Genomic DNA, 224814 nt, shown 5'->3' with positions numbered 1-224814 from the left:
ATGTTGCCGTCGGTTCGGTGGTTACTGCGTTGCTGTTCACCATCGGCAAGTCGCTGATCGGCTGGTATATCGGCACCAGCGCGATAGCGACTTCCTACGGAGCGGCAGGCGCGCTTATGGTGGTGCTGCTTTGGGTCTACTATTCAGCGCAGATATTCCTCTTCGGTGCAGAAATTACGCGCGCTTACTCGGTCAGGCGCGGAAGCCGGCCAGACCTTGCGCCGGTAGTGGCGTTGAGCGGCGACAAGATAGACACGCCGCGCCGGCCTGAGGTGCATGACGGCGAGATCGCCGCATGGATTGTGGTAAGCAGCCTGATCACCGCGCTGCTCTCGCATTTGTCGCGGCGAAAGCAGGATTGACGCCGCGCGGGGGCACCGTTGGCATGGAAAGCCGCACCATCCGTGATGCGATCGCGTGCGTCGATGCTGATCAGGCGGGCGGAACGGAACGATCCGGCTGACGTTTGTGCCAAGGATCGGCGCGACAGGAGGACTGCATGGCGGCCCCACGAGCAGTTTGGAAAGGGTTTCTGAAAGTCGGGTCCGTGTCGTGCGGAGTGAAGCTTGTGGGTGCAACCAGCGAGGCATCGAAAATCCACTTCAAGATTTTGAATCGGAAAGATGGATTACCCGTCAAGGCTGCCTATGTTGACGAAGAGACGGGCGATGTCGTCGTTAGCGAAAACCAAGTCAAAGGCTACGAGGCAGACGCGGGCGATTTCATCAAGGTCGAACCGGACGAGATCAAAAAGCTAAAGATGACGTCTGAGCACACGCTTGAGGTCGACGAGTTTGTCGCCATCAAGGATATCGATACGCGCTACCTGGAAAAGCCTTATTACCTGATCCCTGCCGACGGTGCTTCCACCGAGGCCTTCTCCGTGCTGCGCGAAGCGATGGCCAAGAAGGGCGTGGCGGCGCGGTCCTGCGTGGTGCTGTACCAACGCGGGCGCGAAGTCGTGATACAGCCATATGGCAAGGGAATGCTGCTTACCGAGTTGCGGACCCATGACGAGATGATCTCGGAAGAGACCGTATTCAAAGACCTGGAAAGCCATGAATATGACCAGGAACTGCTCGAAATCGCAGGCCTGCTGATCGACAAAAAAGTGACCAAGTTTGATCCGTCGAAATTTGAAGACACCTACGAGGATGCGCTCATCGCGTTGATCGACGCAAAACGCAAGGGCAAGCAGCCGCCCAAACCGGTGCCCCCGCCCAAGGAGAACGTTATCGATCTGGCGTCGGTTCTCCGCAAGAGTCTCGCCAAGGAGGGGATCAAGGACCGCCCCAAAGCCAAAGCCGGACGCAAATCGGCATAGTCGCGGATCTGGCTGTCTGCTTTCTTCGAATTATGACCGAAAACGATCCTGTGCCGGGATCAGAAAAGATCGATTGGTCGCTCGGGCTCGGGGCTTCCGCCCGAGTCATTCGCGCGGTGCAGGGGCGCCTCGCCTTTAACCCCAAGATGCACGTCCCATCGACTGCGAAAAGGCGGGCTTTGCAGACAGGCGGTGACGGCTGCCGCCCCTTCAGTCAATAATGTGCTTCTTTTCACATGGAGATACTCACCGAAAGATACATTGATCAAATCATATTGTTCGATTTTGGGGTCGAAAGGGGAATCGCCAACATATGCACGTCGCAATAAGGAGAATTGGACGAGATGCAATTCATTGGGATAAATTGCACATAACGCAATGACTCGATGAATTGTAGGTTGAGCGGGCAACAAAGGCATTGCGAACATCTGTCGTCTTGTCTGTGATTTAACCATAGCTGGTACACGAAAAGGCAATTGGTGATCGTCGGGCCGGGCTAGCGCTATTCCTCCGCGGTTTGGAGATGGTGCGTCCGCTCCCGAATGTGCCCAGCGTCGCGATACAAGCAGCGTGAGTTGGATGTCCAAGAGAGGGCTTGCAGTGCACCAACGTGCATATCTCGACGAGTGTTGGTGTTGCCGGAACCGTGGTCGACCAGGCAGGGAGAACTCAGATGTACACTCATATCCTCGTGAGCACGGATGGCTCCGACGTCGCCAGGAAGGGCGTTGAGCAGGGGATAGCCCTGGCGAAAGCCTTGGCTGCCAAGGCGACAGTTGTCACGGTCACGGAGCCAATGCTGATTGACTATGGAACCGGATTTACCTCCGGGTCTATTCCTTCGCAGGAGGAGGTTGATAGTTTTGAGGCCGCGAGCAAGGAATTCGCAGGGCAAGTCCTCGATCAAGTCAGGGAGGCAGCCGACCGGATGGGGGTTTCCGCAGAATTTCTACATGTCCCGGATACCTACCCGGCCAAGGCGATTATCGACACCGCCAAGTCACGAGGCTGCGACCTGATTGTGATGGCTTCCCATGGCCGTCGTGGCATCAGAAAGCTTTTGCTGGGAAGCCAGACGTCGGAGGTTCTCGCGGATGGAAGTGTGCCTGTATTGGTCGTGCGGTAGCCAAACGAAACCGGAGAAGCGCCGGCTTCCTTTGCGCTCAACCTTCCGGAGAGACGGTGTCCTGTGACGAGGATGTCTCCACGCGTCGGCCTCGGCATTTAGAGGTGCCGCGCAATGGCATTCATGATTGCCGCAGGCTAGACAACGATAACGCGCGCGCCGTTGCGCACCGTTCCGAAGAGTTCAAAAATATGCTCGTTCAACATCCTGATGCAGCCGGATGATGCAGCTTTTCCAATGGTCCACGGCTCATTGGTCCCATGAATGCGATACAGCGTGTCCTGGCCATTGCGATACAGATACAGCGCCCGGGCGCCGAGAGGATTGTTTGGGCCTCCCGGAACGCGCTGCGGCAAGCTCGGATTACGGCGTCGCATGTTGGCGGTGGGGGTCCAGGTCGGCCATTGGGCTCTTCGTTCAACGATGGCCTCTCCACCCCATCGCTGTCCATCCCGACCGACAGCGATGCCGAAGCGGATCGCCCTGCCTGCGTCTTCGACATAGTACAGGAAGCGCTCCTGCTTGTTGATTAGGATTGTTCCGGCGGTTTCCCTACCCAAGTAAGGCACTGTTTGCCGACGGAATTGCTGGGGGATGCGCGTCTTGTCTACGAGAGGGATGTCAAAAGGCTTATCTGGAATTCTCCCGATATACCAACTCTTTTGGGAAGCTTCCGCATGCCCGGACAGCGCCAGAAATGATATTCCCCCAACGATCACGGATCGTCTGCTCAAAGAATTCACCAAATGAACCTCCGAAATTTAATGACTTCTTGGCTGGCATTTTATGAGCTTCGATGAGCCTGCGCTATCGGGACAAACATTTCTGACATCGGCCTCTCCGCTGAGGGTGCAATCTCTTATGTCATACGAGCGCCTCGTCAGACTGCGTGGTGTTCGCGGCGGGCAGTTCGAACCGGCGTCCAATCTCCAGCTTCGCCAAGGAATGGGTTCACTCTTGTCTTCGACAAGATTACCTCAGCCGAAGACTCCAATCACGTAGTCGAAAGCTGATGGCTGAGAAGGCAATTGTTGGCCAGGAGGCTGTTCAGAGAAGGTTTGCCGTTGTTCGACCGCTCCGCCAACGGAGGGTGCTTGAGGCCCAGCCAGCCCGCCTCCCGCGCCTCTTTGGGCGAGATTCCGAACTCGCGCCTGAATGTCCGGCTATATGTCGAGGGATCCATGAAGCCCCACTCCTCCGCAATGCTCGAAATCGGGCGTCCATCCGCGATGTTTCCGAGCGCGTCCCTCGTTTTCAGCAGCCGCTGTCGCCGGATATAGTGCGAGATTCCTCCGGCTGGTTCGAAAATCCGATAAAGTCGAGAGCGTGAAATGCCGAGGTCTTGCGAGAGCTTTCCCGGTGTCAGATTCCGGTCGGCCAGATTGGCTATTATGATCTTGTTCGCGCGGGCCATGATGACCGCGTCGATCGGCTCCTGTGCTTCGAAAAAGTGATCCCGGGACGGGGAAATGCACGCGGCAAGCAGGCTGGTGGTCGCCGATGCGACATACGGGACGTCGCTTTCCGTGCGATGGGGGAAGGAATGATAGAGCAGCAGAACATAGTCGGCGACGAATGCGGCCATCTCGGGCCGGATATCGAGCGTGAAGGGTTGCGAGAAGGCGAAATCCCGCGGAAGGAATAGCGCAAGGACACCGTCATCCTCACCCTGGTCTTCATGGGGTGCACCCAGGCATTGCCAGCGCAGCTGTCCCATTCTTGGCGTGCCGCCGCCCGCGGGGATTGTCTGGGGCACCGAAAGAGCCCAGTGGTCGAACACCGGATTCTTTCTGCTGCGCCACCGCCGACGGTACCCCATCCCGGGGTATTCGATGAAAGCCAGCACGAGGCTCTCCAACCGCCACGCCCGCTCGCGCGCAGAGAACGAGCCGAACTCGTCTCGCAGCAATTCGACGTCGGCTATATTTGAGTGCCAACTCCGGAAAAGGTCGAATTGCTCGGGCGGTGGCGCCTGCGAGGTATCAACGTCTACGACGCATCTTAGAGGTTCTGGGGTCCCGATCGTTTCGCTTTCGCTGACAATTGATGGCTTGTCTTGCATTGAGGCAAACTCATTGCTTGAAAGAGGGTGACGGCAACCCCATGGAATTCTCGATCAAGAGACCAGACGTATCGGGCTCATCCCCGGCGGATGTAGCCGCGGCGAGATCGAGGTTATGGGACTTGAAATCCTGACACCCGCACCTGCTTGGGTGGTATAGAACCAGTCGACAAGAACATCTCGCCCAGCCAGCAGAATCGATGATGTGCGGATGTCGGCAGCGTGTATGGCAACTGCTCCAGCGATCGGCTCGCCAAGAGTATCGCTTCGTACTGTTACCTCCATCACAAGCTCCTATCGAGCTAGCAGATCAACAATGAACGATGTGCTTTTCGCAAGGAGACGGTCCTGACAATTAAAAATCCAGAGTGGAGTTATCGAAAATCGTGATGCTAATGACGAGGACACGGCCGAGCTTAAACGGTCATCGATTTTTGAAAAATATGCGAGGAATCCATAATATGGGTTTGACGTATATTTCTTGTAGCTTGTGGGATGATCTCCAGGCGCCCCGACCTCTGCCAGGAATCCGTCACTGTCTTGAAGAAAGGGACAATCCCAATGAATTGTTGATCAGAAGGTTGCTCAGGATGCCAGCATCCGCGAGGGGCTCATCCACAGTCAGCCAGGTCGAATGCTTGACGCCCTGCCACCCGAGTTCGCGCGCTTCCCTTGGAGAGATGCCGAACTCTGTTTTGAACATCCGGCTGTAGGTAGACGGATCTTGGAAGCCCCATACTTCGGCAATGCTGGAGATCGTTCGCCTGTCCGAACTGTCCGCTAGAGCGTCGCGCGTTTTCAGCAGCCGCTTGCGCCGCACATAGTTGGACACACCGCCCACCGGCTCGAAAATCCGGTAGAGACGGGAGCGTGAGACACCGACCGCACGGCAGAGTTTGTTGGGCGTCAAGTCGGGATCGCTCAACCTCTCTGCGATACGCTTGGCAATCCGAGCGGCAGACACCGCGTTCACAGGCCCTTGCGCCTCTGCCAGATGATCTTTTGTCGGCATAAGAGCAGCCGCGGAAATGTTGGCAGTCGCGGTGACGATATGAGGCAGATCCGCTTCTCTCAAATGAGGAAGTGAGCGGTGCAGCAGAACGGCGTAGTGCGCAAGAAAATCCAGTGCCTCGTCGCTGACTTCGATTTTCGATGATCTGGTTGCCGGCCATGTGCGGGGCAGAAACAGTGTGATGAACAGATCATCGTTGCTCACTCCAACATCGGGCAAGGCCAGACACCTCATGCGGGGCCGACGAGATATCATCTCGCCGGCAGCAGACTGCGAGAACGGCACGGACAGCATCCAGTGATCCAACAGGGACCGTCTGCGATGTTCCCATTGTATCTCGTAGCCGGAGCCTGGGATTTCGATGGAACTCAACGCCAGATCGCCCAACTGCCATACCTGATGACGAGCCGGGAACACGGCGTGCTCGGCCCGAAGAAGCTGTATTTCGGCAACCCCGGCAAACCATGATCGATAGAAATCAAACTGTTCGGCTGGGGGTGCCGACAAGCTATTTACGTCGATGGCGCATCTTAGAGGCTCATCCGCAAAAGGGTCGGTGGGAATGCCGGCAGCGGTTACTCTCGCGTCCATAACAAACTCCTGTCGTACATGAGACGCCGAAGTATAGGCAGCTCAAGAGGTCGGCAGGCCGTTTCCCGCAAGGAAACCGACAATAAAACACACCCTCAACCTGCCGCCGCGGATGAGATTGATTTTGAGGCAATCTTAAGCCGGAGATGCTCCCCTAGAGTGGGCTAGGAATCCCAAACGTAGACAATGCGTTTATTTCTCGTGGAAGCTGGGACAGCGTTTTCGCATCGTATTTACCCTTGCGACTATGGCCATTCTCATCGGCGCCGAGCGCGCCATGTGGAGTGACCTTGCGTTTCTCTTGCTTGCGACCAACCGGTCGGAAGGTTTGTTGCGGCCCCACTGAGGTCGCGCCATCAGAATCTCCTGACGGCCAACCAATTTCTATCCACTTTCCGACGGAGTGCCCGAAAGCTCTCGGATTGGGGTGGTTCAGCAGGCAACTAGGCCGAATGCGGGCTGCACATAGCTGTGATGAGGCCCTACGCGTAGGTGTGTGGTTGGCTTTAGGATTCGCCGACCGCGGGGGATCCGGCATTTCTGCCGACTGCCTCCGTCCACAGGAGCCGACGGCTTCATCGTCTTCCATCCTGATCAAAATGCCTGGGGCACCGCGTTAACCAGCCTCGGATCGGCAGGTTTGAGCATCCCATCAGTCTGGTGCTGCGTGTCTCCAGAAGCGCCGACGCGCCTCACTGGGGGAGCATCCGAAGATTGACGTATAGGCTCCAGCGAAACGGCCCAGGTGCCAGAAACCAAAGCTCATGGCGATGTCGGTGATCGAGAGGCGATCGCCCTGCGTCAGGATAAGGCCGTGCGCGGCCCGAAGCCGCCGCTCCCGCTCGTAAGCTCGAGGGCTGACTCCCAGACGTTCCTGAAAGGCGCGCTCCAACATTCGCTCGCCAATGCCCAGTACCTCGCAGACTGCACTGACGGAAACAGGGCTATGAGGCCTTGCCTCCAGAATGGCCAGGGTGGCATCAACGATATCGCGCCGATCGCTGGAGCCGAGGGCGCGGGGGGATGGTTGCTCCGTGAGGGAAAGCACCCGCGCGAGCGCGGCGCCCGCTTCGCTCGCCGCAACGGCCAGGCCGGCACTTAGGTCATAGCCACGCTGTGCTGCAGCTTCCGCGAACCCGACGGTTCGCAGCAGCCTCTGCTGAAGCTCCAGCTCGGCTCCTGCCGTGAGGCGTTGCTCATGTATCCCTGGCATCAGCGCGGTCCTCTGGCCCAGGTGGGAGGCTGATGCCGTGCGCAGAGACTCGAGCGCGGACCCACGCAGACCGATCCGCATGAGGCGATAGCTTCCTGGCATCTCCAGCTTGAATTCTGTTCCCGGGCCGATGATCCGCAACTGCGGTACTTCACTCCGTTGTCCGTTGAAGGTCGTGCCTTCGCCCCAGAGGAACACCGCCGTCAACGCATCGTCATTGATCGCCCCGGACATGGCGATGCCACCCTTGTCCCGCAAATCGAGGACGAACGCGTCGCCATAGTCTATCGTTGCAAGGCTCGATGCATGGCGCTGCTCGCCAATCTGCTGGATATGGAATTCCGCGTCGGGATCGGACTCGCGGGTGCGCGCGACCACGGAATTATACTGGCGGGCGTACCAGTTAGGAGCCTCCAACAACGAGGGCCTCTCCAAGTCTTTTGTCCGGACTGGAGTTGGACGCGATCGCTTTCGTCCAACTCGATAAGTCAAGCAACCGAGTCCGGCTTGTTTCTGCGGGCGATCTTTATAATCAGAAGAATGATTCCGATAGCAAAGAGAAGACAGCCAACCATGATGCTCGATGGAGAGCCATAGCGATAGCCCGATGCAAAAATGAGAAAGCCTATGAGCAAGAGGCCGATAGCTATCAATTTGTTTGCCAACAAGGCCTTGGTGTTTCCTTCCATTGTAGCAGCTCCTTAAAATTTGACGTTTCGAGGTGGTGTCGAGGGTCTTTCTGGCTTTCGCTCTATTCGGTCTTTTCTTCCGGCTCCCAGGAAGCCGACTGAACATTCGAGTCGAGCGCGAGGTGAGCGACGACGCGTTCGACTGATTGCGCATCATCACGGTTGCTGAACAACGTTGCTTCTATTCTCATGGCGTCGCCCTCATTGATGGGATGGCTGTTAAGGGAGCGTAGGCGGAGGAGGTTTGTATTGATGGTCTGAAGCAGAATCGATCTGAGCAAATAAACATTATCTCGTGAGCATACGATCTCTATAGTGTACGTGTATTCGACGGCAGGTTGTTCCTGAGAGTGCCTTCGAAAGAATCTTGAGAAATTAGGAAGAAGCGAATTGAGTATAATAATGAGCATTGCGGTTTCCGCGGCCAGCAGCAGAAAGCCAAAGCCTACGAAGACCCCGACAGAGCCAGTGCTCCAGATCGTCGCGGACGTACTCAACCCTCTTATGTTGGAACCGTCCCTGATGATCAGGCCGGCGCCAAGGAAGCCAATGCCGGTTACGACCTGAGCCCCCATTCTAAGATCGAGACCTGAGCCAAGAGCGCCCGGCAGCGAGGAGTATGCCGCCGCGCCCAGTGCGACCAGCGCGTGCGTCACAAGTCCTGTATATTGTTGCCGGTACTGGCGTTCCGCACCGATCAGCGCGCCGAGCAGCAACGCAAGCACAAGCTTCAGCAGGATTGATTGAGTTATCGCGACTTCAGCTTCCAAATGTTCATTCCGTCTGATTCAAAATGCAGGGGCTTTCATCACATGGCGCCGATCTCGGACGCCGGCTGCTGGGACACGGATTGCCGGGATGCCGACCGCTTCAGGATTGTGAGCGGCAGATGGAGAACGAGGGAGGCGTTATCGAAGATGATCTGCCGGGTCTCTTCGGCTTTGTCTTCGACCGGCATATCTTCGTTCACGATGAGACGGCGCAGCAGGGGCCCGGACCTCAACAGCTTCATCAGTGTTTCCGACGTTGCAAAGCCGCTGTGGCCGCCGCCGTCCACGTCGGAAATGTCGATAACCTGAATGTCCTTTTTCTGGAGGAGCGGGATATCGAAGCCACTGCCGACTCGTGGCTGGCCACCTGCAATGCGCCGCGACAGGCTCAAGGCGCGATCTCGCCGAGAGACAACGATCGTGAAGGGGTGCGGCAGTTGGGGTATGTCCCTGACTTGGCTGCTGAAGACATCTGGATCGATATCGGGCGCGGCAAGCAAGACGCCGCGGATTCTTGAGGTAACCGCCGCCTTACCTTGCAATACAAGGGTGCGAAGCGCCTCCATTACGACATACGCGCCCATGGAATGGCCGACGATGAAAACACCGCTAGCGTTCGATCGAGCTGCGATTTCGATCGTTTCGGCCAAGCCGTCCCGCGCCTGGAGAGCGCTATCGCGATCGAAAAGATAGGCGCCGATAGATCCCGCCGACGCCCAGGAGAAATGAACCGGAACCGAGGAGATGCGGTAGTCGTGGACGACTTGGGCATTACGAAACAGGCCTTCGGCAAAATTGTTGTTGTAGCCGTGCACGAAGATAAACACCTCGCGCTCCGAAGGCGGACGCTTCGCCAGCATCCCGTTCAACCGACCTGCGAAGGATGCTCTGTTCTCGAAGCGGACAAGATCACGAGCGGAAAAATGGCGCTTCGGATCGGGTGATGTCGATGACGTCTCGACGACGCCCGGCCGGTGTGTGGCCGGCACGACGACAGTCAACTGCGAAAAACTCAACGTCGGGGAACGATCCCGCGAATAGGGCGGTTCGGAGGTGGGGAACCTTGTGCGCGTGGTGGCAATCAGGAAGGAAATAGCCGACATTTTGTTGCTAATTTGTACAGGCGAGGCAAGGCCCGTCACGGCTCTTGGACCGGCGCAGCTTTGCACCAGCAACGCCAGCGAGATAACCAACACAAATCGTCCTGCGGGGTTCTGCATGCTGCTGGCCGCGCCGGCTTATCTTCGTAAACTCACCAGCGTTTGGCCATCCTTGTCCAACAGTTGCACTCGTCCTGTCTGTGGGGCTTCAAAACGATGGACGGACCCGAGTGCCTTCAGAAGACTGCGCTCTTGATCCATGAGGGGCTGATCGCAGATCATCCTGGACGAGCCGGTTTCCGAGATCGTCAGCGCTTCTCCGGTCAAGGCGAAGCCGCCAAAGAACCGATTGCACGAGCCATTCCCATGGATGCGTCCATCTGGCTCGAAGGCAAGGGTGGGTTTCGAATCGGAGACCGTGGTTTCTTCTCGAATTTCGTCCACGAGCCAATCTCCGTGAAGGAGGTCGCCCGGCTCTCCGGCGCAGCCCCCAAATTTCCGGTCGCCAAGGATGACGGTCGCGGTTTGGGGGTATGGCATTCCGCTCATGGTATCGACGCATATTTTGGCAGCGATGGTCAGCGCGAGTTGCCGGCCGTCTACCGTCGCCAGATAGGTGTCGGCGTCGCCTTGCCTTGTGGGACGCGGAGCCGGCTGAACTGTGAAGGTCTCGCCCCCTAAGGCGTTAAAGCTGAGCGCGGTGTCCGAGATGCTGATTTGCCAACCGGGTTCGTTGCCGCGTGCAGCCAACGAGGCAGCCTCCGCATTGCTCGTTGCGGTGGCGTACAGCGACAACACCGCGAGCGAAGCGGCCAACGGCAAGGATGAGCAGGACTCTGGACTCACGGTTGCAGCCTCCAGACGATGCGTCACTGAACTCGAAGGCCGCCCGGAAACCGGCCTCTGGGGGCAACTTCGCCAAATATTGCGCCGAATGTACTTGCATCCGGCCGTCAGTCCATCGCCGCGGTTCGGAGAACGAGTCCATTCGGCGAAGAAATGGACGCAAAGCCAAGAATTGAGATTCCAAGAACATAAATGGTTGCCGCGGGCCATCTCGACCGCCCTTTGGCGAGAACGAACCTCAATGTGATGGTTCGATCGTGTCGAGGCGTTCCGTACGATCTCCCGGACGCCGGGACGACAGATACTCGGTTGCTTTCTGGACGACAAAATAGACGGAGGGGATGATCAACAGGCCAATCGTCGTAGCCGCGGCCATGCCCCCGAAAATTGTGACGCCAACAGCCCGCCGCGCGCCCGCGCCGGCGCCAGTCGACACGACAAGAGGAATGATCCCGAGGATGAAGGAAACCGCGGTCATCATGACGGCCCGGAAGCGCTGCTCGGCCCCGATCCGCGCCGCCTCCATTACGCTTAGTCCCTCATCGCGCCGCTCCTTGGCGAATTCCACGATCAGGATGGCATTCTTCGCCGCCAGTCCGATCAGCAGCACGATGGCGATCTGCACGTAGAGGCTGTTCTGCAACCCGAAGACCTTCAATGCCGCTATGGCGCCGAAGAGAGCCGCTCCGAGCGAAAGGATGACGATCAACGGAAGCGACCAGCTCTCGTATTGGGCGACAAGGAAGAGATAGGCAAAGAGGAACGCCAGCGCAAAGACCAGCCCCTCCTGGCCACTGCCGCGGCGCTCTTGAAACGACAGGCCTGACCACTCGAAGCCATAGCCATTCGGCAACAGCTGGGCCACTGTCTTCTCCATCGCGTCCATGGCGCCGCCGCTGCTGCTTCCAGGTGCGGTAATGGCGTTTATGGGAGCGGCGACCGAGAGATTGTAACGCTGGATGGCGAATGGCGACAGGATCGTCGTCAACGACGCCAGATTGTTCAAGGGCACCATGGTGCCGTTCCGGCTACGCACATGCAGGTTCAAGATGTCTTCCGCATGGGCACGGAAATCGGCATCGGCCTGCAGATTGACTTGGAACACGCGGCCATTGAGCGTGAAATCATTTACGTAGCGCGATCCGAAGGCCGCGCCGATGGTGGAATAGACGTCCGACACGCTTACCCCAAGCGCTTCGGCGCGCGTTCTGTCGACGTCGACATAGACCTGCGGGACATTGGCGCTGAAGGTGGTGGCGGCCCCGCCGAGCTCCGGCAGATGATTGAAGGCGCCAAGCAGGGCGCCGACGACCTGCGCGATCTCTTGTGGCGGCTGTCCTTCAAGCGCTTGCAGGCGGAAGTCCAGGCCACCGACCGAGCCGATGCCGGCAATCGCCGGCGGCGCGAACACGGCGACGTTCGCGCCCGGAATTTGGGAGAACTTCACCCGCAGCGCCTGCAGGATGCCGGCGAGCTGCAGTTCGCTGGACCTGCGCTCGTCCCAGGGCTTCAGCGCCGCGACCGCCATTGCGCCGCTCGGCGAACTCGTCGACTGAAGGATGCTGAACCCCGCAACCGTGATGACGTCTTGCACGCCTCCGGTGTCGGTCAGAATCTTGCGCACGTCCTCCACGATGGCTTTCGTGCGGTCGAGCGAAGCGGCATTGGGCAACTGGATGTCGACGAACAACGCGCCTTGGTCCTCGTCGGGCAGGAAAGTCGACGGTAGCCCGGTGAAGATCAGATAGGCGGCGGCAAAACAGGCAAGCAATCCCGCCATCGGCACGTACCAATGCCGCACCAGAAACCCGACGAGGCGTCCATAGCCGTCACGCGTCTTGTTCATGAATGCCGTGAACCAGGCCAGCGGGCCACGCTTGAAATGGCCCACATCGCGCCGCAAAAGCAGTGCGGCCAACGCCGGGCTCAGGGTCAATCCGACAAAGGAGGAAATCACCAGGGCCGAAGACAGCGTCACGGCGAACTGCCGGTAGAGCTGGCCGCCTATGCCGCCGAGAAACGCAGTCGGCGTCACCACGGCAAGCAGCACCAAGGTCGTGGAAATGATCGGCCCAGTGATCTGGTGCATCGCCTTGCGCGTGGCGTCGGCGACCGCGATGTCAGGGGTATCCTCCAGCACATGCTTGACGTTCTCGACGACAAGGATGGCATCGTCCACCACCAGGCCGATCGCCAGCACCAGCGCCAAAAGAGAAATCATGTTCAGCGAATAGCCGGCGGCAAACAGCACCGCCAAGGCGCCGAGCATGGAAACCGGGATGGCAAGCGCCGAGATGAACATGGCGCGCCAATCCTGCAGGAAGACGTAGGTGACTGCGAGAACGATCAGGAACGCCTCAAGCAGGGTTCTGGCCGTCAGCGAGATGCTGGCATTCACGAAGCGGGTCGCGTCGTAGACGATGTGATACTGCATGCCTTTGGGAAAGCGTGACGAGAGGCGCTCCAGTTCGGCGCGGACCGACGCCGCGGTCTGGATGGCGTTGGCGCCGGGCGACTGGTTGATCTGCATCATCGCCGAGGCGTGTCCGGCGAAGCTGGCGCTCGAAGCATAGCTTAGCGCGCCAAGCTCGAGCCGCGCGATATCGCGCAGGTAGACCTTGGCCCCCGCCGAGCCCGTGCGCACGACGATGTCCCCGAATTCCTCGACGCTTCTCAGCCGCCCCTGCGCGACCAGAGTGTATTGCAGCTCCGAGCCCTGCGCCTGCGGGGGGGCGCCGGCCTGTCCGAGCGTCGCCTGGATGTTTTGCCGCTGGATGGCGGCCGAGACATCGTCGGGCGTCAGGCTAAGCGCGTCCATGCGCTGCGGGTTGAGCCACACCCTCATCGAGTATTCCGAAGCCCCGGCGACCGAAGCCTCGCCGACGCCCCGCACGCGCGATATCGTGTCGGCGACGGTCGTGGTGATGAAATTAGTGATCGCCAGCGCATCGAGGCTGTCGTCCGGCGAATAGAAAGCGATGCCGAGGATAAAATCCGGCGAGCGGGCACGCACGGAGACACCTTGCTGCGCGACCGCTGCCGGCAGGCGCGAGATCGCCAGCTGAGCGCGGTTCTGCACGTTGATCTGTGCTGTCTCGGGATCGGTTCCGACCTCGAAGGTCACCGATAGCGTGTATTGGCCGGCATTGGAGCTGGTGGACGACATGTACATCATGTGGTCCACGCCATTGATGGCCGTCTCCAGCGGGCCGCCCACCACGTCGGCGATGACTTCCGCGCTTGCTCCCGGATAGGAGGCCGACACCGTCACCGTTGGAGGGGTGATCTGCGGATACTGCTGTATGGGAAGGGAAAACACCGCGATCCCGCCGGCGATCGAAATGATGATCGAGACGACGATCGCGAGCCGGGTGCGGCTGATGAAGAGGTCCGAGATCATTGCGTACCCTCCGCTTCGCGGGGGGTGACCTGCTGACCATCGGAAACGCGTTGCAGGCCCTCGACGACGATCGTTTCGCCGCCTTCCAATCCGCTCGTCGCCGCCCAGCGATTGTCGATGCGCGCACCGGTCGTGATCGCCTGCCTGGTCACGGTATTGTTGTCGTTGAGCACGAAGACGAACTTGCCCTGGCGGTCCTGAAGAACGGACGCCATCGGCACCATCGGCAATTTCCGGGCTTCTTCGTCGACGATTGTTAGCCGGACGAACTGGCCAGGCGCCAAAATGTGGTCGGGGTTGGGGAACAGCGCGCGGACAGCGACGGTACCGGTCTGCTGATTGACCTCGTTGTCGATGAACTGCACCCGCCCCGGCAAAGCAAATTGTGTGCCGTTGGCGAGAGACAGACTCAGGTGGAATTTGTTCGCATCGATCTTCTGGCCACCGGCAAGTTTCTGCCTGATGTCGACCAAAGTGCTGTCAGCGATCGAGAATGCGACGCGGATAGGATCGAGTTGTACGATGCGCGCCAATGATCCGGAGCCGGGCCCCACGAGATTACCGCGCGTCGCCAGGGAGCGGCCGATGGTGCCATTGATGGGAGACCTGATCTGAGCATAGGAAAGATTGAGTTCGGCCGTATTGAGGGCTGCATTGGCGCTTTGAACATCCGCCGCGGCGACATCGAATGCAGCCTGCGCGTCATCCAACGTGGCCTGAGAAATAGTCCTGCGGCTGAGCAGGTCCCTGGCGCGTGAGAGGCTTTGTCGCGCGGCGTTGCGGGTGGCTTCGGTCCTGGCCACCTGCGCCTGTGCGGACATTACCGCCGCCGACAGTTGATCCGGCTCGATTTCGAAAAGCAGATCGCCCTCCTTCACGTGCTGGCCTTCGGAGAACCTGATCTCCTTGAGCAGGCCGGACGCGCGCGCCTGAATGTCGACCGCATCGATCGCCTCGACCTGCGCGTTGTATGTCAGCGGCGCGTTTGCCGGACCGGACTGGACCTTCTGCACGACCACTGGCACCGTCGCCGCGGTCTGCGCACGTGCCGCTCCCGCGAAGCCGCCCACGCTGACTAGCAATGCGGCCGCCACGACCCTGGCTCGAAAGTCAAAATTGCTTTTCATCATCGTCGGATCCTGCTCTCAAGACAAAATCTTCGTCCTGCGCACGCTCAGGGCAATGACGAGATACGCCAGTCCAGCAATCATCATGGAAAATCCGGCCACCAAGCCAGTCGGCATCTCTCTGACGATCGGCCACTTCAGCAGTATGGAGAAAGCAGCGAATATGGCCACGATTCCGGAAACGGCGAACCAATACCAGCCGCCGACTTTCCTGACTTCAGCGGCGATGATTAATTGAAGAACACCGTGGACAAATAGTACAAACGCTATGAACAGTGATATTGCGGCCGATGCTTTGATAGGATTGAAGTAAATCATGATGCCGCCGATGAGCTCGAAGAAGCCGGTCAGTTCCTGCCACACGAAGCCCACCCAACTTTTGATCCAGAGCGATTGGATGACCTTGATGACGCCGACTGCCATCAGGGCCACGGCGAACACGACGTTGGATGCGAAATTGGAAACGCTGGGAACTGCGACTGAAAACACGCCGCCCGCAAGCAGGAGGAGCCCAAAGAGCAGAAACCTGCGCCACTTGCCCTGCTCGATTTCGGCCCGTTCATATGGCGTTGCAGGTGGGTGATCCGATTTTTCTGGCATGTCCCCGTTCCATGCAGGTTCTAAATATCGATCTCGCACCCTGCGGGCAGAGAAGAGAGCCGAGAGCGCTCAATGGAAAGTATCAGGAAGAAGTCTGCCGGACGGAGCGTCAGGAGCCTGTCTGGTTGCCTCGCGGCGAGATTTCCCGATGACGACCACTGCCTAGTCGAGATTTTCTCGCGGCCTTGCTTCGTCAGGACCATGAGGCCGTGTCGGATTAACTGATTGCTGGGAAGTGAAGGCGGCATACGGTTTTCCGCTGACTCTCAAAGGGTGCTCTTGTGAAGCCGGCCGTCCTTCATGATGACGACGAAGTTCTTATGCGGATCCTCGATCAGCCGGATGTCGTCGAGCGGGTTGCCGTCCACGATCAGAAGGTCCGCGAAAGCTCCTTCTTCGATGACGCCGAGCTTGCCCGGATAAGGGTTGCGCAGATTGGAGAGTGCGAGCAGTTCGGCATTGCCGGAGGTGGCCATCTGCAGGACTTCGGCGTTCTTGTACCAGTTGGCCAAATGCGTGAGCATCATGCTCTGGCGCGGACCCAACGCAGGCGAGAACAGCACGTCGGAACCCCAGGCCGTCTTTATGCCATGCTTGCGAGCAAAGGCATATATCCTCGGCGTCCCTGAGAAAAGCTCCTGGGCGCGGTCGGCGCTAGGTCCCGTCAGCGGGCCGGTGTCCTCCGCCGTCAGGAAGGGCTGGGTGCTTAGCCATGTGCCCTTCTCGGCGATCATCGCCGCCGTGTCCTCGTCCATCAGATGCGCGTGCTCGATCGACTGCACCCCAGCTGCCAGCGCGCGTCGTATCGCGCGAGACGTATAGGCGTGCACGGTAACGTAGGTGCTCCAATCCTGTGCCACCTCGACGCCTGCCCGCAGCTCTTCTTCGCTGAAGGTGACGATGTCCAGCGGACTGCGGGGCGACGATACGCCACCGCCGCCCACCAACTTTATCTGTGACGCGCCTTGGAGAAGCTGCTCCCGGATCCGCATCTTCAGGTCGCCGATATCGTCGACGATGGCCGCTCCCCCCAGGAGTTCACCTTTGCTGAGCTTGCCGCCGTCGCGCGGAATCTCGCTTGGCAGGCGAAGATCGGCGTGACCCCCGGAGGTCGTGATCATCGCGCCGGAGGGATAGATGCGCGGGCCAGGGATCAGCCCGGTGTCGATAGCCTGCTTGAAGGAGAAGGAGGGACCTCCCAGATCGCGTATGGTGGTGAAGCCGCGACTGAGCGTGCGATCCGCCTCGGCGGTGGACGCTGCGAAGATAATCCCCGGGTCGCCGTTAAGCAGGATGTTGACCGGGACCGCCGCGAAGATCGCATGCCAATGCGCGTCGATGAGCCCTGGCATGAGGACGCCATTGCGGCATTTGATGACGGTGGCGTCCTCCGGGGGAGGGGCGTTCGTCATATCGATTCCGGAAATCCTGCCGCCCTCCACCAGGATTTGCGCTCCGTCCTTCACCGTACCCGACTTGCCGTCGAATAGCCGGACTTCGCGAAACAGGATCTTGGAAGGGGGCGCGGCCGTCTGCGCGAAGGACGGCTTTGTCAGCACCCCGGCGATGGCGGCAGCCCCGAAACCGGAGAGAAAACTACGCCTGGAAAAGGCCTCCAGACGACGAGAGACTCGTTGAAGATCGGGATTGAGACAACCGCAACCAGAACTGTGAACGAGGTGACCGTACTTCGAGCCTAGCCGCAGCATGTCTTTTGCTTTCGGTTGAGCGACACTGACACCTGCCGGACGGCGCTTCGTGTCGCGGTTCTTGTCGTTTCAGGTCCCGTTACTCGACCAACACATCGCCGCCGACAGGATTGGCGCTGTCAAAGATGAGGAATACGATCGGAGTCCCCGACTCCGCTGTTGCATCGGTCCGCCTGGCGCCGACTTCGCCGCCGAGAGGCACGGAGTATTCCGCGACGATTTCCCCGAAGGTGTTCCTTTGGACTGCAACTTTCTGTCCGGGCCGAACGGTCTCATTGAGTTCGACCAACAATTCGATGAAACCGCCATGCGTCGCGGTGACGGGAAACATGCCGTCCGCGACGAAAACGCTCGAATCCTTGCTGGTTCTGCCGATAGGGCCTGAAATTATTCCGTGGTGCTTGATGACGTTCATCGTTCCTTCGACGAACAGGGCGATCATGTCGTGATCGAAGATCCGCGGCTTGCCGATCTCGGGCGTGAAGGCGGGAATGCCGGCATCGATGAGGGCATTGGCGAGAAGACCTCGCTCGCCAAAGTTGTCGAAAATCTGATCGACCGGATAGAGTTCCGCCATCGCCCGCACTTCGGGGAGATCCATGCGCGCAAGGTGGAACGCCGTCGCGTCCATGCCCGTGGCGGCTGTATGAAAATCGATCCCGTAGTCGAGGTTTGACCGCAGAAGCCGGTTGAATATCAGGCCGGCGTGGCGCGTCGGCGCGTCGGGAGCGTCCTCGTTGCCAGGGAACAACCGATTGATGTCGATCAGGTCGATCCCGCGCCCCGAATTCGGCCATCTCCGTTCCATGCCTTCCATTGCGGGGCGCGAAATGTCGAGTACCGCCATCACCGATCCCGACATCGCGGCCGGATCGAGCTCACGCATTACGGATTGCACGGTTTGAATGGGGCTCATTTCATCGCCATGCACGCCGCTCATCAGCCCCAGTCGTTTGCCTGGGGCTGCCCCCTTGGCGACCATCACCGAGACGTACCAGTGCTGGCCCGTCGGCATCTGTACGCCCTGGAAATAAAAGCTGTGCTTGCCTGGTTTCAGATCCGAGATGTCAAGCGAACTGATGACCTTCTTTCCGTCGATGACATCGCCGGTATAGACGGTCCCCGACGTCCCTGCGGGAGACGCGCTTGCAGGTGCCGAGCCCGTTTGCGCCTGCGCCGGCCCGGCCATGAGCGCAGCGGCAGCGCCGATGGTAGCGACCGATGCGATCATGAAGTCGCGACGTCCGAGGCCCTCGCTGGTTTCATGCGCCATGGCTGTGTGGTCCCTGCCGATGAGGATCATGCTGCAGATCTCGCGGTGACGCGTGCGAGGGCGGCTAGATCGTCCTTACCGATTCCCGTTGTGCGCGTGGTATCCGGGCATTAGTCCCACAAGACATTTCAGGGAGTACAGCCTCCAACAAGAAAAATGGACTGGTGGTCTATGATTGGGATGCCTTGCATACTGAGTTGAGAGCCACCACAACCGGTGTGATAAGCCTCGGATATCACGCAGCCACCTCCACAACTTCCGTCGGGTACAATTAAGCCCAGTTCACGAATTCCTGGTGGATACCTCAAATGGGCCAGATGGCATGTTAACGATTGATTAACATGCTTCTATGCTGGTAGTAGACAGGGTATTACATCCACCTTCAACATTGCTTGCCGGAGTTGTATATATTAGAATGAACTAATGTTCTTGCAATAACCCGTGTTGCACCAACAAAGACGGATAGTTGCTATGGATGCTATGGTTCATGCCGCCGGGCTATCTGGAGGAGCAGGTGCCGAGAAGTCCCTGCAATGCGCCGTCGACATCGATACCTCCACGGCACCACCTGCTAAGCAATTCGACCTGTTTCGAACCTGGTATCAAGGCGTTGCCGACACTGAACTTATGCAAGAACGGAGCCATTCGTTTCCGGCACATGAAACAGTGTGGGATCTGGGAACGTTGGCTGTCATGTTCCTCGAATTGCCTGGCAGTGGCTACCGCTGTCGCTGGCGGCATTTGAAAAACCCTTCGGTGGACAATTGGTATTTGAGCCTGCCCTTGTCCAAGGGCAGGCTTCCTGGAAGTTGGCAGGTCGTGAGAACGACCCTGCAATCTTTTGCAGAGCCCTACGAATGCGTGATGGAGAACGACGCCCTCCTTGCCGTTTTCCTGCCACGCGACCTGCCTTTCATCCAATCGTCCAGGATTGAAATACGTGAGGAGTCGAAAAGACTCCTGGCAGACTACATGCTTCTGCTGCACCGTTCCTTTTCCGATCTGAGGGCCGTGGATGTGTCGCACATTGCCACTGCCACCACCAATCTGCTGGCTGCGTGCGTGTCGCCATCACATGACCGCATCACCGAGGCGAAGCGTGTGATCGACGCCGTGATCGCCGAGCGCGCTGCCAAAATCATTGCACAAAGTTTGAATGATCAGTCCTTGGCATCCGACAGGCTTTGCCGCGCACTCGGTGTGTCCCGCTCTCGCCTCTACCGGATATTCGAACCGGCCGGAGGTGTTTCGAATTATATTCGCCACAAACGCCTGCTCAAGACACGCGATATACTTTCCGACAGCTTGGATGGGCGCCCGATCTCCGCCATTGCCGGGGATTGGGGCTTCACGGATCCATCGGCGTATAGCCGGATGTTCAGGAAGGAATTCGGCATTACGCCAAAGGAGGCACGCGTGGAAGGCTGGCAAGGCGCCCAGGCCACGAGCTCGCAGCAGATCAGCCAGCCTGACAGCAGGGCGCACACGCTGAGTAGTCTTCTGCTGCGAAACAGCTTTGGGCCCTAGACTGCGATGGCGCCGGCAAGGATGCCGTAGATTGCCGCGACCGCGCCAAGTGCGGCGACGACGAACATCCCCATCTCGGCGGGAGTAAACACCCTCTGCCCCCGCTCCTTCCGAGCCATGACGAAGAGGATCGTGCCCGGTCCGTAGATGACGGCCGAAAGCAGCAGGTGCTTGGCGCTGGCGGCATAGATGAGACCGGCCGTATAGATCAATGCTATCGCCGCCCTTGCGAAGTCGACACGCCGCGCTACGGGGTCGTTCTCGTAGCTCTCGCCGCCCCATGCGAGCTTGACCCCGTAAGCGGCGACAAGAAGATATGGGATGAGGATCATGGAACTGGTCAGCTCGAGAGCGAGCCTGAAGGCCTGTTGAGCAAAAAGCGTCAGGACCAGAAAAACCTGCACGACCGTATTGGTCAGCCAGAGCGCCCGCGACGGCACGCCATGCTTGTTTTTATACGCAAGAAAACGCGGCATTGTCTGGTGATGTGATGCGGTGAACAGGATTTCAGCGGCCAGCAGCACCCAGGACAGATAGGCACCGGCAACGGAGATCAGCAGGCCGAAGCTGACGAACTTGGCGCCCCATGGCCCGACCACCGCTTCCAATACGCCGGCCATGGAGGGATTGCGCAGCGCTGTCAGTTCAGGACGAAGCATGATCCCGTAGGAGGGAATGGTGACCAGCACAAGCAGACAGAGCACGCCGAGAAAACCAAGGAGCGTCGCGACCCCGACATCCCCGCGGTTGCGTGCGTAACGCGAATAGACGCTCGCGCCTTCGATTCCGACAAAGACGAATACGGTCACCAACATGGTCCCGCGAACCTGGCTCGCGATGCTGCCAACGCTGATTTCTTCCCCGCCCCAGAAATTGGCCGTGAAGACATCGGCGCTGAAGCCGTAGATAACGAAGATGATAAAGAGAAAGATCGGAATGATCTTGGCGTAAGTGACAATGGTGTTGATCGCCGCCGCTTCCTTGACGCCCCGCAGGATCAGCGAATGTACGATCCACAGAAGCATCGAGGAAATGACGATCGCCGTGATGGTATTGCCATCGCCGAATACAGGAAAGAAAAGCCCCAGCGTCGACTTTATCAGCACGAAATAGGAAACGTTGCCGAGAACGGCGGCAGACCAGTAACCGAGGGCCGAGAGGAAGCCGAGATAGTTGCCAAAGCCGGCCTTGGCATAGGCATACACGCCCGCATCGAGGTCCGGCTTGCGAACCGACAAGGTCTGGAAGACGAAGGCCAACATCAGCATTCCGACGCCAGCGATGGCCCAAGCGATCATGGCCCCGAACGGACCGGTCTCGCGACCAAAAGCCTGCGGCAAAGAGAAGATGCCCGCGCCGACCATCGAACCGACGACCATGGCCGTCAGGGTCCATATCGAGAATTTTTGCTGAACGGTCGAGTTCATTGAATTTGGATCAACAATTCCTTGGCGGACGGCGGTCCAGCGGCCTCATTGTTACGCCTGCAACCTATCTCGAATCTGGCGCCCACGTGATTGGCATAAAATCCCACTAGTATACCTGACGTCCAAAACCTTTGCCTTGGCTCGTTTAACCGGTTGCCGATATTCGCATTTACTGCTTCTGATCAGACATAACCTTGCTGGACCGAGACGTGTCGGCGAGGCGTCTGATCGCGAACTCTGGTTCGCGCAGCCAGGAGAGCGGTTTATGACTTCAAACGAAAATCAGAAGCTTTCGCTGTTTGCGCTGACCAGCATGGTTGTGGGATCGATGGTCGGCGCGGGCATCTTCAATCTGCCTGGCCGGTTCGCGACTGCGACAGGTCCGTTCGGCGCAATCATCGCCTGGGCAATTGCGGGAACCGGCATGTACATGCTGGCGCGGGTGTTCCAGGCGTTGGCCGAGAAGAGGCCAGACATCGACTCAGGCGTCTTCGCCTATGCCAAGGCCGGCTTCGGCAACTACATGGGCTTCCTGTCCGCCTTCGGCTACTGGCTCGGTAGTTGCCTGGGCAACGTCTTCTATTGGGTGCTCATCGGCTCGACGCTGGGGCGGTTCTTTCCCGGGATCTTTGGGGACGGCAGCAGCGCCATCGCCATCATCGTCTCGTTGATCGGCATCTGGGCTTTCCACTTCATGATCCTGCGCGGCGTCGAGCAGGCGACCTTCATCAACACTGTCGTGACGATTGCCAAGATCGTGCCGATCCTGGTCTTCATCCTGCTCCTGATCTTCTTCTTTCATTTCGGGCAGTTCCGCGAGAATTTCTTCGGCGGCTTGGACATGCCGCCGAAGTCCCTGATCGCCCAGGTGCGCGACACAATGCTGATCACGGTCTTCGTCTTCCTCGGCATCGAGGGCGCCAGCGTCTATTCCCGCTTTGCCAAGGTGCGTTCCGACGTCGGTACGGCGACGATTCTCGGTTTCGTCGGCGTCACAGGCCTGATGGTAGCGGTCACGCTGCTGCCCTACGCGGCTCTGCCGCAATCGGCTGTCGCCGGTGTCCAGCAGCCGTCGATGGCCGGCGTTCTCGAAGCGGTCGTCGGTCACTGGGGTGCGGTCTTCATCTCGATCGGCGTTCTGATCTCGGTGCTCGGCGCCTATCTCGCCTGGTCCCTAATCTGCGCCGAGGTGCTGTTCGCGGCGGCGAAATCGGAGGACATGCCAAGGCTCTTCGCAGCGCAGAATGGCAACAAGGTTCCCGCTAACGCACTCTGGCTCACCAACATCGTCGTATCGCTCTTCGTGATCTCCACCTACTGGTCGCGGGACGCGTTCAACTTCATGCTCGACATGACGAGCGTCACCGCGTTGCTGCCCTACCTGCTCGTCGCTGGCTACGGCATCCTGCTCGCTCGTAGCGGCGTTGGCTATGAAAAGACGCCGGATCAGCGCGGCCGCGACCAGATCTTCGCCTGGATCGCGGTGATTTACACGGTCTTCATGTTCGTCGCCGCCGGGCTCAAATACGTGCTGCTTGTTGCCGTCCTCTTCGCGCCCGGAACTATCCTCTACGTCTGGGCGCGGCGCGAGCAGAAATTGCAGCTGTTCACGCTCGCCGAACTCTTCGTGTTCGCCGTCACGCTCATCGCTGGCCTGATCGGGGCCTACGGGCTGCTGACGGGCGCCATCGCACCTTGAACAGAAAGAAGGAAGGTCATGACAAACAATACTTCATTCGGCGTTCATTCAGAGGTTGGTCAGTTGCGCAAGGTCATGGTGTGCGCTCCCGGCCGCGCCCACCAGCGGCTGACACCCAGCAATTGTGACGCACTCCTCTTCGACGACGTGCTCTGGGTAGACAATGCCAAGCGCGATCATTTCGACTTCATGACCAAGATGCGCGACAGGGGCGTCGAGGTGGTCGAGATGCACAATCTGCTCGCCGAGACGGTCGCCATTCCGGAAGCCAAGAAGTGGATCCTCGACCAGCAGATCGTACCGAACCAGGTCGGCCTCGGCCTCATCGACGAGGTCCGCTCCTATCTCGACGGCCTCTCTAATCGCGACCTCGCTGAAACACTGATCGGCGGGCTGTCGACCTTCGAATTCCCGGAAAGCATCGGCGGCGAACAACTGGCGCTGATCCGTGACGCGGCCGGCGTCAACGAATATCTGCTGCCGCCTTTGCCCAACACGCTCTACACCCGGGACACCACCTGCTGGATCTATGGCGGCGTGACGCTGAACGCCCTTTATTGGCCTGCGCGCCACGAGGAGACCATCCTCACCACGTCGATATACAAGTTCCACCCGGACTTCGCCGGCAAGGTCAATGTCTGGTGGGGTGACCCGACCAGGGATTGGGGGCTTGCCACATTCGAGGGTGGGGACGTCATGCCTATCGGCAAGGGCAATGTGCTTATCGGCATGAGCGAGCGCACTTCGCGCCAGGCTATCAGCCAAGTGGCGGCGGCCCTGTTTGAGAAAGGAGCTGCCGAACGTGTGATCGTCGCCGCAATGCCTAAGCTGCGCGCGGCGATGCATCTCGACACGGTATTCACGTTTGCCGATCGCGACTGCGTGCTGATGTATCCGGACATCGTCAACGGCATTGACGCATTCTCCTATCGCCCTGACGGCAAGGGGGGCGTCGAACTCCACAAGGACAAAGGCAGTTTCATTGAGACGGTGCGTGACTCGCTTGGTCTCAAGAAGATGCGCGTCGTTGAAACCGGCGGCAACGACTACATGCGCGAGCGCACCCAGTGGGACAGCGGCGCCAACTTGGTTTGCGCCTCGCCTGGTGTCGTCTTTGCCTACGATCGCAACACGTACACAAATACGCTGCTGCGCAAGGAAGGCATAGAAGTCATCACTATCTCAGGCGCGGAGCTCGGCCGTGGCCGAGGCGGGGGTCATTGCATGACATGTCCCATCATTCGTGATGCGGTCGACTATTGATAGCAATCCGGCCAGGCTCGGTACAGGCGGCCGGTCGGCCCCCCAAATAGTCTGAAGGCCATGCCTGTCGGACGGCCTCCAGCACATAAAGACCGTCTACCCCAGAATTGCTCATAGAGCGTTGGAGTCGCTCCCAATCCTTTAGGAACAATCGGCACATTGTTTGGACGGAATGCTCGTTGTTGGCGAGCGGATGTAAATGTACCCAGGAGATGAAATCATGAGAAGTATTATATTTGTTTCTGCTTTGGCTCTGATGGCTGCGGGTTGTACTGCCACGGAACAGCGAACAGCAGGCACGGCGCTGGCAGGAGCCGGAACGGGTGCGGTCATCGGCGGCCTTGCAAACGGCAGTCGAGGTGCCCTTGTAGGCGCGGCGGTCGGTGGCGGCACAGGGGCTGTGGTCGGCGCTGCCACGGCACCGCGCGCGCATCATCGCGAATGCTGGGTTCGTGATCGCTGGGGTCACACGGTTCGCGATCGTCAGGGTCGACCCATCACAAAACGGTGCTAGGCGCGATGCGTAAGATCAGCTTTATTCAGCACGAATCGAGCTGGTTAAGCGATATCGATGAACATTGGTCTGGGCGCTGAGCAAGCTTCCGGACCAATTTCGGAGTTGTCTGTAACGTCATCCAGCCGGCCGGGAACAGACTATACCATGGCGAAGCGAACGCTCTTTGCGCCTACGTATATTCTGGCGGTTATCGCCGTCATATGGGCGCTGCAGGCCGCTGCCTCAATTTTCGCGCCAGTCGTGTGCGCTCTTTTCCTCATCGCGCTGGTGTGGCCATTGCAGCGCAACCTGCAGCGGCTTCTTCCAAAGCTGATCGCACTGGCGATAGTCGTCTGTGTCGTCGTCCTGGCATTCTTCGCCTTTGCATCGATCGCCAGTTGGGGTTTTGGCCGCATTGGCCGATCGGTCCTCGCCGACAGCGCCCGCTTTCAAGGACTCTACAGTCAACTCGCCGAGTGGTTGGAAGGGCACGGTGTCGTGATGGCCGGCGCCTGGGCCGAGCATTTCAATGTCGGCTGGTTCGTGCGGATAGCTCAAGGCGTGACCGCAAGGCTGAATACCGTGATCTCGTTCTGGATCGTTGTCGTCGTTTACGTGCTTCTGGGTCTTCTCGACGCTGAAGCGGCGGCTCGCAATGCTCGTGTAGCGCTGAGCGCCCAGGCGGCGGCCGCACTGATCAATGGCAGCAGTCAGACAGCATCGAAATGGCGACGTTACATGCTGGTTCGGACATTGATGAGCCTTGCGACCGGTTCGATGGTGTGCGCGCTTTCGGCGGCTTTCGGACTGCGGTTTGCCGCCGAGTGGGGCGTTATCGCCTTCACCTTGAACTATATTCCGTTTATCGGGCCGTTCGTCGCGACATTCTTGCCGACGCTTTACGCGCTCGCGCAGTTCGGATCGCCACAGGCCGCCGTCTCGATTTTTGCCGGCCTCAACATCATTCAGTTCGTCATCGGCAGCTACATAGAACCGCGGGTTGCCGGTTACGTGTTGGCGATGTCGCCTTTTGTGGTGCTGTTTTCGGTCTTCTTCTGGTCGTTTCTTTGGGGTGTGTTCGGCGCGTTCATAGGTGTGCCCATCACCATCGCGCTGGTTACTTTTTGCTCGCAATCGCCGGCGACCCTTTGGATCGCTCAGTTGCTTGGGTCCGCCGATCGGCGGAACGCGTGATTGCCGCCAGGAAATTCGATTGGCCGGGCCCCTAGCGACGTCCGGATCCCGCGCCCCGGACGAGGCCGATGATACAAACCGACAGGATGCCGCCAAGAAGGCCGGCAATGCCGACGCCAATCAGCACGCCGGGCGTGAGGGTGCCGCCACCACGAGCGGTGGCATCGATAGCATTTTCGACGTTGCCGACGAAGTTTGCCAAGGCGGGAATCCGACCGGCCAGCCCTGTCAGGGCCAGTCCCCCCACGACGCCAGCCGCCGCGACAGATTTCCAACCCAGCGCAGCCATGCGCCAAAACCAGGTCGTAGCGAAAGCTCCGCCCGCGCCGCAGATGGCTTCAATCAAAAGCAGGGCCGCTGTCTCAAGGCCGGACATGCTTGCATCGCCCACTTGCTATCCGGCCATCCATCGCCCTTGCCGACCAGCAGAGTTCCGATTCCGGGATGTTCCGTGACCGCGGTCAGGCGGTCGCGGCCGCGCCTTGGCCGGCCATCGCCGAAGCGCGTTGAAGCGCATCGCGCAGAACCTGCTCCTTCGTCTCATCCAGCGACGTCTTAAGCACCACGCCGCCAAAGGCCTGGATCTCCTTGAGCACCTTGTCCGCTGTCATCTCGTGCGCGAGCACGAACAGGGCAGCGTCCCCAGGCTGGATGCTGGCTGACAGATCGCGCATGAACGCATCGTTGATACCCACGTCCGTCAAAGCGCCGCCAAGGGCTCCGGAGGTGGCGCCGACCGCAAGTCCGATCAACGGATTCAGGAAGAGAACACCGATAAGCAAGCCCCAGAAGCTACCGGATACAGCGCCTGCCGCCGTCGTATTCACAAGTTGATTGAGCTTTATCGCACCCGCCTCGGTCTTGGTGGCAATAACCGCGTCGCCAAGTTTAATAACGTATTCCTTTTGAAGTCCTATGAGCCGTTGACGTACCTCTTCAGCCTTGGCCTCGTTTGGATAGACGATGACGATCAGATCGGACATGGGACCCTCCTAGGCTAAGACTTTCCAAGGGCACGTAATACACATCCTAGAAGGTGAAAGATTGAGCCGGAAATCCGAATAGTGTGCAGCACGTCTCATTTTGCTTGCCTGTCCGACTGGCAAGCCTGCGGTCTCGACATTGGTTGTCGGCCGCTTCGTCCGTTGCGCTCGGCTTTGTCGCGACGAATTCTCGTCCGGAGCCGCCCGAACTTCTCCTATGTGATCAGAGGCGCGCTGCTGGTCTCGAGGGGTGGCTGATCCCGATCATGCGGCATCGTGCGCATCGACGGGCCGTTCGCGACGTCCAGGACAAAATGAAACCCTACGCAAAAAGCTTGCCGCGCTTGGGAACCGTCGCGGCAGGACAGGAGCCAATGCCGCAAAGCGGGTAACGGTCACGGTGAAAATGGTTGGATCATCGGGTCGTATCCGTTGGCCGAAAGCCTGTAACGAGCCAGCCCAGGCCGTGAAGAACTAGGTCGATACCCATGAACGCCCCAATCACCCAAACCCCGGTCGATGGCCATCCGATGAGTATCAAGAAGCCAGCCGCGAGACCGAACAGGCCGGAAACAAGCATCATCCATCGGTCGGTGGACAGGTAGCGCAGGCTCAAAGACATTCTTCCGAGCCCAGATATCACGAGCACGACACCGAGCACCCATGTGAGGATGATAGATCCCAGCACCGGCAAGCTGATGAGCAGGCAGCCAAAAACGACGTACAGGATGCCGAGCATCGTCTGCCAGAGAAAACCACGCCACCCGCCGGCCCAGATGGCGAGGGCGATCTCGACAAAGCCGGCGCATACGATCGCAATTCCCAGGACAAGTGCGCTGATGGTCGTGGCCAGCGCCAGATCGCCCAACACGAAGATCCCTGCCAGGATAAAGACGATTCCGATCGCCGAGTTCGTCCACGCAGATCGTCTGGGTTGCTGGGTCTCGGACAACTGCGTCATTCCCTTGCCTCTCTGAGTCATCTACGAATGCGGTGGAAATCCACCACGCGGCCAGTACGGGCATTCAGCACTATTTCGAAAGTGCTGCCGCCAATGCGACGCGCGTGATAAACAAAATTGCGTCCCCGGCAGTCCACGCGACGCACGTCCCTGAAGCCTCTGCTCTGAATCAATCGCTGGCCTTGAGCGCAAGTAATCGCGCGGCCGTTGTTAAGGTTTGATCCGATATTTATATTTACGGTCACAGCTCCCGCTGGGGACACAGCGGCAAGAGGAATACCAAAGCCGAGTGCGGCACTTAACAGGGCAGCTAGTGCATATCTCCGCATATCTTTCGTCCTCTTTGGTGAATTAAGCCGACATCACGCGCATGCGAACACGTTGTCAATAATTCTGCATGGTGGCTCGGATATTTGGAGACACAATGCCTAGTTTCTGGATTCTTTGCATTTTATGCACTGCCGTCAGAGCGCGTGCGTTTTCGGTATTATTGTCGAAGCGCATCTCTTGGGATTAAAGCGTGTCGCGTCGAAACAGATTCAGGCGACTCGCTTTAAGTCTTTGTTTTGATGCATATCGTTGTCCCAGAACCGCTGCGCACTTCTGGGCGACATGCATTAACCGCTGGTTTGACGGATGGAGATTGTCATGGGTGCCATTGTTCCTGCCGCCGGCCGCGCCGAGGCACCAGGCGTCCAGAAACACTGCAATGCACGAGGAGCCGACGCGTATCTGGATCTCGAAAGCTGCGATGAAGTGCGCGACCGAACTGGATAGTCGTCATCAGTTTTCCTGAGGTGGGAGGCTCAACCGCCGGCGCATAGAGATGGCACAGCTCGGCCAACACCCCAGGACAGGCGTCCCTGTATGATGGTCAGCGTCCACTGACCGTTCGAATACGTCGTTCCTTCCGGTCCCATGGAGGGCAGATCGACCTCGGCCGCGTCGTTGACGGATACAGAAGCGCGATCCCCGAGGAGACGCACTGCCAGACGCGTGCCGTCCTGGCACTCGTAGTGACTGACTGGGTAGGGATTGCCCACGCCGATCGACGTGCCAAACGCGGAATGCTTGAAGCTTACAATCATGATGGCGCTGATTGCCGCGATCGATAGATTTTTTAGCACAATAGTCCTCCCAACTGGCGCATCGACGTGGATGAAAACAGAGAACCATGTCTTCCCTGCGGACCTGCGACTTTCGGACCGAGATTCGTCGCATCGACCAGATCGCCGGACATGTATCAATTGATCGGCAAACGCCTTCGCGGAGATGCTCTTTGAACAGGCGGGATACTTCCGCTGGCTCACGCCAATGGCCCCGCCGGCCTTTGCCAGGCTCGCTTTTGCTCCCGTCCAAGCTTGCATTCAGCCGTTTCAACAAATCCCAGTAGGCTTCCTAGCACCAGCGAGCCCAGAGCGCACTCAGAAGGGCGAGATGCACTGCCGGCGTGGGCCATTGTAGGGCTGCCAGCTATTGTCCGAGACCCGGTAGGAGCGGTACCGCTGCGAGCACCAGTTCACATGGTTGTTCCAAGCGCTGTGATTGTGCTGGCGGGCAGCCGAGATCGCCATCCCGCCGAGCAGCATTCCGCCAATGAGGCCCGCGGCGACGGCGCCGCTATTGTTCCTCGAATGCCGGTGATGGCGTGGCGGACGCGAGGGCCGATAATGGGGCGGCCTGTGGTGCGGTGGCCGTACTCCATGTCCCGGTCGATGGCGGGAAGGCCTCCTTAGGTCGATGTTCGTGACCGTATCGGAAACCGACGGCCTTAGCGCTCCGACGGGCATTGCCCAGGTGGGGGCTGCCATGCTTGCGATGATCGCAGCGACGATGATGCGCCTCATATGCTTCTCCGTGGACTTCATCCCGCCGTGCGACCTGCTGCTGCGGATGGCATCAAAGCCAAGTAATTTAAGGCAGTACCTGGTTTTCTTGGAATATGCGGTGAATCCCAAACGTGGATCGAGCGTTTATTTCTTGCTTGCGGTATGAATGAGGCTAGTCGAACAGCATGTCTTTCCGCCAATGACGCCCGTCGCGACAGGCGCCACCAGTGTTGCTCGAATGCCGGTGGCGATGCGGGACGGAGGGCCAGTGGTATGGTAGCGGTGCGCCGGTCTTTAGCGAGCTAGCGACAGACCCTCTCGACGCCTCGCTTGGACGATAATCACCTCCTGGGGAGGCTCTCACCCTGCGGAAAATCACTGCCCGGAGCGGCCTCTTGGCGTCCCGGCGACAAAGGCGCGCCCAATGCCATGCGCGCTACCTTCAAATGGCCTGCCATGCAATCAACACATAGAGAACTCGCGATGAAATTCGATCTGAAATCGCCGCCCGGCAAGCCCCGGCCCAATGTCGCGTAAACTCCGAATAAATCGGAAGGCACATTCACTTTTTCTAGTGTCGATTTAGATTGTCGTGACATCGCAAATCCACCGAATTCGATGTCACAGAATTGAATAATAATCGAACGTGCAAGTTACAAATTTGCAATATTAGTGAAAATAACTATACATATCGTCTTTATAAATACTATGGAATGAAAATGACAAAACTTTCATGATATGGCAATGATGCCGTAATGTAGGTTCTTCTAACCATCCTGGCCAAGGATGCTCAGTGCATCTCACTCAAAAGGATGGAACCCCATGAATATTGTCCCCAATTCGCATTCCGGAACTCGTCGGCGCCTGGCGGCGGCTGTAGTGTCGCTGAGCGCTGTAGGCGCTGTAGGCGTCGGAGCTGTTGTTTCCGGCACTGCCCCCGTGCTGGCCGACGCGGTGCATGTCCAGGCGCCGCAGATGCCGAGCTTCGCCGATGTCGTCGAGCAGGTTTCGCCGGCGGTCGTCAGCGTCAAGGTCAAGTCCACGGTCCAGCCGGTCGCCGACGACGGTTCCGACGATCAGGATGGTTTCGAGAACCTGCCCGACAACCGGCAGCAGGGCGGCTTCAAACATGGTGACGGCAAGCCGCGCCCGGTGGCACAGGGTTCAGGCTTCTTCATCTCGGAGGACGGATATCTCGTCACCAACAATCACGTCGTCTCGGAAGGCTCGTCCTTCACCATCGTCACCAGTGACGGTAAGGAACTCGACGCCAAGCTGGTCGGCACCGATCCGCGGACGGACCTGGCTGTGCTGAAGGTCGATGGCGGCGGCAAGTTCACCTATGTCGACTTCGCCGACGACTCCAAGATCCGCATCGGTGATTGGGTGGTGGCAGTCGGCAACCCGTTCGGCCTCGGCGGCACCGTCACTTCCGGCATTGTATCCGCTCGGGGCCGCGATATCGGCGCCGGCCCCTATGACGACTTCATCCAGATCGATGCTCCGGTCAATCATGGCAATTCGGGGGGCCCGACTTTCAATCTCAATGGCCAGGTGATCGGTATCAACACAGCCATCTTCTCGCCGTCGGGCGGCAGTGTCGGCATTGGTTTCGACATCCCGGCCTCGACCGCCAAGCAGGTCGTGGAAGACCTGATGAAGGAAGGCTCCATCAAGCGAGGTTGGCTCGGCGTCCAGATCCAGCCGGTCACCGCTGAAATTGCTGAATCCCTTGGTCTGAAATCCGACAAGGGCACACTGGTCTCGAACGCCCAGGACGCTGGTCCCAGCAACAAGGCAGGCATTGCCGCCGGTGACGTCATCACCCAGGTCGACGGCAAGGATGTCGATTCGCCCAAAGACCTCGCCCGCACGATCGGCGCCTATGCGCCGGGCAAGTCGGTCGATCTTACCGTATTGCGTAGTGGCAAAAGCCAGACGATCAAGGTCGATCTCGGCACACTGCCGTCCAGCGACAAACAGGCCTCCGGCGATGACGGCAAGCAGGTCGCGCCTGCCAAGGCCGACGCATTGGCCGATCTTGGCCTGACCATCGCCAAGTCAGACGATGGCAAAGGACTGGTCGTCACCGATGTGGATCCCAATAGTGATGCGGCCGATCGTGGCATCCAGCCGGGCGATGTCATCACCGCCGTCAGTTCGACCAAGGTGAACACCACTGATGACGTCTCCAAGGCCATGGCCGATGCAGCCAAGGCTGGCCGCAAGGCCGTACTGATGCAGATCACCCGCGACGACTCGAGCCGGTTCGTCGCGCTGCCCGTGGGCAAGGCCTGACAGAAGGCGGCCTGGAGCCTGTTGGTTTCAGGGCGCCCGCCCCAAATGCTGCCGCCGCGATAGCCGCGAACATCCAGCAATTTCCCGCGGCGATGTCTGCCGCCAAGCCGCTGCGGGAACAAGGAGCCGAGCACGTCAGTCCGTCGTCGTGCCTCGCTCCTGGCGGCAGCGGGCTCCCTACGCCCGCTGCCGTTTTCCGCCATTTACGTCAGTGGCAAATCGACTGCATCATGAGCCTGAACGGATGTCGGGGCTCGCGGTGTTTCTTCTGCTCACCATGTTCGTCAGCACGCCCACGCTCGGCACGGGCCGCACGACGAGACTCCAGGGAGTGGTCCATCTCGGCATATTCGCCATGTTCCTGCTGATTTCGGCCGTGCCCTGAAGCCCCAGCTAGCCGCCTCTGTCGGCCTGTGCTGCAACCTTGCTGGCAAGATGGGTTTTGAGGGCGGCGAGGTCCTGTCGCGACCAGTCCTTCACGCCCAACACCGCACTCCAGGCTTCCACATAGTCCTGCGGCGCGTAGACATGGCCGTAGCCGATCGGCGTGGTTGTCGCCACGGCCATATCGAGACCGAGCTGCAGCATGGTCACCACCGGGTACCAGCTCAGTTGCGGCGAGACGTCCGGCCCGCGCGGCGCCTTCATCCAATCCGGCTGCCGGTAGGCGTCGCGATAATCGAAGAATACGATCGGGTCGCTGGCATATTGCAGGTAGACGATCCTCAGCGGGCCCCAGGGCGTGTCGGGCGCCACCGCCGGGCCGCTTTGGTTCATGAACCGGACCAGGCTGCTATTGCGGAAGATCGGCAGCCACTGCGGCGAGCCGTTGTTGCGCGTATCGCTCACCGAGCGCCAGATGCGGCTTTCGAAGGGCGGGCCGCTCCAGAGTGCGCCGCTGATCGGATCGCTGAATATCTCGAACAGCCCGGCCGATCTTTCGGAGTTCATGGCGCCAAGGCTGAGCCCGTGCAGGTAAAGCCTCGGCCGCCACTGCTTCGGCAGGGTGGTCCAGTAGCCGTAGATTTCGAGGAACAGCGCCCGGGCCGTCTCGGCGCCGTATTCCGGCTGCGCCAGCAGCGACAGCGGACTGCTCAGATAGGAATATTGCGCGGCGACGCTGGCGACATCGCCGCGGCACAGATATTCGAGCGCATCCATCGAGGCCGGATCGATCCATCCGGTCCCGGTCGGCGTGATGACCACAAGCGTGGATTTGCTGAAGCCGCCCGCCCGCTTCAGCTCCTCCAGCGCGAGTTTCGCGCGGGCTTGCGCACTGTTCGCCGCTCCCAGCCCGACATAGACCCGGACCGGCTGTTGCGCCGGCCGGCCGGTGAAGGTCCCTATCTCGGCGGCGGCGGGACCGTCCGCGATGAACTCGCGGCCGGCGCGGCCGAGCTCGTCCCACCTGACCAGCGAGGCGGGGCTTCCGGTCCTGGAGGGTTCGCTCGGCTGCTGGCGCTCCGGTTCCATGAGTGCGTCGAACTTGGCGAACGAGGAATCGAGCGCGCCGAAGATCGCGCGGATCGCAACGTCGCTCACCAGCAACCAGATGAGCAGCACGGCGACAGCGGCGCCGGCGACATTCGCCAGGCGCCGGGGTATGTAGCGTCTCAGTGCCCCGGCGATGGCGCGCACCAGCCAAGCGACAAGGCGCGCCAGCGCGAGCACGACGATGAAGGTGCAAATGGCCAGGGCGCAGACATTGAGGGGATGAGCGCCATCGACAGCCGGCATGCCCATCACCGCGCGGATGGAGTTCTGCCAGGCACCGGATCGCCACAGCGCCACAACGGCAAGGCCGAGGCACGGGACCAGGATGATCGCCTTGGACAGCAAACGCGGCCGTGGCGGCAGTTCCGGAATCTCGAGATATTTCCACAACCACCGCAAGGCGACGCCAAGGCTGTAGCCGATGGCGAAGCACGCGCCCGCCAGTACGCCTTGCGTCAGGTCGGTGCGGGGAACGAGCGTCGGCGTCAGGGCGGCCGCGAAGAACAGCATGCCGAGGGCCATGCCGACACCGGAGAGCGATCGCCAGATACTAAGGAAACGAGTAGTTGTCACTTGGGTGTTACGCCTCGAGTTGGACCGCAGGATAACGTTGGCCTATGGTTTTTATATCTTCGGAGTCGCGCGTCCGCTATTGGCCTCCTAACCAGTCGGGCTCATGCCCTGGGTCAACATGCATCGACCCCTTTGCGGGACAAGACAGAGATACTACGCGTAGTAAAAACTAGTGCTCCCCCGGTTCCTTAGGTTCGCCAGACCATACCAGAGAATATGAAGGAAACGGGTTGCCGAACCGTCCGCTAACGTGTTGACTTCCAGTAGAAGACGTCGATCCTCCGGGCCGACCATTGTCGTTATCCGCCATTAGGCTACGAAGCGGTTCGCCAAGGCGATTCGAGGCGATGGTCTAGACACTCGCCGATCGCATCGTCTGCGGATGGCAGCTTTGCGCCTCCAACCCGCCGTTTAGCTCCAAACTGCGTGAGCTAGGAAGCAGACGTTGGACTCGCCCGGCCAAAGGCCCTGAAGCCATGTGGCACCGCAGCGCCGGCAATATTCGTGAACCGAGTGTTACGTTTACCCAGCGCGCTGCTTGAGTTCAGGAAAATCTGGTCTCTGCGCCAACCTTGGCCTCAGGAACATCCCCATCTACCGCTGCCTTCTCCGCCACCAGTCAAGTATCCGCAGGCTGTGTGCGCCAGTCATACTCTTGCCGGAACCCAAGGATGTCGCGCAGCTTCCGATTTGAGATCGGTCCCTCGAATACATCCAGGGCGCGTGTGACTGGTATGTTGGGTGCGTGCTTGCTGAGAAATTCCGCCGTCGGCATCTCGGCCACGATGTTGTCGTTGACTGCGTTGAATATCTGGAACCCCAAGCCGTCCTTCTCGATGCACAGATCGACGATCTGGCCGAGATCGCGCACGTCCATGTAGGTCCAGCCGTCGCGCCGCCGTTTCGAGGCGTCGGCCAGGAATTCCGGGAAGCGGCCATAGTCCCGCGGTTCGACGACTCCGCCGATCCGCAGGGCATAGACGTCGGCTCCAGTACGGGAGGCGAAAGAGCGCGCAATCTTCTCCCCCAGCACTTTGGAGAGACCATAGCTGTCGGTCGGATCGACGTCATAGTCCTCGTCCACCGGAAACGATGTGAAATCGCGGTCGCCTTCGGCAAAGCACACACCGTACACCGTTTCGCTGGAAGCAGTGACGATCTTGCGGATGCCAAGCTTGGTGGCGGCTTCGATCACATTGTAGGTCGACTGCACATTGGCGGCGAACATGGCGTTATCCGGTCGCAGGAATATCCGCGGGATCGCCGCGAAATGGACCACTGCGTCGACCGGGCCGCGGCTCCTTCCGCCGAAGTATTCGTTGAACCCGAAATGCAGCGTCAGTGCATTGTAGGTCTCGCCAGCGTCCGCAAGATTGGTGATGACGGTGTCGACGCCCTGCACATCGAGCGGCGTCAGGTCGAGATTCAGAACCTGATGCCCGCGCTCGAGCAGGTAGGGTATGACGTGACGGCCGATCTTGCCACTGCCGCCGGTGAAGATGATCCGCTTGCCCATGGCTTCCTCACAACGGATTTGTTTGATCGGGCAGTTCAATCCGCCCGGCCCGGTCGTCAGCTATTCAAAGATGCCGAAGCCTGGCACGGCGTGCTTGCGGACGCCTTCCATGTCGAGCTCGACGCCGATGCCGGGCACGTCAGGCACCACGATGTGGCCGTCCTCGACGATCGACTTCGCGCCGTACGGAAGGCGCACGTAACTGTCCCACGCCTCCCGCTCTTCAAGCGCGTGCCACTCTAGAACGAGGAAGTTCGGAACGCTGGCGCAGACATGGCATGTCGCCATCGTGCCCAGCGGCGTCGACACCAGATGCGGCGCGAACGGCACATAGTACATCTCGGCGAGATTCGCGATCTTGCGGCTTTCCGCAAGGCCGCCGCATTTCGGCACGTCAGGCATGATGACGTCGGCGCCATAGTTCTGGAACAGTTCGCGGAAGCCCCAGCGCAGGTAGAGATTTTCGCCGACGCAGATCGGCGTCTTGGTCCGCATGCGGATCTGCTTCAGGGCCTCGACATTTTCCGCCGGGATCGGCTCTTCCAGCCAGAGAAGGTTGAAGCGTTCCATCTCGGCCGCTATGCGGCTGGCGCTGAGCACGTCGTAGCGCGCGTGCAGGTCGATGCAGAGATCGACGTCGGGGCCGATCGCATCGCGGACCGCTGCAACACGCTCGACCATGAAGCGCAACTCGGCGCCGTTGATGGTATGGTTCACCGCGTCGAACTTCGCCGGGTGGCGCAGATTGTCGATGTCGAATTTCAGCGCCGTGAAGCCTTCCGCCACCATGCGGCGCGCGCGTGCCGCGCATCCCTGCGGCGATCCCGATTCCTCATCGCCATCGCCGCAATCTGCATAGAGTCTTATCCGGTCGCGGAACTTGCCGCCGAACAAGCGATAAAGCGGCTGCCCGGCGGCCTTCGCCGCCACGTCCCAGAGCGCCATCTCCAGCCCGGTCAGCGCGATGAGAAAGACGCCGGCTTGCGCACCGGAAAACACATGGTCACGGCGAATCTTGTCCCAGCAATATTCGACATTGCGCGGATCCTGGCCGATCAGTTCCGACTTCAGTTCCGAAATCAGCCCGACGATTGCGGCGGCGCCTGCATCGGGATTTGCCTCGCCATAACCGGAGATGCCGGCGTCCGTATCGATGCGGATCAGGGTCGCCTTGCCGTGATAGGCGACGACCGCTGTCCTGATGTCCGTGATCTTCATCGAAACCTCCTCCCCGTGATGGCGCGCGGCGCCTACAAATGCATATGGTCAGTTAGGTCAACTTGTCCAATAAGCATACAAGATGAGAAGATAGAACGTAAACCCCCTTTGAACGATTTTGCGCGAATACACCTTGCAACGGCAGGTATCATTGAATCATTTGGGAAATTCGTGGCTCCGCGCCAAGCGCCATAAATCCGCCGGAACCTACTTGTTAGACGAGTATATAAGCGTATAAATTGGACATCAGCAGGGTGATGGCCCTGCCTGCCAATCAGGAGGAACAGGATGCAACAGCGACAGTTGGGATCGTCGCCGGTCAGGGTATCGGAGATCGGTCTAGGCACTTGGGGTATGTCCGGCGCCTTTTGGGGCGCGGCCGACGACGAGGAATCGATCCGGGTGATCCGACGCGCCGCGGAGCTTGGCATAACGCTGATCGACACGGCCGAAGCCTATGGACATGGCCATGCCGAGGAGATCGTCGGAAAGGCACTGGCTGGCCGTCGCGACAAGGCTGTTATCGCGACCAAGGTTGCGCCCAATCACCTCGAACCCGCCGCGATTGAGGCGGCGCTCGACGGTTCGCTGAAGCGGATGCAGACGGACTATGTCGATGTCTATTTTGTCCACTGGCCGAACTCGGATTTTCCGATCGGCCCGACCATGGAGATGATGGAGCGGCTGCGGTCGTCCGGGCGTATCAAGGCAGTCGGCGTCTCGAATTTCAGCACCGCCGACATGGACAGCGCCCGTCAGCATGGCGTCATCGACGTGCTCCAGCCACCCTACAACATGCTGTGGCGCGAGGTTGAGGCTGAGACGCTGCCCTATTGCCGCAAGCATAATATCGGCGTGATGCCCTATAGCGGTCTCGCCCAGGGTTTGCTTACAGGGCTGTTGTCGCCGGACACCAAATTCGTCGAAGGCGATGAGCGCCGCACCACCGTTCTGTTCCAGCCGGGCACCTACGAGCGCGCGGTTGACGCCGTCGACGCCCTGAAGCCGATTGCGGCGCGCTACGGCAAGACGGTTCCGCAGCTTGCGATCCAGTGGCTTACCAGCAGGCCGGGCGTGAGTTCGCCGCTGGTCGGCGCGCGCACGGTCAAGGAACTCGAGGAAAATGCTGAGAGCACAGGCTGGGCGATTTCCGACGCGGACATCGCTGCCATCGACAAGATTACCGGACCGGTATGGGCGGAAATCAAAGACAAGGGCGACATGTTCGGTTTTCGCGCGCGCCAGCGCCAGGAACAGCAAGCAAAAAGCGCCTGATATCGGCCGCGTCCTCCCGGCGCGCAGCGGCGCGGCCAGCCCGATTGCTGGCTGCGCCGCTCGGGAGCATCGGCTGGCGATTTCTTATGGGGGCAGGCCAACGGCCGTGGTGATCTTCAGGTGCCGGCGCATCGCCTCTTCCGCCCGTTTTGCATCACGCGCCACGAGCGCCTCGTAGATCGCTCTGTGCATCTCAGTCGCCGAGGGCAGGGCATGAGGCACCTGGTTGCTGATGCGCCTGCTTGCCATCTGCCACCACCGGGAGGAGTACATGAAGCGGTCGAGGATCCTATTCTTGGCTGCCCGGCAAATCTCCATGTGGAAATCCAGGTCGAGTTTCAGATAGGCGTCCGCATTGTCTTCGCTGGCCGACATCGCTGCCAGCAGAGTGCCAAGACGCTCGAGGTTCTCTTTGGTCATATGCTTGGCCGCGATGGCGGTGATGGCCGGTTCGATGATTATCCGCGTTGCGTGTGCTTCCGCCAAGATCTCGCGGGTCTGCTCGGGCGGCAGCCAGTCGATAAGCAATGGACTGAGATAGTCCCATTCGTCTGCGGGACGCAGCACCACGCGTCGTCCCTGCGCGATCTCGATCATGTCGAGAGACGCCAGGATCTTGAGCGCTTCCCGTGCCACCGCGCGCGAAACCCCGAACTCCTGAAGGATCTGCTGCTCCGACGGTCCCTGGCCGCCGGCGACGCCGCTGCTGGCGATGCGGCGCGCGAGCACGCCGGCCACCTGCTTGGGCAAAGTTTGAAGCTTGACCTCCATGGCATCCATCATTAACATCCACTTGTCTGATAAGCTTATAGGCTGATAGCTAGATATGCAGTCAACTTATCTCATGGTGCTCAGTAGCCTATAACTCGGCCTGCGGGAAGGGAGGATCGAACGGTGCCCGGCGGGCTCGCAAGCGTCGTTCGGGACGTAGTCCAGGCAGTCTCGCTGCGGGAGGAGCAAGCCGCCGCGGATTTGCCGGAAAGGTTGAAGTTATCGGCCGACCCTTGGATGGGCCGACCAATCAAACCAAGGAGGAGATTATGATGTCCGCAAACCTATCGAGACGCAAATTCCTGGCCGCGAGTGCGGCAGTGACGGCCGGCTCGCTAGCCGCGCCATGGATCGCCAGGGCAGACGGGAACGAGATCACCGCACTGCTGATCACCGGCGGCCCGCTCTATCCCAAATACTGGGAAAAGATCGTTCAGGATTTCACCGCCAAGACCGGTATCAAGGTTCGCTACGACTTGCTGGAATTCACCCCGCTGACCGCGAAGGTGGTCACGTTGAGCGCAGCGCGATCGAGCCAATACGATGTCTATAGCACCCATACGGCGCAAATCGATTCCTACTTCAACCATTTTGCGCCGCTGAACAGCTATTTCAGCGACAGCGAACTCGCGGAATTCTACCCGGTCGCTGTCAAGTATCTGCGCGATCCCAAGACCGGAAATCTGGCGGCCATTCCGCGCAACATGGATTCGCGCGTCCAGTACTACCGCAGCGATATCTATCAGGAAAAAGGCCTGAAGCCGGCTGAGACCTGGGAGGAGCTCGTCGACGTCGGGCTGAAACTGACCGGCAATGGCCATTATGGGCTGGTCGTGCCGGGGCAGGGCGATCCAGCACAACGCACTTTCAGCGATCTGCTCTGGCAAGCCGGCGGCGATTGGGTGGACCAGGCCAACAAGCCGGCCTTCAATTCCGAAGCCGGCATCAAGGCCCTGACCTTCTATCGCGATCTCATCCAGAAGCACAAAATCGTGCCACCCGATGCGGTCGGCTATCAGTGGAACGAGAATTCGACCGAATTCTCGTCCGGCACGGTCTATGCGAATTTCGATTGGCCGGGCGCCTTCGCGACCCTATCGAATCCGGAGACCTCACGTGTCGTCGGCAAGTGGTCGACTGCGCCCTACGTCAAGGACAAGGCCGCGATTTCATGCGCCATTTCGCATGCCATGGCGCTCAACGGACAATCCGGACGCAAGGACGCCGCCGTCGAATTCATCAAGTATACGGTCGGTCCGGAGGCGCAGCGGTTGCAGTTCGACCAATTCACCAACTTTCCCAGCAGCCAGGCGATCGCCAAGGAAGTGATATCAGCGGCAAAGGGGCCTCAGGCCGTGTGGCTGCAGCAGCTCGAGACGACGATAGCCAACGGCAAGGAATGGCCGAAGCTAGCCGGCTTCTCGAAAGTCTGCACGCTGATGTTTTCGGCCATCGAACAGGCCTTGACCGACCAGGTCTCTCCCGCGGACTCGCTCAACCAGGCGGCGACGGAGGCTGAGGAGATCATGCGTCGGGCCGGAGCTTACGATTGACGATGCCGTCCGTCGCGCAGCATACGGTGTCGAGGCGTCGGCGACGTTCGCCGCTGCCCTACACCTGGCAGAGAGGATACCTTCTGGCCAGCCCGGCGCTCCTCGTCATGCTGGCCATCCTGCTCTATCCGCTCGGATACTCTTTCACCATGAGTTTCTTCCGCTGGGATCTGAGCGGTTCGGCGCCCTTCATCGGGATGGCAAATTACACCGACGAACTCTTCGGCCGCCAGTTCAACCAGGCACTGCGAAATCAGACCATATTCAGCATCATTTCGATCACGATTGAAGTGGTGGCTGGAATGGCGATCGCCGTGCTCGTCAATGGCAAATTGCGCGGCATGCGGCTCGCGCGCACCTTGCTCCTGGTGCCTCCGATGATCGCGCCCGCAGTGGTGGGCCTGAATTTCCGGTGGCTGTTCAACACCCAGTACGGCCTGGTCGACGCGCTGTTGCGCATGTTCAACCTGCCCGACATTCCATGGCTCAACCATCCGACCTGGGCGCTCGTCTCGGTGATCGTCGCCGATGTCTGGCAGAACACGCCGTTGATGGTGCTACTGTTCCTTGCCGGCCTGCAGTCCTTGCCGCAGGAACCGCTCGAGGCGGCCACCGTGGACGGCGCCACGCCATGGCAGCGCTTCTGGCATATCGTGCTGCCGCTGATGCGTCCGATCATCATGATCGCCCTGATGCTTCGCATCATCGACACGTTCCGGACCTTCGACGTCGTCTGGCTGATGACGCAGGGCGGGCCGGGCGGCGCCACCAACCTGCTCACCGTCTATTCCTACCTGCTGGCGTTTCAGGCGGTGGATTTCGGACATGCGGCGGCCGTCTCCTACATTGCTTTGGGGATGTCGCTGTTCGTGCTCGGGCTCCTCTACGGAATACCGTGGCTGATTGCGAAACGGAGAGCGATATGAGCGAAGCCGCAATCGTTAGCGCACGTCCCAGGCCAAAGCGCCGGCGCCGTCGATTTACGGTGGGAACCGCCGGCCAGTATATGGCGCTGGCCCTGACCGTCGCGTTCACCGTCTTTCCGCTGGTATGGCTGTTCCTAACGTCGATCCGCAGTTCGGCCGACATCTTCTCGGTGCCGGTGCACATCATTCCCGAGACCGCGACGCTAACACAATACGTCTCCGTTTTCGCGGAGTACGACACGATGGACTATGTCTGGAACACCGTCATCGTCTCGGCGGCGACGGTCATCCTCGTCCATCTGCTGGCCATTCCTTGCGCCTATGCCTTGTCGCGTTTCAGGATGCCGGGCGCCATGCTGATTTTCGGGCTGCTTTTGATCATGCGCATGATCCCGGTCATAGCGCTTGCCATTCCGCTCTTTGCCGTGTTTGCCGCCATGGGCATGCTCGACACCATCTGGGCGCTGATCCTGAGCCATACGGCGGCCAAACTGCCTGTCGCCATCTGGCTGCTTCTGGGCTTCATCCAGGACGTGCCGAAAGAGATCGAGGAGGCTGCCCAGTCAGACGGCGCCGGCACGGTGCGCACGCTGGTCCAGATCGTGACGCCGCTGATTGCTCCTGGTATTGGCGCCAGCGCGGTCATCACCTTCCTCTTCACCTGGAACGACCTGCTGCTTGCCCTGACCCTGACCTCCAGCAAGGCCGCGCAGACTCTGCCGGTCGGGCTCACCAACTTCGTCTCGCAATTCGGCATCGACTGGGGCGCGATGTCGGCAGCCGGCGTCCTGATGGTCATCCCGACGTTGGTGTTTGTCTGGTTTGCCCAGGGGCTGCTGGTCAAGGGTCTCACCACCGGTGCCGTCCGCGGCTGAATGGCGGACATGCACCCAGAACGCTCGACGGCTTCGACGACGGGATATGCAACTGAGTGACGATCGGTGGGGTCAGGGACCTCGCCGCGCAATCGGAGGATACGGAATGGCAGCTGATCAGATACCGGCGATATCGGACATTTCGCGGCCGCCGAGACAATTGGTCGATGCGCTTGCGGCGATCGGCTCGGCGACGCTGGCCAGCGAACTCTACCACAAGATGGGCATTCGCGACCCGCAGATACGGGGCCCGCGTCCATTGAGGCTGGGCCGCACGGCGGCGGGGCCTGCTCTCACGCTCCAGTGCATGCCGAAGCGCGAGGATCTCTACAACGAGACCGAATATGAGGAGCCGGAGCGGCAGTTACACCGTCACGTGCTCTATCCCACGCAGCCGGGCGACATGGTGGTGGTCGATGCGCGCGGCGATCTGGGAAGCGGCATCTTCGGCGAGATGATGCTGACCTATTTCGCCGGGCGTGGCGGGGCCGGCGTGGTTGTCGACGGCTGCATCCGCGATTCCGCCCAGGCGGCGGCTTTGGACATCGGCATCTGGGTGAGGGACGTCACGCCGAATTTCCACGCCCAAACCAACATCGTGCCGTTCGCCGTCAACGTTCCCATCGCCTGCTCGAACGTGCTGGTCATCCCTGGCGATATCATCGTCGCCGACGATGACGGCGTGGTCGTCGTGCCGGTCGCCCTTGCTCCAAAATTGGTCGAGCTCGCCGGCGCGCATATTGAGTGGGAAGAGTTTTCGCGCTCGCGCCTGGCGCAAGGGGGAGACCTGCGGAAATACTATCCGTTGAGCCCCGAGGGCGAGGCCGAATACCGAGCATGGCGGCATGCTCAACAAAAATGAGTGGTGCCGGACGGGAGAACAATAGGTGTCTGCAATTGAGATAGAACAGCTCGGCAAGAGCTTCGGCGCCGTGGAAGTTTTGCGCGATGTCAATATCGAGATCGCCAGCGGCGAGTTCGTGGTGCTGGTCGGTCCGTCAGGCTGCGGCAAGTCAACGCTGCTACGCATGATCGCCGGGCTGGAAGAGCAGACGACCGGCGAGATCCGCATCGGCGGGCGTGTCGTCGACGAGATGCCGGCCAAGTCGCGCGACATAGCCATGGTCTTCCAGAGCTACGCGCTCTATCCGCATATGAGCGTGGCCGACAATATGAGCTTCGCGCTTCGACTGGCGAAGGTCCCTAGGGAAGAGATTGTCTCGAGGGTCAAGGCGGCGGCCAAAATCCTTGGCCTGCAGGATCTGCTTGGCCGCATGCCGCGGCAGTTGTCCGGCGGCCAGCGCCAACGTGTCGCCATGGGCCGCGCCATCGTGCGCGATCCAGCCGCTTTCCTGTTTGATGAGCCGCTTAGCAACCTCGATGCCAAGTTGCGTGTCAAGATGCGCGCCGAAATCAAGAAGCTTCACCAACGGCTCGGCCGAACAAGCATCTATGTCACGCATGACCAGACCGAGGCGATGACGCTCGCCGACCGCATCGTGGTGTTGAACAAAGGCCGGATCGAACAGATCGGCAGCCCCTCCGAGCTCTACGAGAACCCAGCCAATCTGTTCGTCGCAAGCTTTATCGGCTCGCCGGAAATGAACCTGATCGAGGGCCGCATCGACAACGGCGCATTCGTCGCCGATCAGGGCTTGCGCTTACCCTTGCCGGCGGATGCTCGGATGGGCGACAAGGATGGGGTAGTTTATGGGATTCGTCCGCAGCACATTTCGGTTGGTGGCAACCACTCTCAGGCGAGGGTGCAAGTGGTCGAGCCGACCGGTGAGGCCCAGGAGCTTACATTAAGTGCAGGTGGAGTCGACCTCGTGGCCGAGGTGCGGGATCAGCCGCCCTTCAAACTTGATCAAGAGGTTGGGTTGGAGATCATGGTATCCAAGGTGCATCTGTTCGATGCTCGTAGTGGTACCAGGATTGCTTAGGGCGCGCTGACGGGCGAAAAACAGCCCATCCCATCATGCCCTTCATCAGTTGCCACTTGCTGCGAAACCACCGGTGATCGCCGTTTGCCCATCGGCCGTCACGGCAATCGCCCGCGGCGCTCCGGCATGACCAGGGATCTCGGCACCACGCGTTGTTACGCCACAGAGGAACGGACCGCGTCAGACATAGTGCGAGCGTCGTCCTCATTGCACCCCGGGCCATTCCGTGCTCCGTTGGCGCAGCGCCGCCGTTGCGGGCACCAAGCTTGCCGGACCGGCCATATCGTCCACACCGTTCGAGGCAATCATATGACCCAGAATATGGAAACCGATCCCTTCAACGTCTCCATGCGCAAGTTCCTGAAGCAGGTCGGCGTGACTTCGCAGCAGGCAATCGAGAAAGCCGTGGCGGAGAAGGGCCTGAAAGGACAGGGCCGACTGACCGTGAGGGCCGTCATCACCTCGGAGCCGGCAGGCTTGCGCCATGTCGTGGAGGGCGAGATCGATCTTGGATGAGAGCTGCGGCTTGATCGGGGTCGGCTGCTACTTGAAGAACCGTATCTGCTCGGCGGGCGATGGATCGTATCCGCCAAGCTCGGCGGCGCGGCTGGCGAAGATTTCCTGCCCTAGCAAACGCAGGAGCGCCTGGATCGGTTGCTGGAAGTAGGTCCGCTGCCGCATCAGGAGATCGAAGCTTTCCCAGGCCAATGGAACGAAATCGAGGCCAGCGGCGCGGGCGGCCGCGCGCGTGGCAATTCCGCAATCGGCCCTACCAATGCGCACGGCAGCCGCGAGATCGGGTCCGGTCAGGCAGGGCGGCTCCAACCGGTTGACGTCGTCCTGTTTCGCGCCGGAGTCCGCCAGCAATTGCGTGAGCAGCATGTCCGCGCCTGCGCCGCGTTGACGAACCGCGATGCGTGCGCCGGTCGCAAGTACGTCGGTCAGGTTGTTGAGCGATTTTGGATTGCCTGGCGCGAGCAGCAGGCCTTGCTCGCGGCGGGCGAATCCGACCAGCACCGCATCGTAAAGCCGCGGTCTGGCCGCAATCGCGGCGACATTCGGGTCCGGGTCGGGGCTGTGGAAATGAATCGCGGCGACAGACACCTCGCCGCGCAGCAGGCGTGTCACGCCGGCTTCCGTGCCTTCCGTCAGAAAGGCCAGGCCGGAGGCTGATTGGCGGAGAGCCCATTCGAGCAGGTCGTCCTGGCTGCCACCGACGATCGGCGGCGGCTCGGATTGCGTCATTCCTGCGGGCCGGATCAACCCCGACATGACCCAACGGTCGAGTTCATGCCGAGGAAACAGCCACTTGCCCGCCACCTTGCTGCACGGGACACGCTCCTCCGCAATCAGCTCATAAAGCTTGCGCTCACCAATGCGCAGATAGTCGGCGGCTTCGGACGTCGTCAGCAAATCCATCCTGCATTGATATGCATATTCCTGTTCAGGTTCAAGGATTTGACAGTGACGGAGGAGTTGCAGGACATTGAACACGGGACAGGACTGCGAGGAGCAATGTCGGAAGGGCTGGGCGCATGGCAACTGATCGCGAGCGGCGACGCCACGCTGTTTGCCATCGTGCGCCTGTCGCTCGCCGTGAGCCTTTCGGCTGTCGCGATCGCCATGATCGCCGGCCTTCCGCTGGGCGCAATTATCGCGCTGGCGCGCTTTCCCGGTCGTTCGGCGATCGTCGTGCTGCTGAACGGTTTCATGGGCCTGCCGCCGGTGGTGGTCGGGCTGACGATCTATCTGCTGCTATCGCGATCCGGGCCGCTGGGTGAATTCGGCCTCTTGTTCACACCCGCCGCGATGGTCATCGCGCAGGCGCTACTGGTGCTGCCCATCATTGCCGCGCTGACTCGCCAGACGGTCGAGGATCTGTGGCGCGAGTATCGTGAGGAACTGACTGCGATGCAGGTCGGGCCGGCGGGCCTGGTCGCCACGCTTTTGTGGGACGGCCGCTTCAGCCTCGTCACGGCTCTGCTCGCGGGCTTCGGCAGGGCGGCGGCCGAGGTCGGCACCGTGATGATCGTCGGCGGCAACATAGATGGCTTCACCCGCACCATGACGACGGCAATCGCACTTGAAACCTCGAAGGGAAACCTGCCGCTCGCCATGGGGCTCGGCCTGATGCTGATTTTCCTCATCTTGCTGATCAACGCCGCCGCCTGGGGCGTGCGAGTTTGGTCCGAGCAACGGGCTGGCTAGGGATGCGGGCTGCTCAGAGCGATCTTCCACTTGTCCTCGATGACGTGTCGCTGGTCGCCGGTGCGACGACCATCCTGGACCGGGTGAACCTGACGATCGGGCCGCGCGCGCCGACTCTGGTCGTCGGCCCGAACGGGTCGGGCAAAACCTCCCTGCTGCGGCTCTGCATGGGGCTTGTTGCACCTTCTGCTGGAACCCTGACTTGGGGGGGACGAACGCTTTCCCCGCCGACACGGCGTGCAATCCTGTTCCAGAAGCCGGTGATGCTGCGTCGCTCGGCGGCCGCGAATGTCGCCTATGCACTGGCTCAAGCGGGCTGTCCGCGCCGGCTCCGGGCCCCGCGCGTGGAGGAACTGCTCGAGCGCGTCGGTCTTCTCGATCTCGCTGCACGTCCGGCACGGCATCTCTCCGGTGGCGAGCAGCAGCGGCTGGCCCTCGCCCGCGCCCTGTCGCGCCAGCCGGAAATCCTGCTGCTCGACGAGCCGACAGCCAGCCTCGATCCGGCGGCGACGCGTTTTGTCGAGCAGATCATCATCACGGCTGCCCAATCGGGCACGAAGATCATCATGGCGTCGCACCACCTCGGCCAGGTACGCAGGATCGCGGGAGACGTCGTCTTTCTGCTCCGAGGGCGCGTTTGCGAGCATGCCGACGCCGACGACTTCCTTGACCGCCCCGCGACCCCGCAAGCCGCTGCCTTCGTGCGCGGCGAGCTCGTGCTTTGATCAACTGGACCGAGATTGAGATGCTGACCCGCCGAATATTCTCTGCGCTTGTGGTGCTTCTGATGCTAGCAGGCGGCGCGCCTGCCCAGGACCAGTCGATCGTCGTGGCGTCGACGACCTCGACCCAGGATTCCGGCCTGTTCGATCACATCCTGCCGCTGTTCGAGAAGAAAACCGGCATCGGCGTGAAGATTGTCGCTCAGGGCACCGGTCAGGCGCTCGACACCGGTCGGCGCGGCGATGCCGACGTGGTCTTCGTCCATGCCAAGGCGCAGGAGGAGAAGTTCATCGAGGAAGGCTTCGGGGTGAAGCGCTTCGACGTGATGTACAACGACTTCGTCCTCGTTGGCCCCAAGAGCGACCCGGCGGGCGTCAGCGGGACCAAGGACATCGCAGCCGCGCTGATCGCCATCAAAGCCAAGAAGGCGGCCTTCGTGTCGCGTGGTGACAGGTCCGGCACCCATTCGGCCGAATTGGGTCTGTGGAAGACGGCCGGCATCGACATCGAGGCGGCCAGGGGCCCGTGGTACAAGGAGATCGGGCAGGGCATGGGGGCGGCGCTCAACGCCGCGGCAGCCATGAACGCCTATACGCTTTCCGATCGTGGCACCTGGCTGTCGTTCAAGAATCGTGGCGAGTTGGACATCGCCGTCGAGGGTGACAAGCGGCTGTTCAATCAGTATGGCGTGATGCTGGTGAATCCTCACAAGCATCCAAGCGTCAAAGTGGAGGCCGGCCAGCGCTTCATCGATTGGCTGATTTCTCCGGAAGGCCAGAAGGCGATCGGAGAGTACAAGATCGACGGCCAGCAGCTCTTCTTCCCGAATGCGCAGCGCGGGCGTTCCTGAAGCTGGTTGCAAACAGGCTCGCGTCTGCTTCAATATCGCGCCATGACGAGAACGTTTTCTTCGACGGGCCCGCTGACTCCCCTGGAAGCGGCGCTCGACGCGCTGCTCGATGGTGTAATGCCCGTCACCCCCCGCTGGGTGCCGCTTGAACAAGCCTTGCGCTATGTCGCTGCCGGGATGCCGCCTGTCGTGCCGGCTCAGCCTGCGCGAGATATCGCTGCCATTGACGGCTGGGCGTGTCGCGCCCTCGACCTCGTGGGGGCATCAGCCTATTCGCCCTTAGTTTTGCCGGTCGCGCCGATCTGGGTCGAGACGGGTGAGGCCATGCCTGAAGATCGCGACTGTGTGCTGCAGGCCGGCCTCGTCGATTGCAGTGGACCGATGATCCAAGCAGCAGCTGAAGCCGTGCCCGGTCAGGGTGTGCGCCGGGCGGGCGAGGATATGGCGGCGGCCCGCCCGCCAATGCTTGAGGGAAAGGCGATCGGCGTCGCCGACCTGCTGGTCGCCCGCAAAGTGGGACTGAGCCAGCTTACCATACGGAGCCCGCGCGTGCGCGTGATCGATGTCGCTGCCGACAGCCACGAGACATTCTCCATGCGGCTCGTGGTCGAGAGCCTGAGTGCCTCGGGCGTTTCGATCGTCGGTATAGAGACCGTAGAGCGCGACGCGGCATCGATCATTGCCGCTCTTGATGGCGAGGCCTGCGATTTTCTGCTCCTGATCGGCGGTACTGGTGACGGCCACGCCGACGTGACCGCCGAGGCTCTTGTGCGGCGCGGGGTGTTGATTGGGCACGGCATTGCCTTACGGCCCGGAGGGACAACGGCAATAGGCCGGCTCGGCAAGACACCGGTGGTCGCATTGGCCGGATCGCCGCACCAAGCCTTCGCTGGGTTCCTTGCGCTTGTCCAGCCAGTCCTGGACCGCCTGTCGGGCAGATCTGAACGGTCAGGCATCATCTTGCCGCTCTCGCGGAAAATCTCATCCGCGGTCGGACTTTACGAGCTCGTTCTGCTCGGGAAGGAACGGGATATGTGGACGCCGCTCGCCGTCGGCGACTTTTCGCTGGACGCCATGCGGCTTGCCGACGCCTGGCTTGCGGTCCCGGGCGATAGCGAAGGGTATGCCGCCGGTACGCCCGTCTCCGCCTTTCCGCTCCGCAACTTTTGATCGAGTGAGCCGCTATGACGAATTCTCCATCATCGGCCCGGCAGAACAGCGGGCAGGAGCAGTTCCTGACGATATTGTCGCGCGAAGCTGCGCTGGCTCGCTTCGAGGCAGCGCTGTTTCCCCGCCCGTTGCCGACCGAGACGCGGACGCTGGCCGACGCGCTCGGGCTGGTTCTTGCCGAGGACGTGGCGGCGCCGGTCGACGTGCCGCCCTTCGACCGCTCCAATGTCGATGGCTTCGCGGTACGTGCGGCCGATCTGGCTGCCGCCTCTGAAACCCGTCCCGTTCGGCTTGAGCTGAATGCGGAAGCGATTGCCTGCGGCACGGTTCCGCAACTCCCCGTTCTGACCGGAACCGCCACGCCCATCGCAACCGGCGGGCCGCTGCCGCGTGGCGCGGACGCCATCATCATGGTGGAGCATACGCATCCGGTGGGATTGAGTGCCATCGAGGTGGGGCGCGGCATCTCGCCCGGCCAGTTTGTCTCCAATGCAGGATCCGACATGGCGCGAGGAGAGGTCGTGCTGCGCACCGGAACGCAAATCGGCTCGCGCGAAATCGGCATGCTCGCCGCGTGCGGAATCGCACAAGTGGCCGTGGCGCGCAGGCCAAGCGTGGCTGTGCTCTCCACTGGCGATGAACTCGTTCAGCCAGGCGAGCCGCTGCGGGCGGCCGGCATCTATGACGCCAACGGGCCGATCATCGCTGCGGCTGTCACTGAAAATGGCGGCGAAGCGCATTTTATCGGCGCCTTCCCGGACGACGAGGCAACACTTGAGACGGCTATGCGCGAGGCGCTCGCCGCCCACGACGTAATGATCCTGTCGGGCGGCACGTCCAAAGGAGCAGGGGATATCACGCATCGCATTATCGGCCGACTGGGCAAACCCGGCATCATCGCCCACGGCGTGGCGCTGAAGCCCGGAAAGCCGCTTTGCCTGGCGGTGTGCGGGGGCAAGCCGGTCATCGTCCTGCCGGGATTTCCGACCTCGGCCATGTTCACCTTCCATGACATGGTGGTACCCGCCCTGCGGCGCATGGCGGGGCTGCCGCCGCGCGTCGATGCTCAGGTCACCGCAAGCCTTCCGTTGCGGGTTCCTTCAGAACTCGGACGGACCGAATTCGCGATGGTCTCCCTTGTGCAAGGGCAGGGAGGATTGACGGCCTATCCGACTGGTAAGGGCTCGGGAGCGATAACATCCTTTACGCAGGCGGATGGCTTCATGCGCATCGAGGCCCTGGCCGATCACGTGCCTGCCGGTGCCGACGTAGCGGTGACGCTGTTCACGCCGCGGGTCCGCGTTCCCGACCTCGTCGTCATCGGCAGTCATTGTGTCGGCCTCGATCTGGTCGTTGGCGAACTTTCGCGTCGCGGGATTTCGGTGCGCTCGCTGTCTGTGGGAAGCCTGGGCGGTCTTGCGGCGGCCAAGCGCGGCGAGTGCGATCTCGCTCCCATCCATCTCTTCGACCCGAAGACGCGGAACTACAACGCGCCCTTCCTCGGTGACGGTCTCGAACTCGTGCCAGGCTGGCGGCGCATGCAAGGTTTGGTGTTCCGCCGAGGGGACGAGCGCTTCGAGGGCCTCGGCGCGGAGGACGCGGTCCGTGCCGCGCTCGCCGATCCCGATTGCATGATGGTCAACCGCAACCAAGGCTCGGGAACGCGTATCCTGATCGACCAACTCCTCGGCGCGGAACGCCCGGACGGCTACTGGAACCAGCCGCGCACACACAATGCCGTGGCCGCGGCGGTAGCGCAGAAGCGCGCTGACTGGGGCGTCACCATCGCGCCGGTCGCGCGTGCGGCCGGGCTCGGTCTTATTCCGTTGACCGAAGAGCACTACGACTTCGCGCTGGTTTGCGCGCGAAAGGATCGGCGCGCGGTGCACGCGTTCCTCGAAGTTCTCCAGGCCGACGAGGTGCATTCGGCGCTGGAGCGCGCGGGGTTCAGCCGGCCGGGTTAGCGTCGAGCAACGCGGCCAGCCGCTCGGCTTCGGCGAGGTCCTCGACCGTGTTGGCGTTGAAGAACGGGTCCACGGGCTCTGCCGGCCAGGATACGGTGGCAAGGCCGTAGCGGGTGGTCCACCGGTCGATCTTGCGCAGGCCCTCGTTGGTCAACGCATGCCGCAATTCGTCCCGCAGGGCGACTTTCCAGAGCCCGATGACCGGATGCGCCTGACCACCGGATGCCGCCACCGCCAAATCCGCCCCCTCGGTCATGCGCGCCCGCTGGAGGCGTGCAACGAGGTCGCGCGGCAGGAAAGGACAATCACCGGCGGCGCTGACCATCCACTCGACGTCGGGCCTGTTGTCCGCCGTCCAATCGAGCGCGGCGAGCATGCCGGCGAGCGGCCCCGGATAACCCTCGATCGTGTCGGCGACGACGGGCAGGCCAAAACGGGCGAAACGAACGGGGTCGCCATTGGCATTAAGCACGAGCCCGTCGCATTGCGGTCCCAGCCGTTCGATGACATGCTCGAGCATCGTGCGTCCGCCGATCACGCGCGTCGGCTTGTCCCCGCCGCCCATGCGCCGACCCAGACCGCCGGCGAGCACGACGCCCAGCGTCATGGGCCGCTCAGTCGTCATGCTCGGCACCCTTGCGGCGGTGGCGCGGCGCTTCCTCATCGACCGAAGCGATATCCTGGTCGAAGACGATCCGCTCCTGGCCTGAAAGTGCGGTGAAGCGCTTGCCGCGCGCCCGACCGACCAGCGTCAGCCCCACTTGGCGGGCCAGCGCCACGCCCCAGGCGGTGAAGCCGGAACGCGAAACCAGGATGGGAATGCCCATCCGAACCGTCTTGATCGTCATCTCGGAGGTCAGCCTCCCGGTCGTGTACATGATCTTATCCCCCGGATCGATGGCGTGGCGGTACATCCAGCCGGCGATCTTGTCGACAGCGTTATGGCGGCCGACGTCTTCCATATAGCAGATTGGCGTGCCCTTCCTGCAAAGGACGCAGCCATGGATGGCGCCTGCTTCCAGATAGAGCGACGGCGTGGTGTTGATTTTGTGCGTCAGCTCGTAGAGCCAGGAGGTGCGAAGCTCAGCGGGCGGGAGCGTGATGTCCTCGATCGCCTCCAGCACGTCGCCGAAGGCAGTGCCTTGGGCGCAACCCGAAGTCTGCGTTCGCTTTCTGAGCTTCTGCTCGTAGTCGGTGTTGCGCTCGGTGCGAACGACCACGACCTGGAGGTCCTCGTCATACTCGACGTCCGTCACCACATCGGTGGGCAGAAGCATGTTCTGGTTCAGCAGATAGCCGAGCGCAAGATATTCAGGGTAGTCGTTGACCGTCATCATCGTGACGATCTCCTGAGCGTTGAGATAGAGCGTCAGGGCACGTTCGATCGGTACGCGGACCTCTACCGTCGCGCCTGTTTGGTCGATGCCCGCAACCAGCTCCGTCAGCCGTTGGTCTTGCGGATCGGGTGTGATGATGGCGTGTTCCGGTTGGCGTAGCATCAAAGGCATGGCAGTCTCCTGACGTCGTATTCTGGCTCGCGCCTGCGCTAGCTTGCCGTATCTTACAGGCTGTTCAACCGAAGCTGATTAAAAAAAGCCGGATTGATGCGATTACGAAGAAGCCGACACGCTCGTAGAGTGGGAATATAAATGGCGCAAATCTCGGATGACTGCTTCGCTTTCGGCGGACAGATGCGGCCCATCGACGAGACTGCCGCGCTGATCGCCTCGAAACTCAGCGCCGTAGAGGAGGTCGAGACGGTCCCGCTCTTGCTGGCGGATGGGCGCGTCCTGGCAAAAAAGATGGTGGCATCGCTGCCGCTGCCGCCCTTCACCAATTCCGCGGTCGACGGCTACGCCGTGCGAGGGGCAGACCTGCCGCAGACTGTCGAGACGGCGTTCGCCGTTGCCGGGAGGGTTCAGGCCGGCATGGCGGCGAATGAACCTGTGCCGCCGGGCCAGACGGTACGCATCTTCACTGGCGCTCCAATGCCCGACGGGGTCGACACGGTGTTCATGCAGGAAGACGTGAGCATCGACGGCTCCGGCAGGATCCTTCTCCCGCCCGGCCTGAAAAAGGGTGCCAATGTACGCCCTGCGGGTGAAGATGTCGCATTGGGCGAGGCCGTCCTCCCGGCGGGCCACCGGATGCGGCCGCAAGATATCGCGCTCGCCGCCGCATTGGGGTTCACCGAACTCCAGGTAAGGCGCAGGATACGCGTCGCAGTGTTCTCGACCGGGGACGAAATCGTCGCGCCGGGAGACATGCGCGGACCGGCGCAGCTTTTCGACTCCAACCGTTTCATGCTGACGGCGATGCTCGCTCGACTCTGCTGCGACATCACCGATCTCGGTATCCTCGTGGATGACAGCAGACTGATCGCTGAAAAGCTGAGCGAAGCGGCATTGAGCCATGACCTGATCCTGACTTCGGGCGGTGTGTCGACGGGCGAGGCAGATTGCGTGAAGGCCGCCGTCGAGAGTGCCGGAACCCTGGTGTTCTGGCGCGTCGCGATCAAGCCTGGCCGGCCGGTCGCCATGGGGGTGATCGATGGAACCCCGCTGATCGGACTTCCTGGCAATCCGGTGGCGAGCTTCGTCACCTTCGCGCATATTGCCCGCCCGGCAATCCTCGCCCTTGCGGGGGCCCTCCAGCCACCGCCGACCCCGATCGCTATGCGGGCCGCCTTTTCCTATAGCAAAAAGCAGGGACGGCGCGAGTATGTGCGAGCAAGCGTACGCGCGGCCGCGGATGGATGCTACGAAGCGACGAAGTTTCCCAGGGAAGGCGCAGGACTGTTGTCATCCCTGGTCGCGACCGACGGTCTCGTCGAGTTGGGAGAGGAGATAGTCCGTGTCGAGCCAGGTCACACGGTCCAGTTCCTCCCCTATTCCAGTCTTATGTGAGCGCCGTCGGATCGCGTCCTCGAAACGAGAGCCGCAACCCAGGCTCGATTGACGCGGCCAGGTCCCGTCGGGCATCATGCCGACCATGATAACCACGACGAAGCTGGATCTGACCGGGCTTAAGTGCCCTTTGCCCGCGCTCAAGACCCGCAAGGCGTTGAAAGCCTTGAGGCCAGGCGAGCGGCTCGAGGTTCACTGCACGGACCCGCTGGCGGTCATCGATATCCCCAATCTGCTCAACGAGATGGGCGAGCGACTTGAAGCGACGGAGCGCGACGGCGATCGCGTCGTGTTCATGATCGAAAAGACGCAGCCCGCGACGATGTGACGAGTTGCACCCCGTCGGCGGCGGCCCCAAGATTTGCGACGCAATGCTTGCGCTAGTCGTGCAGGGGACATGTCGTGCCTCATAGTCGACATCCTGGTCCGCGGGGTATCGTTAAGAGGTAAGGGCGTTTCACTCGGGGAGGTGAGCACATGACGATCCAGGAACGACGGCCGCGTGATCGCGGACCAAAGGGCAGGCCGCTGGATGACGCTGCGCTCGCCGAGGTTCAGGCGCTCCTGGGCGCGCGCCAGCGACGGCGCGACTTGCTGATCGAATTCCTTCATCTGATCCAGGACCGATATGGCTGCCTGTCGGCGCGGCATTTGCGGGCGCTGGCGCAAGATATGCGCTTGTCGCAGGCCGAGGTCTACGAGGTGGCGACCTTCTACGACCATTTCGACGTTGTGAAGGAAGGCGAGATGCCGCCTGCGCCGTTGACAATCCGCGTGTGCGATTCAGTGAGTTGCATGCTGGCGGGCGCCGACACGCTCCTGGCTGAATTGCAAGCGGGCGCCGATCCAGCGGCGATCAGGGTCATGCGCGCGCCCTGCATGGGCCGTTGCGCTGGCGCGCCTGCCGCGCGTATCGGTGATCGCGAGGTCGACCAGGCAACCGCCGAGGGCCTGAGGCGCATGGCCGCGGCAGCGGAGACCGGTGTGAACGTGCCCGATTATGTCGGGCTGGAGGCGTATCGGCAGGCGGGCGGCTACCAGCTTTTGCAGCGGGTACGGATTGGGGCGCTGACCACGGACGAGCTCATCGCCACCGTGGGCGATGCGGGCTTGAGGGGTCTGGGCGGTGCGGGTTTTCCCGCTGGCAAGAAGTGGCAGTTCGTGCGCTCCTATCCGGGCCCGCGTCTGATGTCGATCAATGGCGACGAGGGTGAGCCCGGCACCTTCAAGGACCGCATCTATCTCGAGCGAGATCCGCACCGTGCCTTTGAGGGTGCATTGATCGCGGCGCACGCCGTCGAGGCGGAACGGATCTATCTTTACATGCGTGACGAATACCCTGCGGTGCTCGCCATTCTTCGTCAGGAGATCGCCGCGCTCGAGGCCACCGGCATCGTCAAGCCGGGCTTCATCGAGCTCCGCCGCGGCGCTGGCGCGTATATCTGCGGCGAGGAGAGTGCGATGCTGGAAAGCATCGAGGGCAAGCGCGGCATGCCGCGCCACCGCCCCCCCTACATCGCCGAGGTCGGCCTGTTCGGACGACCGACGCTCAACCATAATGTCGAGACGCTCTGGTGGATCCGCGACATCGTCGAAAAGGGCGCGCAATGGTTCGCTGCGCAGGGCAGGCCCGGCCACCCTGGCATCCGCTCATGGTCCGTATCCGGCCGGGTGAAAAATCCCGGCGTCAAGCTGGCGCCGGCCGGCGTCACGGTACGCGAATTGATCGACGACTATTGCGGCGGCATGGCGGACGGTCATGAGTTCAAGGCCTATTTGCCGGGTGGCGCCTCAGGCGGCATCCTGCCAGCAGCACTGGGGGACATTCCGCTCGATTTCGGCGGCGATCTGGCCAAGCAGGGCGCCTTCGTCGGCTCCCATGCTATAGTCGTGTTCTCGCGGGCCGACAATATAAAGCAGGTCACGCTCAACCTCATGAAATTCTTCAAACATGAGAGCTGCGGGAAGTGCACGCCTTGTCGCGAGGGAACCGAAAAGTTGGTGGCTATCTTGCAGGAGCAGGGCCCGATGCCGGAAGATAAGATTCGCGACCTCGAAGCCGTGATGCGCGATTCGTCGATCTGCGGCCTGGGCCAGGCGGCGCCCAATCCGATCAACCATCTGCTGACGCATTTCCGGAGTGACCTCTGATGGCCGAGAGCGTGGTATTCACCCTCAATGGGCAAACCGTGAGCGCCGCCCCCGGCGAGACTATCTGGGATGTCGCCAAGCGCCAGGGAACAAAGATTCCGCACCTGTGCCATGTCGACATGCCGGGCTATCGTCCCGACGGCAATTGCCGCGCCTGCATGGTCGACATCGAAGGCGAGCGCGTGCTGGCTGCCTCCTGCGTTCGCCAGCCTTCCGCCGGCATGGTCGTGAAAACCGATACCGAACGCGCCCGCAAATCGCGCGAGATGGTATTCGAGCTCCTCGCAAGCAACATGCGACCGGCGAGCGACGGTCCAGACAACCAGTCGGCATTCTGGCAATGGGCCGGTTCGATGGGGATTTCGGGCGGCCGATACCGTTCCAAGTTCACCGAGGAGGGGCTAGCGCCAGAATTCGACATCACCAATCCGGCCATTGCCGTCAATCTCGACGCGTGCATCACCTGCGGCGCTTGCGTGCGCGCCTGCCGCGAGGTGCAGGTCAACGACGTGATCGGCATGGCCGAGCGCGGCAATCACTCGATTCCTGTCTTCGATATGCACGATCCGATGGGCCTGTCGACCTGCGTCACCTGTGGCGAATGCGTCCAGGCTTGCCCGACTGGTGCGCTCTACGAGAAATCGCTGATGGACGAGACCGGCAAGACGCGTGTCGTCCAGGCGTTCGACAAGGTCGTCGATACGGTTTGCCCGTTTTGCGGCGTTGGCTGCCAGACGCAGGTCGCCGTCAAGGACAATAAAATCGTCCAGGTTGACGGCCGTAACGGTCCGGCGAACGAGAACCGGCTCTGCGTCAAGGGGCGCTTTGGCTTCGACTATGTGATGTCGCCCGAACGGCTGACGAAGCCGCTGATCCGTCGCGACGACGCGCCGAAGGCCGGCGACATTGATCTGCGCAATGTCGACCCGCTGACAGTGTTCCGCGAGGCCAGCTGGGAAGAGGCGCTGGAGCGCGCTGCCAGCGGGCTGAAACGCATCCGCGACCAGCATGGTGGCAAGGCGCTGGCTGGCTTCGGCTCGGCAAAGGGGTCGAATGAGGAGGCCTATCTCTTCCAGAAATTCGTCCGGCAGGGTTTCGGCACCAACAATATCGACCACTGCACCCGGCTCTGCCACGCCTCTTCCGTGGCCGCTCTGATGGAGGGCGTCGGCTCTGGCGCGGTCTCGGCGCCTTTCATGGACGCCATGAAGGCCGAATGCGTGATCATCATCGGGGCGCGGCCGGCGACAAACCATCCAGTGGCCGCCACCTATTTCAAGCAAGCGGCAAAGCGCGGCACCAAGCTGATCGTGATGGATCCGCGCGGCCAGGAACTGATGCGCCACGCCAGCTATGCGCTGCGCTTCAAGCCGGGCAGCGACGTGGCGATGCTCAACGCGCTGCTGCACGTCATCATAGAAGAGAGGCTCTATGACGAGCAGTACATCCAGGCCAATGTCTCCGGCTTCGAGGCATTGAAGGCCAAGGTGAAGGATTTTTCGCCCGAGGCGATGGCTCCCGTCTGCGGCATCGAGGCCGGTGTACTGCGCGAGGTGGCGCGCACCTATGCCAAGGCGGAGCGCTCGATGATTTTTTGGGGCATGGGCATTTCGCAGCACACCCACGGCACGGACAATTCGCGCTGCCTGATCGCGCTGGCGCTGATCACGGGGCATGTCGGGCGCGCCGGCACAGGCCTGCATCCGCTGCGCGGCCAGAACAATGTCCAGGGCGCCTCGGACGCGGGCCTCATCCCGATGTATTTCCCCGACTACAAATCGGTGGAGAATGCCGATATCCGCGGCCAGTACGAGAATTTCTGGGGCCAGACGCTCGACCCCAAACGCGGCTTGACCGTCGTCGAGATCGTCGACGCGATCCATGACGGCGAGATCCGGGGCATGTACATCATGGGCGAGAACCCGGCCATGTCCGATCCCGACCAGAGCCATGCGCGCGCCGCACTCGCCAAGCTAGAGCATCTGGTTGTTCAGGACATCTTCCTGACCGAAACAGCGTGGCATGCCGACGTGGTGCTCCCTGCCTCCGCGCATGCTGAGAAGCTCGGCACTTACACCAATACCAATCGGCAGGTGCAGATCGGCCGGCCGGCCGTCAACCTGCCGGGCGAGGCGCGGCAGGATCTCGATCTCATCATCGAGCTTGCCAGCCGCATGGGGCTGGACTGGAACTACAGGCACGTTTCGGACGTCTTCGGCGAAATGGCGCAAGTAATGCCGTCGCTGAAGCACATTTCCTGGGAGCGCATCGAACGCGAGGAGTCCGTCGTCTATCCTGCCGATGGTCCTGATGTTCCTGGCAACGAGATCGTCTTCACCACCGGGTTCCCGACCGCGGATGGCCGCGGGCGCATCGTGCCCGCCGACCTCCTGCCTCCCGACGAGGTGCCCGACGACGAATATCCTCTGGTGCTAACCACCGGGCGCCTGCTGGAGCACTGGCACACGGGCGCCATGACACGCCGCGCCGGGGTGCTCAACGCGATCGAGCCCTACGGCATTGCTGCAATGAATCCCTACGAGATCAAGCGCCGCGGGCTGGCGCAGGGAGACGTGATCAACGTGGAGACGCGGCGCGGCATTGTCGAAGCCATTCTGCGGGCCGATCGAGAGGTCGCCGATGGCATGGTGTTCATGCCGTTCTGCTTTAACGAGAGCCCGGCCAACATGCTTACCAATCCTATGCTCGATCCTTACGGCAAGATCCCCGAGTTCAAATATTGTGCCGCGCGGATCGTGCCGGCATCGAGATCGGTCGAAGCTGCCGAATGACGTTTGGAAACTGCCCGCGGAGGTGGTGTTGGGCGATGGCTGACTTGAGGAAGTCCATTGTCCGACGGCCGCCGGAATAGTCGGGCAGGCCGTCGCGAAGGCTCGCGACAGGTGGGAGGGGCTCTGTCGGCGGCCAGATGTCAGCCATAGTTGTGCGGAACGCCTTCAACTCGGCGTTTTTCTCGCGAGGTTTGATTTGGCTGAAGGCGACGCGAAATGCGATCACCGGCCGACCAGCAGCAGCCTTCCGACGAGTGCTGCTGTTAGAGTATATCGTTAGGATAGATGCCCCAAAGGCGGGTTTGCCTGACGAAGCCTGCCAGCGAATTGACCGCGACCCTGCACCATTGGCCGTCGCAGCGCACCAGTTCGACAATTACTTCCGGCGCCAGCCATGCGGTGACGAGGCTGGAAACCGAAGGCTTCCCGCGCAGCGCGATCTTGTCCTTGCTCCATGGGGCGGTTACAGCGGTCCTTCGCCCCGAAAGAAGCGGACCGAAGACCCAGCCGGATGTTCCCTGCCAATCTCGCACGCGCCGCCAGTTTCCATATTCCTGGTAGATTTCAAGCGGAATCCTGGGCCGGACATAAACCCATTCGACGTCATATTGGGTGCCCGGTCCGACCCGCATATTCACAGGAGAACTCTTCAACGACGCGAAGCGGGGCAAGGCAATCCCATTGACAGCAGCTTGAGGGCCGGCCTTTGTGACAGTTGCAACACATAGTGCAGCGATGAGGCAACAACGAAGGACGCTACCCGTGACGAAAAAGCCGCAACCGGCGTCTTGATAAGTCGACGAGACGACGTTGCTCCGAGGCGCACAACCGCGGCGTCTCACAGCGAAGCCCCATGCGAAGGATTGAAGAGGGCTCGAGGACATCTTTCGATATTGCCGCGTGGTCCTGGTGAGACAACGTCGGGAGAGGCGAGTTGCAGCGTTCGCATGGGCGTTCGATCCCACCTACCGAGTGAGCGCGTAGCAATCGATTTTTTTGAGCGCCAGTCGCCCGCAAGCGCGCCACGCTTCCGATTTGTTATCGAAGCCGCCATATCGGGCGCGGTAGTACACATCGCCATCTTTTTCGAAGGCCTCGGTAAAAGCAGAAGTGTTCGAAAGCAGTTTTGGCGCTTTGCGAGCCGCGAGTGAAAGGATTTCACGAGCTGCGGCCTTGCTTGGCATCGATCCAATCTGGATGATCCATTGACCTTCTTGGGTGGAAGCGGTGCTGATCGGATCGATGGCATCGGCAGACAAGGCCTGCTCCCTGGACACATCGCCCATCGCTTCAGCGGCGAAAGCGGCTCGGGAATCGGCCACCTGGGCCGGCTTCCACGTCGGAGTGGGCACCGATGCGTTCGAAGCCGCGGAGGCGACCAATGCGCTTTCTCCGCCACGATCGATCCTGAACCGGTCCGGACCGTTGGAAGCCTTAGCCAGATAGCGGCTGATGAGACGCTTCATGCGTGCATCTCGGCTCCTGACCGTATGTCCGCCCATCACCACCGCGACGATGCTGCGGCCCTGCGCCTCGACGGAAGAAACCAGGTTGAAGCCCGAGGCATTCGTGTATCCCGTTTTGATTCCATCCACGCCCTTCACCCGGCCGAGCAGATGATTGTGATTGCCGAAGCGCCGACCTTTGTATTTGAAGGATCGGGTGTTGAAGTAGGAATAATAGCCAGGATGATGATCCCTGAGCGCCAGGCCGAGGCGTGCCATGTCGCGCGCCGTGGTCTTCCGGGCTGTATCGGGCAGTCCGTTGGCGTTCCTGAACGTGGTGGAGGTCATTCCCAACTGTCGTGCTTTTTGCGTCATGAGACGTGCGAAGCCGGCCTCCGACCCGCCGAGGAACTCGCCAATGGCCGTCGCGGCATCGTTGGCGGACTTCGTTACCAGGGCCAATATGACCTGTTCGACGGTGATCGTTTGACCTTGCTTCAGTCCGAGCTTGGAGGGCGCCTCGTTGGCAGCATTGGCCGATACCGGTATTGCCGTGCCTTTCGAGATCCTGCCGCTCTCGAGGGCGTCGAAGATGAGGTAGAGCGTCATCATCTTGGTGAGAGATGCTGGATAGCGCGGAGCATCCGCATGATCCCTGTAGAGGGTCTTGCCGGTCTTGGCATCGATGACAATGGCTGAAAATCTGGAATTGGCCTGCACGGCGGAAGCAAAGGCGGCGCAAAACACGATGACGACCGAGATCCTCAAGGCGAATTTCAACAATGACGCCGGCAAGGCGACAAGCTTCTCCAATATCAGATACATCCGCCCGCCCGTCGCCGCTCCGTGTAAAATGTGGCCGGGCGAGCCGGCCATCGGATCACGAAGCTAGGCAGGCACCGTTACCAATTGGTTATCGCATTCTTAACGAGAGGCCTCAAATTGTCTCGGCTCTATCCCTCGATTCCGCACCAGATAAGGTCGGCCGCCGTGACGGTTCGCGGAACGCCGCACGGCTCGAGGCGCGCATCGATTGCGGCGCCGACTACCAGGATGCTTCCGCGGAAGACAAGTCGATCTTGCTAGAAGATTCTATTCTACATCCTCAGGTCCGTACCCTAAGCGCTTGCTCCAGCCTGTCGGCGATTTGTGTGACGATATAGGCAATCACCATGTAGATCACGACGGCAATTACGAAGGCTTCGAGATAGTAGAAATTCAACGCGGCGGTCAGCTGTGACTGCGCGAAGATATCGACAACCTCGATGGCGAATCCGAGTGAAAGCGCCTTCATGATAACCATCATCGAGGTTGTCAGATCGGGAATTGCTGTCAGGGCGACCTGGGGAAATAGCACCCGTCGGAACAGTTGGCCCCTTGTATAGCCAAGCGAATAGGCTGCATCTGCCTGACCGGTGTCAAAGGCGTTGAGGGCTCCCTTGATAATCTCGGCCTGGAACGCCGCGACACAGCCGGTCACCGCAATGACAAGGATAACCCAATTGGGCGTTTGGTGGGCGTTGAAGTCTATGCCAACCAATGAAAACAGAAACTGAAGCGCGGGGGGAAGACCGAAATAGGCGAGGAAGATCACGATCACCATCGGAACGCCCTTGAAGACGACCTTGTAGGCCATGACGAGCTCTCGCAGTGCGGGAATCCGTCTATATTCCACAAGCGCAAACAGGCTGCCGACCATCGTCGAGAGCACGAAGATCGTGAGGGCCATTGCAAGCGTTACGGGTACGGCGCCCAGAATTTCCCGCGAGTCCTGGAGCAGGATATCGGTCTCAAACATGGTCAAATACCCTTGTTAGGTCACACGCTCGCGATCAGTGTGTTCTTGATCTGAGCAGATGTCGTAGCCTCCGGTGCCTGCATCGGGGAACGAAGCTCGAAGAAGCGGACGATGAGCCATGCGATCAGGCACATCACCGAATAGATGACCGCCAGCACGAGATAGGTTTCGAACTGGTACTGATTATAGTCGCGCTCCATGATCAAATGCGCGGTCGCCATGACATCCGCCGCCCCGATGTACATCACCAGCGCAACGTTATGGATCAGGTAGATGACGGAGTTCCCGTAGCCCGGCAATGCGAAGTGCACTGCTTGTGGCCCGATGACCCGCGTGATTTTCTGGCGAAAGGTATATCCAAGACTGTCTGCCGCATCATGCTGGCCGCGATCGACGGCCAGATATGCAGGTCGCAGGACTTCTGACAGGTAGCCGCCGTGATAAAAGCTTAATGCCACCATCGCGGCGATCGTCGGCGAGAAAAAATCTTCGGAGCCGAACAGGATTACCAACAAGGGAAGCCCGTAAAACGCAACGAACAATTGGAGGACGACGGGAACACTCCGGGCATAGGATACGTAGAGATCCGCCAGGTGAATGATCACTGGCACCCTGCGGACCCGGAGTGTTGTCGCAAGGAGAGCTAGGCAGAACCCAGCAATGAGGGCCGTAAAAGTGATGGCCAGCGTCAGCGGCAACGCCGAGAGCAACTCGGGAATTATAGCAGAAACGTCCACTTGGAACACTCCTTCTTGCAGTTCTGCCTCAACGCCGGCTATCCAGATGCAGCTGAGGACGCCTTGTTACTTCATGTATTTCACGATGTCCTCGCCGAACCACTTCTGCGAGAGCTTGTCGATCGTGCCGTCGTCCTTCAGTTCCTTGAGCACCTTGTTGACGTCCTCGGCCAGGATCTTGTTTTCCGCTGACCGGTGAATCAGCATGTACGTGTTGTTGCTGTAGACCGGATCCGATGCGACGATATCGAGCTTCTTGTTGTCGATGACCGCCTGCTCACCGAGGTTAGACGGTAGAACCAATGCGTCGAACTTGCCGTTCTGAACTTCATCCAGGCGGTTCGGGTAGGGGATCCCGGCGCTCGATGCCGTGACGTCGAGCTTGTATTGCGGATTCTCTTTCTGCCAGTTCATGATGAACTTGTAGGTTCCGCCACCGGCTGTGGTCGGAACGATCCTCTTGCCGACCAGGTCCTTCATTTCCTTTATGCCGCTGTCTTTCTTGCTGTAGATTTTCATCAGACTGGCGCCCATCGGGTTCTCTGGAATGATGAATTGCTTCTCTCGCTCGGGCGACTTGTAGTAGCCACCTACGGCGATGTCGTACTTCCCGGTGGCAAGGCCGGTTTCCTGGGCGATGTCGGACACACCTTCCATTTCGAACTTGTATTGCGGTAGCTTCGCATTGATCGCCCTCAGAAGATCGGGCTCATAGCCTTGCGGTTCGACGCCGATGGCGCCCCAGGCCAGCGGCTTGGATTCGGCAGACGTCGCGATCTTGATCGTCCGGACGGTCTGACCATAGCTGGTCCCCGCGGTTGCGAGGGCAATTGCGATGCCACCAGCGACGGCCAGGACATAGCGGCGGGAAAAACCGGATGTGATTGCAGACATTTCTTGGGTTCCCTTCTTGTTGAGCTATTGAAAAGCGAGTTCCGACTGCAGGAATTGAGCCAGTCGTGGACTGGAAGGCGCGTCGAAGATTTCAGCCGGACTGCCGTCGGCGGCAACCACGCCACGGTCCATGAAAACGATCCGGTTCGAGATGTTCTTTGCGAATTGCATCTCGTGGGTCACAAGCAGCGACGTGATCCCTGACGACGTGACATCCTTGATCACCTTCAAAACTTCACCGACAAGTTCAGGGTCCAGCGATGACGTAGGCTCATCGAAGAGGATGACGTCAGGACGCACCGCCAGCGCGCGTGCGATGCCGGTGCGCTGGAGCTGGCCGCCCGAGAGCTGGGATGGATAGCTGTCTCGCTTCGACGAGAGACCGACCCGATCGAGCTCTCTGAGCGCGATTTCCCGCGCCTCTTCCCTGGATTTGCGCTGCACCACAACGAGCGGATCCATCACGTTCTGGAGGACCGTCATGTTCTTGAAGACGTTGAACTGCTGAAAGACCATCGCCGTCCTCAACCGGATCGCCTGGACAGCGGCCTTGTCGGCACGCTGGTAGTCCATCCGAATCTGATCGAACGCGATGGTTCCTGACGACGGCTTGGCCAGATAGTTGATGCATTTCAGCAGCGTGGTCTTGCCGGTGCCACTGGGGCCGATGATCGACACCACGTCACCCCGCTTTACCGAGAGATTGACGCCGTTCAGGACCTGCGTGCTTCCGTAAGACAGCTTTATATCTTTGAGTTCAAGCATTGCTGGTTGGCCCTTCGGAAAGTGTGGGACGGACTGGCTTGACCGGATGCAACGTCATCACCCGCTCTCCGCATGGCCCAGGACGTGCATCAGCCGGTTTGCCCAGCCGAAGATCGCTATGGCGTGGACGAGGTCGATGATCTCGGCATCATTCATGCCGACTGATCGCAGCGAGGCGACGTCGTCTGCCGTCGCTTCCGACGGCGCCGCCGACAGGCGGCGGGCAAAGTTGTAGACTGCCGCATCGCGCGACCCAAGCTTTTCAGGTTTGTCGAGATACAGCGCCGTGACCACTTCATCGCTCTTGGTCAGCTCTGCATGCCGGCGGGCGTGAACGACGGCACAGAATTTGCAGCCATTGACGATCGAGGCACCCAGTGCGCCAAGCTCGCGGTCGGGACGGGCAAGCCCGCCCTCGACGTACATGATCGCGTTGAACAACACCGTGCGGGCAAGATAGCTCTCGGGATCATGCACAAGGGTGCGCACATATTCCGAAACTTTCTTGGCCGACGGCGTAACCTTCATTGCTTCGAGCTGTTCCGGCGTTGCCTCCGATAGCTCGACCGGTGCGATATAGGGATGCCAATTCAGCGGCTTCAGGCGCACCGAGGAAATCATGCCCGCCTCATCAATCGCAAGCCGGTCGCGACCCGGGTCTGGAAGTTGATGAAGGCAATCAATTCGGAGAGTGCAACAATCTGGGGGTTGTCCAATCCGGCTTGGGCGAGCAGGGCAATGTGGCTCGCCTCCGCCTTTTTCGGCGTCAGGGTGATCAGGTCAACATGTCGGGCGATGGTCGCCAGGGGTTCATTCAAACCCGTTTCCCCCCAGGCCAAGGACAGAAGCTGCTCCGTGGGACCAAGCTGAGCCAGTTGTACATCATATTCGGCCATCAGGACGGGATCGGCGTTCAGAGCTGCCATGCGACGGGCCAGAGCGACCCGCAAATTCGGTGCCAGCCCCTGATCGTTTGCCGGCTGCAGGACGGAGAGGCGACATTCCTCGGCCCCTCGCACAAATTCGGGCCGAAACCGCCGTGCAGCGAAAAGGGCATCGTCCGGTGAAAGACCTGCAGCCTTGTCCATTGCGTCGATCACAGTGCGGCCTCCTTATGCAACAAGGGTGTTGAATCGACCCATTCGTCGCCCAGAAGTTCCGGGGTGTCATAGGCGATCAGATTGGCGAAGTGGGTTTCGACGTCTTCGGCGAACAGCGACGCGGCAATGCCGCGGACCAGACGGTCGGCACCGGCGCTGACGGCCGGGATATCGCCGGAGACCTTACCATGGGTCAGCATGGCGGCGTCGTTGAAGCAGTGGACATGCGCCAGCATCGGGCAGGAACCGGGGACGCGCTCGCGGAATTCGAAGGCGGGGCCGAGATCCGGTGCCTCCAACATGCCTGCGCGCGGCGGCCCCATGTCCGGCGTATATCGACCATCCGACCAGGTGCGAATGTGTGGGGCGAGGGCAGCGAATTCCGGGCGACCACTGAAGTCATTTGAAAAGCCGGTCGCAGCGATCATGAAATCGTAGCGCATCGGTCCTTGCGTGGTTTCGACCAGAAGGCCTCCGGCAACTTCCTTTACCGCGACCACGCCGCAGTCGAGAAAGAAGCGGGCATTCGCATGACGAGACACGCGAAGCGTCGATGAACGCGGCGGCGGCGTCTGGGTCGAGGCGGTGTAGTCGAAGAATCTCCACTTCCAGGAATCGGGCAAATGATACATGCCGAGGATGACACCCTGGCTGCCGATCCCGGTCAGCTTGTTGATCCGCGGCATTTCCTTGCGCCGGATCAACATGTCGACTGAACCGGCGCCCGCCTCGAGCGCCGTCGCGGCATTGTCCATCGAAGAGGCGCCGGCGCCGATAACCGCAACACGCTTGCCCTTCAGTGCATCAAAATCGATGTCGTCGGCAGAATGGGCCCAATAGGAGCGATCGATGCCCCTGAGGAAATCGGGCACGGCAAAACCGCCGAGACCGGACCGACCGGTGGCTAGAACGAGACGACGGGTGAGAACCCGGCCGGTTTCCGCGCCCTCGACATCGATCGCAATCAGATCGCCAACGGCTGCAACGCCTGTCATGCGCACGCTGTTGCGTACTGGCAGACCAAGCACGTTCCGGTACCAGACCAGGTAGTCCATCCACTGGCCTTTGGGGATTTTGTCCAGCGACCGCCATGCCTCGACGCCCCATTGTGCCGTGAACCAGGCGCGGAATGTCAGTTGCGGCAGACCGAGCGACGGACCGTGCAGCGTTTTCGGCGACCGGAGCGTTTGCATGCGGGCAAACGTTATCCATGGCCCTTCGAAGCCGGCCGGAGCCGCGTCATAGGCGACGACATTGGTTATCCCCGTCAGCACCAGCTTTGCGGTGGCAGCAAGTCCGCACATGCCGGCGCCGATCACAACGACGTCACGGACCGGCACGCCATCGCGCGAACGTGCGGGAACCCATGGCTTGGCAGGCAGTTCGAGAAAATCGAGGTCCTGAGCAAGTTGTGCTTCAAGCGCGGCTAGACCTCTCGGGGGGAGCGAACTGGGCGTGTGCTTCATATTCCCGTTCCGTGATTTGTGCCGGAGGCAGGATCGGTCACCAATTGGCCGGCCAGGGTCGGATCGAGTTTCTTGAAGCCAACGATCGACCGTTCAGCCACCGCCTCGACCGCATCCACCAACGCCTGCGCGACTGGACGAAGGGGGCGTTTTTCGCCAGCCACAACACCCCAATAAAAGAGGACGGTTACATCGATCGGGCGAATGACGACCCCAGGCAGGCCCACGCCATAGGCGGTGAGGGGGTCGATGACAGCCGCAACACCAGTCCGGCGTACGATCTGCAACGCGCCGTAGGCGGTATTCGTGCGGATTACTGGCCCGGTGTCGATGCCCCTGGCCGCCAACGCCTTGGAGACATGCAGCTGGAAACGCAGCGGGTTGAGCAACGTGGCGACGCGGCGGCCGGCAAAAGCGGAAAGCGGTATGACATCTAGTTCGGCCAGCGGATCATCCTCCCGCACGGCAGCAACATCAGGCGCCGAATAGAGCCGCAGGACATCCAGACCGGGCGTATCGAGCGGCAGGCTTGAAAACCCGACCTCGGCACGTCCGCTACGCACTTCCTGAGCGACGGTCGAGGGAAGAAACTGCCCGAGATGCGTCTCGTGCGGAAGCTCGGCATCTTGGAGTTCAGCCAAGGCCGTAGGGATCAAGCCGGTGCCGATCGCGGAGGTGGTGACGATCTGCAGGATTCGCCCTCTGCCGGCGGCGATCATCTTGGCCCGCGCTGCGAGTTCGGTGAAGGACATCAGCAGGCGTCGTGCTTCCTCCTCGAACGCGACTCCTTCTTCAGACAACTGCACCCGTCGACCGATCCGATGCAGCAATTCGAAGCCAAGTTCGGCCTCAAGCTCCTGAATGGTGCGCGTCACCGCAGGCTGGGAACGCCCGAGCATGTCAGCCGCCCTGGTGATGCTGCCGCTGGCAGCAACCGCAAGGAAGGTCTGAAGGTCCCGGGTTTCCATGTTTCTCCTACATGCGTAATCCGTATGATTGACATCGTCTCATTCGTTTTTGATATATGTCAAGCGGAAACGAATGTTCGTTACGGGCTTTGTGCATATGCCGGCTTCAGCGCCAGAATCCGGATCGGAGGCGGACAGGGACGTCAGACGCGGCTCCAGCTTGCGAAACCTGCTGAAGAAAAAATTCAGGTGACGGCGGCAAGGATTCTCGAACCACAAAGCCTGCGGAGGAATGTTATGCGCGTGAGTATTCTGGGCGCCGGAGCAATTGCTTATGGCCTTGCCGCCTATTTGGCAGGATCGGGGCATTCGCCAACGCTTTGGTCACCGTCGGGACAGCGCACAAGGGCGTTGGCTACCGGCGAATTGTTGAAAGCGACGGGGGATATCGCGGCGACGGTACCCGTGCGCATCGCCAAGGATTGCAAGGATGCCATCGCCAACGCGGACGTGGTGGTGATTGCACTTCCGGCTTACGGCCACAGGATGGTGATGGATGCTGCCGCCCCCCATCTGATCGATGGAATTCCGGTCATCATCAGTTCGCATTGTTCGTTCGGGGCACTGTATCTCTCCAAGCGGTTGGCGGAGCGCAAGGTCAGCTTGCCGATCGTCCTTTGGGGCACAACACTGTTGACCGGGCGGCAACTCGGACCAACCGAAGTCCATGTCACCACCATTCGCCAGAAGCTTGACGTCGCGACGCTGCCTTTCAAAGCTCAGGATGAAGGATACGGACTTTGCACGAGCTTATTCGGTGATCGTTTCGTCAAGCGCGACGGCATGCTTGCGATCGCGCTCAGCAACCTCAATCCGCAAAACCACTTGGGAATTGCCCTTCTCAACCTGACACGCATGGAAAAAGCCGAGCAATGGAGCCAGGGGGGAAACGTCACCCCTGCCGCTGGCCGCCTTATCGAGGCTCTGGATGCCGAACGGCTAGCCATCGCGGCCCATTTTGGTATCGCGGTTCGCACCGTCCAGGAGCATTTTTCATTGTCGTTTCATGTTCCGAAGGGAACCGTTTCGGAGATGAACCAGGAGATGGATCGTCAAGGCCGTGGCGGCTTTGGTCCGACAACAATCGAAAGCCGCTACATTCTCGAGGATGTTCCGTTTGGACTGCTGCCGACCGTATTGTTGGGTAAGATCACCGAGAAACCGGCGACGCTCCACGAGTCTGGAGTTTCGATATTATCGGCGGCTTACGGTCGCGATCTCAGGGGGGATAACGATATTCTTCCCGCGCTCGGCCTCGAGGGAATAGCAAAGGCGGATCTTGAAAACCTTTGCCGCAGGGGGTTTTGAGTGCGCCCGCAGCCGATACGGCATGATCAAGTTTGAGGCGCACCGCGCTATATCATCGTCGGTTCATGTAACGGTGGCGCCCAGCGTCAGGGCGATGTCGCCGCACGAGTTCGAGGCGAGGCTCATCTAATCTCGAAGGGCAGGGAACAGATCCTGCCGTTCAAGACGGCCGAGCCGGAAGGCCACCATCATTAGGACGAGACCGGCTTTGACGCGGGTCGAAGACAGATCTCGCCGCTCACGCAGCTCTGTTCTTCTCAGCAAGGTCCGCCCCCGCTGGAGGTTGCCACAGGTTGGCCAAGTCCGAGCTCATTTAGGGTTGCGCCGCACAACGGTGCAGGAGCAGCACTGCCGGTTTGGCCAGCTAGGCTATTCGCAGACAGCGATCAAAGCCGCGCCTTGGTGCTCCGGGGTGTCGCCAACAACAGGCTGGTCTCGCTGCCGGTGATGCCGGGGATCAGGCGGATGCGCCGCAGCACGGCGTCGAATTCGGTCAGTGTCTGCGTCCCCAGCTCTATCACCAGGTCCCAGCGGCCGTTGGTGGTATGGATCGTCGAAACCTCCGAGAAGCCGCCAAGAGCGCGGATCACACGATCGGCGGCATGCCCTTCGATTTCCACCATCATGATGCCGCGTACACGCTGGTCGACGGCATCGGCTCGCAGGATGACGGTATAACCGATGATCGCACCGGCTTTTTCAAGGCGCTCTATGCGAGACCTGACCGTTGCCCGCGAGACGCTGACATCCATGGCAAGGTCCGAGATGCTGCGCCGCGCGTCATGCCGCAAAAGCGTGATGAGCTGTTCGTCAAGCTGATCCATGGCTCAGAATGCAATCAAATCATTCCATTTTGATAGCCCATTTCGACAAATTTGCCAATTTGATATGTTCATCCTGCCAGTTATCCGCGCTCCAATGAGGCCTAGAAAACGCGCGGGGAAATACGGATGCATTGTACGATCGTCGGGGCACCGATCCAGGTCGGCTCGGGCCGGATGGGTTGCGAGATGGGGCCTAGTGCGCTGCGTACCGCAGGCCTGGCGGCAGCGCTCACTGAACTCGGGCATACGCTGGCCGACCTTGGCACCGTCGCCTCTGCCGATCTGCGCCCGATCAGCCACGGCAATGCCGCCTTGAAGGCGCTGCCGGAAATCGTCGCATGGACGGCGGCGATTACCGAGGCGGCCTATGCAGCCAGCGCCGGCGCCATGCCGATCTTCCTTGGTGGCGACCACAGCATTTCCGCCGGCACGCTGGCCGGTATCGCCCGCCGGGCGGCGGAAGCCGGCCGCCCGCTGTTCGTGCTGTGGCTCGACGCACATCCTGATTTTCACACGCTCGACACCACGACCAGCGGGAATTTGCATGGCGTGCCGCTGGCTTATGCCAGCGGGCAACCCGGCTTCGAAGGCTACTTCCCCAGCCTGGCGGCTTGCGTGGATCCGGCCCGTATCTGCACACTGGGCATCCGCAGCGTCGATCCGGCGGAGCGCGAAGCGCTACGTAAGGCGGGCGTCACCGTGCACGACATGCGCATGATTGACGAATACGGCATGGCCCCGCTGCTTCGCGCCTTTCTCGAGCGGGTCAGTGCCGAAAACGGCATGCTGCATGTCAGCCTCGATGTCGATTTTCTCGACCCTTCGATCGCGCCTGCCGTGGGCACCACCGTGCCGGGCGGCGCCACCTTCCGCGAGGCTCATCTGGTGATGGAGATGTTGCACGACAGCCGTCTCGTCACCAGCCTCGACCTGGTCGAGCTCAATCCCGCACTCGACGAACGCAACCGCACCGCAACCCTTCTCGTGGACCTGACCGCGAGCCTGATGGGCCGGCGGATCATGGACCGTCCCACACGGAGTTATTGAACTGTGACCCCCCATCTCAACATCGTGCCCTTCGTCAGCGTCGATCACATGATGAAGCTGGTTCTTGCCGTCGGCATCGATCGCTTTCTCATCGATCTCGCTGCCTATATCGAAGAGGATTTCCGACGCTGGGAATTGTTCGACAAGACCCCGCGCATCGCTTCGCACAGCATCGACGGCGTCATCGAACTGATGCCTACGAGCGACGGACAGCTCTACGGCTTCAAGTATGTCAACGGTCATCCAAAAAACACGCGCGACGGGCGCCAGACCGTGACGGCGTTCGGCGTGATGGCCGATGTCGGCAATGGCTATCCGATGCTGCTTTCGGAAATGACCATCCTGACCGCGTTGCGCACGGCGGCGACGTCGGCCGTCGCGGCCAAATACCTTGCTCCCAATGCGGCGGACTGCATGGCAATCATCGGCAATGGCGCCCAGTCGGAATTCCAGGCCATCGCCTTCAAGGCCCTGCTCGGCATCGACAGGCTTCGCCTCTATGACATCGATCGGTCGGCATCCTTGAAGTGCGCGAAAAACCTTGCGGGGTTCGATTTCGACATCGCGATCTGCGCTTCGGCGCAGGAGGCGGTGGAAGGGGCTCACATCATCACGACGGTCACCGCCGACAAACGCTCCGCGACCATCCTGACGGACAACATGGTCGGATCGGGCGTGCACATAAATGCCGTCGGCGGCGATTGCCCCGGCAAGACGGAATTGCATCGCGATATTCTGCTGCGCTCCGACATATTCGTCGAATACCCGCCGCAGTCGCGCATCGAGGGTGAAGTCCAGCAACTCGAGCCGGACCATCCCGTGACGGAGTTGTGGCAAGTGATGACCGGCAAGGCCGCCGGCCGCCGGGATGCCAGCCAAATCACCTTGTTCGATTCCGTCGGCTTTGCGATCGAGGACTTTTCCGCGCTGCGCTACGTCCGCGACCAGCTTCAGCGCACCGGCCTCTACGAGGAGCTCGATCTGCTGGCGGACCCGGATGAGCCACGCGACCTCTTCGGCATGCTGCTGCGCGCCGACAAGGCCGCCCAGATCACGGCCGTATCCAGCTGAGTTTTCGCAGAACCTGCGGCCGAATGTCCGCCTCGCAATAGCTGCGGCGCCGAGCGGCGCGCGGCTCGATATCCTAAAGCGGTTCATCGTTCGATGGAAATGACGAAGCGCTCTATCACTTTTATGCAATTCTCCAGGGAAAGCGCTACACGCTTTTCCGGGAAGACCGCTCTACACTTTTCCTGGAATTGTTTTAGCTCTTCGGGCTCAAGCCCACTTCAAACCACTTCTTCGACATCTGCGCGAGCGTACCGTCCGCGGCCATCTCGCCGAGCGCCTTGTTGAGGATCGCCTGAAGCTCGGGCTCCTGCTTGCGGATGCCCAGGCAAACATTTGACGCCATGATGGCGCCGACGAGACGCGGACCGCTTGTGATCAGCGTGCCGTTGCTCTTTGCCGCGCGGTCCCTCGCGAAGACGACATTGTCGGTCAAGGCAGGCTGTTTCGTGGCTTGCGCGCCATTAGCAAGGCGGCGGGCGCTGGTGTGCGCCAGACGACTTGATAGGCTTCTACTACATTGCTGGCCGTGACACTGAGCCCGGGAAGCGCGATCCAGGCCGGCGGCTGGCGTTCGAGCAGGCCGAGAATTGTGGCAATGCCCGTAGCAACGCCCTGATCGTGAGGCAGTTGCGCGGCGATGCCCTTGATCAGGCCTCCACCAACGAGGTCCGTGGCGACGTCGTTGCCGAGGTCGACTGTCGTCACCGGAATAGCCTTGCCCGCATCGCGGATCGCCGCGACGGCAGCGATTGCCGGCACGTCCCAGACGGCAAACAGTCCGGCGAGCTCCGGATTGGCCTGCAGCAAGTCGGCGGTCGCGGCTCTCGCTTGCGACACGTCGGCAAACTTGCCGCGAACCAGCGTCAGGTCGGGACGTCGAGCAGCCATCCATTTTCGGAAAGCAATCTCGCGCTCATGCGTCGCGAAGAAATCGATGCCATAGGCCAGAACGCCGACCTTTCCGCCCTGTGGTATATGTGGCGCCAGGAGTTCTGCGCCGATCTGACCGAGACCGAAATTGTCGCTGGAAACAACGCTGACGTAATCCTTGCCGGGCAGCATGCCGGTTGGGGCATTGTCGAGCAGCAACAGCTTCTTTCCGGCCGCCGATATTGCACGATGCGCGTCGGCGGCACGGTTGCTGCCGATTGGAATGGAGACCACCGCATCCACGGCTTCGCCGGCCAGCCGTTTCAGTTCCGAAATTTGCCGCTCGATGTCGAAGCCGCAGTCGACGACCTCGACCACCGCCGCTCCGTAGCGGCCAAGCGTGGTGACGATCCCGGCCAATTCCTCCTTAGCCCAGTCGCTCTTGGTGGTGTGGAGAACGATGGCGACCGAGAAGCGCCGGTTGCGGGCGAGATCGGCGTCGGCATTCGACAACCCGACCTGGTCGGCTGGAACCGCCCGTTCGCCATGCGGCCCAAGGCCGGTGATCGCCATTCCTCAACCCTCCCCAGGTTCACGCGGCCCGGCCGACTTGGCGATGCTATGCAAGCGCTCCTCCCGGTGGCCGTGGCTTTGCCGGGCGAGCGCTGGTTCCGAGTGCGGCCCGCGCGAGAAAATCCTTGAATTCCGGATGCTCACGCGGTGAACCGAGCGTAATCCACCCCTGCAGAAATTTCGCATCGAACAGTGCTTCCGCAACGACTTGGGCGGCGCCGACCAGTCCGGCCGAGCCGCCCATCTGCGAACGGACGATGCGCAGGTCGCGGGTGACGATCGGATGCGACTGGCGATAGACCGCCTCGCGTACGGCTGCCAACAGTATGTCCCCGGTCTGGGCCACGCTGCCGCCGAGTACGATCAATGACGGGTTCAGCAGATTGGCCAATGGCGCCAGTACCTCGCCGACCGCACGGCCGCAACGCCCGAGAAGGTCGATACAGAACGGATCGCCCAATTGGGCGCCGTGGCCAGCGTCGGTGACCGTCACTTCGCCGGCGCGCGCAAGCATCTCGGCCAGATAGGGGCTGCTCCCGCTCTCGGCCGCCTGGCGGGCCTCGCGTCCGAGCGCTTCGCTGCCGGCAACAGCTTCGAGATTTCTGCCCTCGATGAAAGTATGACCGATCATGCCGGCAGCGCCCTGCGCGCCACGGTGCAACGCTCCCTCCGAAACCACGCCGGCGCTGATCGAGCGGCCGAGCTTGACGAAGATCATGTCGGCGAGGCCGCTGCCGGACTTCAGTTCGCCCATCGTCATCGTCTGGACGCCGCTTCGCACCCATACCGGCGCGCCGACAAGCGTGGCCAACTGCTCGACGAAAGGGAATCCATCCCAGTTCTGGAACGCATTCAGCGCCGGCGCGAACAGCCGCTGATCATCGCATTTCTCAACGGCTCCGGGCACCGCCAGCCCGATGCCCCAGATGCTGGCCTCACTGCCATGCTCTTCCAGCATCCAGGCAAACAGCGTTGCTAGCCGCTGGACCACCGGCTCGGGACCTGCGGCCAGTTCCACCGCTTCGTGATGTTCGGCCAGCAGGCGGCCGGACAGGTCTGATACACCGACTGCCAGCGAGGAATGATCGAGCACGGCGGCCAGGATCATGCCAATGCGCGGCCGGAAGCGGACATGGCGTGGTGCGCGTCCGCCGATCGCCGGGCCGAGTTCGCCTTCTTCTATCAGCCCTAGCCGAAGCAGCGTGGCGAGACGATCCGTGACGACGGCGCGCCCCAGTTCCGACTGGTTCTCTAGCTCCTGGCGGGTCGTTGCCGCCTCGGTCCGTATAAGGTTGAGCAGCGTGGCCAGGCTGCCATGCGCGGATTCGCTGGCACGCGGCCGGCCGGCGGCGCGGCGCGGTTGGTCCGACTGTACGGGGTCTGTGGCGCTGCGCTCGTCCATAGTCTTGCCGAGGCTCATCTCCCGATCTCTATCGCTGCCGGCTCAGGGTCATCACGCCGTTAGCCATGGGTACCGTGGCCTCATTTACGGATCAAGCAGGAACTTATGTATTTTACAAACAAAAGTATGCCGACTTTTGCATTTTAATGATTGACGAGCGGCGAAAGGCGGGCATAAGTATCAGCCAGGCTCGGAGGAGGGCTCCTAACGTCGACAGCCCTCGCGAAGGCGAAGGATGTCGCACGTCCGTTGTCCGAATTCTTCTCCAGCCAAAGATGCCGGCCCGCGCTGCGCGCGGTGATGCATCGGCTACAGGCAGGGAGGATACGAGATGTCGGTGAAACTGGCCTATCACGCCAATTGCTGGGGTGCGCTCGGTGGCAACGCCGTCGGCGTCACTTCGATCACCCAGCTTACCTATCGCACCTTCGGTGACATGGAGCAGGCGATCCGCGACATTGGATCGGCCGGATATACCGGAACAGAACTCTTCGACGGCAATCTCCTCGACTATCAAGGACGCAATGGCGCGCTGCGCGCTGCCTTGGACCAGTCCGGCGTCGTGCTCGTGGCCGGCTACTCCGGTGCCAACTTTATCTTCGACGATATCCTTGGCGAGGAGTTGGCGCGGATCGAACGCGGAGCGGCTGCCGTGGCCGAACTCGGCGGCGAGCATCTGGTCGTCGGCGGTGGCGCCAAGCGAGCCAAAGGCCGGCAGCCAGATGATTTCAAGCGCCTCGGCGCGGCGCTCGACAAGGTCATCGACATCGCAGCCAAGGCGGGCTTGCGCGCGCACTATCACCCGCATCTGTCGACCATCGTCGAAGGTCCCGACGAAGTTCGCGAGATTTTCAAACATACCGCGATCGATTTCTGTCCGGACACCGCGCATCTGGCAGCCGCTGGCGGTGATCCGGCCGCGCAGATTCGCGAATTCAGCAAGCGCATCAGCTATGTGCATTTGAAGGGCTGGCAGCGCGATCCCTTCGCCTTCACGCCGCTCGACCGCGGCGACCTTGATATGGAGCCGATCATCCAGGCGCTCGAGGACACCGGATTTTCCGGCTGGATCGCAACCGAGCTGGATGCCTGGCCAGACCCCAAGCAAGGGGCGGAACTCAGCATGAAATATCTGAAGAGCGCTTTGAAGCAGAGTTGAACCGACAGGTACCAAGCCTGTCATCAGGGAGGAGACCCAAATGACACGTTTCAACACAATAGCCGGGACGTTCACGGCGGCATTGCTGGCCGCCAGCCTCTATACCGCAGCTCCCGCTTTCGCCGACCCCGATTCAGCACTCGCCGAACTGCAGAAGACAGTGCTCTCCAAGGGGCCGAACGGCGAAGCTCCAGCGTCGGCGGCGTCCGTCAATCTGACGCAGGAGGAACTGGCCAAGATCAAGGACATGAAGGCGACGGCGGCGATCGTCATGCACTATGGCGGCAATGACTGGTCACGCGCGCAGATCGCCGGCCTCAAAGACCAGTTTGGCAAGATGGGCATCGAGGTGATCGCCACGACCGATGCCGGATTCAAGCCGGAAAAGCAGGTCGCCGACCTCGAAACTGTGATGGCCCAGAACCCCAAGATCATCGTTTCGATCCCCACCGACCCGTCGGCGACGGCGTCCGCGTACAGGGCAGTTGCCGATAAGGGCGTGAAGCTGGTGTTCATGGACAACGTGCCGGCCGGCTTCGTCGCGGGCAAGGATTACGTCTCCGTAGTCTCGGCCGACAATTATGGCAACGGCGTCGCCGCAGCGCATCTGATGGCCAAGGCGCTGGGGGGCAAGGGCGACATTGGTCTGGTCTTCCACGCCGCCGACTTCTTTGTCACCAAACAGCGTTATGATGGCTTTAAGAAGACGATCGCCGACAACTACCCCGATATCAAGATTGTCGCCGAACAAGGCATTGGCGGCCCGGACTTCACCGGCGACGCCGAAAAGGCGGCATCGGCCATCCTCACTTCCAACCCTGCCATCAACGGCATCTGGGCGGTGTGGGACGTGCCGGCCGAAGGCGTCATCTCGGCGGCCCGCACCGCTGGTCGCGACGACCTTGTCATCACCACCTGCGACCTCGGCGAGAACGTCGCAATCAATATGGCGGGCGGGGGCTTCGTGAAGGGCCTGGGCGCCCAGCGTCCGTTTGACCAGGGCGTCACCGAAGCCCTGCTCGCAGGCTACGGTCTGCTCGGCAAGGAGGCTCCGGCCTTCGTCGCCTTGCCGGCGCTGCCCGTCACCAAGGACACGCTGCTCGAGGGTTGGAAAGCCGTCTATCACGCCGAGGCGACCGACAAGATCAAGGGCAGCATGTAGCGCGCCCTGCGGCCGGCGCACTCCCAGCCGGCCGCACCTCTTCTCAATTCGACAGGAGACCATCATGACCAAGACGCTCAACGTGGCGATGATCGGCGGCGGCTTTATGGGTAAAGCCCATGCGCTCGCTTATGCGACGATGCCGATGTTCTTCTGGCCCGCCCCCGCCATCCCCGTGCGCAAGGTGGTGGTCGACATCACCGAGGCACTGGCCGACGGAGGCCGCCGTCGCTACGGATTCGAGGAATCATCCGCTGACTGGCGTTCGGTGGTGACGCGATCCGACATCGACGTCATTGACATCGTCACCCCGAACGACAGCCATGCCGCGATCGCGATCGCGGCCGCTGAAGCCGGCAAGCACATCATCTGCGAAAAGCCGCTGGCGCGCGGCGGCGACGAGGCAAAGACCATGCTCGACGCGGTGAACAAAGCCGGCGTCATCCACATGGTTGCCTTCAACTATCGTCGCACGCCGGCAGTGGCGCTTGCCCGCCAGTACATAGAGGAAGGCCGCATCGGTAAGATTCTCAACTTCCGCGGCACCTATCTGCAGGACTGGTCGGCCGATCCGGATTCGCCTCTGTCCTGGCGCTTTCAGAGGAAGATCGCCGGGTCCGGCTCGATCGGCGACATCGGCACCCATGTCGTCGACCTTGCCCGTTATCTGGTCGGCGAGATCGCCGAGGTCAGCGCGTTGGTGCGCACCTACAACAAAACGCGACCGATCCAACGCGGCAATCTCGACAGGCTCGGCGCGGCAGAGAGGAATACCGATACCGAGCGGGCTGAGGTCGACGTCGACGACGAGGTGATGACGCTGCTGAAATTCGCCGACGGCGCGATCGGTTCGCTGGAGGCGACCCGCAACGCCTATGGCCGCAACAATTTCATCACTTTCGAGATCCACGGCACCAAAGGCTCCATTGCTTTCAACTACGAACGGCGCGACGAATTGCAGGTGATGTTTGCCGATGATCCTGCGGATGCACGCGGCTTCAGGTCCGTCTATTCCGGTCCGGCGCACCCCTATGGGTCGGGTCTGTGGCCAATCCCGGCGCTCGGCATCGGCTATTCCGAAACCAAGATCGTGGAGTGTTTCGATTTCTTCTCGGCTATTGTTTCGGGCAAGCAGCCCTTGCCCAATTTCGAGGATGGCTACAAGACCGAGCGGGTGGCCGACGCGCTGATCGAATCCGGCCAATCCGGCCAGTGGACCAAGGTCCGACCATGACAATCGCGGCGCCTGTTCATGCGGTGGAAATGAAAGGCGTCACCAAATCCTTCGGCGGCGTCAAGGCGCTGGTCGATGTCGACCTGCGGGTAGAGAAAGGCGAAATCCACGCATTGCTCGGTGGCAATGGTGCCGGTAAGTCGACCATCCTGAAAGTGTTGAACGGCGTTCATGTGCCGGACACCGGTACCATTCTAGTCGATGGCAAGCCACTCGCCGAAATCTCGCCCGAAGCTTCAAGGCGGGCGGGCATCGCCATGATCTTCCAGGAAATGAGCCTCATCCCCACGCTGACCGTGGCGCAGAATGTTTTCCTGACCCGCGAAGCCAAGGTCGCGTTCGGCCTGATCGACGATCGCACCGCCGAAAAGCGCGCCAAGGACCTGTTCGACATGCTGCAGGTCGAGGTCGATCCGAAAGCGACGGTCGGCAATCTCGGCGCCGGCCAACGGCAGTTGACGGAGATCGTCAAGGCGATCTCGCAGAATGCGAAAGTGCTGGTCCTGGATGAACCGTCGACGGCGCTGGCGGTATCCGATGTCGAGCGGCTGTTTGCCTTCCTGCGCAAACTGAGATCGGAAGGCGTCGCCATCATCTATGTCTCGCACCGCATGGACGAGATAGCCCGCATCGCCGACCGCGCCACGATCTTGCGCGATGGCCGCAACGTCATCACCGCGCCGATGTCGGAACTGCCGATCGAAACGATGATTGAGCATATTGTCGGCAAACGCTCGCGTGGTCTGTCCGACGTGGTACGCGGCGAATCGAATGTCGGGGCGCCGCTGCTTGAGCTCGACGGTGTTTCAGGGGTGGAGAAACCGAAGAACGTCAGCTTCGTCGTCCACAGCGGCGAAGTGGTCGGCCTAGCCGGGCTGCTGGGCTCCGGGCGGTCGGCGATCGCGCGCGTCATCGCCGGCATAGATCCGATCGTCGAAGGCGAGATCCGCATTGCCGGCGAGCCGGTGGCGATCGCCAGACCAAGTGACGCCATCGAGGCCGGTGTGGCGCTGGTGCCGGAGGATCGGCTACGGCAGGGCGTCATCGCGGAGCATTCGGTCGCCTCCAACATGACGCTCGCCGTGCTCGACCAGTTGAGCAGCAAGGCCTTTGTGTCGACGAAAAAGATGCGCGAGCTGACTGATCGCCAGATCGCCCAGCTGCGGATCAAGACTGCATCGCGCGACAGCCCGGTGCGCACACTTTCGGGCGGCAACCAGCAGAAGGTCGTCATCGGCAAATGGCTTTCGAGGAATCCGGAGATCCTGGTCCTCGACGAGCCGACCTCCGGCATCGATATCGGTTCGAAGTCGGAAATCATCCTGCTGGTTCGCCAGCTCGCCAACGCCGGCAAGGCAATCATCATGATCTCGTCGGAGCTGTCCGAGATGCTGTCGGCCTGCGACCGTATCATCGTCGTCTCCGAGGGGCGCGTCGTGAACGATGTCAGCCGCGCCGATCTCGACGATCCCTCGGCGCCAAAGAACGATCCGGTTGCGCGACTCCAGGCGGCCGAGCGCAAGCTGCAGATCGTCATCCAGAAAGCGCTGAGCAAGAGCCAGGGAGGAATACATGTCCACTAGTCAGGCTGCCGCGTCCCAGTCCTCGCTGGCAGCGAGGCTTGGGCTCACCAACTGGCGGCAGAACATCATCTACATCGGTTTCGTCGTCATCTTCATCATTTTCGCGATAACGTTGTTCGACAAGGGCTTCCTCAACCTCAACAACCTGCTCAACATCGTGCGGCAGACGGCGATGATCGCGGTGATGGCGATCGCCATGACCTATGTTCTGTCGGCAGGCGAGATCGACCTGTCCGTTGGTGCCGTCGCGGGTCTCGCCTCGGTGACGACGGCGATGGCGATCGACGCCGGCGGACCGATCACCGGTGTGATGGCGGGGCTCGCCACAGGCGCCGTCGTCGGCACCTTCAACGGCCTGTTGACGACGCGGGTCGGAATTCCATCCTTCCTTACCACGTTGGCTATGATGGGCATCGCTACCGGCACCGCAATGTGGATCAGCGATACGGCTGCGGTGCCGATCATCTCGAAGAGCTACTCCTGGATCTTCGGCGGCGGCAATGTCGGGCCGGTGCCGGTGCTGCTGATCTGGATGCTGGTGCTGGGAGCCGTCGGCCACGTCGTTTTGAGGCGAACGAGCTTTGGCCGCCGCGTGCTGGCCACCGGCGGCGGCGAGATCGCGGCGCGTTATTCCGGCATCGACACCAAGTCGGTCAAGTTCCGCGTGCTTACCATCTCGGCCATGGCGGCGGCGCTGGCCGGAATGCTTTACGCCGGCCGGCTGCAATCGGGGCGCTTCCAACTCGGCCAAGGCGACGAACTGTCGGTGATAGCCGCGGCGGTGCTTGGCGGCACCAGCCTGTTCGGCGGCTCCGGCACGGTGATCGGGACAATTGTCGGCGCGCTGATGATCGGCCTCATCAATAACGGCCTGATTCTGATGGGGTTGGAGTTCAGCCAGCAGCTAATCGCGCGCGGCGCCATCATCATCCTTGCCGTTGCACTCAGCCAGGGGAGGAAATGAGATGACGGTTCCCTATACGGTCATCGGCACCGTGGTTGCCAAACCCGAAACCCGCGATGAACTGCAAAGAATCCTGTCGGGCCTCGTCGAACCGACACGTGCCGAGGAGGGCTGCATCAACTACGACTTCCATGTCGACCCGGCTGACCCCTGCGTATTCATGTTTTACGAGAACTGGCGTTCGAAGGACGATCTCGACAGGCACCTCTCCATGCCACATCTGATGCCGCTGTTCGGGAAGCTCGACGACCTCGTTGCGCGGCCGGTGGATGTCCGTCAATTCGTTATGCTCAGCCAGCTGGCGCTGGCATCGCATGAGCGATCGTTTCCAACCCCGCGCGGTGAGAGCAGATCCGATGGAGACAGGTAAAGCGCTCGGGACGCGGGTGACAGCTGAAAGTGCCAGCTTTTGACGGAACGCCAATGGCCTCAGCCGGAAACCAGGTTTGTCAGCATGGTTGCCGCCTCGGTGCCGGCCAAGCCGAGGTCGAGAACGCTGCTCATGTGATTGGCTCCAGGAAGGGCGGTCTGCGAGACCTGTAGTCCCTGCTCCTTCAGATGCCGCGCAAACACCTCGGCCTGCCTGTGGAATGGCGGCGTTTCGTCGGCGCCGACAGCGATCTCGACCGACACTGACGGATCGAAACGGCGGGTGAGCGGCGAGAACCTGGCTGCATCCTCGTCCGTGATCGCGATCTCGGCGGCAAGGAAGGAGGTCTGAAGCGGCTTCAGGTCGTAGAGCCCGCCAAGCAGCAACGCGCCTTTGATTGTCGATGTCCGGCCGTCGTCATTGAAAAGCATCGTCGCAAGTTGGGCGCCGGCTGAATGTCCGCTCACGGTCAGGCGCTCGGTATCGCCGCCGTGATCGCCGATATGGTCGAGCACCCAGCTTTTGGCGCGCCGCACCTGGTCGACGATCGTGGCCATCCTCACAGCCGGCATCAGCGCATAATCGACGATGACCGCGATTGCGCCGGCGCGCGTCACCGTCTCGGCGACATAGGAATAGTCGCGCTTGGAGAACATGCGCCAGTAGCCGCCATGGATGAACACATGGACCGGCAGGCGGTCGCGTTTGCCCTCCGGAAAGAACAGGTCGATGGTCTCGGTGGCATCCGCTCCATAGGCGATGTCGGCAACCATCGGTATTGTTGCGCGCACCTCCGTGCTGCGACGAACGATCTCGGCGACGATGTCGTCGAACTCGGCGACGTGGTCGCGGATGCGGAAAGGATCATTCTGCATGGGGTGCCCGTTCACATGGTCACGGCGATGTACTTCGCCTCCATGAACTCGGCAATGCCGTGCTTCTGTCCGCCTTCGCGGCCAAGGCCGCTCTGCTTGACGCCGCCGAAAGGTGCCGCCGGATCCGACATCAGGCCGCGATTGAGCGCGACCATGCCCGTTTCGATCTTCGATGCCACGTGCATGCCCCTGGCCAGATCACGCGTGTAGATGTAGGCGGCAAGGCCGTATTCCGTGTCGTTGGCGCGCGCGATGACTTCGTCCTCGTTCTCGAAGCGGCTGATCGGGGCCACCGGACCGAATATCTCCTCCTGCGCCATCTCGGCATTGGCGGGCACGTCCCGAAGGACGGTCGGCGGATAGAAATAGCCCTTGTCGTCGGCGACCGCGCCGCCGCACAGGATCGTGGCCCCACGGGCGACCGCGTCCTTGACCAGCCGATCGATCTTGTCGACGGCCTTCCTGGTAATCATCGGACCGCATTCGGTGTCCGGGTCGGTGCCTGAACCGAGCTTGAGCGCGGCCATGCGTTGGCGCAGACCTTCGGCAAAAGCGTCATGGATGCCGGCCTGCGCGTAGATGCGGTTGGCTGCCGTGCAGGCCTCGCCGGCGTTTCGCATCTTGGCGACCATCGCGCCGTCGAGGGCCGCGTCCAGATCGGCGTCATCGAAGACGATGAACGGGGCGTTGCCGCCGAGTTCCATCGAGCATGAGATGACGTGCTTGGCGGCTTCGGCCAGCAGAACACGACCCACGCCGGTCGAACCGGTGAAGGATAGCTTCCGGACGCGCGGGTCGGCGAGCATGGCGGAGGTCACTGGTCCGGGGTTCGAAGTGGTGAGCACATTGACGACGCCGGGAGGCACACCCGCCTCCTCGTACAGCGCGGCGAGCGCGTAGGCGGTCAGGGGCGTCTCGCTGGCGGGCTTCAGAATGACGGTGCAGCCGGCGGCCAGCGCCGGCGCGATCTTGCGTGTCGCCATGGCGGCGGGGAAATTCCAGGGCGTTATGAGCACGCAGATGCCGATCGGATGATAATCGACGACGATCCGGTTGGCGCCTGACGGCGCCAGGCCGAACTCGCCGCTGATGCGCACCGCTTCCTCGGCATTCCAGCGGAAGAATTCAGCCGCATAGGCGACCTCGCCGCGCGCGTCGCGCAGCGCCTTGCCGTTCTCCAGCGAGATCAGCGCCGCCAGCGTATCGGACCGTTCGACCATCAATTCGAAACAACGCCGCAGTATTTCCGAACGCTTGCGCGGCGCGGTTGCGCGCCAGCCTGCCGCCGCCTTCGCAGCCGCCTCGACGGCAGCGGCGGCATCGGCAATCGTGGCGTCCGGGACAGCCGCAATCACGGCCTCCGTGGAAGGATCGATCACCTCAATGAGACGACCGTCGGAAGACGGTCGCCAGTGTCCGTCGATATAGAGGCCGTGCGAGAATGTGGTGTAATCGAACATGTCGGGATCTTCGTTGAGTTGCCCTTGGGGTACGTTCATCTCATCACCTCTGGTCAGACTGAGCTTGCGGCCATGTCGCCGTCATAGGCGGCCCTCACCAGCCGCCGCATCGCGGCGATGTCGAAAGGACGAGGGTTGTTCTTGATCAGCCGATCGATGCCGAGCGCCTGCTCGGCGGTCCAGTCGATCTTGTCGTGTGGAAGACCCAGATCGGCCAGCGTGCGGGTGATGCCGATCGCCGCGAACAGCCGGGCCACCTCATCGATGGTGGCGCGCGCGGTCGCCTCGGCGCTCTTTGTCTCCGTCACCCCCAGAGCGGCGCCGACCGCCGCTATTTCGTCGGTCGCGGCGGGCAGATTGTAGCTCATCACGTAGGGAAGCATCGTCGCCACGCCTAATCCGTGCGGCGTGTGGGTAAGCGCGCCGACGGGATATTGCACGGCGTGGGCAGCCGCCGTTCCGGCCGTGCCGAAAGCGCAGCCGGCCGCCAGCGCTCCCATCATGACATCGGCGCGTGCGTCTTCGTCCGAGCCGTCCCGGTAAGCCTTTTCGAGACTGCGGCCCAGGAGTTGGATGGCCAGCAGCGCGAAATGATCGGTCAGCGCGCTCTTGCCGACAAAGACATGCCGCTGCGGCAAGTGCGGATCGGAGCCGCGTTTGGCGGACGTGAAGGCTTCGATCGCGTGGGTGAGCGCGTCGGCTCCGGCGATTGCCGTGAGGGAGGGCGGGCATGTCGCGGTGAGTTCCGGATCGCAGAGCGCGACCGCGGCAATGAGATGGGGACTGGAAATGCCGACCTTCAGTGTTCGCTCCGGATCGGAGATCACCGCTACCGGCGTCACTTCCGAACCGGTGCCGGCGGTGGTCGGGACCGCGATTACCGGGAGCGTGGGGCCGGCCACCTTGAACTCCCCGTAGTAGTCCTGAAGCCGCCCGCCGTGGCTAATCAGCAACGCGGCGCTTTTGGCCATGTCCAGGCAGCTGCCGCCACCGATCCCGATCACCATGTCCGGCTTGAAGTCCTTCGCATGGGCGGCGCAGACGGCAACGCTGTCACGGGGGACATCCGGGAGGATGCGATCGTACACGAGCGTTTCGATCGAGCCAGCTCTCAGTGCCGCGCTGATTTGCGCGAACATTGGCGTTCCGGCGAAACGCTCATCCGTGCAGATGAATGCGCGCCGGCCATATTTGGCGGCAATATCAGGCAGCGCATGGCGCTGGCCTTTGCCGAAAAGAATCTCACGCGGCAACCGGACTGCTGCAAATAGCGTCATGAACTGTGTCCTTCGAATATGGATTGGGGAGCGGGGGATCGGAGATCACCGCTTGCCCAGCGTGCGTGGCGTGGTTCGGGCAAGGCACGGGCCAGAGCCGTCGTCGAGTTTTCCTGCCTCACGAAATATCCTCTATAAAATCGTATAGGATATAGGATTGAATTGCGCGGAGCATCGTGTTAGAGGTCGCCCCTGTCAAGAGGCAAAACATGCAGAATCCAGACCTTACTGCCGACAACGACGCTCGGTTGACGGGCCGCATCCAGCGCGCCAACAGCCTGTCGGGCGACGTCTACGAGGCGATCTTCCAGCAGCTGATGTCGCTGAAGATAGCTCCGGGATCGCGGATCACCGTCGACAACCTCGTCAAGGAGTTCAACGTCTCGCATACGCCGATCCGCGAAGCTCTTGGGCGGCTGGAAGGCGAGGGCCTGGTGGTGAAAACCCATCTGATCGGGTACCGGGCCGCGCCCCAGATCACACGGCGCCGTTTCGACGAACTCTATGAACTGCGCCTGCTGCTCGAACCTGCAGCCGCCGCCAAGGCAGCCGCTGCGCTCGACGAAGCCCGGCTGATGATTTTGCAGGAGGCGGCTGGCGTGATGGCCAGGCGCGTGGGCAAGGACGAACGCCTGCGTTATTCGAACTTCGCCCGCCAGGATGCCATCTTCCACGACAAGGTCATGGAGTTCGCGCAGAACGAGCTCATCCGCGAAACGCTGAACCACCAGCACACCCACTTCCACATTTTCCGCCTGATGTATCACTCGCGGGTCACCGAGGAGGCGCTCGACGAGCACGAAGCCATCCTCGCCGCTTTCGCGGCCAGCGATCCGGTTGCCGCCGAAAAGGCGATGCGCGTGCACATAGAGAATTCGCGGGACAGGCTCCTGCCTGCATTCGAGTAGGCCGCGATGTCAGTTGCCACTCGCATCGACGGAAGCGTCACCGCTTTGCCGCCGGAGCCCACACAGGCTGTGGCTCCGGTGCTGCGCGCGGAAGGGCTTTGCAAACAATACGGCCCGGTGACCGTGTTGTCGGACATCACGCTGGATATTTTCCCTGGCGAGATCCATGCCGTCATCGGCGAGAATGGCGCCGGCAAGTCGACGTTCATGCGCTTGCTTTCCGGTTACATCGAGCCAACCGCCGGCAGCCTGTCCATGGCCGGTGACCGCGTGAGTTTCAGGACACCTCACCAGGCGCAGGCGGCAGGCATCGCGCTGGTGCATCAGGAAATCCTCCTGGCCGAAGCGCTCACGGTGACTGACAATCTCTTTCTCGGCCGCGAGCTCTCCAGGCGCGGAATCGTCGATGATGGCGCCATGCGCCGCATAGCGGCCGCGAAACTGGCCGAGATCGGTTGCGAGGTGTCGCCGACCGCGCTGGTCCGGGACATTTCGCTGGCGGATCGCCAGCTCGTGCAAATCGCCCGCGCGTTGCTCGACGACCACAGGGTCGTCATCTTCGATGAGCCGACAGCGGTGCTGACCGGTGGGGAGGTCGAGCGTTTGCTCGCCATTATCTTCGGGCTCAGGGCGCGGGGCATCGCCGTTCTCTACATCAGCCACCGCCTCGACGAGGTGCAGCGGCTGGCGGACAAGGTCACGGTCCTGCGCGACGGCAAGATGATCGGCACCTATCCCGGCCATGCGTTGAGCCAGGCCGACATGGCGCAGCTTATGGTCGGGCGCGAACTCGCCGCGCTTTATCCTCACAAGCGCGAGGTCCAGACGAGCCGGCCCATGCTGACCGTCAGAAACGCGACTGTTCCAGGTTATGCACGGGACGTGTCCTTTACCGTTCACAAAGGCGAGATTCTTGGCTTCGCCGGCATGATCGGGGCGGGGCGAACCGAGTTGTTCGAAGGCATTGTGGGGCTTAGGCCGGCGACGGCTACGATCGAGCTCAACGGTTCGCCGATACAGATACGTTCACAGCGCGAGGCCATAGACGCGGGCATCGGCTATCTGACGGAAGATCGCAAGGGCAAGGGCCTGCTTTTGCAGGAGCGGCTGGCGCCGAACCTGACCCTCTCGTCGCTTGGCCTTCTGCATCCGGGGCTGCTGGTTCTGCGCGGTCGCGAATCCGAGGCGCTCGCCCGGGCCGTCTCCAGCTACGACATCCGGGTGAAGAGCCACAACGCCAGGGCAGGGCAGCTTTCGGGCGGAAACCAGCAGAAACTTCTGCTGGCCAAGGTGCTCCTGACCAATCCTTCGGTCGTGATCATCGATGAGCCGACGCGCGGGATCGACATCGCCAACAAGGCGCAGATCTACGCCTTCATCCAGGAACTCGTGGGCCAAGGCAAAGCCTGCATCGTCATCTCGTCGGAGATGCAGGAACTGGTCGGCATCTGCGACCGCGTCCTGGTCATGCGCGAAGGCAGGATCAGCGGCGAGGTCTCGGGCGAAACGATGATCGAAAGCAACATCGCGCTGCTGGCGACCAGTGACAAAGGCCATGGCACGGCCCAAGGAGGAAGACAGTGACGGCGCTTACCCATTCCATGTCTGCCCGAAGCGACAGGCAGCACCATTTCTCGTGGACGGATGCCGGCCCTTTCCTCGCATTGTTCGCACTGCTGGTGGCGGGATTCCTCATCAATCCGGATTTTCTTTCCGCGACAAACCTAGGCAACGTGATCACGCGCAGCGCTTATGTCGCCATCATAGCCGTCGGCGCCACATTCGTGATCTCATCAGGCGGGCTCGACCTTTCGGTCGGCTCGATGGTCGCCTTCATCGCCGGCGTCACGATCATGTTCATGAACATGATGGCCCCCAGCCTCGGCCTTTGGGCCATCCCGGCAGGCATGGTGATAGCAGTCGTCGCGGGGCTTCTATGCGGCCTCGCGAACGGTCTCATCGTCACGGTCGGAAGGATCGAGCCGTTCATCGCCACGCTCGGCACAATGGGTATCTTCCGCGCACTGATCACCTATATGACCGATGGCGGCACGATCCCGATCGATCGCTCGCTGCGGGACGCGTACCGGCCGGTCTATTTCGGCGCCGTCGCGGGCATTCCGGTGCCGATCCTTCTGTCGGCGCTCGTTGCGGTGGTCGGCGCATTTGTCCTCTACAAGACCAAATATGGCCGCAAATGCGCGGCGGTGGGCGCGAACGAGGACGTCGCCCGCTATTCGGGCATCTCGGTCGTCAAGACGCGCACCATTGCCTATGTCATCCAGGGTGCATGCGTGGCGGTCGCCGCCATCTGTTACGTGCCTCGTCTGGGAGCCGCCACCCCGACCACCGGACAGCTTTGGGAGCTGCAGGTGATAACGGCCGTTGTCATTGGCGGAACGGCGCTGCGGGGCGGCAAGGGCCGCATCTGGGGCACCATCGCCGGTGCGGTGATCCTGGAGCTGATCGCCAACCTGATGGTGTTGTCGGATTTCGTTTCCGAATACCTCGTCGCCGCGGTGCAGGGCGTCATCATCATCATCGCCATGCTCGTGCAAAGATTTTCGAAATAGCTCGTCTTCGGACCGGACGGGCGCCTGTTGTGTGGTCCATATCTCTGGGAGGTATTTATGTTTAGCAGGAAATGGGTTGCCGTTGCGGCAGTCGGCGCACTGATGGTGGCCGGCCAGGCGCTTGCAGCCGACAAGAAGGTGGTCGCGGTGTCGATCCCGGCGGCGGATCATGGCTGGACGGCCGGCATCGTCTATCACGCGCAGGCCGCCGCAAAGGAAATCAACGCGGCCTTCCCGGATGTCGAAGTCGTCGTGAAGACGTCGCCCTCGGCGGCCGACCAGGTAAGCGCGCTGGAGGATCTGTCGGCCAGCCGCAAGTTGGATGCGCTGGTGATCCTGCCCTACACCTCCGAGGAACTGACCCAGCCGGTGAAAGCCATCAAGGAGATGGGTACGTTCATCACCGTCGTCGACAGGGGATTGACCGACCCTTCCATTCAGGACCTGTATCTTGCCGGCGACAACATCGCGGTTGGCACCAATACGGCGAAGTTCATGATCGACAAACTGGGCGGCAAAGGTGACGTCGTCGTGCTGCGCGGCATTCCCACCGTCATCGACGACGAGCGCATCAAGGGCTTCGAGGATACCATCAAGGGCACCGGCCTGAAGGTGCTCGACATGCAGTATGCCCACTGGAACAGCGACGAGGCCTTCAAGCTCATGCAGGATTACCTGGCCAAGCACCCGCACATCGATGCGGTCTGGGCCAATGACGACGACATGCTTCTCGGTGTGCTCGAGGCCGTCAAGCAGTCCGGCCGAACCGATATCAAGCTAGCGCTCGGCGGCAACGGCATGAAGGACATCGTGAAGAAGGTGATAGACGGGGATGCGATGACACCGGTCGAGACGCCGTATCCGCCGGCGATGATCAAGACCGCTATCTACATGACCGTGGCCAACTTGATCGGTCAGGCTCCGGTTCGCGGTGCCGTCAAACTCGACGCCCCGCTCATAACCCAGGCCAACGCCAAGGAATATTACTTCCCCGCCTCCCCGTTCTGAGGCCCGCATCCGAATGAGGCAAGGCGCGTGATGCGCCTTGCATGCCAACAACAGAGAGGAAGAGCTATGCCAGGCAAGAAGATATTGATGCTGACCGGTGAGTTCACCGAGGAATACGAGATTTTCGTTTACCAGCAAGCGATGGAAGCCGTTGGTCACACGGTCCATGTCGTCTGCCCCGACAAGAATGCGGGCGACCTGATCAAGACCTCGCTGCACGATTTCGAAGGGGACCAGACCTACACCGAAAAGCTCGGGCACTACGCGCTGATCAACAAGACGTTCTCGGATGCGGAAAAGCAGCTCGACCAGTACCACGCGGTCTACTGCGCGGGCGGACGCGGACCGGAATACATCCGCACCGACAAGCGGGTGCAGACGATCGTTCGACACTTTCACGAGACCAAGAAGCCGATCTTCACGATCTGCCATGGCGTGCAGATCCTGATTGCGGTCGACGGCGTCGTGCGCGGCAAGAAGGTCGGGGCGCTGGGCGCCTGCGAGCCGGAAGTCACTCTCGCGGGCGGTACCTATATCGACCTCTCGCCGACGGAAGCCTATGTCGATGGTACGATGGTGTCGGCCAAGGGATGGACGGCGCTGGCCGCCTTCATCCGTGAGTGCCTGAAAGTGCTCGGCACGGAAATCCGCCACAACTGAGCCGCTAACCAAGGCGGAGGCCGGCGCGCTGCCGTGGCGTGTCGGCCTCCACCAGTGATGCCGAGACCTTCGCCGATGCGGACGACTGTATCGAGCGTCGTGCAAAAGGTATGCGCGCGGTGAGTCCTGCCGGTTTAGCGGCCGACAGGATCGCCGGACAGGTCCAGCTTTTTCCTTACGCAATCGCGAGCGGAAAAACGTTACGCACTTTTCCTGGGGTTGCTTTAACGCGCGGCGGCAATCCAGTCGGCAAGGCTGCGGGCGAAGCTTCGCGGCACGATCAGGTCGCAGCTGCTCTCGCCCGTTCGCAGATAGAGCGCCGGCACGTGATGGACGGACGTCTGTACGGCACGGCCGGGAGCCGAAGCGGCGGACGACCAGTCGACCGGCATGCAGGCAGAGAGAATGTCCTGAAGACGCGCACCCTCCATCCTGAATCGCACCCGGCCTTCGCCGAGCAGAACCGAGCAGCCCAATTCAGGATCGATCGCAATGGCCGGCGGTTCCGCACCTGTCTCGACGATCAGCCAAAGACGGCGGGGCGCGATCCTGACGATGAGGGCGCCAGCATGCCGAACCGTCTCGCCGACGTCGGCAGGAAGCGTCGCGCCCAAGGCCTGCGAGACGCTCGTTTCGAATCTTGTCAGCGTTTCTTCCCAGCCCTCGATCTGAACGATCGGGCAATCGGAGGCCCACAGGTTGAAGTCCTTCGACAGCACAGGTTCAACCATGCATGCGCTCTCCCTTGGGGTCTAGGAAGACAGAAGGCACGACGCGGGCGCGAACCGTCTCTGTCCGCATCGGGTAGACCGCGATGACCTCGTCTCCTTCGGCCGCGGCATTGCCCGCGAACAGCGCCAGTCCGACATAGTGGCCGAGTTCCGGGCTGAAGGTAACCGAGGTGATCCGACCGCGCCCGTGGCCGGTGACGGCATCGCCAGGCAGGAACACTATGGCGCCTCCGCGCAGCCGCTTGCCGTCCTCGATGCATTCCAGCCCGATGAGGCGCTGGCGGTCGGGTGCCTGAAAGGCCGGACGACGACGCAGGACGTCGCCGACGAATCCGCCGCGTTTGCCGGCCATGCGCCCGAGGCCGAGATCGTCGAGCGTGGTGCGGCCATCGATCTCGGGCCCGGCGACGTGGCCCTTTTCGACGCGCAGCGCACCAAGCGCCTCGACGCCATAAGGTTTGAGGCCGAACGGCGCGCCTGCTTCGATGAGACGGCTCCAGGCCTGTTCGCCGGCGCTGGCGCCGACATAGATCTCGTAGGCGCGCTCGCCGGAATAGCTGAGGCGGATAACGCGCAGGGCCCGTCCGTCGAACCCGGCTTCGATGACGCCCATATGCGGCAGCGTCTCGTTGGAGACATCGAGCGTGGGAAAGGCGGCGGCAAGGACATCGCGGCTTCGTGGCCCGGCGATCGACATCGCCGCCCACTCGTCGCTTACCGAAGAGACCGCGACACGCAAATCCGGCCAGGCGGTGTCGAGCAGGAATTCCAGCCGCGACAGGACATCGGCGGCCCTGGCGGTAGAGGTGGTCATGAAGAAGCGATTTTGCGACAAGCGCGTGGTGGTGCCGTCGTCGAAGACGACGCCGTCGTCGCGCAGCATGACGCCGTAGCGCGCGCGGCCAACGGGAAGCTTGGCGAAACCGTTGGCGTAGACACGGTCGAGGAATATGGCCGCGTCCGGCCCCTGCACGTCGATCTTGCCGAGGGTGGAAATGTCCATCAGCCCGGCGCCGCCGCGCACGATCCGCATCTCCGCGACATAGGCTTCATTCACGTCGCGTCCGGCATCGCGATAGAAATACGGACGCATCCAGAGACCGACCTCGAGCATCTCGGCACCGTTTGCCAGGTGCCAGTCGTGCATCGGCGTGCGACGGACCGGCTTGAAGTGATGACCGACGGCGCGACCGGCCAGCGCGCCGATCGCGACCGCCGCGTAGGGCGGGCGAAAGGTCGTGGTTCCGGTTTGCGCAATCGTTGCCCGGCGCAGCGCCGCCATGGCCGAAAGTGCTGCGAAATTGCTGGTTTTGCCCTGGTCGGTCCCCATGCCGAGCGTGGTGTAGCGCTTCAGGTGTTCTACCGATTCATAGCCCTCGCGATGGGCGAGCTCGACGTCCTTGGTGGTCACATCCATCTGTAGATCGACGAAGGCCTTGCCGCGCCCCGCGGAAGAGATCGCACGAAAGGGAGCGGCCGGGGCCCCTTCGAGATCGAGTTCATCCGGCGCCGGCATGGCCGCCGGTTTTCCACAGAAGCATGCCGCTTCGACGCCGGCGCGGTGGCCGTCCTCGATCGCGTCGGCGGTCGAGAAGCGCCCCATCATCGCGCCGGCGCCGAACTGGCCTGCCGGAAAGCCGCCCGGAACGAAGCCGTCGATGTCGTCGCGATAGACGGGCCTGGCGCCAAGATGCGAGGTGAGATGCACGGTCGGCGACCAGCCGCCGGAGACGCAGACGAAATCGCAGGCGATTTCCGATTTGGCGCTCGGGCCGGCAAGCCGTACGGCCTTCACCGCATGGCTGCCGCGCAGATCGGCGATCCGGGTTCCGGAGCGGATCTCTACGTTCAGGCGTCCGGCTTCCGCCGCCAGACCGGCGGGCGGAGCGCCGCGCTGGTCCGCGACCGTCACTCGCGCGCCGGCGGCGGCGAGGTCGAAAGCAGCGCGATAGGCGCCGTTGTTCATCGTGGCCACGAGGATATTCTTTCCCGGCAGCACGGCGAAGCGGTTGAGATAGGTGCGGGCGGCGGACGCCAGCATGATGCCTGGCCGGTCGTTGTTGGAGAACACCAGCGGCCGTTCGATAGCACCGGCGGCAAAGATGATCGAGCCGGCGCGAAGCACGGTGAAAACCTGCCGCGCAGCGCCTTGCGCGACTTGGCCGTCATGCCGCTCGATCAGCCCCAGCGTGTTGCCGTCATAGGTGCCGAAGGCCATCGTCTTGCGCATCAGGGTGACGTTGGGCTGGCCTGCAAGCTCCGCCTCGATCTTTGTCAGCCAGGCTGCCGCCTTGCCATCGGTGCGCTCGGCAAGAAGCTGGCCACCGAGCAGAAAGTCCTGTTCGACGAGGACGACCCTGGCGCCGCTGGCTGCCGCGGCGCGCGCCGCCGACAGGCCGGCAGGGCCGCCGCCGACGACTGCAACATCGGCAAATGCATGCCCGGTCTCGTAACGGTCGGGATCGGGTTCGGTGCCGGCACGGCCCAATCCCGCGGCTTTGCGGATGAAATGCTCGTAAAACATCCAGGCGCGGCGGGTCGGACCCATGAAGGTCTTGTAGTAGAAGCCGGCGGAAAGGAGGGGCGCAAACAGGCCGTTGACGCTCTGCACGTCGAAGGCAAGGGACGGCCAGCGATTCTGGCTTTCGGCAGTCATACCTTCAGCCAGTTCCAGTGTCGTGGCCGGAAGGTTCGGTTCGCGCCGTCCGCCGCTTCCGAGCGTAACCAGCGCGTTGGGTTCTTCCGGGCCGGCCGAGAAGATGCCGCGCGGCCGATGGTATTTGAAGCTGCGGGCTGTCAGCATGAGCCGATTGGCAAGCAGCGCGGAAGCAAGCGTATCGCCTCGATAGCCGCCCAGCTCGCGGCCGTCGAATGTGAAGCGGAGCGGCTGCGTGCGGTCGATACGGCCGCCGGCGGCCAGACGATTTCCAATCATTTTCATGCTGGCATGTTCCTGGCGAAGCCGACCGATGCGATAGCGTGGTTCCTCGTGTCGCGCTCGATGACCAGCCATTGCCGGCAGCCGGTCACGTGCTGCCAGAATTCCCGGTGCGGCCCCGCCGGGTTCTTGCGCACGTAGACATAGCGGTACCACGCCTCCGGATCGGGATCGTCATGCGCCGGGCGCACCGCGGAAGCGTCGCCGCCATAGCGGAACTCGTCATGGTCGCGCGGGCCGCAGCATGGGCAGTCGATGCGAAGCATTTCTCTCGTTCTCTATTGCAGCCAGGCCGAGGGGCCTGCGCCGGCCTCGTCGAGCGTGTGGCCGGTCCGGAAACGGTCGAGCGTGTAGGCGGCGGTCAGCGGATGCGGCTTGCCGGTGGCCAGCATATGGGCAAAGCACCAGCCGGAGGCCGGCGTCGCCTTGAAGCCGCCATAGCACCAGCCGCCATTGAGATAGAGCCCTTCTATCGGGGTCGGGCAGATGATCGGACTGGCGTCCGGCGTCATGTCCATGACGCCGCCCCAATGGCGCAGCAGCCTGACACGCGAGATGCAGGGCATCAGGGCTATCGCCGCCTCCGCCACTTCGCGCACGACGCCGAGATTGCCGCGCTGGGCGTAGGAATTGTAGCCGTCGAGATTGCCGCCGAAGACCAGCCCGCCCTTGTCGGACTGGCTGACATAGAAATGGTCTGCGCCATAAGCGACGACGTGATCTACCAGCGGCTTGAGCGGCTCGGTGACGAAAGCCTGGAGCACGTGGCTTTCGATCGGCAGTTCCAGGCCGGCCTTGGCGGCAAGGAGCGAAGTATGGCCTGCGACGGCGAGGCCGACCTTGCCGGCGCCGATGCGGCCCTTGCTGGTCTCGACGCCGACGATCCTTTCGCCGTTGCGGACAAAGCCGGTCACCTCGCAATTCTGGATGATGTCGACCCCGTGGCCGTCGGCAGCGCGCGCATAGCCCCAGGCGACGGCATCATGGCGGGCGGTGCCTGCGCGGCCTTGCAAGATCGCACCATGGATCGGAAATCGCGCGGTTTCGGAGAAATCGAGATAGGGTACCAGCCGGCGCACAGCGTCGCGGTCGAGTATGTCGGCGTCGATGCCGTTCAGACGCATGATGTTGGTGCGATGGCTGAATGTGTCGAGTTGATCGGCCGAATGGGCAGTGACGATCTGGCCGCGCTGCGAAAACATCACGTTGAAGTTCAGCGCCCGCGACAAGCCTTCCCACAGCTTGACCGAGAATTCGTAGAACTGGGTGTTGCCGTCGAGCAGGTAGTTGGAGCGGATGACGGTGGTGTTGCGGCCGACATTGCCGCCGCCGACATAGCCCTTTTCCAGAACGGCGACATTGCGGATGCCGTGGTTCTCGGCGAGGTAGAAAGCCGTCGCAAGGCCATGCCCGCCCCCACCGACGACGATCACGTCATAGGCGGGCTTCGGCTCGGCCGCGCGCCAGGCGCGCCGCCAGTTCTTCTGGCCGGAAAGGGCATTGCGGAAAATCGAAAACGCCGAATAGCGCGCCATGTTCATGGTCTAGCGGACGATCGGGCCGGCCGGGGTGCGGGTCAGCACTTCGGCCCCCGCATCGGTCAGCAGCACGGTGTTGGAGATGAAATGGTCGCCGCGGCCGGTGCCCATCAGCCAGGACAGGATGTGGAAGCTCATCCCGGTCTCGATTTCGAGATCGGAATCGTGCCTGAGGCCCGTCACCGAATTGCCGCCGGTCCATGAGGGCGGCTGGCCGATGCCGACGAGATAGCCGCAATGATGGCGGCGATAATGCGACAGGCCGGCCTCGTCGGCGACGCCTTGCCAGGCGGCGTAGACATCGCGCGCCCTGGCACCTGGCTCGAGCGCCCTGACGACGGCCTCGAATGCCTTGGCCGTGACCTCGGCCATGGCGGCATCTTCGTCCTTGATGTTGCCGATGCGGATCAGCCGGCCAAGCGGCGCGTGATAGCGCGAGACACAGCCCGACAGTTCGACGAAGACCGGCTCGCCGCTGCGATAGATGCCGTCGCCCCAGGTCGTGTGCTCCTCGCCGAGCCGGGCGGCGGGCCGGATGAACGGGCCGAAGCCCGGCGCGTGGCCGCCGGCGCGCACCATCGCCGCCACGCATTGGGCGGCAACCTCCTGCTCGGCGGCGCCGTCGGAGATGGCAGCGATGGCGGCACCTGCCGCAGCATCCGTGACCTTGGCGGCGCGGCGCATCAGCACCTGTTCCTCGGCGCTCTTCACCAACCGCATCTTGTCGACCAGTCCCGAGACGTCGCTCCACTTGGCGTCGGCCTGCGCCTCAAGCTTCAGGGCGAGGCCGTGGCTGAGGCCGGACGTCCAGTTTTCGATGCCGATCCGTTTGCCGGCCAGGCCGAGTTCGGAAATGACGCGCGCGGCGAGGTCGGCCGCGGTCTCGCTGTCGGAGTGACCGCGGAATTCTGCTGCCTTCACCTGATTCTCGATCGTCACCTTCTCCATCGACCGGGTGACCAGGATAGGACGCCGGTCGAGCGTGACGATCAGGAGGTGCGGCGCGAAATAACCCCAATGGTCGAGGCCGGTGAGGTAGAAAACAGTCTCCGGCGAGGCGAAGACGGCGGCGTCGAGCTTGCGCTCTGCCAATGCCGTGCGAACTTTCGACAAGCGGCCGGCGATCTCGGCTTCGGAAAAGGGATTGCGGTCCATTGAGGTGTCCTTGAGTTGCCGGTCCTGGGCTGATGGTCAGTCGATGAAGATGGGATCGCGGGTCACGTCGCAGAGCCGCTCGCCGCCGCCTTCGCTGGCGCTGGGATCCTGGCAGATGATTGAGATCGAAGCCGGCCTTTGCCATGCGTTGCTTCACGTCGGCCAGGCGCCGCGCGTATTCCGCCTTGGTGGGCCCGCCCGACGCGTCCAAAGCCGTTTTCCTTCCTGCCCTCATCCAAAGGCGGTTCGTATCGCATCGAGAAAGCACACCTTAATTGTGCACAACTTGCGCATCACAAAGCCGCACAATCAAGCCCAATGGCGATTTTTCCAGATTCGTACAGTGCGTCTTGCGATATGTCCAGATGAGTTGTATACGTCTTAGTGCGCTTGACGCGATGGTGGAGAAACATCGTTCGAGCCCGATAATTATCGAAGAAGAAAAGGGGAAAGCATGTTCACGTCACAGATATCCCGCCGCGCGCTCGTGAAGGCCGCCGCCTGTCTTGCGCTCGCCGCGACCGCATTCACGTCACTGCCGGCCCATGCCGAAACGACGCTCGAACGCGCCAAGAAGGACGGCTATATCCGCGTCGGCTTCGCCAATGAGGCGCCGTTCGGTTTCGCCACGCCTGACGGCAAATTGACCGGCGAAGCGCCGGAAGTCGCCAAGGCGGTGCTCGCCAAGATGGGCATTGCGCAGGTCGACGGCGTGCTGACCGAATTCGGCTCGCTCATTCCGGGTCTCAAGGCCGGCCGCTTCGACATCATCGCCGCCGGCATGTTCATCAATCCCAAGCGCTGCGCCGAGATCAATTTTTCCGAACCGTCCTATGGCATCGGCCAGGCCATGCTGGTCGCGAAGGGCAATCCGAAAGGCGTGAAGGACTATTCGAGCATCAAGGACAATCCCGATCTCAAGCTCGCCGTGATGGCGGGCGCCGTCGAGGGGGGATATGCGAAGGACGCCGGCGTTGCCCAAGGACAAGTCGTTTCCTTGCCCGACCAATCCAGCCTGGTCGCGGCGGTCCAGTCTGGCCGTGCCGATGCTGCCGCGCTAACCGCGCTCTCGATCGCCGACATGGCCAAGAAGGCCGATGGCGTCGAATCGACCAAGCCCTTCGGTGAAGTTGCCGGCAAGTCGGTGAAGGGCCATGGCGGCTTCGGCTTCCGCAAGGAGGACACCGATCTGCAGGAAGCGTTCAACGCCGAACTGAAGAAGTTCCTCGGTACGCCGGAGCATATCGCGCTGGTCGAGCCGCTCGGCTTCGGCAAGGACTATCTGCCGAACAAGACGACTGCAGAGCTCTGCAAGGGCGAATAAATTCCCAACTGCTGGGCGGCGTGAAAACGCCGCCCTCTTTTTTCCTCGGAGAAGCAGATGGGTATCCGCACGCTCGTTGCCATGCTGGTCGTTTCGCTGGCCGTGATCGCGGCGCTGGCGACGCAGGAGACATACAGGCTGTTCCTACCGGGACTATTGCAGGGTGCCGTCCTGACGATCGAGATCGCCGTCCTCGGCAGCCTGCTGGCGGTCGTCATGGGGGTGCTCGCCGCGCTGGCGCGCATGTATGGTCCAGCGCCGCTCAGATGGCTGGCTACGGTCTATGTCGAAATCTTTCGCGGCACCTCGGCGCTGGTGCAATTGTTCTGGCTGTTTTTCGTGCTGCCGCAATTCGGGGTCACGCTCGACGCGTTTCCCGTCGCGGTGCTGGCGCTTGGCTTGAATGTCGGCGCCTATGGATCCGAATGCGTGCGCGGCGCAATCCAGTCGGTCGCGCGCGGCCAATGGGAGGCGGGAACGGCGCTCAACATGAGCCGCGCGCAAATGCTGCGCCGGATCATCCTGCCCCAAGCCTTCGTCGCCATGATCCCGCCCTGGGGCAATCTGTTCATCGAGCTTTTGAAATCGACGGCGCTGGTTTCGCTGATCACGCTCACGGACCTCGCCTTCAAGGCGCAGCAGATGAACCAGAACACCTTCAAGACCATTCCTATCTTCACGCTGGTGCTGTTGATGTATCTCGCCATGTCGCTCACCGTTTCTATCGGCATGCGGCTTCTCGAAAGGCGGGCCTCGCTCGGTCTGGCGCGGGGGAGGGCGGCGTGATCTGGGATTGGAGTTTTGCCGCTGAGATCCTGCCGGTGCTCGCACGCGCCGCCGTCGTCTCGATCGAGGCGACGCTGCTCGGCTTCGTCATCGCGGCTTTGCTCGGGCTGATCCTCGCGGTAATCCGTATCGCGGTGCCCTGGACCGGCTGGACGATCTCGGTGCTGGTCGAACTGATCCGCTCGACGCCGCTGCTCATCCAGATCTTCTTCCTCTATTTCGTCTTTCCGAAATTCGGCGTCGTGCTCGACGCATTCACGGCCGGCGTTCTGGCCATCGGCATTCACTACGCCGCCTATTGCTCGGAAGTCTACCGCGCGGGCTTCGACAACATCCATCGCGGCCAGTGGGAAGCCTCGATCGCACTCAACCTCTCCTCCTGGACGACCTTTCGCGACATCATCATCCCGCAGGCGATACCGCCGATCGTGCCGGCGCTCGGCAACTATCTCGTCGCGCTGTTCAAGGAGACGCCGCTGCTGTCGGCCATCGCCGTGCTGGAACTCATGCAGACGGCCAAGATCATCGGCTCCGAGACTTTCCGCTACACCGAACCGATCACGCTGGTCGGCCTGTTCTTCCTGGCCATGAGCCTGGTTTCGGCCGCGCTCATCCGTGCCCTCGAACGCCTGCTCAACCGAAGGACCGCGCGATGACCGAACAACCGATGGTCCGTTTCGACAATGTCTCGAAGCGTTATGGCGCGCTCACCGTGCTCGACGGGCTGAACCTCGAAATCGCGCGCGGCGAGAAGGTTTCCGTCATCGGACCGTCCGGTTCCGGCAAGACCACGGTCTTGCGCATGCTGATGACGCTGGAGACGATCAATGACGGCGTCATCTGGGTCGAAGGCGAGCCACTGACGCATATGAAGCAAGGCGGAAAGCTGGTGCCCGCCAATCTTGCCCACATCCGCCGCATCCGGGCGAAGATCGGCATGGTGTTCCAGTCTTTCAACCTGTTTCCACACATGACGGCGATGGCCAATTGCATCGAGGCGCCGATGACCGTGCTTGGCATGAAGCGGGCCGATGCCGAGGCACGGGCGGCCGAGCTCCTCGACATGGTCGGGCTGTCGCAAAAGAAGGATCATTATCCTTCCCAGCTTTCCGGCGGCCAGCAACAGCGCGTCGCCATTGCCAGGGCGCTGGCGATGCGGCCCAAGATAATGCTGTTCGACGAGGTGACGTCCGCGCTCGATCCGGAACTTGTCGGCGAAGTGCTGCAAGTGATAAGGCAAATCGGCCGCGAGCATGATCTGACGATGCTCATGGTCACCCACCAGATGGGCTTCGCCAAGGAATTCTCCGATCGCGTCTGCTTCTTCTACCAGGGCAAAATTTGCGAGCAGGGGCCGCCGGCAGAGCTTTTCGGCGCACCCAAGAATGAGCGGACGCGGCAGTTCCTGCACGCTGTCCTGGAGGCTGGATGACGCTTGATACGGATGCCTCGGCCAAGACCGTGCCGCCTTCGCGTCCGCTTTCGGCGCGCGAACGGTTCGAACGCATCTACCTGATCCTGCGCGACCGTATCTGCCTGCTCGATTATCCGCCGGGGAGCCGGCTCTCCGAGGAAGAACTCGCCCAGGAATTCGAGATCAGCCGCACACCGGTCCGACGCGTGCTGGCGCGGCTCGAGGCCGAAGGGCTTGTGCAATCGATCCACGGCGTCGGTACGATCGTTACCGACGTCGACATCGAGGAGTTGCAGCAGGTCTATCATCTGCGACTGGAACTCGCGCTGCTGGTCGGCAAGCTTTCGCCAATTCCCCGAACGGCGGTCGACCTCGATCGCATTCGAGCGCTCATCGCGCGCTGCGATTCCGATATGCTCAATCCGGATCAGCGTGCCTTCCTGCAGCTGAATATGGACTTCTTCACTGAACTATCCGGCATGACCGGGAACCAGCCCCTGCGCGAAATAAGCGAAAGGCTGTATTTTCAGGTTGCGCGCGTAGTCCTCAAGATGATGCCGCAGCTCGGCCTTGTGGAGGAGTTCACGGCCTTCCGGCGCGAAATGGAGGAAGTGCTGGCCGCCGCGGAAATCGGAGACTGGGAATCGATCGGGCACATCAGGCGAGCCCATATCTCGATGAGCTTTCGGCGCATGGTGCGCCATGCCGGCCGACATGATGAATTTGACGGCAAGACCTGACGGTCTTCCTTTGGCCCGGTGACGTAGCTTGCCATGCCGGCGGCGAGAAGCGCTGCTGTTCCCTTCTCTTTATTTGGGGCGCCGCTGTTCAGCCACGGCGTCGGGCACCACCACCAGCTTGCCGACGAAGTCCTTGGCGATGAAATCGGCTTGGGCGCGGTGGAAATCGGAAAGTCTGTAGACGCCGCCGACCAGCGGCCGGATCTTGTCTTCCTCGATATAGCGCACGATACGGCGGAAATCCGCGCGTGTGCCCTGGCTCGAGCCGTGGAGCTGAAGCTGCTTGAGATACATGGTCCTGAGATCGAGCTGGACGACCGGGCCGGCGATCGCGCCTGCGGTGGTGTAGCGGCCCTCGGGCCTCAGGATGCGCAACAGATCGTTGAAGATCGCGCCGCCGACAAGGTCGGCCACGACGTCGATGGGCTGGCCGCCGGTCGCCTTGATCACGGCTTGCGGCAGGTCGGCCACGCCACGGGTGATCACGGCTTCGGCGCCGATGTCGAGCACTGCCTGCTCCTTGCCCTTGCCGACGACGGCATAGGGAATGGCTCCGCGCGCCCGCGCCAATTGCACGATGCCGGAGCCGACGCCGCCCGAGGCGCCGGTGACCAGCACGCGTTCGCCGGCCTTGAGCCCTGCACGTTCCAGCATCTGCTCGCCGGTGAGATAGGCGCAGCAGAAGGTGGCGAGTTCGACATCGCTCAAGTCAGTGTCGACGACATGGGCGTTCTCGGCCGGTACAGCCTGGTATTCGGCGTAACCGCCGTCGCGGCCGTGACCCATATAGTCAATGTCGGCGAGCGAATCGTCGTCGCGATTGTAGATCGAGAAATCGACCATCACTCGTTCGCCGATGCGTTCCGGCGAGACCCCTGCGCCAACGGCAGCGACGGTGCCGACCGTGTCGGTGCCCTGGATACGCGGAAAGGTCAGGGTGTTGCCCTGGCGCCGCCATGTCGACACGGCCCCTGCGTCCTCCTCCGTGCCATAGGCGCCCTGGCGAACCCAGACGTCGGTGTTGTTCATGCCGCAGGCGCTGACCTTGACCAGCACTTCGCCGGCGGCGGGCACAGGCACTTTCACGTCGGTGCGGTAGACGAGCTTTTCCGGGCCGCCGTGGCCGGTAAGCTGCACGGCCGCCATGGTGGCGGGGAGGGTGGGATGAGAGGTCATCGCGTTCACTTCCGAATACTTGTAGGTGGCGCTGCCCCTCACCTTTACCCTCTCTCCGTGAACGACGAGAAGGTGCCGGCAGGCGGATGAGGGGCAGCGCCGATCTCGGCAATTAGAGATTGGCGAACACGCTCTTCACGGCATCGGCGGTCTTGGCCACCACGGTGTCAGCCTCCTCGCGCGTCAGGCAAAGCGGCGGGGCGAAGCCCAAAATGTCGCCCTGCGGCATGGCGCGGCCGATGACCCCGCTTGCGGCGAGGGTCGTGGCGATCTGCGGTCCGATCTTCTGCGCCGGATCGAAGAACACACGGTCGTCCTTGTCGGCGACGAACTCGACCGCCGCCAGCATGCCGTCGCCGCGCACCTCGCCGACGTTTTTGTGGCCGCCGACGGCCTTGGTCAATTCGGCGCGGAAATAGGCGCCGGTCTCGCCGGCATTCCTCACCAGATCCATCTCATCGATCAGTTCGAGGTTGGCCACACCCGCGGCGACGCAGATCGGATGCGCCGAATAGGTCCAGCCGTGCCCCAGCGAGCCGAGCTTGTCGGAGCCCTGCACCAGAACCTGCCACATCTTGTCGGCGACGATGACGCCCGACAGCGGCGCGTAGGCGGAGGTCAGGCCCTTGGCAATGGTGATCAGGTCCGGCTTGATGCCGTAATGGTCGGAGCCGAACATGGTGCCCAGCCGGCCGAAGCCCGTCACCACTTCGTCGGCGACCAGGAGCACGTCGTACTTCTTCAGCACCGCCTGGATTTTCTCCCAGTAGCCGGCGGGCGGCGGCACGATGCCGCCAGTGCCGAGGATCGGCTCGCCGATGAAGGCGGCGACGGTCTCGGGGCCTTCGGCCAGGATCATCTCTTCCAGCTTGTCGGCGCAATGCTGCGAGAACTGCTCCTCGCTCATCGAGCGGTCGGCGCGGCGGAAATAGTAGGGCGCCTCTGTGTGCAGGATCGGCGCGCGCGGCAAGTCGAAGGCATTGTGGAAAAGATCGAGCCCGGTCAGCGATCCCGTCATGATGCCGGAGCCGTGATAGCCGCGCCAGCGCGAGATGATCTTCTTCTTCTCCGGGCGGCCAAGCACGTTGTTGTAGTACCAGATCAGCTTGATGTTGGTTTCGTTGGCATCCGAACCGGAGAGGCCGAAATAGACCCTCGACATGCCCTTCGGCGCACGGTCGATGATCATCTTCGACAGCGTGATCGAGGCCTCGGTGCCGTGGCCGACATAGGCGTGGTAATAGGCGAGGTTCGTGGCCTGGGCGGCGATGGCGTCAGCGATCTTCTGGCGGCCATAGCCGACATTGACGCAGTAGAGGCCGGCGAAGGCATCGATACTTTTTCTGCCGTTGCTGTCCCAGACGGTGACGCCTTCACCGCCGGCCATGATGCGCGTCGGCGATTCACCGCGCGCGTGGGTGCCCATATGCGTCGAGGGATGGAAGAAGTGATCACGATCCCAGGCGGCGAGTTCGTTGGACTGGTCGAGCATTCTTTTGACTCCTTGAGGAACGTGGACGCGGCTTAAGCGACGTCCAGGCAAAGATATTTGAGATCGGTGAAAGCTTCGAGCCCCTGACGCGAACCCTCGCGGCCAATGCCGGACTGCTTGACGCCGCCGAACGGGATCGGCGCACCGGTGATCTTGACGCGGTTGATGGCGACCATGCCGTAGTCCAGCGCCCTGCCCAGGCGCTGCTGGCGGGCGCCGTTCTCGGTCACGACATAGGCGACCAGACCATATTCGGAGGCGTTGGCGCGCGCGGTCACCTCGTCCTCGCTGTCGAACGGCGTCACGGCTGCGACCGGACCAAACGTTTCTTCGCGCATGATCAGTGCCTCGTCAGATACGTCAGCCAGCAGCGTCGGCTGGTAAAACAACGGGCCGGCCTGGTGCCTTCTGCCGCCGGCGAGGCAGCGGGCGCCATGGGCGAGCGCGTCGGTGACCTGCTCCTCGACCTTCTTGACGGCGCGCTCATGCATCAGCGGGCCGATGTCGCTTTCGTCGGCAAGGCCATTGCCGGTCCGCAGCGCCTCGATGCGCTTGGCGAAGGCGGCGCAGAAACGATCGTAGATCGGCCGCTGGACATAGATGCGGTTGGCCGCGAGGCAGTCCTGGCCGGACGTGGCGAATTTGGCGTCGACGGCGATGCGCACGGCCTTGTCGAGATCGGCGTCGGCAAAGACGATCAGCGGCGCGTGGCCGCCAAGCTCCATAACCAGCCGCTTCATCGTCGGCGCGCTCTGGGCCGCGATCAGCCTGCCGATCTCGGTCGAACCGGTGAAGCTCATGGCGCGCACGCGCGGGTCCTCGCACATTCGCCCGACTATGATCGACGCCTTGCCAGTGACGACGTTGAAGACGCCGGCGGGCAGGCCGGCGCGCTCGCCGAGTTCGGCCAGCGCCAGCGCCGAGAGCGGCGTTTCCGAAGAGGGGTGCGCGACGATGGTGCAACCGGCGGCAAGGGCCGCAGCCGCCTTGCGGGTCAGCATGGCGGACGGGAAGTTCCACGGCGTCACGACGCCGACGACGCCGAGCGGCTCGCGCCGCACCGTCATTTCCGCCTTCGCCAGATGGCTAGTTACGCTTTCGGCGTTGAGGCGCTTTGCTTCCTCGGCATACCATTCGACGAAAGAGGCGGCATAATCGATCTCACCGAGCGATTCCTTCAAGGGCTTGCCCTGTTCCAGCGTCATCAGCAGAGCGAGATCGTCTTTCGCGGCTATGATGAGGTCGAACCATTTGCGCAGGATTTTCGAGCGCTCCTGCGGCAACAGCGCCCGCCAGGCAGGGAAAGCGCGCGCCGCCGCGTCGATCGCACTTGCCGTCTGGCGGCCATCGAGCGCGGCGACAAAGGCCACCGTGGCGCCGGTCGCCGGGTCGGTGACCTCGAAGCTCTCCGCCGCCTCGCTTGCCGTCCAGTGCCCGTCGACATAGGCAAGCTCGCGCAGCAGCCGGCGGTCGGCGAGGCGGTCGAGCGCCTCATGGCGGTGCGAACGGGCAAAGTGCGCGGACATCATCGATTGCTCCCGATTGGGGTGATGCCGCAAGACTAGGGGCGTCGGCGCGAAGGATGAGGCTGTTTAGGTGCAGCTATATAGAGAGATTCTCTCTATATAGCTGGGGAGCAGGACGATCTGTCTAGCCGTAGGGGTGGGGCGGGTGCTTTCGCGCATTCTCCGAGCGTACGGTGCCAGATGAACGCTGGTTTCGATCTCAGGACTGCACCGGCAACAGATCGGCAAGCGGTAGCACGGTCTCGTCCTTCACCGTCTTGATGACGATGTAGGTGAAGTAACGATCGATGCCGATTTCGCGTTCGAGCAAGGCATCGACCAGCCGCTGATAGGTATCGATATCGCGCGCCATCACCTTCAGAACGTAGTCGACGCCGCCGCCCACCGACCAGCAGGCTACAATCTCAGGTATGTCGCGGATGACACGCTCGAAGCGGTCGAAATCGGCCTGGCGATGGCTGGCCAGCGTCACCTCCATCAGCACGGTGGCGACGGGTGCGACGACGCGCATAGCAATCGAGGCATGATAGCCGGAGACGATGCCGGCCTTTTCCAGCTTGCGCAGCCGCATCCAGCACGGCGTCGGTGACAGGCCGACCTTGTCGGCCAGCGCCAGCTTGGTGATGCGCCCGTCACGCTGGATCGCGTCGAGGATTCTGAGGTCGATCGGGTCGAGTTTCGCGGCGGCCATCTGTATCCACTTTTTGGTCCCGCCGTACCATGACGGCGCATTATTTCGATTGTCAATTGCACTGATTTCGATCTCTAATAAGTCATGACATTATGGCAACCTGATCCCGCGCTCATCCGGCGGCCCGCCTACCAGTCGCTGGCCGACCAGTTCGCACGCGCCATTCATGATGGGCGGCTCGCCAACGGCGCGCGGCTGCCGACGCATCGCCGGCTGGCCGACGAGTTGAAACTATCGGTGCAGACGGTCAGTCGCGCCTATGAGGAACTGATTCGCCGCGGCCTGATCTCGGGCGAGATCGGCCGCGGCAGCTTCGTCCAGACGCAGCGGCGCGAGCCTGAGCCGCCCTATCTGCCGGAGCGGCTGGGCGAAGTGATCGATCTCTCGATCCTGAAGCCGGTCTGCGAGCCGATGCATCTGGAGCGGCTGAAGCAGGCGCTGGGCTGGCTGGCCGACAACCTGCCGTCGAGTTCGGCGCTGTCGTTCCGGCCCAACATGGTGTTTCCCCGTCACCGCGCCGTGGCGGTCGAGTGGCTGAAGCTGTGCGGTCTCGATGCCTCGCCGCAGAATATCAGCCTGACCAATGGCGCTACCGCCGGCATGACGGTGGCGCTGATGAGCGTGGCGCCGCCCGGCTCGACCGTCGCCACCGAGGCGATCGGCCACCATACGCTGGTGCCGCTCGCCCGCTATCTCGGCTTCAACCTCGAAGGCCTGCCGATAGACGGCAATGGCCTTATCCCGGAAGCGCTGGACGAGGCCTGCCGGATCTCCGACATCCGCGCCGTGTTCGTGCAGCCTTCGGTGATCAACCCGACGGCGACGCTGATGGATGCGGCGCGGCGCGAGCAGATTGCGGCGGTTGCGCGCAGGCACGACATAGCCATCATCGAGAACGATGTGTTGGGGCCGCTGGTCGAGGACCGGCCGCCGCCGGTCGCCGCCTTCGCGCCTGAACGCACGCTCTACGTCACGTCCTTCACCAAGATCGTGGTGCCGGGCCTGCGCATCGGCTATCTCGCCGCCCCCGACCGCTATGTCGCCGCGGTCGCCAACCGGCATCTGGTTTCCAACTGGATGGCGACGCCGCTGGTGGCGGAGATCGCCACCAAATGGGTGACCGACGGCACCGCGATGGAACTGGTGCGCTGGCAGCGCACAGCATTGCGGCGACGCCAGGACATCGTCGCCGAGGTGCTGGCCGGCGTCGACTATCGCACCCGGCGCGACGGACTGCATGTCTGGTTGCAGCTGCCCGCCGACCGTGCCGAGGAGAGCTTCGTCGCCCAGGCGCGCCTGCAAGGCGTGGCGATCGCGCCCGGCGCCTCCTTCCGCATCTCGCAAGCGCCCTGGCAACCGGCGGTGCGCATCTCGCTGGGCTCGACCACCGAGGGGGAACTGCGCGCCGGCCTCGGCGTTGTCACCAAGCTGCTGCTAGGCGACCCCGAGCATCTGCTGCTCGCAATCTAGCGAGATGTGCCGCTATCCAGACGATGCCGACCGCCAAAGGCGTCCCCGGTGCTGTCATTTTCGGTTCGACTTGATTTCGATCTCGGCACATTGCTAGGCACTGAATGTCCAAGAATTGTGCGGGATCAGAATAATTGTCATGATATTATTTTCCCAATTGACATGATTTGGCGGGTTCCGCATCGTTAAGGGCATAGGCTTCTCCAGCACGGGAAATTCGTTTGTCCGCATCCGCGCCTATCATCAAGGTCGATGGCATTTCGAAAAGCTTCGGCACTTTCAAGGTGCTGGACGGCCTGTCCATGCAGGTCATGCCCGGCGAGAAGCTGGCGCTGATTGGCCCGTCCGGCTCGGGCAAGACGACGATCCTGCGCATCCTGATGACGCTGGAGCGCATCGATGGCGGCCACATCCAGATCGACGGCGAGCATCTTTATCACATGGAGCGAAACGGCCAGCTGCTGGCTGCCGACGAGCGGCATCTGGCCAGGATGCGCCAGAAGATCGGCATGGTCTTCCAGCTGTTCAATCTGTTCCCGCACAAATGCGTCATCGACAATGTCACGCTGGCGCCGATGCTGACCAAGGGCACGCCGCGCGCTGCCGCCGAGAAGCGGGCGATGGAATTGCTCGACATGGTCGGCATGGCCGACAAGGCCAAGGCCATGCCGGCACAGCTTTCGGGCGGCCAGAAGCAGCGCGTCGCGATTGCCCGCGCGCTGGCACTGTCGCCCCGGATCATGCTGTTCGACGAGGTCACCTCGGCGCTCGATCCCGAACTGGTCGAGGAGGTGCTCAACGTGATGCGCAAGCTCGCGGCCGAAACCGACATGACGATGCTGCTCGTCACCCATGAAATGGGCTTTGCCCACGACTTCGCCGACCGGGTGCTGTTCTTCGACCGCGGCCGCATCGTCGAGGAGGGCAAACCCGATGAGATTTTCCGCCATCCCAAACAGGAGCGCACGCAAGGTTTCCTGAAGAAGATCATCGCGGCCGGACATCGCGTCTGACCGCCATGCCAGAGGCGGCGACACCGTCCGCAAGGGCGGCATTGCCGTCCTGAAATGACTGCAACCAAGAACACAAACATGGAGTTGGGAACAATGAAAAAACTTGGCATTCTGGCCGGCGTCGCCGGTCTTGCGCTGACCGCGGTGCTCGCGGCCTCGAACATCGGATCGGCCGACGACAGCAAGCTCGAGCAGCTGAAGGCGCAAGGCTTCGCCCGCCTCGCCATCGCCAACGAGCCGCCCTACACGGCGGTCGCCGCCGACGGCAAGGTTTCGGGCGCCGCGCCCGACGTGGCGCGGGAAATCTTCAAGCGGCTGGGCGTCGCCGACGTCGCCGCCTCGATCTCGGAATATGGTGCCATGATCCCCGGCCTGCAGGCCGGCCGCTTCGACGTCGTCACCGCCGGCCTGTTCATGAAGCCGGAGCGTTGTGCGGCGGTTGCCTATTCCGAGCCGGTGCTGTGCGACGCCGAGGCGATGCTGGTGAAGAAGGGCAATCCGAAGGGCTTCAAGAGCTATGAGGATGTCGCCAAGGACACCTCCGCTACCATCGGCGCGCCCGGCGGCGGCACTGAGGAGAAGCTCGCGCTCAACGCCGGCGTGCCGCGTGACCGCGTCATCGTCGTGCCCGACGGCCAGAGCGGGCTGAAGATGGTGCAGGACGGCCGCATCGACGCCTATTCGCTCCCCGTCCTGTCGATCAACGATCTGATGAAGAAGGCCAATGACCCGAGCCTCGAAGTCATAGCACCCGTGCAGGGCGCGCCCGTCTATTGCGACGGCGCCGCTTTCAAGAAGGGTGACGAGGCGCTGCGCGACGCCTTCGACGTCGAGCTCGCCAAGATGAAGAAGTCGGGCGAGTTCGCCAAGATCATCGAGCCCTACGGCTTCTCGGCGGCGGCGGCGATGTCGACGACGCGCGACAAGCTCTGCGCGGCGAAATAAGCGCTTTTCCCTTCTCCCCGTCCACGGAGAGAAGGTGGCTGAAGGGCCGGATGAGGGGCAGCGCGCGTTTTTGCGAGCTTGGAGCCGCGCCTCATCCGCCTGCCCGTCCTTCGCGGCAGCGCGCTGCAGCTAAGGAGGGTGAACCGGCAACTTCTCCCCGTGAGAGAGGAGAAGTTGCTAAAACCAAACGTTGGAAGCCTCTGATACATGACCCAATGGTCCGGCTATCTCGGCCTGATATTGCAGGGAGCGCTTGTCACCATCGAGCTGACGCTGATGGGGTCGGTGCTGGCCCTCGTGATGGCCTTCCTGGCCGGCATGGGGCGGCTGTCGCGCTTCTTCGCGTTGCGGGCGCTCGCCACCGCTTATATCGAGTTCTTCCGCGGCACATCGATTTTCGTACAGCTGTTCTGGGCCTATTTCGTGTTGCCCCTGGCGGGCGTCGAACTCACTCCGCTGCAAGCCGGCGTGCTGGCGCTGGGCCTCAATGTCGGCGCCTATGCGGCGGAAGTGGTACGCGGTGCCATCCAGTCGGTCGGCGCCGAGCAGTACGAGGCCTGCACGGCTCTCAATCTCGGCCGCTGGCAGGGCATGCGCCATGTCATCCTGCCGCAGGCGCTTCTTGTGATGCTGCCGACCTTCGGCAACAACGCCATCGAACTGCTCAAGGCGACATCCGTCGTCTCGCTGATTTCGCTCGCCGATCTCACCTTCCAGGCGCAGGTGGTGCGCTCGCAGACCGGCAGCACGCTGATGCCGTTCACCACCATCCTGGTGATCTATTTCGCGCTCGCGCTCGTCATCTCCTGGGGCGTGCGGTCGCTGGAGCGGCGCATGGCGCGCGGCCTCGACGGAGTGCGCGTCTGATGGATTGGGCCCTGTAATGGATTGGGACTGGGATTTCGTCCGGCAGATCCTGCCGACGCTGATCGAGGGGGTGAAGATCACCATCCTGGCGACGGTGCTCGGCTCGGTGCTGGCGGCAATCGTCGGGCTGGGCATCGCACTGGCCCGCCGCTCGCCGAACAAGATGATGTCGCGCACGGTCGGCTGGGCGGCCGAATTCATCCGCGGCACGCCGCTGCTGGTGCAGCTCTACTTCATTTTCTACGTGCTGCCCGATTTCGGCATCCTGCTGCCGCCGCTGGTGGCCGGCGTTATCGGTCTTGGGCTGCACTACGGCACCTATACGGCGGAGGTCTATCGCGCCGGCATCGAGAACGTGCCGCGCGGCCAGTGGGAGGCGGCCAAAGCCTGCAATCTCAGCGCTCGCCAGACCTGGACCCACATCGTCATACCGCAGGCAATCCCGCCGATGATCCCGGCGCTGGCCAATTATTTCATCGCCATGTTCAAGGAGACGCCGCTGCTGTCGGCGATCACCGTGCTGGAGCTGATGAACCAGGCCAAGAGCGTCGCCAACACCTATTACCGCTATGTCGAGCCGATGACGCTGGTCGGCGCCTTCTTCCTGATCATCAGCCTTTTCTCGGTTATGCTGCTGCGCTGGCTGGAACATCGCTACGGCAAGATCGAAAGGTAGTTCCCATGAAGCCGCTTCCCGAAATCAGGCTGATGCCGACAAGGCCCGCACTCGAGGTGCGCCCGTTGGAAAAGCGCGTCGGCCTGATCATCCTGGCCACCGACCACACCAGCGAGCCGGACTTCCGTCGCATGGTGGCGAGTGAGAGGATCGGCATCTATGTCGCCCGCATCCCCTATAAGAATCCGACCACACCTCAGAATCTGCGCAAGATGCAGCCCGAACTGACGGCTGGCGCGGCGCTGATCCTGCCGGACGAACCGCTCGATGCCATCTGCTACTCCTGCACGTCGGCCTCCGTGGTGATCGGCGATGCCGAGATCGAGGCGGCGATCCAGGCGGCCAAGCCTGGCGTGCCCGTGGTCACGCCGCCGATGGCGGGCGTGCGCGGACTGAGGGCTCTGGGCGCGAAGAGGATCAGTATTCTCACCCCCTACACCGTCGAGACGAGCCGGCCGATGGCGGCCTATTTCGCCGAACGCGGCTTCGAGATCGCCAGCTTCACCTGTCTCGGCTTCGAGGATGACCGCGAGATGGCGCGCATTGCGCCGGCAGCCCTCGTCGATCTGGCGTGCGAGGCGACTGACCCGCAGGCCGAGGCGTTGTTCGTGTCCTGCACGGCGCTGCGCTCGGCGCTGGCGGTTGCCGCGATGGAACAGGCTATCGGCCGCCCGGTCGTCACCAGCAACCAGGCGAGCGCGTGGAATTGCCTGCGACTGTGTGGCGATGATGTGCCGCGTCCGGAGTTCGGGCGGCTGACGACCTTGCCGCTTGGACAGTAAGGTCATGTCCTGCATGCACGAGCGACCCATGACGCACGCCGTCGCCCTTTCAGACATCCGCGCCGCGCGCCAACGCATCACCAGCAAGGTCGAGCCGACACCGGTCGTGCCATCCGAGAGCCTGTCGGAGCGGCTCGGCCTTCCCGTTCACCTCAAGCTGGAGCACCGCCAGATCACGGGCAGCTTTAAGCTGCGTGGCGCCTCGAACGCCATTGCTTCGCTCAATGCCGAGCAGCGGGCACGCGGTGTTGTCGCGGCTTCGACCGGCAATCACGGCCGCGCACTCGCCCATGCCGCCAGGCTCGAAGGCATGCGCGCGGTTGTCTGCATGTCGCGGCTGGTGCCTCGGAACAAGGTCGATGCCATCCGCTGCCTCGGCGCGGAAATCCGCATTGTCGGCGACAGCCAGGACGACGCGCAGCAGGAGGTCGAGCGGCTGGTGGCGCAAGAGGGTCTCGTGATGCTGCCACCCTTCGACCATCCCGACATCATCGCCGGGCAGGGCACGCTCGGGCTGGAGATCATGGAGCAGGTTCCTGACGCCGCTCTGGTGTTGGTGCAGCTCTCCGGCGGCGGGTTGGCCTCCGGGATTGCCGCAGCGGTCAAGGGCGTCAGGCCGAGCACAAAGGTCGTCGGCATCTCGATGGCGCGCGGCGCGGCGATGAAAGCCAGCCTCGATGCGGGGCGCCCGGTGCAGGTGGAGGAGCTGCCGACGCTGGCGGATTCGCTCGGCGGCGGCATTGGCCTCGACAACCGGCTGACCTTTTCCATGTGCCGAGACCTGCTCGACGACGTCGTGCTGCTTTCCGAAGACGAGATCGCCGCCGGCATCCGCCATGCCTATGAACAGGAGCGCGAGATCGTCGAGGGCGCCGGCGCGGTCGGTATCGCTGCGCTGCTTGCCGGCAAGGTGAAGCCAAACGGACCGGTGGTCGTTCTGCTTTCCGGTCGTAATATCGATATGAGCCTGCACAGAAAGATCGTTTGCGGCGAAGTAGTTGCGGAGCGCGCCTGATGAACCGGATGACCATCCTTACCGAGAAAGAACTACGCGAGATCGTAGCTCTCGATCTCGACGCCGTCGCTTGCGTCGAAAACGCCTTCCGGGCGCTCGCTACCCTGCCGGTGGCGATGCCGCCGATCCTGCGGCTCGACATCCCCGAGCATCGCGGCGAGGTCGACGTGAAGACCGCCTATGTGCCTGGCATCGATGGCTTCGCCATCAAGATCAGCCCCGGCTTCTTCGACAATCCCAAGCTCGGCCTGCCCAGCGTCAACGGCATGATGGTGCTGCTGTCGGCAAAAACCGGTCTGGTCGAGGCGTTGCTGCTCGACAATGGCTATCTCACCGACGTCCGCACCGCAGCCGCCGGGGCGGTCGCCGCAAAACACCTGTCGCGGCCGGACTCATCCATTGCCGCCATCTTCGGCGCCGGCGTGCAGGCCGGATTGCAGCTTGAGGCGCTGCGCCTGGTGCGGCCGATCGAAGAAGCCCGCATCTGGGCGCGCGACGCGGCCAAGGCGCAAGCCGCGGCCGGCGCCTTGAGCGAAAAACTGGGCATCGTGGTGCGCGCAGAACCGGATGCGGCCAAGGCGGTCGCCGGCGCCGACATCATCGTCACCACCACGCCCTCGACAGAACCATTGATCAAGGCCGGCTTCGTCTCGGCCGGCCAGCACATCACCGCCATGGGCTCGGACGCCGAGCACAAGAACGAGATCGCACCGGCAATCCTGCGCATGGCCGATCTCTATGTCGCCGACAGCGCAAGGCAGACGCGCCGGCTCGGTGAATTGCACCATGCCATCTCCGCCGGCGTGATGGCGGCGGACACGGAGGTGGCCGAACTCGGTCAGATCATCGCCGGCGAACGGCATGGCCGGCGTGCGGCGGACGACATCACCATCGCCGACCTGACCGGCACCGGCGTGCAGGACACCGCGATCGCCACGCTAGCCCGTGACCGGGCCCGGGTCGCGAAAGCCGGAACCATTTTTGAAAGTTGATGCTGGCCGCAAGAGCATGATCCGGAAAAGTGGGAACCGGTTTTCCGAGGAGATCATGCTCAAACAAAAAATTACCTGGAGCCAGGTTCAACGGAAGTTGAAGCGGGTTCCAGGGCCCAACAAACGAGGACCAACAAAATGCAACCGAATTTGAAATTCTCGCGAAGCGAGTATGCGGATCGCCTCGCCAAAACGCGGAAAGCCATGGCGGCGAAAGGCGTCGATCTGCTTATTGTCAGCGACCCCTCCAACATGGCCTGGCTCACCGGCTATGACGGCTGGTCCTTCTACGTGCATCAGGCCGTCATCGTGCCGCCGTCGGGCGAGCCGGTCTGGTATGGCCGCGGTCAGGACGCCAACGGCGCCAAGCGCACCGCCTATCTCGCGCATGACAACATCGTCGGCTATGCCGATCACTATGTGCAGTCGACCGAGCGCCATCCGATGGATTTCCTGTCGAGCGTGCTTGCCGATCGCGGCTGGGGCAAGCTGACCGTCGGCGTCGAGATGGACAATTACTGGTTCTCGGCCGCCGCCTTCGCCTCTTTGCAGAAGCACCTGCCCAATGCCCGTTTCGTCGACGCCACCGCGCTGGTCAACTGGCAGCGCGCTGTGAAGAGCCCGACCGAGATCGACTATATGCGCAAGGCCGCCCGCATCGTCGAGGCGATGCACCAGCGCATCGTCGACAAGATAGAGGTCGGCATGCGCAAATGCGATCTCGTCGCCGAGATCTATGATGCCGGCACGCGTGGCGTCGACGGCATCGGCGGCGACTATCCAGCGATCGTGCCGCTGCTGCCGTCGGGCGCCGACGCCTCGGCGCCGCACCTGACCTGGGATGACAAGCCGATGAAGTCGGGCGAGGGCACGTTTTTCGAAATCGCCGGGTGCTACAACAGGTACCACTGCCCGTTGTCGCGAACAGTGTTCCTCGGCAAGCCGACACAGGAATTCCTCGATGCGGAGAAGGCGACGCTCGAAGGCATGGACGCGGGGCTCGCGGCAGCCAAGCCCGGCAACACGTGCGAAGACATCGCCAACGCCTTCTTCGCGGTGTTGAAGAAATATGGCATCGTCAAGGACAACCGCACCGGCTATCCGATCGGCCTTTCCTATCCGCCGGACTGGGGCGAACGCACGATGAGCCTGCGCCCCGGAGACCGCACCGAGCTGAAGCCCGGCATGACCTTCCATTTCATGACCGGCCTGTGGCTGGAGACGATGGGGCTGGAAATCACCGAATCCATCCTGATCACCGAGACGGGCGTCGAGTGCCTGGCCAATGTGCCGCGCAAGCTGGTGGTGAAGAATTGAAACCGATGTCCGACCTTCGTCCGTCGCCGGTCTCGCCCTCAGTCAATTTCGATCGCGACGGCGCACAGCACGGTTTCCTGCGCCTGCCCTACAGCCGCGACGATTCGGCGTGGGGCTCGGTGATGATCCCGATCTGCGTCCTGCGCAACGGCAAGGGGCCGACGGCCCTTCTGACCGGCGGCAATCATGGCGACGAATATGAAGGGCCGCTGGCGCTCTATGATCTGGCGCGCACGCTCGATCCCGCCCAAGTCAGCGGCACGGTCATCATCGTGCCGGCGATGAACTATCCGGCCTTCCGCGCCGGCACGCGCACCTCGCCGATCGACAAGGGCAACATGAACCGCAGCTTTCCAGGCCGGCCAGACGGTACGGTGACGGAAAAGATCGCCGATTATTTCCAGCGGGAGCTGCTTCCCCGCGCGGATATCGTGTTCGACTTCCATTCCGGCGGCAAGACGCTGGACTTCGTGCCGTTCTGCGCCGCCCATACGCTGCCGAACAAGGCCCTGGAGCAGAGGGCCTTCGCGGCGGTCGAAGCCTTCGCGGCGCCGTTCTCGATGCGCATGATCGAAATCGATGCCGTCGGCATGTACGATACCGCCGCCGAGGACATGGGCAAGGTGTTCGTCACCACCGAGCTCGGCGGTGGAGGCACGTCGAGAGCCGAGACGGTGCGGATCGCCCGGCGCGGCATGCTCAACGTGCTGAGGCATGCCGGCATCGTTGCCGGTGCGGTCGAAAAGACGCCAACCCAATGGCTCGACATGCCGTCCGGCGATTGCTTTGCCTTCGCGGAGGAAGACGGCATGGTCGAGACGATGGTCGATCTCGGCGAGCCTGTCGAGAAGGGCGCGGTGCTGGCGCGCATCCATTCCACCGGCCGAACCGGCATCGCCCCCCAGGAGATCCGGGCAAAAATGTCGGGCATGTTGGCGGCGCGGCATTTCCCCGGCCTGGTCAAGGCCGGGGACTGCGTCTCGGTGGTTGCCGCATTGGTCGACTAACGGAAGGGTCGGCCTGCACGGCGGGCAGGCTTGGACCTATCTCGCATTCTTCCACCCTGGATCCAGATAGCGGCCGGCGAGCCAGCCCGGCCGCGCTCACGGCTCCGGCCGGCGCGTCGCGGCGGCACGTGCCTTGCCATCGCCTCAGACATCCAAAGCCACCGTCATCGAAGAGGCGCCGGCGCGACGACTTGTTCCGGCGCGAACTCGGGTATCAAAGAGTATGACTTTGCTGCCATACTCGCGATAAAGAGGGTGTCGGAATGCAACAAAAATGGGATTTCTGGATCGACCGCGGCGGCACGTTCACCGATGTCATCGGCCGTGATCCCGAGGGCGGCCTGCATCCGCGCAAGCTTCTGTCCGAAAATCCCGAGGCCTATGTCGACGCGGCCATCCAGGGCATTCGCGACCTTCTCGGCCTGCGCCCCGGCGAGCCTATACCCGCCGGGCTGATAGGCGACGTAAAGATGGGCACAACGGTCGCCACCAATGCGCTGCTGGAGCGCAAGGGCGACCGCGTGCTTTTGCTCATCACCAAGGGATTTCGCGATGCGCTGAGGATCGCCTATCAGGCGCGGCCTGACATCTTCGCCAAGGAGATCATCCTCCCCGAACAGCTCTACGAGCGCGTCATCGAGGTCAACGAGCGCGTGCTTGCCGACGGCTGTGTCGAACGGCTGCTCGACATCGCTGCCTGTCGCCCGGCAATCGAACAGGCAAAGGCGGACGGCATCGACGCGGTCGCCATTGTCTTCATGCACGCCTGGAAATATCCCGATCACGAAAAGGCCGTCGCAAAGGTCTGCCGCAAGCTCGGTTTCGGCCAGGTTTCGGTCAGCCACGAGGTGTCGCCGCTGATCAAGCTGGTCGGCCGCGGGGACACCACCGTGGTCGACGCCTATCTGTCTCCGATCCTGTCGAGATATGTGCAAAGGGTAGGCCAGGAACTCGGCGTTCTCTCCCCCCTCGAGGGGGAGATGTCGGCGAAGCCGGCAGAGGGGATCGCCGCAGAAGGCACCACCAAGACGTCGAACCCCGTCGACCCGACCCGACCCGGCAGCTTCGCCGCCACTCTCCCCTCGAGGGGAAGGGAAAATCCCCGCCTGATGTTCATGATGTCTTCTGGCGGGCTGACCGCCGCGGACCTGTTCCAGGGCAAGGATGCGCTGCTGTCTGGCCCGGCCGGCGGGGTCGTCGGCATGGTCGAGACGGCCAGGCTCGCCGGCTTCGAAAAGGTGATCGGTTTCGACATGGGCGGCACCTCCACCGATGTCGCCCATTATGACGGCGAATATGAGCGCGCCTTCGATACCGAGGTCGCAGGCGTGCGCGTGCGCGCGCCGATGATGCGCATCCACACCGTCGCGGCCGGCGGCGGCTCGGTCCTGCACTACGAAGCAGGCCGCTTTCGCACCGGCCCGGACTCCGCCGGCGCCAATCCAGGCCCCGCCGCCTACAGGCGCGGCGGCCCGCTCGCCGTCACCGACGCCAACGTCATGCTCGGCAAGCTGCAGCCGGATTTTTTCCCTGCCATCTTGGGCCCCGGCCAGAACGAGCCGCTCGACGCGGAGATCGTGCGCCAGAAATTCACCGCGCTCGCCGCTAAAATCGGCGACGGCCGCTCGGCCGAAGCGGTGGCCGAAGGGTTCGTCACAATCGCGGTGGAAAACATGGCCAACGCCATCAAGAAGATCTCGGTGCAGCGCGGCTACGACGTCACCGAATATCTTCTGAACTGTTTTGGCGGCGCAGGCGGCCAGCACGCCTGCTTGGTCGCCGACGCACTCGGCATGGAGGCGGTGCTGATCCATCCGTTTTCCGGCTTGCTGTCGGCCTACGGCATCGGCCTGTCTTCGGTCTTTGCCTCACGCCAGCAGGCCTTGCTTGCACCGCTCGCGGAAGAATCCAGGCCGGCGATCGAAGGCCTGATCGCGGCCTTGCAAACCGCCGTCGTCGCGGAACTCGCCGCGCAAGGCATCGCCGAGGACGCGGTGGCCGCCAGACCGGCGCTGCAGATCCGCTATGACAGCACCGACACCGCACTTCCGGTGCATTTCGACCATGGCTCGATGTTGCGGGCGAGGGCCGATTTCGAGGCTGCCCACAAGGCGCAATTCGGTTTCGTCTATGAGGACAAGCCGATGATCGTCGAAGCTGTGAGCGTCGAGGGGACGGAGGCGGGCGGCGAGCAGAATACCGAAGCCTATGCGCAGGCGGGCCAGCCATCAAAAGCCAGGGCCGAGGAGGTCCGACGGATCTATACGGAAGGAAAATGGCACCAAGCCGACGTCTGTCGGCGCGAGGCGTTGCGGCCGTCCGATCGGATCGCCGGCCCTGCACTGATCATCGAGCCCAACCAGACGATCGTCGTCGAGCCGGGCTGGCAGGCCGAGATCACGGCCAGGAATCATGTGCTGATGCGGCGCACCAGCAAGAAACGCCGGCAGGCGGCACTTGGCACCGAGGCCGATCCGGTGATGCTGGAAGTGTTCAACAATTTGTTCATGTCGATAGCCGAGCAGATGGGCGTGACGCTGCAGAACACCGCCTATTCCGTCAACATCAAGGAAAGGCTGGATTTCTCCTGCGCCGTTTTCGACCGGAACGGCGCGCTGGTCGCCAACGCGCCGCATATGCCGGTGCATCTGGGCTCGATGGACCGCTCGGTCGAGACCATCATCCGGCTGAACTCCGGCGACATTCATCCCGGCGACGTCTTTGCGCTCAATGCTCCCTATAATGGCGGCACGCATCTGCCCGATATCACGGTGGTGACGCCGGTTTTCGAGGAAGAGCAGCCGATTTCCCCGACAAGAGGGGAGATTGGCCAATCGCCCAAGATCCTCTTCTGGGTGGCCTCGCGCGGCCACCACGCAGACATCGGCGGCACCGCGCCGGGCTCGATGACGCCACTTGCCACCACGGTCGACGAGGAAGGCGTGCTGTTCGACAATTTCCGGATCGTCGATCGCGGAAAATTCCGCGAGACCGAGCTGCAGACGCTGCTCACCGATCACCGCTATCCGGCCCGCAATCCGCACCAGAATATCGCCGATCTCAAGGCGCAGCTCGCCGCCAACGAAAAAGGCGTGGCGGAGCTGCGCAAGATGGTGGCGCATTTCGGGCTCGACGTCGTCGAAGCCTATATGGGCCATGTGCAGGACAATGCGGCCGAAAGCGTGCGGCGCGTGATCGAGCGGCTGCCGGATACATCGGCCTATGAATATCCCACCGACACCGGCCAGGTGATCAAGGTGAAGATATCGGTCGACCGGCAAAAGCGTGAGGCGACGGTCGACTTCACCGGCACGTCGCCGATGATGAAGAACAATTTCAACGCGCCAGAGCCTGTCGCCCGGGCCGCGGTGCTCTATGCCTTCCGCGTCATGGTCGAGGACATGATCCCGATGAATGCCGGTTGCCTGAGGCCCATCAACATCATCATCCCGGACGGCTCGATGCTGAAACCCGCTTATCCCGCCGCCGTCGTCGCGGGCAACGTCGAGACCTCGCAGCACGTCACCAACGCGCTGTTCGGCGCCATGGGCGCCATGGCCAATGCGCAAGGCACCATGAACAATTTGACCTTCGGCAACAGCAAGTACCAGTATTACGAGACGATCTGTTCCGGTTCGCCCGCCGGCGAGATGAATTCCGGCCGCGGCTTTGCCGGCACGTCGGGCGTTCACACCCATATGACCAATTCGCGCCTTACCGATCCGGAAATACTGGAGCTGCGGTTTCCGGTGATGCTGGAGGATTTCCACATCCGCGAAGGCTCCGGCGGCAAGGGCAGGTGGAATGCCGGCGACGGCACGAAGCGCACCATCCGCTTCCTGGAGAAGATGGAATGCGCCATCCTGTCCTCGCATCGCAACCGGCCGCCGCAAGGGCTGGGCGGCGGTGGCGATGGCGAGGCTGGCTCGACCAAGGTGCGCCGCAAGGACGGCACGGTCGAGGTGCTGAAAGCCTGCGACCAGACGGTGCTTCAGGCCGGCGACGCCGTCATCGTGACAACGCCGACGCCCGGAGCGTTTGGAAGGCCGGAGCCAGAGCCGTCCAACGTTTGATAGAATCGCGGAACCGCTCTATCCGTTTTTCGGATCCGCATTTCCCTTGCCTTTCACACCGGGCCTTCGCCATGCCAAGCAAATCCCGATTGAAGACACTGGCGCCCGATGGACTCGGGCCGACCGTCACCGTCGGCGAGATCCTGGTGGAGATCATGGCCACAAGCCGTGGCAGCGGCTTTCTCGAGCCCATCGCGCTGACCGGACCCTATCCGAGCGGGGCGCCGGCGATCTTCATCGACCAATGCGCCAGGCTTGGCGGGCGGGCCGGTATCATCGCCTGCGTCGGCGACGATGATTTCGGCAGGATCAATGTCGAGCGCCTGCGCCGGGACGGTGCGGATGTCTCGGCCATCGCAGTCAGCCCCGATTATCCGACGGGCACCGCCTTCGTGCGTTACCGCGGGGACGGTTCGCGCGACTTCGTCTACAATATCGGCAAATCCGCCGCGGCGCTGGTCGAGTTGACCCCTGAGGCCAGGGTGCTGCTGGCGCGTTCAGGCCACCTGCACGTCATGGGCACCGCACTCAGCATTCCCGCCATTTGGCAGGTGCTCGACCATGCCATCGATGCCGTCAAGGCGCGTGGCGGAAGCATCTCGCTCGATCCCAATCTTCGCAAGGAACTGCTCGGCCATGGCCAGACGCGCGAGCGCTTCGCACGGCTTCTCGACATTGCGGATCTGATCCTGCCGTCGGGTGAGGAACTCCACACCGCTTCGGGCAACGACAATGAAGCCGACGCGCTCGCCTCGCTGTTTGCCCGCGGCGCCGGCGAGGTCGTCGTCAAGCGGGGCGCGTTGGGCGCGTCCCTGTTCGGCGCCGACGGCAGCCGCGTCGAGTCGCCCGGCTTCCTGGTCGAGGAGATCGATCCGACCGGCGCGGGCGACTGTTTTGGCGGCGCCTACATCGCCTGCCGCAGGCTCGGCATGCCTGCCGTGACCGCCCTCGATTACGCGAATGCGGCAGGCGCGCGCAACGTCACGCGGCAAGGCCCGATGGAAGGAGCCGGCACGCGCGCCGAACTCGATCTGTTCATTGCCAACACGCCAAGGCGACGCCCGTGACCGATCCATTGCTGAAACTTGCAAATTCCCGGCGTCAAGGCGCGGCGGAAGGCATCACCTCCGTCTGCTCGTCCCATCCAGTCGTGATCCGGGCCGCAGTGCGCGACGCCGCGTTGTTCTCCCGGCCGCTGCTGATCGAGGCGACCTGCAACCAGGTCAACCAGTTCGGCGGCTATACCGGCATGCAGCCCGCCGACTTCGTCGCGGCGGTGACCGCTATTGCCGGCTCCGAAGGCCTTGCGCCCGAGCGGGTCATCTTCGGCGGGGATCATCTCGGTCCCAATCCATGGCGAAAGGAAGATGCCGGCGCGGCCATGGCGAAGGCCGAGGACATGGTGTCCGCCTATGTCCGGGCCGGTTTCCGCAAGATCCATCTCGATGCCTCCATGGGATGCGCGGGCGAGCCGGCGGCGCTGGATGACGCTACGATTGCCAGGCGCGCCGCCCGCCTGGCGCGCAAGGCCGAGGACGCCGCCAGCGGGACCGACCGGCCACTCTACGTGATCGGCACCGAGGTTCCGCCGCCGGGCGGAGCGGATCATCTCATCGGCGAAATCAGCCCCACAAGCCTGTCCGCGGTCCAGCACACACTGGCGGTGCATCGGCAGATATTCCACGAGAACGGCCTCGCAGACGCCTTCTCGCGGGTCATCGCCGTGGTGGTGCAGCCGGGCGTGGAGTTCGGCAACGAGAACGTGGTCTTCTACGATCGCGCCAAGGCGCTGCATCTGCGCGAATTGCTCGACCAGGAAGCGGGCCTGGTCTACGAAGCCCATTCCACCGACTATCAGACGCAAGCGGCCCTGCGCGAACTGGTCGAGGACGGCTTTGCCATCCTCAAGGTGGGGCCGCAGCTGACCTTCGTCCTGCGCGAAGCGCTCTACGGGCTGGACCTGATCGCCTCCGATCTGTTGCCCGACTACGGCGCGCGCCCGCTTTATCAGACCATGGAAACGCTGATGACGGCCGATGCCAAGGACTGGCACAGCCACTACCACGGCTCTGCGGCGCAACAGCGCGTGCAGCGGCACTATTCGCTGTCGGACCGCATACGTTACTACTGGAACCATCAGGAGGCGATGGAAGCTGTCCAGCGATTGATGGCCGCTTTGTCCGGCAAGGCCGTGCCGGTGACGCTGTTCCATCAGCATCTGCCCGCGCTCGACCGCTTTGCCGGGCAGCCGCTCGATCCGGAGGCGGTGTTGGTGGCCGCGGTTCAGCAGGCGCTGGAGGGCTACCGCTTCGCCTCCAGCGGTTGAGGCGGACGATATCCGGGAGCGTGCAAACGGGGTCTGCGTCCGATCGTTCCGACGACTTGTCGGCTTCCTGCTTGAGGTGTGCCGGCGCCGGAGTAATAGTCGCGGCGGAATGGCGAGGAGGAGAAGATGACGCTGAACTTCGACCCGAGGGCGAAGGCCGCGACGCTCTACCATGGCGAATTCCGGCCGATGTTCATCGGCGGCAAGTGGGTCGCGGCGCAGTCCGGACAGGAGATGCAGGCGCTGAACCCGGCGACAGGGCAGGTGTTGGCGACGGTACCTCGCGGAGGCGTCGCCGACATCGACGCGGCGGTGGCGGCTGCGCGCACCGCTTTCGAAGGCCCGTGGTCGGGATTTTCTCCTTACGAGCGGCAGTGCGTACTGCTCAGGATTGCCGATCTCTTCGAGAAGAACTGGGAGGAGCTCTGCGTCTCCGACACGCTCGACATGGGCCTGCCGATCACGCGCACGCTCGCCAACCGGCGCCGCGTCATCGGCATGCTGCGCTTCTATGCCGGGATGGCGACCGTGCTGCATGGCGAATCAATCGACAATTCGATCCCGGGCGAGATCGTCACCTTCACAAGGCGCGAACCGGTGGGCGTGGTCGGCGCCATCATTCCCTGGAACGCGCCGACCGCCGCCTCGATCTGGAAGATCGCGCCGGCCCTCGCCACCGGCTGCACCATCGTGCTGAAGCCCTCGGAAGATGCGTCGCTGACGCCGCTCTTGATCGCGCGGCTGATGCAGGAAGCGGGCGTTCCCGACGGGGTCGTCAACATCGTCACCGGAACCGGGGCCGAAGCCGGCGCGCGGCTGGCCGAACATCCCGACGTCAACAAGATCGTCTTCACCGGCTCGACGCTCACCGGCCAGGTCATCGCCCGGGCGGGTGTGGCCAATCTCAAGCGCGTTTCGTTGGAGCTCGGCGGCAAGTCGCCGTTCATCGTGTGCCGCGACGCCGATATCGACAAGGCCGTTCCGATCGCGGCGATGGCCGTCTTCGTGCATTCGGGCCAGGTCTGCATCGCCGGTTCGCGACTGTTCGTGGCACGCGAAATCCATGACGAGTTCGTGCGCCGGCTCGCCGATTTCGCCGGCAGGCTGCGCATCGGCCACGGCATCGAGGCCGAAACCGAAATAGGGCCGCTTATCAATGCCAGGCAGGCCGGCAAGGTGGAGGGCTACATCAAGGCCGGCAGCGAGGAGGGCGCGGAACTGGTTGCCGGCGGATCGCGGCTGACCGGTGATCTCTATGACGGCGGCAACTTCATCGCGCCGACCGTCTTCGGCGCAGTGTCCGACCAAATGACCATCGCGCGCGAAGAGATCTTCGGGCCGGTTATCTCGGCAATGCCCTTCGATACGCTTGACGAAGCCGTCGCCCGCGCCAATGCGACGCCTTATGGGCTGGCCGCCGGCATCTTCACCAGCCATCTCGGCACGGCGCACAAGCTCGCTCGCCGGGTCAAGGCGGGTTCCGTCTGGGTCAACATGTACCACGCCATCGACCCCGCCGTGCCGTTCGGCGGCATGAAAATGTCGGGCTACGGCCGCGAGGGCGGCATCGAACATCTGCACGAGTATCTGGAGACCAAGTCGGTATGGATCCAGACCGACTAAGGCTTTTGTCGGTTGTCAGGCGAGCCGGCCTGCGCCGCCGGTTCCCAGGCTGCCGCTCATGCACGCCGGCTGCAAATCAACCGCCCGTTCTCAGGAACTTTTCTTTATCCGGCGATTTTTGGATATAAGATGAAATCCGGTTGGCCAGGAAGGTATTGTCGATGACGACGAAACGCTTCGCGATCTGCGCTCTCGCCCTTGTGATGGGCTGCGGCATCGTCTCTTCGGCGTCCGCCGGGGCCAGGCACCGCCACCACCAGGGCGAACCCGAACGCTATGTTCCTGCTGACGGCGATATTATCGACATACTGTTCGGCGGCCCGCGCTACTATGACCGGCAGCTTGTCACGACGGCCGCCGGCGCCTGTTCCTACCACCGGGTGGGGCCGGATGCGAATGCGCTGAACAAGATCAACGATCACCATTGCGGAAAATAGCGGGCCGACCGCTCCGCAAGCAGGCTCATGACGCTTCCCATCCGGGAAAGCGGTCCGGCCGCAGCCATGTCTGGGCTGGGCTGCCATTGCCGGAAAACACGGCGTCAACCAGCCAGCGCGCGGTGGCGGGGGCGGCATGCATGCCGATGGAACCCATGCCGCCATGCACGAACAGGCCCTCGATGGCCGTCCTGCCAGCGACCGGCAAGCCATCGGACAGCATCGGGCGGTTGCCGGGATAGACGTTCCTGACCTGCGGCGCGCCGAGGCCCGGCAGCATGCGCAGCGTGCGGCTGGCGATCCGGCTCGCCATGTCGGTGTTGCGGACGAGATCGCGGAAGGCCGGCTGGACGGAGGCGCCAAGCCTGGCATCGCCGCCGCCCATGGGGTTGAGGCAGATGGCTTCCACCGCCGGCTGGTCGTCGCGCTGCGCGGCGACATCGGCAAGGCTGTCGAGCCTCATGCGCCGGCCGAGCTCTTCCTGATCCGGCCAGGTCAATTCCTCGACGATCCAGGGCAGCTCGAAGTCGAGTTTTCCTAACTGGATCAACCAGCCGCGGCCGGCGGTGAAGGGCAGGCCGGGCAGCGGTCCGTCGCCGACGGTGCGGCGCAGAAGGTCCGACATCCACAATCCGTTGGCGATGAAGACGAGATCGGCGGGAACGATGCCCTGGTCGGTCAAGATACCCTGGACCTTGCCGCCCCTGGAGAAGATCTGGGCGACGCGCAGGCCAGTACGGATCGTCGCGCCGGCCTCACGGGCGGCGTGGGCGAAGGCATGTGTCGCGCCCATGGGTTCCAGCGTCCATGCACGGCCGACGGAATAGGCGCCTGCCACGTTGAAGCCGACACGCGGGTGGTCGCGCGCCAGTTCCTTGCCCGTGATCTTTTCCATTGCCACGCCGACTTCCCTGTAGCGGTCGGCCACGGCGGCAGCCGCCTCGAAACTCGCCTCGTCTTCGGAAATCAGCAGATGTGCGATGGCGGCGAATTCGAAGGGAACGGGTCCGTCGGCAAGCTCGGCATAGATCGCGACGCTGGCGTCCAGCAGTTCGACGACCTCTTTCTGCGGGCCGGTGAGCAAGGTGCCGGTGTTTCGTCCTGAGGACTCGGCGGCGATCATGCGCTGCTCGAGGATCGTCGTCTTGAGACCGTGGCGGGCCAGTTCATAGGCGAGCGTGCAGCCGGCGATGCCGCCGCCGATGACCACGGCATCCATTGGTGTCTGGACGCGAGTCGAGTTGAAGGACATGGAGCGCAGCCTCCTCCCAATGAAAGCATCTCGTATACTCGTATACGAGATGCTTTTCAAGTATGCCGCCCACGACTGCCGCAAGTGCCGCCACGATATCGTCTTCGGTCCGAGCCGGGCGCAGGCCAGTCGGCGATTTCCTCAGCAAAGGCGGGTAGCCTATTCAACGACTTGCGGCTGGATCCGCAAGTTCGGCACGAATCTCCGCACCATGTTCGTCGCGTGCCGGACTTTTCGCCGGTGCCTTTGCCGTCCGTTTGGAAAAACGGGGGGCGGAGGCAGCTTGGAGGGCGCCATTCTCGACCAACCAGGAGCCGCGTGCGGCCATGTGCGGATGCAGCGCCGCCTCATGCGGGCTGAGCACAGGCCCGACGCAGGCATCCGTTCCCTCGAACAATTTCATCCACTCGTCTCGGGATTTTTCGGCAAAGATCGCTTCCAGCCGGCTGCCGAGCTCGGGCCAGAGGCCGCGGTCGAACTGAGCGGCGAACTGCGGATCGCCGCCCAGGCCAAGCCTGTCGAGGAACAGCGCATAGAATTTCGGCTCGACGCACTGGACGCTGATGAAGCCGCCATCTGCCGTGCGGTACACGCGGCACCAATGCGGTCCGTCCAGAAGACTCCGGCCACGCTCGGCGGCAAGCACGCCGGATGGTGCGAGCGACATCAACAGGTTCATCATATGGGCCGAGCCGTCGACGATCGCCGCGTCGACGACCGTGCCTTCACCACCGGCGCGGGCGTTCATGATGGCGGCCAGCATGCCGATCACCAGATAGAGCGCGCCGCCGCCTATGTCGCCGACCAGCGTCGGCGGCGCCATTGGCGGCTCGCCCGGCAGGGAAGCATACCAGAGTGCGCCCGACACGCCGGTATAGTTCATGTCGTGGCCGGCGGTGCGGGCGAGCGGGCCTTCCTGCCCCCAGCCGGTCATGCGGCCATAGGCCAGGCGAGGGTTGGCGGCCAGACACACATCTGGACCAAGCCCGAGACGCTCCATCACGCCCGGCCGGAAGCCCTCGATCAGGCCGTCGGCGGTGGCGATCAGGCGCATCAGCACGGCAACGTCCTCGGCATCCCTGAGGTCGAGCGCGATAGAGCGCTTGCCGCGATCGAGCAGCGAGCGCTCGGGAAGGCCCGGCACGGATGCATGCTTGCGGTGGACGACGATCACGTCGGCGCCGAGATCGGCGAGCAGCATGCCGGCAAAGGGCGCCGGCCCCAACGCCTCGATCTCGACGATGCGGATTCCCCTGAGCATCCCACCCTCCACGGCATTCAAACTTTCGGTAAGGCACACTTTTGGTGTCACGCAGGGGCGACGGTGTGTAACCCTGCTCTTTTGGCATTGAAGCACGTGTCGCCGGTATATACGTCAGGGCCATGAAAAAAATCGGTTTCCTGTCATTCGGGCACTGGACGCCCTCGTCGCAATCGCAGGTGCGCTCGGCGTCGGACGCGCTGTTGCAATCCATTGATCTCGCCGTCGCGGCCGAGCAACTCGGCGCTGACGGCGCGTATTTCCGCGTCCACCATTTTGCCCGACAGCTCGCCTCGCCATTTCCGCTGCTGGCGGCGGTCGGCGCCAAGACCAGCCACATCGAGATCGGCACGGCGGTCATCGACATGCGCTACGAGAATCCGCTCTACATGGCGGAGGACGCGGGTGCCGCCGACATCATCGCAGGCGGGCGCCTGCAGCTCGGCATCAGCCGGGGCTCGCCCGAACAGGTGATCGATGGCTGGCGCTATTTCGGCTACGCGCCGCAGGAAGGCAAAAGCGACGCCGACATGGCGCGGCATCACGCCGAGGTCTTCCTCGACACGCTGCGCGGCGAGGGCTTCGCCCAGCCCAATCCGCGGCCGATGTTTCCCAACCCGCCCGGCTTGCTGCGCCTGGAGCCGCATTCTGAAGGCCTGCGCGAGCGCATCTGGTGGGGTGCCGCCACCAACGCCACTTCGGAGTGGGCGGCGAAGCTGGGCATGAATTTGCAGAGCTCGACCCTCAAATTCGACGAAAGCGGCAAGCCCTTCCATATCCAGCAGGCCGAGCAGATCCGGATCTATCGCGAGGCCTGGAAGGCGGCCGGCCATGAACGCGAACCGCGCGTCTCGGTCAGCCGCAGCATTTTCGCGCTGGTCGACGACCGGGACCGCGCCTATTTCGGGCGCGGCAATGAGGGCCGCGACCAGATCGGCTTCATCGAGGAAAACACGCGGGCGATCTTCGGGCGCAGCTATGCCGCCGAGCCGGACGTGCTGATCAAGGAGTTGGCCGAGGACGAGGCGATCGCCGAGGCCGACACGCTGCTGCTCACCGTGCCCAACCAACTCGGCGTCGACTACAACGCCCATGCCATCGAGGTGATCCTGACCCATGTCGCGCCGGCGCTGGGTTGGCGCTGACAGCCGAGCCGTGTAACCATCGCTGCTGCGGACAGTTCAGGAGATTCACTGCATGGCAAAGAAGGCCTTGATTGCCTGGGGTGGGTGGGAAGGCCATACGCCCCAGCGCAGCGCCACTGTGGTGCGCGACATGCTGGAGCGCAATGGATACACGGTCACGCTCGGCGAGGGCACGGCGATGTTTGCCGATCCGGAGCTGAGCTCATTCGATCTCATCGTGCCCGTCATCACCATGTCGAAGATCGAAAAGTCCGAGCTGCAGAATCTGACGCGCGCGGTTCGACAGGGAACGGGACTCGGCGGTTTCCACGGCACGATGGGCGACAGTTTCCGCAACGAGCCGGACTATCAGTTCATGACCGGCGGCCAATGGGTCGCGCATCCCGGCGACATCATCGACTATCGCGTGGTCATCACCAAACCGGACGATCCGATCACGAGAGGCATTAGCGACTTCGCCTACCGGTCGGAGCAGTACTACATGCATGTCGACCCGAGCAACGAGGTGCTGGCGACGACCACCTTCACCGACGAGCATTTCCCGGGCATCGGCGGCGTCGACATGCCGGTTGTCTGGAAGCGAAGATATGGCGCTGGCAAGGTCTTCTACAGTTCGCTCGGACACACGGCGGATGAGTTCGCGATGCCGGAAATGGCTGTCATCGTCGAGCGCGGTTTGCTGTGGGCCGCGCGTGGCTAATGCCCACTGAAACCGCGACAGCCTACCAATCGGCGACGCGATCGCCGCCTGTGAATTGCGCGCTCTTGCCGGTGTATTCGAACAGTTCGATCTTCACGCCGTTGGGATCGCGCAGCCAGGCCTGGTAGGTGTCGTCGCAGGCAAGTTTTTTCGCGGTGACCTCCACATCCCTGGACGCGATATGCGCGATCGCGGCGTCGATATCCTCCACCTCCAGGCAGAAATGGTTGATCTGGTTCGTCTCGCTGAACCGCGCACCCTCTTTGTGAAAAACCTCGATATGGCTGCGGCCGCCGCAATTAAGGTAGAAACCGAAAATCTTTCCGTCGCGCAGGAAATTGAACTGGATATCAATGCCCAGGACATCCTCGTAGAAGCGCCGTGTCTCGTCCAGATCGTTGGCGAAGATGCAGACATGGGCGAGTTGTTTGACCTTGATCAGGGCTGGCTCCTCATAATTTCGCAGGTTCACATAGCCCGGCGCGAAATTGGCCCGCGTGGGCTCATCGTCATTCAATCCCGCCGGTGACCACATAGGCGCCCGCGCTGCGTCCATCCCGCAGCCGCATCACCGCCGTGACGATCGAGCCGTAGGGGCCGCGCCAGACGCTGTGGATCCGTTGATGCTCCGCGGCCGGGACAAACGCCCGGCCGGTCAGACGCGCGCCGGCTCGGCGCATCGCGACGGCATCTCCGTTGACGTGCACCTTGATGCTGGCGTGCTCCGTCTCGGTTGCGTCGACGGGGAGGTCGAGCGTGATGACGATCTCGTCCTGATCGCCGCTGTCGCGCGTCTCGGCCGCAAGCTTGATCGCGAGCGTAGGCGCCTTGCCATTGCCGGCTTGATTGGCCCGGCGCGAAAACACATCGTCTGCCAGTTCCGGCGTGCGCGGCGGCTGGGTGCGGCGCTGCGTGGAGCGTTCGAAGTCGCCGGCCATGCGCAACAGCCTTTCATCGTCATAGGCCTTGCCGGCGAAGGTCAGGCCGACCGGCATGCCGATGTCGGCCATGGTGCCCATCGGCACGGTAACGGTTGGGATGCCGAAATGCCGCCACACCAGATTGCCGTTGGCGACCCAGGTGCCGTTGCGCCAGGCAAGCGCCGCGGAGGCCTCAGTGATGTCGGCATCGGCGGGCCCGACATCGGCGACGGCAGGCAGCACGACGGCATCAAGCCTGTTCGCGTCCAGCCAGTCCTCGAAATCGAGCCGCCGCGTCGTTTCCAGCCCTTTCAGCCCGTCCTCCATCGTCGGAATGGCCCGGAACGGCGTGACGCCTGATTTCGCGCGCTCGACATACTGTGCCAAGTCGAAACCGCCTTCATAACGGTCGGGCAGCGTGCCCGGTGGCTGCGGAAAGATTTTCGGGCCGTCGACCGAAACGAGATCGGGGATATTCAGATCGGCGTTCGCGCGCAAAAAATCATCCCAGGCTGAGATGCAGAGGTCCCAGATCTCGCGATCGGCGGCACCAGAGCGCGGTCGACCATGGTGCGCGCGCCGGGGCGATCGCGCTCGTAGTTGGAGACGACAGGAAAATCGACCTCCATCACCTCGGCTCCAAGCCGTCTCAGGTCCGCCGCCGCTTGCTCCCAGAGATCAAGCACGGAGGCGCGGGTTTCGATCGGCCGGTCGGCGCCGCTGTCGCGGCCGATATACATTTTGGGCACGCCAAGCCGCATGCCTTGCAGCGACCCCGCTAGCACCAGATCGGTATAGCGCGGCGGTCGGATTTCGGAACTCTTCGGCAGCGCGATCCAGGGCTGCGCGCGCCAGAAATCGCCTCGCGTCTCGGGATCGTCGGCGACGATCACATCCAGCAATTCGAGCATGTCGGGCACGCTGCGCGTGTGCGGCACGACGACATCCATGGTCGGCACCAGGGGCCAGTTGCCGCGCACCGAAATGACACCGCGCGACGGCGTGTAGGCTACCAGCGCGTTGTTGGTGGCCGGCGCACGGCCGGACGACCAGGTTTCTTCGCCAAGCCCGAAAGCGCAGAAGCTCGCCGCTGTCGCGGTGCCCGAGCCATTCGAGGAGCCGGACGCGAAGGCGGCGGTCAGGTAATCGGCATTGTAGGGGCTTTCGGCGCGGCCATAGACTCCGCGCTGCATGCCGCCATTGGCCATGGGCGGCATGTTGGTGAGGCCGATTAGCACCGCGCCGCCGGCGCGCAGCCGGGCGATGGTGAAGGCGTCCTCGTTGGCGATGAGATGCTCGAAGGCCGGCGAGCCGGCGGCAACAGTCAAGCCGGACACCTTGTAACTGTCCTTGGCGGTGTAGGGAATGCCATCGAGCGGGCCGAGCGTCTTGTCCTGGCTGCGGCGCCGGTCCGAAGCCGCGGCTTCCTCGAACATATCAGGATTGAGAACCGGCACCGCATTGAGGCTGATGCCGCGCCGGTCGAAATGCGCGATGCGCCTGAGATAAGCACCGACAAGTTCGACGCTGCTCACCGTGCCATCGTCGAGTGCGCGCCGCAACTGTTCGATCGTCGCTTCGACGATGTGAAAGCTGGAATCGGTCATCTTCTGGCCCCTGGCGATCGTTTCCAGGCATGGATGAGCGAGGCCGCCGGCTTCGGCAAGGGCCAATCGCGATTGACGGTGGTCCTGGCGCGGGTCAGGCGCGGTGCCGCGGTTGGATATCCTGGTTGGCAAAAAGCGGCTGACCGATGCAACCTCTAATAGAGACGGCGCGTCAGGTGCCCTCTGGAATGGCGAGGTCCGGATCCGGCAACGAGGAGTTGCGCCTCTGGTGTAGTCCTTGGGCAACTATTCGCCAAATAGTGAATATCCGTCCCTCAAGGCGACTTGCAAGCTTAAGCTGAAGCTCGCAGAAGTTGCGGCAGAAGCATGCATTGAAGAAAACTCATGCCGCCGCCCCAGCATGAAAGGGGGATCATGCCTGACCAGAATGCCCTAATCCGCGCTGCCATTGGGCGGCTGCTCTCCGAAAAAACCGGGGTTGCCGCCCTTTCAATGAAGGAAAGCATTGACGAATTGCTGGAGCGAACCGGCGAGACGGTGACCGAGGACAGCCTGCAGGACCTGCTGCTCGAGATGGCCGAGGTCCGTGGAATGACGGTCGTTCTCGACGTTTAGCGAGCCATGCCACCACAGCCCGCGCGTGGCGTGCCGGCTCGCCCCGATCGGCCATCCGGCCTATTTCACCCCAGCAAGTTGCGCGCCGTGCGCATGAAGATCTTCGACCCGATCGGGATCAAATCGTCGGGGAAATCATAGTCGGGATTGTGCAGGGCAGGGTGGCGCTCGCCGGCGCCGAGGAAGAACATGGCCGACGTCGCGCTGTGGCCGAACAAGCCGAAATCCTCCGAGGCGCGCATCGGCAGGGCTTCTTGCGTGTGCGCGACGCCCTCTTCGTCGAGGGCGCGTTGCAGATGCTCCACCGCGTCCGGCGCGTTGACGCTGGCGACGAAGATCTCGTGGTAGTCCCAGCTTGCGGACAGGCGATGCTGGCCCGCGATCTTCGTGACCAGCGCTTCCGCGGCGGCGCACAGATCCGCCATGCGCTCGTCGCGCCTGGTGCGCAGCGTCGCCCATACCTCGGCATGGGCGGGCGCGATGCCGAACACGGCCTCGCCCATCTCGGCGTGGGTCACGGTGACCATGCCGAAATCGTCGTCGGCGAACGTTCCGTGCCCGAGCGCGGGCAGGGCAGGCATCAACGCGCTGATCGCCGGCATCGGCGAAATTCCGGTCTCGGGCATGGAGGAATGCGCGGTCTTGCCCTCCAGCACGATGCGCATGCCGCGCGAGGCGCAGTTGACCACGCCGGGCTTGAGCCGCACCTCGCCGAACGGCACGCCGGGCAGATTGTGCAGCGAGAAGGCGAAATCGGGCGCGATCTCGCCGAAGCGGGGATCGGCCACCACCCCGGCGGCGCCATTGCCGGTTTCTTCCGCCGGCTGGAACATCAGCACGACGCGACCGCTTGCAGGCCGCTCGCGCCCGAGCTGGCGTCCGAGCGCCGCCAGGATCGCGGTGTGTCCGTCATGGCCGCACATATGCGACTTGCCCGGCACGCGCGAGGCATGCGGCACGCCGGACAGTTCCTCGATGGGCAGCGCGTCGAGTTCCGAACGAAACAGGACGGTTGGTCCGTTTTTGCCGCTGTCGTAGACGGCCGCGACACCATGTCCGCCCAATCCGGTCAGCATCTTGTCGGGACCCGTATCGGCGAGGAAGTCGACGACGGCTTTCGCCGTCTTTTCCTCCTCGTTCGAGATTTCCGGCTGCTGGTGCAACTTGCGCCGCCATTCGGTCAGCTCGACGATGTCCCGGTTGGTGAGAGTCATGATTTTGGCCTCCGCTGTATCGCTCACGACGCGCCCGATCGACCGGGCGCGCGTCGGAAGGATAGCTAGCGGCAAATGGCTGAAACCGCCACCGTCTGGCCTATTGATTTATCTCGGGCTCGACGAGCTTTGCCAGGTTCCGCAGCGACTCCTGCCAGCCGAGATAGCAGGCCTCGACCGGGATGACGTCGGGAATGCCGGCCTGGGTGATGTCGATCTCGGTGCCGACAGATACTTTTTTCAGGGTGACGGTCACCTGGATCTCGCCCGGCAGATTGGGGTCGTCGAACCTGTCGGTGTAGCGCAGGCGCTCACCAGGAACGAGTTCGAGATACTCGCCGCCGAAGGCATGGCTGTCGCCGGTGGTGAAGTTGCGGAACGACATCTTGAACGTGCCGCCCACCTTGCCCTCGAAGTGATGAACCGTGCAGGTGAAGCCGTTCGGCGGCAGCCACTTCGCCAGCGCGTCGGCCTCGACGAAGGCGCGATAGACTTTTTCCGGGCTGGTGGTGAGAACACGGTGCAAACGTACGGTGCCGGGCATATCATATCCTTTCATAATGCCTGTTCGATGCCCCAAGGACGAGCGGGGCCCGGCCAGTCCGACACCGGCTCCTGGGATTTTTTCCAGAGCCTCGGCCGCGGCCTGCGCGACTGGCCTACGCCAGTTCAGCCCGCTTTGGGACTCGATTTTGCGGCGGCTGGCCCAATCGTCGAAAATGACGAACCGGATAGCCATTATGAGGAGACTGTTTATAACGGTCGCTGAGATCGCTGTGACCAAGGGGAGACGATGCGCTACATACGTCCACTTTCAATCGAAGATGCCGTTGGCCAGTTGGCCGGATCGGCCGGAACGGCGGCCATTCTCGCCGGAGGCAGCGACCTGCTGGTGCGGATGAAGGGCGGCTTCATCGAACCCGAACTGATCGTCGACATCAAGGCGATCGCGGCCTTGAGCGAAATCAGGGAGACGGCCGACGGCTTCAGCATCGGTGCGGCGGTTCCTTGCGCGGTGCTGGGAGAGAACGCGGCCCTGAAGAAGGCCTGGCCCGGCGTCGTCGAGGCGGCCAAGCTGATCGGCTCGAAGCAGGTGCAGGGACGCTGCACCATCGTTGGCAATCTGTGCAACGCCTCGCCGGCGGCCGACAGCGTGCCGGCGCTGGTGGCGGCCGGCGCCAGGGCGGTGATCGTCGGGCCCGCGGGCCGGCGCACCATTGCGGTGGAGGCGGTGCCGACCGGACCGGGCAAGACGTCGCTCGCCAAGGGCGAGATCATCGAGGCGATCCTGCTCGACAGCCAAGCGCCGCGCTCGGGCGACGCGTATCTCAGGTTCATTCCCCGCACCGAGATGGATATCGCGGTGGTCAGCGCCGGCGTGAACCTGACGCTCGACGAGCAAGGTGTCGTCAAGGCTGCCCGCGTGGCGCTGGGTGCCGCCGCGCCCACGGTGCTTCTGGTGCAGGAGGCCGCCGAGGCCCTCATCGGCAGGACGCTGGACGAAGCCGCGCTCGAGCGGCTCGCCAAGGTCTGCTCCGGGGCCTGCCGGCCCATCGACGACAAGCGGGGCACGATCGAGTTCAGACGGAAAGTCGCGGGCGTGCTGGCCAGGCGGGCCGCCACGTCAGCCTACAAGCGTGCAGGAGGCAAGTGATGGCCGGTGTAGCAGTTTCAACCACGATCAACGGCGACAGTGTCGAGTATCTCTGCCAGCCCGATGAGACGCTGCTCGACGTGCTGCGCGACCGGCTCGGGCTGACCGGCGCCAAGGAAGGCTGCGGCACCGGCGACTGCGGCGCCTGCAGCATCATCCTCGACGACCGGCTGGTGTGCTCGTGCCTGGTGCTGGGCGCGGAGGCGCAAGGGCGCCGTGTGGAGACCGTCGAGGGCATGGCGCATGGCGAGCGGTTGCATCCGCTCCAGCAGAAGTTCCTGGAGCACGCCGCGCTGCAATGCGGCGTTTGCACGCCGGGCTTCCTGATCGCGGCGAAGGACCTTCTGGCCAAGAATCCCGACCCGACCGAGGAGGAGATCCGCTTCGGGCTGGCCGGGAATCTCTGCCGCTGCACCGGCTATGACAAGATCGTGCGCGCCGTCCAGGACGCGGCAAGCGTGATGAAGGGAGCCTGACGATGAATTTCGATCCGCGTTTTTCCAATCGCAATTTCGCTTCGGTCGGCACGCGTCCCATCCGTCCCGACGGCGTCGACAAGGTGACCGGCCGCGCCCGCTACGGCGCCGACTTCAACATGGCCGGCCAGCTGGTCGGGCGTGTGCTGCGCAGCCCGCACGCGCACGCCAAGATCAGGAAGATCGACACCTCGAAGGCGGAAAAGCTCGCCGGCGTGAAGGCGGTGATCACCGCGGCCGACCTGCCGGACCTCACCGACGGCGATGCCGCCATGTACGACATCCTCGACAATTGCATGGCGCGCACCAAGGCGCTCTATGACGGCCATGCGGTGGCCGCTGTCGCCGCGATCGACGCCCGCACCGCCAGGCAGGCGCTGAAGCTGATCGAGGTCGACTACGAGGTGCTGCCGCATGTCACCGATGTCGACGAGGCGATGCAGCACCACGCGCCGCTGATCAACGAGACCGTTTTCACCGAGGGGCTTGAGGAAAAGCCGGTCAAGCCGTCCAATGTCACCAAGCGCAGCCAGTTCGGCCATGGCGACGTGCATCAGGGCTTTGGCCAGGCCGACTTCATCGTCGAGCGCTCCTTCAAGACCGAGCAGACGCACCAGGGCTATATCGAGCCGCATGCCTGCGTGGCCAATGTCAGCTCCGACGGCACGGCGGACCTGTGGGTCTGCACGCAGGGCCATTTCGTCTACCGCCAGCATTGCGCCCAGTTGCTGGGCATGGAAGCCTCGAAGCTGCGCGTCACCTCCTCCGAGATCGGCGGCGGCTTCGGCGGCAAGACCCATGTCTGGGCCGAGCCGGTGGCGCTCGCTCTGTCGCGCAAGGCCGGCCGGCCGGTGAAGCTGGTGATGACCCGCGACGAGGTGTTCCGCGCCTCGGGCCCGACCAGCGCCACCTCGATCGACGTCAAGATCGGCGCCCGCAAGGACGGCACGATCACCGCCGCGGAAGCGACGCTGCGCTACACCAGCGGCCCCTATGCCGGCACCTGGGCCGAGATCGGCGCCATGACGGCGTTCGCCTGCTACCGGCTGGAGAACGTCAAGACCGTCGGCTTCGAAGTGCTGGTCAACCGGCCGAAGACCGCGGCTTACCGCGCGCCGTCGGCGCCGATGGCGGCCTTCGCGGTGGAAAGCGCCGTCGACGAGCTCGCCAAGGAGATCGGCATGGACCCGGTCGACTTCCGCATCAGGAACGCGGCGCAGGAAGGCACGCGATCGTCCTACGGCCCGGTCTATGGCCCGATCGGCATCGGCCCGACGCTGGAGGCGGTGAAGAACCATGCCCACATGAAGGCGCCGCTGGGTAAGAACCAGGGGCGCGGCATGGCTTGCGGCTTCTGGTTCAATTTCGGCGGCCAGACCTGCACCGACCTCAACATCGGCATGGACGGCTCTGTCTCGCTTGCCGTCGGCACGGTCGATGTCGGCGGTTCCCGCGCCTCGCTGTCGCTGGTGGCGGCGGAGGAGCTGGGCATCGATTATTCGCAGGTCAAGGCCGTCGTCGCCGACACGTCCAGCCTCGGCTACAACGACATGACCGACGGCAGCCGCGGCACCTTCTCCTCCTCCATGGCGACCATCTCGGCTGCCCGCAACGCCATCAAGGTGTTGCGCGAGCGCGCCGCGCAGATGTGGGACATTTCCGTCGACGACGTGGTCTGGGAACAGGGCCATGCGGTGGCCAAGGGCGAGAAGCACGGCAATCTCGGCAAGCTGTCGCTGAAGGAGATCGCGGCGCAATCCGGCAAGACCGGCGGGCCGATCGCCGGCCATAGCGAGCTCGTCGCGGACGGCGCCGGCGTCTCCTTCGCCACCCATATATGCGACATCGAGGTCGACCCCGACACCGGCTCGACCAGGGTGATCCGCTATACGGTGGTGCAGGATGCCGGCAAGGCGGTGCACCCGACCTATGTCGAGGGCCAGTACCAGGGCGGTGCCGCGCAAGGCATCGGCTGGGCGCTCAACGAGGAGTATATTTACGGCAAGGACGGGCGGCTGCAGAACGCCGGCTTCCTCGACTACCGCATCCCGGTCTGCTCCGACCTGCCGATGATCGACACGCAGATCCTGGAAATTCCCAACCCCAACCACCCCTATGGCGTGCGCGGCGTCGGCGAAACCTCGATCGTGCCGCCGCTGGCGGCGATCGCCAACGCGGTGTCGAACGCCGCCGGCGTGCGCATGACCCACATCCCGATGTCGCCGCCGCGTATCCTGGCGGCGATCGAGGCGGAACGGGAAGGCTGATGGTGCAAGTGACGCTCTGGGGGGCGCTTGCCGCGACCGCCGGAGGCCAGAGCAAGGTCGAGGTCGAGGCCAAGGACATAAGGGAACTGTTCAGGAAACTGGCTGAACAGTATCCCGGGCTTGAGCCGCTGATCGACCGGGGGATCGCGGTGGCGATCGACGGGGTGATTTACCGGGATACGTGGGGGAAGAAGCTGCCGCCGGGGGCGGAGATTTTTTTGTTGCCGCGGTTGGCTGGGGGGTGAGGGGAAGATTTTGCTATTTTTTGTCTGCCTTTCTGGTTGCGTTGAGCCGCAGACCTTGAATACAATCAAGCGGGACGGTATCGCCAGCGCGTTGCCTTTGGGGGGTGATTTGCCGAACGACTGGTCTGAGCGGATCCTAGAATTATGACCGAATTCTGGGAGTCGACGCTCGCTGAGACGGTCAGGATTTCCGAGCGCCTAACTGATAATCCGACGCGCTCTCAAGACGTTACAGAATGGTTAGGCCGCTATCTGGAGGGTGTCCCAACATCGTCCAACCAGGGCACGGCGAATCTCCCTTTTCAGAGATGGTTCCATTTCAAAGAGGCGTTCTCGCCAAAATTTGTCGCAGATACCCTCGGTTCTTTGCCTTACAAGGTAGAAAGCTGTGTTGATCCGTTCGGAGGTAGCGGAACGACCGCACTGACCTGCCGAATGCTCGGCATCGCGTCCACCTCGGTTGAAGTCAACCCCTTCCTTGCCGACCTTATCGAAGCGAAGTTAAGCACTGTGGCTCCGGCGGCGTTCTGTGCGTCATATGAAAGGCTCATCAAGAATCTTGAAACCAGAGAGGCGGACCAAGCGCTCGCCCCGGGGATGCCCCGGACCATGGTGGCTCCCGGGATGAACGACCGATATGTCTTCCCACGCGATGTCTATACAACTGCGCGGGCGATCGCGCGGCAGTCTAACGACCTACTGCCCGACTATGCGAGACTCGTGCGAGTTCTCTTAGGCTCAGTTTTGGTGTCAAACAGTAATGTCGTCATTAACGGTAAAGGGCGTCGGTATCGTAGAGGATGGCAGACGAAGCAGAGATCTTGCGCTGATCTTATAGAAAGCCTCGATGCTGCCATCGATGTCGCCGCTGCTGATATCACACGGTTCTCGGGTTTGCCGCGGGGACGACATTCCGTGATACGAGGTGACGCACGCGTCACGCTTGGAAGTATTCGAGAGAGCAGTGTAGACGTGGCGATTTTTTCTCCGCCCTATCCCAATTCTTTTGATTATACCGACGTTTACAATTTGGAACTTTGGATATTGGGCTATCTGAATTCTGGTGCAGCCAACCGTGACCTTCGACATGATACGCTACGATCGCATGTGCAAATGAAATGGCATTCTACCCCACGGTTTGCCGTATCGGAAGTTCTTGACAAAACGCTGGCTGCGCTCCGTCAAGTTAGGGCTGATCTTTGGAACCCCAATATTCCCGAAATGGTTGGCTTTTATTTTGACGACCTCTGCAAAATATTTCAACATCTTAAGCGAATTCTTAGACGGGGTCGGCATGCTGTTGTAGCGATTGGCGATAGCCAGTATGCTAGCATCCATGTGGACGTGGCCTCGATTCTGATTGAGAGTCTCTCGGGAATTGGGTTTAGACTAACCGAGCAGGGGGCGATCAGGTCGATGCGAAACAGTTCGCAGCACGGTGGATCGTTTGAGCTGTCTGAACACTGCCTAGTGTTCGAGAGGCTCTAGGTTAGTAGATGTAGGGGCCAGCCTATTGTCAGATACTTCAGCCACAAGGAAGGTATTTTTTCCGCGTATCACCCGCGTTGCGTTTGAGAACTTCGATCTTTACTCGAATGAACCGAATCCAAACGTGTCCTTTGAGCGCAACGTATTCTGCCTAATCGGCGCAAATGGATTGGGTAAATCGACGTTCCTAAATACCGTGAATTTTACAATTACTGGAGCGATCCCAGACCCCAACAGAAAGTTTCAGTCCGCTCTTGACTACTATCGAAATGCCGTCCGTGCGGAGCGTAGCGACGAATATTTTAGCGGACGCCTTAGCGAAGGCGCACGTCGTATTGCAACCGCGACAGTTGATCTTGCTTGGTCATCGACCATCGTCTCGGTGACGCGTGATCTCTTGGGTGGGACGGGTGTCACGCGCATGACTGTCCGCGACACCGTCTCCGGCGAAGAAATCGGTTACGCGCTAGCTGATAACCCGGACGACAGTTTGAATTCGATCTTCGAACGGGAGGTTCTGAGCCGCACCGGTCTGGAGGATTTCGCGCAGTTCGTGTTCGTCATGCATTTTATTGCGACGTTCGATGAGGGGCGGCATCTCCTCATGTGGGACGATAGTGCGTTAACCAATGCGCTGTATCTCGCCTTCGGGGCTGACCCCATCGCAGCTAAGGCGGCCGACAAGCTTCAGCGCGATATGGACCGCGAAAGTTCTCGGGGCAGGAACGTTCGTTTTTCGGCACGACATGTTGCCGAGCGTATCAAATTGCTTGCGGAGGTTATCAAAGGCGCCGAGGCAGAAGATCACGTGACAGAAGCCGAGCTCCATGCTCAGCACGAAAGCTTGATAGCAAATCGACAAGGCGCCGAGGAACGTGTCCGGCGCAAGCAGGCGGAACTTCGCGATGCAGATCTGAAATGGGCCGATCTAAGCGCAGCCCTAACCGAAAAGCAGCTGGAGTATCGGCGCATCTTTTCCAGCCGGCTACAAAAGTCGTCATCGGTGGATCATCACCCAATCATTCGTGCTTCGCTGTCCGAGGATCGGTGCGCGATCTGCGGGACATCTCACGTTGGTGCAGTAGTCAAGGCTTCGCTCGCCGCCAATGAGTGTCCGCTCTGCCACAGCCCAGTCGATCGATCTGCAAAGGATGATGGCGCGGTTGCGGAACTGCAACGTCTCGACAAGTCGATAGCCGCTATCAGAGACGACCTTGAAACGATCCTGCAGACTCGAGAGAGGGTGAGCGCCGAACTGCAGGCCGCTCACTCGGCCGAGGATGCGTCTGAAGGATCTCTGCGAGAGTTTGAGGAAAGAGAGGCGCAGGGCCTTGCCCGGCTAAATGTCGGCACCGATTACTCCGCGATCAGGGAACAGATTAAGAAGCTCGAGGACGAACGTCAGCAGTTCCTTACCCAAAGCGAAGAGCATTATCGCAAGAGGGACGAATATCGCGAAAAGCTGCGTGTCTACGAGAAGCAACTTAAGACACAGTATGATCTTGGTTCCAGAGATTTCGTTCCTCGCTTCAGGGAATTGGCCGAGGCTTTTATTGGACTGCCGATTGATATTGAACTTGAGCATCGACAAGGGGCAAATGATTCCGGATTTGGGCTGAGATTGCGAATGAATGATCAACTTCGAGCCCTGCCTGACAAAGTCTCTGAAAGCCAACGATTCTTTATCGATATCGCACTTCGAATGGCGCTCGCGGAATTCATGGCCAGCGGCCCTGCAACACTATTGATCGATACACCAGAGGGCTCTTTGGACATCGCTTACGAGGCGCAGGCTGGCGCAATGTTTTCGACGTTCGTTGCTAGCGGCAATGCTATTCTCATGACAGCAAATTTACGAAGTTCTGAACTCATCCTGCGGCTCGCCCATCTACAGAAAAGCCAAGGTATGCAGATCGTCCGAATGACTGATTGGACCGATCTCAGCGAAGTACAGCAACGCGAGGAGGCACTTTTCCGCGAAGCCTATGACAAAATCGAAGCGGCGCTGCATTGAGGCCGCTGTGAGCGAGATTGTTCCTGAAGCCTACTTTGATGCGCTTGTGATTGTAAACGATGCACCAGATGCGATTTTGCCTATGTCAGTTAACGAGATGCACCTCTACTCGTATCTTGGCTGTATCTTTGCGTTGTTTAAAGGGCACCCTGTGGCCGATTGGGGGTACGGGTATTCGATCACTTCGGAAGGATTCCCTTGGAGCATCGACCTAGATAGTGCACGTGACACGCTGTGGCGAACGGGTCTCATCGAAGTTGACCACAATGGCTTGATGTCACCAAAGGCTGTCGAGTCAGCAACCGAGTTGGAAATTGTCATGAGCCTGGGTCCGTGGACAGAGCGTCGACCATGGCTTCAGGCGGCTGTCGAATGCGCGCTTGCATTGCCGATGGGCGCTATTAAGCATGCAATCAGCCGATCGCCCGGCGTCGCGTCGTCCTTCTTTCTTGGCCAGCGTGCGAAGCTTCTGGAGCCCGCAGACGCGAGTCTTCTGTACCAGGAATATGAGATCGTAAACGCGGTCCTAGGTACCGACGCACATGATGTGCTTTCTCCGGCAGTAATCTGGCTTTCAGCTCGAATCCTCCGAAAGGAGGAGGAGCTTGCTTAATTTCAATATCGAGAACATTCAGGAGTTGGTTGAGCGAGCTTACATTCATCACGCGCATTCTGCGTTTGGTGCTGAAGGAGCAACGGCGATCCGGGCGTTGCTCAACTGCGTGAAGCTGATCTATCAGCGCTGCCCCCCTGAAAAAATACAGGGCACACTGGCAGTGGTAGTGGGTGTGCAAGCAAGTCCGGTTTCTCCGGCGACAGCGCCACTCGGCACACTGGTCAAAGTCTTAGACTATGCGACTGTCGGAAAAGCACTAGTCGCCAACCCACCCGGCTCACACGCTGTCGTTGAACGAGTATCGGATGGCACTTTCCGGGTGCTCTCACTTGCTGCGGATATTGATCTGAAGGGGCTCGCACAGAGCGCTCTGGTATATCGATTTGATGGGCATGCTGAGCGTTTCCTCGCGAAGGATTTTGAAGATTTTGTACCGCCAATCTCACCGTTGCTTAAAAGCAATTTTGCCACACCTACTCTTAATAGTCTTGAGGAGGCTTTCCATTACTACGGTGACTACGTCCTTGAGACGAACTGCCGGATTCTGAAGGAGGTTTGGGAGGGAGGTGTGGACGGACCCCGTCTCGTTCTCGTTAACAAGCCCGAGGCCAGAATGCGTGACTCCCTCGCTCAAGCACTTGAATTTCTCCTTCGAGATGTCACGGTTAAGCCGGAGCAGAACACCGATGAAACCAAGCCTGTCGACATTAGGGTGAGTTGGTTCGCATCGGGAGCGACCGCCCTAATCGAAGTAAAATGGCTAGGCAAATCGACCGCGAAGTCACAGAGTTCCAATGGGGTGCCTACCTACACCGAGTACGGTTCTCCGCGGGCGCAAGCAGGGGCAAACCAACTCGCCGACTACTTAGACCGAGAAGTGCGGCACTCTGGTGCCATAGCGCCGACCGGTTACTTGGTTGTTTTTGATGCCCGCCGGAAAGGGACCGAGGGACCGGCTGACTTGCTGACTGAATCCGATGCTATGGCATTCGCCAACGATGTCCTCACCTTCAATCCAGATCATTCTACCAGATCAGATTTCGAACCACCGGTTCGATTCTTTATGAAACCGAGAACGTCCTACTTCAAGGCGGCGTAGACAGGCCTCTGGCAGCGACCTTGATCTCTATACGAGACAGGCCGCTCTGCCCTGCAGCGCCGACAACGCGATGCCGCATTCAGATGTCTGCTTTTTGGGTAGGCAACGTCCTTGCGACCGACATGCGGCGCATCCTGTCCATCCAGCCTTCAAATGACAGGGCCAATCACCAGCGTTGGTCCCACTTAGCGTCGCAGCCATTGCGTGCCGCCGCTCGGTGCGCTTCTATCCGTGCCGCGCCATTGGGGGGAAGTCATTTGTCTGCCAGGAACCAAACGTCCACCGGCCACGAAGCGAGCGAGGCCGGTTGGCTCGATCTTCACTTCGAGTCGTCGCGCCCCGAATATGAGGCGGCCTTGCTCGATGCCGGCATCCGCCCGGGCTGGCGCGTGCTCGATGCCGGTTGCGGCAGCGGCGGCTTCCTGCTGCTCATCGCCAGCGCCGTCGGCCCATCCGGCTTCATCGCCGCGCTCGACCTCGCGCCCGAAAACATCGCCCGGGTCGAGGCGCTCGCGGGCACGCTGTCCGAGCCGCCGGAAATCGCCACGCATGTCGGTAACATCCTGTCGCTGCCCTTCGCCGACGCCTCGTTCGATTGCGTCTGGTCCGGCAATGTCATGCAGTATCTGACGCCGGCCGAGTTCGAGCTTGCCGTCGGCGAGGCCAGGCGCGTGCTGAAGCCGGGCGGCATCTTCGCCGTCAAGGATTTCGATTCGACCATCCTGCAGATCCTGCCCATGGACCGGGCGCTGCTGGCACGCTTCATGGCGGCCAGGCTCCAGGGTTTCCGCGACCGGGGCGTGCTCGGCACCGATTGCGGTTCGACGCTTCCGGCGCGCCTGCGCCAGGCTGGCCTGGAGGTCGTCAGCCGCAAGGGCTGGCTGGTCGAGCGCTGGGCGCCCGCGCCTCGCTTCACGCGCGACTATGTTCGCGACCTGCTGGCCTATTTTGCCAGCGTCGCGCCGAGCTATGCCTTGCCTGATGCCGACCAGGCCTATTGGCGGGAGCTGAAGGAGCGGCCGGATCGCCTGCTCGACGATCCGGATTTCTGCTACCGCGAATTCTTCGTCATGGCGGTCTGCCGGACATAGCGCTCCGCCGCGACGGCCGAAGCCGCGGGCGGGTGCGCGAGGCCGCAGGCAAACCCGATTCCGAGATCGAGACTGAGCCAAACCGCATTCGCCAGCCCTCCGCTCAAATGGCCGGCTTTCGAGCGAATTTCTTCGCGAACCGTTAATTCGGCCGTGCTGTTAATAAGCATCTGCTAATGAACTGGTTCGCGCGGGGGTACGCAATGACCAAGAATCTCGGCAATGCACGCTATGTGCCGCCAAAGGAGCAGCAAGGCTCGGTGCTCGGCAAGGTCGCGCCGGCCTTGTTTCCGCTGGCCGTGGTGGCGCTGGGCTATGTGATCGGCAGGCAGTTCTTCGGCCTATAGGCTCGGCCATCAGGCACCGGTTTCGGCCGCGGCCTCGGGCCTTGCTTCGGCGCGGATGCGGTCGCTTGCCACGAGCACGACCGGGCAGGGGACGGCGGCCAGCACCGCCATGGCGGTGTCGCCGAAGAACAGTTCCTCGCCCGGCCGCTGCGTGACGCCCATCACCACCATCGCCGCCCCCTTGGCCACTTCCCTGGCGATCGCCTTGTCGGGCGTGGCGCGGGCGCGGATGGCGGTGTCGACGGCGACGCCGTAGCGGTCGGCGAGGTCGACGACGTCCTTGAGCACCGCCTCCTCGCGGCGGTGCGAAACGGTGCCTTGCCGGGCGCCTTTGCGCGCCTGCGAGACATAGAGCACCTTGACCCGCGCCCGGTGCGGCCTTGCCAGCGCCAGGGCGAAATCGGCTGCGCGGCGCGACACTTCCGTGCCGTTGACGGGAACGAGGATGGTGGTTCCGGCGCGCAGCACCGGCATCTTGCCCCCGGCGCCGGCACCGTTCAGCACCAGGCAGAGCGGACCGTCGAAGCCGCTGGTCATGTCGTTGAGCGCCTCGGTGAAAGATCCCTTCTCGGTCAGCATGGCCTCGAGCCCGACCAGCAGCAGGCCGTAGCCCTTGCGCGCCTCCTCGGCGATCGTCCGTGCGGTCGCCTCGCGTTCGCTGCGGGCGGTCAGATGCACCTTCTCGACCGGCGTGTCCTCGGCCTTGCGAACCGCCCTGGCGCTCCTGGCGGCACCCTTCTTGACCTCCTTCAGGGCGCGCTCCGGGCCCTTGTCGCGGGCCGGGCCGGCAAGCCTGCCGTCCTTGAGGTGGAGAAGCGTGGTCGGCATGCCGCTGCCGCCGCCGACCAGGCCGGCGAGATAGGCGGTGAACTTGCCGACCGGGCTGTCGTCGACCAGCAGCAGCAGCCGCTCCAGCTTGGAGACGAAGCCGCGCTCGTCGAGCAGCTCGCGGTCGACGCGCTGCTTCTCGGCGTCTTCGACGGGCAGCCGGCCGAGCGCCCAGCGCAGCATGGGCGGCATGGCGAGCGTGGTGATGACAGCCATGGTGACGATCATGGTGAACAGATTGTGGGAGAGGATGTTCATCGACAGGCCGATCGAGGCGACGATCACCTCGGTCGAGCCGCGCGCGTTCATGGCGCTGCCGACGGCGGTCGCCTCCTTCAGCGTCATGCCGGCGAAGCGGCCGCCGATGAAGGCGCCGCCGAACTTGCCGATGCTGGCGATGAGCACCAGCGCCAGCGTCAGCAGCGCCAGCGTCGGGTCGGCAAGCACGGTGAGGTCGGCCGAAAGCCCGGCCATGCCGAAGAAGATCGGCATGAACAGCGCCGTGATGACGCCGCGCAACTGGCTCTCGATGTGGCTGGACAGGATCGGCGATTCGCCGACCAGTATGCCGGCGACGAAGGCGCCGAGCACGGTATGGACGCCGATCAGATTGGTGATCAGCGCCATCACGCCCATGATGATCAGGATGACCGATATGACGGCGTATTCGCTGCGGAAGGAATCGTTGCTCCAGCGGATCAGCGTGAACACCAGCCGGCGCCCGATGGTGAAGGAGAACACCATGAACAGCGCCACTTCGGCCACCGTTACCACCAGCGGCACGATTTGGAGGCTGCCGTTGGTGGCGATGCCGAAGGTGACGGCGATGATCAGCCAGCCGATCGTGTCCTCGATGATGGCCGAGGAGATGATGACCTGGCCGAGATTGCGGCGCATGAAGTTCATCTCGCGCACCACCATGGCGACGATCTTGACCGAGGAGATCGACAGGGCCGTGCCCAGGAAAAGCCCGGCGACGACGCGCTCGCTGGGGTCGGGCAGCAGCGTGTCTGGCAGGAACTGCGCCAGCGCGAAACCGCAGGCAAAGGGCACGACGACGCCGGTGACCGAGATCGAAAAACACGCCGCGCCCACCCGGCGCACCAGGCGCAGGTCCGTCTCCATGCCGGTGAGCAGCAGGAGCAGCAGGACGCCAAGCTGGGAGACCGCCTCGATCATGCTCTTCTGCGCGGGGTCGGTCGAGAAGATCAGCTGCTGTGCGCCGGGCCAGAGCCAGCCGAACAGGGAAGGCCCCAGCAGGATGCCGCCGATCAGCTGGCCCATGATCGCCGGCTGGCCGTAGCGCTGGAAGATTTCGCCCAGGCCACGGCCGACCAGCAGCAGAAGCACGATCTCGGCGACGAAAACGCCCTCCGCCGAGCCGCCCATGCCCGCGGCGTGGCTGCTTGCCTGGGCTGCCCAGGCCGGGCACGGCGAGGTAAAGGCGGCGAAAAGGATGAGAATGGCAGGAAGAAATCCCGTTTGCGGCCAGTGCCTAGTCATCCAACCCCTCAACGCGGATCAAGTCCGCTGCCCATAAACGTGCAATGCCGCGCAAGGTTGCGGCGGGTCGGGCCAATCTGTTCCGGCCGATCTGTTGGGTAAGTGCCGACATAAAAGACAGCCCTCTTCTCCCCGTCTCTATACGGGGAGAAGGTGCCGGCAGGCGGATGAGGGGCAGCGCCGACATGGGAGAAATACAGGATCCAGATGCTATTTGCCGAAACCTTGGCGCCGCCCCTCATTGTCCTGCCGGACATTTCTCCCCGTATAGGACGGGGAGAAAGGCCCATCTACCGGCTGGACGCCGCCCGCGGATTGCTTCGCCAATCGTCGCCGTCGCTGGCCGCGATCGGCGATCTAGCCCGACTTCTTGGCGCCGCCCGGCAAAGCACCTTCAGGCGGCGGCTCCGGGCCGAAGACGCTGCGGCCGCCGAGCAGGTGCGACTGGTCGAACTCGCCGGCGACGATCTCCTTCAGGCTCGGGCCGGTGACGTAGCGCTCCAGTCGCCGCGCCTGGCCGTCGAGCCGCTGCAAGGCGGCAAGCTCCTCCTCGCGGCCGAGCTTGGCCTTGGCGACCGCCGACTTCATGACGGCGATGGTTTCGTCATAGACCTTCAGCGGCACCGGGAAGGGATGCCGGTCCTTGCCGCCATGCGCCAGCGAGAAGCGCGCCGGGTCGGAAAAGCGGCACGGCGCGCCATGCACCACCTCCGCCACCATCGCCAGCGCCCGCACGGTGCGGGCGCCGACGCCCGGCACCAGCAGCAATTCGGGAAAATCCGTCGGACCGCTCTCGATGGCGGCGGAGATGTTGCCGTGGAGCCGGCGCATGACGATGTCGCTTTCACGCACGTCATGGTGCGCCGGCATGACCAGATTGGGCAGCATCGGCTGTGCGTTGTCGCGCTTTGCCGAAGCCGTCGCGGGCTGGATGGCGGCGAATTCGTGCACGATCCGGTCGGGACCGAGCTGGCGCAGAAGGTCGAGCTGGCCGCTGCGCGAGGCCTCGGCGCGACGGTCGGTGAGGTTGACGATCTCGCCCTGCCGCTCGCCCTCGATGGCCGCGTGCGGCTGGTCGACGAAACTCTTTAGCCCTTCCGACAGCCAGTGGTAACGGCGCGCCTGCCTTCTGTCGCCGTTCATGCCTTGCTGGACGACCACCCAGCGGCTGTCGTCAGTGACGATGAAGCCATGCAGATAGAGATCGAAACCGTCCTGCACGGCGGCGCTGTCGACCTTGGCGACCAGGCGGCTGGCGGTGGCAAGGGCCGCGCCGTCGAAGCCGACACGTTCGCCGATCATCTCCAGCTCGTGCGGCGTCTTGCGCGAATGGGCGCCGCGGCCGCCGCAGACATGGATGCCGAGCTCGCCCGACAGCGGCGTCAGCCCGCGCTTCAGCGCGCCGATGACGCTGGTGGTGATGCCGGACGAATGCCAGTCCATGCCCATCACCGCACCGAAGGACTGGAACCAGAAGGGATGCGCCAGCCGGCGCAGCAGCTCGTCGCGGCCGTAATGGTGGATGATCGCCTGACACAGCACCGCGCCGAGCCGCGTCATGCGGTCGCCCAGCCACTTCGGGACCCGTCCGCCATGCAGCGGCAGGTCGGCGCTGCCGCTTCGCTGCGTCACTTGTTTCGATGCTCCGTGGCCGGCCGGCCGAGGACCGGCTCTCTCTCCCTCTAAATGGCATCCATGCGGCTATTTTCCAAGCCGGCACACAGACGCTCATTCGCGGTTTGATTCAGGATGGCGTCTCACCCGGTTGTTCGCAAAGCGTTTTTGTCCATCGCGGACTAGACATGCACGTCGCCGAAGGAGAGTTCGCCGTTATCGTCGGGCGTCAGTAAGGCGACGGCCAGCAGGCCGGCAAAGAGGACGGCGACCAGCGTGACGATGACCAGGCCGGGCACGGGACCCAGGGCGGCGGCGCTGACGGCCTCGCGCAATGTGCCGACGAAACCCACCGGCGCGGCCCGATCGAGCAGGCTCGGCGTCGACAGTTTGAGGATCCAGGCGAGCAGCAGGATCAGCATCATATGGATGTAGTTGCGGCGCAAACGGCGCGCCAGCGCCACCCGCTGCGAGACTAGGAATTTCGGCGTGCGCAGGCTTTCGCCGACGATCAGCAGCCAGTCCGAGGCGAAGTCCGGCTGCGGCGAGAAGATCTGCGCGAAATAGTGGCGCTCGAACTGGCGCACGCGGGCGCGGTAGACGTCGAAGAAGCGGTAGCGCCGTGCCTCGATCCACAGCAACAGCAGCACCAGCAGCATGGCGAACAGCAGCACGCCGTGATGGGCACTGGCCGTCGACAGCGACACCGACAGCATCGCGGCCACGACGGTGATCGCCCAGTTGCTGGTCCTGTCGATACGGTCGCGCCATCCCGCCATGCGGGCAATCTCGGCGCGATGGAAATGCGACATCACGGTGACCATTTCGCTGGGCGAAAGCGTCCTGCCGATGGGCGTTGCCGGCGCATCGTTCATAGTTTCCTCCCAACCCAATGAAACGCGTGGAAGGCGATCTCGTTCCGCGGACGGCGGATGGCGCCGACCCAGGTGGACTCGCGGCCACTTCTGTCGCCACGGCGGTGCGCCGAGGCTTTTCAAACGCTTAGGCAGGTTCGCTCAGCTTCTGAGTCCGCGTCCGAGTGGCTCTGGCTCTTGAGAATCCCTTTGCCTTGGGCAACATGGCGGCAACGCTGGAGTACGAAGATGAACAGGCCGATATCCGCCGCACGTTCACAGTCCACGTCGCGAACCGCGGCGATGGCGCTGACGGAGGCGCTGGTCGCCCGCACCTTGCGCGCGGTCGAGGATGCCGGGCCGACGCCGGGCATGGTCTACATGACCGATGCCGACTATGCGCGTTTCAGCGACGAAATCCTGGCCGATGCGCCGGCCGGGCCGCTGAAACTGTTCGCCTATGGCTCGCTGCTGTGGAAGCCGGCGGGCGAGGTCACGGGAGGCGAGCGCGCGGTGGCGACTGGCTGGCACCGCTCTTTCTGCTTCACCGTGCAGCGGTTTCGCGGCACCGTCGAGCAGCCCGGCCTGATGATGGCGCTCGACCGTGGTGGCCAATGCCAGGGCATGGTGTTCGAGATCGCGGAGCCGGTTGCCGACAATCTCGAGGCGCTGCTGCGCCGCGAGATGACCATCCTGCCCGCCGTCAACGTGCCGCGCTGGCTGCGGGTCAGGACCGAGGGCGGCATGTGCCGCGCGCTCGGCTTCGTCGTCGATCCCGCCAATGCGCGCTATGTCGGCAGGCTGGACAAACGGGCGATCGCGGCGACGCTGGCCCGGGCCGCCGGCCATTGGGGCTCGGGCGCGCAATATCTGTTCGAGACCATCCGCCACCTTGACGCCTGCGGCATTCGCGATCGCAACCTTTGGCAGTTGCAGGCGCTGGTGGCCGAGGAGATCAACCGCGTCCACGCCACGGTTTAGCGATCGGCGTTCCCAGCGCAGCGCGACCCGAAAGTTTCCGGACGCTTTCCCGCCACTCCAAATCTTCCGCTTGACGAATACATATCCCGACGGTTATACGTCGATCAATAGCCAACGGGTTATCGATTAAATGCCGGATGCTCATGATGCGCTCTTCAGGACGCTCGCCGACCCGACGCGGCGCGCCATCTTCGAACGGCTGTGCCGCCAGGGAGAGCAGACGGTGGGAGCGCTGACGATCCAGTCAGGGGTCTCGCAGCCGGCCGTGTCGAAGCATCTGGGCGTGCTGAAGCAGGCCGGGCTGGTGCGCGACCGCCATGAAGGCCGCCAGACGCATTACAGCGCGCAGCTCGGCGCGCTGGCACCGCTGATGGACTGGACGCGTGAGATGGCCGGGTTCTGGGAAAGCCGGTTCGACGATCTCGAGGATCTGCTCAAAAGGATGGACCAGTGAACGACAGTGCCGCCGACACCCGCACTGTCGTCGTCGAGCGGCAGATTTCGCATCCGCCGGAAAAACTCTGGCGCGCACTGACGCAACCGCATCTGATTGAGGAGTGGCTGATGAAGAACGATTTAAATCCGGTCGTGGGCCATCGCTTCAACCTCAGCACCGCCTGGGGCGGCGTGCTGGATTGCGAGGTGCTTGCCGTCGAGCCGCACAAGACGCTGTCCTACACCTGGAACCTCGCGCACCAGGACCCGGCCTTCGATCTCAGGAGCGTGGTGACCTTTACGCTCACCCCGACGCCTGCCGGGACCCATCTGCGCATGGAGCAGTCCGGTTTCCGGCCCGAGCAGAGGCGGGCCTATGGCGGCGCCAAGATGGGATGGCCGAAATTCCTGGAGAAGCTGGAAGAGCTCCTGGCACGGACGGACTGAAATCCGCCGGCCGGGGTTCATGGCAAGGCTGTTCGAAGGCGGCCGCCGCAACAAAACCTATGGAGGATATGCGATGAAGATCAAGTTGACCCGCGTCTATGTGGACGACCAGGAGAAGGCACTTGCCTTCTACACCGACGTCTTGGGCTTCACCAAGAAGGCCGATTTCAGCAACGGTCCGTTTCGCTGGCTGACCGTGGCCTCGCCGGACGAGCCTGAGGGAACCGAGCTGCAGCTTGCGCTGAACGACAACCCCGCGGCCAAGGCCTACCAGCAGGCCCTGTTCAAGCAGGGCCAGCCGGCGCTGATGCTCTTCACCGACGACATCAAGGCCGATCACGAGCGCATCAAGGCGCGGGGCGGGGCCTTCGCCATGGCGCCGACCGAAGTGACCGGCTCGACCATTGCGCAGCTCAACGACAGCTGCGGCAACCTCATCCAGATCACGCAGCTGGCGCGCTGGTAAGCGGCGTTTCGTTCATTTTCCAGGAGGAGATAGCATGGATTGGAACAAATGGGTCCGGCAAACGCATCGCTGGCTGTCGATCATTTTCACGGGGACCGTCCTCGCCAACTTCGTCGCCATGGGCTTGGGGCAGCCGCCCGCCTGGGTGGTCTATTCGCCGCTGCTGCCGCTGTTCCTGCTGCTGTTCAGCGGCCTCTACATGTTCGTGCTGCCATACGCCGCCAAGCGGCTTGACGGGCGGCAGCGCGCGAGCCAGTAAGGACGGGATGGATGGCGAAGAGGCAGGGGCAATCAGCCAAAGGCGCCGCCAGGCCTGCAACCGCCGGTCCGGTCCTGCTTTCTGGCGGCAATCCGCAGATCGCCAAGGGCGAAGGCAACGCGCCCGTCCAGGCCTATATCGCGGCCATGCCGGGCTGGAAGAGCGAGGCCGGCGGCCGCCTCGACGCGCTCATCGAGCGTGCCGTGCCTGATGTGCGCAAGGCCGTCAAATGGAACTCGCCCTTCTATGGCGTGGAAGGCGAGGGCTGGTTCCTCAGCTTTCATTGCTTCACGAAATACATAAAGGTAGCCTTCTTCCGCGGCATGTCGCTGGACCCGGTGCCGCCTGGCCAGTCCAAAAGCAAGGACACGCGTTACCTTGACATTCATGAGGACGACCAGTTCGACGAGGCCCAGTTCACCGAGTGGGTGAAACAGGCGAGCCGATTGCCCGGCGAACGGATGTGAGATTTGTACGCCGGGCCCGGATTTGCCGCCCGCGACAGAGCGCCTATGATCGGGCGGACGGGGCGGTGACCGCCCTCAAGCCTGAAGGAGAACGGACATGACGAAGAGCGGGTCGCCAGAAGGCAGGTCTCCTTCGCAGCTCATAGACGGCAGGATCGAGGAACTCGGCGACTGGCGGGGCGAGATGCTGAGCCGGCTGCGCGGCCTGATCCGGCAGGCCGACCCCGAGATCGTGGAGGAGTGGAAATGGCGCGGGGTCCCGGTGTGGGAGCATGCCGGAATGATCTGCACCGGCGAGACCTACAAGAACGTCGTCAAGCTGACCTTCGCCAAGGGTGCGGCGCTGCCCGATCCGTCGCGCCTGTTCAACTCCAGCCTGGAAGGAAACACCAGGCGCGCCATCGATTTCCAAGAGGGCGAGGAGGTCGACGAGGAAGCGTTCAAGGCGCTTATCCACGCCGCCGCCGCTCTGAACAAGTCAAAGGCCCGGCGATAGGCTCCGTGTGACTGGCACCGAAGACGCGGCGGGCAGAACGAAGCCTGTCGCGCTCCTTCGCGCCCTTCTGGCCTCATCCGTCCCTCAGCCACACCAGCATCTCGCCGGGCTCGCGGTTGTCCCAGGCGAAATAGGGGATGGCGGTCAGCCGCGTCTGTCTGGCAGCGGGCGGGTCGGTGCGGTAAAGCCCGTTTTGCCAGCCCTCATCGGTGTCAGCCAGCGCTGTGGTCGAAAGCGCCACCACGCCGCCCAGCAGGTCCGGCTCGTCATGCGCCTCGATGCTTGCGGTGCGCGGCAATGCGATGCGGTGCAGGCTGCCGTCATTGTCGGTCGCCTCGACGCAGTAGATCAGCGGGCCACGCGACAGCGCGACGCGGCCGGCGTCCTGGCGCACCTGCGGGTTGGCGTAGAGCCGTTCGATCGGCATTTCGAGATCGAGGCGGACGCTATCGCCCTTCTTCCATGTGCGCCGGATCGCCGCGTAGCCATCGCTGGTGACGTCCTCGAGCTTCACCGTCTCGCCATTGACCTTGAGCGCCGCGCCGGCGCTCCATGCCGGCACGCGCAGATGCAGGGTGAACGCGACCGGCGCCTGCGGCTCGATGGTGATGGCGACCGCGCCGTCCCAGGGGTAGCGGCTCGCCTGCGTCAGTGCCACCGGCACGCCCGCTATGTCGAAACGAGCGGTGGAATCGCCATAGAGATGGACGGCAAGCGCGTCGTCCGCCAGGCTGTAGAAATAGCTGCCGATGGAGGCCACCATGCGCCCGATATTGGGCGGGCAGCACGGGCAGCGGTGCCATTTCCATCTGTTGTGCCGGCCCCGGCTTTCCAGCGGGTTTTCGTAGAAGAACAGCGAGCCGTCGAGCGACAGGCCCGAGATCGAGCCGTTGTAGAGCGCCCGCTCCATGATATCGGCGTAGCGGGCGTTCGGCCCCATGCCGAGCATGCGGCTGGCCCAGAACACCAGGCCGACGGCGGCACAGGTCTCGGCGTAGGCGCTCTCATTGGGCAGGTCGAAATCGCTGGTAAAGCCCTCATTGTGCGCCGACGGTCCGAGCCCGCCGGTGATGTAGAGGTTCTTGCTGGTGAGATCGTCCCACAGCCGGTCGAGCGCCACCCGCAAGCTGTCGTCGCCATATTCGGTGGCGATGTCGGCCATGCCGGAATAGAGATACATCGCCCTGACCGCATGACCGACGACCTTGTCCTGCTCGCGCACCGGAATGTGCGACTGGCTGTATTCATAGGTCTTGAAATGATAGGCCTTGGGATCGGTGCCGCGGGCGCGCGCCTCCTCGTCGAAATAATGCGGTTGCTGGCCGCGCTGCTCGATGAAGTATTTCGCCAGCTCCATGTATTTGTTCTCGCCAGTCACCCGCGCCAGCTTCACCAGCGCCAGCTCGATCTCCTCATGGCCGCAATAGCCCTTCTTCTTGCCCGGCTCGGGCCCGAGCACCGAGGCGATATGGTCGGCATAGCGGCACATGACGTCGAGCAGCTTGCGCTTGCCGGTCGCCTGGTGATAGGCGACGGCGCCCTCGATCAGGTGGCCGGCGCAATAGAGCTCGTGGCAATCGCGCAGATTGGTCCAGCGCAGGCCGGGCTGGATGCGCTGGTACCAGCTCGAGAGATAGCCGTCCGGCTGCTGCAGCTTTTCGTAGAGGTCGATGACGGCGTCGATCTTCTTCTCCAGCTCCGGGTTCTTGGCGCGGTAGAGCGAATAGGCCGCCGTCTCGATCGTCTTGCCCCAGTCGGAGTCCCAGAACATCTGCGTCGTCACCGTCGAGCCGGTGAAGCCGGGGGAGGCCGCCTCGTCGGGCGAAGGGGAATGGAACGGGATGACGACGCCGGGCGAGGGCCGGTCCGGATCGATCTGCTCCAGCATGCCCGCCTCGACGCAGCGGTCGTAGAGGATATCGGCGGTGCGCGCGGCGACGGCGTCGGCACGGTCGCCCCAGAAGCCGTGCACGTCGACCTGGGGCACCGGTAGCGGCCGGAAGGCGAGTTTGGGCCTGGAGGCGCTGGCAGGCCTGGCGGAAGACGATGCGGTCATGAACTTACTCCATTCGATCGATCACTTGACGGCCCCGGCCATCAGGCCGCGGATGTAGAAGCGCTGCAAAGCCAGGAACAGGATCAGGCACGGCACCATCATCACGGTGACGCCCGCCTGCACCGCGCCCCAGTCGATGGCGCCGAAGCGGCCGGACTGGAGTGCGGTCATCATCACCGGCAGCGTGAACTTGGACTGGTCGGTCATCAGCACCAAAGCGGCGAGGAACTCGTTCCAGGCGCCGAGAAAGGCGAACAGCGCGATGGTGACGACGCCCGGCCAGACCAGCGGCAGCATCACCTTCAACAGCATGGTGGGGTTTCCGGCGCCGTCCATGCGCGCGGCCTCCTCGATCTCGCGCGGCACCGCGTCGAAGGCGTTGCGCATCATGAAGATCGAGAACGGCAATTGCAGCGTCACATAGACGCCGACCAGCCCGGTCAGCGTGTTGTGCAGGCCAAGCTTGGTGAGCACCAGGAAGATCGGCGTCAGGATCGACTGGAATGGAATCATGATCGTCGACAGGATGAGGACGAAGAACAGGTCCTTGAGAGGAAATCGGAAGCGCGAGAAACCGTAGCCGGCGAGCACGGAGACAACGACGGAGACCAGCACCGTCATGACAGAGACGTAGATGCTGTTCTGCGCCGAGACCCAGAGCCCGTCGCCGAACGTGTTGAGCGTGGCGTAGTTCTCCAGCGAGAAGCCTGTCGTCGGCCAGGGCGGCAGCGGCGGCTGGCGCGCCTCCTGCGCCGGCTTGAAGGCCGACAGCGCGGCCCACACGATCGGCGCCACGAACAGCACCGAGGCGACGATGCCGGTGGAGTGCCTGACGACGCTGGCGGCGAGCTTGCCTTGAGCGGACATTGCCTGCGCCATCAGTCGAGGCCCTCGGGCTTCCTCAGCAGCCAGAGCTGGACGAGGCTGAGCGCCACAAGGATCACCAGCAGGACCATGGAGAGCGCCGCGCCATAGCCGAGCTTGAACGACACGAAGGACTGGTTGAAAATCCAGTACACCGCCGTCAGCGTCTGGTTGCGCGGGCCGCCGCGCAGGATGATGTAGAACTGGTCGAAGGCAAGGACCGAGCCGGCCACCGACAGGATCAGCGCCAGCGCCAGCGTGCGGCGCATCAGCGGCAAGGTGATGGCCCGGAACCTCGCGAACGGGCCGGCGCCGTCGATGACGGCGGCCTCCTGCAAATCCTGCGGGATCGATTGCAGGCCGGTCATCAGGATGATCATGGTGAAGCCGGCGACCTTCCACACCACCATGGCGATGATCGACCAGAAGGCCGGCTGGAAGGTGGCCAGAAGATTGAATTTCCTGTCGATCAGGCCGAGATTGTAGGCGGCCGGGCTGAACAGGCCGGAATCGACGTTGAGCAGCCATGACCAGAGCAGGCTCGCCGAGGCGAAACCGACCACCGCCGGCATGAAGAAGGCGGTGCGGTAGAGATTGGTCAGCGGGCGCGGCCGCTCGATGAAGATGGCCAGCGGAAAGGCGACGGCGAAGATGGCGATGGTGACGATCACCGTGTAATAGCCGGTGAATTTCAGCGCATTCCAGAACCTGGTGTCGCGCAGGATCGCGACGTAATTGTCGAGGCCGATGAAGGAGTGCCCGCCCATCAGGGGCCAGTTGTGCAGCGACATCCACGCCGTCATGCCGAGCGGGATGACGAAGAACACCATGACCAGCGCCACGGCCGGCGCGACGTAGATGAGACCGATCCATTGCCGGCGACCGGCACCGACGAGTTTTCGGGCGCGGGGCGGGGCGGTGGTTGCTGTGATGGTGGTCATGGCTGGCCCGCTTTTCCTTCTCCCCTTGTGGGGTGAGCGGCCGGTTCGCCGGAGGCGAATTCATCGTGCCAGTGGCACGATGAAAGGCCGGCGAACACCGGGACGCTGCGAAGCAGCGGGGACACGGCAGAGTGGGTCGGCCACCACCCGGCCCTTCGCAGGCTCAGGGCGTTCGAAGCTCGAAAAGCCAAGCAGTTGGCTTTTCGTCCGCTGCGCGGACCGCTTCTCACCCCACAAGGGGAGAAGGGGAGGCGAAGTGCGCTAGGTCCCAAGTTGTCGATGCTAGTGAGTCTTCTCAACGCGATAGCCCTGTATCTGAACCAAACAATATCCGGCCACCCGCTCAGGGAGACAGGCGGGCGGCCGGCAGGCGCCTATTTCTGCGGCGCCTGGTCTATGATCGACTGCATGGTCTCCTGCGCATTGGCGATGGCGCCGTCGACGTCGTCGCCGAAGAACACCTCGTTGACCATCTGCGTCCACGGGCCGTTGGCGGAGTTGATCAGGTCGTTGAACACCACCGAATAGGGCGTCTTGCCCTTGGCCATGGCCTCGGCTGCGACCTGGTAGCGCGGGTCGAGGTCCTTCAGCGCGTCCTTGGCGATGTCGCCGCGCACCGGCAGGCTGCCATATTTGGCCAGGATCGTCTGGCCTTCCAGCGAATAGGCGAAGTCGAGGAACTCCTTCACCACATCGATCTTCTTGGTGCCCTTGGTGACGACGAAATTATCGCCGCCGGCAAAGGACGACCAGCCGCCATCCTTGCCCGGCAGGAAGGTGATGCCGTAGTCGATATCGGGATACTGGGTGTTGAGCGCGCCGATAGCGAAGGCACCCGACGGCGAGATGCCGATGTTGCCGCCGGCGAAGGCGGCGAAGAAATTGGCGCCGGTGTCGGTCTGGGCGCCTTCCGGCACCAGGCCCTTCTTGACCATCGAACGATAGAGATCGATGGCGCCGCGCAGCTGCGGGCTGTCCAGCGTCGCCTTGGAGCCGTCCTGCGAGAGGATGTCGCCGCCCGAGGCCCAGACCAGCGGCGTGAAGGTGAAGATGTTGCAGCCGCCGCAATTGCCGGAGAAGTAGAAGCCCTTGATGTTGCCGCCGAGCGCGTTGACTTTTTCGGCGTCGGCTTCGATCTCGGCCCAATTGGCCGGGCCCTTTTCGGGGTCGAGGCCGGCCTGCTTGAACAGCTTCTTGTTCCAGATCAGCACCGAGGCGTCGGCGGAGAAGGGCAGGCCGTAGATGCGGTCCTTGTACGTGCCGGTCTTCACATGAGCCGGCGACAGGCTGGCGAAATAGGGGAGCGACTTGGCCCAGTCGGTGATGTCCTCCAACTGACCGGCGGCAGCAAAGGAGGGCGTGTAGATCAGGTCGAGCGACAGCGCGTCGGGCGCCGTGCCGCCGGCGGCGGCAGCACCGTATTTCGGAATGATCTCGGCGTTGGGGATGATGTCGAGCTTGATCTGGTTGGTGTGGCCCTTGTTGTAGGCATCGACGATGCGCGGCATGAAGTTCGAGCCGTCGGCGCGCACCCAGATGTTGGCGGTCTCGGCGGCGGCAAATTGCAGCCCGCCGCCGAGTACGGCGGCCGTCAAGGCCAGCTTGGCAATCAAAGTCCTCATGTTCTCCTCCTCCACGTTTTGGCCGCGATGCGCGGCTTGCCGCCGATTGCGGCGTTTGGTTCTTCAGCCGTCCGGCAGGCGGCCGCAGGACTGACGCACCACCAGCCGGCACGGCAGTTTCCGGATGCCTGGCGCGGCGGGCTTGCCGCCGACCAGGGAAAGCAAGGTCAGCCCCGCTTCGCGGCCGAGCGCAGCCAGGTTCATGTCGACCGAGGTCAGCGGCGGGCGCGTCGCTTCGGCCACGATCTCCCAATTGTCGAAACCGATGACGCCGACATCGCCGGGCACGTCGAGACCGCGTTCGCGCAAGGCATCGATGACGCCGCGCGCGATCTGGTCGTTGCCGCAGAAGACGGCGTCCGGTCTTTCGCTTGCGTCGTCGGCCGCGCCGTCGAACAGCCTCGCCACGGCTTCGTGTCCCCAGGCCTCCGACCACGAGCCGAGCAGCGGCTCGGTGACCGACAGGCCGTTCTCGGTCAGAACATCGCGATAGGCCTGCGCCCTGGCGTGCACCACGGCAAAGCTCGCCGGTCCCGAGACATGGGCGATGCGCCTGCGGCCGAGCCGACAGAAATGCTCCACTGCCAGCCGCGCGCCGCCAGCGTCGTCGGAGACGAAGGCGACGGCGTCGGGATCGGGCTGGGTGAAGGCATAGATCACCGGAATGCGCAGATTGGACAGGTCGACCGGCAGATGACGGTCGATGCGCTTGCCGGTGGCGATGATGCCGTCGACGCGCTTGTCGAGCATGGCCTCGACATGGAGCTGGCCGAGACGCGGATCCTCCTCGACATTGCACAGGAATACCGAGACGCCGGCGTCGACCAGCGCGTCGGAAATGCCCGACATCAGCGGCAGCGAGAAGCGGCCATAGGTATCGTTGGTGAGCAGGCCGACGGTGAAGGAGCGTCGCCGCAGCAGGCTCTGCGCCAGGCTGTTGGGCCGAAAGCCGAGGCGCTGCGCGGTCTCGCGAATGCGCTCGCGGGTCTCGGCGGTCATGCGGCCCTGATCGTTGAGCGCCTTCGAGGCGGTGGCGACGCTGACGCCAGCCTCGGCCGCCACGTCACGCAAGGTGACGGGCTTGGGAAAGGCTGGCTGATCGTCCAATGCCATTGCGGCGAAAATCCCGATTGGGAAAAGGTTTTCTCTTACAGGTCGGAATGAGACCCGGCCAATGGCCGAGCCCGCTTGGAAACGTTTGGAAAAACCTTTTCTCAAACCCAAACTAAGCCAGATCCAGAGGCTGTTCAAGAGGAAAAGTGGCTGGTCCTCCGGTGGCGCGAAGTGGCCGCCGGAGGGCGGGCTCACGGGCTCGGCGCCCGGCGAGTTCATCAGGCGAATTCCTGATCGGCAGCCGTCAGTGCTGCCCACGGCGCGAGCCAACCAAAGCAGCAATCGGCGACATGTCTACAAACGACTCTTCGGTCTTAACGCTTGCGCAAATATTATCGGTTAGTTCGCTAGTCATGGCCTCGTGGCGGAGCGGCTACGCTGGAGACGGCAAATCTCTGAAGCCTCGGTTCGATCCCGAGGCGAGGCCTCCAAAAAATCATATGACGTAGAGCCTGCGTCGGACCATCAAGGGCGATGGGTCTTGCCAGCTTGCATTTGCGGCCTGGGCCGGACAGGTCCTCGTCTTCGTTGTGACGCTGACGCGCCGGCAAGAAGACTGCTACCCAGCCGACTTGCGCGCTTTCAGCATCTGACGATCGGGGTCACGTGGCATGCGGCCGGCGTTAAAGAAGCCTATTTGCATTTGGCATGCAGGGCACTCGCCAAAAGAGTGCTATGGAAGGGCGAGAGCTTGCCCGCTCCGACTTTCCCCGACATTCGAGGCCATTTTCGTGCGTGAACCGTCGCTGTTGCCCGTCTTTGGAAAACTTGGCGCCAAGGGACCCCGTGTCGTCGCGGTGGAACCGGTCCCGTCGGCAGGTATCGCCCCGCGGCTGCGGGAGACTCTGGCCGCCCATGGCGGCATGGTGCTGAAACTGTCGGTCGTCGCCTGGACGATATCGGTCCTGGGCATGGTCTTCTTCATGTTGCAGGGCTGAGGCAAATGGCCAACCGCTACGCACTGCGCATGGACTTGCCCCAAAGCTGGGCCATCATCGACGTCTTTACCGGCCAGCCCGTCGTCGTCAGGCAAAGGGCGATGGTCGGCATGAGCCCGCGCGACGCCAACGCCATGGTCGATCAGATGAATGTCCGGGACGTCAAGCGCCGGGAGAAGGCGGAGCGTAAATCCTGATCCAGCGCCGCCCGCCTGTCGTCTCAGCGGAAGTCGTCGGCCGTCAGCACATACATGCTCTTGCGCGTGCGGTCATAGGCCTTTGACGCTACGTCGCGGATGACACTGCTCTCGGTGTCGAAGGTGGCGAGATAGCCGGCTTCATTGGCTGCCGTCGCCGGCTGCATCCTCGTCATGGCATCGGCGGCGACCGAGAAGGAAATCTGAAACATGCCGTCATAGCCGACGAACCGGATGCGCTTGCCGGCCTCGTCGTAGCTGCGGCTGCGGTTGGGGAAGGTCAGGCTCATGATTTTGCCTCCGTCGTTTTCTTCACCGCGCGTTTCTTCTTCGGCGTCGGGTTCAGGGCCTCGGCCACGCGGTCGGCTTCTTCCTTGGCCAGCCGCAATTGCCTCAGCCTTGCCGTCTTGATCTCCCTGGCCCTCGCTTCGGACATATATTCGGCTGTTGCCTTGTTGCGCTCCGCCGTCTTCTTCTGCTTGTCGACAAAGCGCGCTTCAGCTTTTTCCATGATCGTCTGGTTGCCGTCGGCCATCGAGGAAATCTCCCTTGCGTCTGAAATCGTGAAAATGAACTTGTCCGATAAATAGGCACTCTGCCGGAAAATTCAAATTTTTGAAATATTTGCTCGTCTTCCGACCCGATGAAACCGGGTGCCGAAATAATACTATGGTTATTCAATATCCGCTCGGAATAAATTTTGGCACTCCTATCTATCGAGTGCCAAAGAGCCTATAGAAGGGGGCGGCCGCCTATGCCGGCCCCAGAAAGAAGTTCTCATGAAATTTCGGCCACTCCACGACCGCGTCGTCATCCGGCGCGCCGAAGGCGATATCAAATCCAAGGGCGGCATCATCATTCCCGACAATGCCAAGGAAAAGCCGCAGGAAGGCGAAGTGATCGCGGTTGGTCCCGGCGCCCGCGACGAAAACGGCGCACTTGTTCCGCTCGACGTCAAGGCCGGCGACTTGATCCTGTTCGGCAAATGGTCGGGCACGGAGGTCAAGATCGACGGCGAGGATCTTCTGATCATGAAGGAAGCCGACATCATGGGCGTTATCGAAAAGAGCGTCGAAGCCAAGAAGGCCGCCTGACTGAAGCGCCGCGCCTCTGCGCGGTGACGGCTCCACTCCAAATGCGAACTGGATAAAATCATGTCTGCCAAGGAAATCAAATTCTCCACCGATGCGCGCGACCGTATGCTGCGCGGCGTCGAGATCCTCACCAATGCGGTCAAGGTCACGCTCGGCCCCAAGGGCCGCAACGTCATCATCGACAAGGCCTATGGGGCGCCGCGCATCACCAAGGACGGCGTCACCGTCGCCAAGGAAATCGAGCTTGCCGACAAGTTCGAGAACATGGGCGCGCAGATGGTGCGCGAAGTGGCCTCGAAGACCAACGACCTCGCCGGCGACGGCACCACCACTGCCACGGTGCTGGCCGCCTCGATCCTGCGCGAAGGCGCCAAGCTGGTTGCCGCCGGCATGAACCCGATGGACCTCAAGCGCGGCATCGACCAGGCCGTCGCGGCCGTCGTCGTGGAAATCAAGGCGAAGGCCAAGAAGGTCAAATCGTCGGCCGAGATCGCGCAGGTCGGCACAATCGCCGCCAATGGCGATACCAGCGTCGGCGAGATGATCGCCAAGGCGATGGACAAGGTCGGAAATGACGGCGTCATCACCGTCGAGGAAGCCAAGACCGCGAACACCGAACTCGACGTCGTCGAAGGCATGCAGTTCGACCGCGGCTATCTCTCGCCCTATTTCGTCACCAATGCCGACAAGATGCGCGCGGAGCTGGAAGAGCCCTATATTCTCATCCACGAGAAGAAGCTCGGCAATCTGCAGGCAATGCTGCCGATCCTCGAAGCGGTGGTGCAGAGCGGCAGGCCGCTGCTGATCATCTCCGAGGACGTCGAAGGCGAGGCTCTGGCGACGCTGGTCGTCAACAAGCTGCGCGGCGGCCTCAAGGTCGCGGCCGTCAAGGCGCCGGGCTTCGGCGACCGCCGCAAGGCGATGCTGGAAGACATCGCGGTGCTCACATCCGGCCAGATGATCTCCGAGGATCTCGGCATCAAGCTGGAGAACGTCACCATCGAGATGCTCGGCCGCGCCAAGCGCGTGCTGATCGAAAAGGACACCACCACGATCATCGACGGCGCCGGCACCAAGGCGACCATTCAGGCGCGTGTCGCCCAGATCAAGGGCCAGATCGAGGAAACCACCTCCGACTATGACAAGGAGAAGCTGCAGGAGCGGCTGGCCAAGCTCTCCGGCGGCGTTGCCGTCATCCGCGTCGGCGGCGCCACCGAGTCGGAAGTCAAGGAAAAGAAGGATCGCATCGACGACGCGCTGAACGCCACGCGCGCGGCGGTCGAGGAAGGCATCGTGCCGGGCGGCGGCGTGGCCCTGCTGCGTGCCAGGACGGCGCTTGCCGGCCTGAACGGCGCCAATGCCGATGTCACCGCCGGCATCTCGATCGTGCTCAGGGCACTCGAAGCGCCGCTCCGCCAGATCGCCGAGAATTCGGGCGTTGAAGGCTCCGTTGTCGTCGGCAAGCTCTCCGACAGCAAGGATCACAACCAGGGTTTCGATGCCCAGAACGAGGCGTATGTCGACATGATCAAGGCGGGCATCGTCGATCCGGCGAAAGTGGTGCGCACCGCGTTGCAGGATGCCGGCTCGATCGCCGCGCTTTTGATCACCGCCGAAGCGATGATCTCGGACATTCCGGCCAAGGATGCCGCGCCTGCGGGCGGCGGTGGCGGCATGGGCGGCTACTAGGATTCGGCCGGCTCGCGAAGGTGGTTTCATAAAAGCCGTCTTTCAGACCTGATCCGTATCTCGCCGAACCGGCCTTTGCCGCAGGCGAGACGACTATCGCCGGGGGATTCTCCCCCGGCGCGCAGGCCTCTGGCCCAGGAGATCGATCCATGATCGTGTTCGTGCAGAAGCCACAGACGGTCGTCACGACCGAAACGACAGAGGAAAGCCGCTTCGACCGCATCCGCAGGATTGCCGCCGACAAGCACAAGAAATCCGAGCCCGACCCGGCAACGCCACAAAAGGGCGACCCCAAGCGTCCGATGTAATAGCGGCGCCGCCGCCGCTACATTCCGCTCAACCTCAGCACCACATCGCGCGTCAGCGGCGCAAGTTCGACGGAATTGGTCGAGCCGGGCTCCAGCCAGATGATCTCCTCGATCTCGGCGGCGGCTATCGGCTGGCCGTCGATGGAGAGCGCGAACAATTCCGCCTCGACCGTGCTGTCCGGCTCGTTGGCGGCCGTGGCCGAGAACAGGCCGAGCCAGGAGGTGGTGGCGGGGTCGACCGCCAATCCGAGTTCCTCGCGCAATTCACGCACCAGAGCATCGAGCGGGGACTCGCGCGGCTCGATCTTGCCGCCGGGCTGCATGAAGGCGCTGGTGCCGCGCTTGCGCACCAAAAGCAGCCGGCCCGACGCATCCGCGATGACGCCGGCAGCGATCCTGATCTTGCGGCTTTCGTGGCGGGTAGGATTCACGGTAGACTGTTCCGGTGGTCGTTTGGTGCAGAGCGCCTGCGGAAAACGGAACCGCGATTCTCAGTTCGGAGACAAGCCATGTTCGCAGCCAAAGCCATCGACACTTCGGACAAGGCCGCGTTCTACCGCGATCTTGCCGCGCAACTGAAGGCGCTGCTCGAGGGCGAGGGCGACTCGATCGCCAATGCCGCCAACACCGCGGCGCTGATCTTCCAGATGGTGCCCGATCTCAACTGGGCGGGCTTCTATTTCCTGGCCTCGGACGAGGAATTGGTGCTGGGTCCGTTCCAGGGCAAGCCGGCCTGCGTGCGCATTGCCGTAGGCAAGGGCGTATGCGGCACGGCGGTCGAACTCGGCACCTCGATGCTTATCAAGGACGTGCACGATTTCCCCGGCCACATCGCCTGCGACGCCGATTCGCGTTCGGAACTGGTCGTGCTTCTCGAAGACGATGAAGGCGTCTTCGGCGTGCTCGATCTCGACAGCCCGCTGCCCGGCCGCTTCGACAAGGCGGACCAGGCCGGCATCGAAACACTGGCCGCGATCTATGTGGCGGCGAGTTCGTTCGAGGATTAGGCGCTTTCCTGCCGGACAGAAGGGGCGCCGTAGAGCGCTACCTTTGGGGCCTAGGCCAACTTCACCAGCATCAGACTGAAGCCGCCGATGAATAGGAAGGCCGAGAAGGCGAGCGCCAGCGGGCGCAGGCCGCGCGAGCGCAGCTGCGAGATATCGGCCTGCAGGCCCATGGCGGCCAGCCCCATGGTCAGCATGATGGTGGTGGCGAGCGCCATCGCCGATTTCACTTCGGCGGGTATCGCGACAAGGCTGTTCAGAGCCACGACGGCGACGAAGGCGGCGACGAACCATGGCATGGGCGGGCGCGCCGCCTGCTGGTCGCTGCTGCTCTTGCGGCGCGCCATCAGGCCCAGCGCGATGACCATCGGCGCCAGCATGGCGACGCGGGTGAGCTTGGCGACGGTGGCGATCTCGCCCGATTGGGTGCCGTTCTGGAAGCCGGCGCCGATGACCTGCGCCACCTCATGGATCGAGGCGCCCGCCCACAGGCCGAAAGCATGCTGGTCGAGGCCGAGCAGCGGCGCCAGCAGCGGGGAGCCGAGCATGGCGACGGTGCCGAACAAGGTGATCGAGGCGACGGCGTAGGTGACGTCCTCGTCGCGCGCGTCGGTGACGATGTTGGTGGCCACGATTGCCGAGGCACCGCAGATCGAGGTGCCGGCGGCGATCAGCTGCGCCAGTTTCGCGTCGACGCCAATCAGCCGGCCGAGCGTGATGGTGAAGACGAAGGTGGCACCAAGGGTGGCTGCCACGATGCCGACACCGCCGGCGCCGATCGACACCACCTGGCCGAGCGTCAGCTGGAAACCGAGCAGCACTATGGCGAAGCGCAGCAGCCGGCGCTGCGAAAACGCGATGCCGGCCTTGGCGTGCGTCGGCGTGCCGAGCACGTTGGAGTAGATCATGCCGGCGACGACGGCTATTATCATCGGGCTGAACAGGGCAAAGCCGGAGACGTTGCGAGCCGAGAAGGCCACCGCAGTGATCATCGCGACCAATATCATACCGGGCACGGGTCCGGCCTTGGTCGAGTCGAGCGCCTTGCGGCGCTGCGCGGGTTCGGCGGAAGTCAGGCTTTTTGGAATATCGTTCGCAATGTGGGATAAGGAAGACAACGTCATGCTCCAGGCGACTTCGCCCGGGAATGCCATTCCCCAACTAATCTTTCCAATGAATTATTTTCGTTAGAATGATCGATTTTTCAGGACGGTTTTCCGGCTTACGTGACCAAAATGCGGTCGTCGGCCAGGGCCGATACGGCATGCCTCTAATCAGGGTTGGTGAGGCAGCGCGGTAAAGAGGCTGGGGCACCGCCAGAAGGTGGCTTGGCGTTACCTTGACGGGCCACTCATGCTGCGCCAGCTTGGCGCCATGTTCGTTCTTCCCCGCGCCAATGTCATGCGACGCCGAACCTGTACACTGCGAGGCGGCATGATTGCGCGACGACGAGGAGTGGCCCGTTAATTCCGGTTCGTTCTTCCCAGCCCCGCCCGCGAAACCGCCGGCGGGCTTTTCATGTCTGGAGCCTCTCGATGAGCATCAATCCTTCCATCCAGTTCCGGCAGGCCGGGCCGGCGGACGCCACCGCCATCCGGGACATCGTGCGCTTGGCCTATGCCAAATGGGTGCCGCTGATCGGCCGCGAACCGCTGCCCATGCGTGCCGACTATGACATAGCCGTTGCCGAGCATGAGTTCGACCTTGCGATCGAGGAGGGCGAAATCGTCGGCGTGATCGAAACCATGCCGGCCGACGATCATGTCTGGATCGAGAATGTCTGCGTGGGGCCGCATGCGCAGGGAAGGGGGATCGGCCGGCTGTTGCTGGAGCGGGCTGAACGCAAGGCAGCCGAAGCGGGCCGCAACGAACTTCGCCTGCTGACCAATGGCGCCTTCGCGGCCAATGTGTCGCTTTACAAGAGGCACGGCTATAGGATCGACCGGGAGGAGCCGTTCATGAACGGTACGACTGTCTATATGAGCAAGAGGCTCGCTGGATAGACCGCAATCGGAGTTCGACAATGGCTGCCAAAATCAGGCTGAAGCAACTGCCCGGGCTGTACGCGATTTCGCGGCTCGAGCCTGGAGCGAGCGTTCCCGGTTGGGCGGACGGGCCAGGCTTCGTCAGCATCACCAGAACCGAGGATGAACTTTCGATCGTCTGTCTGCAGGATCGCGTTCCAGATGGCGTCAAGCGGGATGACGAGTGGGTCGCCTTCAAGCTCCAAGGACCTTTCGCTTTCGATGAAACCGGCATCGTGTTGTCGGTCATCAGGCCACTGTCGGAAAACGAGCTGGGCATTTTCGTGGTGTCGACTTTCGACGGCGATCACCTGCTGGTGAAAGCCGCCGATCGGGTCGCGGCGACACGGCTTCTGGGCGAAGCCGGGCATACTCTGCTTTAACTCGTTCTATTCCAGCTATCGCCCGCCCGGCTGGTTCAACCGCTCGCGGCTCGCTCACCAGTTCGGGGTTGCGTTTGACACCGCCATTCGCGCATCGTTATTTCTAACCAGATATCACACCGGACGGCTGTGCGGCGCCCCTCAGGAGAAATCATGTCACACAATCTGCAGTTCTACATCGATGGCGCGTGGGTCGATCCTGTCGTGCCCAACACGATCGATGTCATCGATCCGTCGAACGAAGATAGCTTCGCGCAGATTTCGCTTGGTTCCAAGGCCGACGTCGACAAGGCGGTGGTCGCCGCGAAGCGGGCCTTCGGCACATTCGGCTTCACCTCGGTCGAGGAACGGCTCGACATCCTCAACCGCGTCATCGAGGTCTACAAGAAGCGCAGCCAGGACCTTGCGCTCGCCGTGTCACGCGAGATGGGCGCGCCGCGCCGGATGGCGCTCGACAGCCAGGTCGGCATCGGGCTCGCGCATCTGGCCAAGATGGCGGAAGTGCTGAAGAGCTTCCAGTTCCGGCAGGTCAAGGGCTCCTCGCTGATCGTCAAGGAGCCGATCGGCGTCGTCGGCCTGATCACGCCATGGAACTGGCCGCTGAACCAGATCACCTGCAAGGTGGGTCCGGCGCTTGCCGCCGGTTGCACCATGGTGCTGAAGCCATCCGAGATCGCGCCGCTCGACGCCATCATCTTCGCCGAGATCTTCGACGAGGCCGGCGTGCCGAAGGGCGTGTTCAACCTCGTCAATGGCGACGGCCCCGGCGTCGGCCAGGCGCTGTCCAGCCATCCCGATATCGACATGATGTCGTTCACCGGCTCCACCCGGGCCGGCATATTGGTGGCCAAGGCCGCCGCCGACACCGTCAAGCGCGTGCACCAGGAACTTGGCGGCAAGTCGGCCAACATCCTGTTCCCGGATGTCGACCTCGCCACCGCCGTGACCAAGGGCGTCGCCGGCTGCTTCAGCAACAGCGGCCAGTCCTGCAACGCGCCAACCCGTATGTTCGTGCCACGCGACCGTCATGACGAGGCGACTTCCTACGCCAAGGCGGCGGCGGAAAAGTTCGTGGTCGGCCCGGCCGACGCTCCCGGCACCAAGCTCGGCCCTGTCGTCAGCCAGGCCCAGTTCGACAAGATCCAGGACATGATCCAGAGCGGCATCGACGAGGGCGCCACGCTGGTCACGGGCGGCCCCGGCCGTCCGGCCGAACTCAACCGTGGCTACTATGTCAGGCCGACCGTGTTCGCCGATGTCACCCACGACATGCGCATCGCGCGCGAGGAGATTTTCGGGCCGGTGCTGGCCATCATGCCCTACGACACGGTCGAGCAGGCGGTCGAGCAGGCCAACGACACCGTCTACGGCCTTGCCTCCTATATCCAGGCCAAGGATATCCAGAAGGCGCGCGACGTCGCGGCGCGCATGCGCTCCGGCAACGTCTACATCAACTATCCCCAATGGGACGCCGGCCTGCCCTTCGGCGGCTACAAGCAATCCGGCAACGGCCGCGAATACGCCGAATACGGGCTGGAGGATTTTCTGGAGATCAAGGGTATCGCGGGGTATGAGGCGGCGGAGTAGGCGGACAAGAGCCGCCCTCACAGAACGTGGGTTCCTCGGCCCCGCAAAGCGGGGGAGAGGTGGCGGCGAAGCGGTCGGAGAGGGGGCTGCGGCGCTGGAAGGTTTTCACGGCATATCCCCACGCCGCGCCATTCCCCCGCTCCGTCTCGGCTTCGCCGAGCCACCTCTCCCCCACCTTTGTGGGGGCGAGGAACCCTGGTCTGTTATGCCGCGCCACCTTTTTAGGTGGCCGCTCTGGTCCTGTTTCCTTGCCAATTGGCAAATACATGCTATATGTCTGCCAATAGCGGGAGCAGAAAATGCAGCTTCAGTCCATCGTCACCACGCCGGCCGCGGTCGGCAGCGCCATCTCGGATGAAGAGGCGGGCGCCCTGGCGCGCACCACGGTCAATCTGTTCAAGGCGTGGGGCCTCACCGACCTCGAGGCCTGCATCCTGCTCGGCGGCATGTCGGCGCGCACCTGGGCGCGCTGGAAGGAAGGCGGCATCAGCCGGATCGACCGTGACCTGCGCACCCGCATGGCGCATCTGATGGGCATCCACAAGGGTTTGCGCTATCTCTTCACCGAGCCGGCGCGCGGCTATGCCTGGATCCGCAAGCCCAATGCCACGTTCGGCGGCCAATCGGCGCTCGACCTGATGCTGCGCGGCGAAATCTCCGACCTTGCCGCGATGCGCGAATGGCTCGACGCGGAGCGTGGTGGATGGTGAGTGGGCTCGCGGTCCGGCGCCGCGTCCACTGGCCCCAGACCTTCCGCATCATCCGCTCCATCCATCCGCCTATCGACCTCTTCGAGGACATTGCCGACCCGCGCGATTGGGAAGCGCTGGCCGCCGTCGAGGAGAAGACCAATCCGCGCATCCGGCTGGAGCTCGGCGATCTCGGCAAGGTGCCGGCCGAAAGGCGGGTGTCCGGACCCGGCGCAAGTTTCGTGATGGCGCCCTTCGTGCATTGCTCGACCTTGCGGCCCGGGCGGTTTTCCGATGGCAGCTACGGCATCTACTATGCCGGCGACAGCGAGGAGGTGGCGCTGGCCGAAACCATCCACCACCACCAGAATTTTATGCGCGCCACCAAGGAGGAGCCGGGCTGGACCGCGGATTTCCGCGTGCTGATCGGCAGCGTCGATCGCGACCTCGATGACGTCAACGCGGTGCCCGGCGCGCTCGACCCGGACGACTACACCGCCTCGCAGGCCGAAGGCCGCGCCTTGCGTGCGGCCGGCAGCGACGGGCTGGTGTGGAACAGCGTGCGCATGCCAAGCGGGCAGTGCATCGGCATCTTCTGGCCGGATGCAATCACCGTTCCCGTCCAGGGGAGGCACTACAGCTACCACTGGGACGGCCGCCGCGTGGATTTCGTGCGCCAGCACGATACGGGCAAGGTGCTGGCGGTCACTTGAAGGCGGCGGCGCCGGTCAGTGCCGCAGGATCTTGCTCAGGAATGCGCGGCTGCGATCGGTCCTGGGGTGCGAGAAGAACTCGTCGGGCGTGCCGCTTTCGACGATGGCGCCGGCATCCATGAACACCACGCGCTGGGCGACCTTGCGGGCAAAGCCCATCTCATGCGTCACCACCATCATGGTCATGCCTTCCTCGGCAACCGCGACCATGACGTCGAGCACTTCCGAAATCATCTCGGGGTCGAGGGCGGAGGTCGGCTCGTCGAACAGCATGATCTTTGGGCGCATGCCGAGGCAGCGGGCGATCGCCACACGCTGTTGCTGGCCGCCTGAAAGCTGCGCAGGATAGGCGTTGACCTTGTCGGCAAGCCCGACCTTGGCCAGCAGTTCGCGGCCGGCCTGCTCGGCCTCGGCGCGCGGGATCTTGCGGACATGGATCGGCGCCAGCGTGACGTTTTCGAGCGCGGTCTTGTGCGGGTAGAGGTTGAAGGACTGGAAGACGAAGCCGATCTCGGTGCGCAGCTTCGTCATGTTGGTGGCGGGGTCGCCGAGCCGCTGGCCGTCGACGACAAGGTCGCCGTCCTTGATCGTCTCCAGCCCGTTGATGCAGCGGATAAGCGTGCTCTTGCCCGACCCGCTCGGGCCGCAGACGACGACCACTTCGCGCGGCTCGACGCTGAGCGTGATGTCCCTCAGCACGTTGAGCGGGCCGAACCATTTGTTGACGCCGCGAAAATCGATCATGCCCGTTTTGGTCATGTGGTCAGAACCTTTGGGTTCGATGTCATATCTGCACCTCGCCATGGGCGGCACCCATGCGCCGCTCGAGCCGGCGGGCGAGCATGATCAGCGGATAGCAGACGATGAAATAGCCGACGCCGACGAGGAAGAACACCAGCAGGCCGTTCGGCACGCGCTGCACCACCAGCCAGCCGACGCGGGTGAGGTCGGTCAGGCCAATCGCCGAGACGACCGAAGAGTCCTTGATCAGCAGCACATATTGCCCGACCAGCGGCGGCAGCACGATGCGCATCGCCTGCGGCAGCACCACCTGGCGCATGCGCTGCCAGCGCGACAGGCCGGACGCCAGTGCCGCCTCGACCTGGCCCGTCGGAACCGAACGGATGCCGGCGGCGACGATCTCGCAGATGAAGCAGGCGGCGAGGTTGGTCAGCGCGATGATGCCGGCGGTGAAGGCGTCGAGCTCGATGCCCAGCTCCGGCAAGATGAAGAAGATCAGGAATATCTGCACCAGAAACGGCGTGCCCCGGATGAGGTCTACCCAGGCACCGATCACGCCGGAGATCAACCGGTTGCCGCCGGTCCGCAAGATGCCCAGGCCGAAGCCGAGCAGGGTGCCCAGCACCAGGCTGATCAGCGACAGCACCACGGTCATACCGAGGCCGCGCAGCGCCAGCGGATAGCTGCCCGCAAGGCTTTGCAACTGTTGCCAGATCATATGCGCGCTCCCGCCGAGCCGAGCCAGCGGCCGGAGAGAACCGCCAGCCCTTTGAGGCCGTAATAGAGCAGGAGGTAGAAGGCGGCGATGGTGAGAAATCCTTCCGCCGGCATGAAACGGTCGGAGGCGAGCAACTGACCGGCGCGCGTCAGCTCGGCAACCGAGATCAGCGACAGGAGCGCCGAATCCTTGACCAGCACGATCGCTTGTCCCAGCAGCGGCGGGATCGTCACCTTGAACGCCTGCGGCAAGACCACCAGGCGCATGCGCTGGACATAGGTCATGCCCGAAGCAACACTGGCCTCAACCTGGCCGCGCGGGATCGACAGGATGCCGGCGCGAATGATTTCAGCGACATAGGCGCCGCTGTTCAGTGACAACGCGAGGATGCCGACGATGAGTTCGGGCAGCACGAAACCGAGGCGCGGCAGGCCGAAATAGAGAAAATAGAGCTGCGCCAGCAAGGGCGTGGCGCGTACGGCGTCGATATAGGCCTTGGCCGGCACCCGAAACAGCCAGCCGCGCTGCAGGTTCATCGCGCACAACAGGATGCCGACCGCGAGCGCGCCGAAAAAGGACAGCGCCGACAGCCACACGGTCGTGACCAGGCCCTGCCCGAACAGGGGCAGGTATTCGACGATGGTGCGGAAGCTGAAATTCTCGAGCATGGCCGTGAATGGTGGGTAGGGAATAGTGAGTAGTGAGTAGTGAGTAGGCAGGCGGATCCGGAATTCCCTATCCACTGCTCACTAATTCGCTACTCACTAATCCCTAATCCCTAATCCCTAATCAGTGATCTTTCTTCCAGTCTTCCGAATTGACCCAGTAGTCGAGGTTCTTCTGCAGGCGGCCGTCGATGGTGACCTGGTTGAGGAACAGGTTCATCCAGATCAGGAGATCCGGCTCGTCATAGCGGGTGGCGAAGGCAAGCGGCTCCTTCGAGAGGAGGTCCGGCATGATTGTGAAGGTCCCGGCCGGATAAGCCGTCGACTGGCCCTTGACCGCCGAGACGTCGTTGACGCCGCAATCGGCCTGGCCGTTGTTGACGGCGTCGAGCAGCAGCGGACCGCCGCCCTTGTAGCTCTTGATGTCGGCATCGGGGAAGGCTGCCTTGGCTTCCTTCTCGCCGGTGGCGCCGAGCAGCACGGCGATCTTGGTGCCCTTGGCCTTGCAGTCGTCGGCGGTCTTGAACTTGCCGTCGGCCTTGGTGAAGACGGTGCTGCCCGTATACATGTAAGGCGTGGTGAAGGCGACCTTCATGCCGCGTGCCAGCGTCGGCGTCATGTCGGCGACCAGAAGGTCGGCCTTGCCCGAAAGCAGCGCCGGGATCAGGCCGTCCCAGTCGAAGTCGAGGAAGGTGATCTTGACGCCCATTTCCTTGGCCATCAGTTCGGCCAGTTCCACCGAGCTGCCGGTGCGTTCGCCATTGGCGCCGACCAGCGAGAAGGGCGGTCCCTGTGTCTGCACGGCGACACGCAGTTCGCCGCGCTTGGTGATGTCGTCGAGCGATCCGGCGCTGGCGGCGGCGGTGAGGCCGGCCAGTGCGAGGCCGGCGATGAAAAGCTTGGCAATGTTCATTGGTTTCATTGGGCATTCCTCCTTTTGTCGTCTTGTTGTCCACCCTACAGGGTGCTTTTTGAGCGGCGGCGCCGTTGCCGGCGGCGGCCACCGTTCGAAAATCCGTCTCCTTAGTGCCGGGCCGCCGTTTCGGCGACCGCGATGCCGCGGCTGGCCAACGCGTCGAAGAAAGGCGCGTCCGGCACATGCAGCAGCGGGTTGAGCAGGCCGAGGCCCCCGAGAACCGCTATCCTCATGCCGGCTCCTTGCGAATGCTGTCGTCGGACCAGCAGCCTTCCGGCAAGCTGACCCATTTGTTGCAGGACGCCATGACGACGAAGGTCTCGCTGCGCACGACCTCGCCCGGCTCGCCGGCGCCCGGGATCAACTCGCTGGTGACGCGGTAGAGATCGGCGACGTCGCCGGCCACCGTCACGTCGACGATGATGTCGAAGCGCCCGGTGACGACCGAGGCCGAGTTGACGAAGGGCAGTTCGGAAATGCGCTGCGCCAGCTCGCGGGCGCGGCCGCGCCCTTGCGCGTTGATGCCGACGATGGCCGAGATCAGTTCGGGCCGCTCCGTCAGGTTCAAGAGCCCCACGATCTTGAGCAGGTTGCGGTCGAGCAGGTTGCGCAGCCGCGTGCGCACCGTCGGCACCGAGATCGCCAGAATCTCGGCGAGGCGGTTGATGCCCGGCTGTGCGTCCTGCGACAGCTGTTTGACCAGCCGCCGATCGGTCAGATCGAGATGTTCCCGCAAGTCCCCCGTCTTTCATAAAACGAAAAAAGCTAGGCGATTTTTTTGCCTATGTGCAAACAAGCTATTTCATGGATTCCTTAAAGGCAAGGCATGATTCCACGCGAATTCAGCATGTGGCGGCGGCTTCACACCAGCGCGGCCACCAGCAGCTTGGCTTGCGGCGTCAACGTGTCGAAGCGGCGGGCGCAGAGATTGAGCTGGCGGGTTCCCCAGTCGTCCGTCAGCCGCAGGCTGCGCAGGCTGGGCGCCGAGCGGCGCACCGTGCTTTCCGGCACGATGGCGACGCCCGCGCCCTGCGCCACCAGCCTGCAGACATTGTCGAGGCCGGGCACGCGGATGCGAAAATGCAGATGACCGCCCAGGCGCGCGGCCTGGCGGGTGATGTGCTCCTGCAAGGGATGGCCGGCGCTCAGGCCGACAAAGGTTTCACCGAGAATGTCGGCGAGGCCGGTCGCGCGGCCTTCGAGGCCGGACCGGGTCCGCGAGGCGATCACCACCAGCCGGTCAACGAAGAACGGTTTCTGCTCGAGATGGGAAAGGCCGGCCCAGGTCGCGGCAATGCCAAGATCGGCGGCGCCGCTCGCCACCGCCTCGGCGATCTCGTGGCTGGGGCGCTCATCGAGGTCTATGTCGACGCCGGGATGCGCGACCAGAAAGGCCGGCAGCCTGTCGCGCAGAAGTTCGCTGGTGGCGGCCGTGTTGGCGAGCAGGCGGACCCGCGCGCGCAGGCCCGTGGCATAGGCGCCGAGCTCGCCGGCCATCGCCTCGATCTGGTTCTGCACCGCGCGCGCGTGGTGCAGCAGTGCCTGGCCGGCGGCGGTCGGCACCACGCCGCGCCGGCGGCGCTCCAGCAGCGGCGCGCCGAGCCTGTCCTCCATGCCCTTGATGCGGGCGCTGGCCGCGGCCAGCGCGAGGCCCGCGAGCTCGGCGCCATGGGTGATGCTGCCGCGCTCGGCAACCAGCAGGAACAGTCGGAGATCGACGAGGTCGAAGTGCATTTTTTTCCTCCCGCAAGACAGCCCGGGCGATGGCCGCTATCACGCGATCGATGGCGCAGCGGGCCGACCGGCTTGCGGCACCCGCGTGCCCCCCCGCCGACGGGGGGGGCCGCGATTTCCACATTGTGGGTGACGGCGAATTTCGTCAAACAGTTTCGGTGGAGGTCCATGATGAGAAAACCAGCATCGAACCGGCAAGGGCTCGGCATCGCTGAAAGCGCGGCGATGCTGCTGGCGGTTGCCGTCGCCCTTCTGGCCGTGGCGCGCTTGGATTCCGGCATGCCAGGATGCGCCATGACATCCGCCCCTGTCAGCAGCGCCGCCGCCGGACCGGGGCCGGCAGCGGGGATCGACGCCGCCGACATGCTGCTCCATGATTGAGCCGCTGAGCGCCGCCGCCGTTGCCTGGATCTGCGCCGTCTTCCTTGCCGCCGGCTTCGTCAAGGGCGTGGTCGGGATGGGCCTGCCGACGGTGGCGATGGGCCTGCTGGCGGTGACCATGGCGCCGGCCGAGGCGGCCACGCTTCTGCTGATCCCGTCGCTGGTTACCAATCTGTGGCAATTATTCACCGGTCCTTCGTTCGGCGGGCTCGTCAGGCGGCTATGGACGATGATGGCCGGCGTGGTGATCGGCACCGTTGCTGGCGCCGGCCTGCTCACCGGCGCGCATACGGCGGCCGCGTCCGGCGCGCTCGGCGTGGCACTGATGCTCTATGCCGTTCTCGGCCTCGCAAAGGCCGGCTTCTCAACGCCGCCACGCCACGAGGCCTTGCTATCGCCGCTGGTCGGGGTGGCGACCGGTCTGGTCACCGGCGCCACCGGCGTCTTCGTCATTCCGGCGGTGCCCTACCTGCAATCGCTGCGGCTGGGCAGGGAAGAGCTGATCCAGGCGCTCGGCCTGTCCTTCACCGTGTCGACGGCGGCGCTGGCCATCGGGCTGTTCAGGGCCGGCGCCCTGGCCTCGCCCACGGCCGGGCTGGCGGGTTCGATCGCGGCGCTGGCGCCTGCGCTCGCCGGCATGGCTGTCGGCCAGGCGCTGCGCCGGCGCATGAGCGTCGAGACTTTTCGCAAAGTGTTCTTCGCCGGGCTCTTGGCGCTTGGATTTTATCTCATGGCCGAGGCGGCGTTCTGAGCGCCGCTTGCAGAGCGCCGACTGGCCGGACCCGGCCTACCGCACCACCAGGACCGGGATTTCGCTGTAGGATACGACTTCCGCCGTCTGGCTTCCCAGAAGCAGCCTGCCCAATCCGCGGCGGCCGTGCGAGGCCATGACGATCAGGTCGCAGCGTTCGGTCTGCGACAGTTCCAGGATCGCCTCGGCGGGCCTTCTGTCCTCGATGTGCACGACCTTGGCCGACACGCCCAGCCCCTCGGCGGAAGCCTTGCATTTGTCGAGCACCTCCTTGCCGTATTTGCGGGCTTCTTCCTGATAGGCGGCCAGCTCATCGCCCGCGGCGTAGCCGGCCATGGCGCCGCCCCAGGCGAAGATCGGGAATTGTTCCGAGACGGTGACGAAGGTCACGGCGGCGCCGAGGCCCTTTGCCAGCCCGAGGCCGTGGGCAACGCCCTTGTCGGCCAGTTCCGACCCGTCGGTGGCGATGAGCAGATGTTTGTACATGATGATCGTGACCTATCGTGCTTGGTGAACTATGGACCACACATAGTTATGCCCGGCGCCCAGTCATTGTGCCAATGCGGCGGGGATCAGGGCCAGGGAATGTGGTGGGCATTTCATGGACCGCACCCAAACGTTCCACCCCGGACTTTCGCGCCAGCTGGATTCCCCTTCGCCGCATCGTCCTCTAAGGTGCGGCAACTTCGAAAGGCCCGTCATGAGCAGTGCGTTTCCTCAAATCCATCTGGTCCGACATGGCGAGACGGCGTGGAGCCTGTCGGGCCAGCACACCGGCCGCACCGACATGCCGCTGACGGCAGCCGGCGAGGCGGCCGCGCGGGGTGTGGCGGATCGGCTGAAAGGCCTGCCGTTTTCGGCCGTGTGGTCGAGCCCCTCGCAACGCGCCTACAACACCAGCGTGCTTGCCGGCTTCGGGGCGCAAAGCGTCAAGATGGACGACCTGCAGGAATGGGACTACGGCGCCTATGAGGGGCGTACCACCAGGGAAATCCTGGCCGAACGGCCGGGCTGGAACGTCTTTCGCGATGGCTGCCCGCAAGGCGAAACGGCGGCCGATGTGGGCGCCCGCGCCGACAGGATCATCGATCGCCTGCGCGAGGCCAACGCCGACACGCTGATCTTTTCCAGCGCGCACTTCCTGCGCGTGCTCACCGCCCGCTGGCTCGACTTGCCGCCGCAGGACGGCGCGCTGTTCGTGCTCGATACGGCCAGCATCAGCGTGCTCGGCTACGAGCATGACCTCGGCGAGCCGGTGGTGCGCAAGTGGAACGGGAAGTAGGGCGGCCTAGCTGTCGAACTTCCGGATCGCCTCGGCGGTTACCGGCGTGAAGAAATTCACCAGATTGCAGTCGGGGTCGCGGAACAGCAGCGAGCGGTTGCCCCAGGGCATGGTGGTAGGCTCCTGGACAATTGCGCCCTTGATTGTTTCCGCCAACTTGGCAAATTCGGCATCGACGTCGCCGACTCGGAATTCGATGATGGCCGTGCGGTTGTCGGCTGGGCGGGCGATGTCGCTGCCGAACAGCATCAGGGTGCGCGTGCTGCCGATCGCCAGCGTGCAGGCCGGCGTCGCCAGTTCGGCGAAATCCTCCGTGTACATCGTCACCGGCATGCCGGTGATCTCGCCATAGAAGCGCACGAGGCGCTGGACATCGGACGTGATGATGCGGACAGAGACGAAATTCATCGCATTGGCTCCCTGATCGTCGAAGCCGCGGCTGGGCTCCCGGCCTTCTATATGCCGGGGCTCCTGACAGCTTTCCGTCAGGAGACGGAAGTGCCGGCGCGATTTTCAGATATGTCGAACGACAGTGCCAACCCTGCGCCTATTCACCCCGCCAGCAGCGCCAATTCATCGGGCGTCAAATGCCTCGCCATACCCTTGGCGAGATCGCCGAGCGGCAAGCGGCCAATGGCCACGCGGATCAGGCGCTTGACCTCGATGCCGTGGGCGGCGAGCAGGCGCCGGATGTGGCGATTACGGCCCTCGTCGAGCACGATCTCCAGCCAGGCGGTGCGGCCGCCGCTGCGCAGCAGCTCGATCGAGTTGGCGCTCAAGGTCTCGCCGTCGATACGCGCGCCGGCGCGCAACGCTTCCAGCACCGCCGCGTCGGGCACCGTGGCGATCTGAACATGATAGGTCTTGGGCAGGTGCGAGGCCGGGTCCATCAGCCGGTTGGCGAAGCGCGTGTCGTTGGTCATCAGCAGCAGGCCTTCGCTCGCCTTGTCCAGCCGGCCGACCGGCGAGACGAAAGGCAGGTCAAGCCCTTCAAGACAGGCATAGACGGTGTCGCGCTCGATCGGGTCGTCGCGGGTCGTGACCAGCCCGCGCGGCTTGTTAAGCATGAGATAGACCTTGCGCTCGGCAACGATTTTTTCGCCGTCGACGGCGATGCGGTCGCGATTCATATCGACGCGCAGGGAAGCATCGCGCGCGACCTTACCACCGATGCGCACGCGGCCCTCGGCGATCAGCCGCTCGGCCTGCGTGCGCGAGCACAGGCCGAGCTTCGACAGCGCGCGGTTGAGGCTGACGCCGGGTCGTGGTGGTCGTGGAGCCATGCTGCTTCGGATCGATCCGTTGTACCGGACCAGATGCCATGGCCGGCGACGGCTGCGCAAGCCGCCGCCGAGGTCGGGATCTTGCCGGACAGCGGTGCCGCCCGGCAAGCGCTAGTCGCGCCGGCTTAGGCTGCTTGCTCGGTCTCGTCCGCGATCCCGTTCAGCACGGAAAGCGCGTCGGCTGGCAGCTCCAACTCCGCCGCCGCCATGTTTTGCCTGAGATGCGCAATGGACGAGGTGCCGGGGATGAGCAGGATGTTGGGCGCGCGACGCAGGAGCCAGGCGAGCGCCACCTGCATGGGCGTGGCGCCGAGTTTTTGCGCGACATCGGCCAGCGTGCTGGATTGCAGCGGCGTGAAGCCGCCGAGCGGGAAGAACGGCACATAGGCGATGCCGGCCGCGGCAAGCTCGTCGATCAGTGCGTCATCCTCGCGATGCGCGATGTTGTACTGGTTCTGCACGCAAACGATGTCGACGATGCCGCGCCCCTGCGCGATCTGGGTTGATGTGACATTGCTCAAGCCGATATGGCGCACCAGACCCTGACGCTGCAGTTCGGCGAGCGTATTCAGTTGGGGTTCGAGCGAGCCTTCGGCCGGGCCGTGTATGCCGTGCATGGAGCGCAGGTTGACGACCTCCATCGTGTCCAGTCCCAGATTGCGGAGATTGTCGTGCACGGCCTGCGTCAGTTCCTGCGGCGACATTGCGGGGATCCACGATGCATCGGCGCCGCGCCGGGCACTGACCTTGGTGACGATGGTGAGGTTGGCGGGGTAGGGGTGCAGCGCCTCGCGGATGATCAGGTTGGTGACGTGCGGACCGTAGAAATCGCTGGTGTCGATATGGTCGATGCCGCTCGCCACCGCCTCGCGCAGCACGGCGAGTGCAGCGTCATGGTCTTTCGGCGGGCCGAACACGCCGGGTCCGGCCAGTTGCATGGCGCCGTAGCCCATGCGCTTCACGGTGCGGTCGCCGAGCTTGAAGGTTCCGGCCTTGCAGATGTCGGTCATGGTCTCAATCTCCTTTGCATCGGCCAGATATAGACAATGCACGCCTGCGCGATAATATGGCGCAATCGGCACAGGCTGTGCGGAAAGGCGTACAATGACGGATCTGGGCGACCTCCAGGCATTCATGGCGGTGGCGCGCGCCGGCGGCTTTCGCGAGGCGGCCAGGGTCAGCGGCGTCAGCGCCTCCAGCCTCAGCGAAACGGTGCGGCGGCTGGAGGCGGGGCTCGGCGTGCGGCTCCTCAACCGCACCACGCGCAGCGTCGCTCCGACCGAGGCCGGCGCGCGACTGCTGGAGCGGCTGGGCCCCGCGCTCGGCGAGGTCGAGGCAGCGCTCGATGTCGTCAACGGCTTTCGCGGCCGCCCGGCCGGCACGCTGCGGCTCAACGTGCCTGTCGTGGCGGCGAAACTGGTGCTGCCGCGCCTTCTGCCGCCCTTCCTTGCCGCCTATCCCGACATAAGACTGGAGGTGACCGCCGAGGACAGTTTCGTCGACATACTGGCGAGCGGCTGCGATGCCGGCATCCGCTATGACGAGCGGCTGGAGCAGGACATGATCGCCATACCGATCGGCCCGCGCCGGCAGCGCTTCGCCACCGCTGCCGCAACGGCCTATCTCGACAGGCGTGGCCGGCCCGACCATCCGCGCGACCTCCTCGATCACGCATGCCTGCGCGGCCGCTTCGCCAGCGGCCTGACGCCGCCCTGGGAGTTCGAGCGCGACGGCGAGATAGTGAGCGTCGAGCCGACCGGGCCGCTGCTGGTCAGCACCGGCACGGCTATGGCGCTTGCGCTCGATGTGGCGGTCGCCGGCGGCGGCATCGTCTCGCTGTTCGAGGACTGGCTGCGCCCCTATTTCGACGATGGCCGGCTCGAGCCGGTGCTGGAGCCCTGGTGGCAGGAGTTTTCCGGCCCGTTCCTCTATTACCCGGGCCGCCGGCTCATCCCGGCGCCGCTGCGGGCATTCATCGACTTTGTCGGCGGGATGCGGTGGTAAGGCGCCGCGATGACGGTTTCATGGGACGCATGGCAGGACGCAACCCGCTGCGCATTTCTGGAATGTTCCAGGAAGGAGCAGGGATCATCGCGGCGGGTCCAATGACACCTTGGCGCGCTTCGCCAGCTCGCGAATCCGCTCCGCGACCGCGCTGTCGACCGGATTGTAGACGGTCAGGCTCAGATCCGGGCGGCCGTCGACCGCGAATCCCGAATATTCCAGCTCGATGTCGCCGAGCACGGGGTGTTTCAGCCGCTTGGTTCCGTCGCCATGGCTGAGCACGTCGTTCTCGCGCCACAGGGCGGCGAATTCGGGGCTGGCGCTGCACAGTTCGTCGACGAGTTCGCGTACCTCGGACACCGCGCCGGCACGCGCCGCGTCGGCGCGGAAGGCGCCCACCACGAAACGGGCGAGGCTTTCCCAGTCGTGCTGCTTTTCGCGGATGGCCGGGCTGCGGAACATGAAGCGCAAAATGTTGCGCTGGTCTGCGGGCAGGGCGCTGTAATCGGTCAGCACGACCTGGGCGGCGCGGTTCCAGGCAACGACATCCCAGGTAGCGGTCCTGACCAAGGCGGGGCTCGCTTCAAGCGTGTCGAGGAGGCGCTGCAGCCGGGGGCTGATGCCTTCCGCGCCGATATAGCGGACCTCGGGCGGGCGTCCGAGCCCGAGCATGAAAAGGTGCTCGCGCTCGGCCTCGGTCAGCATCAGCCCCTTGGCGATGCGGTTCAGCACATCGGCCGAAGGCGCGCCGCCACGACCCTGCTCCAGCCATGTGTACCAGGTCGGGCTGATGTTGGCGCGCTGGGCCACTTCCTCCCGGCGCAGCCCCGGCGTGCGCCGGCGCCCTGAAAATCCGAACGAGGCCGGATCGAGCCGGGTGCGCCGGTCTCTCAGAAACGCCGCGAGCGAACCGGCGGAATTGGCGGGCATCCTGTTAGCCATTATACCACGATAAGATCACTACTTTAATGGAATAATAGACCGGCGATACTGCGCAGGCAATCGTGCAGGAGAATTCGCATGCGTATCTTTTTGACCGGCGCGACCGGTTTCATCGGCTCGGCGCTCGTTGCCGAGCTCATCAAGGCGGGCCATCAGGTGGTCGGCGTCACTCGCTCCGAAGCGGGGGCCGAAGCGCTGACGGCGGCGGGCGCCGAAGTGCATCGGGGAACGCTCGAGGATCCCGAGGGCCTGCGCGACGGCGCGGCAAAGGCGGAAGCGGTGATCCACACGGCGTTCGACCATGATTTTTCGCGGTTTGCCGAGAATTGCGAGAAGGATAGCCGTGTCATCGCGGCACTCGGCCAGGCATTGGCCGGATCCGACCGGCCGCTGGTGATCACTTCCGGCGTCGGCGTGGGCAGCCCCGGACATGGCGAGCTTGCCAGCGAGGACGTCTTCAACGCCAGCCATCCCAATCCACGCATCGCCTCGGAGCTCGCCGGCAATGCCTTGCTGGAAGCCGGCGTCAACGTCTCGGTGGTGCGGCTGCCGCAGGTTCACAACCCGGTCAAGCAAGGGCTCATCACGCCGCTCATCGAAATCGTGCGCCAGAAAGGCGTTTCGGCCTATGTCGGCGAGGGCCGTAACCGCTATGCGGCGGGCCATCTCGTGGACGCGGCGCGCCTCTACCGGCTGGCGGTGGAAAAGCGGCAGCCGGGCGCGCGCTATCACGCGGTCGGCGAGGAAGGCGTGGAAGTACGCGCTATCGCCGAGGTGATCGGGCGGGGCCTCAACGTGCCGGTGGTTTCGATCGCGCCGGAACAGGCGGCGGAGCATTTCGGCTGGATGGCGATGTTCGCCCCGATGGATCTGCCGGCCTCCAGCGCGCTGACCCAGGCGCGGCTCGGCTGGCAACCGACCGGCCCGACGCTGATCGCCGATCTCGAGGCCATGCGGTACGACGCTTGACGCGCCGATAAAGCGTCGTCAGCCGACGGCGTAGCACAAATGGACGAGCCCGTGGGCAAGGGCTTCGCAGCTTTTGAGCGACAGTTGCATCTTGCCCGCGAGGCCGGTCTCGCCGAATTCGACGAAACCCTGGTTCGCCGCCCGCCCGTCAAGGGCGGGAGCCACGAGAAGGCTGAGCTCATCGACAAGGCCGGCCGCGAAGAAGGAACCGTTGATGCCGGCGCCGCCCTCGAGCAGCAGCCGGCGAATGGTGAATTCGCGGTTGAGAACTTCGAGCATCCGGCCGAGATCCATGTCGGCCGTCTCCGCCACGATATAGGACACGCCGTCGGCAGCGAGCTCGGCCAGGTGGCTGTCGGCGACATCGTGCCCAAGCAGCACCACGACATGGTCGCCGCCAATGTCGGGTTTGGAAAAGTGGAGCTTGCCCGATGGATCGAGCGCCACCGCGTAGCTTCCCGTACCGGTTTGCGCGACATGATAGGGTCGGTCGACCTTGCCCGCATCGGCCGGCGGGTGCGCGCCGGCCTTGCTCATCTCGGCCATGGTGACGCGGCCGACGATCCAGCCGTCGCCCGCAAAATCATTATGGATATACTCGTAGAGGCTCGACCATTCGGCCCGGGTTCCGTCCGGGCTGGCCGTGTAGCGGCTCGGGTGGAGACTGCCGTCCAGCGACGCGATCATATGGCAGATGATGTGCGGTTTCATGCGGGTGTCTCCAGGGAATGGGCTCAGGCGCGGTTCAAACTAGGGCCAGCGCCGGAGAATGGAAGCTGGGCACCCGGCTCATCCAAATTCCGACCATTGCCGACTGGGCCTGTTATATCGATGTTGCACAAATGGTTGAGCCTGAGCTAGCATCCGTTTGCTGGTGCCGACGGGAGGCAGTTTTTGCAACGGCGATCAGCTGGAGCGGCATGCGTTAGCAAACGCAAGGAGGATGCTCCAACACTTTGAACCGACGCATGATCCTTCCTGAAACCGTCCCGGTTTCCGGGGCCGTGCGTTCTTGTGGAGGAGGATCCCATGAACAGACGTGAATTCCTGATGACGTCCGTGGCCGCGGGCGCGATGGTGCTTGCCGCGCCCTCGGTATTTGCGCAGGACAAGCTCACCATTCTCGGCTCGGTGCCCAGTCTCGGCTTTCCGTTCTTCGTGCACATGCTGAACGAGATCAAGGCGGAAGCCGCCACGCAAGGCGTCAACCTGACCGAGAGCGATGGCCAGAACTCGGCCACCAAGCAGACCGCCGACATCGAGGCGGCCCTGGTGCAGAAGGTCAACGCCATCGTGATCTCGCCGCTCGACGTCAACGCGCTGGCGCCGGCCATCGAGGAAGCGGTCAAGGCCGGCGTTCCCGTGGTGACGATCGACCGCCGCGTCGACGGCGTCGAGGGCATCCTCGCCCATGTCGGCGCCGACAACGTCAAGGGCGGCGAGGCGGAAGCGCAGGCCGTGGTGGCGGCGTTCCCCAACGGCGCGAAACTGTTCCACCTCCAGGGCCAACCCGGCGCCGGGCCGGCGATCGACCGCAACAAGGGCGTGCACAATGTGCTCGATCCCTTGAAGGACAAGTACCAGATCGTCTTCGAGCAGACCGCCAATTTCGCCCGCGCCGAGGCGCTGTCGGTGACGGAAGCCGGCCTTGCCGCCAACGGCAAGCCGGACGCGATCGTCTGTGCCAATGACGACATGGCGCTGGGCGCGCTCGAAGCCTGCGCGGCGCGCAACTTCACCGACGTCAAGATCTACGGCTTCGATGCGCTGCCGGAAGCGCTGGTCGCGGTCCGCGACGGCAAGCTCGCCGGCACGGTCGAACAGTTCCCCGGCCAGCAGTCGCGCACCGCCGTGCAGATCGCCGTCGCCTACGCCAGGGACAAGACGGAGCCGAAGGAGAAGCTGGTGCTGTTGACGCCGATCGTCATCGGCAAGGACAATCTCGACAAGGCCGAGAGGCTGAACGAGACGAAGTGAGCGCATGGAGAGGTCGGCGGGGCAGCACCCCCCTCTGGCCTGCCGGCGATCTCCCCCTCAAGGGGGGAGATTGGCAGTGTCGATGTCCGCATTCTCATTGCGGCGTTGAAAATTGGCGAATGCGGAACAGACAGCCAATCTCCCCCCTTGCGGGGGAGATGTCCGGCAGGACAGAGGGGGGTGTTCACGCGCCGACGGGTCCGGAAACTGCATCGAGGGAAGCACCCATTCCATGGCTGAAGCCGCACCCGTCCTGCTCGCCGTCGAGGGCGTCACCAAGCATTTCGCCGGCGTCACCGCGCTTCGCGATGTCTCGCTCGACATCAGGCCCGGCGAAATTCTCGGCCTGCTGGGCGAGAACGGCGCCGGCAAGTCGACGCTGCTCAAGATCCTGTCGGGCGTCATGCCGCCGTCGGGCGGGCGCATCAGCTTCGACGGCGCCGACTACCGGCCGTCGAGCCCGCAGGATGCCAAGCGGCTAGGTATCGTCACCATCTACCAGGAGCTCAGCCTGATCCCGACGCTGACGGTGGCGGAGAACATCTTCATCGGCCGCGCCCCGACCGGTCCGCTCGGCCTCGTCTCCTGGCGCAAGATGGAGCAGGACTCCCGCACCATCATCGCCCGCGTCGGCCTCACGATCGATCCGATGACGCCGGTCTCGGCGCTTTCGGTGGCCGAGCAGCAGCTCGTCGAGATTGCACGGGCGCTGTCGCTGAAGAGCCGGCTGATCATCATGGACGAGCCGACATCAGCGCTGACCGAGACAGAGGTGCAGCGGCTGCTGTCGATCATGGACAGGCTGCGCAAGGACCATGTCGCCATCATGTTCGTCACCCATCGGCTGGAGGAGGCCGCCGCCATCTGCGACCGCATGACGGTGCTCCGGGACGGCAGGTTGGCCGGCAATCTCGACCGCGAAGGCGGGCCGATCCGATTGCCGCGCATCATCGAGAAAATGGTCGGCCGCGCGGCGTCCGAGCTCTATGCGCGGCCGGCGCAGCGCACGGTGGCCGGCGACGTCGTGCTGTCGGTGCGCGGGTTGCGCACGGTGCGCGATCCCGAAGCGCCGCACGCCATCGTGCTCGACGGCGTCGATATCGACCTGAAGGCCGGCGAGATCCTGGGTGTCGCCGGCCTCGTCGGCTCGGGTCGCACGGAGCTGGCGCGCGCCATCTTCGGCGCCGACCGGATCGCGGGCGGCACGATCACGCTCGACGGCAGGCCCATCGCGCCGGCCTCGCCGGCGGATGCCATAGCGCTCGGCATCGGCCTGGTGCCTGAGGATCGCAAGCATCAGGCGATCTTCGCCGCGCTCGGCATCCTGCCGAATTTCTCCGTCGCCTCGCTCGGGCGGTTCAGCAATGGCTTCGGCTTCATGGCCGAGCGGCGCGAGCGCGATGCGCTGGCGGGGTTCCGGAAAATGCTATCGATCCGCATGGCGTCGGCCGAGCAGGCGATCGAGGGCCTGTCAGGCGGCAACCAGCAGAAGGTGATCCTGGCGCGCTGGCTGGCGCGCGACCCCAAGGTGCTGATCGTCGACGAGCCGACGCGCGGCGTCGATGTCGGCGCCAAGGCCGAGGTGCACCAGATCCTGGTGCAATTGGCAGCGCGCGGCATAGCGGTGATGATGATTTCGTCCGAGCTGCCCGAAGTGCTGGCTGTGTCCGACCGGATCGTGACCATGCGCAAGGGACGCATCACCGGGCAGATGCCGGGCATCGAGGCAAGCGAGGAAAAACTGATGGAACTGATGGCGCTCGACCAGCCGGGAGCGGTTGAGGAGGAGGCACGATGAGCGTGGCCGAGGAACAGAGCCGGCGTGGCGGCATCAGCATTGCGCGGCTCTTGATGAATTTCGGGCCGCTGCTATTCCTGGCGGCGCTGGTGGTCGTCTTCACCGTGCTGAAGCCGAGCTTCATCGATCCGATCAATCTGTTCAACATCACCCGCCAGATATCGATCACCGGGCTGATCGCGCTCGGCATGACCTTCGTCATCCTCACCGCCGGCATCGATCTTTCGGTCGGCTCGCTGCTCGCCTTCTGCGGCATGGTGGCGGCCGTGGTCGCCAAGGGCGGCACCGCCAACACGCTGTCGCTGTCGACGTCGGGAACGCAGGGCTATGGCTGGTTCGCGGCGCTGCTCGCTGCCGTGGTGGTGGGGGCGGTGGCCGGCGGTGTTCAGGGCTTTGCCATCACCAGGCTGAAAGTGCCGCCCTTCGTCGTCACGCTTGGCGGGCTCACCGTGTTTCGCGGCCTGACGCTGACCATCTCCAATGGCGGCCCGATCTCGGGCTTCGACGCTTCTATGCGCTGGTTCGGCACCGGGCTGATCGGCCCCGTGCCGGTGCCGGCGATCATCTTCGCGGCGGCCGCCATCCTGTGCCACATCGTGCTGCGCTACACGCGCTATGGACGCGCCGTCTACGCCGTCGGCGGCAATGCCGAGGCCGCACGGCTGTCGGGCTTGCGCGTCGACCGCATCCTGGTCTCGGTCTATGTCATCGTCGGCTTCTTCGCCGGGCTCGCCGCCTTCGTGCTGTCGGCCAGGCTGAATTCGTCCGAAGCGGTGGCCGGCATCGGCTACGAGCTGACGGTCATTTCGGCCGTCGTCATCGGCGGTACCTCGCTGTTCGGCGGCATCGGCTCGGTGGGCGGCACCGTGGTGGGCGCCGCCCTGATCGGCGTGCTGCAGAACGGGCTCCAGTTCAACAACGTCTCGTCCTACACGCAAAGCATCGTCATCGGCCTGATCCTGATCCTGGCGGTGGCGTTCGATCGCTGGCTGAAGTCGCGGGTGAGGCGCTAATTCCTTCTCCCTTGTCGTCGGAGAAGGGGAAATCGCCGCTCTGCCATAGGCAGGAGAGCTCGCTACCTTTCTTGCAAAACAACCCCCCTTTGCTAGAAGGATTTCGGGCGGGTGGCATTCTGAGAGAACCTCATGTTTGCCGATATCATCAGACCGATCAGCTTGAGTTTTTCGCTGCTGCGGCGGTTCTGGCCGCAGCTCGTCGTGCTGGTGCTGGCCGGTGTTCTGGCCGGCGATCTCTTGCTGCAACTGGCGGCCAAGGTGGCGCTCGCAAATCATTTCGCCGGGCTCGCCATGCTGACGCTGGTGGCACTGGCGCAACTGGTGGTGACGGTGGCGATGTTCCATGTGCTGCGTCCCGGCTTGCCCCATGTGCTGGCCGCGCAGCGTGGCGCGGAAAAGGCCACGGTCGCCGAGGGGCAGGGAACCGCGGACCGGCGCGGTTCGCGGCTGGTGCGCATGATCACCATCGCGCTGTTACCCTTCTTCGCCTATTACGCGGCCTGGGGGTTCCTCGGCGACATCGTGCGGCAATATTCGCGCGAAACGCTCGACCGGGCCGGCTTCGGCCAGAGCGCCAATGTTCTGGACGTGCTGGATTCGCGCTGGCTGCTGGTCTCGGTGGCGGTGTCCTGGCTGGTGCGCCGGCTGGCCAAGTTCATGCAGGCGAAAACGGGCGCCGCCTCGTTCTGGCAGATCGTGGTGGTGATCTGCGAGACCAACTGGATCTTCGTCGGCCTCTACGTCATCAGCCGCTGGAAGGACAGCGCGCTGCAATGGCTGATGAGCCGCAATTTCTGGTCGGTTCTGCAGGCGTCGGCCGACGGGCTGGCGAGCCCGGTGCCGGCGGCGACGGCCGCGCCGATGGTGCCGGTCGAGATCACCTCGATCGCGCCCTCGACGATCGCCGTCAACCTGTTCTTCTACATGCTCTTGCCGCTGATCTGGCTGGTGATGGCGGCGCTGATCTATGGCTATGATGTGCGCGACGACACGGCACTGATGCGCGTGCACGGCCGGCTGGAACGCGTCGGCAAGCGCTATGCCGGCCTGCCGAAATTCCTGCGCGATTTCGTCGAGCATTTCGTCGCCGGCTACCGCTCGCGCTATCTGCCGATCGCCAATGGCGTGCGGCTGACGGTGAGTTCCAGCCTCGTATTGCTGTGTACGCTGATCGTCGGCTATCGCCTGCTCGACTGGGGCGCGGCCTGGCTGTGGCTCGGCGCGACGCGGCTGATCGGCCCGCACGAGCTCGACGTCTGGCAGATCCTGTCGCATGGCGTGACGCTGTTGTTCGGCAGCCCGTTCCAGGATTCCTCCACCGGCATCCTGGTCGAGCCGCTGCGCATCTGCTTCCTCGCCGCCGTCCTGGAGACGGCGTTCTCGCTATCGAAGGGGGGCGGTCGTTCCCGGTAGCGACGGGAATGACCGTAGCGTATCCTTGTCGCGCCTTGCCATGTACGTGTGATGGGGCGAAAGTGCGATCTTTCCTGGTCTCGTAAACAGACCGCCTGTTTGCACTCGCAAGATCGAAGAGAATGCCATGACTTACTTCTTCCGCCGTCGAAGTGAGGCAATGACCTTCGGCCTGCCTGTGGTCTGCTGCGCGCTGGCGTTGATATTGCAATCGAACATAGAGCCGATCGAAGATCGGACGGCGATTGTGGTGATCGTTGCCGGCATATCGATCATCCTTACCTTGGCAACCGTCTTTGCCGTGGTGCGACATGCGGAGGCGATAGCCCGACGTGTTGGACAGCCGTACGGCACCCTGGTCCTTACCTTGGCCGTAACGACGATCGAAGTGTCGATCATCGTCTCGATGATGCGACATGGCGCCAACAATCCGACCCTGGCGCGAGAATCCGTGTTCTCCACGGTCATGATCGTTTGCACCGGCATCGTGGGGCTGTGCCTGACACTTGGCGGGTGGCGGCACCGCCACCAGGACATCCGAAGGCAAGGCACAAGTTCCTTTCTTTCGGTGCTGACCGCGATCACGGTGCTGACGATGGTGCTCCCGAACTATACGCTTGCCACCAGCCCCGGGACATTTTCTCCCACGCAACTGGCCTTCGTCGCGCTGCTGTCGCTCTTGCTCTACGGCAGTTTCGTTTTCGCCCAGAGCTACAGCCAGAAAGAGGACTTCCTGGAGGTGCAGGTCCGTGAAAGCGCTCCGGAAAGCCATTCTCCGCAGGTCCACGGCGTGCCAACGCATTTCGTCTTCCTGCTTCTGGGACTGGTCGGGATCGTCCTGCTGACGGAACGGGTCGCGGCTGGCGTTGAAGATGGCCTTACCTACCTGCAGATCCCGCAATCGGATGCGATCGTCGGCGCGATGATTGCGTTTGTCGTGCTGCTCCCCGAGGCGATCTCCGCCATCAAGGCATCGTGGGGGAATGAGCTCCAGCGCGCATTGAACGTCGCTTTGGGCTCGGCGTGCGCGACCATCGGACTGACGATCCCGGCAGTGGCGGCGGCCAGCCTCATCACCGGAAAGTCGCTCAACCTCGGTCTCGGTCCGAGCGACGTGATTTTGCTGGTTCTGGCCCTTGCGGTGAGTGTCGTAAGTTTCAGTACCGGACGCACGACGGTTCTCACCGGACTTGCTCACCTCGTCGTCTTTGTTGCCTACGTCCTGTTGATCGCCGTGCCGTGACTCCGGACTGCCGGCGCTGTCGCTACTTCGGCGGCCGTTGAAACCGCAGGTACCACGGCCGCCCGCTTCCCAGCCCAATGGCGGGACGGATGGTCTTGATGGCATCCTCCGGCACGATGAAGGTGTCGCCGATGGTGATGACGTCGCCTGTCTTGGCGCCGGAGAAGATCGCCGAGGTGCAGTTCATCACGCCGTCCGGCAGTCTGACGCCCGAAATCATGTCGGGGAGCCAGCGGCGGCCGGCGGCATCGGTCAGCATCAGCCTGCAGCCCAGCCATTGCTTCTGCAAGTCGGGATCGCCGACGGTGACGGAGAAGGTGGCGATGACGGCGAAGGCCTGATCGGGCAAGCGGCCGGCCTTGCCGCCGCGCAGGTCCGCCAGCTTCCAGTCGCTGCCGCCGAAGTGCGCGGACTGGCCAAACTCGACATCCCTGGCGATGAGGTCTTCGCCGCCCAGCCATTCGCGCAAGCTGTCATGGCTGGTTTCTGCCAGCGCCAGCGGCAGCAGGATGACAAGCGCCGCCAGGCTGCGCCTGCGCCATTTTTTCTCGACCTGCCGCTCGGCGGCCGGCCCCATGTCGGTCGCGACGGCGCTCATGGCTTGCCCTGCGGTGTCTGGCCCGGAGAAGTCTGGCCCGGTGGTGCATCCAGATCGTATTGCGGCAGGATGCCGGCCGGTTGTCCATCGGCGCCGGCAGACAACCCGTCGAAGCTGATGCGGGCCTGCGCGTCGAGCGCGCCGAATTGGCGTTCCGAGACCAGCAGCCTGGCGCCGCCGATCTGGTCGGGCGGTACTTCGAAGACGAACAGGCCGCGTTTTTGCAAGCCGGGATCGACGCCGTGCGGCGGCATGTCCTGGCGATAGCCCAGCCGCTCCGTCTGGCGGTAGCGCAGACCGGTCGGACCTTGCCAGGTGCCGTCCGCGACCGTGATGGAGGCGTCGGTCGCGGTGAGGCTGGTCGTCACCACCGCCCACACGCCGCTCGTCGTCAAAAGCTTTTGCTGCCCGAACTGGTTGGTCTTCAGCGCGCGGGCAAAGACAACCTCGTCAAGCCGCACGTCGAAGCTGCGTGCCCGCACCGTGTCGTGCATGGCGCCGTCGACCGGGATGGGCGCGGTGAGGTCGGCATAATGCGGCTTGGAAAGCTGCATACCGTAGCTCAGCGCCACGGTGGCGGCGAGAATCGCGAGATTGCCGAGGACCCGCATCTTCATGAGCCGGCTCCCGGCGTGTCCGTTGCCGGCATATCGGCGAGCGGCAAGGTCACGGTGCCGAGACGGTAGGGATTGTACCAGCCGGGCGTGCCGTAGAGATTGTCGCGCGGCTTGAAGATCTCCGCGGTGACGCCGAAGGCGAGCGTCGGCGGCACGGCGGCGTCGCCGGCCAGCGGCCAGACATAGGCCAGGCGCTCGGTCATGCCGGGGTGCAGTTCCGGCGCCAGGGTCGAATCGCGTATCAGGGCGATCATCGGCATCGAGTCCGGCAGGGTGATTCCCTCCGGCTTGAAGACAGCGAAGTAGGCCTTGTTGGATTCGGCCGTGCGGTTGGTCATGTCGGCCTCCAGCACCAGTGCCTTCTGGCCCGGTTTCAGCGGCACGCCATGGATGTCGGCATGGCTGACGTAGGCACGCACCGGTTTGATGCGCCAGCGGCCGGCATCGATGGCGGCATCGGACGGCAGTTGCGGCGGAGGGTGAGCGGGCAGGGCGCCAAAGGCGCCCATGAGGCCGGCCGCCAACAGCGCGGCGATGGTTCCCGCGCCTGCCGTCATCCAGGCCTGGACTCTTGAACGGGCAGTCTTGAACATTCCCTGATATGCACGTCGAACGATCAGCCACCCGCAGGCAATCTAGGAAGAAAACGCGCGGATGGGAACCCGCAAATGGCGGCATTGCCCAGCTCTTCTCGTGGCTGCGTCTCTCTCGTGGCGCAGTGTGGTCGCCGACGGCTTGGCGAGCCCGCCTATGCCGCCTGCAAGGCCCAAATGCGGTGGCCGTAGCGGCGGAAGAAGCGCGCCAGCAGGCGTTGTTGCCTCGCCCTGGCGAGGTCCGCCAGGCGCCGTTCCTGGCGCCAGCGCGGCATGTTGCGCCAGAAGGAGATGAAGCGGGCGGCGTCCTCGATGGCTTCTTGTGCCGATAGCGCCGGGCCGATCGCCGCCAGGAAAAGCGCTTCCGATTGTTTCAGCGCGTCGACGACCACCTTGCGCCTGAAATGGCCGAGGCGCGCCTGGCGGATGCCGTGTTCGCGGATTCTCGCGAAGGCCTCGATGAGAGCGTGACTGTCGCCGCCATAGCCGCAGGCATGAGCGAAATCGGCGGCAAGGGCGTCCATCGTCTCTCCCGGGGTGCTGCACGCGCGCCGACTCGGCTTTGCAAGCCGTATAGAAGCATAACTCAAAAATTGGCGAAAGAGAAACTTTTGCGGAGCCCTGAAAGATGCGACTCGACTCTCGTTTCAAAACACAGGAATATGCGAACAAACAAGGAACAAAAAGGCGAGCCGCGATGGCATTGACGGGCAAGGGATCAGTGATTGCGGATGTCGTTTCGATATCGGTCGAATGCGCCGATTGCGGCCGCAACAGGTGGTGGAAGCCCGATCAGCTGCGGCGCTTCGGCGTGACTGGCAATACGCCGCTGGCAGCGCTTTCGGGCCGGCTGGTCTGCTCGGCCTGCCGCGCCGACGGGCTGCCGGGCACGGCGATCCAGATCCGGGCGGCGTTTATCAACGAGCGCCAGCGCGTGCGCAGCGAGGCGCTGATGCTGAGCGAGCGCGAGATGCCGCTGGAGGGATCGGGGCGGGCGTGAGGGTGGCATCGACGCTGGGTTTTGCCTGCTCTCCTTGTGGGAGGAAGAATTGCCCCGTCGCCCTCAATAGCCCAGCAATTCCTTCAACGGAATGACCCGCCAGACCTGCTTGATGGCGTAGCGGTTGAAGGTCAACGTCTTCGGCGGATTGTACTGTTCGACCACCAGTTCGGCGGCGGTGCGCTTGACCAATTTCTTGATGAAGGCCTTGCCGTTGCGTTCGTTCTCTTCCGGGAAGGTTTCGATCACCACGTGATCGCCCGGGACGGCATCGCGGCCGCCGCAATAGATCAGGTCTCCGGGCTCGTAACGGGGTACCATGGAATCCGAGAGCACATGCAGCGCGAACACCTTGGCCAGGTTGCGGATGCCGGGTGGGCGCTGGACGTAGCCGGCGGGCTCGCCGTTGAAGGTGAAATCGCCGTCGTCGCCGCCAACGGCGGCGCCCAGCACCTGGATGTCCATCGGCCCGGCGGGGGGCGGCCCGGCGTCGGTGACGATCTCGGCGTCGTTGACCGGTCCGGCATCGTCGAGGAAAACCACCTCGCCCTTGCCGAGCGCGACCGGGTCGACACGCAGAAAGGCGGCAGTCTTCAGGAGGTTTTCCGTCTTGGGCAGGTTGCGACCGGTTTCCCAATTGCCGACGGCGGCGACGTCGGTGTCGTTGTGCTCGGCGATGTGGCGCATGACCAGGCCGCGCTGCTTGCGCGCCTGGCGGATTGCCGCCCCGACCTTGATCGACAGTTGCGTTTTCACCATGGCGCCCATGTGACCAACAAGCGCTGCTTTCGTCCATGAAAGAATGGCTTGCATAAATTTTTAAGTTATGCTTATATCCGTTCATGCAAAAGCTCAACCCCTTCCGAGTCGAAAGCGCCCTCAGGCCAGCTTCACGCGAGCCGGCCAGCGCTCATTCCCTTTCGCCCCGGCTGTCCTCCTCCCCGGCCAGGGCGAAGCGTGAGGCTGATTGCCCCGATGCATCAGCCGCACGTCCGGTCCGCCCGTCACCGGCGGCCGGAACGGCCGGAGCCGCCGCTCCCCGCGGCTCCGGCCCCCAATTCAGCGCGGTGCGGATCCGCTCCCTGATCCGGACCGAGGACGGCACCGTGATCCTGCTCGACAGGCTGACGGGCAGGGCGGTTTTCGCACCCGACCGGGTGACGGCAGAGGCGCGGCTGGCGCGCCTCGCCGCGCTGGGCGGCCGGCCGGGCTGAGGCCGCCAATCCAACGGCCGACAGGCCGGATCCAACCCAACAATGCCCACCGCCTGCGGCGGGCCGACACCGATACTCGCCGGCGGCGTCGCGCGCTGCCGCGGCCGCGCAATGGACGGAGACCAGATATGGCACTTTACGGCGACAAGGAATTGCAGGCGATCGCCGGCTGGCTGACGGACGGACTTTCCGCCTCGCGCATCGCGGCTCGGTTCAGCGCGTCGCGAGGCAGCCCGGTGTCGCGCGACGCCATCATCGGCATCGTTCACCGTAACGCCATGCTGAGTTCGATCGGTTTTGCCAACAGCAAGCGCATCGCGGCAGCCGAGAGGGCGAATGACAAGGCCGCCGACCGCGCCGCCAAGGCCGGACGCAAGCGCGTGCCGAAGGGTGAAGGTGCGGAACGCCTCGCAGCACGCGAGGCCGGCGTGCTGATGGCGGACGGGCAAGCCTACCGCCTGGAGGTGCCGGTGCCGCAGCGAAGCCCGATCGGCCGCCAGCCGCATGGCGTGGCAATGCGCTTCGTCGACTGCCTGTTCGGCCGCTGCCGCGCTCCGCTCGACCTGGCGCTGGAGCAAAATCCGGAAAACGACGCGCCCGGCGGCCGGCCGGGCGTCCACATGCTGTGCTGCGGCATGCGCACAAGGGCGATGAAAAGCTACTGCACCTATCATCAGGCGCGCTTCCGCCGGCGTGTCTGCGAGGCGGGGTGAGCTTCCTCCCGTTCTGGAGAGAAGCTAACGGCAGGCGGGCGGCGCCGGGTGCAGGATTGGGAACGGCATGAATTCGGGAGGGAGATTGGGTCAGATGCAAGGTATCGAAGCGGTGGCACCGCCCCTCATTGCCTTGCCGGGCATTTCTCCCCGTAAAACGGGGAGAAAGAGACTAGCTGCAACGCTGGCTTTTCTTTTGCAGTGTTGGCGATCTGGCGAGAACGGCGGCCACGCAACGCTTTTATTTTGGCAGATCGTGGCCCTGCTTTGGCATCCGCACGCTTATTGCATCAGGCATCGCTGGCCGGCCGTCATCGCCGGCCAATATACGGGTAACCCGGGCGAAGCCGGTGAACGCTTTCATCGCGTCGGCGTGCGAAATCTGCGCCGCGATGGCTGCGCTGCACGCGTTGAGCGCACTGCGGTAGACATGACCACGCCGTTCAATCGGCCAGCGCTGCAGGAAGTCGGCTGCCTCAGCGACGCCGTCGATCACCTCGACATGCCCGTCCAGGCATACTTTGAGCGGAGATCCTGTTTTCATGGTACCCACGGCGGTTACCTTGGCGTTGCGCGCGGCTCGGAAGCCAGCCCCTATCAACGTGCAAGGCGGCGGCGCGGTTGCATCACGTTTTCAGCCACCTCACGGGCCCGCGGCGGCGTCGAGCCATTCATGGGCGCGGCTACGCGGCTTAGCCACCAGCAGCCCCTGCTGCCCGGCCGCCTTGGTGAAAGCCTCGAAGGCGACGCGCTGGCGGCAGCTGCCGTCGATGGCGAGCCTGACCAGCCTTGCCGCATCCAGATAGGCGGTGGCCGTCTTGTCAGGCCATTGCCGGCGAAGCGCGGTCGCCGCCTGGGCGATGGAGCCCACCAGCATGGTCTTGTTGTCGCAGAAGCGCAAGGTCACCGGCATGAAGGCGGTCATGGGCATACCTCCTGTTGGTTTGGTGCGGCACAACGCCCAGCCTCGCCGCTGGTTCCGGCGCACGCAGCCAATTTCGCCAGGGATCGCTGCCGCGCCAGCCAGCACCTCAATCCACTCCCCACAAGGACGCAGCCATGAGCAAGAAAGCCGCCAGATCAGCCAAACCGCAGACGCCGAAGCTGCCGAAGGGCGAGGCCGAGCAGGTGCGCATCCGCCGCGAGGTCGGCCATGATTTCGCGTTGCGGGACGATGAGTTCGGCCGCAAGCGGCTCGCAACCGGGACATCGGAGGCGCGGCGCGTCTATGAGGTGTCCAATGACGGCCATACCTCCACCGGTGGTATCGTGCGGGTGCGCAGCATCGATCCGCTGCTGGGCATCACCTCGCTGTCGCGCCAGCAGCGCGAAGCCGGTCTGCGCTACCGCGAGGATTTCCGCGCCAGCCAGCAGGCTGATATCAAGCCGATGCGCTGGAGCGAACGCGTCGACGGCGACAGGACAAGCGGCGGCATCACCGACAGCGTGCTCAATGCCGGACGGTCGCACGCCGCCGCGACCCGCGCGCTCGGCCATTGGGAGGTGGTCGACGTGGTCCGGAAGATCGTGTGCCTGGAGCAGTCGGTCAGAGGCGTGGCGGGAGAGATGAGCGAGGGCAGGGACGTGGCGGCAAAGCTGTTGAGAATCGGGCTCGATCTGCTGGCGATGCACTACGGGATGATGATGCGACGATAGGGTTGGGCCCCGAGGAGTTGCGGCGCGCACGACAAGTGCTCCGCTCCAGGGCATGGCGCTGTGCATGACATCCGGCCGGCGCGATGCCGGCCGGATTGGTTGTCAGGTCAACGCCTGCAGACGCGGACTCTCTCGATGACCCGATGGTGATGACGCCAGTGCTTGATCACCTCGGTGTGGCAGCGACGATGACCGTAATAACGCGGACGGTAGCTCTCGTCATACATGCTGTAGCGGCGATAGTAGCCGTCATCGTCGGAATAATCGCGATAGTGGTGACGATATCTGGGAACATAATAATCGTCGTCATAGCCGTTGCCGATGCCAAGCGTGATGCTGGCGGCATTTGCCGGGGCGATCACGGCCACCGCCGAAGCGACGGCAATCACGGATGCGAGCAAGAGTTTCTTCATGGCAACCTCCTCTTTAAGGCTCATCTAATAAACGCTGCCCTCGCGGCCCTGTTCCCATAAAGCCGGTAAACCAATGTTTCGTGCCCGCGCGCGCTGTGAGGGGGCGGCGCCTTGGCAGCGCGCCTTTGAAGAAGGGACGTTAACCCCTTCTAAAACAGCGCCTTCTCCAGCGGCTTCTCCAGCGTCTCGGCGAAAGCGGTCGCCAGATGGTGGCGGTCGCGGAAGGCGATCTTGCCGCCGATGAAGACATGGCAGGTGGTCTGGTTGCAGAACTGGTCGGTCATATCGACATAGCGGGCGTTCGGAATGCTGCGCACGACGTCGCGCTCCACCGCGGCCATGGCGTCGTTGGCGGCATAGGCGCGCGTCTGATCACAGAGCGAGGGCGTGTCGCCGCGCCACAGCGCACGCGCCACGCAGGTGTCGACCTGCTCGTCGTTGAAGGGCACGTCGCGGATGAAGGCGACTTTCAGCCCGGCCTTGCTGAACGTCTCCAGCGTCGAACGCAGGCCAGCCTTCCACTCCGCGTCCTGACTGTCGGGCTCATCCTTGCCGGCGGCCATCTTGCGCGAACTGGTCAGGGCGATTTCCGAGATCACCACCAGGGCCGGCCTCAGCGCCAGGATCTCCTTGATCGACTGCTCGCGCCACTGGTCGCATTCGGCGTAGTCGCGCTTCAGCTTGCTCGACCATGTCGACAGCCGGGACGCCCGGCACGAGGATTTGAGCCAGGTAACCACCCGGTAATCGCGCTTTTCGGCCGCCTGGATCAGCGGCGTCGACCAGTGGTCGGCATGTGAATCGCCAAACAAGGCGATCGTGCCTTTCACATTCTTGGCGCCAAACACGCAGGGCTTCGGGGTGATGGTCTCGTAGTCGAGCACGCAGCCGCCCCTGGCGCGCGCGGTGGATGGACGCGCCGCACTTTGGGCGATGACGCGCTGCTCCGGATCGAGTTCGTGAACGGCAAACTTGGCATTGGCGTAGGCCGCGACCACGCCGGCGCCGGTCAGCAGCGCCGCGGGCACGAGCGCGCGGGCGGCGCTTGCCATCAGCCAGCCGTTGCGGCGCACGGGGTTTTCGATGACGTGATAGGTGAAGATGGAGAGCATCAGCGTCAGTGCCAGGCAGGCAAACCTGTCCAGCCCGGAAAGCTCCGCGGTGACCATTCCCGCATAGACGATGACCGGCCAGTGCCAGAGATAGAGCGAGTAGGAGAGCTTGCCGATCCATTGCATGGGCGGCAGCGACAGGAGAGCCGCGGGGCCGCCGGCCAGCTTGCCATCCGCTTGGCGCTCGCCTGCCCCGCTGACCAGCAGCAGCACCGTGCCGACGACCGGCAGCAGCGCCAGCAGGCCGGGGAAGGGCAGCGCCTCGTCCAGCAGCAGATAGGCGGGCACGATCAGCGCCAGGCCGAGCCAGCCTTGCGCGGCGCGCAGCCGCGGGTGGCACCGGAGAAAACTTGCCGGCACCATCGTGGCAAGCCCGCCGGCGGCGAACTCCCAGGCCCTCAGCGGCGAGAAATAGAAAGCCCAGGGCGGCGAAACGCTGGTCAGCCAGGCGCAGGCCACGAACGACACCAGGCCGGTGACACCGATGACCACGATGGCCGCGCGCCGTCCCGGCCGCAGCCATGCGGCGAGAACAAGCAGCGCCGGCCATGCGAGGTAGAACTGCTCCTCCACCGATAGCGACCAGAAATGGATGAACGGGTTGTTGGCGGCGTCTGAAGCGAAATAGTCGAACGACCAGCGGATCAGCCACAGGTTGATCATATAGGCCGAGGCAAACATCGCCCCCTTCGAATAGAGCGCCTGTTCCTCCGGCGACAGGATGAAGGCGCCGGCCAGCAGCGTGGCCAGGATGACGAACAGCGAGGCCGGCAGCAACCGCCGGGCGCGGCGGGCATAGAAGCGCCACAGGTTCAGCCGGCCGCTCTCGCCGATCTCCTGCAAAAGGTGTCTTGTGATCAGATAACCGGAGATGACGAAGAAGATGTCGACGCCGGCAAAGCCGCCGGGCAGGGCTGTGAGGCCGAAATGATAGGCGACGACACCGGCTACCGCCAGTGCGCGCATTCCCTCGATATCGGGTCGGAACGATGCTGCCACGACAAATCCTTCGTGCAAGCCCAACCCGCGGCCATTGTCGGCCGGGGCGGATCGTATCGCAATGCAACAAATCTTTCGCAACGCAACATGGCAGGAAAAAGGAAAAACGGCACAAACGGGCCTGGGCATGGATAGCGCCTGCACCGGAACCATCACAACTTGCGTTTCCGTAAATTTGCATCCGCCCTATTTACGACTAACATGTTAGCGTGATAGCACTACCTGCGCACTGCTCTTTGGGAGACTCGCTGGTGACATCGCGTTTTGGTCTTTCGGTTGCCCTGGCCACGCCTTTCGATGCGTCGGGGCAAATCCTCATTCCACCCATGGTGACGTTGGCCCGGAGCTGCCTGGCACAGGGCTGCACCAGCGTGACGCTTTTCGGCACCACCGGGGAGGGCGCTTCGGTCGGCACTGGGGAGCGGCGGGCCGTCACCGAGGCGATGCTGGCGGCCGGCATCGCGCCGCATCAGCTTGTCGCAGGCGTGCTGGTCGATGCGGCCGAGGATGCAGCCGAGCAGGCTCGCCATGCCTTGCAGCGCGGCGCCCGCAACATCCTCCTTGCCCCTCCCAGCTATTTCAAGAATATCGGCGACGATGGCCTTTTCGGCTGGTTTTCCGCTGTCTTTGCCGCTCTCGGTCCGCTGGCCCGCGGCGTGCTGCTCTACAACATCCCCTCGGTCACCACGGTGCAGCTTTCGCTGGGGCTGATCGGCCGGCTGCGCCAGGCGTTTCCGGACGTGGTCGCCGGCGTCAAGGATTCCGGCGGCGACTGGGCCTATAGCGAGGCGCTGCTCGGCGCCCATGGCGATCTGGTGATCCTGATCGGCGACGAGCGGCATCTGGCGCGGGCGGTCAGGATCGGTGGCCAGGGCGCGATTTCGGGCATGGCCAATTTCGCCGCTGGCGAGGTCCTCGCCATGGCCGAGAAAGGGCACGACGACGTGCGCGTCGAGCGTTTCGTGCTCGAGTTGCTCAAGCACCCGGTCCTTCCGGCGGTCAAGGTGATGGTGGCGCGCAAGACCGGCGACGAGCGCTGGCTGGCGGTGCGGCCGCCGCTCGAGCCGATCGCGGCGCCGGAGCGCCAGCAGCTTGGCGCTGCCTACGACACTCTTTTCGCGGCCGCGGCGGCCTGACGGGGAAGGAAGCACTGAAATGGCCAATGGCGGCGACCAGACAAATCTGCGGGAGCAGGCCTATGCCAGCTTCACGCGGCATTTGCTGGCCCGCGACCTCAAGCCGGGCCAGTTCGTGTCGCAGCGCGAACTCGTCGCGTTCACCGGCCTGCCGCTCGGCGCCATCCGCGAGATCGTGCCGCGCCTGGAAGCCGAGGGGTTGTTGACGACGATCCCGCAGCGCGGCATGCAGATTGCGCATATCGACATCAGCCTGATCCGCGAGGCCTTCCAGTTCCGCCTGTTCATGGAGCGCGAGGCGGTGGCGCTGTTCACCGTCAGCGCCTCCGACGACGAACTCGCGCGCTTGCGCCGCGAGCATGAGGACATGCTGGCGCAGGCGCTGGCGCAGACCCCGACGCCGGAGATGGAGGCCAGGGCTCAGACCATCGACTGGGCCATGCACGATACTTTCATCGATGCGCTCGGCAACGAGATCATTGCCAAGGCCTATCTGGTCAATTCGGTGAAGATCCGCCTGATCCACCAGGAACGGTTCCGCATCGACGGGCGCGTGGTGCCGGTGATGCGCGAGCATCTGAGCGTGATCGAAGCCCTCGAAAGCCGCAATCCACAAAAGGCGGTCGAGGCGATCAGCCAGCATATCGACAATGCGCGCCGGCTGGCGCTCCATATCTGAGGAAGCAGGCCGCGCCGTGCCTGTCGCGGCGCAATCGACAACGACAGCAACCGGGAGGAAGAAATGCCGTCCAATCCATTCAACCCAACCAGAAGACAGCTCCTTGCGGGCGCCGCCATGCTCGCCGGCGCCGGCTTTGCCGGTATCCGCCCGAGCCTTGCCGCCGGCGTCGACTGGAAGCGCTTCGCGGGCACGACGCTCGATGTCAATCTGGTGAAAAGCCCGCGCAGCGACACGCTGATCAAATATCTCGCCGAGTTCGAGGATCTGACGGGCATCAAGGTCAATGCCGAGGCGACGCCCGAGCAGCAGCAGCGCCAGAAGACGGTGATCGAGCTCAGCTCCGGCAAACCCAGCTTCGACGTCGTGCATCTGAGCTACCATGTGCAGAAGCGGCAGTTCGAGAAGGGGGGCTGGCTTGCCGACATATCGGGCTACCTTGCCGACCCGACGCTGACCGATCCGAGCCTGGTCGAAAAGGACTTTGCCGATGCCGGCATGCTGTTCGCCAAGGATGGCCAGGGCGTGCTGCGCTCGCTGCCGTTCTCGGTCGACTATTGGATAATCTACTGGAACAAGGAGCTGTTCGAGGCCAAGGGCCTCAAATACCCCGAAACCTTCGATCAGCTCGTTGCGGCCGCGGAGGCGCTGACCGACCCGTCGACCAACACCTACGGTTTCGTCGCGCGCGGCCTCAAGAATGCCAACACGCCGGTCTGGACCTCGCTGATGCTCGGCTACGACATGACGCCGCTCGACGACAAGGGCAAGCTGCGCACCACCGCGCCCGAGGCGGTAGAGGCCGCCGCCCTCTACCAGCGGCTGATGACCAAATCCGCGCCGCCCGGCGTCACCGGCTTCAACTGGGCCGAAGCGCAATCCGCCTTCCTGCAAGGCAAGATAGGCATGTGGTTCGACGGCGTCGGTTTCGCGCCGCCGATGGAAAATCCGGAGAAGTCGAGGGTGGTCCGCAAGGTCGGCTACGGCGTGATGCCCAAGGGCCCCAAGGCGCATGCCTCGGGTACGTTCGGCGACGGGCTCGGCGTGACCACGGCCAGCGAGAAGAAGGAAGCCGCCTACCTCTTCTGCCAATGGGCGGTGTCGGCCGGCATGGGCGCGCGGCTGCTGCAGGCAGGTGCCGGCGTGCCGTTCCGCAAATCGGTGCTGGAAGACCCCAAGGTGCGCGAAGGCGTGACCATGCCGGCGAGCTGGCTCGACGCCGTGGTCGGCTCCGGCAATGTCAGCCGGCTGGCGCTGCCGGTCATCATCCCGGTCACCGAGTTCCGCGATATCTATGGCGTGGCGCTCAGCAACCTGCTCGCCGGGGCCGACCCGGCGGAGGAACTGAAAAAGGCGACGGAACAGTTCCAGCCGGTCCTCGACAGGAGCGAGCAAGGCTGATGTCCGCAACTGCCCCAGAGCGCGCCGAGGCGACGACGAGTCGCGCCGGGGCGACGACGGATCGCGCCGGGGCGACGACCGATCGTACCGGGGTGACGAAACAGGCAAGCGAGGGGGGCCGGCCCGTCAAGCTGGCTCCCAGCTACTGGCCCTTCGTCGTCCCCGCGCTGGTCGTCGTCGGCGCCGTCATCGTCTTTCCCTGGGCCTTCACGCTGTGGATGAGCGTCAACCGCTGGACGCTTGGCCAGTCGCGAAGCTTCGCGGGGATGGAGAACTATCTGCGACTGGTCGGCGATGGGCGGTTCTGGGAATCGCTCGCGCACACTTTGTCCTACACTTTCCTTTCGGTGGCCGCGCCGATGCTGCTCGGCACGGTCGCGGCGCTGATCTTCGATGCCCGGTTCCCGCTGCGCGGCGTGCTGCGCGGTATTTTCGTGATGCCGATGATGGCCACGCCCGTCGCCGTGGCGCTGGTCTGGACGATGATGTTCCATCCGCAACTCGGCGTGCTCAACTACCTTCTGTCGCTGGTCGGCATTCCGGCGCAGGAATGGATATTCAACGCCAGGACGGTCATCCCCTCGCTGGTCGCTGTCGAGACCTGGCAGTGGACGCCGCTGGTGATGCTGATCGTGCTGGGCGGGCTGGCCTCGGTGCCGCGCGAACCCTTCGAGAGCGCCGAGATCGACGGCGCCAATGCTTGGCAGCAGTTCCGGTACCTGACCTTGCCGATGATCGCGCCGTTCCTGATGATCGCGGTGATCATCCGCACGATCGACGCGCTGAAGAGCTTCGACATCATCTATGCGATGACCCAGGGTGGACCGGGCACGGCCTCCGAGACCATCAACATCTATCTCTACAACATCGCCTTCTCCTATTACGACGTCGGCTACGGCTCCGCCATGGCGGTGGTGTTCTTCGTTCTTATCGTAGCGCTGTCCTTCGTCCTGCTGATGCTGCGCCAGCGCAGCCGCTGGACCGACGCGGAGGGCAAATAGATGCGTTCGCGACTGCTCAACCGGATCGGCCTGTTCTTCGCCGCCCTGGTCTTCGTCTCGCCGGCGATCCTGTTCTTCCTCTGGATGATCTCGCTGTCCCTGAAATTCGAGATCGACAACGGCGCCTCCCCGCCGGTCTTCATCCCCGAGCACGTGGCCTGGTCAAACTATGCCAAGGTGTTCGAGGAGAACAATTTCCTGCTCTACTTCTGGAACTCGGTGCTGGTGACCGGCACGGCGACGCTCTTGGCGCTGCTGATCGGCGTGCCTGCCGGCTACGGCATAGCGCGGCTCAAGGCCGAACGGTCGGCGGTCGTCATCATGATCGCGCGTATGACGCCGGGGCTGTCCTACCTCATCCCGCTGTTCCTGCTGTTCCAGTGGGCCGGCATATTGGGCACGCTGTGGCCGCAGATCATCATCCATCTCGTGGTCACGGTGCCGATCGTGGTCTGGGTAATGATCGGCTATTTCGAAACCACGCCGATGGAGCTGGAGGAGGCCGCCAGCATGGACGGCGCCTCCTCATGGCAGGTGTTCCGGCTGGTCGCGTTGCCCATCGCCAGGCCAGGCATCGTGGTGGCCTTCATCCTGTCCATCATCTTCTCCTGGAACAATTTCGTCTTTGGCGTGGTGCTGGCCAGCCGCGAGACGCGGACCTTGCCGGTCGCGGTCTACAACATGCTCTCCTACGAGCAGGTGAGCTGGGGGCCGCTGGCCGCCGCCGCACTGGTGGTGACGCTGCCGGTGCTGGTGCTGACCATGTTCGCGCAAAGGCAGATCGTCGCCGGGCTGACCGCCGGCGCGGTCAAGGGCGGCTGAAGCCGACGACACTCTTTCCAGGTGAGGACATGAAATGGCAGCGGTGACCATCAACAATGTGCAGAAGGCATTCGGAGCGACCAGGATCATTCACGACGTCAGCGTCGACATCGCCGATGGCGAGTTCGTGATCCTGGTCGGACCTTCGGGCTGCGGAAAGTCGACGCTGCTGCGCATGATCGCGGGGCTGGAGACGATCTCGGCCGGCAGGATCGCCATCGGCGAGCGGGTCGTCAACGATCTCAGGGCGCGAGACCGCAACATCGCCATGGTGTTCCAGAACTACGCGCTCTACCCGCATATGACGGTGGCCGACAATATGGGTTTCGCGCTCAAGATCAAGAAAGCCGATCCGGCCGATACCGCCGGCCGCGTCAACAGGGCGGCGAGTATCCTCGGCCTGGAAAAGCTGCTCGACCGCTTCCCGCGCCAGCTTTCGGGCGGCCAGCGCCAGCGTGTCGCCATGGGGCGCGCCATCGTGCGCGACCCGCAAGTCTTCCTGTTCGACGAACCGCTCTCCAACCTGGACGCCAAGCTGCGCGTGCAAATGCGAGGCGAGATCAAGGCGCTGCACCAGCGGCTGGGCACCACCACCATCTATGTCACGCATGACCAGATCGAGGCCATGACCATGGCCGACAAGATCGTGGTGCTGCATGACGGCCTGGTCGAGCAGGTCGGCGCGCCGCTCGACCTCTACGACCAGCCGGCCAATCTCTTCGTCGCCGGCTTCATCGGTTCGCCCGCCATGAATTTCATTCGCGGCCGCATCGAGGAAGGCGTCTTCCGCAGCGCAGGCGGGCTGACCTTGCCGCTGCCGGCGCCGCTTCATCCGGCACAGGTCCCGGGCGGAGAGCTGGTCTACGGCATCCGCCCCGAACACATCCGCGCCAGCAGCCAAGGCATACCCGGCAGCGTCACGCTGCTGGAAGCCACCGGTTCGGAGATCTTCGCCAAGGTCGACTGCGGCGGCGAGGAGATAGACTGCCTTTTCCGCGAGCGGCTGGCGCTCAAGCAGGGCCAGCCGGTGCGCATCGAGGTCGACCGCGCCTGCGCGCATCTGTTCGACGCCGAAACCGGCCGGCGCGTCGGCGCATGACAAACAGCCCCGCGAGACGGGGCTGTCTTCAGGGTGCGGGCTATAAAAGCCTGCTCTTGGCCGGTCTATTTGCTGCCGCCATTCGCCTTGACGCTGCTGCAGAACTCCGGATGGCTGTTGGCGGCGTTGGCGTCCTTGGCCTCATCGTCGCAGGCCGTCATCATCAGCTTCTGGTCTTCCGGAGTGAGCGCTTTCCACGCTTTCGTGAACTCGTCGCTGCTGCGCATCTTCTTCATGCTGGAGTCGGTGTAGAAGGGCTGCATCTTGGCCGGGTCGTCGAGTGCCGACGTGCCCTTGTTCGCGGCGGCGAGGGCCGAGCCCGCGAGCATCGAAAGCGTCATCGCGCCGACGCAGATCATCTTGATGTTCATGATAGGATCCTTCCCTGTTGCTCTTCGACCGTCGAAGCAACGATCTTCAAAGAAACGGAAGGTTTGGAGGAAAGTTCCGGTTCGCCATGCCAGCTGAGGCCCGGTCTGAATAAATATATTGTTCAGCGGCGGCGAAACTTCCGCTTTTTTCTTCGTTTGGCTGCCTGGTTAGATTTGCAGCCGGGGCGCATCGCGCGGGATAGCGCCTTCCTCTTCACCCTAGCGCGGCTGGACCAGAGTCCGCGCCGCCTCCGCTCCCGCCGTCAGCATGCGATCGGACAATTCAGTTCCCTCCACCGCGCGGGACAGTTGAAGGGCGCCGATGAGCGCCGCGAAAACGCCCAATGCAACGCCCTCCGGATCAGGGATTCCAGGCGGCAACTGCGCCGATAGCTGGCGCACCAGAGTCATTAATCGTTCGGTGTAGAGCGCGCGGGTCTCGGATGGCTGACGCGCGATTTCGGGCAACAGCGCCGCCGAAGCACAGCCGGTCTCCGGATGATCCCGGTGCTCGGGCGACAGATACATCCCCAGGGCCAACTCCAGCCCTCCCGAGGCCAACGCCCCCTGCAATTGCTGCGACTGAGCCTCCAGTGCCGCGACCATGCTCTCGCGGACGAGTTCGGCCTTGGATTGAAAGTGTGGATAGAAGGCGCCGTTCGTCATGCCGGCGTCGCTCATGATGCTTGCCAGCCCGGACGCGGCGATGCCGTCACTGCGAAACCGTTCGGCGGCGATCTCCATGATCCGGCTGCGTGATGCGTCCTTCCGGCCTTTTTCGTAGCGCATGGCGCTCCTTCCGCTTCCCTATTGCATTACACCCGTAATGTGATATTACGATCATAATTCAATCATCGCCGAGAGGCAAGACCTCTCGAGTTCGGAGTCACCAGATGAACCGGAATTCAGGAAAGACGGCGATCGTGACCGGCGCCTCCTCCGGCATCGGCCGCGCCAGCGCGGAGGCTTTGGCGCGGGCGGGTTTCACCGTCTTCGGCACCAGCCGCAAAATATCAGGCCAGGGCTCGGACGGGATATCGATGCTGGTTTGTGACGTGACCGATGACGCGTCGGTCGCAGCTCTGGTTTCAGATGTCCTCGCCAGGACCGGCCGGATAGACCTTCTGGTCAACAATGCCGGCGTCGGGCTGCTGGGAGGCGCGGAGGAATCCTCGGTTTCCCAGTCCAAGGCCCTGTTCGATGTCAATCTGTTCGGCGTCATGCGGATGATCAACGCGGTGCTGCCGTCGATGCGGCGGCGCGGCGGGGGGCGCATCGTCAATATCGGCTCGATCCTGGGATTGGTTCCCGCGCCGTATTCGGCCCACTATTCCGCCGTCAAGCACGCGCTCGAAGGCTATTCGGAATCGCTCGACCACGAGGTTCGCGCTTTCAACATCCGGGTTTCGGTCATCGAACCTGCCTTCGTGCGCACCGTGTTCGACCAGAACGGGCTCGAGCCCGATTCCGTCATGAAGGAATACGATCAGGCCCGCGCCGGTATCGACGCATTGCTTCGCGACGTGATGCCGAAAGCAGACCCTCCGGAAGCGGTGGCGAATGTGGTACTCAGGGCCGCCACCGAGAAGCGTCAGCGCCGACGCTACACCGCCGGCAAGACAGCCCGGCTGGTCAGCACGCTGCGGCGGTTCGCGCCCGCCGCGACGTTCGACAAGACCTTGCGCAAGCAGTTCCGCCTGCCTGCCTGAACGGAGCGTACCAAGTCGGTGCCCGCACAAGCAGTTTCGCTGCCCCGAAAGCCCAGCCTGTCCGATATCGGGATTCATTTCAAGAAAGCGAATATGATGAAAGCCTTTGTCGTCGACAAATATCAGAAGAAGGGCGCCCTGCGGCTTGCAGAGATGCCTGAGCCGGAACCGCGCGACAACGATGTCCTGATCGAGGTCCACGCCGCTGGCGTAAACCTTCTCGATTCCAAACTCCGGGACGGGGAGTTCAAACTCATATTGCCTTACCGCCCGCCATTCATCCTTGGCCATGACGTGGCCGGCATCGTCATTCGCGTCGGGTCGAAAGTACGCAAATTCAAGACCGGCGACGAAGTCTATGCGCGGGCGCGCGACGGACGGATCGGGACATTCGCCGAATTCATCGCCGTCGAAGAAGCCGACGTGGCCTTGAAGCCCGACAGTCTCAGCATGGAGGAGGCGGCCTCCATTCCGCTGGTCGGCCTGACCGCTTGGCAGGTGCTCGTCGACAGGGCAGGGCTGAAGAAAGGGCAGAAGGTGTTCATCCAGGCCGGCTCCGGCGGTGTGGGGACATTCGCCATCCAACTGGCAAAACATCTCGGCGCCACGGTTGCGACGACGGCCAGCGCCGCGAGCGCCGATCTGGTGAGACGTCTCGGAGCCGATGTCGTCATCGACTACAAGAAGGAGGACTTCGAGAAGGTCCTGCATGGCTACGACGTCGTCCTGAACAGCCAGGACCCCAAGACGCTCGAGAAATCCCTGCATGTGCTGAAGCCGGGCGGAAAGCTCATCTCCATCTCCGGTCCACCGGATCCCGAATTTGCCAGGGACAAAGGCCTCAACATTGTCCTGAAACTGGTCCTGCGCCTGCTGAGCCGCGGCATACGCCGCAAGGCCAGACGCGCCGGGGTCGGATATTCGTTCCTGTTCATGTGGGCGCAGGGCGATCAATTGAGCAGGATCACGTCGCTCATCCAATCCGGCGTCATACGCCCTGTCATGGATCAGGTATTCCCATTCGAAAAGACCAACGAGGCGCTGGCCTATGTCGAGACGGGGCGCGCCAAGGGCAAGGTGGTCGTGAAGGTGAGATAGAAGGCGCCGGCGCCGCTCGGCCTGTTGTCAGTCTTGCGCCTTTTAGCCAGGGCGGTCTCAGCCGCTCTCGATCTCCTGGAGATAGAACGCCTTGCTGGGCTGCAAATGGTCGACGCAGAGCTGCGCCAGCACCCAATTGTCCCGGCGCTTCAGCGCCTCGATCATCATCGCGTGGTGCTGGCGCGAGATGTCGAGCTTTTCCCTGTCGGCCAGCGAGTTAGCCCGCACCGGCAGGCTGAGGCGCATGTAATGCTCGATCGAGGCCACCAGATAGGCATTGCCGCAGGCCGAGAACATGGTGAGATGGAAACGATCATTGGCCTCGTGGATGCCGCGCAGGTAGCCGCTCTCGACATGGTCGTTATAGATGCGGAGGATCTGCGTCAGCTCTTCGATCAGCGCATCGCTCGCCGGCAGGCGGATCATCAGCGCCGCCTGGCGCTGCAGCATCTCTCGCACCTCGTAGATCTGCCGTACCTCGTCGGGCGACAGCCGCCGCACCATGGCGCCCTTGTTGCGCTCGCGCGTGACGACGCCTAGCCTTTCGAGCTGATAGAGCGCCTGTCGAATGGTATGGCGCGACACCGGGAAGCGGGCGAGCAGCACGTCCTCGACCAGGCGCGCGCCGGGCGCCAGCCTGCCGAAGATGATGTCTTCCTCCAGCGCGTGGACGATATCGGCTTCCTTGCCGCCATAATCGATCGTGTTGAGCATCGCGCTCCGTCGCGTTTTCGACAGCCTCATGGCGAGGGCCGCTCTTGCCGCCTTGCCATGGCGAAAAAAGAGAACCGGACCGCTTGGCCGGCCGGACCGATTGGCCTTGAGCCCGCCAGCTGCGCCATTACCGCCGACGGTCCCTGCCGCTTGCCGAGCCCCCAGATGGGCCGGGCGAGGGTCGTCGCTGGCCATGCTTTTGTCAAGCGACGCGAGGGACGTCGCCGCCCTGTCAGTTCCTGTCCACCGGCTTTGAGCGCATGCGCGAGACCGTTTCGCGCTCGGCGCGCTTGGAGCGCAGCGGCGGCAGGCCGCGGTCGATCAGGTCCATGTCCTCCAGCACCATGTCGCCCATGCGCTTGAAGGCGATGTCGAGCGCCCCGGCGCGGTGGGCCGAGCGCAGGAAGCCGGGCAAGGCGCGCACCGGGTGGTCCCGCGCCAGCGGCTCCTCGGGGAAGACGTCGCTGGCGGCGAGGATGTGGCCGCCCTTCACCGCCGCCATCAAAGCGGGGAAGTCGACCACGCCGGCGCGGCTGAGCAGGATGAAGGCCGCGCCTTTGCGCATCCTGGCGAAGGCGTCGGCGCCGAGGAAGCCCTGGTTCTCGCTGGTCACCGAGGCGACGACGAAGACGAAGTCGCTGGCGGACAGCACCTCGTCCATCGAGGCCGGCTCGACGCCATTGTCGATCAGGATCGACGGCGGCAGCCAGGGATCGAAGACTTTTGTCCTGGTGCGGAAACCCGACAGCAGCCGGTTCAGCGCGCGGCCGAGATCGCCGAAGCCGATGATGCCGACATCGGCGCCTGACAACAGCCGCGCCGTCCGGTTGCCGTCGCCGCCCCACAATTCCTCGCCCTTGCGGAAGGCAAGGTCGGCATCGACGATGCCGCGGGCGAGGTTGAGCGCCATGGCAAGGCCGAGCTCGGCCACCGGCTCGGCGAAGACCAGGCCCGTTGTGACGACATGGATGCCGCGCGCGAACAGCGTTTCATAGGGCATGTTGTCGATGAGGTTGCTCTCGACATTGAAGACGCAGCGCAGCGCCTTCATCTTCTCCAGCGTCTCGGCCGCGATCGGCGGCTGGCCGACGATGTAGCGGGCCTCGGCCAGCACATCGGCCGGCAGTTTCGCCACGCCGTCCGGCGTCGTCTCGACGATGCGATATTTCGCCTTGAAGCGCGCCAGCTGCGGCGGCGTGAAGATGAGGTCGAGCGTGCGCGGTTCGGGCGCGCTGATGACCAGCGGCAGGGCGCTGTCGGACATGGCGAATTCCTCCCGGCGCGATCGTTTTGGCGCCCTTCTGGATGCAATCTATCCCGGATTAAACGACTTACAACATGCATACGGAGGAGGAAAATTTCGCGACAAGAAAGGCGGGATTGCGGCTGGGGCGAGGGGCCGTTCTTGCACAAGGGCCCAAAAAAGGGAAAGGGAATGCGCTTCTGGCGCCGCAACCAACCACCGCTCCATACGTTGATCCATGCCGGACCGATTCCGGCTTACTCCAGAGCCTCACCCCGCCGGCCATGACTGGCGGGGGCTTTTTGCGGGAGGGCCGTATCGACCTTATGCGCAGGCCGTCGTCAGCGCCTGCCGCTCGTTTGCTTCCAGCGCGGCGCGATCGCGGAACCGTCGATGAATTCAAGGCCGCCCGCCTCGTTGAGCGTGTGCAGCTTGCGCCCGCTCCATAACGCGCCAGGCGTCAAGATGGTCTCGACAACCTGGCTCATGCCGTCCAAGTCCAGGTGAACAATGCTTGCGATGCCGAGCGCCGCGCCATAGCTCCTGCGGCAGTCCTGCACGGGGCGCAGCAATTGGCCCTCCCGTTCTACCATGCGGCCCGCCGGTCGCGCCGAGGCGATGTCGATCAGGACGGGGTTTTTGGGGTGCGGCGTCCACGGTCCGCGAAAGTCCGGCGCCGACCACAGATGCAGCGCGTCGGAAAAGGCGCCGCCGCCGTCCCTGACGGTGGCGAACAGCCACCATCGTCCGCCATGCTCGACCAGGGTGGCGTCGCTGGCGACGATGTCTGACAGCAGCGTCGCTTCCTTGACCCAGCCGCCAGGGAAGGCGGTGGCGCGGTAGAGGTCGACCGTGCGGTTGGCGCAGCTCTCCGGCACCATCCAGACTTCGCCGTCGCGCTCGAAGACGAACGGATAGGACAGGTGATAGGGCAGGTCGAGCACCGGTTCCGGGCGGCCGATCGGCCCCGACGGGCCGAACGGCACGGCGGAGATGATGGCCCGGCCCAAACGGTGGATATAGTCCTCGACGAACAGGGTCACCTTGCCCTGATGCAGGATCGGGAACGGGTCGGCGTAGAAGCGGCTGCCGTCGTCGGGCAGCACCTGCCAGCCCGTTGCCGGATGCGCCCGCAGGTCGAGCAGGTCCTGCCCCTGCGTTTGCCGCCAGCCGACCTTCCAGTGCGGGGCGTTGTAGCAGAGATGGTAGATCTTCTGGACGACGCGCCGCGCCAGCGCCTTGCCAGCCCTGACGCCAAGCTTGGCGGCGGACGGCATGGCGGGCGCGGCATTGCCGTGCGCCGGCTCCGGCAGGACGGGGAGAGCGTGCCGCGCCGCGCCGGTCATCGCCGCCAGGATCAGGCTCGCGGTGCGCGCCAGCATATCCTGGAACGAGGCAAGCGCGATGCCGCCATATTCGGTGCCCAAGCGGCCTTCGGCGAGGTACGTACCGTTTTCCTCTATACGGCCAATCGGCGTTCGCCCATCGAGGATCAGCGCCAGCAGGGCAGCTTCGCCCGCGGCGCCATCATAGGTCACGCGCCAGACGCGGGTTCCTTCGCGCTGCACGTCGCCGCAGAGGTCGATCACCAGATCGGGCGCTGCCGGCGGCCGCGCTTGATAGGGCGCCAGCGCCGAAAGCGGCAGGCGTTTCGCCAGCCCGTTCGCGGACAGGCCATGGATGGCCGTTTCCAGCTGAAACAGCGCCGCGGCGCTGGGTGGTATGCCGCCCTCGGCCGGCCCGAGATCGACAGAGACCTCGACATGCGCCAGCGCCGCCAGGCGCTCCAGCAGCGTCAGGTGAAAGGCACGCGGGCATTCGCTGTCCAGGCGCAGGCTCACCTGCATGTCGCATCCTCATCGTTGTGATGTTCGGTATTGGGCCGGTGTTTGGACGCGGGAAACGGCCGGACGGATGAAGTGTTGCCCCATTCCATGTCATTCCCCCGTTGCCCGCGCCGTATCAACACTCGCGCCTCTTCTAGGCAAACTCCGTGCCAAAATTCACAAGAGCTCTCAATATAATTAACAGTGTTTTAACAGTTGGAAGCATAGCTAAGACAAAGCCGCAATTTGATCTTTGCAGGCGCATGGAGTGTTGTCGGAGCGACCCTTGCAATCATCCCTGCTCTCGTTGCCGCAACAATACGCTCCGGAGGCGATGCAATACGCGCCCGAAGCGGTGCCGTTGGCGCCATCCTACCCGGCCTCGACCGTCGAGCTGGGCGACGTGAAGCGCATATTGATGCGCCGCCGTTCCCTCATCTTTGCCATCACCGCGCTGCTGACCCTCGGCGCCCTGCTCTATGGGCTTTTGACGCCGGCGCTCTACAGCTCGGCGGCGGAAATCATCATCGATCCGCAAGACCTGCAGGTGGTCAGCAACGACGTCAATCCGAGCCAGGTGCCGCCCGACGGCGGCATAACCCGTGTGGAAAGCCAGGTCAGCGTCGTCCAGTCGACGGGGGTGCTGCTCAGGGCCATCAAGGCGACCAACCTGACTGAGGATCCTGAATTCAACGGGCAGGGCATGCTGGGACGCTTACTCGGCGGATTGCTGGGTTCGGGGTCGGGCGAAGCCGACAAGACGGCCAAGACACTCGATGCGTTGCGCGCACGCCTGGCGGTGCGGCGAGCGGACAAAGTGCTGGTCATCGAGGTGATCATCACCACCAAGAACGCCGAGAAGTCGGCGATGCTGGCCAATGCGATCGCGCAGGCCTATCTGGCGGATCAGGCGAGCTCACGCGCGCGGATGGCCAAGGACGCTTCGGACGCCATCGCCGCGCGACTGGATGAGCAGCGCAAGCGCGTCCAGCAGGCCGAGAATGCCGTCGAGGCCTACAGGTCCGCCAACAACATGGTGATGGCGGCAGGCAATCTGGTCAGCGACCAGGAACTGACCGAGCTGAATACGCAGCTTTCGGCAGCGCAAAGCCGTACCGCAGCGCTGAAGGCGCAGGTCGACCAGTTGCGCAGGTCGGGCGGGGCGCCGGACGCGACCTCGGAAGCGATGCGCTCCTCGGTGATTTCGAGCCTCAGGGCGCAGGAGGCGACGCTTGTCGACAAGGTATCGCAGTTCGGCACGGAACTTGGGCCACGCCATCCCTCGATGATCGCGGCGCAGCAGCAGCTGCGCGACACGCGTGCGCTGATCGGGCGAGAGCTCGGCCGCATCGGAGCGGCTGCCGAGACCGACTACGAGCGAGCGCTGGCCAACCAGCAGGCGCTGGAGGCCAAGGTCGCCGGCATGAAGACCAAGTCGCTCGATACGGACCAGGCTTCGGTCAAGCTGCGCGAGTTGCAGCGCGATCTCGAGGCCGTTCGCTCCGTCTATGCCAACTATCTGCAGCGTGTGCAGGAGACGCGCGAGCAGATCAACGTCGACAGCACCAATGCGCGGATCATCTCCAGCGCCATGCCGGCCCTGAAGAAGAGCTGGCCGCCGCTGTCGCTGCTTGTCCTGGGCGCGCTCTTCGGCGGCCTGGGGCTCGGCACCGGCCTGGCGCTGATCGCGGAATATTCCTCGCCCACGGTGCTTTCCAGCGCGCAGATGCAATCGGCCATCGACGCGCCGGTGCTTGGCGTGGTGCCGGCAAAATCGGGCAACACCCGTCGCTGGTGGCCTTTCGGCGGCACGGCCGCCGCGGCGAGCCAGAAGACGGACGCGGTTGTGGGGCTGGCGCTGAGGCGCATGTTCTCGTCGGGCCGGCGCCCGCCGGACTGGCCGCTGGTGCCGTCCATACTGGTGACGTCGCCGCCCGAGGACGCCGCGCATCGCGGCAGGGTGGCGCGCTTGCTGGCCAATGCCGCGGCCGCCCGGGGCGGCCGTATCCTGTTCATCGATACCAATGCCGGCGGCGGCCAGAAAGATCAGCAGCCGGGCGTGCTCGACGTGCTGCGCGGCGAATACGGCATCGAGGCGTTGAGCCAGTATACGCCCGGCAGCAATGTCGCGCTTTTGGGCAGGGGCCGGTCAAAGGCCGTCTTCCAGGAAGCGCAGGGCGTCTATTTTGCCCAGCAGATGTTGGCCCAGGCGGGCCGCAACTTCGAACTCGTCGTCATCGATGGCGGCGCGCTGGCCGACAACCTCAATGCCTCGCCGCTGGTAGCGATGGCCGACGAAATCCTGCTCGTCGCCACGCTGAACTCGACGCCGATGCGCGATGTCGCGGCGGCCTCGCAGGCCATTTCCGTCATGGGGCGGTTGCCGACCGGCGCCTTGCTGGTCGACGAGGCGGCCTGACATGGCCGCCGTCCGGCCCGCCAGCCCGGCAGCCGGCTGGGCCGCGCCGGGTCAAGCCGCCGCCGCATCCCGCGCCGGCAATTCCATCGACTGGGTGACCCGCTTCGGCCTGATCGTCGCGGTGGCGGTGCTGTTCGCCGTTTCCGGCGGCATGCTATGGCTGGTGGGCTACAATTACGACGGCCTGCTCGGCAGTCCGGCCACCAAGATCCATCCGTCGACCTATCTCCTGGTGCTGGTGTTTGCCTGGCGTTCATGCACGTTCGGCAATCCGGTCGGCTATATGGCTGCCGTTGCCGACCGGCGGCCGGCCAGCGCGCTGATGGCGGTCATCTCGGTCGTGCTCCTGGTGGTGGTCGTCGTCAGGCATCGCCCGGGCATGGCGGGCATGGTCGATACGTTCGTGACGGCGGCGCTGCTGGTGCTGATGCTGGCCGAGGACGACGACCGGACCTTCGCGCGGCTGCAGACGGTCGTTCACGCGGTGATGTCGGCGAATGCGGTGCTGGCGCTGTTCGAGTTCGCGACCAAGACGCTGGTGTTTCCCTACCGGCTCGACGGCGAGGTGTTCACGGACCTGCGCTCGACCGCGCTTCAGGGCCATCCGCTGGCCAATGCCACGATCACCGCGGTCTATGTGCTGGCGCTGCTCTCCGGCTCACGGTCGCTGTCGATGCCGCTGCGGCTTTCGCTGATCGGCCTGCAAACCGCGGCGCTGGTCGCCTTCGGCGGACGTTCGGCGATGGTGATCACGCTCGCGCTCGGCGGCATCTATCTGCTTTTCAGGGGCGTGGCCTATCTGCGGCATGGACGCGTCAGCCTGCTGGGCGCGGCCCTTGCGGTCCTGCTCGCCACGCTGCTGCCGGTGGCGGTCGCCCTTCTCTTTTCCTATGGCTTCTTCGACGCGCTGCTGGAGCGCTTCGTTTCCGACAGCGGCAGCGCCAATGCCCGCGTCGAAATGTTCGACCTCTTCAAGAATCTGGGGCTGGGCGACCTGATCGTGGGGCCTGATATCGATCTGATCGAAAGCATGCGCCGCATTAACGGCCTGGAACAAGGCATCGAGAACCCGATCATACGCATGGTGCTCTATCAGGGCGCCTTCTTTACCCTGCTGATGCTGTTCGGCTTCGTGCTGTTCATGCACGAGGTGGCACGCCGCTGCCATCCAGGCATCTGGCTGCCCATGCTGGGCTGGCTGATCCTGCTCAACACCTCCGAGACCCTCGCCTCCAAGACGACGCTGTTGACCAAATTCGTGGTGCTGGCGCTGGTGCTGTACCGGCCAGCGCGGGCGGTGGCGCGGCAAAAGACGCAAGCAGCGCGCGTAACTGGAGACGACCCGCGAAGAGGGCTGCCTCTCCACCGCTAGCGGCAGGTTCCCCCGCGTTTCGCCAAGACGCCGGCATGTGACATGGGGCTCAGCCAGGACGCCGGGAAAGCGCTTCTTAAGGCTTTCCACGCCCGAAAGCGGGTGCGGTCGTCACCTGCCAATATAGGCGGCCAGTTCGTCGGGCGTCCCGTTCGGGAAGGCCTGTTTTAGAAAGTCCATGAACGCCGACACTCGCGCGCTGAGTAGCCGTCGAGAGGGGTAGAGCGTCCATAGAGCGATCTCGGGGCCGTCGATCTCCCCCCAACTTACCAGTGTCCCGTCAGCCAGGTCGTGGCTCACCAACGAAATGGGAAGATGTGCCGCACCGACGCCGACCCGCACCGCGTCCCGGACCATGATGAGCGTCGACAAGGCGAGGACCGGCTCGATCCTGATCGTTGACCGGCCACCTTGTGTCTTCACGTGCAATGTCTGCAGATCGCCTGCCCCGCGCGCAACGCCAGGAGCGGCAAGTCCACCGGTCGGGCGAGGAAGGTCGGGGCGAGCCACCACGACCAGACGATCGCGCAGAAACGCCCGTCCGACCAGGCTTTCGTCGGGATCCGGATTGACCCGGATCACCAGGTCATAGCCTTCCTCGATCATGTCCACGGCCCGGTCCTCGGTCGTGACCTCCAGCCTCACCTCCGGATATTTGAGGGCAAACCCCGCGGCGATCCTCCCCATCGCGGTCTGAGAAAAATGCAAAGGCGCGCTGATCCGCAGCCTCCCCTTGGGTCTCTGACCGCCCGAGGCAATCGCCGAAGCGGTCTCGTCGAGTTCGGCGAGCAACGCTCCCGTCCGCTCGAAGAGCGCCCGTCCTTCTTCGGTGAGCTTGAGGTTACGCGCACCCCGTTCAAACAGGCGCAGATCAAGACTGCTTTCCAGTTCGCCAACGCGCCGGGACAGGGTTGCCTTGGGCCGGCCGGTGGCCCTTGCCGCTTTGCCGAAGCCGCCATGACGGGCAACGAGATTGAAATCGGCGAGGGCAAGGAGGTCCATGTGTGTTCCACCAGTGAGACGACGTGTCTAAAATTTCCGCCTGTTGGGCTATTAGTGAGCCACACATATTGGAGCTGTCAAGCAATCCAACAGGAGAAATTTCATGACCATTCTCGTTACCGGCGCCACGGGCAACATTGGCCGCCAAGTCGTCGAACATCTCGTCAAGCGCGACGCAGATGTGCGTGCTCTCGTCCGCGATCCGTCGAAAGCCAACTTCCCGGCAGGCGTCTCCGTCGTGCAAGGCGACTTTCTCGATGTCGATTCGCTGCGGAAAGCCACGTCCGGAGTCTCTACTCTGTTCCTCTTGAACGCCGTGGTACCGGACGAATTCACCCAAGCTTTGGTCGCGCTCAACGTCGCCCGATCTGCCGGCATCGAGCGGATCGTCTATCTGTCTGTGGTCCACGCTGACGTCTATGTGAACGTACCCCATTTCGCGGGCAAGTTCGGCGTCGAGCGGATGATCGAGGAGATGGACTTCAAGGCTACGATCTTGCGCCCGGCCTACTTCATCCAGAACGATCTGATGATCGAAGACGTCATCACCGGCTACGGCACCTACCCAATGCCGATCGGCGCCAAAGGGCTCGCCATGATCGACGTGCGTGATATCGCCGAGATCGCCGCCCTCGAGCTGCTGCGCCGCGAACAGTCTGCGGAGCCGCTTGTGCTCGACCGGATCAACCTCGTCGGCCCGGAGACACTGACCGGGACGGATATCGCCGCAATCTGGTCAGAGGTGCTTGGCCGCCCGATCAACTACGGCGGCGACAATACCGAAGGCTTCGAGCAAAATCTCAAGCAGCTCTTGCCCGCCTGGATGGCCTACGACATGCGCCTGATGGGCGAGCGATTCTTGACCGACGGGATGCTGCCTGAGGCCGGCGACGTCGAGCGCCTGACTGCCTTGCTCGGACGCCCACTGCGCCCATATCGCGACTTCGCCTCGGCGATCGCTGCTTCCGCTTGACGAAAGCAAGGAAACCAACGGGGATAGGCCGTCTAGCCCGGCATCTCCAGCCCAAGCGCCTCGAGCATCGCCGGGTCCACGGCGCGCGTGGTGTCGTCCATCATGCCCATGCCGTCGAAGAGGGCCCAGAAGGCCCAGGCAAAGCCGAACGACTCTGCGCTTTGCCTGACGTCGGCGATGTAGCGGGCGCGGTCGGGATCGGGCGCGGCGACGTAGCGGGCGTCGGTGCGCAGCGCGCCGAACTCGCCCATGATGATGCGTTCGGGCGCGATGTCATGGCTATCCGCCCAATCGCGCGCCTGGCTAAGGTATTTGTCGATGAACCAGCGGCCGGGCTGGGCGTCAAAATAGACCTTCAGCACGCGCTCGGTTTCCGCGTAGGCGGCTTTCTTGTCCGCTTCGGAGGTTTCGGCGTCCTCGGCCATGCGCGCCCGCACCGAAGCCAGCGTCGCCTCGAGCGAACCGGCCGAGGCGGGCCACGGCACGTTGTTGAGCGAACGGTAGACGGGTTCGCTCATCCACGGCGCGCCCTGGTGGCTGAACAGGTAGGGCTCGTAGAAGTGGAAGGTGAACAGGATCGGTTCGAAGGGCGAGAGCGGCGCCGGATCGAGCGCGGTCAGCCCGCTCACCATGGAGCCGCAGCCACCGGTCACGACCAGCGGCAGGGTAACGGACGATGCCCTGGCTTCGGTCAGGAGCGCGAACTGGACCTGCGACCAGACGTTGGACTCGCAGGATTGCTGCGGCTCGTTGACCGGCTCCAGCGCGACCTTGCCGGATGGAAACCGCGCCAGCCGGCCGGCAAGCTCGCCGATCAGCGTCCGATAGAGATCGAAGGCGGGCGCGGCGGTGCTGGAGACCATGCGGTCCGGATTCCAATAGTGGGTCGCGCTATTGGCCTGCACGTTGACGATGATGCCGAGGTCGGCGTCGAGGGCGGCGGTGACGGCCCGATCGAGCATCGCCAGCAAACGGCCGCGCGTGCCGGCATCGCCGGCCAGGAACGGGCCGGGATCGACCGGCAGGCGGATGAAATCGAGACCCGTCGCGCGCAGCCTGCGCAGATCGGCCGCCGTCGGCACCGGCCGCTGCTGGAATGGAGGCCAGTCGTAGTCGGTACGGGGTGCGGGGAATTCGCGCGTCAGCGAAAACCAGGGGAAGGCGTTGACGCCGCGCCGGAAGCGCCATTCGCCGGTGGCGGCCAGGCTGGACGACACGGGAGAAAGCGGCGCGAACAACGCCGCCGTGGACAGCGCCGCTCCGAGAACCCGCCGGCGCGACCACGTCGTCATGCGTGCGAGGGATGGTCGACCGGGATGGCCTCGCCGGCGACGACGCCGAGCAGCCGGAAGGCTTCATTCTCATAGGCCAGCAGCACGTCTTCCCACCGGAAGGCCTCGCGGGCGCGCGCCCTGGCGGCCTCACCGCAACTCTCGACCAGGGCGTCGTCTTCGATGGCCCGATCGATCCGGCCGGCGCAAGCGCCGGTATCGGTGAAATAGAGGGCGGCGGCGCCCGCGGTCCACCTGTTGTAGGGATTGTCGTGGGCGATCACCATGTTGCCGGCCGCCAGCGCCTCGACCAATGACGGGTTGGTGCCGCCGACCGTGTGGCCATGCATATAGGCGCGCGCGTGGTACCGCAGCGCCTTCACGGTCGCCTGGTCATAGATGGCCCCGGGCAGGACCACCGAGCCGTTCGCGGCCTTGCGGATGGCGGCGTGATAGGGGATTTCATCCGAGAGCGTTCCAAGCACCACCAGCTTCATGTCGCGCTTTTTGCTGCAAAAGGCTTCGACGATCGGCAGGATGTTGTTGTCGGGCTCGATGCGCGCGATCGAGATCAGGTACTTTCCAGGTTCGAGCCCGAGCGCCCTGACCGGTGCCTCCGGCGCCGTCGTCACCGGATCGCCGCCATAGGGGATGGTGACGATCGCGCTGCGCGGCCGGCGTGTCGCCAAATGATCGGCGATGACAGGATGATCGGCGACGAGGCGATGCGAGATCCAGGCGCCGATCCATTCGTTGAGCCAGAACCAGCTTCGCGCCGCCAGGCCCCATTTGGGGCGGCGCCATTCGATGCCGTCCATGTTGGTCATGATCTTGCGCCGCATCAGCCTGAGCCAGGTCAGGAAAAGCGCGCCATTGTAACCCAGCACGAGGCACACGCCGGGCCGCCGCACGGCATCGCGCACGCATTGCCAGTCGAATTCCAGCGTCGCGCGCGGACCTTTCGAGGCGACCTGGATGTGGATGAGTTCGATGCCGCGCCAGGTTTCGCTGCGCGCCCTGTGCTCGACACGCTCGACTTCGTCCTGGCAGTAAACGCCGACCCTCCAGCCGCGTCCGGCGAGGAAAAGCGCCAGCTTCTCGGCGAAGGTTTCAAAACCGCCATGGGCCGCGGGTATGCCGCGCGTTCCCAGGATCAGGATGGAGGGCTTTGATGTCATGGCCGACGGGACTTTCCGGAATGTTCATTGCACCAGAACCCACCCTGCGACTTCCAGCCGGGCAAGAGTGGGAGCAACTGTCGCAGAACGTCGTAAAAAATTCTTACCAAACGCCGGAGTTGTTTCATTATCGGTCAACTTTCCGGGCGTATCTGTACCGGAACGAGGCGTTGCCGGGGTTCCTCGGCCTAACCGCCTGGGAAAGCGGACCGGGCATGATCCTTGCTCCTGGACTTCGGCAGCCATCCGCCTCGCGCGATGCTGGATGGGGTATGAACCTGGCGGGATATTAAGATGCGGATTGCCTGCGTTCATCAGGGCTACGAACTCTATGGCTCCGACCGAAGCTTCGCGGAAAGCGTCGCAGCCCTGCGCGCCGCGTTTCCGTCCGCCGACATCGAAGTCGTGCTGCCGCGCAGCGGGCCGATCGTGCAGATCCTCGAACCGCATGCCAGCCGGATCGTCTTCGAGCCGCTCTGGGTGTTGCGGCGCCAAGCCATCCTGCGCCTCGCGACCGTCGAGATGGCGCGCCTGCCGCTGGCCCTATGGCGGGCATGGCGACGTCTGAGGCAATGCGATCTGGTCTATGTCAACACCTCGATCGTGGCCGACTATGCGCTGGCCGCCCGCCTGCTGCCTCACAAGGCTGTCCTGCATATCCACGAGATCCCCGAAGGTTTCATGCGCACGATCCTGGTCGCCTTGATGCGCTGGAGCCATGCCGACCTGATCTTCAATTCACGCGCCACGCGCGCCGCTTTCGGCATTGCCGGACGTTCACGCACGCATGTGGTCTATAATGGCGTTGCGGGCCCGCCGGCGGCCGAGCCGATGCGCTATGACGGCAGCCGGCCGTTGCGGGTACTGCTGCTCGGCCGCATCAACAGGATCAAGGGCCAGGAAGTGCTGCTCGAGGCGGTCGCCTCGATGCCGCCGGAGTTGCGCTCGCGCATCGAAGTGCGGCTGGTGGGCGGCGCTTTCGAAAGCACCGAGCGCGAACTGGCCTTGGCCGAGCTGGTGAACACCATGGGATTGGCCGATCGCGTCAGCGTGCTGCCGTTCATACCGGACCCCTCGCAACACTACCGCTGGGCCGACATCGTCACCGTTCCGTCGCGGCGCCCGGAATCGCTGGGCCGCGTCGCCATCGAGGCGATGGCCTATGGTCGGCCGCCACTGGTATCGGCGATCGGCGGGCTGGTCGAGGTGGTCAGCGACGGGGAGACCGGCTGGCATGTTCCGCCGAACAACGCCGCCGCCCTTGCCGCGAAATTGCAGGCGATCATCCTGCGGCCCGAGGCCTGGCGCGGTTTTATTGCCGCCGGCCGTGCGCGCTACGAGACAGTCTTCAGCGAACCGGTCGCAGCGGCCGCGATCGCGGCGATCGCCGCCGACAAGCTGAAAGTGACGATGGCGAGGCCGGGCAGGCCGGCAACCGCCCGCCAGGCGGAGACCCGGCCGTGAAATTCCCGGTCCATCTGCTGCGACGCCTCGTGCTGATGGTCGGCGGCGAGGCGATGCAGAGCGGCTTTCACTTTGCCCTCAACATCGCGCTGCTGCACATACTGTCGGCGCAAGGTTACGGTCTCTTCGCCATCGGCATGGTGATGGGCGGCGTCGGCCTGTCGTACATCCGCTCGCTCACTGCCGTCCCCGCCTCGATATGGATGGGCAAGAGCACCAACAGTGCCGGCGTCGATGCCCATGACGTGGCCTTCGGAACAGCGGCGCTTGTGGTGTCGCTGCTGATGGCGGTCGGCACGGCGATCCTGATGCATCTGCTGGGCGATCCGAGCGGCATCGCCGCCGGCTGCTTCGTCGGCGCATGGTCGCTGCGCAGCCACATGCGCACGGCACTGTTCGCTCGGCGCCAGCAGGTGATCGTCTCCATCAGCGACGCCGCTTTCACGATTACCGGCATCATCCTGACCGGACTGACCATGTGGTTGGCGAAGGACGCGCTGCAAACCGTGTTTTATGCGCTTGCGGCCGCAAATCTGCTCGGCATCGTCGTCCTGGTTCGGCTGGCGCGCCGCACACCTCGCATCAGCTTCCGCATGCCGACGCGCCGCCGCTATACAAGGCTCTGGCCGCAGCTGCGCTGGTCGGCGTTCAGCGCGACCACCACGAACATCCAGGGTCAATGCCTGGCCCTGCTGGTCGCGGGCATTGCCGGACCCGCCGCTTACGCACCGCTGGCGGCGGTCCTCGTGCTGTTTGCCCCACTGCGCATCATCAGCCTTGCTCTCTTCAACATGACGCAGCCGGAGCTGGCGAAGCTGATGCGCAACAACGAAACAGGTCGTGTCTGGGCGCAAGCGAAGATCTGGTCGCTGGTCATGGGGATCGGTGGCCTCGTCTATGGATGTGCCATCCTATTCGTCCTGCCGATGATAAAATCCCAGGCCCTCCAGGATGCCTCGGTCGGATTCATCGGACTTTTCGTGATCGCGAATTTCATCCCGGTCATGCTTTATGTCATGCCTCGCATCATCCTTGAGATCCTCGGCGATTTCCGGACCGTCGCCTTCATCACGACCGGTGGCGCAGTCGTCGGGCTGGCGCTGATCGCAATCCTGCTGGCAATCGCGCCTCCGCCGTGGTCGCTGTTGGGTTCCGCGGTCTCCGAAATCTTCGTCCTTGCGGCATCATGGTATTTCGCGCGTCACCGCATATGGAACATCGAGCACCCGGACCAACAGCGCGACAGATGGTTGGGCGGGTGGCGGCGGTCGGTCCCGTTCGCCCCGGTAAAACGGTAGCAGAGACCGGTGGCAGGCGAGGCAGTGAGGATGTAACGGACGCACGGCGGGAAGGCCCCGTTTGTCGTCGGCGTGGTCTCACGAATGGCCCCGACGTGGCACGACCGATCGGTGCAATTTCTGAGTGTCCATCAACGCACCGTTCATGCTTTGATGCTAGCGATCGACCTGAGCGCAAGTGCCCAACGTCTCACCGGGCCTCATGGCAGGTCGACGAGCTGGGCACGCGGGCAAAGGTTCGACTAGTTCGGCCATCGGCCGGTAGGCGAAAGCAACGAACATAATGGCGCCAAAGGTCTGGTCCTGACCGAACTTTGCCGTGGTTTACGATGCGGGGGTATCGCAAGCGCTGCCATTGGTCCGCAACCATGGCTTTCGTGCGCTCCAACGCACGGCTGCCCGGAGCGGTCCTGAGTTGGCGGGGTTTACACTGCTTGCGTGGACGATGTTTATGGCCGGCCGGGAGGACAGGAGAAGCATGTGGCAAGCCACGGGAACGGCTCCCAAGACGGATCTATCCGATGGGTTATTGTCCCCGACTGCCGCCAGCGCCGGTACAGCCGCGCGCTTCAAAGCCCGGCTGCACACCAGCCTCGACACTGTAAAGCCGCTCTGGCTGCGATTTCAGGCCGATGGCGTGTGCACCGCGCATCAGCATTATGCGTGGGTCGAGGGGATCGCCAAACGGCTGATGCCCAAAGGCGCGGAACTGCTTGTCGTCGAGGTCAACGACGCCGCCACGGGCGCGCCGGTCATGCTTTTGCCGCTGATGCGGCGCCGGGCGCTGGGCCACTCCGTGATCGAATGGTTGAGCTGCGGCGTCTGCGATTATTCGGCACCGCTGCTGGCGGATGATAGGGCATGGACCAGGCAAGGCGCCGACGCCGCATGGGCGGCAGTCCGCGCCGTGCTGCCACCGGCGGATCGCATCCATATCTTGGGAATCCCGCAACAGATCCAACGAGTCGCCAATCCTCTGGCGCTGCTTTCGGCGGCGCACGATTCTCTCCAGATCACCTCCGGCCTTGTCCTGCACGGCGAACCGGAAACGCTCATCAAGCGCATCTGCAGGCCCTCCTTCGCCAAGAGCTTTCACAAGCATTGCCGCCGCCTCGAAAAGCTCGGTGGCCTGAGCCTGGTCGAGGCCGACACGCCGGCGCTTACGGAAACGCTCTTTGACACGCTCCTTGAACTGCGACTGAAGCGGTTTCGCGAGCTCGGCCGTTTCGACCTCTTGACGCAGGAACCCGTCGTCGACTTCTACCGAGTTGCCGCGCTGCATGGCCTTTCCGACGGCTCGGTGCGCATCTTCGGATTGCGCGGAGGGGAAGCCTGGCTCGCCGTCATCTATGTGCTGGTCAGGAAAGGCACGCTGCATACCCTGTTGCTCGGGATCGACCAGAATGCCGTTGCCCCGCCGGGACTGACGACATTTGGCAAGCTAATGATGTGGGGGGGCGGGCA

General features: G+C 63.1%; 222 protein-coding genes (1 of these 222 only partly in view). 120 read left to right on the top strand and 102 right to left on the bottom strand.

What is annotated here, in order from left to right:
* Positions 1-362, top strand: partial view of a YihY/virulence factor BrkB family protein gene (locus LB541_RS15145; protein WP_140630372.1) — the 3' portion only. It extends 634 nt beyond the left edge of the window; the window shows 362 of its 996 coding nt (coding positions 635-996); the start codon falls outside the window, past its left edge; the stop codon is at positions 360-362.
* A 137-nt stretch (positions 363-499) separates the two neighbouring features.
* Positions 500-1324: a Ku protein gene (locus tag LB541_RS15140; protein WP_140565660.1), complete on the top strand. Its 825-nt coding sequence runs from the start codon at positions 500-502 to the stop codon at positions 1322-1324.
* Between the two features lie 59 nt (positions 1325-1383).
* Here the strand turns inward: LB541_RS15140 and LB541_RS15135 are convergent, their stop codons facing one another.
* Complete coding sequence (locus tag LB541_RS15135) at positions 1384-1752, bottom strand: hypothetical protein (RefSeq protein WP_140565657.1); 369 nt, start codon at positions 1750-1752, stop codon at positions 1384-1386.
* A gap of 245 nt (positions 1753-1997) precedes the next feature.
* Between LB541_RS15135 and LB541_RS15130 the strand changes: the two genes are divergently transcribed.
* Positions 1998-2450 (top strand): universal stress protein, encoded by a 453-nt coding sequence (locus LB541_RS15130; protein WP_140499425.1) that lies wholly within the window; start codon positions 1998-2000, stop codon positions 2448-2450.
* A 137-nt stretch (positions 2451-2587) separates the two neighbouring features.
* Here the strand turns inward: LB541_RS15130 and LB541_RS15125 are convergent, their stop codons facing one another.
* The 13 genes from LB541_RS15125 to LB541_RS15065 form a co-directional block, all read right to left on the bottom strand.
* Complete coding sequence (locus tag LB541_RS15125; RefSeq protein ID WP_140558913.1) at positions 2588-3193, bottom strand: L,D-transpeptidase; 606 nt, start codon at positions 3191-3193, stop codon at positions 2588-2590.
* Positions 3194-3444: 251 nt separating this feature from the next.
* Positions 3445-4512, bottom strand: coding sequence for a helix-turn-helix domain-containing protein (locus LB541_RS15120; RefSeq protein ID WP_140517445.1), 1068 nt, complete (start codon positions 4510-4512; stop codon positions 3445-3447).
* A 532-nt stretch (positions 4513-5044) separates the two neighbouring features.
* Positions 5045-6115, bottom strand: a complete 1071-nt coding sequence (locus LB541_RS15115) for a helix-turn-helix domain-containing protein (RefSeq protein WP_140584246.1) — start codon at positions 6113-6115, stop codon at positions 5045-5047.
* A gap of 652 nt (positions 6116-6767) precedes the next feature.
* Positions 6768-7748 carry a helix-turn-helix domain-containing protein gene (locus LB541_RS15110; protein WP_140584247.1) on the bottom strand — a complete coding sequence of 327 codons (981 nt, stop codon included), beginning with the start codon at positions 7746-7748 and terminating at the stop codon, positions 6768-6770.
* 68 nt (positions 7749-7816) lie between these two features.
* Positions 7817-8017: a hypothetical protein gene (locus LB541_RS15105; RefSeq protein WP_140499417.1), complete on the bottom strand. Its 201-nt coding sequence runs from the start codon at positions 8015-8017 to the stop codon at positions 7817-7819.
* Between the two features lie 62 nt (positions 8018-8079).
* The gene (locus LB541_RS15100; protein ID WP_181165254.1) at positions 8080-8787 is read right to left on the bottom strand and encodes an MgtC/SapB family protein; all 708 of its coding nucleotides are present in this window, start codon (positions 8785-8787) and stop codon (positions 8080-8082) included.
* 38 nt (positions 8788-8825) lie between these two features.
* Positions 8826-10007: an alpha/beta hydrolase gene (locus tag LB541_RS15095; protein WP_140565652.1), complete on the bottom strand. Its 1182-nt coding sequence runs from the start codon at positions 10005-10007 to the stop codon at positions 8826-8828.
* A gap of 18 nt (positions 10008-10025) precedes the next feature.
* Positions 10026-10760, bottom strand: a complete 735-nt coding sequence (locus tag LB541_RS28625) for an META domain-containing protein (RefSeq protein ID WP_181167677.1) — start codon at positions 10758-10760, stop codon at positions 10026-10028.
* A gap of 211 nt (positions 10761-10971) precedes the next feature.
* Positions 10972-14133: an efflux RND transporter permease subunit gene (locus LB541_RS15085; RefSeq protein WP_224618821.1), complete on the bottom strand. Its 3162-nt coding sequence runs from the start codon at positions 14131-14133 to the stop codon at positions 10972-10974.
* On the bottom strand, positions 14130-15263 hold the full coding sequence (locus LB541_RS15080; RefSeq protein WP_140556215.1) for an efflux RND transporter periplasmic adaptor subunit: 1134 nt from the start codon (positions 15261-15263) through the stop codon (positions 14130-14132). Before LB541_RS15080 ends, LB541_RS15085 begins: the two co-directional genes overlap by 4 nt.
* 15 nt (positions 15264-15278) lie before the next feature.
* The gene (locus LB541_RS15075) at positions 15279-15860 is read right to left on the bottom strand and encodes an HdeD family acid-resistance protein (RefSeq protein ID WP_140499407.1); all 582 of its coding nucleotides are present in this window, start codon (positions 15858-15860) and stop codon (positions 15279-15281) included.
* 266 nt (positions 15861-16126) lie between these two features.
* The gene (locus tag LB541_RS15070; protein ID WP_140584251.1) at positions 16127-17569 is read right to left on the bottom strand and encodes a metal-dependent hydrolase family protein; all 1443 of its coding nucleotides are present in this window, start codon (positions 17567-17569) and stop codon (positions 16127-16129) included.
* 79 nt (positions 17570-17648) lie between these two features.
* On the bottom strand, positions 17649-18842 hold the full coding sequence (locus tag LB541_RS15065; RefSeq protein WP_140521572.1) for a succinylglutamate desuccinylase/aspartoacylase family protein: 1194 nt from the start codon (positions 18840-18842) through the stop codon (positions 17649-17651).
* Positions 18843-19313: 471 nt separating this feature from the next.
* On the opposite strand from LB541_RS15065, the gene LB541_RS15060 reads away from it, so the two are divergent.
* Positions 19314-20369, top strand: a complete 1056-nt coding sequence (locus LB541_RS15060; protein WP_140657544.1) for a helix-turn-helix domain-containing protein — start codon at positions 19314-19316, stop codon at positions 20367-20369.
* Here the strand turns inward: LB541_RS15060 and LB541_RS15055 are convergent.
* Entirely contained in the window at positions 20366-21796 is a 1431-nt protein-coding gene (locus LB541_RS15055; RefSeq protein WP_140657542.1) for a basic amino acid/polyamine antiporter, read from the bottom strand. The genes LB541_RS15060 and LB541_RS15055 overlap by 4 nt on opposite strands.
* 265 nt (positions 21797-22061) lie before the next feature.
* Between LB541_RS15055 and LB541_RS15050 the strand changes: the two genes are divergently transcribed.
* From LB541_RS15050 to LB541_RS15040, 4 genes are all read left to right on the top strand, one after another.
* Positions 22062-23495 (top strand): basic amino acid/polyamine antiporter, encoded by a 1434-nt coding sequence (locus LB541_RS15050; protein WP_140517433.1) that lies wholly within the window; start codon positions 22062-22064, stop codon positions 23493-23495.
* 18 nt (positions 23496-23513) lie between these two features.
* Positions 23514-24758, top strand: a complete 1245-nt coding sequence (arcA, locus tag LB541_RS15045) for an arginine deiminase (protein WP_140499398.1) — start codon at positions 23514-23516, stop codon at positions 24756-24758.
* A 199-nt stretch (positions 24759-24957) separates the two neighbouring features.
* Positions 24958-25272, top strand: a complete 315-nt coding sequence (locus tag LB541_RS28690) for a YMGG-like glycine zipper-containing protein (protein ID WP_348640490.1) — start codon at positions 24958-24960, stop codon at positions 25270-25272.
* Positions 25273-25419: 147 nt separating this feature from the next.
* The gene (locus LB541_RS15040; RefSeq protein ID WP_140499465.1) at positions 25420-26448 is read left to right on the top strand and encodes an AI-2E family transporter; all 1029 of its coding nucleotides are present in this window, start codon (positions 25420-25422) and stop codon (positions 26446-26448) included.
* Between the two features lie 31 nt (positions 26449-26479).
* Here LB541_RS15040 and LB541_RS15035 read toward each other — a convergent pair whose 3' ends face one another.
* From LB541_RS15035 to LB541_RS15015, 5 genes are all read right to left on the bottom strand, one after another.
* Entirely contained in the window at positions 26480-26824 is a 345-nt protein-coding gene (locus LB541_RS15035) for a hypothetical protein (protein ID WP_224618819.1), read from the bottom strand.
* 85 nt (positions 26825-26909) lie between these two features.
* On the bottom strand, positions 26910-27431 hold the full coding sequence (locus LB541_RS15030; RefSeq protein ID WP_140499392.1) for a DUF1269 domain-containing protein: 522 nt from the start codon (positions 27429-27431) through the stop codon (positions 26910-26912).
* A gap of 415 nt (positions 27432-27846) precedes the next feature.
* Positions 27847-28392 (bottom strand): HdeD family acid-resistance protein, encoded by a 546-nt coding sequence (locus LB541_RS15025; RefSeq protein WP_181167676.1) that lies wholly within the window; start codon positions 28390-28392, stop codon positions 27847-27849.
* Positions 28393-29198: 806 nt separating this feature from the next.
* A complete protein-coding gene (locus LB541_RS15020; RefSeq protein WP_224618818.1) occupies positions 29199-29759 on the bottom strand; it encodes a hypothetical protein in 561 nt (186 codons plus the stop codon).
* A 57-nt stretch (positions 29760-29816) separates the two neighbouring features.
* Positions 29817-29966, bottom strand: a complete 150-nt coding sequence (locus LB541_RS15015) for a BA14K family protein (protein ID WP_224618859.1) — start codon at positions 29964-29966, stop codon at positions 29817-29819.
* Positions 29967-30132: 166 nt separating this feature from the next.
* On the opposite strand from LB541_RS15015, the gene LB541_RS15010 reads away from it, so the two are divergent.
* The 3 genes from LB541_RS15010 (at position 30133) to LB541_RS15000 (ending at position 32904) form a co-directional block, all read left to right on the top strand.
* Positions 30133-30387 (top strand): hypothetical protein, encoded by a 255-nt coding sequence (locus tag LB541_RS15010; RefSeq protein WP_224618816.1) that lies wholly within the window; start codon positions 30133-30135, stop codon positions 30385-30387.
* Between the two features lie 656 nt (positions 30388-31043).
* Positions 31044-32519, top strand: a complete 1476-nt coding sequence (locus LB541_RS15005; protein WP_224618812.1) for a Do family serine endopeptidase — start codon at positions 31044-31046, stop codon at positions 32517-32519.
* 244 nt (positions 32520-32763) lie between these two features.
* Entirely contained in the window at positions 32764-32904 is a 141-nt protein-coding gene (locus LB541_RS15000; RefSeq protein ID WP_404924750.1) for a hypothetical protein, read from the top strand.
* A gap of 8 nt (positions 32905-32912) precedes the next feature.
* Here the strand turns inward: LB541_RS15000 and LB541_RS14995 are convergent, their stop codons facing one another.
* The 3 genes from LB541_RS14995 to LB541_RS14985 form a co-directional block, all read right to left on the bottom strand.
* Positions 32913-34535 (bottom strand): alpha/beta hydrolase, encoded by a 1623-nt coding sequence (locus LB541_RS14995; RefSeq protein ID WP_140517423.1) that lies wholly within the window; start codon positions 34533-34535, stop codon positions 32913-32915.
* Positions 34536-35205: 670 nt separating this feature from the next.
* Positions 35206-36102, bottom strand: coding sequence for an NAD-dependent epimerase/dehydratase family protein (locus LB541_RS14990; protein ID WP_224618811.1), 897 nt, complete (start codon positions 36100-36102; stop codon positions 35206-35208).
* A 60-nt stretch (positions 36103-36162) separates the two neighbouring features.
* On the bottom strand, positions 36163-37320 hold the full coding sequence (locus tag LB541_RS14985; RefSeq protein WP_140565632.1) for a mandelate racemase/muconate lactonizing enzyme family protein: 1158 nt from the start codon (positions 37318-37320) through the stop codon (positions 36163-36165).
* 288 nt (positions 37321-37608) lie between these two features.
* Here LB541_RS14985 and LB541_RS14980 point away from each other — a divergent pair, with 288 nt between their 5' ends.
* A complete protein-coding gene (locus LB541_RS14980) occupies positions 37609-38595 on the top strand; it encodes an aldo/keto reductase (protein ID WP_140521324.1) in 987 nt (328 codons plus the stop codon).
* An 84-nt stretch (positions 38596-38679) separates the two neighbouring features.
* On the opposite strand, the gene LB541_RS14975 is transcribed toward LB541_RS14980, so the two are convergent.
* Complete coding sequence (locus LB541_RS14975; protein ID WP_140521325.1) at positions 38680-39378, bottom strand: FadR/GntR family transcriptional regulator; 699 nt, start codon at positions 39376-39378, stop codon at positions 38680-38682.
* Between the two features lie 257 nt (positions 39379-39635).
* On the opposite strand from LB541_RS14975, the gene LB541_RS14970 reads away from it, so the two are divergent.
* From LB541_RS14970 to LB541_RS14945, 6 genes are all read left to right on the top strand, one after another.
* Positions 39636-40919 (top strand): ABC transporter substrate-binding protein, encoded by a 1284-nt coding sequence (locus LB541_RS14970; RefSeq protein WP_140672423.1) that lies wholly within the window; start codon positions 39636-39638, stop codon positions 40917-40919.
* 2 nt (positions 40920-40921) lie between these two features.
* Positions 40922-41845, top strand: a complete 924-nt coding sequence (locus LB541_RS14965; RefSeq protein WP_224618856.1) for a carbohydrate ABC transporter permease — start codon at positions 40922-40924, stop codon at positions 41843-41845.
* Entirely contained in the window at positions 41842-42720 is an 879-nt protein-coding gene (locus tag LB541_RS14960; RefSeq protein ID WP_140672422.1) for a carbohydrate ABC transporter permease, read from the top strand. Before LB541_RS14965 ends, LB541_RS14960 begins: the two co-directional genes overlap by 4 nt.
* A gap of 106 nt (positions 42721-42826) precedes the next feature.
* On the top strand, positions 42827-43582 hold the full coding sequence (locus LB541_RS14955) for a ribonuclease activity regulator RraA (RefSeq protein WP_140521326.1): 756 nt from the start codon (positions 42827-42829) through the stop codon (positions 43580-43582).
* A gap of 25 nt (positions 43583-43607) precedes the next feature.
* Entirely contained in the window at positions 43608-44663 is a 1056-nt protein-coding gene (locus LB541_RS14950) for an ABC transporter ATP-binding protein (RefSeq protein ID WP_224618810.1), read from the top strand.
* A gap of 309 nt (positions 44664-44972) precedes the next feature.
* On the top strand, positions 44973-45179 hold the full coding sequence (locus LB541_RS14945; protein WP_140499366.1) for a DUF6494 family protein: 207 nt from the start codon (positions 44973-44975) through the stop codon (positions 45177-45179).
* 27 nt (positions 45180-45206) lie between these two features.
* Here LB541_RS14945 and LB541_RS14940 read toward each other — a convergent pair whose 3' ends face one another.
* Complete coding sequence (locus tag LB541_RS14940) at positions 45207-46082, bottom strand: helix-turn-helix transcriptional regulator (protein WP_140674426.1); 876 nt, start codon at positions 46080-46082, stop codon at positions 45207-45209.
* Positions 46083-46178: 96 nt separating this feature from the next.
* Between LB541_RS14940 and LB541_RS14935 the strand changes: the two genes are divergently transcribed.
* From LB541_RS14935 to LB541_RS14915, 5 genes are read left to right on the top strand one after another with little or no spacing between them, the layout of a single operon-like run.
* Positions 46179-46871: an ABC transporter permease gene (locus LB541_RS14935; protein WP_224618808.1), complete on the top strand. Its 693-nt coding sequence runs from the start codon at positions 46179-46181 to the stop codon at positions 46869-46871.
* Positions 46872-46873: 2 nt separating this feature from the next.
* Positions 46874-47596: an ATP-binding cassette domain-containing protein gene (locus tag LB541_RS14930; RefSeq protein WP_224618806.1), complete on the top strand. Its 723-nt coding sequence runs from the start codon at positions 46874-46876 to the stop codon at positions 47594-47596.
* A gap of 20 nt (positions 47597-47616) precedes the next feature.
* Positions 47617-48444, top strand: coding sequence for an extracellular solute-binding protein (locus tag LB541_RS14925; protein ID WP_140499358.1), 828 nt, complete (start codon positions 47617-47619; stop codon positions 48442-48444).
* A gap of 42 nt (positions 48445-48486) precedes the next feature.
* Complete coding sequence (locus LB541_RS14920) at positions 48487-49614, top strand: molybdopterin-binding protein (protein ID WP_224618805.1); 1128 nt, start codon at positions 48487-48489, stop codon at positions 49612-49614.
* Between the two features lie 14 nt (positions 49615-49628).
* Complete coding sequence (locus LB541_RS14915; RefSeq protein WP_140649303.1) at positions 49629-51578, top strand: molybdopterin biosynthesis protein; 1950 nt, start codon at positions 49629-49631, stop codon at positions 51576-51578.
* Here the strand turns inward: LB541_RS14915 and mobA are convergent.
* Both mobA and LB541_RS14905 read right to left on the bottom strand, forming a co-directional pair.
* Positions 51562-52203, bottom strand: coding sequence for a molybdenum cofactor guanylyltransferase MobA (mobA, locus tag LB541_RS14910; protein ID WP_181165257.1), 642 nt, complete (start codon positions 52201-52203; stop codon positions 51562-51564). The genes LB541_RS14915 and mobA overlap by 17 nt on opposite strands.
* Positions 52193-53077: a formate dehydrogenase accessory sulfurtransferase FdhD gene (locus LB541_RS14905; RefSeq protein WP_140521577.1), complete on the bottom strand. Its 885-nt coding sequence runs from the start codon at positions 53075-53077 to the stop codon at positions 52193-52195. Before LB541_RS14905 ends, mobA begins: the two co-directional genes overlap by 11 nt.
* Before the next feature lie 150 nt (positions 53078-53227).
* Here LB541_RS14905 and glp point away from each other — a divergent pair, with 150 nt between their 5' ends.
* The 4 genes from glp to fdhF all read left to right on the top strand — a co-directional run bounded on the left by glp (position 53228) and on the right by fdhF (position 59427).
* A complete protein-coding gene (glp, locus tag LB541_RS14900; protein WP_140649301.1) occupies positions 53228-54484 on the top strand; it encodes a gephyrin-like molybdotransferase Glp in 1257 nt (418 codons plus the stop codon).
* Positions 54485-54560: 76 nt separating this feature from the next.
* On the top strand, positions 54561-54812 hold the full coding sequence (locus LB541_RS14895) for a sulfurtransferase TusA family protein (protein ID WP_224618804.1): 252 nt from the start codon (positions 54561-54563) through the stop codon (positions 54810-54812).
* 149 nt (positions 54813-54961) lie between these two features.
* Positions 54962-56635, top strand: coding sequence for an NAD(P)H-dependent oxidoreductase subunit E (locus LB541_RS14890; protein ID WP_140663500.1), 1674 nt, complete (start codon positions 54962-54964; stop codon positions 56633-56635).
* Positions 56635-59427 carry a formate dehydrogenase subunit alpha gene (gene fdhF / locus LB541_RS14885; protein ID WP_140728370.1) on the top strand — a complete coding sequence of 931 codons (2793 nt, stop codon included), beginning with the start codon at positions 56635-56637 and terminating at the stop codon, positions 59425-59427. The genes LB541_RS14890 and fdhF overlap by 1 nt, the downstream gene beginning before the upstream one ends.
* A gap of 263 nt (positions 59428-59690) precedes the next feature.
* Here the strand turns inward: fdhF and LB541_RS28620 are convergent, their stop codons facing one another.
* From LB541_RS28620 to LB541_RS14835, 10 genes are all read right to left on the bottom strand, one after another.
* Positions 59691-60065, bottom strand: a complete 375-nt coding sequence (locus LB541_RS28620; RefSeq protein ID WP_281405101.1) for an SH3 domain-containing protein — start codon at positions 60063-60065, stop codon at positions 59691-59693.
* 327 nt (positions 60066-60392) lie between these two features.
* Positions 60393-61748, bottom strand: coding sequence for a D-alanyl-D-alanine carboxypeptidase family protein (locus tag LB541_RS14875; protein ID WP_224618798.1), 1356 nt, complete (start codon positions 61746-61748; stop codon positions 60393-60395).
* Between the two features lie 229 nt (positions 61749-61977).
* Positions 61978-62670, bottom strand: a complete 693-nt coding sequence (locus LB541_RS14870) for an amino acid ABC transporter permease (protein ID WP_140559903.1) — start codon at positions 62668-62670, stop codon at positions 61978-61980.
* A 20-nt stretch (positions 62671-62690) separates the two neighbouring features.
* Complete coding sequence (locus LB541_RS14865; protein ID WP_224618795.1) at positions 62691-63407, bottom strand: amino acid ABC transporter permease; 717 nt, start codon at positions 63405-63407, stop codon at positions 62691-62693.
* Positions 63408-63473: 66 nt separating this feature from the next.
* Entirely contained in the window at positions 63474-64301 is an 828-nt protein-coding gene (locus LB541_RS14860; protein ID WP_140499338.1) for a transporter substrate-binding domain-containing protein, read from the bottom strand.
* Between the two features lie 24 nt (positions 64302-64325).
* Positions 64326-65066 carry an amino acid ABC transporter ATP-binding protein gene (locus LB541_RS14855; RefSeq protein ID WP_140521338.1) on the bottom strand — a complete coding sequence of 247 codons (741 nt, stop codon included), beginning with the start codon at positions 65064-65066 and terminating at the stop codon, positions 64326-64328.
* Between the two features lie 57 nt (positions 65067-65123).
* A complete protein-coding gene (locus LB541_RS14850; protein WP_140622763.1) occupies positions 65124-65687 on the bottom strand; it encodes a peroxidase-related enzyme in 564 nt (187 codons plus the stop codon).
* Complete coding sequence (locus tag LB541_RS14845) at positions 65684-66166, bottom strand: CMD domain-containing protein (protein WP_140728375.1); 483 nt, start codon at positions 66164-66166, stop codon at positions 65684-65686. Before LB541_RS14845 ends, LB541_RS14850 begins: the two co-directional genes overlap by 4 nt.
* The gene (locus LB541_RS14840) at positions 66163-67632 is read right to left on the bottom strand and encodes an NAD(P)-binding domain-containing protein (protein WP_224618793.1); all 1470 of its coding nucleotides are present in this window, start codon (positions 67630-67632) and stop codon (positions 66163-66165) included. The genes LB541_RS14845 and LB541_RS14840 overlap by 4 nt, the downstream gene beginning before the upstream one ends.
* Positions 67629-68600 carry a LysR family transcriptional regulator gene (locus tag LB541_RS14835; RefSeq protein WP_224618783.1) on the bottom strand — a complete coding sequence of 324 codons (972 nt, stop codon included), beginning with the start codon at positions 68598-68600 and terminating at the stop codon, positions 67629-67631. Before LB541_RS14835 ends, LB541_RS14840 begins: the two co-directional genes overlap by 4 nt.
* Before the next feature lie 237 nt (positions 68601-68837).
* Between LB541_RS14835 and LB541_RS14830 the strand changes: the two genes are divergently transcribed.
* Positions 68838-69908, top strand: coding sequence for an NAD/NADP-dependent octopine/nopaline dehydrogenase family protein (locus LB541_RS14830; RefSeq protein WP_224618855.1), 1071 nt, complete (start codon positions 68838-68840; stop codon positions 69906-69908).
* Between the two features lie 386 nt (positions 69909-70294).
* On the opposite strand, the gene LB541_RS14825 is transcribed toward LB541_RS14830, so the two are convergent.
* Positions 70295-70732 carry an Lrp/AsnC family transcriptional regulator gene (locus LB541_RS14825; protein ID WP_140499320.1) on the bottom strand — a complete coding sequence of 146 codons (438 nt, stop codon included), beginning with the start codon at positions 70730-70732 and terminating at the stop codon, positions 70295-70297.
* A gap of 126 nt (positions 70733-70858) precedes the next feature.
* Here LB541_RS14825 and rocF point away from each other — a divergent pair, with 126 nt between their 5' ends.
* Both rocF and LB541_RS14815 read left to right on the top strand, forming a co-directional pair.
* Entirely contained in the window at positions 70859-71779 is a 921-nt protein-coding gene (gene rocF, locus LB541_RS14820; RefSeq protein ID WP_140559896.1) for an arginase, read from the top strand.
* A 3-nt stretch (positions 71780-71782) separates the two neighbouring features.
* On the top strand, positions 71783-72850 hold the full coding sequence (locus tag LB541_RS14815) for an ornithine cyclodeaminase (protein WP_140671128.1): 1068 nt from the start codon (positions 71783-71785) through the stop codon (positions 72848-72850).
* Between the two features lie 193 nt (positions 72851-73043).
* Here the strand turns inward: LB541_RS14815 and LB541_RS14810 are convergent, their stop codons facing one another.
* Genes LB541_RS14810 through LB541_RS14800 form a run of 3 tightly spaced genes read right to left on the bottom strand, consistent with a single transcriptional unit; the run spans position 73044 to position 75713 of the window.
* Entirely contained in the window at positions 73044-73283 is a 240-nt protein-coding gene (locus LB541_RS14810) for a transporter substrate-binding domain-containing protein (protein ID WP_181167255.1), read from the bottom strand.
* Complete coding sequence (locus tag LB541_RS14805) at positions 73280-74293, bottom strand: substrate-binding domain-containing protein (RefSeq protein WP_140499314.1); 1014 nt, start codon at positions 74291-74293, stop codon at positions 73280-73282. The genes LB541_RS14810 and LB541_RS14805 overlap by 4 nt, the downstream gene beginning before the upstream one ends.
* Before the next feature lie 46 nt (positions 74294-74339).
* The gene (locus LB541_RS14800) at positions 74340-75713 is read right to left on the bottom strand and encodes an ROK family protein (protein WP_224519041.1); all 1374 of its coding nucleotides are present in this window, start codon (positions 75711-75713) and stop codon (positions 74340-74342) included.
* 313 nt (positions 75714-76026) lie between these two features.
* Between LB541_RS14800 and LB541_RS14795 the strand changes: the two genes are divergently transcribed.
* The 6 genes from LB541_RS14795 (at position 76027) to LB541_RS14770 (ending at position 82167) form a co-directional block, all read left to right on the top strand.
* The gene (locus tag LB541_RS14795) at positions 76027-76854 is read left to right on the top strand and encodes a sugar phosphate isomerase/epimerase family protein (RefSeq protein WP_140657516.1); all 828 of its coding nucleotides are present in this window, start codon (positions 76027-76029) and stop codon (positions 76852-76854) included.
* Between the two features lie 40 nt (positions 76855-76894).
* On the top strand, positions 76895-78016 hold the full coding sequence (locus LB541_RS14790; protein WP_140499310.1) for a substrate-binding domain-containing protein: 1122 nt from the start codon (positions 76895-76897) through the stop codon (positions 78014-78016).
* 64 nt (positions 78017-78080) lie between these two features.
* Complete coding sequence (locus LB541_RS14785) at positions 78081-79250, top strand: Gfo/Idh/MocA family protein (RefSeq protein WP_140657514.1); 1170 nt, start codon at positions 78081-78083, stop codon at positions 79248-79250.
* Positions 79247-80833, top strand: a complete 1587-nt coding sequence (locus LB541_RS14780; protein ID WP_224519040.1) for a sugar ABC transporter ATP-binding protein — start codon at positions 79247-79249, stop codon at positions 80831-80833. The genes LB541_RS14785 and LB541_RS14780 overlap by 4 nt, the downstream gene beginning before the upstream one ends.
* Positions 80823-81797, top strand: coding sequence for an ABC transporter permease (locus LB541_RS14775; RefSeq protein WP_140499306.1), 975 nt, complete (start codon positions 80823-80825; stop codon positions 81795-81797). The genes LB541_RS14780 and LB541_RS14775 overlap by 11 nt, the downstream gene beginning before the upstream one ends.
* Before the next feature lies 1 nt (position 81798).
* Positions 81799-82167 (top strand): putative quinol monooxygenase, encoded by a 369-nt coding sequence (locus tag LB541_RS14770; protein ID WP_140499304.1) that lies wholly within the window; start codon positions 81799-81801, stop codon positions 82165-82167.
* Positions 82168-82226: 59 nt separating this feature from the next.
* On the opposite strand, the gene LB541_RS14765 is transcribed toward LB541_RS14770, so the two are convergent.
* The 3 genes from LB541_RS14765 to LB541_RS14755 are packed head-to-tail and all read right to left on the bottom strand — an operon-like array spanning position 82227 to position 85779.
* Positions 82227-83042 (bottom strand): alpha/beta hydrolase, encoded by an 816-nt coding sequence (locus tag LB541_RS14765; RefSeq protein WP_140521349.1) that lies wholly within the window; start codon positions 83040-83042, stop codon positions 82227-82229.
* A gap of 11 nt (positions 83043-83053) precedes the next feature.
* On the bottom strand, positions 83054-84541 hold the full coding sequence (locus tag LB541_RS14760) for an NAD-dependent succinate-semialdehyde dehydrogenase (RefSeq protein ID WP_140657512.1): 1488 nt from the start codon (positions 84539-84541) through the stop codon (positions 83054-83056).
* A 14-nt stretch (positions 84542-84555) separates the two neighbouring features.
* Complete coding sequence (locus tag LB541_RS14755) at positions 84556-85779, bottom strand: iron-containing alcohol dehydrogenase (RefSeq protein WP_140657510.1); 1224 nt, start codon at positions 85777-85779, stop codon at positions 84556-84558.
* Between the two features lie 209 nt (positions 85780-85988).
* Between LB541_RS14755 and LB541_RS14750 the strand changes: the two genes are divergently transcribed.
* The 5 genes from LB541_RS14750 to LB541_RS14730 all read left to right on the top strand — a co-directional run bounded on the left by LB541_RS14750 (position 85989) and on the right by LB541_RS14730 (position 90928).
* Positions 85989-86687: a GntR family transcriptional regulator gene (locus LB541_RS14750; protein WP_140657508.1), complete on the top strand. Its 699-nt coding sequence runs from the start codon at positions 85989-85991 to the stop codon at positions 86685-86687.
* Between the two features lie 6 nt (positions 86688-86693).
* Positions 86694-88271, top strand: coding sequence for a sugar ABC transporter ATP-binding protein (locus tag LB541_RS14745; RefSeq protein WP_224618782.1), 1578 nt, complete (start codon positions 86694-86696; stop codon positions 88269-88271).
* A gap of 17 nt (positions 88272-88288) precedes the next feature.
* Positions 88289-89260: an ABC transporter permease gene (locus tag LB541_RS14740; RefSeq protein WP_140499447.1), complete on the top strand. Its 972-nt coding sequence runs from the start codon at positions 88289-88291 to the stop codon at positions 89258-89260.
* Positions 89261-89317: 57 nt separating this feature from the next.
* Complete coding sequence (locus LB541_RS14735) at positions 89318-90268, top strand: substrate-binding domain-containing protein (protein ID WP_224618781.1); 951 nt, start codon at positions 89318-89320, stop codon at positions 90266-90268.
* Positions 90269-90334: 66 nt separating this feature from the next.
* On the top strand, positions 90335-90928 hold the full coding sequence (locus tag LB541_RS14730; RefSeq protein WP_140499290.1) for a DJ-1/PfpI family protein: 594 nt from the start codon (positions 90335-90337) through the stop codon (positions 90926-90928).
* Between the two features lie 224 nt (positions 90929-91152).
* Here LB541_RS14730 and LB541_RS14725 read toward each other — a convergent pair whose 3' ends face one another.
* From LB541_RS14725 to LB541_RS14705, 5 genes are read right to left on the bottom strand one after another with little or no spacing between them, the layout of a single operon-like run.
* The gene (locus LB541_RS14725; RefSeq protein ID WP_224519039.1) at positions 91153-91659 is read right to left on the bottom strand and encodes a sarcosine oxidase subunit gamma; all 507 of its coding nucleotides are present in this window, start codon (positions 91657-91659) and stop codon (positions 91153-91155) included.
* Positions 91652-94600, bottom strand: coding sequence for a sarcosine oxidase subunit alpha family protein (locus LB541_RS14720; RefSeq protein WP_318012612.1), 2949 nt, complete (start codon positions 94598-94600; stop codon positions 91652-91654). Before LB541_RS14720 ends, LB541_RS14725 begins: the two co-directional genes overlap by 8 nt.
* Complete coding sequence (locus LB541_RS14715; protein ID WP_224618780.1) at positions 94597-94863, bottom strand: sarcosine oxidase subunit delta; 267 nt, start codon at positions 94861-94863, stop codon at positions 94597-94599. The genes LB541_RS14720 and LB541_RS14715 overlap by 4 nt, the downstream gene beginning before the upstream one ends.
* A gap of 12 nt (positions 94864-94875) precedes the next feature.
* Positions 94876-96132, bottom strand: coding sequence for a sarcosine oxidase subunit beta family protein (locus tag LB541_RS14710; RefSeq protein ID WP_224618779.1), 1257 nt, complete (start codon positions 96130-96132; stop codon positions 94876-94878).
* Between the two features lie 9 nt (positions 96133-96141).
* On the bottom strand, positions 96142-97290 hold the full coding sequence (locus tag LB541_RS14705; protein ID WP_140499284.1) for a M24 family metallopeptidase: 1149 nt from the start codon (positions 97288-97290) through the stop codon (positions 96142-96144).
* Positions 97291-97744: 454 nt separating this feature from the next.
* Here LB541_RS14705 and ehuB (LB541_RS14700) point away from each other — a divergent pair, with 454 nt between their 5' ends.
* From ehuB (LB541_RS14700) to LB541_RS14680, 5 genes are read left to right on the top strand one after another with little or no spacing between them, the layout of a single operon-like run.
* A complete protein-coding gene (ehuB, locus tag LB541_RS14700; protein WP_140499283.1) occupies positions 97745-98614 on the top strand; it encodes an ectoine/hydroxyectoine ABC transporter substrate-binding protein EhuB in 870 nt (289 codons plus the stop codon).
* A 57-nt stretch (positions 98615-98671) separates the two neighbouring features.
* Positions 98672-99400 carry an ectoine/hydroxyectoine ABC transporter permease subunit EhuC gene (gene ehuC / locus LB541_RS14695; protein WP_140517355.1) on the top strand — a complete coding sequence of 243 codons (729 nt, stop codon included), beginning with the start codon at positions 98672-98674 and terminating at the stop codon, positions 99398-99400.
* Complete coding sequence (gene ehuD / locus LB541_RS14690) at positions 99397-100056, top strand: ectoine/hydroxyectoine ABC transporter permease subunit EhuD (RefSeq protein ID WP_224618778.1); 660 nt, start codon at positions 99397-99399, stop codon at positions 100054-100056. The genes ehuC (LB541_RS14695) and ehuD (LB541_RS14690) overlap by 4 nt, the downstream gene beginning before the upstream one ends.
* Positions 100053-100832 carry an ectoine/hydroxyectoine ABC transporter ATP-binding protein EhuA gene (gene ehuA / locus LB541_RS14685; RefSeq protein ID WP_140499280.1) on the top strand — a complete coding sequence of 260 codons (780 nt, stop codon included), beginning with the start codon at positions 100053-100055 and terminating at the stop codon, positions 100830-100832. Before ehuD (LB541_RS14690) ends, ehuA (LB541_RS14685) begins: the two co-directional genes overlap by 4 nt.
* Complete coding sequence (locus LB541_RS14680; protein WP_140517353.1) at positions 100829-101554, top strand: GntR family transcriptional regulator; 726 nt, start codon at positions 100829-100831, stop codon at positions 101552-101554. Before ehuA (LB541_RS14685) ends, LB541_RS14680 begins: the two co-directional genes overlap by 4 nt.
* A 69-nt stretch (positions 101555-101623) precedes the next feature.
* Here the strand turns inward: LB541_RS14680 and LB541_RS14675 are convergent, their stop codons facing one another.
* From LB541_RS14675 to LB541_RS14660, 4 genes are all read right to left on the bottom strand, one after another.
* A complete protein-coding gene (locus LB541_RS14675) occupies positions 101624-102730 on the bottom strand; it encodes an alcohol dehydrogenase family protein (protein WP_224618777.1) in 1107 nt (368 codons plus the stop codon).
* Positions 102731-102842: 112 nt separating this feature from the next.
* Positions 102843-104222, bottom strand: a complete 1380-nt coding sequence (locus LB541_RS14670) for an aspartate aminotransferase family protein (protein WP_140499277.1) — start codon at positions 104220-104222, stop codon at positions 102843-102845.
* Between the two features lie 32 nt (positions 104223-104254).
* On the bottom strand, positions 104255-105748 hold the full coding sequence (locus tag LB541_RS14665) for an NAD-dependent succinate-semialdehyde dehydrogenase (RefSeq protein WP_140521583.1): 1494 nt from the start codon (positions 105746-105748) through the stop codon (positions 104255-104257).
* Between the two features lie 199 nt (positions 105749-105947).
* Positions 105948-106439, bottom strand: a complete 492-nt coding sequence (locus LB541_RS14660) for an Lrp/AsnC family transcriptional regulator (RefSeq protein WP_140517347.1) — start codon at positions 106437-106439, stop codon at positions 105948-105950.
* Positions 106440-106523: 84 nt separating this feature from the next.
* Between LB541_RS14660 and LB541_RS14655 the strand changes: the two genes are divergently transcribed.
* From LB541_RS14655 to LB541_RS14585, 15 genes are all read left to right on the top strand, one after another.
* Positions 106524-107909, top strand: a complete 1386-nt coding sequence (locus LB541_RS14655; RefSeq protein WP_140499275.1) for a PLP-dependent aminotransferase family protein — start codon at positions 106524-106526, stop codon at positions 107907-107909.
* A gap of 221 nt (positions 107910-108130) precedes the next feature.
* Positions 108131-108922 carry an ectoine/hydroxyectoine ABC transporter ATP-binding protein EhuA gene (ehuA, locus tag LB541_RS14650; RefSeq protein ID WP_140499274.1) on the top strand — a complete coding sequence of 264 codons (792 nt, stop codon included), beginning with the start codon at positions 108131-108133 and terminating at the stop codon, positions 108920-108922.
* A gap of 93 nt (positions 108923-109015) precedes the next feature.
* Complete coding sequence (gene ehuB, locus LB541_RS14645) at positions 109016-109867, top strand: ectoine/hydroxyectoine ABC transporter substrate-binding protein EhuB (RefSeq protein ID WP_140499273.1); 852 nt, start codon at positions 109016-109018, stop codon at positions 109865-109867.
* 207 nt (positions 109868-110074) lie between these two features.
* Positions 110075-110734, top strand: coding sequence for an ectoine/hydroxyectoine ABC transporter permease subunit EhuC (gene ehuC / locus LB541_RS14640; RefSeq protein ID WP_140499272.1), 660 nt, complete (start codon positions 110075-110077; stop codon positions 110732-110734).
* 16 nt (positions 110735-110750) lie between these two features.
* Positions 110751-111410: an ectoine/hydroxyectoine ABC transporter permease subunit EhuD gene (gene ehuD, locus LB541_RS14635; RefSeq protein ID WP_140521357.1), complete on the top strand. Its 660-nt coding sequence runs from the start codon at positions 110751-110753 to the stop codon at positions 111408-111410.
* Between the two features lie 5 nt (positions 111411-111415).
* Positions 111416-112192, top strand: coding sequence for an ectoine utilization protein EutA (eutA, locus tag LB541_RS14630; RefSeq protein WP_140521358.1), 777 nt, complete (start codon positions 111416-111418; stop codon positions 112190-112192).
* 28 nt (positions 112193-112220) lie between these two features.
* Complete coding sequence (gene eutB / locus LB541_RS14625) at positions 112221-113207, top strand: hydroxyectoine utilization dehydratase EutB (RefSeq protein WP_224618776.1); 987 nt, start codon at positions 112221-112223, stop codon at positions 113205-113207.
* A complete protein-coding gene (gene eutC, locus LB541_RS14620) occupies positions 113207-114199 on the top strand; it encodes an ectoine utilization protein EutC (protein WP_140521360.1) in 993 nt (330 codons plus the stop codon). Before eutB ends, eutC begins: the two co-directional genes overlap by 1 nt.
* A gap of 138 nt (positions 114200-114337) precedes the next feature.
* Positions 114338-115516, top strand: coding sequence for an ectoine hydrolase DoeA (gene doeA, locus LB541_RS14615; RefSeq protein ID WP_140499261.1), 1179 nt, complete (start codon positions 114338-114340; stop codon positions 115514-115516).
* Positions 115517-115521: 5 nt separating this feature from the next.
* Entirely contained in the window at positions 115522-116523 is a 1002-nt protein-coding gene (doeB, locus tag LB541_RS14610; RefSeq protein ID WP_140521361.1) for a N(2)-acetyl-L-2,4-diaminobutanoate deacetylase DoeB, read from the top strand.
* 263 nt (positions 116524-116786) lie between these two features.
* Positions 116787-120596, top strand: a complete 3810-nt coding sequence (locus tag LB541_RS14605; RefSeq protein WP_224618774.1) for a hydantoinase B/oxoprolinase family protein — start codon at positions 116787-116789, stop codon at positions 120594-120596.
* 71 nt (positions 120597-120667) lie between these two features.
* Positions 120668-121663, top strand: coding sequence for a sugar kinase (locus LB541_RS14600; RefSeq protein WP_224618772.1), 996 nt, complete (start codon positions 120668-120670; stop codon positions 121661-121663).
* Entirely contained in the window at positions 121660-122922 is a 1263-nt protein-coding gene (locus tag LB541_RS14595; protein ID WP_140895316.1) for a D-tagatose-bisphosphate aldolase, class II, non-catalytic subunit, read from the top strand. The genes LB541_RS14600 and LB541_RS14595 overlap by 4 nt, the downstream gene beginning before the upstream one ends.
* Before the next feature lie 126 nt (positions 122923-123048).
* On the top strand, positions 123049-124545 hold the full coding sequence (locus LB541_RS14590) for an aldehyde dehydrogenase family protein (protein ID WP_224618770.1): 1497 nt from the start codon (positions 123049-123051) through the stop codon (positions 124543-124545).
* A 161-nt stretch (positions 124546-124706) separates the two neighbouring features.
* Positions 124707-124982, top strand: coding sequence for a hypothetical protein (locus LB541_RS14585; protein ID WP_140517323.1), 276 nt, complete (start codon positions 124707-124709; stop codon positions 124980-124982).
* Positions 124983-125007: 25 nt separating this feature from the next.
* On the opposite strand, the gene LB541_RS14580 is transcribed toward LB541_RS14585, so the two are convergent.
* Together LB541_RS14580 and LB541_RS14575 are read right to left on the bottom strand one after the other, a co-directional pair.
* The gene (locus tag LB541_RS14580; protein WP_224618768.1) at positions 125008-126234 is read right to left on the bottom strand and encodes an NAD(P)/FAD-dependent oxidoreductase; all 1227 of its coding nucleotides are present in this window, start codon (positions 126232-126234) and stop codon (positions 125008-125010) included.
* Positions 126235-126397: 163 nt separating this feature from the next.
* Positions 126398-127495, bottom strand: a complete 1098-nt coding sequence (locus LB541_RS14575; RefSeq protein ID WP_224618767.1) for a CaiB/BaiF CoA transferase family protein — start codon at positions 127493-127495, stop codon at positions 126398-126400.
* 122 nt (positions 127496-127617) lie between these two features.
* Here LB541_RS14575 and LB541_RS14570 point away from each other — a divergent pair, with 122 nt between their 5' ends.
* On the top strand, positions 127618-128640 hold the full coding sequence (locus LB541_RS14570; RefSeq protein WP_224618759.1) for an LLM class flavin-dependent oxidoreductase: 1023 nt from the start codon (positions 127618-127620) through the stop codon (positions 128638-128640).
* Positions 128641-128692: 52 nt separating this feature from the next.
* Positions 128693-129340 (top strand): ThuA domain-containing protein, encoded by a 648-nt coding sequence (locus LB541_RS14565; RefSeq protein ID WP_224618756.1) that lies wholly within the window; start codon positions 128693-128695, stop codon positions 129338-129340.
* A gap of 22 nt (positions 129341-129362) precedes the next feature.
* Here LB541_RS14565 and LB541_RS14560 read toward each other — a convergent pair whose 3' ends face one another.
* Genes LB541_RS14560 through LB541_RS14550 form a run of 3 tightly spaced genes read right to left on the bottom strand, consistent with a single transcriptional unit; the run spans position 129363 to position 131867 of the window.
* Positions 129363-129857, bottom strand: a complete 495-nt coding sequence (locus tag LB541_RS14560) for a VOC family protein (RefSeq protein WP_224618754.1) — start codon at positions 129855-129857, stop codon at positions 129363-129365.
* Positions 129850-130758, bottom strand: a complete 909-nt coding sequence (locus LB541_RS14555) for an amidase family protein (protein WP_224618752.1) — start codon at positions 130756-130758, stop codon at positions 129850-129852. Before LB541_RS14555 ends, LB541_RS14560 begins: the two co-directional genes overlap by 8 nt.
* Complete coding sequence (locus tag LB541_RS14550; protein WP_224618750.1) at positions 130737-131867, bottom strand: amidase; 1131 nt, start codon at positions 131865-131867, stop codon at positions 130737-130739. The genes LB541_RS14555 and LB541_RS14550 overlap by 22 nt, the downstream gene beginning before the upstream one ends.
* Before the next feature lie 375 nt (positions 131868-132242).
* Here LB541_RS14550 and LB541_RS14545 point away from each other — a divergent pair, with 375 nt between their 5' ends.
* Positions 132243-132443, top strand: coding sequence for a hypothetical protein (locus LB541_RS14545; RefSeq protein WP_140499238.1), 201 nt, complete (start codon positions 132243-132245; stop codon positions 132441-132443).
* 65 nt (positions 132444-132508) lie between these two features.
* Here the strand turns inward: LB541_RS14545 and LB541_RS14540 are convergent, their stop codons facing one another.
* Together LB541_RS14540 and LB541_RS14535 are read right to left on the bottom strand one after the other, a co-directional pair.
* Complete coding sequence (locus LB541_RS14540; RefSeq protein WP_224618748.1) at positions 132509-133657, bottom strand: amidohydrolase; 1149 nt, start codon at positions 133655-133657, stop codon at positions 132509-132511.
* 100 nt (positions 133658-133757) lie between these two features.
* Positions 133758-134201, bottom strand: a complete 444-nt coding sequence (locus LB541_RS14535) for an SRPBCC family protein (protein WP_140499234.1) — start codon at positions 134199-134201, stop codon at positions 133758-133760.
* A 249-nt stretch (positions 134202-134450) separates the two neighbouring features.
* On the opposite strand from LB541_RS14535, the gene LB541_RS14530 reads away from it, so the two are divergent.
* From LB541_RS14530 to LB541_RS14485, 10 genes are all read left to right on the top strand, one after another.
* On the top strand, positions 134451-135311 hold the full coding sequence (locus LB541_RS14530) for an FAD binding domain-containing protein (protein ID WP_140582646.1): 861 nt from the start codon (positions 134451-134453) through the stop codon (positions 135309-135311).
* Entirely contained in the window at positions 135311-135787 is a 477-nt protein-coding gene (locus tag LB541_RS14525; RefSeq protein WP_140521372.1) for a (2Fe-2S)-binding protein, read from the top strand. Before LB541_RS14530 ends, LB541_RS14525 begins: the two co-directional genes overlap by 1 nt.
* A 2-nt stretch (positions 135788-135789) precedes the next feature.
* Positions 135790-138054, top strand: coding sequence for a xanthine dehydrogenase family protein molybdopterin-binding subunit (locus LB541_RS14520; protein ID WP_224618746.1), 2265 nt, complete (start codon positions 135790-135792; stop codon positions 138052-138054).
* Positions 138054-138299 (top strand): MoaD/ThiS family protein, encoded by a 246-nt coding sequence (locus tag LB541_RS14515; protein WP_140552045.1) that lies wholly within the window; start codon positions 138054-138056, stop codon positions 138297-138299. The genes LB541_RS14520 and LB541_RS14515 overlap by 1 nt, the downstream gene beginning before the upstream one ends.
* 144 nt (positions 138300-138443) lie before the next feature.
* Positions 138444-139787 carry a site-specific DNA-methyltransferase gene (locus LB541_RS14510; RefSeq protein WP_224618743.1) on the top strand — a complete coding sequence of 448 codons (1344 nt, stop codon included), beginning with the start codon at positions 138444-138446 and terminating at the stop codon, positions 139785-139787.
* 25 nt (positions 139788-139812) lie between these two features.
* Positions 139813-141801, top strand: coding sequence for a hypothetical protein (locus LB541_RS14505; RefSeq protein WP_224618741.1), 1989 nt, complete (start codon positions 139813-139815; stop codon positions 141799-141801).
* Positions 141773-142414: a hypothetical protein gene (locus tag LB541_RS14500; protein WP_224618739.1), complete on the top strand. Its 642-nt coding sequence runs from the start codon at positions 141773-141775 to the stop codon at positions 142412-142414. The genes LB541_RS14505 and LB541_RS14500 overlap by 29 nt, the downstream gene beginning before the upstream one ends.
* On the top strand, positions 142407-143516 hold the full coding sequence (locus LB541_RS14495; protein ID WP_224618737.1) for a hypothetical protein: 1110 nt from the start codon (positions 142407-142409) through the stop codon (positions 143514-143516). Before LB541_RS14500 ends, LB541_RS14495 begins: the two co-directional genes overlap by 8 nt.
* A gap of 257 nt (positions 143517-143773) precedes the next feature.
* Entirely contained in the window at positions 143774-144607 is an 834-nt protein-coding gene (locus tag LB541_RS14490; RefSeq protein WP_224618735.1) for a methyltransferase domain-containing protein, read from the top strand.
* 203 nt (positions 144608-144810) lie between these two features.
* Complete coding sequence (locus LB541_RS14485) at positions 144811-144954, top strand: hypothetical protein (RefSeq protein WP_181167671.1); 144 nt, start codon at positions 144811-144813, stop codon at positions 144952-144954.
* 9 nt (positions 144955-144963) lie between these two features.
* Here LB541_RS14485 and LB541_RS14480 read toward each other — a convergent pair whose 3' ends face one another.
* The 3 genes from LB541_RS14480 to LB541_RS14470 all read right to left on the bottom strand — a co-directional run bounded on the left by LB541_RS14480 (position 144964) and on the right by LB541_RS14470 (position 149774).
* The gene (locus LB541_RS14480; RefSeq protein WP_411969789.1) at positions 144964-147171 is read right to left on the bottom strand and encodes a cation:proton antiporter; all 2208 of its coding nucleotides are present in this window, start codon (positions 147169-147171) and stop codon (positions 144964-144966) included.
* A 471-nt stretch (positions 147172-147642) separates the two neighbouring features.
* Positions 147643-148917, bottom strand: a complete 1275-nt coding sequence (locus LB541_RS14475) for a DUF763 domain-containing protein (RefSeq protein WP_224618731.1) — start codon at positions 148915-148917, stop codon at positions 147643-147645.
* Between the two features lie 164 nt (positions 148918-149081).
* Complete coding sequence (locus LB541_RS14470) at positions 149082-149774, bottom strand: DUF2270 domain-containing protein (RefSeq protein ID WP_224618729.1); 693 nt, start codon at positions 149772-149774, stop codon at positions 149082-149084.
* 228 nt (positions 149775-150002) lie between these two features.
* On the opposite strand from LB541_RS14470, the gene LB541_RS14465 reads away from it, so the two are divergent.
* The 7 genes from LB541_RS14465 to LB541_RS14435 all read left to right on the top strand — a co-directional run bounded on the left by LB541_RS14465 (position 150003) and on the right by LB541_RS14435 (position 153304).
* A complete protein-coding gene (locus tag LB541_RS14465; RefSeq protein WP_224618728.1) occupies positions 150003-150734 on the top strand; it encodes a gamma-glutamylcyclotransferase in 732 nt (243 codons plus the stop codon).
* A gap of 130 nt (positions 150735-150864) precedes the next feature.
* A complete protein-coding gene (locus LB541_RS14460; protein ID WP_140499215.1) occupies positions 150865-151188 on the top strand; it encodes an ArsR/SmtB family transcription factor in 324 nt (107 codons plus the stop codon).
* Entirely contained in the window at positions 151185-151616 is a 432-nt protein-coding gene (locus LB541_RS14455) for an SRPBCC domain-containing protein (RefSeq protein WP_140499213.1), read from the top strand. Before LB541_RS14460 ends, LB541_RS14455 begins: the two co-directional genes overlap by 4 nt.
* Positions 151617-151689: 73 nt before the next feature.
* The gene (locus LB541_RS14450) at positions 151690-152082 is read left to right on the top strand and encodes a VOC family protein (RefSeq protein WP_140657466.1); all 393 of its coding nucleotides are present in this window, start codon (positions 151690-151692) and stop codon (positions 152080-152082) included.
* A 34-nt stretch (positions 152083-152116) separates the two neighbouring features.
* Entirely contained in the window at positions 152117-152341 is a 225-nt protein-coding gene (locus LB541_RS14445; protein WP_140516265.1) for a hypothetical protein, read from the top strand.
* An 11-nt stretch (positions 152342-152352) separates the two neighbouring features.
* Positions 152353-152808, top strand: coding sequence for a DUF1801 domain-containing protein (locus tag LB541_RS14440; protein WP_140622834.1), 456 nt, complete (start codon positions 152353-152355; stop codon positions 152806-152808).
* A 97-nt stretch (positions 152809-152905) separates the two neighbouring features.
* The gene (locus tag LB541_RS14435; RefSeq protein WP_140516262.1) at positions 152906-153304 is read left to right on the top strand and encodes a DUF1801 domain-containing protein; all 399 of its coding nucleotides are present in this window, start codon (positions 152906-152908) and stop codon (positions 153302-153304) included.
* A gap of 73 nt (positions 153305-153377) precedes the next feature.
* On the opposite strand, the gene LB541_RS14430 is transcribed toward LB541_RS14435, so the two are convergent.
* From LB541_RS14430 to LB541_RS14410, 5 genes are all read right to left on the bottom strand, one after another.
* Positions 153378-155360: a glycoside hydrolase family 127 protein gene (locus tag LB541_RS14430; RefSeq protein WP_224618724.1), complete on the bottom strand. Its 1983-nt coding sequence runs from the start codon at positions 155358-155360 to the stop codon at positions 153378-153380.
* A 21-nt stretch (positions 155361-155381) separates the two neighbouring features.
* Positions 155382-156239 carry a carbohydrate ABC transporter permease gene (locus LB541_RS14425; protein WP_140556322.1) on the bottom strand — a complete coding sequence of 286 codons (858 nt, stop codon included), beginning with the start codon at positions 156237-156239 and terminating at the stop codon, positions 155382-155384.
* Positions 156239-157165 carry a carbohydrate ABC transporter permease gene (locus tag LB541_RS14420; RefSeq protein ID WP_140499200.1) on the bottom strand — a complete coding sequence of 309 codons (927 nt, stop codon included), beginning with the start codon at positions 157163-157165 and terminating at the stop codon, positions 156239-156241. Before LB541_RS14420 ends, LB541_RS14425 begins: the two co-directional genes overlap by 1 nt.
* A gap of 374 nt (positions 157166-157539) precedes the next feature.
* A complete protein-coding gene (locus LB541_RS14415; RefSeq protein WP_140556325.1) occupies positions 157540-158787 on the bottom strand; it encodes an ABC transporter substrate-binding protein in 1248 nt (415 codons plus the stop codon).
* A 63-nt stretch (positions 158788-158850) separates the two neighbouring features.
* Complete coding sequence (locus LB541_RS14410) at positions 158851-159900, bottom strand: LacI family DNA-binding transcriptional regulator (RefSeq protein WP_140556327.1); 1050 nt, start codon at positions 159898-159900, stop codon at positions 158851-158853.
* A 731-nt stretch (positions 159901-160631) separates the two neighbouring features.
* On the opposite strand from LB541_RS14410, the gene LB541_RS14405 reads away from it, so the two are divergent.
* Together LB541_RS14405 and LB541_RS14400 are read left to right on the top strand one after the other, a co-directional pair.
* Entirely contained in the window at positions 160632-160838 is a 207-nt protein-coding gene (locus LB541_RS14405; protein WP_224618721.1) for a hypothetical protein, read from the top strand.
* A gap of 5 nt (positions 160839-160843) precedes the next feature.
* Positions 160844-161035 carry a hypothetical protein gene (locus LB541_RS14400; RefSeq protein ID WP_140521391.1) on the top strand — a complete coding sequence of 64 codons (192 nt, stop codon included), beginning with the start codon at positions 160844-160846 and terminating at the stop codon, positions 161033-161035.
* 23 nt (positions 161036-161058) lie between these two features.
* Here the strand turns inward: LB541_RS14400 and LB541_RS14395 are convergent, their stop codons facing one another.
* Complete coding sequence (locus tag LB541_RS14395) at positions 161059-161325, bottom strand: DUF1488 domain-containing protein (RefSeq protein ID WP_140499190.1); 267 nt, start codon at positions 161323-161325, stop codon at positions 161059-161061.
* The gene (locus LB541_RS14390) at positions 161322-161570 is read right to left on the bottom strand and encodes a hypothetical protein (protein ID WP_140499188.1); all 249 of its coding nucleotides are present in this window, start codon (positions 161568-161570) and stop codon (positions 161322-161324) included. Before LB541_RS14390 ends, LB541_RS14395 begins: the two co-directional genes overlap by 4 nt.
* A gap of 244 nt (positions 161571-161814) precedes the next feature.
* Here LB541_RS14390 and groES point away from each other — a divergent pair, with 244 nt between their 5' ends.
* From groES to LB541_RS14375, 3 genes are all read left to right on the top strand, one after another.
* Positions 161815-162129, top strand: a complete 315-nt coding sequence (gene groES / locus LB541_RS14385; RefSeq protein ID WP_140516246.1) for a co-chaperone GroES — start codon at positions 161815-161817, stop codon at positions 162127-162129.
* Between the two features lie 60 nt (positions 162130-162189).
* Entirely contained in the window at positions 162190-163818 is a 1629-nt protein-coding gene (groL, locus tag LB541_RS14380; RefSeq protein WP_140663576.1) for a chaperonin GroEL, read from the top strand.
* A 149-nt stretch (positions 163819-163967) separates the two neighbouring features.
* Positions 163968-164126, top strand: a complete 159-nt coding sequence (locus tag LB541_RS14375; protein WP_181167223.1) for a hypothetical protein — start codon at positions 163968-163970, stop codon at positions 164124-164126.
* Between the two features lie 17 nt (positions 164127-164143).
* On the opposite strand, the gene LB541_RS14370 is transcribed toward LB541_RS14375, so the two are convergent.
* A complete protein-coding gene (locus LB541_RS14370; protein WP_224618720.1) occupies positions 164144-164557 on the bottom strand; it encodes an NUDIX hydrolase in 414 nt (137 codons plus the stop codon).
* A 78-nt stretch (positions 164558-164635) separates the two neighbouring features.
* Here LB541_RS14370 and LB541_RS14365 point away from each other — a divergent pair, with 78 nt between their 5' ends.
* A complete protein-coding gene (locus LB541_RS14365) occupies positions 164636-165133 on the top strand; it encodes a GAF domain-containing protein (protein ID WP_140499180.1) in 498 nt (165 codons plus the stop codon).
* 50 nt (positions 165134-165183) lie between these two features.
* On the opposite strand, the gene LB541_RS14360 is transcribed toward LB541_RS14365, so the two are convergent.
* Complete coding sequence (locus tag LB541_RS14360) at positions 165184-166248, bottom strand: YeiH family protein (RefSeq protein ID WP_224618719.1); 1065 nt, start codon at positions 166246-166248, stop codon at positions 165184-165186.
* Positions 166249-166665: 417 nt separating this feature from the next.
* On the opposite strand from LB541_RS14360, the gene LB541_RS14355 reads away from it, so the two are divergent.
* From LB541_RS14355 to LB541_RS14335, 5 genes are all read left to right on the top strand, one after another.
* A complete protein-coding gene (locus LB541_RS14355) occupies positions 166666-167133 on the top strand; it encodes a GNAT family N-acetyltransferase (protein ID WP_224618718.1) in 468 nt (155 codons plus the stop codon).
* 20 nt (positions 167134-167153) lie between these two features.
* Positions 167154-167537 carry an ACT domain-containing protein gene (locus LB541_RS14350; RefSeq protein WP_140516236.1) on the top strand — a complete coding sequence of 128 codons (384 nt, stop codon included), beginning with the start codon at positions 167154-167156 and terminating at the stop codon, positions 167535-167537.
* Positions 167538-167690: 153 nt separating this feature from the next.
* Positions 167691-169124 (top strand): aldehyde dehydrogenase family protein, encoded by a 1434-nt coding sequence (locus LB541_RS14345; protein ID WP_140559858.1) that lies wholly within the window; start codon positions 167691-167693, stop codon positions 169122-169124.
* A gap of 299 nt (positions 169125-169423) precedes the next feature.
* Positions 169424-169834 (top strand): MbcA/ParS/Xre antitoxin family protein, encoded by a 411-nt coding sequence (locus LB541_RS14340; protein ID WP_224618717.1) that lies wholly within the window; start codon positions 169424-169426, stop codon positions 169832-169834.
* A complete protein-coding gene (locus tag LB541_RS14335) occupies positions 169828-170526 on the top strand; it encodes an RES family NAD+ phosphorylase (RefSeq protein ID WP_140516231.1) in 699 nt (232 codons plus the stop codon). Before LB541_RS14340 ends, LB541_RS14335 begins: the two co-directional genes overlap by 7 nt.
* A 15-nt stretch (positions 170527-170541) precedes the next feature.
* Here LB541_RS14335 and LB541_RS14330 read toward each other — a convergent pair whose 3' ends face one another.
* The 7 genes from LB541_RS14330 to LB541_RS14305 all read right to left on the bottom strand — a co-directional run bounded on the left by LB541_RS14330 (position 170542) and on the right by LB541_RS14305 (position 175300).
* Positions 170542-171285, bottom strand: coding sequence for an amino acid ABC transporter ATP-binding protein (locus LB541_RS14330; protein ID WP_140499166.1), 744 nt, complete (start codon positions 171283-171285; stop codon positions 170542-170544).
* A gap of 25 nt (positions 171286-171310) precedes the next feature.
* Positions 171311-171985 (bottom strand): amino acid ABC transporter permease, encoded by a 675-nt coding sequence (locus tag LB541_RS14325; protein WP_140630521.1) that lies wholly within the window; start codon positions 171983-171985, stop codon positions 171311-171313.
* Positions 171982-172653: an amino acid ABC transporter permease gene (locus LB541_RS14320; RefSeq protein WP_140630523.1), complete on the bottom strand. Its 672-nt coding sequence runs from the start codon at positions 172651-172653 to the stop codon at positions 171982-171984. The genes LB541_RS14325 and LB541_RS14320 overlap by 4 nt, the downstream gene beginning before the upstream one ends.
* Positions 172654-172774: 121 nt before the next feature.
* Positions 172775-173563: an ABC transporter substrate-binding protein gene (locus LB541_RS14315; RefSeq protein WP_140516312.1), complete on the bottom strand. Its 789-nt coding sequence runs from the start codon at positions 173561-173563 to the stop codon at positions 172775-172777.
* Positions 173564-173673: 110 nt separating this feature from the next.
* Complete coding sequence (locus LB541_RS28520) at positions 173674-173799, bottom strand: hypothetical protein (RefSeq protein ID WP_263486469.1); 126 nt, start codon at positions 173797-173799, stop codon at positions 173674-173676.
* Positions 173796-174302, bottom strand: coding sequence for an Lrp/AsnC family transcriptional regulator (locus tag LB541_RS14310; protein ID WP_140499160.1), 507 nt, complete (start codon positions 174300-174302; stop codon positions 173796-173798). Before LB541_RS14310 ends, LB541_RS28520 begins: the two co-directional genes overlap by 4 nt.
* A gap of 125 nt (positions 174303-174427) precedes the next feature.
* On the bottom strand, positions 174428-175300 hold the full coding sequence (locus tag LB541_RS14305) for a LysR substrate-binding domain-containing protein (RefSeq protein ID WP_224618706.1): 873 nt from the start codon (positions 175298-175300) through the stop codon (positions 174428-174430).
* A 171-nt stretch (positions 175301-175471) separates the two neighbouring features.
* Here LB541_RS14305 and LB541_RS14300 point away from each other — a divergent pair, with 171 nt between their 5' ends.
* Together LB541_RS14300 and LB541_RS14295 are read left to right on the top strand one after the other, a co-directional pair.
* Complete coding sequence (locus LB541_RS14300) at positions 175472-175681, top strand: hypothetical protein (RefSeq protein ID WP_140565448.1); 210 nt, start codon at positions 175472-175474, stop codon at positions 175679-175681.
* Complete coding sequence (locus LB541_RS14295; RefSeq protein WP_224618703.1) at positions 175674-176432, top strand: sulfite exporter TauE/SafE family protein; 759 nt, start codon at positions 175674-175676, stop codon at positions 176430-176432. The genes LB541_RS14300 and LB541_RS14295 overlap by 8 nt, the downstream gene beginning before the upstream one ends.
* A gap of 36 nt (positions 176433-176468) precedes the next feature.
* Here LB541_RS14295 and LB541_RS14290 read toward each other — a convergent pair whose 3' ends face one another.
* Positions 176469-176918, bottom strand: a complete 450-nt coding sequence (locus tag LB541_RS14290) for a universal stress protein (protein ID WP_140499152.1) — start codon at positions 176916-176918, stop codon at positions 176469-176471.
* Between the two features lie 214 nt (positions 176919-177132).
* Between LB541_RS14290 and LB541_RS14285 the strand changes: the two genes are divergently transcribed.
* The gene (locus LB541_RS14285; protein WP_140516219.1) at positions 177133-177714 is read left to right on the top strand and encodes a histidine phosphatase family protein; all 582 of its coding nucleotides are present in this window, start codon (positions 177133-177135) and stop codon (positions 177712-177714) included.
* A 6-nt stretch (positions 177715-177720) separates the two neighbouring features.
* Here the strand turns inward: LB541_RS14285 and LB541_RS14280 are convergent, their stop codons facing one another.
* The 3 genes from LB541_RS14280 to LB541_RS14270 all read right to left on the bottom strand — a co-directional run bounded on the left by LB541_RS14280 (position 177721) and on the right by LB541_RS14270 (position 180007).
* On the bottom strand, positions 177721-178122 hold the full coding sequence (locus LB541_RS14280) for a VOC family protein (RefSeq protein ID WP_140516217.1): 402 nt from the start codon (positions 178120-178122) through the stop codon (positions 177721-177723).
* Positions 178123-178265: 143 nt separating this feature from the next.
* Positions 178266-178997, bottom strand: coding sequence for a pseudouridine synthase (locus tag LB541_RS14275; RefSeq protein ID WP_224618701.1), 732 nt, complete (start codon positions 178995-178997; stop codon positions 178266-178268).
* Positions 178998-179122: 125 nt separating this feature from the next.
* Positions 179123-180007, bottom strand: a complete 885-nt coding sequence (locus tag LB541_RS14270) for an aldo/keto reductase family oxidoreductase (RefSeq protein WP_140663603.1) — start codon at positions 180005-180007, stop codon at positions 179123-179125.
* A gap of 94 nt (positions 180008-180101) precedes the next feature.
* Here LB541_RS14270 and LB541_RS14265 point away from each other — a divergent pair, with 94 nt between their 5' ends.
* Positions 180102-181001: a LysR family transcriptional regulator gene (locus tag LB541_RS14265; protein ID WP_224618698.1), complete on the top strand. Its 900-nt coding sequence runs from the start codon at positions 180102-180104 to the stop codon at positions 180999-181001.
* Positions 181002-181085: 84 nt separating this feature from the next.
* Here LB541_RS14265 and LB541_RS14260 read toward each other — a convergent pair whose 3' ends face one another.
* Positions 181086-181931, bottom strand: a complete 846-nt coding sequence (locus LB541_RS14260) for a helix-turn-helix transcriptional regulator (RefSeq protein ID WP_224618696.1) — start codon at positions 181929-181931, stop codon at positions 181086-181088.
* 90 nt (positions 181932-182021) lie between these two features.
* On the opposite strand from LB541_RS14260, the gene LB541_RS14255 reads away from it, so the two are divergent.
* Positions 182022-182912, top strand: a complete 891-nt coding sequence (locus tag LB541_RS14255; RefSeq protein ID WP_140685649.1) for an SDR family oxidoreductase — start codon at positions 182022-182024, stop codon at positions 182910-182912.
* Positions 182913-182930: 18 nt separating this feature from the next.
* Here the strand turns inward: LB541_RS14255 and LB541_RS14250 are convergent, their stop codons facing one another.
* On the bottom strand, positions 182931-183623 hold the full coding sequence (locus tag LB541_RS14250) for a RibD family protein (RefSeq protein ID WP_224618695.1): 693 nt from the start codon (positions 183621-183623) through the stop codon (positions 182931-182933).
* Between the two features lie 318 nt (positions 183624-183941).
* Between LB541_RS14250 and LB541_RS14245 the strand changes: the two genes are divergently transcribed.
* The 5 genes from LB541_RS14245 to LB541_RS14225 all read left to right on the top strand — a co-directional run bounded on the left by LB541_RS14245 (position 183942) and on the right by LB541_RS14225 (position 190359).
* Positions 183942-184889, top strand: coding sequence for a substrate-binding domain-containing protein (locus LB541_RS14245; protein ID WP_140499137.1), 948 nt, complete (start codon positions 183942-183944; stop codon positions 184887-184889).
* A gap of 232 nt (positions 184890-185121) precedes the next feature.
* Positions 185122-186687, top strand: coding sequence for a sugar ABC transporter ATP-binding protein (locus LB541_RS14240; protein ID WP_140516201.1), 1566 nt, complete (start codon positions 185122-185124; stop codon positions 186685-186687).
* The gene (locus LB541_RS14235) at positions 186684-187700 is read left to right on the top strand and encodes an ABC transporter permease (protein WP_140516199.1); all 1017 of its coding nucleotides are present in this window, start codon (positions 186684-186686) and stop codon (positions 187698-187700) included. Before LB541_RS14240 ends, LB541_RS14235 begins: the two co-directional genes overlap by 4 nt.
* Positions 187701-187832: 132 nt before the next feature.
* On the top strand, positions 187833-189116 hold the full coding sequence (locus LB541_RS14230) for a hypothetical protein (RefSeq protein WP_140499131.1): 1284 nt from the start codon (positions 187833-187835) through the stop codon (positions 189114-189116).
* A 127-nt stretch (positions 189117-189243) separates the two neighbouring features.
* Complete coding sequence (locus LB541_RS14225) at positions 189244-190359, top strand: calcium:proton antiporter (RefSeq protein ID WP_140516195.1); 1116 nt, start codon at positions 189244-189246, stop codon at positions 190357-190359.
* A gap of 22 nt (positions 190360-190381) precedes the next feature.
* On the opposite strand, the gene LB541_RS14220 is transcribed toward LB541_RS14225, so the two are convergent.
* The 4 genes from LB541_RS14220 to LB541_RS14205 form a co-directional block, all read right to left on the bottom strand.
* Complete coding sequence (locus LB541_RS14220; RefSeq protein ID WP_140516193.1) at positions 190382-190957, bottom strand: hypothetical protein; 576 nt, start codon at positions 190955-190957, stop codon at positions 190382-190384.
* A complete protein-coding gene (locus LB541_RS14215; RefSeq protein WP_140556356.1) occupies positions 190954-191574 on the bottom strand; it encodes a hypothetical protein in 621 nt (206 codons plus the stop codon). The genes LB541_RS14220 and LB541_RS14215 overlap by 4 nt, the downstream gene beginning before the upstream one ends.
* Positions 191571-192167 (bottom strand): hypothetical protein, encoded by a 597-nt coding sequence (locus tag LB541_RS14210; RefSeq protein WP_140499124.1) that lies wholly within the window; start codon positions 192165-192167, stop codon positions 191571-191573. The genes LB541_RS14215 and LB541_RS14210 overlap by 4 nt, the downstream gene beginning before the upstream one ends.
* Positions 192168-192322: 155 nt before the next feature.
* A complete protein-coding gene (locus LB541_RS14205; protein ID WP_140516189.1) occupies positions 192323-192691 on the bottom strand; it encodes a hypothetical protein in 369 nt (122 codons plus the stop codon).
* A gap of 173 nt (positions 192692-192864) precedes the next feature.
* Between LB541_RS14205 and LB541_RS14200 the strand changes: the two genes are divergently transcribed.
* Positions 192865-193167, top strand: coding sequence for a hypothetical protein (locus tag LB541_RS14200; RefSeq protein WP_140556357.1), 303 nt, complete (start codon positions 192865-192867; stop codon positions 193165-193167).
* 63 nt (positions 193168-193230) lie between these two features.
* On the opposite strand, the gene LB541_RS14195 is transcribed toward LB541_RS14200, so the two are convergent.
* Positions 193231-193935: an XRE family transcriptional regulator gene (locus LB541_RS14195; protein WP_140499435.1), complete on the bottom strand. Its 705-nt coding sequence runs from the start codon at positions 193933-193935 to the stop codon at positions 193231-193233.
* Between the two features lie 299 nt (positions 193936-194234).
* Here LB541_RS14195 and LB541_RS14190 point away from each other — a divergent pair, with 299 nt between their 5' ends.
* Together LB541_RS14190 and LB541_RS14185 are read left to right on the top strand one after the other, a co-directional pair.
* The gene (locus LB541_RS14190) at positions 194235-194381 is read left to right on the top strand and encodes a hypothetical protein (RefSeq protein WP_224618688.1); all 147 of its coding nucleotides are present in this window, start codon (positions 194235-194237) and stop codon (positions 194379-194381) included.
* Between the two features lie 128 nt (positions 194382-194509).
* Positions 194510-195094 carry a GcrA family cell cycle regulator gene (locus LB541_RS14185; RefSeq protein WP_140521421.1) on the top strand — a complete coding sequence of 195 codons (585 nt, stop codon included), beginning with the start codon at positions 194510-194512 and terminating at the stop codon, positions 195092-195094.
* A 241-nt stretch (positions 195095-195335) separates the two neighbouring features.
* Here LB541_RS14185 and LB541_RS14180 read toward each other — a convergent pair whose 3' ends face one another.
* Entirely contained in the window at positions 195336-195638 is a 303-nt protein-coding gene (locus tag LB541_RS14180) for a DUF982 domain-containing protein (protein ID WP_140559951.1), read from the bottom strand.
* Positions 195639-195737: 99 nt separating this feature from the next.
* Positions 195738-196019: a DUF982 domain-containing protein gene (locus LB541_RS14175; RefSeq protein ID WP_140499114.1), complete on the bottom strand. Its 282-nt coding sequence runs from the start codon at positions 196017-196019 to the stop codon at positions 195738-195740.
* Between the two features lie 134 nt (positions 196020-196153).
* Here LB541_RS14175 and LB541_RS14170 point away from each other — a divergent pair, with 134 nt between their 5' ends.
* Positions 196154-196750 (top strand): DUF6456 domain-containing protein, encoded by a 597-nt coding sequence (locus tag LB541_RS14170; RefSeq protein ID WP_140521422.1) that lies wholly within the window; start codon positions 196154-196156, stop codon positions 196748-196750.
* Positions 196751-196857: 107 nt separating this feature from the next.
* Here the strand turns inward: LB541_RS14170 and LB541_RS14165 are convergent, their stop codons facing one another.
* Together LB541_RS14165 and LB541_RS14160 are read right to left on the bottom strand one after the other, a co-directional pair.
* On the bottom strand, positions 196858-197163 hold the full coding sequence (locus LB541_RS14165; protein WP_140499110.1) for a hypothetical protein: 306 nt from the start codon (positions 197161-197163) through the stop codon (positions 196858-196860).
* A gap of 149 nt (positions 197164-197312) precedes the next feature.
* Positions 197313-199274 (bottom strand): acyltransferase family protein, encoded by a 1962-nt coding sequence (locus tag LB541_RS14160; protein ID WP_140559841.1) that lies wholly within the window; start codon positions 199272-199274, stop codon positions 197313-197315.
* A gap of 251 nt (positions 199275-199525) precedes the next feature.
* On the opposite strand from LB541_RS14160, the gene LB541_RS14155 reads away from it, so the two are divergent.
* The 6 genes from LB541_RS14155 to LB541_RS14130 all read left to right on the top strand — a co-directional run bounded on the left by LB541_RS14155 (position 199526) and on the right by LB541_RS14130 (position 205412).
* The gene (locus LB541_RS14155; protein WP_140521424.1) at positions 199526-200410 is read left to right on the top strand and encodes a dihydrodipicolinate synthase family protein; all 885 of its coding nucleotides are present in this window, start codon (positions 199526-199528) and stop codon (positions 200408-200410) included.
* Between the two features lie 19 nt (positions 200411-200429).
* Complete coding sequence (locus LB541_RS14150) at positions 200430-201089, top strand: GntR family transcriptional regulator (RefSeq protein WP_140499104.1); 660 nt, start codon at positions 200430-200432, stop codon at positions 201087-201089.
* Between the two features lie 63 nt (positions 201090-201152).
* Positions 201153-202490: an ABC transporter substrate-binding protein gene (locus LB541_RS14145; protein WP_140559839.1), complete on the top strand. Its 1338-nt coding sequence runs from the start codon at positions 201153-201155 to the stop codon at positions 202488-202490.
* Positions 202490-203491 (top strand): carbohydrate ABC transporter permease, encoded by a 1002-nt coding sequence (locus LB541_RS14140; protein WP_224519032.1) that lies wholly within the window; start codon positions 202490-202492, stop codon positions 203489-203491. Before LB541_RS14145 ends, LB541_RS14140 begins: the two co-directional genes overlap by 1 nt.
* Complete coding sequence (locus tag LB541_RS14135) at positions 203492-204313, top strand: carbohydrate ABC transporter permease (protein WP_140499101.1); 822 nt, start codon at positions 203492-203494, stop codon at positions 204311-204313.
* A 34-nt stretch (positions 204314-204347) separates the two neighbouring features.
* The gene (locus LB541_RS14130) at positions 204348-205412 is read left to right on the top strand and encodes an ABC transporter ATP-binding protein (RefSeq protein WP_140499099.1); all 1065 of its coding nucleotides are present in this window, start codon (positions 204348-204350) and stop codon (positions 205410-205412) included.
* A 65-nt stretch (positions 205413-205477) separates the two neighbouring features.
* Here the strand turns inward: LB541_RS14130 and LB541_RS14125 are convergent, their stop codons facing one another.
* Complete coding sequence (locus LB541_RS14125; protein WP_224618686.1) at positions 205478-205783, bottom strand: hypothetical protein; 306 nt, start codon at positions 205781-205783, stop codon at positions 205478-205480.
* A gap of 219 nt (positions 205784-206002) precedes the next feature.
* Positions 206003-206572 (bottom strand): TetR/AcrR family transcriptional regulator, encoded by a 570-nt coding sequence (locus tag LB541_RS14120; protein WP_224618684.1) that lies wholly within the window; start codon positions 206570-206572, stop codon positions 206003-206005.
* Positions 206573-206676: 104 nt separating this feature from the next.
* On the opposite strand from LB541_RS14120, the gene LB541_RS14115 reads away from it, so the two are divergent.
* Positions 206677-207492: an oxidoreductase gene (locus tag LB541_RS14115; protein WP_140499093.1), complete on the top strand. Its 816-nt coding sequence runs from the start codon at positions 206677-206679 to the stop codon at positions 207490-207492.
* Between the two features lie 96 nt (positions 207493-207588).
* Positions 207589-208590: an NADP-dependent oxidoreductase gene (locus LB541_RS14110; RefSeq protein ID WP_140649357.1), complete on the top strand. Its 1002-nt coding sequence runs from the start codon at positions 207589-207591 to the stop codon at positions 208588-208590.
* Between the two features lie 57 nt (positions 208591-208647).
* On the opposite strand, the gene LB541_RS14105 is transcribed toward LB541_RS14110, so the two are convergent.
* From LB541_RS14105 to LB541_RS14095, 3 genes are all read right to left on the bottom strand, one after another.
* The gene (locus tag LB541_RS14105) at positions 208648-209304 is read right to left on the bottom strand and encodes a GntR family transcriptional regulator (RefSeq protein ID WP_140499090.1); all 657 of its coding nucleotides are present in this window, start codon (positions 209302-209304) and stop codon (positions 208648-208650) included.
* Positions 209305-209536: 232 nt separating this feature from the next.
* Positions 209537-210568, bottom strand: a complete 1032-nt coding sequence (locus tag LB541_RS14100; protein WP_140516167.1) for a hydroxyacid dehydrogenase — start codon at positions 210566-210568, stop codon at positions 209537-209539.
* Between the two features lie 320 nt (positions 210569-210888).
* On the bottom strand, positions 210889-212394 hold the full coding sequence (locus LB541_RS14095; protein ID WP_140499085.1) for a formyl transferase: 1506 nt from the start codon (positions 212392-212394) through the stop codon (positions 210889-210891).
* A 265-nt stretch (positions 212395-212659) separates the two neighbouring features.
* Between LB541_RS14095 and LB541_RS14090 the strand changes: the two genes are divergently transcribed.
* Positions 212660-214792, top strand: a complete 2133-nt coding sequence (locus tag LB541_RS14090) for a GumC family protein (RefSeq protein ID WP_140499083.1) — start codon at positions 212660-212662, stop codon at positions 214790-214792.
* A gap of 1 nt (position 214793) precedes the next feature.
* The gene (locus tag LB541_RS14085) at positions 214794-216164 is read left to right on the top strand and encodes a VpsF family polysaccharide biosynthesis protein (RefSeq protein WP_224618681.1); all 1371 of its coding nucleotides are present in this window, start codon (positions 214794-214796) and stop codon (positions 216162-216164) included.
* Between the two features lie 111 nt (positions 216165-216275).
* Here LB541_RS14085 and LB541_RS14080 read toward each other — a convergent pair whose 3' ends face one another.
* On the bottom strand, positions 216276-217166 hold the full coding sequence (locus tag LB541_RS14080) for a LysR family transcriptional regulator (protein WP_224618672.1): 891 nt from the start codon (positions 217164-217166) through the stop codon (positions 216276-216278).
* A 103-nt stretch (positions 217167-217269) separates the two neighbouring features.
* Between LB541_RS14080 and LB541_RS14075 the strand changes: the two genes are divergently transcribed.
* Positions 217270-218139 (top strand): NmrA/HSCARG family protein, encoded by an 870-nt coding sequence (locus LB541_RS14075; protein ID WP_224618670.1) that lies wholly within the window; start codon positions 217270-217272, stop codon positions 218137-218139.
* A gap of 32 nt (positions 218140-218171) precedes the next feature.
* Here LB541_RS14075 and LB541_RS14070 read toward each other — a convergent pair whose 3' ends face one another.
* Both LB541_RS14070 and LB541_RS14065 read right to left on the bottom strand, forming a co-directional pair.
* Positions 218172-219431 (bottom strand): glycoside hydrolase family 5 protein, encoded by a 1260-nt coding sequence (locus tag LB541_RS14070; protein ID WP_224618669.1) that lies wholly within the window; start codon positions 219429-219431, stop codon positions 218172-218174.
* A complete protein-coding gene (locus tag LB541_RS14065) occupies positions 219428-220588 on the bottom strand; it encodes a DUF1972 domain-containing protein (protein WP_224618667.1) in 1161 nt (386 codons plus the stop codon). Before LB541_RS14065 ends, LB541_RS14070 begins: the two co-directional genes overlap by 4 nt.
* Positions 220589-220882: 294 nt before the next feature.
* Here LB541_RS14065 and LB541_RS14060 point away from each other — a divergent pair, with 294 nt between their 5' ends.
* The 3 genes from LB541_RS14060 to LB541_RS14050 all read left to right on the top strand — a co-directional run.
* Positions 220883-222052: a glycosyltransferase gene (locus tag LB541_RS14060; protein ID WP_140674337.1), complete on the top strand. Its 1170-nt coding sequence runs from the start codon at positions 220883-220885 to the stop codon at positions 222050-222052.
* Positions 222049-223350, top strand: a complete 1302-nt coding sequence (locus tag LB541_RS14055) for a hypothetical protein (protein ID WP_224618665.1) — start codon at positions 222049-222051, stop codon at positions 223348-223350. Before LB541_RS14060 ends, LB541_RS14055 begins: the two co-directional genes overlap by 4 nt.
* A 451-nt stretch (positions 223351-223801) precedes the next feature.
* Positions 223802-224814: GNAT family N-acetyltransferase (locus LB541_RS14050; protein WP_411969786.1), on the top strand; the 1013-nt coding region annotated here is incomplete at its 3' end.

Origin of the sequence: Mesorhizobium sp. BR1-1-15 (genome assembly GCF_020165475.1) — a bacterium.
Classification (GTDB): domain Bacteria; phylum Pseudomonadota; class Alphaproteobacteria; order Rhizobiales; family Rhizobiaceae; genus Mesorhizobium.
This window is presented reverse-complemented; position numbering and strand designations above follow the sequence as displayed.

What these genes read in the sequence shown, in the direction of transcription:
- LB541_RS14230 (WP_140499131.1), top strand. Translation starts at nt 187,833, where the DNA reads ATGTTTGCCGATATCATCAGACCGATCAGCTTGAGTTTTTCGCTGCTG.
- LB541_RS15020 (WP_224618818.1), bottom strand. Translation starts at nt 29,759, where the DNA reads ATGCAAGCTTGGACGGGAGCAAAAGCGAGCCTGGCAAAGGCCGGCGGG.
- LB541_RS14110 (WP_140649357.1), top strand. Translation starts at nt 207,589, where the DNA reads ATGAAAGCCTTTGTCGTCGACAAATATCAGAAGAAGGGCGCCCTGCGG.
- LB541_RS14675 (WP_224618777.1), bottom strand. Translation starts at nt 102,730, where the DNA reads ATGACCTCTCATCCCACCCTCCCCGCCACCATGGCGGCCGTGCAGCTT.
- LB541_RS15080 (WP_140556215.1), bottom strand. Translation starts at nt 15,263, where the DNA reads ATGATGAAAAGCAATTTTGACTTTCGAGCCAGGGTCGTGGCGGCCGCA.
- LB541_RS14170 (WP_140521422.1), top strand. Translation starts at nt 196,154, where the DNA reads ATGAGCAAGAAAGCCGCCAGATCAGCCAAACCGCAGACGCCGAAGCTG.
- LB541_RS14185 (WP_140521421.1), top strand. Translation starts at nt 194,510, where the DNA reads ATGGCACTTTACGGCGACAAGGAATTGCAGGCGATCGCCGGCTGGCTG.
- LB541_RS14210 (WP_140499124.1), bottom strand. Translation starts at nt 192,167, where the DNA reads ATGTTCAAGACTGCCCGTTCAAGAGTCCAGGCCTGGATGACGGCAGGC.
- LB541_RS14510 (WP_224618743.1), top strand. Translation starts at nt 138,444, where the DNA reads ATGACCGAATTCTGGGAGTCGACGCTCGCTGAGACGGTCAGGATTTCC.
- LB541_RS15060 (WP_140657544.1), top strand. Translation starts at nt 19,314, where the DNA reads ATGGATGCTATGGTTCATGCCGCCGGGCTATCTGGAGGAGCAGGTGCC.
- LB541_RS15085 (WP_224618821.1), bottom strand. Translation starts at nt 14,133, where the DNA reads ATGATCTCGGACCTCTTCATCAGCCGCACCCGGCTCGCGATCGTCGTC.
- LB541_RS14875 (WP_224618798.1), bottom strand. Translation starts at nt 61,748, where the DNA reads ATGGCCGGCTCGCCCGGCCACATTTTACACGGAGCGGCGACGGGCGGG.
- LB541_RS14565 (WP_224618756.1), top strand. Translation starts at nt 128,693, where the DNA reads ATGGCAAAGAAGGCCTTGATTGCCTGGGGTGGGTGGGAAGGCCATACG.
- LB541_RS15025 (WP_181167676.1), bottom strand. Translation starts at nt 28,392, where the DNA reads ATGACGCAGTTGTCCGAGACCCAGCAACCCAGACGATCTGCGTGGACG.
- LB541_RS15130 (WP_140499425.1), top strand. Translation starts at nt 1,998, where the DNA reads ATGTACACTCATATCCTCGTGAGCACGGATGGCTCCGACGTCGCCAGG.
- LB541_RS14345 (WP_140559858.1), top strand. Translation starts at nt 167,691, where the DNA reads ATGTCACACAATCTGCAGTTCTACATCGATGGCGCGTGGGTCGATCCT.
- ehuA (WP_140499280.1), top strand. Translation starts at nt 100,053, where the DNA reads ATGACCGAACAACCGATGGTCCGTTTCGACAATGTCTCGAAGCGTTAT.
- LB541_RS14325 (WP_140630521.1), bottom strand. Translation starts at nt 171,985, where the DNA reads ATGATCTGGCAACAGTTGCAAAGCCTTGCGGGCAGCTATCCGCTGGCG.
- LB541_RS14840 (WP_224618793.1), bottom strand. Translation starts at nt 67,632, where the DNA reads ATGAAGCACACGCCCAGTTCGCTCCCCCCGAGAGGTCTAGCCGCGCTT.
- LB541_RS14570 (WP_224618759.1), top strand. Translation starts at nt 127,618, where the DNA reads ATGAAAAAAATCGGTTTCCTGTCATTCGGGCACTGGACGCCCTCGTCG.
- LB541_RS14100 (WP_140516167.1), bottom strand. Translation starts at nt 210,568, where the DNA reads ATGTCCGACAGCGCCCTGCCGCTGGTCATCAGCGCGCCCGAACCGCGC.
- LB541_RS14500 (WP_224618739.1), top strand. Translation starts at nt 141,773, where the DNA reads ATGACAAAATCGAAGCGGCGCTGCATTGAGGCCGCTGTGAGCGAGATT.
- LB541_RS14655 (WP_140499275.1), top strand. Translation starts at nt 106,524, where the DNA reads ATGACATTATGGCAACCTGATCCCGCGCTCATCCGGCGGCCCGCCTAC.
- LB541_RS14125 (WP_224618686.1), bottom strand. Translation starts at nt 205,783, where the DNA reads ATGAACATCAAGATGATCTGCGTCGGCGCGATGACGCTTTCGATGCTC.
- LB541_RS14725 (WP_224519039.1), bottom strand. Translation starts at nt 91,659, where the DNA reads ATGGTTGAACCTGTGCTGTCGAAGGACTTCAACCTGTGGGCCTCCGAT.
- LB541_RS14790 (WP_140499310.1), top strand. Translation starts at nt 76,895, where the DNA reads ATGACACGTTTCAACACAATAGCCGGGACGTTCACGGCGGCATTGCTG.
- LB541_RS14780 (WP_224519040.1), top strand. Translation starts at nt 79,247, where the DNA reads ATGACAATCGCGGCGCCTGTTCATGCGGTGGAAATGAAAGGCGTCACC.
- LB541_RS14065 (WP_224618667.1), bottom strand. Translation starts at nt 220,588, where the DNA reads ATGACATCAAAGCCCTCCATCCTGATCCTGGGAACGCGCGGCATACCC.
- LB541_RS14990 (WP_224618811.1), bottom strand. Translation starts at nt 36,102, where the DNA reads ATGGGCAAGCGGATCATCTTCACCGGCGGCAGTGGCAAGATCGGCCGT.
- LB541_RS14550 (WP_224618750.1), bottom strand. Translation starts at nt 131,867, where the DNA reads ATGACCGATTCCAGCTTTCACATCGTCGAAGCGACGATCGAACAGTTG.
- LB541_RS14165 (WP_140499110.1), bottom strand. Translation starts at nt 197,163, where the DNA reads ATGAAGAAACTCTTGCTCGCATCCGTGATTGCCGTCGCTTCGGCGGTG.
- LB541_RS15120 (WP_140517445.1), bottom strand. Translation starts at nt 4,512, where the DNA reads ATGCAAGACAAGCCATCAATTGTCAGCGAAAGCGAAACGATCGGGACC.
- LB541_RS14670 (WP_140499277.1), bottom strand. Translation starts at nt 104,222, where the DNA reads ATGCTCGACCAGTCCAACGAACTCGCCGCCTGGGATCGTGATCACTTC.
- LB541_RS14705 (WP_140499284.1), bottom strand. Translation starts at nt 97,290, where the DNA reads ATGGACCGCAATCCCTTTTCCGAAGCCGAGATCGCCGGCCGCTTGTCG.
- LB541_RS14225 (WP_140516195.1), top strand. Translation starts at nt 189,244, where the DNA reads ATGACTTACTTCTTCCGCCGTCGAAGTGAGGCAATGACCTTCGGCCTG.
- LB541_RS14415 (WP_140556325.1), bottom strand. Translation starts at nt 158,787, where the DNA reads ATGAGGACTTTGATTGCCAAGCTGGCCTTGACGGCCGCCGTACTCGGC.
- LB541_RS14480 (WP_411969789.1), bottom strand. Translation starts at nt 147,171, where the DNA reads ATGGGCGGCTCGGCGGAGGGCGTTTTCGTCGCCGAGATCGTGCTTCTG.
- LB541_RS14180 (WP_140559951.1), bottom strand. Translation starts at nt 195,638, where the DNA reads ATGAAAACAGGATCTCCGCTCAAAGTATGCCTGGACGGGCATGTCGAG.
- LB541_RS14250 (WP_224618695.1), bottom strand. Translation starts at nt 183,623, where the DNA reads ATGAAACCGCACATCATCTGCCATATGATCGCGTCGCTGGACGGCAGT.
- LB541_RS14730 (WP_140499290.1), top strand. Translation starts at nt 90,335, where the DNA reads ATGCCAGGCAAGAAGATATTGATGCTGACCGGTGAGTTCACCGAGGAA.
- LB541_RS14420 (WP_140499200.1), bottom strand. Translation starts at nt 157,165, where the DNA reads ATGACCACCATCACAGCAACCACCGCCCCGCCCCGCGCCCGAAAACTC.
- LB541_RS14145 (WP_140559839.1), top strand. Translation starts at nt 201,153, where the DNA reads ATGCCGTCCAATCCATTCAACCCAACCAGAAGACAGCTCCTTGCGGGC.
- LB541_RS14535 (WP_140499234.1), bottom strand. Translation starts at nt 134,201, where the DNA reads ATGCCCGGCACCGTACGTTTGCACCGTGTTCTCACCACCAGCCCGGAA.
- LB541_RS14905 (WP_140521577.1), bottom strand. Translation starts at nt 53,077, where the DNA reads ATGCTACGCCAACCGGAACACGCCATCATCACACCCGATCCGCAAGAC.
- LB541_RS14605 (WP_224618774.1), top strand. Translation starts at nt 116,787, where the DNA reads ATGCAACAAAAATGGGATTTCTGGATCGACCGCGGCGGCACGTTCACC.
- LB541_RS14445 (WP_140516265.1), top strand. Translation starts at nt 152,117, where the DNA reads ATGGATTGGAACAAATGGGTCCGGCAAACGCATCGCTGGCTGTCGATC.
- LB541_RS14920 (WP_224618805.1), top strand. Translation starts at nt 48,487, where the DNA reads ATGACGAGAACGTTTTCTTCGACGGGCCCGCTGACTCCCCTGGAAGCG.
- ehuD (WP_140521357.1), top strand. Translation starts at nt 110,751, where the DNA reads ATGGATTGGGACTGGGATTTCGTCCGGCAGATCCTGCCGACGCTGATC.
- LB541_RS14200 (WP_140556357.1), top strand. Translation starts at nt 192,865, where the DNA reads ATGGCATTGACGGGCAAGGGATCAGTGATTGCGGATGTCGTTTCGATA.
- LB541_RS14355 (WP_224618718.1), top strand. Translation starts at nt 166,666, where the DNA reads ATGAGCATCAATCCTTCCATCCAGTTCCGGCAGGCCGGGCCGGCGGAC.
- LB541_RS14450 (WP_140657466.1), top strand. Translation starts at nt 151,690, where the DNA reads ATGAAGATCAAGTTGACCCGCGTCTATGTGGACGACCAGGAGAAGGCA.
- LB541_RS14330 (WP_140499166.1), bottom strand. Translation starts at nt 171,285, where the DNA reads ATGACCAAAACGGGCATGATCGATTTTCGCGGCGTCAACAAATGGTTC.
- LB541_RS14220 (WP_140516193.1), bottom strand. Translation starts at nt 190,957, where the DNA reads ATGAGCGCCGTCGCGACCGACATGGGGCCGGCCGCCGAGCGGCAGGTC.
- LB541_RS14855 (WP_140521338.1), bottom strand. Translation starts at nt 65,066, where the DNA reads ATGCTTGAACTCAAAGATATAAAGCTGTCTTACGGAAGCACGCAGGTC.
- rocF (WP_140559896.1), top strand. Translation starts at nt 70,859, where the DNA reads ATGCATTGTACGATCGTCGGGGCACCGATCCAGGTCGGCTCGGGCCGG.
- LB541_RS14335 (WP_140516231.1), top strand. Translation starts at nt 169,828, where the DNA reads ATGGTGAGTGGGCTCGCGGTCCGGCGCCGCGTCCACTGGCCCCAGACC.
- LB541_RS14485 (WP_181167671.1), top strand. Translation starts at nt 144,811, where the DNA reads ATGACCAAGAATCTCGGCAATGCACGCTATGTGCCGCCAAAGGAGCAG.
- LB541_RS14995 (WP_140517423.1), bottom strand. Translation starts at nt 34,535, where the DNA reads ATGGCCCTCGGCATGCTGTTCTTCGCGGCCGCCCTGACGCCGACGCTC.
- LB541_RS14280 (WP_140516217.1), bottom strand. Translation starts at nt 178,122, where the DNA reads ATGAATTTCGTCTCTGTCCGCATCATCACGTCCGATGTCCAGCGCCTC.
- eutB (WP_224618776.1), top strand. Translation starts at nt 112,221, where the DNA reads ATGACGCACGCCGTCGCCCTTTCAGACATCCGCGCCGCGCGCCAACGC.
- LB541_RS14245 (WP_140499137.1), top strand. Translation starts at nt 183,942, where the DNA reads ATGAACAGACGTGAATTCCTGATGACGTCCGTGGCCGCGGGCGCGATG.
- LB541_RS14740 (WP_140499447.1), top strand. Translation starts at nt 88,289, where the DNA reads ATGTCTGCCCGAAGCGACAGGCAGCACCATTTCTCGTGGACGGATGCC.
- LB541_RS14680 (WP_140517353.1), top strand. Translation starts at nt 100,829, where the DNA reads ATGACGCTTGATACGGATGCCTCGGCCAAGACCGTGCCGCCTTCGCGT.
- LB541_RS14135 (WP_140499101.1), top strand. Translation starts at nt 203,492, where the DNA reads ATGCGTTCGCGACTGCTCAACCGGATCGGCCTGTTCTTCGCCGCCCTG.
- LB541_RS14400 (WP_140521391.1), top strand. Translation starts at nt 160,844, where the DNA reads ATGGCCAACCGCTACGCACTGCGCATGGACTTGCCCCAAAGCTGGGCC.
- LB541_RS15000 (WP_404924750.1), top strand. Translation starts at nt 32,764, where the DNA reads ATGTCGGGGCTCGCGGTGTTTCTTCTGCTCACCATGTTCGTCAGCACG.
- LB541_RS14215 (WP_140556356.1), bottom strand. Translation starts at nt 191,574, where the DNA reads ATGAAGATGCGGGTCCTCGGCAATCTCGCGATTCTCGCCGCCACCGTG.
- LB541_RS14735 (WP_224618781.1), top strand. Translation starts at nt 89,318, where the DNA reads ATGTTTAGCAGGAAATGGGTTGCCGTTGCGGCAGTCGGCGCACTGATG.
- LB541_RS14890 (WP_140663500.1), top strand. Translation starts at nt 54,962, where the DNA reads ATGACGATCCAGGAACGACGGCCGCGTGATCGCGGACCAAAGGGCAGG.
- LB541_RS14760 (WP_140657512.1), bottom strand. Translation starts at nt 84,541, where the DNA reads ATGAACGTACCCCAAGGGCAACTCAACGAAGATCCCGACATGTTCGAT.
- LB541_RS14175 (WP_140499114.1), bottom strand. Translation starts at nt 196,019, where the DNA reads ATGACCGCCTTCATGCCGGTGACCTTGCGCTTCTGCGACAACAAGACC.
- LB541_RS14800 (WP_224519041.1), bottom strand. Translation starts at nt 75,713, where the DNA reads ATGAGCCTCGGCAAGACTATGGACGAGCGCAGCGCCACAGACCCCGTA.
- LB541_RS14775 (WP_140499306.1), top strand. Translation starts at nt 80,823, where the DNA reads ATGTCCACTAGTCAGGCTGCCGCGTCCCAGTCCTCGCTGGCAGCGAGG.
- LB541_RS14600 (WP_224618772.1), top strand. Translation starts at nt 120,668, where the DNA reads ATGCCAAGCAAATCCCGATTGAAGACACTGGCGCCCGATGGACTCGGG.
- doeA (WP_140499261.1), top strand. Translation starts at nt 114,338, where the DNA reads ATGCAACCGAATTTGAAATTCTCGCGAAGCGAGTATGCGGATCGCCTC.
- LB541_RS14350 (WP_140516236.1), top strand. Translation starts at nt 167,154, where the DNA reads ATGGCTGCCAAAATCAGGCTGAAGCAACTGCCCGGGCTGTACGCGATT.
- LB541_RS14715 (WP_224618780.1), bottom strand. Translation starts at nt 94,863, where the DNA reads ATGCTTCGCATCGACTGCCCATGCTGCGGCCCGCGCGACCATGACGAG.
- LB541_RS14835 (WP_224618783.1), bottom strand. Translation starts at nt 68,600, where the DNA reads ATGGAAACCCGGGACCTTCAGACCTTCCTTGCGGTTGCTGCCAGCGGC.
- LB541_RS14465 (WP_224618728.1), top strand. Translation starts at nt 150,003, where the DNA reads ATGAACAGGCCGATATCCGCCGCACGTTCACAGTCCACGTCGCGAACC.
- LB541_RS14255 (WP_140685649.1), top strand. Translation starts at nt 182,022, where the DNA reads ATGCGTATCTTTTTGACCGGCGCGACCGGTTTCATCGGCTCGGCGCTC.
- LB541_RS14070 (WP_224618669.1), bottom strand. Translation starts at nt 219,431, where the DNA reads ATGACGACGTGGTCGCGCCGGCGGGTTCTCGGAGCGGCGCTGTCCACG.
- LB541_RS14575 (WP_224618767.1), bottom strand. Translation starts at nt 127,495, where the DNA reads ATGCTCAGGGGAATCCGCATCGTCGAGATCGAGGCGTTGGGGCCGGCG.
- LB541_RS14935 (WP_224618808.1), top strand. Translation starts at nt 46,179, where the DNA reads ATGTCGGAAGGGCTGGGCGCATGGCAACTGATCGCGAGCGGCGACGCC.
- LB541_RS14870 (WP_140559903.1), bottom strand. Translation starts at nt 62,670, where the DNA reads ATGTTTGAGACCGATATCCTGCTCCAGGACTCGCGGGAAATTCTGGGC.
- LB541_RS14105 (WP_140499090.1), bottom strand. Translation starts at nt 209,304, where the DNA reads ATGCTCAACACGATCGATTATGGCGGCAAGGAAGCCGATATCGTCCAC.
- LB541_RS15105 (WP_140499417.1), bottom strand. Translation starts at nt 8,017, where the DNA reads ATGGAAGGAAACACCAAGGCCTTGTTGGCAAACAAATTGATAGCTATC.
- LB541_RS14085 (WP_224618681.1), top strand. Translation starts at nt 214,794, where the DNA reads ATGGCCGCCGTCCGGCCCGCCAGCCCGGCAGCCGGCTGGGCCGCGCCG.
- groL (WP_140663576.1), top strand. Translation starts at nt 162,190, where the DNA reads ATGTCTGCCAAGGAAATCAAATTCTCCACCGATGCGCGCGACCGTATG.
- LB541_RS14520 (WP_224618746.1), top strand. Translation starts at nt 135,790, where the DNA reads ATGAATTTCGATCCGCGTTTTTCCAATCGCAATTTCGCTTCGGTCGGC.
- LB541_RS14930 (WP_224618806.1), top strand. Translation starts at nt 46,874, where the DNA reads ATGCGGGCTGCTCAGAGCGATCTTCCACTTGTCCTCGATGACGTGTCG.
- fdhF (WP_140728370.1), top strand. Translation starts at nt 56,635, where the DNA reads ATGGCCGAGAGCGTGGTATTCACCCTCAATGGGCAAACCGTGAGCGCC.
- LB541_RS14925 (WP_140499358.1), top strand. Translation starts at nt 47,617, where the DNA reads ATGCTGACCCGCCGAATATTCTCTGCGCTTGTGGTGCTTCTGATGCTA.
- LB541_RS15140 (WP_140565660.1), top strand. Translation starts at nt 500, where the DNA reads ATGGCGGCCCCACGAGCAGTTTGGAAAGGGTTTCTGAAAGTCGGGTCC.
- LB541_RS14395 (WP_140499190.1), bottom strand. Translation starts at nt 161,325, where the DNA reads ATGAGCCTGACCTTCCCCAACCGCAGCCGCAGCTACGACGAGGCCGGC.
- LB541_RS14770 (WP_140499304.1), top strand. Translation starts at nt 81,799, where the DNA reads ATGACGGTTCCCTATACGGTCATCGGCACCGTGGTTGCCAAACCCGAA.
- LB541_RS14095 (WP_140499085.1), bottom strand. Translation starts at nt 212,394, where the DNA reads ATGCAGGTGAGCCTGCGCCTGGACAGCGAATGCCCGCGTGCCTTTCAC.
- LB541_RS14290 (WP_140499152.1), bottom strand. Translation starts at nt 176,918, where the DNA reads ATGTACAAACATCTGCTCATCGCCACCGACGGGTCGGAACTGGCCGAC.
- LB541_RS14945 (WP_140499366.1), top strand. Translation starts at nt 44,973, where the DNA reads ATGACCCAGAATATGGAAACCGATCCCTTCAACGTCTCCATGCGCAAG.
- LB541_RS15055 (WP_140657542.1), bottom strand. Translation starts at nt 21,796, where the DNA reads ATGAACTCGACCGTTCAGCAAAAATTCTCGATATGGACCCTGACGGCC.
- LB541_RS28520 (WP_263486469.1), bottom strand. Translation starts at nt 173,799, where the DNA reads ATGAGGATAGCGGTTCTCGGGGGCCTCGGCCTGCTCAACCCGCTGCTG.
- LB541_RS14915 (WP_140649303.1), top strand. Translation starts at nt 49,629, where the DNA reads ATGACGAATTCTCCATCATCGGCCCGGCAGAACAGCGGGCAGGAGCAG.
- LB541_RS14390 (WP_140499188.1), bottom strand. Translation starts at nt 161,570, where the DNA reads ATGGCCGACGGCAACCAGACGATCATGGAAAAAGCTGAAGCGCGCTTT.
- LB541_RS14205 (WP_140516189.1), bottom strand. Translation starts at nt 192,691, where the DNA reads ATGGACGCCCTTGCCGCCGATTTCGCTCATGCCTGCGGCTATGGCGGC.
- LB541_RS14075 (WP_224618670.1), top strand. Translation starts at nt 217,270, where the DNA reads ATGACCATTCTCGTTACCGGCGCCACGGGCAACATTGGCCGCCAAGTC.
- LB541_RS14750 (WP_140657508.1), top strand. Translation starts at nt 85,989, where the DNA reads ATGCAGAATCCAGACCTTACTGCCGACAACGACGCTCGGTTGACGGGC.
- LB541_RS14795 (WP_140657516.1), top strand. Translation starts at nt 76,027, where the DNA reads ATGTCGGTGAAACTGGCCTATCACGCCAATTGCTGGGGTGCGCTCGGT.
- LB541_RS14755 (WP_140657510.1), bottom strand. Translation starts at nt 85,779, where the DNA reads ATGACGCTATTTGCAGCAGTCCGGTTGCCGCGTGAGATTCTTTTCGGC.
- LB541_RS14130 (WP_140499099.1), top strand. Translation starts at nt 204,348, where the DNA reads ATGGCAGCGGTGACCATCAACAATGTGCAGAAGGCATTCGGAGCGACC.
- LB541_RS14590 (WP_224618770.1), top strand. Translation starts at nt 123,049, where the DNA reads ATGACGCTGAACTTCGACCCGAGGGCGAAGGCCGCGACGCTCTACCAT.
- LB541_RS14060 (WP_140674337.1), top strand. Translation starts at nt 220,883, where the DNA reads ATGCGGATTGCCTGCGTTCATCAGGGCTACGAACTCTATGGCTCCGAC.
- LB541_RS14965 (WP_224618856.1), top strand. Translation starts at nt 40,922, where the DNA reads ATGCCGTCCGTCGCGCAGCATACGGTGTCGAGGCGTCGGCGACGTTCG.
- LB541_RS15035 (WP_224618819.1), bottom strand. Translation starts at nt 26,824, where the DNA reads ATGTCCGGCCTTGAGACAGCGGCCCTGCTTTTGATTGAAGCCATCTGC.
- LB541_RS14150 (WP_140499104.1), top strand. Translation starts at nt 200,430, where the DNA reads ATGGCCAATGGCGGCGACCAGACAAATCTGCGGGAGCAGGCCTATGCC.
- LB541_RS14435 (WP_140516262.1), top strand. Translation starts at nt 152,906, where the DNA reads ATGACGAAGAGCGGGTCGCCAGAAGGCAGGTCTCCTTCGCAGCTCATA.
- LB541_RS14985 (WP_140565632.1), bottom strand. Translation starts at nt 37,320, where the DNA reads ATGAAGATCACGGACATCAGGACAGCGGTCGTCGCCTATCACGGCAAG.
- LB541_RS14825 (WP_140499320.1), bottom strand. Translation starts at nt 70,732, where the DNA reads ATGGATCAGCTTGACGAACAGCTCATCACGCTTTTGCGGCATGACGCG.
- LB541_RS14745 (WP_224618782.1), top strand. Translation starts at nt 86,694, where the DNA reads ATGTCAGTTGCCACTCGCATCGACGGAAGCGTCACCGCTTTGCCGCCG.
- eutC (WP_140521360.1), top strand. Translation starts at nt 113,207, where the DNA reads ATGAACCGGATGACCATCCTTACCGAGAAAGAACTACGCGAGATCGTA.
- LB541_RS14580 (WP_224618768.1), bottom strand. Translation starts at nt 126,234, where the DNA reads ATGTCCTTCAACTCGACTCGCGTCCAGACACCAATGGATGCCGTGGTC.
- LB541_RS14430 (WP_224618724.1), bottom strand. Translation starts at nt 155,360, where the DNA reads ATGACCGCATCGTCTTCCGCCAGGCCTGCCAGCGCCTCCAGGCCCAAA.
- glp (WP_140649301.1), top strand. Translation starts at nt 53,228, where the DNA reads ATGGCGCAAATCTCGGATGACTGCTTCGCTTTCGGCGGACAGATGCGG.
- LB541_RS15135 (WP_140565657.1), bottom strand. Translation starts at nt 1,752, where the DNA reads ATGTTCGCAATGCCTTTGTTGCCCGCTCAACCTACAATTCATCGAGTC.
- LB541_RS14940 (WP_140674426.1), bottom strand. Translation starts at nt 46,082, where the DNA reads ATGGATTTGCTGACGACGTCCGAAGCCGCCGACTATCTGCGCATTGGT.
- LB541_RS14300 (WP_140565448.1), top strand. Translation starts at nt 175,472, where the DNA reads ATGAGAAAACCAGCATCGAACCGGCAAGGGCTCGGCATCGCTGAAAGC.
- LB541_RS14805 (WP_140499314.1), bottom strand. Translation starts at nt 74,293, where the DNA reads ATGGCGATCACCGGCCTTGGGCCGCATGGCGAACGGGCGGTTCCAGCC.
- LB541_RS14710 (WP_224618779.1), bottom strand. Translation starts at nt 96,132, where the DNA reads ATGGCGCGCTATTCGGCGTTTTCGATTTTCCGCAATGCCCTTTCCGGC.
- doeB (WP_140521361.1), top strand. Translation starts at nt 115,522, where the DNA reads ATGTCCGACCTTCGTCCGTCGCCGGTCTCGCCCTCAGTCAATTTCGAT.
- LB541_RS14470 (WP_224618729.1), bottom strand. Translation starts at nt 149,774, where the DNA reads ATGAACGATGCGCCGGCAACGCCCATCGGCAGGACGCTTTCGCCCAGC.
- LB541_RS14270 (WP_140663603.1), bottom strand. Translation starts at nt 180,007, where the DNA reads ATGACCGACATCTGCAAGGCCGGAACCTTCAAGCTCGGCGACCGCACC.
- LB541_RS14850 (WP_140622763.1), bottom strand. Translation starts at nt 65,687, where the DNA reads ATGATTTCCTCGGTGCGCCTGAAGCCGCTGAATTGGCATCCCTATATC.
- ehuC (WP_140517355.1), top strand. Translation starts at nt 98,672, where the DNA reads ATGGGTATCCGCACGCTCGTTGCCATGCTGGTCGTTTCGCTGGCCGTG.
- eutA (WP_140521358.1), top strand. Translation starts at nt 111,416, where the DNA reads ATGAAGCCGCTTCCCGAAATCAGGCTGATGCCGACAAGGCCCGCACTC.
- LB541_RS14720 (WP_318012612.1), bottom strand. Translation starts at nt 94,600, where the DNA reads ATGAAAATGATTGGAAATCGTCTGGCCGCCGGCGGCCGTATCGACCGC.
- LB541_RS14960 (WP_140672422.1), top strand. Translation starts at nt 41,842, where the DNA reads ATGAGCGAAGCCGCAATCGTTAGCGCACGTCCCAGGCCAAAGCGCCGG.
- LB541_RS14140 (WP_224519032.1), top strand. Translation starts at nt 202,490, where the DNA reads ATGTCCGCAACTGCCCCAGAGCGCGCCGAGGCGACGACGAGTCGCGCC.
- LB541_RS28690 (WP_348640490.1), top strand. Translation starts at nt 24,958, where the DNA reads ATGTACCCAGGAGATGAAATCATGAGAAGTATTATATTTGTTTCTGCT.
- ehuB (WP_140499283.1), top strand. Translation starts at nt 97,745, where the DNA reads ATGTTCACGTCACAGATATCCCGCCGCGCGCTCGTGAAGGCCGCCGCC.
- LB541_RS14080 (WP_224618672.1), bottom strand. Translation starts at nt 217,166, where the DNA reads ATGGACCTCCTTGCCCTCGCCGATTTCAATCTCGTTGCCCGTCATGGC.
- LB541_RS14115 (WP_140499093.1), top strand. Translation starts at nt 206,677, where the DNA reads ATGAACCGGAATTCAGGAAAGACGGCGATCGTGACCGGCGCCTCCTCC.
- LB541_RS14285 (WP_140516219.1), top strand. Translation starts at nt 177,133, where the DNA reads ATGAGCAGTGCGTTTCCTCAAATCCATCTGGTCCGACATGGCGAGACG.
- LB541_RS15115 (WP_140584246.1), bottom strand. Translation starts at nt 6,115, where the DNA reads ATGGACGCGAGAGTAACCGCTGCCGGCATTCCCACCGACCCTTTTGCG.
- arcA (WP_140499398.1), top strand. Translation starts at nt 23,514, where the DNA reads ATGACAAACAATACTTCATTCGGCGTTCATTCAGAGGTTGGTCAGTTG.
- LB541_RS15095 (WP_140565652.1), bottom strand. Translation starts at nt 10,007, where the DNA reads ATGCAGAACCCCGCAGGACGATTTGTGTTGGTTATCTCGCTGGCGTTG.
- LB541_RS14530 (WP_140582646.1), top strand. Translation starts at nt 134,451, where the DNA reads ATGCGCTACATACGTCCACTTTCAATCGAAGATGCCGTTGGCCAGTTG.
- LB541_RS14295 (WP_224618703.1), top strand. Translation starts at nt 175,674, where the DNA reads ATGATTGAGCCGCTGAGCGCCGCCGCCGTTGCCTGGATCTGCGCCGTC.
- LB541_RS14970 (WP_140672423.1), top strand. Translation starts at nt 39,636, where the DNA reads ATGATGTCCGCAAACCTATCGAGACGCAAATTCCTGGCCGCGAGTGCG.
- LB541_RS14195 (WP_140499435.1), bottom strand. Translation starts at nt 193,935, where the DNA reads ATGGGCGCCATGGTGAAAACGCAACTGTCGATCAAGGTCGGGGCGGCA.
- LB541_RS14440 (WP_140622834.1), top strand. Translation starts at nt 152,353, where the DNA reads ATGGCGAAGAGGCAGGGGCAATCAGCCAAAGGCGCCGCCAGGCCTGCA.
- LB541_RS15040 (WP_140499465.1), top strand. Translation starts at nt 25,420, where the DNA reads ATGGCGAAGCGAACGCTCTTTGCGCCTACGTATATTCTGGCGGTTATC.
- LB541_RS14410 (WP_140556327.1), bottom strand. Translation starts at nt 159,900, where the DNA reads ATGGCATTGGACGATCAGCCAGCCTTTCCCAAGCCCGTCACCTTGCGT.
- LB541_RS15065 (WP_140521572.1), bottom strand. Translation starts at nt 18,842, where the DNA reads ATGGCGCATGAAACCAGCGAGGGCCTCGGACGTCGCGACTTCATGATC.
- LB541_RS14955 (WP_140521326.1), top strand. Translation starts at nt 42,827, where the DNA reads ATGGCAGCTGATCAGATACCGGCGATATCGGACATTTCGCGGCCGCCG.
- LB541_RS14665 (WP_140521583.1), bottom strand. Translation starts at nt 105,748, where the DNA reads ATGTCCGCGCACTTTGCCCGTTCGCACCGCCATGAGGCGCTCGACCGC.
- LB541_RS15005 (WP_224618812.1), top strand. Translation starts at nt 31,044, where the DNA reads ATGAATATTGTCCCCAATTCGCATTCCGGAACTCGTCGGCGCCTGGCG.
- LB541_RS14830 (WP_224618855.1), top strand. Translation starts at nt 68,838, where the DNA reads ATGCGCGTGAGTATTCTGGGCGCCGGAGCAATTGCTTATGGCCTTGCC.
- LB541_RS14305 (WP_224618706.1), bottom strand. Translation starts at nt 175,300, where the DNA reads ATGCACTTCGACCTCGTCGATCTCCGACTGTTCCTGCTGGTTGCCGAG.
- LB541_RS14240 (WP_140516201.1), top strand. Translation starts at nt 185,122, where the DNA reads ATGGCTGAAGCCGCACCCGTCCTGCTCGCCGTCGAGGGCGTCACCAAG.
- LB541_RS14425 (WP_140556322.1), bottom strand. Translation starts at nt 156,239, where the DNA reads ATGGCGCAGGCAATGTCCGCTCAAGGCAAGCTCGCCGCCAGCGTCGTC.
- LB541_RS14975 (WP_140521325.1), bottom strand. Translation starts at nt 39,378, where the DNA reads ATGATGGATGCCATGGAGGTCAAGCTTCAAACTTTGCCCAAGCAGGTG.
- LB541_RS14585 (WP_140517323.1), top strand. Translation starts at nt 124,707, where the DNA reads ATGACGACGAAACGCTTCGCGATCTGCGCTCTCGCCCTTGTGATGGGC.
- LB541_RS14895 (WP_224618804.1), top strand. Translation starts at nt 54,561, where the DNA reads ATGCCGACCATGATAACCACGACGAAGCTGGATCTGACCGGGCTTAAG.
- LB541_RS14765 (WP_140521349.1), bottom strand. Translation starts at nt 83,042, where the DNA reads ATGCAGAATGATCCTTTCCGCATCCGCGACCACGTCGCCGAGTTCGAC.
- LB541_RS14540 (WP_224618748.1), bottom strand. Translation starts at nt 133,657, where the DNA reads ATGACTCTCACCAACCGGGACATCGTCGAGCTGACCGAATGGCGGCGC.
- ehuB (WP_140499273.1), top strand. Translation starts at nt 109,016, where the DNA reads ATGAAAAAACTTGGCATTCTGGCCGGCGTCGCCGGTCTTGCGCTGACC.
- LB541_RS14265 (WP_224618698.1), top strand. Translation starts at nt 180,102, where the DNA reads ATGACGGATCTGGGCGACCTCCAGGCATTCATGGCGGTGGCGCGCGCC.
- ehuC (WP_140499272.1), top strand. Translation starts at nt 110,075, where the DNA reads ATGACCCAATGGTCCGGCTATCTCGGCCTGATATTGCAGGGAGCGCTT.
- LB541_RS14525 (WP_140521372.1), top strand. Translation starts at nt 135,311, where the DNA reads ATGGCCGGTGTAGCAGTTTCAACCACGATCAACGGCGACAGTGTCGAG.
- LB541_RS14980 (WP_140521324.1), top strand. Translation starts at nt 37,609, where the DNA reads ATGCAACAGCGACAGTTGGGATCGTCGCCGGTCAGGGTATCGGAGATC.
- LB541_RS14375 (WP_181167223.1), top strand. Translation starts at nt 163,968, where the DNA reads ATGATCGTGTTCGTGCAGAAGCCACAGACGGTCGTCACGACCGAAACG.
- LB541_RS14785 (WP_140657514.1), top strand. Translation starts at nt 78,081, where the DNA reads ATGACCAAGACGCTCAACGTGGCGATGATCGGCGGCGGCTTTATGGGT.
- LB541_RS14275 (WP_224618701.1), bottom strand. Translation starts at nt 178,997, where the DNA reads ATGGCTCCACGACCACCACGACCCGGCGTCAGCCTCAACCGCGCGCTG.
- LB541_RS14260 (WP_224618696.1), bottom strand. Translation starts at nt 181,931, where the DNA reads ATGCCCGCCAATTCCGCCGGTTCGCTCGCGGCGTTTCTGAGAGACCGG.
- LB541_RS14315 (WP_140516312.1), bottom strand. Translation starts at nt 173,563, where the DNA reads ATGAACATTGCCAAGCTTTTCATCGCCGGCCTCGCACTGGCCGGCCTC.
- mobA (WP_181165257.1), bottom strand. Translation starts at nt 52,203, where the DNA reads ATGACGACTGAGCGGCCCATGACGCTGGGCGTCGTGCTCGCCGGCGGT.
- LB541_RS14235 (WP_140516199.1), top strand. Translation starts at nt 186,684, where the DNA reads ATGAGCGTGGCCGAGGAACAGAGCCGGCGTGGCGGCATCAGCATTGCG.
- LB541_RS14460 (WP_140499215.1), top strand. Translation starts at nt 150,865, where the DNA reads ATGCCGGATGCTCATGATGCGCTCTTCAGGACGCTCGCCGACCCGACG.
- LB541_RS14545 (WP_140499238.1), top strand. Translation starts at nt 132,243, where the DNA reads ATGCCTGACCAGAATGCCCTAATCCGCGCTGCCATTGGGCGGCTGCTC.
- LB541_RS14120 (WP_224618684.1), bottom strand. Translation starts at nt 206,572, where the DNA reads ATGCGCTACGAAAAAGGCCGGAAGGACGCATCACGCAGCCGGATCATG.
- LB541_RS15050 (WP_140517433.1), top strand. Translation starts at nt 22,062, where the DNA reads ATGACTTCAAACGAAAATCAGAAGCTTTCGCTGTTTGCGCTGACCAGC.
- LB541_RS14660 (WP_140517347.1), bottom strand. Translation starts at nt 106,439, where the DNA reads ATGGCCGCCGCGAAACTCGACCCGATCGACCTCAGAATCCTCGACGCG.
- LB541_RS14860 (WP_140499338.1), bottom strand. Translation starts at nt 64,301, where the DNA reads ATGTCTGCAATCACATCCGGTTTTTCCCGCCGCTATGTCCTGGCCGTC.
- LB541_RS14515 (WP_140552045.1), top strand. Translation starts at nt 138,054, where the DNA reads ATGGTGCAAGTGACGCTCTGGGGGGCGCTTGCCGCGACCGCCGGAGGC.
- LB541_RS15015 (WP_224618859.1), bottom strand. Translation starts at nt 29,966, where the DNA reads ATGGCGATCTCGGCTGCCCGCCAGCACAATCACAGCGCTTGGAACAAC.
- groES (WP_140516246.1), top strand. Translation starts at nt 161,815, where the DNA reads ATGAAATTTCGGCCACTCCACGACCGCGTCGTCATCCGGCGCGCCGAA.
- LB541_RS15030 (WP_140499392.1), bottom strand. Translation starts at nt 27,431, where the DNA reads ATGTCCGATCTGATCGTCATCGTCTATCCAAACGAGGCCAAGGCTGAA.
- LB541_RS15075 (WP_140499407.1), bottom strand. Translation starts at nt 15,860, where the DNA reads ATGCCAGAAAAATCGGATCACCCACCTGCAACGCCATATGAACGGGCC.
- LB541_RS15010 (WP_224618816.1), top strand. Translation starts at nt 30,133, where the DNA reads ATGTTCGTGACCGTATCGGAAACCGACGGCCTTAGCGCTCCGACGGGC.
- LB541_RS14320 (WP_140630523.1), bottom strand. Translation starts at nt 172,653, where the DNA reads ATGCTCGAGAATTTCAGCTTCCGCACCATCGTCGAATACCTGCCCCTG.
- LB541_RS14365 (WP_140499180.1), top strand. Translation starts at nt 164,636, where the DNA reads ATGTTCGCAGCCAAAGCCATCGACACTTCGGACAAGGCCGCGTTCTAC.
- LB541_RS14340 (WP_224618717.1), top strand. Translation starts at nt 169,424, where the DNA reads ATGCAGCTTCAGTCCATCGTCACCACGCCGGCCGCGGTCGGCAGCGCC.
- LB541_RS15070 (WP_140584251.1), bottom strand. Translation starts at nt 17,569, where the DNA reads ATGCTGCGGCTAGGCTCGAAGTACGGTCACCTCGTTCACAGTTCTGGT.